This is a genomic window from Halosimplex aquaticum, from assembly GCF_028747785.1.
Lineage (GTDB): Archaea > Halobacteriota > Halobacteria > Halobacteriales > Haloarculaceae > Halosimplex > Halosimplex aquaticum.
Genome location: NZ_CP118158.1, coordinates 3,633,477 through 3,864,162, shown reverse-complemented (window position 1 = coordinate 3,864,162; position 230,686 = coordinate 3,633,477). Strand labels below are relative to the sequence as shown.

At 65.6% G+C, this 230,686-nt stretch carries 191 protein-coding genes, 2 tRNA genes and 2 pseudogenes (2 of these 195 only partly in view); 101 read left to right on the top strand and 94 right to left on the bottom strand.

Annotated elements, in window-relative coordinates:
* The 3 genes from PSC72_RS19055 to PSC72_RS19045 all read left to right on the top strand — a co-directional run.
* Positions 1 to 799: the 3' portion of an MgtC/SapB family protein gene (locus PSC72_RS19055; RefSeq protein ID WP_274323008.1), read on the top strand. Its footprint begins 473 nt before the window's first position; 799 of the gene's 1,272 nt are visible here — the last part of the coding sequence; the start codon falls outside the window, past its left edge; it ends in the stop codon at positions 797 to 799.
* A gap of 123 nt (positions 800 to 922) precedes the next feature.
* Complete coding sequence (locus PSC72_RS19050) at positions 923 to 2,260, top strand: aminotransferase class III-fold pyridoxal phosphate-dependent enzyme (RefSeq protein ID WP_274323007.1); 1,338 nt, start codon at positions 923 to 925, stop codon at positions 2,258 to 2,260.
* Between the two features lie 149 nt (positions 2,261 to 2,409).
* Positions 2,410 to 3,126, top strand: a complete 717-nt coding sequence (locus tag PSC72_RS19045; RefSeq protein ID WP_274323006.1) for a ZIP family metal transporter — start codon at positions 2,410 to 2,412, stop codon at positions 3,124 to 3,126.
* A 146-nt stretch (positions 3,127 to 3,272) separates the two neighbouring features.
* Here PSC72_RS19045 and PSC72_RS19040 read toward each other — a convergent pair whose 3' ends face one another.
* The 3 genes from PSC72_RS19040 to PSC72_RS19030 form a co-directional block, all read right to left on the bottom strand.
* The gene (locus PSC72_RS19040) at positions 3,273 to 3,608 is read right to left on the bottom strand and encodes a hypothetical protein (protein ID WP_274323005.1); all 336 of its coding nucleotides are present in this window, start codon (positions 3,606 to 3,608) and stop codon (positions 3,273 to 3,275) included.
* A gap of 99 nt (positions 3,609 to 3,707) precedes the next feature.
* The gene (locus tag PSC72_RS19035) at positions 3,708 to 3,989 is read right to left on the bottom strand and encodes a HalOD1 output domain-containing protein (RefSeq protein ID WP_274323004.1); all 282 of its coding nucleotides are present in this window, start codon (positions 3,987 to 3,989) and stop codon (positions 3,708 to 3,710) included.
* A 123-nt stretch (positions 3,990 to 4,112) separates the two neighbouring features.
* Positions 4,113 to 4,865, bottom strand: a complete 753-nt coding sequence (locus PSC72_RS19030; protein ID WP_274323003.1) for a sugar phosphate isomerase/epimerase family protein — start codon at positions 4,863 to 4,865, stop codon at positions 4,113 to 4,115.
* 124 nt (positions 4,866 to 4,989) lie between these two features.
* On the opposite strand from PSC72_RS19030, the gene PSC72_RS19025 reads away from it, so the two are divergent.
* Positions 4,990 to 5,994 (top strand): NAD-dependent epimerase/dehydratase family protein, encoded by a 1,005-nt coding sequence (locus tag PSC72_RS19025; protein ID WP_274323002.1) that lies wholly within the window; start codon positions 4,990 to 4,992, stop codon positions 5,992 to 5,994.
* Between the two features lie 69 nt (positions 5,995 to 6,063).
* Here PSC72_RS19025 and PSC72_RS19020 read toward each other — a convergent pair whose 3' ends face one another.
* The 4 genes from PSC72_RS19020 to PSC72_RS19005 form a co-directional block, all read right to left on the bottom strand.
* Positions 6,064 to 6,204, bottom strand: a complete 141-nt coding sequence (locus PSC72_RS19020; protein WP_274323001.1) for a hypothetical protein — start codon at positions 6,202 to 6,204, stop codon at positions 6,064 to 6,066.
* Positions 6,205 to 6,209: 5 nt separating this feature from the next.
* A complete protein-coding gene (locus PSC72_RS19015; RefSeq protein WP_274323000.1) occupies positions 6,210 to 6,380 on the bottom strand; it encodes a DUF7837 family putative zinc-binding protein in 171 nt (56 codons plus the stop codon).
* 145 nt (positions 6,381 to 6,525) lie between these two features.
* Positions 6,526 to 6,996 (bottom strand): FKBP-type peptidyl-prolyl cis-trans isomerase, encoded by a 471-nt coding sequence (locus tag PSC72_RS19010; RefSeq protein ID WP_274322999.1) that lies wholly within the window; start codon positions 6,994 to 6,996, stop codon positions 6,526 to 6,528.
* A 71-nt stretch (positions 6,997 to 7,067) separates the two neighbouring features.
* Positions 7,068 to 8,075: an aldo/keto reductase gene (locus PSC72_RS19005; protein WP_274322998.1), complete on the bottom strand. Its 1,008-nt coding sequence runs from the start codon at positions 8,073 to 8,075 to the stop codon at positions 7,068 to 7,070.
* A gap of 151 nt (positions 8,076 to 8,226) precedes the next feature.
* Here PSC72_RS19005 and PSC72_RS19000 point away from each other — a divergent pair, with 151 nt between their 5' ends.
* On the top strand, positions 8,227 to 9,567 hold the full coding sequence (locus PSC72_RS19000; protein WP_274322997.1) for a TIGR00341 family protein: 1,341 nt from the start codon (positions 8,227 to 8,229) through the stop codon (positions 9,565 to 9,567).
* 6 nt (positions 9,568 to 9,573) lie between these two features.
* On the opposite strand, the gene PSC72_RS18995 is transcribed toward PSC72_RS19000, so the two are convergent.
* Positions 9,574 to 9,756: a hypothetical protein gene (locus PSC72_RS18995; RefSeq protein WP_274322996.1), complete on the bottom strand. Its 183-nt coding sequence runs from the start codon at positions 9,754 to 9,756 to the stop codon at positions 9,574 to 9,576.
* Between the two features lie 56 nt (positions 9,757 to 9,812).
* Positions 9,813 to 10,433 carry a VOC family protein gene (locus PSC72_RS18990; RefSeq protein WP_274322995.1) on the bottom strand — a complete coding sequence of 207 codons (621 nt, stop codon included), beginning with the start codon at positions 10,431 to 10,433 and terminating at the stop codon, positions 9,813 to 9,815.
* A 173-nt stretch (positions 10,434 to 10,606) separates the two neighbouring features.
* Between PSC72_RS18990 and PSC72_RS18985 the strand changes: the two genes are divergently transcribed.
* The 6 genes from PSC72_RS18985 to PSC72_RS18960 all read left to right on the top strand — a co-directional run bounded on the left by PSC72_RS18985 (position 10,607) and on the right by PSC72_RS18960 (position 15,022).
* Positions 10,607 to 11,080 (top strand): hypothetical protein, encoded by a 474-nt coding sequence (locus PSC72_RS18985; RefSeq protein WP_274322994.1) that lies wholly within the window; start codon positions 10,607 to 10,609, stop codon positions 11,078 to 11,080.
* 121 nt (positions 11,081 to 11,201) lie between these two features.
* Entirely contained in the window at positions 11,202 to 12,074 is an 873-nt protein-coding gene (locus tag PSC72_RS18980; RefSeq protein ID WP_274322993.1) for a hypothetical protein, read from the top strand.
* A gap of 51 nt (positions 12,075 to 12,125) precedes the next feature.
* Positions 12,126 to 12,713 (top strand): hypothetical protein, encoded by a 588-nt coding sequence (locus PSC72_RS18975; RefSeq protein ID WP_274322992.1) that lies wholly within the window; start codon positions 12,126 to 12,128, stop codon positions 12,711 to 12,713.
* On the top strand, positions 12,710 to 13,366 hold the full coding sequence (locus PSC72_RS18970; RefSeq protein ID WP_274322991.1) for a hypothetical protein: 657 nt from the start codon (positions 12,710 to 12,712) through the stop codon (positions 13,364 to 13,366). The genes PSC72_RS18975 and PSC72_RS18970 overlap by 4 nt, the downstream gene beginning before the upstream one ends.
* Positions 13,367 to 13,454: 88 nt before the next feature.
* A complete protein-coding gene (locus PSC72_RS18965; RefSeq protein ID WP_274322990.1) occupies positions 13,455 to 14,300 on the top strand; it encodes a phosphatase PAP2 family protein in 846 nt (281 codons plus the stop codon).
* A gap of 80 nt (positions 14,301 to 14,380) precedes the next feature.
* Positions 14,381 to 15,022 (top strand): phosphatase PAP2 family protein, encoded by a 642-nt coding sequence (locus tag PSC72_RS18960; RefSeq protein ID WP_274322989.1) that lies wholly within the window; start codon positions 14,381 to 14,383, stop codon positions 15,020 to 15,022.
* A gap of 2 nt (positions 15,023 to 15,024) precedes the next feature.
* On the opposite strand, the gene PSC72_RS18955 is transcribed toward PSC72_RS18960, so the two are convergent.
* The 3 genes from PSC72_RS18955 to leuS form a co-directional block, all read right to left on the bottom strand.
* Positions 15,025 to 16,062: an NAD(P)/FAD-dependent oxidoreductase gene (locus PSC72_RS18955; RefSeq protein ID WP_274322988.1), complete on the bottom strand. Its 1,038-nt coding sequence runs from the start codon at positions 16,060 to 16,062 to the stop codon at positions 15,025 to 15,027.
* 82 nt (positions 16,063 to 16,144) lie between these two features.
* The gene (locus tag PSC72_RS18950) at positions 16,145 to 17,302 is read right to left on the bottom strand and encodes a CapA family protein (protein WP_274322987.1); all 1,158 of its coding nucleotides are present in this window, start codon (positions 17,300 to 17,302) and stop codon (positions 16,145 to 16,147) included.
* Between the two features lie 28 nt (positions 17,303 to 17,330).
* Positions 17,331 to 20,045 (bottom strand): leucine--tRNA ligase, encoded by a 2,715-nt coding sequence (leuS, locus tag PSC72_RS18945; RefSeq protein ID WP_274322986.1) that lies wholly within the window; start codon positions 20,043 to 20,045, stop codon positions 17,331 to 17,333.
* Between the two features lie 171 nt (positions 20,046 to 20,216).
* On the opposite strand from leuS, the gene PSC72_RS18940 reads away from it, so the two are divergent.
* The 4 genes from PSC72_RS18940 to PSC72_RS18925 all read left to right on the top strand — a co-directional run bounded on the left by PSC72_RS18940 (position 20,217) and on the right by PSC72_RS18925 (position 24,260).
* Positions 20,217 to 21,437, top strand: coding sequence for an FAD-dependent oxidoreductase (locus PSC72_RS18940; RefSeq protein WP_274322985.1), 1,221 nt, complete (start codon positions 20,217 to 20,219; stop codon positions 21,435 to 21,437).
* A gap of 111 nt (positions 21,438 to 21,548) precedes the next feature.
* The gene (locus PSC72_RS18935) at positions 21,549 to 22,595 is read left to right on the top strand and encodes a phytoene/squalene synthase family protein (RefSeq protein WP_274322984.1); all 1,047 of its coding nucleotides are present in this window, start codon (positions 21,549 to 21,551) and stop codon (positions 22,593 to 22,595) included.
* A 57-nt stretch (positions 22,596 to 22,652) separates the two neighbouring features.
* On the top strand, positions 22,653 to 23,858 hold the full coding sequence (locus tag PSC72_RS18930; RefSeq protein WP_274322983.1) for an NAD(P)/FAD-dependent oxidoreductase: 1,206 nt from the start codon (positions 22,653 to 22,655) through the stop codon (positions 23,856 to 23,858).
* Positions 23,859 to 24,008: 150 nt separating this feature from the next.
* Positions 24,009 to 24,260 (top strand): translation initiation factor eIF-1A, encoded by a 252-nt coding sequence (locus tag PSC72_RS18925; protein ID WP_246022976.1) that lies wholly within the window; start codon positions 24,009 to 24,011, stop codon positions 24,258 to 24,260.
* A 662-nt stretch (positions 24,261 to 24,922) separates the two neighbouring features.
* On the opposite strand, the gene PSC72_RS18920 is transcribed toward PSC72_RS18925, so the two are convergent.
* Positions 24,923 to 26,479, bottom strand: coding sequence for a glycoside hydrolase family 43 protein (locus PSC72_RS18920; protein WP_274322982.1), 1,557 nt, complete (start codon positions 26,477 to 26,479; stop codon positions 24,923 to 24,925).
* Positions 26,480 to 26,851: 372 nt separating this feature from the next.
* Between PSC72_RS18920 and PSC72_RS18915 the strand changes: the two genes are divergently transcribed.
* Positions 26,852 to 28,399, top strand: a complete 1,548-nt coding sequence (locus PSC72_RS18915; RefSeq protein WP_274322981.1) for a glycoside hydrolase family 28 protein — start codon at positions 26,852 to 26,854, stop codon at positions 28,397 to 28,399.
* Positions 28,400 to 28,540: 141 nt separating this feature from the next.
* Here the strand turns inward: PSC72_RS18915 and PSC72_RS18910 are convergent, their stop codons facing one another.
* Positions 28,541 to 30,766 carry a pectate lyase gene (locus tag PSC72_RS18910; protein WP_274322980.1) on the bottom strand — a complete coding sequence of 742 codons (2,226 nt, stop codon included), beginning with the start codon at positions 30,764 to 30,766 and terminating at the stop codon, positions 28,541 to 28,543.
* Positions 30,767 to 31,574: 808 nt separating this feature from the next.
* Here PSC72_RS18910 and PSC72_RS18905 point away from each other — a divergent pair.
* Entirely contained in the window at positions 31,575 to 32,621 is a 1,047-nt protein-coding gene (locus PSC72_RS18905; protein WP_274322979.1) for a Gfo/Idh/MocA family protein, read from the top strand.
* Positions 32,622 to 32,736: 115 nt separating this feature from the next.
* Positions 32,737 to 35,289, top strand: coding sequence for a DUF7282 domain-containing protein (locus PSC72_RS18900; protein ID WP_274322978.1), 2,553 nt, complete (start codon positions 32,737 to 32,739; stop codon positions 35,287 to 35,289).
* A 171-nt stretch (positions 35,290 to 35,460) separates the two neighbouring features.
* Here the strand turns inward: PSC72_RS18900 and PSC72_RS18895 are convergent, their stop codons facing one another.
* The gene (locus PSC72_RS18895) at positions 35,461 to 36,930 is read right to left on the bottom strand and encodes a pectate lyase family protein (protein ID WP_274322977.1); all 1,470 of its coding nucleotides are present in this window, start codon (positions 36,928 to 36,930) and stop codon (positions 35,461 to 35,463) included.
* Positions 36,931 to 37,090: 160 nt separating this feature from the next.
* Here PSC72_RS18895 and PSC72_RS18890 point away from each other — a divergent pair, with 160 nt between their 5' ends.
* From PSC72_RS18890 to PSC72_RS18870, 5 genes are all read left to right on the top strand, one after another.
* A complete protein-coding gene (locus PSC72_RS18890; protein ID WP_274322976.1) occupies positions 37,091 to 39,010 on the top strand; it encodes an ABC transporter substrate-binding protein in 1,920 nt (639 codons plus the stop codon).
* Positions 39,011 to 39,171: 161 nt separating this feature from the next.
* Positions 39,172 to 39,366, top strand: coding sequence for a hypothetical protein (locus PSC72_RS18885; RefSeq protein ID WP_274322975.1), 195 nt, complete (start codon positions 39,172 to 39,174; stop codon positions 39,364 to 39,366).
* A 215-nt stretch (positions 39,367 to 39,581) separates the two neighbouring features.
* Positions 39,582 to 40,586, top strand: a complete 1,005-nt coding sequence (locus PSC72_RS18880; protein WP_274322974.1) for an ABC transporter permease — start codon at positions 39,582 to 39,584, stop codon at positions 40,584 to 40,586.
* A gap of 140 nt (positions 40,587 to 40,726) precedes the next feature.
* Positions 40,727 to 41,851: an ABC transporter permease gene (locus PSC72_RS18875; RefSeq protein ID WP_274322973.1), complete on the top strand. Its 1,125-nt coding sequence runs from the start codon at positions 40,727 to 40,729 to the stop codon at positions 41,849 to 41,851.
* 1 nt (position 41,852) lies between these two features.
* Entirely contained in the window at positions 41,853 to 44,084 is a 2,232-nt protein-coding gene (locus PSC72_RS18870; RefSeq protein ID WP_274322972.1) for an ABC transporter ATP-binding protein, read from the top strand.
* Positions 44,085 to 44,234: 150 nt separating this feature from the next.
* On the opposite strand, the gene PSC72_RS18865 is transcribed toward PSC72_RS18870, so the two are convergent.
* Positions 44,235 to 45,128: a hypothetical protein gene (locus PSC72_RS18865; protein ID WP_274322971.1), complete on the bottom strand. Its 894-nt coding sequence runs from the start codon at positions 45,126 to 45,128 to the stop codon at positions 44,235 to 44,237.
* A gap of 130 nt (positions 45,129 to 45,258) precedes the next feature.
* On the opposite strand from PSC72_RS18865, the gene PSC72_RS18860 reads away from it, so the two are divergent.
* Both PSC72_RS18860 and PSC72_RS18855 read left to right on the top strand, forming a co-directional pair.
* On the top strand, positions 45,259 to 46,314 hold the full coding sequence (locus PSC72_RS18860) for a lactonase family protein (RefSeq protein ID WP_274322970.1): 1,056 nt from the start codon (positions 45,259 to 45,261) through the stop codon (positions 46,312 to 46,314).
* A gap of 58 nt (positions 46,315 to 46,372) precedes the next feature.
* Positions 46,373 to 46,807, top strand: a complete 435-nt coding sequence (locus PSC72_RS18855) for a PPC domain-containing DNA-binding protein (RefSeq protein WP_274322969.1) — start codon at positions 46,373 to 46,375, stop codon at positions 46,805 to 46,807.
* A gap of 19 nt (positions 46,808 to 46,826) precedes the next feature.
* Here PSC72_RS18855 and PSC72_RS18850 read toward each other — a convergent pair whose 3' ends face one another.
* From PSC72_RS18850 to PSC72_RS18835, 4 genes are all read right to left on the bottom strand, one after another.
* A complete protein-coding gene (locus PSC72_RS18850; protein WP_274322968.1) occupies positions 46,827 to 47,090 on the bottom strand; it encodes a hypothetical protein in 264 nt (87 codons plus the stop codon).
* A gap of 348 nt (positions 47,091 to 47,438) precedes the next feature.
* Positions 47,439 to 48,278, bottom strand: a complete 840-nt coding sequence (locus PSC72_RS18845) for an NAD-dependent epimerase/dehydratase family protein (RefSeq protein WP_274322967.1) — start codon at positions 48,276 to 48,278, stop codon at positions 47,439 to 47,441.
* Positions 48,279 to 48,353: 75 nt separating this feature from the next.
* Entirely contained in the window at positions 48,354 to 49,574 is a 1,221-nt protein-coding gene (locus tag PSC72_RS18840) for a pectinesterase family protein (RefSeq protein WP_274322966.1), read from the bottom strand.
* 78 nt (positions 49,575 to 49,652) lie between these two features.
* A complete protein-coding gene (locus PSC72_RS18835; protein ID WP_274322965.1) occupies positions 49,653 to 50,789 on the bottom strand; it encodes a mandelate racemase/muconate lactonizing enzyme family protein in 1,137 nt (378 codons plus the stop codon).
* Positions 50,790 to 50,964: 175 nt separating this feature from the next.
* Here PSC72_RS18835 and PSC72_RS18830 point away from each other — a divergent pair, with 175 nt between their 5' ends.
* Both PSC72_RS18830 and PSC72_RS18825 read left to right on the top strand, forming a co-directional pair.
* Positions 50,965 to 51,909, top strand: coding sequence for a dihydrodipicolinate synthase family protein (locus PSC72_RS18830; RefSeq protein ID WP_274322964.1), 945 nt, complete (start codon positions 50,965 to 50,967; stop codon positions 51,907 to 51,909).
* Between the two features lie 47 nt (positions 51,910 to 51,956).
* Positions 51,957 to 52,895 (top strand): dihydrodipicolinate synthase family protein, encoded by a 939-nt coding sequence (locus PSC72_RS18825; RefSeq protein WP_274322963.1) that lies wholly within the window; start codon positions 51,957 to 51,959, stop codon positions 52,893 to 52,895.
* A 129-nt stretch (positions 52,896 to 53,024) separates the two neighbouring features.
* Here PSC72_RS18825 and PSC72_RS18820 read toward each other — a convergent pair whose 3' ends face one another.
* Entirely contained in the window at positions 53,025 to 54,269 is a 1,245-nt protein-coding gene (locus tag PSC72_RS18820) for a mandelate racemase/muconate lactonizing enzyme family protein (protein ID WP_274322962.1), read from the bottom strand.
* 717 nt (positions 54,270 to 54,986) lie between these two features.
* Between PSC72_RS18820 and PSC72_RS18815 the strand changes: the two genes are divergently transcribed.
* The 4 genes from PSC72_RS18815 (at position 54,987) to PSC72_RS18800 (ending at position 60,624) form a co-directional block, all read left to right on the top strand.
* A complete protein-coding gene (locus PSC72_RS18815; protein WP_274322961.1) occupies positions 54,987 to 55,292 on the top strand; it encodes a HalOD1 output domain-containing protein in 306 nt (101 codons plus the stop codon).
* Between the two features lie 73 nt (positions 55,293 to 55,365).
* A complete protein-coding gene (locus tag PSC72_RS18810) occupies positions 55,366 to 56,085 on the top strand; it encodes a ThuA domain-containing protein (protein ID WP_274322960.1) in 720 nt (239 codons plus the stop codon).
* A 168-nt stretch (positions 56,086 to 56,253) separates the two neighbouring features.
* Complete coding sequence (locus PSC72_RS18805; protein WP_382261873.1) at positions 56,254 to 58,704, top strand: hypothetical protein; 2,451 nt, start codon at positions 56,254 to 56,256, stop codon at positions 58,702 to 58,704.
* A gap of 207 nt (positions 58,705 to 58,911) precedes the next feature.
* A complete protein-coding gene (locus PSC72_RS18800) occupies positions 58,912 to 60,624 on the top strand; it encodes an RICIN domain-containing protein (RefSeq protein ID WP_274322958.1) in 1,713 nt (570 codons plus the stop codon).
* 116 nt (positions 60,625 to 60,740) lie between these two features.
* Here the strand turns inward: PSC72_RS18800 and PSC72_RS18795 are convergent, their stop codons facing one another.
* Both PSC72_RS18795 and dgoD read right to left on the bottom strand, forming a co-directional pair.
* Positions 60,741 to 61,865, bottom strand: coding sequence for an enolase C-terminal domain-like protein (locus PSC72_RS18795; protein ID WP_274322957.1), 1,125 nt, complete (start codon positions 61,863 to 61,865; stop codon positions 60,741 to 60,743).
* A 141-nt stretch (positions 61,866 to 62,006) separates the two neighbouring features.
* Entirely contained in the window at positions 62,007 to 63,182 is a 1,176-nt protein-coding gene (gene dgoD / locus PSC72_RS18790) for a galactonate dehydratase (RefSeq protein WP_274322956.1), read from the bottom strand.
* Between the two features lie 108 nt (positions 63,183 to 63,290).
* Between dgoD and PSC72_RS18785 the strand changes: the two genes are divergently transcribed.
* Positions 63,291 to 65,216 carry a hypothetical protein gene (locus PSC72_RS18785; protein ID WP_274322955.1) on the top strand — a complete coding sequence of 642 codons (1,926 nt, stop codon included), beginning with the start codon at positions 63,291 to 63,293 and terminating at the stop codon, positions 65,214 to 65,216.
* 12 nt (positions 65,217 to 65,228) lie between these two features.
* Here PSC72_RS18785 and PSC72_RS18780 read toward each other — a convergent pair whose 3' ends face one another.
* Positions 65,229 to 66,002, bottom strand: a complete 774-nt coding sequence (locus PSC72_RS18780; protein WP_274322954.1) for an IclR family transcriptional regulator — start codon at positions 66,000 to 66,002, stop codon at positions 65,229 to 65,231.
* A 53-nt stretch (positions 66,003 to 66,055) separates the two neighbouring features.
* Entirely contained in the window at positions 66,056 to 67,093 is a 1,038-nt protein-coding gene (locus PSC72_RS18775) for an SGNH/GDSL hydrolase family protein (protein WP_274322953.1), read from the bottom strand.
* A gap of 133 nt (positions 67,094 to 67,226) precedes the next feature.
* Here PSC72_RS18775 and PSC72_RS18770 point away from each other — a divergent pair, with 133 nt between their 5' ends.
* The 3 genes from PSC72_RS18770 to PSC72_RS18760 all read left to right on the top strand — a co-directional run bounded on the left by PSC72_RS18770 (position 67,227) and on the right by PSC72_RS18760 (position 70,122).
* On the top strand, positions 67,227 to 68,264 hold the full coding sequence (locus PSC72_RS18770) for an alpha/beta hydrolase family protein (RefSeq protein WP_274322952.1): 1,038 nt from the start codon (positions 67,227 to 67,229) through the stop codon (positions 68,262 to 68,264).
* Between the two features lie 74 nt (positions 68,265 to 68,338).
* A complete protein-coding gene (locus PSC72_RS18765) occupies positions 68,339 to 69,325 on the top strand; it encodes an LLM class flavin-dependent oxidoreductase (RefSeq protein ID WP_274322656.1) in 987 nt (328 codons plus the stop codon).
* 488 nt (positions 69,326 to 69,813) lie between these two features.
* Entirely contained in the window at positions 69,814 to 70,122 is a 309-nt protein-coding gene (locus tag PSC72_RS18760; protein WP_274322951.1) for a hypothetical protein, read from the top strand.
* A 43-nt stretch (positions 70,123 to 70,165) separates the two neighbouring features.
* Here the strand turns inward: PSC72_RS18760 and PSC72_RS18755 are convergent, their stop codons facing one another.
* Together PSC72_RS18755 and PSC72_RS18750 are read right to left on the bottom strand one after the other, a co-directional pair.
* On the bottom strand, positions 70,166 to 71,005 hold the full coding sequence (locus PSC72_RS18755; RefSeq protein WP_274322950.1) for an ion transporter: 840 nt from the start codon (positions 71,003 to 71,005) through the stop codon (positions 70,166 to 70,168).
* 144 nt (positions 71,006 to 71,149) lie between these two features.
* Positions 71,150 to 71,344, bottom strand: coding sequence for a cold-shock protein (locus tag PSC72_RS18750; RefSeq protein WP_274322949.1), 195 nt, complete (start codon positions 71,342 to 71,344; stop codon positions 71,150 to 71,152).
* A 269-nt stretch (positions 71,345 to 71,613) separates the two neighbouring features.
* Between PSC72_RS18750 and PSC72_RS18745 the strand changes: the two genes are divergently transcribed.
* On the top strand, positions 71,614 to 72,243 hold the full coding sequence (locus PSC72_RS18745) for a class I SAM-dependent methyltransferase (protein ID WP_274322948.1): 630 nt from the start codon (positions 71,614 to 71,616) through the stop codon (positions 72,241 to 72,243).
* Positions 72,244 to 72,273: 30 nt separating this feature from the next.
* Here PSC72_RS18745 and PSC72_RS18740 read toward each other — a convergent pair whose 3' ends face one another.
* The gene (locus PSC72_RS18740; RefSeq protein WP_274322947.1) at positions 72,274 to 73,689 is read right to left on the bottom strand and encodes an FAD-dependent oxidoreductase; all 1,416 of its coding nucleotides are present in this window, start codon (positions 73,687 to 73,689) and stop codon (positions 72,274 to 72,276) included.
* Positions 73,690 to 74,174: 485 nt separating this feature from the next.
* On the opposite strand from PSC72_RS18740, the gene PSC72_RS18735 reads away from it, so the two are divergent.
* The 3 genes from PSC72_RS18735 (at position 74,175) to PSC72_RS18725 (ending at position 77,728) form a co-directional block, all read left to right on the top strand.
* Complete coding sequence (locus PSC72_RS18735) at positions 74,175 to 74,459, top strand: hypothetical protein (RefSeq protein WP_274322946.1); 285 nt, start codon at positions 74,175 to 74,177, stop codon at positions 74,457 to 74,459.
* 228 nt (positions 74,460 to 74,687) lie between these two features.
* Positions 74,688 to 75,701, top strand: coding sequence for an RNA 3'-terminal phosphate cyclase (gene rtcA, locus PSC72_RS18730; RefSeq protein ID WP_274322945.1), 1,014 nt, complete (start codon positions 74,688 to 74,690; stop codon positions 75,699 to 75,701).
* A gap of 140 nt (positions 75,702 to 75,841) precedes the next feature.
* Positions 75,842 to 77,728 carry an ABC transporter ATP-binding protein gene (locus PSC72_RS18725; protein WP_274322944.1) on the top strand — a complete coding sequence of 629 codons (1,887 nt, stop codon included), beginning with the start codon at positions 75,842 to 75,844 and terminating at the stop codon, positions 77,726 to 77,728.
* Between the two features lie 963 nt (positions 77,729 to 78,691).
* Here PSC72_RS18725 and PSC72_RS18720 read toward each other — a convergent pair.
* The 4 genes from PSC72_RS18720 to PSC72_RS18705 all read right to left on the bottom strand — a co-directional run bounded on the left by PSC72_RS18720 (position 78,692) and on the right by PSC72_RS18705 (position 83,868).
* Entirely contained in the window at positions 78,692 to 80,200 is a 1,509-nt protein-coding gene (locus PSC72_RS18720) for a phosphoenolpyruvate carboxykinase (ATP) (protein WP_274322943.1), read from the bottom strand.
* A 156-nt stretch (positions 80,201 to 80,356) separates the two neighbouring features.
* Complete coding sequence (locus PSC72_RS18715; RefSeq protein ID WP_274322942.1) at positions 80,357 to 81,379, bottom strand: deoxyhypusine synthase; 1,023 nt, start codon at positions 81,377 to 81,379, stop codon at positions 80,357 to 80,359.
* 640 nt (positions 81,380 to 82,019) lie between these two features.
* The gene (locus PSC72_RS18710) at positions 82,020 to 82,595 is read right to left on the bottom strand and encodes a SprT-like domain-containing protein (RefSeq protein ID WP_274322941.1); all 576 of its coding nucleotides are present in this window, start codon (positions 82,593 to 82,595) and stop codon (positions 82,020 to 82,022) included.
* Between the two features lie 85 nt (positions 82,596 to 82,680).
* On the bottom strand, positions 82,681 to 83,868 hold the full coding sequence (locus PSC72_RS18705) for a redox-regulated ATPase YchF (protein WP_274322940.1): 1,188 nt from the start codon (positions 83,866 to 83,868) through the stop codon (positions 82,681 to 82,683).
* Between the two features lie 259 nt (positions 83,869 to 84,127).
* Between PSC72_RS18705 and PSC72_RS18700 the strand changes: the two genes are divergently transcribed.
* On the top strand, positions 84,128 to 84,448 hold the full coding sequence (locus PSC72_RS18700; protein ID WP_274322939.1) for a tRNA-binding protein: 321 nt from the start codon (positions 84,128 to 84,130) through the stop codon (positions 84,446 to 84,448).
* 28 nt (positions 84,449 to 84,476) lie between these two features.
* On the opposite strand, the gene PSC72_RS18695 is transcribed toward PSC72_RS18700, so the two are convergent.
* The 7 genes from PSC72_RS18695 to PSC72_RS18665 all read right to left on the bottom strand — a co-directional run bounded on the left by PSC72_RS18695 (position 84,477) and on the right by PSC72_RS18665 (position 92,207).
* The gene (locus PSC72_RS18695; protein WP_274322938.1) at positions 84,477 to 84,659 is read right to left on the bottom strand and encodes a hypothetical protein; all 183 of its coding nucleotides are present in this window, start codon (positions 84,657 to 84,659) and stop codon (positions 84,477 to 84,479) included.
* Positions 84,660 to 84,749: 90 nt separating this feature from the next.
* Complete coding sequence (locus PSC72_RS18690; RefSeq protein WP_274322937.1) at positions 84,750 to 85,517, bottom strand: Nif3-like dinuclear metal center hexameric protein; 768 nt, start codon at positions 85,515 to 85,517, stop codon at positions 84,750 to 84,752.
* 111 nt (positions 85,518 to 85,628) lie between these two features.
* Complete coding sequence (locus tag PSC72_RS18685; protein ID WP_274322936.1) at positions 85,629 to 86,594, bottom strand: hypothetical protein; 966 nt, start codon at positions 86,592 to 86,594, stop codon at positions 85,629 to 85,631.
* Positions 86,595 to 86,692: 98 nt separating this feature from the next.
* Positions 86,693 to 87,499 (bottom strand): agmatinase, encoded by an 807-nt coding sequence (gene speB, locus PSC72_RS18680; RefSeq protein WP_274322935.1) that lies wholly within the window; start codon positions 87,497 to 87,499, stop codon positions 86,693 to 86,695.
* A 1-nt stretch (position 87,500) separates the two neighbouring features.
* Positions 87,501 to 87,875 carry a translation initiation factor IF-5A gene (locus PSC72_RS18675; protein WP_274322934.1) on the bottom strand — a complete coding sequence of 125 codons (375 nt, stop codon included), beginning with the start codon at positions 87,873 to 87,875 and terminating at the stop codon, positions 87,501 to 87,503.
* A gap of 183 nt (positions 87,876 to 88,058) precedes the next feature.
* Positions 88,059 to 89,135: an aminotransferase class I/II-fold pyridoxal phosphate-dependent enzyme gene (locus PSC72_RS18670; RefSeq protein ID WP_274322933.1), complete on the bottom strand. Its 1,077-nt coding sequence runs from the start codon at positions 89,133 to 89,135 to the stop codon at positions 88,059 to 88,061.
* 48 nt (positions 89,136 to 89,183) lie between these two features.
* Positions 89,184 to 92,207: a DUF4350 domain-containing protein gene (locus PSC72_RS18665; protein WP_274322932.1), complete on the bottom strand. Its 3,024-nt coding sequence runs from the start codon at positions 92,205 to 92,207 to the stop codon at positions 89,184 to 89,186.
* 235 nt (positions 92,208 to 92,442) lie between these two features.
* Between PSC72_RS18665 and PSC72_RS18660 the strand changes: the two genes are divergently transcribed.
* Entirely contained in the window at positions 92,443 to 93,987 is a 1,545-nt protein-coding gene (locus PSC72_RS18660) for an HVO_2922 family protein (protein ID WP_274322931.1), read from the top strand.
* Positions 93,988 to 94,003: 16 nt separating this feature from the next.
* Here the strand turns inward: PSC72_RS18660 and PSC72_RS18655 are convergent, their stop codons facing one another.
* From PSC72_RS18655 to PSC72_RS18645, 3 genes are all read right to left on the bottom strand, one after another.
* On the bottom strand, positions 94,004 to 94,393 hold the full coding sequence (locus tag PSC72_RS18655; protein ID WP_274322930.1) for a hypothetical protein: 390 nt from the start codon (positions 94,391 to 94,393) through the stop codon (positions 94,004 to 94,006).
* Positions 94,390 to 95,232 carry a DUF2391 family protein gene (locus tag PSC72_RS18650; RefSeq protein ID WP_274322929.1) on the bottom strand — a complete coding sequence of 281 codons (843 nt, stop codon included), beginning with the start codon at positions 95,230 to 95,232 and terminating at the stop codon, positions 94,390 to 94,392. Before PSC72_RS18650 ends, PSC72_RS18655 begins: the two co-directional genes overlap by 4 nt.
* A gap of 248 nt (positions 95,233 to 95,480) precedes the next feature.
* A tRNA-Glu gene (locus tag PSC72_RS18645) sits at positions 95,481 to 95,555 on the bottom strand.
* 191 nt (positions 95,556 to 95,746) lie between these two features.
* On the opposite strand from PSC72_RS18645, the gene PSC72_RS18640 reads away from it, so the two are divergent.
* The 7 genes from PSC72_RS18640 to PSC72_RS18610 all read left to right on the top strand — a co-directional run bounded on the left by PSC72_RS18640 (position 95,747) and on the right by PSC72_RS18610 (position 102,978).
* A complete protein-coding gene (locus PSC72_RS18640) occupies positions 95,747 to 96,292 on the top strand; it encodes a plastocyanin/azurin family copper-binding protein (RefSeq protein WP_274322928.1) in 546 nt (181 codons plus the stop codon).
* 1 nt (position 96,293) lies between these two features.
* A complete protein-coding gene (gene nosZ, locus PSC72_RS18635) occupies positions 96,294 to 98,294 on the top strand; it encodes a TAT-dependent nitrous-oxide reductase (RefSeq protein ID WP_274322927.1) in 2,001 nt (666 codons plus the stop codon).
* Between the two features lie 156 nt (positions 98,295 to 98,450).
* A complete protein-coding gene (locus PSC72_RS18630) occupies positions 98,451 to 99,266 on the top strand; it encodes a hypothetical protein (RefSeq protein ID WP_274322926.1) in 816 nt (271 codons plus the stop codon).
* A 3-nt stretch (positions 99,267 to 99,269) separates the two neighbouring features.
* On the top strand, positions 99,270 to 100,664 hold the full coding sequence (gene nosD / locus PSC72_RS18625; RefSeq protein ID WP_274322925.1) for a nitrous oxide reductase family maturation protein NosD: 1,395 nt from the start codon (positions 99,270 to 99,272) through the stop codon (positions 100,662 to 100,664).
* On the top strand, positions 100,648 to 101,562 hold the full coding sequence (locus PSC72_RS18620; RefSeq protein ID WP_274322924.1) for an ABC transporter ATP-binding protein: 915 nt from the start codon (positions 100,648 to 100,650) through the stop codon (positions 101,560 to 101,562). The genes nosD and PSC72_RS18620 overlap by 17 nt, the downstream gene beginning before the upstream one ends.
* On the top strand, positions 101,559 to 102,479 hold the full coding sequence (locus PSC72_RS18615) for an ABC transporter permease (RefSeq protein ID WP_274322923.1): 921 nt from the start codon (positions 101,559 to 101,561) through the stop codon (positions 102,477 to 102,479). Before PSC72_RS18620 ends, PSC72_RS18615 begins: the two co-directional genes overlap by 4 nt.
* A gap of 175 nt (positions 102,480 to 102,654) precedes the next feature.
* Positions 102,655 to 102,978: a hypothetical protein gene (locus PSC72_RS18610; protein ID WP_274322922.1), complete on the top strand. Its 324-nt coding sequence runs from the start codon at positions 102,655 to 102,657 to the stop codon at positions 102,976 to 102,978.
* Between the two features lie 113 nt (positions 102,979 to 103,091).
* On the opposite strand, the gene PSC72_RS18605 is transcribed toward PSC72_RS18610, so the two are convergent.
* From PSC72_RS18605 to PSC72_RS18580, 6 genes are all read right to left on the bottom strand, one after another.
* The gene (locus PSC72_RS18605; protein ID WP_274322921.1) at positions 103,092 to 103,754 is read right to left on the bottom strand and encodes a helix-turn-helix domain-containing protein; all 663 of its coding nucleotides are present in this window, start codon (positions 103,752 to 103,754) and stop codon (positions 103,092 to 103,094) included.
* A 159-nt stretch (positions 103,755 to 103,913) separates the two neighbouring features.
* Positions 103,914 to 104,903, bottom strand: a complete 990-nt coding sequence (locus tag PSC72_RS18600; protein WP_274322920.1) for a hydroxyacid dehydrogenase — start codon at positions 104,901 to 104,903, stop codon at positions 103,914 to 103,916.
* A gap of 53 nt (positions 104,904 to 104,956) precedes the next feature.
* The gene (locus PSC72_RS18595; RefSeq protein ID WP_274322919.1) at positions 104,957 to 105,841 is read right to left on the bottom strand and encodes an NAD(P)-dependent oxidoreductase; all 885 of its coding nucleotides are present in this window, start codon (positions 105,839 to 105,841) and stop codon (positions 104,957 to 104,959) included.
* Between the two features lie 112 nt (positions 105,842 to 105,953).
* On the bottom strand, positions 105,954 to 108,212 hold the full coding sequence (locus tag PSC72_RS18590; protein WP_274322918.1) for an NADP-dependent malic enzyme: 2,259 nt from the start codon (positions 108,210 to 108,212) through the stop codon (positions 105,954 to 105,956).
* Between the two features lie 134 nt (positions 108,213 to 108,346).
* Positions 108,347 to 109,213 carry an amidohydrolase family protein gene (locus PSC72_RS18585; RefSeq protein ID WP_274322917.1) on the bottom strand — a complete coding sequence of 289 codons (867 nt, stop codon included), beginning with the start codon at positions 109,211 to 109,213 and terminating at the stop codon, positions 108,347 to 108,349.
* Between the two features lie 117 nt (positions 109,214 to 109,330).
* Positions 109,331 to 110,599: a hypothetical protein gene (locus tag PSC72_RS18580; protein ID WP_274322916.1), complete on the bottom strand. Its 1,269-nt coding sequence runs from the start codon at positions 110,597 to 110,599 to the stop codon at positions 109,331 to 109,333.
* Positions 110,600 to 111,445: 846 nt separating this feature from the next.
* On the opposite strand from PSC72_RS18580, the gene PSC72_RS18575 reads away from it, so the two are divergent.
* Entirely contained in the window at positions 111,446 to 113,053 is a 1,608-nt protein-coding gene (locus PSC72_RS18575) for a primase-associated protein (protein WP_274322915.1), read from the top strand.
* Between the two features lie 2,696 nt (positions 113,054 to 115,749).
* Complete coding sequence (locus tag PSC72_RS18570; RefSeq protein ID WP_274322914.1) at positions 115,750 to 116,469, top strand: hypothetical protein; 720 nt, start codon at positions 115,750 to 115,752, stop codon at positions 116,467 to 116,469.
* Between the two features lie 41 nt (positions 116,470 to 116,510).
* Here the strand turns inward: PSC72_RS18570 and PSC72_RS18565 are convergent, their stop codons facing one another.
* The 4 genes from PSC72_RS18565 to PSC72_RS18550 all read right to left on the bottom strand — a co-directional run bounded on the left by PSC72_RS18565 (position 116,511) and on the right by PSC72_RS18550 (position 122,584).
* The gene (locus PSC72_RS18565) at positions 116,511 to 117,665 is read right to left on the bottom strand and encodes a BREX system ATP-binding domain-containing protein (RefSeq protein ID WP_274322913.1); all 1,155 of its coding nucleotides are present in this window, start codon (positions 117,663 to 117,665) and stop codon (positions 116,511 to 116,513) included.
* Complete coding sequence (locus tag PSC72_RS18560) at positions 117,666 to 118,562, bottom strand: hypothetical protein (protein ID WP_274322912.1); 897 nt, start codon at positions 118,560 to 118,562, stop codon at positions 117,666 to 117,668. It abuts the gene before it with no gap.
* Complete coding sequence (locus tag PSC72_RS18555) at positions 118,559 to 119,593, bottom strand: tRNA-guanine transglycosylase (protein WP_274322911.1); 1,035 nt, start codon at positions 119,591 to 119,593, stop codon at positions 118,559 to 118,561. Before PSC72_RS18555 ends, PSC72_RS18560 begins: the two co-directional genes overlap by 4 nt.
* 87 nt (positions 119,594 to 119,680) lie before the next feature.
* Positions 119,681 to 122,584, bottom strand: a complete 2,904-nt coding sequence (locus PSC72_RS18550; protein WP_274322910.1) for a DUF6884 domain-containing protein — start codon at positions 122,582 to 122,584, stop codon at positions 119,681 to 119,683.
* 124 nt (positions 122,585 to 122,708) lie between these two features.
* On the opposite strand from PSC72_RS18550, the gene PSC72_RS18545 reads away from it, so the two are divergent.
* From PSC72_RS18545 to PSC72_RS18475, 15 genes are all read left to right on the top strand, one after another.
* The gene (locus tag PSC72_RS18545; protein WP_145848661.1) at positions 122,709 to 123,164 is read left to right on the top strand and encodes a 6-pyruvoyl trahydropterin synthase family protein; all 456 of its coding nucleotides are present in this window, start codon (positions 122,709 to 122,711) and stop codon (positions 123,162 to 123,164) included.
* Entirely contained in the window at positions 123,164 to 123,937 is a 774-nt protein-coding gene (locus PSC72_RS18540; RefSeq protein WP_274322909.1) for a 7-carboxy-7-deazaguanine synthase QueE, read from the top strand. The genes PSC72_RS18545 and PSC72_RS18540 overlap by 1 nt, the downstream gene beginning before the upstream one ends.
* Before the next feature lies 1 nt (position 123,938).
* A complete protein-coding gene (folE, locus tag PSC72_RS18535) occupies positions 123,939 to 124,547 on the top strand; it encodes a GTP cyclohydrolase I (RefSeq protein ID WP_274322908.1) in 609 nt (202 codons plus the stop codon).
* Entirely contained in the window at positions 124,544 to 125,239 is a 696-nt protein-coding gene (gene queC / locus PSC72_RS18530) for a 7-cyano-7-deazaguanine synthase QueC (protein WP_274322907.1), read from the top strand. The genes folE and queC overlap by 4 nt, the downstream gene beginning before the upstream one ends.
* A gap of 210 nt (positions 125,240 to 125,449) precedes the next feature.
* On the top strand, positions 125,450 to 125,809 hold the full coding sequence (locus PSC72_RS18525; protein ID WP_145848652.1) for a DUF7344 domain-containing protein: 360 nt from the start codon (positions 125,450 to 125,452) through the stop codon (positions 125,807 to 125,809).
* Positions 125,810 to 125,889: 80 nt separating this feature from the next.
* On the top strand, positions 125,890 to 126,144 hold the full coding sequence (locus PSC72_RS18520; RefSeq protein ID WP_274322906.1) for a hypothetical protein: 255 nt from the start codon (positions 125,890 to 125,892) through the stop codon (positions 126,142 to 126,144).
* Between the two features lie 105 nt (positions 126,145 to 126,249).
* A complete protein-coding gene (locus PSC72_RS18515; protein ID WP_274322905.1) occupies positions 126,250 to 129,396 on the top strand; it encodes a UvrD-helicase domain-containing protein in 3,147 nt (1,048 codons plus the stop codon).
* A 56-nt stretch (positions 129,397 to 129,452) separates the two neighbouring features.
* Positions 129,453 to 130,283 (top strand): hypothetical protein, encoded by an 831-nt coding sequence (locus tag PSC72_RS18510; RefSeq protein WP_274322904.1) that lies wholly within the window; start codon positions 129,453 to 129,455, stop codon positions 130,281 to 130,283.
* On the top strand, positions 130,276 to 131,178 hold the full coding sequence (locus PSC72_RS18505; protein WP_274322903.1) for a hypothetical protein: 903 nt from the start codon (positions 130,276 to 130,278) through the stop codon (positions 131,176 to 131,178). The genes PSC72_RS18510 and PSC72_RS18505 overlap by 8 nt, the downstream gene beginning before the upstream one ends.
* Positions 131,175 to 134,213 carry a myosin/kinesin family protein gene (locus PSC72_RS18500; RefSeq protein WP_274322902.1) on the top strand — a complete coding sequence of 1,013 codons (3,039 nt, stop codon included), beginning with the start codon at positions 131,175 to 131,177 and terminating at the stop codon, positions 134,211 to 134,213. The genes PSC72_RS18505 and PSC72_RS18500 overlap by 4 nt, the downstream gene beginning before the upstream one ends.
* Positions 134,213 to 134,989 (top strand): hypothetical protein, encoded by a 777-nt coding sequence (locus PSC72_RS18495; RefSeq protein ID WP_274322901.1) that lies wholly within the window; start codon positions 134,213 to 134,215, stop codon positions 134,987 to 134,989. The genes PSC72_RS18500 and PSC72_RS18495 overlap by 1 nt, the downstream gene beginning before the upstream one ends.
* A complete protein-coding gene (locus PSC72_RS18490) occupies positions 134,986 to 140,475 on the top strand; it encodes a DEAD/DEAH box helicase (RefSeq protein ID WP_274322900.1) in 5,490 nt (1,829 codons plus the stop codon). The genes PSC72_RS18495 and PSC72_RS18490 overlap by 4 nt, the downstream gene beginning before the upstream one ends.
* 326 nt (positions 140,476 to 140,801) lie before the next feature.
* Entirely contained in the window at positions 140,802 to 142,151 is a 1,350-nt protein-coding gene (locus PSC72_RS18485; RefSeq protein ID WP_274322899.1) for an ATP-binding protein, read from the top strand.
* Positions 142,148 to 142,438, top strand: coding sequence for a hypothetical protein (locus PSC72_RS18480; protein ID WP_274322898.1), 291 nt, complete (start codon positions 142,148 to 142,150; stop codon positions 142,436 to 142,438). The genes PSC72_RS18485 and PSC72_RS18480 overlap by 4 nt, the downstream gene beginning before the upstream one ends.
* A 45-nt stretch (positions 142,439 to 142,483) precedes the next feature.
* Entirely contained in the window at positions 142,484 to 143,386 is a 903-nt protein-coding gene (locus PSC72_RS18475; protein WP_274322897.1) for an endonuclease/exonuclease/phosphatase family protein, read from the top strand.
* 55 nt (positions 143,387 to 143,441) lie between these two features.
* Here PSC72_RS18475 and PSC72_RS18470 read toward each other — a convergent pair whose 3' ends face one another.
* Complete coding sequence (locus PSC72_RS18470; protein ID WP_274322896.1) at positions 143,442 to 144,905, bottom strand: Nmad2 family putative nucleotide modification protein; 1,464 nt, start codon at positions 144,903 to 144,905, stop codon at positions 143,442 to 143,444.
* A 182-nt stretch (positions 144,906 to 145,087) separates the two neighbouring features.
* Here PSC72_RS18470 and PSC72_RS18465 point away from each other — a divergent pair, with 182 nt between their 5' ends.
* Complete coding sequence (locus PSC72_RS18465) at positions 145,088 to 146,065, top strand: PDDEXK family nuclease (protein ID WP_274322895.1); 978 nt, start codon at positions 145,088 to 145,090, stop codon at positions 146,063 to 146,065.
* A gap of 12 nt (positions 146,066 to 146,077) precedes the next feature.
* Here the strand turns inward: PSC72_RS18465 and PSC72_RS18460 are convergent, their stop codons facing one another.
* Complete coding sequence (locus PSC72_RS18460) at positions 146,078 to 146,926, bottom strand: CBS domain-containing protein (protein ID WP_274322894.1); 849 nt, start codon at positions 146,924 to 146,926, stop codon at positions 146,078 to 146,080.
* A gap of 121 nt (positions 146,927 to 147,047) precedes the next feature.
* Here PSC72_RS18460 and PSC72_RS18455 point away from each other — a divergent pair, with 121 nt between their 5' ends.
* Together PSC72_RS18455 and PSC72_RS18450 are read left to right on the top strand one after the other, a co-directional pair.
* Positions 147,048 to 147,404 (top strand): hypothetical protein, encoded by a 357-nt coding sequence (locus PSC72_RS18455; protein ID WP_274322893.1) that lies wholly within the window; start codon positions 147,048 to 147,050, stop codon positions 147,402 to 147,404.
* 50 nt (positions 147,405 to 147,454) lie between these two features.
* A pseudogene (locus tag PSC72_RS18450) lies at positions 147,455 to 147,723 on the top strand (hypothetical protein).
* Positions 147,724 to 147,966: 243 nt separating this feature from the next.
* On the opposite strand, the gene PSC72_RS18445 reads toward PSC72_RS18450, so the two are convergent.
* Together PSC72_RS18445 and PSC72_RS18440 are read right to left on the bottom strand one after the other, a co-directional pair.
* Positions 147,967 to 148,869 (bottom strand): hypothetical protein, encoded by a 903-nt coding sequence (locus PSC72_RS18445; protein ID WP_274322891.1) that lies wholly within the window; start codon positions 148,867 to 148,869, stop codon positions 147,967 to 147,969.
* A 586-nt stretch (positions 148,870 to 149,455) separates the two neighbouring features.
* Positions 149,456 to 150,622, bottom strand: a complete 1,167-nt coding sequence (locus PSC72_RS18440; RefSeq protein ID WP_274322890.1) for an ISH3 family transposase — start codon at positions 150,620 to 150,622, stop codon at positions 149,456 to 149,458.
* A gap of 349 nt (positions 150,623 to 150,971) precedes the next feature.
* Between PSC72_RS18440 and PSC72_RS18435 the strand changes: the two genes are divergently transcribed.
* Positions 150,972 to 151,190 (top strand): helix-turn-helix domain-containing protein, encoded by a 219-nt coding sequence (locus PSC72_RS18435; RefSeq protein ID WP_274322889.1) that lies wholly within the window; start codon positions 150,972 to 150,974, stop codon positions 151,188 to 151,190.
* A 499-nt stretch (positions 151,191 to 151,689) separates the two neighbouring features.
* On the opposite strand, the gene PSC72_RS18430 is transcribed toward PSC72_RS18435, so the two are convergent.
* Both PSC72_RS18430 and PSC72_RS18425 read right to left on the bottom strand, forming a co-directional pair.
* Entirely contained in the window at positions 151,690 to 152,868 is a 1,179-nt protein-coding gene (locus tag PSC72_RS18430; protein WP_274322888.1) for a hypothetical protein, read from the bottom strand.
* 3 nt (positions 152,869 to 152,871) lie between these two features.
* The gene (locus PSC72_RS18425) at positions 152,872 to 153,108 is read right to left on the bottom strand and encodes a hypothetical protein (protein ID WP_274322887.1); all 237 of its coding nucleotides are present in this window, start codon (positions 153,106 to 153,108) and stop codon (positions 152,872 to 152,874) included.
* A gap of 546 nt (positions 153,109 to 153,654) precedes the next feature.
* On the opposite strand from PSC72_RS18425, the gene PSC72_RS18420 reads away from it, so the two are divergent.
* Complete coding sequence (locus tag PSC72_RS18420) at positions 153,655 to 154,920, top strand: tyrosine-type recombinase/integrase (RefSeq protein WP_274322886.1); 1,266 nt, start codon at positions 153,655 to 153,657, stop codon at positions 154,918 to 154,920.
* 17 nt (positions 154,921 to 154,937) lie between these two features.
* On the opposite strand, the gene PSC72_RS18415 is transcribed toward PSC72_RS18420, so the two are convergent.
* The 6 genes and pseudogenes from PSC72_RS18415 to PSC72_RS18390 all read right to left on the bottom strand — a co-directional run bounded on the left by PSC72_RS18415 (position 154,938) and on the right by PSC72_RS18390 (position 161,552).
* Positions 154,938 to 156,044: a tyrosine-type recombinase/integrase gene (locus PSC72_RS18415; RefSeq protein WP_274322885.1), complete on the bottom strand. Its 1,107-nt coding sequence runs from the start codon at positions 156,042 to 156,044 to the stop codon at positions 154,938 to 154,940.
* Positions 156,041 to 156,223 (bottom strand): hypothetical protein, encoded by a 183-nt coding sequence (locus PSC72_RS18410; RefSeq protein WP_274322884.1) that lies wholly within the window; start codon positions 156,221 to 156,223, stop codon positions 156,041 to 156,043. Before PSC72_RS18410 ends, PSC72_RS18415 begins: the two co-directional genes overlap by 4 nt.
* A gap of 56 nt (positions 156,224 to 156,279) precedes the next feature.
* Positions 156,280 to 156,354: transfer RNA gene (locus PSC72_RS18405), tRNA-Glu, on the bottom strand.
* Positions 156,355 to 156,442: 88 nt separating this feature from the next.
* Positions 156,443 to 156,640: pseudogene (locus tag PSC72_RS25640) on the bottom strand (helix-turn-helix transcriptional regulator); the annotation flags it as partial.
* 494 nt (positions 156,641 to 157,134) lie between these two features.
* Positions 157,135 to 158,193: a hypothetical protein gene (locus PSC72_RS18395; RefSeq protein ID WP_274322882.1), complete on the bottom strand. Its 1,059-nt coding sequence runs from the start codon at positions 158,191 to 158,193 to the stop codon at positions 157,135 to 157,137.
* 206 nt (positions 158,194 to 158,399) lie between these two features.
* Positions 158,400 to 161,552 carry an oligosaccharyl transferase, archaeosortase A system-associated gene (locus tag PSC72_RS18390; RefSeq protein ID WP_274322881.1) on the bottom strand — a complete coding sequence of 1,051 codons (3,153 nt, stop codon included), beginning with the start codon at positions 161,550 to 161,552 and terminating at the stop codon, positions 158,400 to 158,402.
* Positions 161,553 to 161,821: 269 nt separating this feature from the next.
* Between PSC72_RS18390 and aglG the strand changes: the two genes are divergently transcribed.
* Positions 161,822 to 162,751: a glucosyl-dolichyl phosphate glucuronosyltransferase gene (aglG, locus tag PSC72_RS18385; RefSeq protein ID WP_274322880.1), complete on the top strand. Its 930-nt coding sequence runs from the start codon at positions 161,822 to 161,824 to the stop codon at positions 162,749 to 162,751.
* A gap of 91 nt (positions 162,752 to 162,842) precedes the next feature.
* On the top strand, positions 162,843 to 163,988 hold the full coding sequence (locus PSC72_RS18380; RefSeq protein WP_274322879.1) for a glycosyltransferase family 4 protein: 1,146 nt from the start codon (positions 162,843 to 162,845) through the stop codon (positions 163,986 to 163,988).
* Positions 163,989 to 163,994: 6 nt separating this feature from the next.
* On the opposite strand, the gene PSC72_RS18375 is transcribed toward PSC72_RS18380, so the two are convergent.
* The 4 genes from PSC72_RS18375 to PSC72_RS18360 all read right to left on the bottom strand — a co-directional run bounded on the left by PSC72_RS18375 (position 163,995) and on the right by PSC72_RS18360 (position 168,580).
* The gene (locus tag PSC72_RS18375; RefSeq protein ID WP_274322878.1) at positions 163,995 to 164,873 is read right to left on the bottom strand and encodes a YqjF family protein; all 879 of its coding nucleotides are present in this window, start codon (positions 164,871 to 164,873) and stop codon (positions 163,995 to 163,997) included.
* Positions 164,874 to 164,946: 73 nt separating this feature from the next.
* Positions 164,947 to 166,494, bottom strand: coding sequence for an alkaline phosphatase family protein (locus PSC72_RS18370; protein WP_274322877.1), 1,548 nt, complete (start codon positions 166,492 to 166,494; stop codon positions 164,947 to 164,949).
* Between the two features lie 137 nt (positions 166,495 to 166,631).
* The gene (locus PSC72_RS18365; RefSeq protein WP_274322876.1) at positions 166,632 to 167,693 is read right to left on the bottom strand and encodes a lysylphosphatidylglycerol synthase transmembrane domain-containing protein; all 1,062 of its coding nucleotides are present in this window, start codon (positions 167,691 to 167,693) and stop codon (positions 166,632 to 166,634) included.
* A 2-nt stretch (positions 167,694 to 167,695) separates the two neighbouring features.
* On the bottom strand, positions 167,696 to 168,580 hold the full coding sequence (locus PSC72_RS18360) for a polysaccharide deacetylase family protein (protein WP_274322875.1): 885 nt from the start codon (positions 168,578 to 168,580) through the stop codon (positions 167,696 to 167,698).
* 185 nt (positions 168,581 to 168,765) lie between these two features.
* Here PSC72_RS18360 and PSC72_RS18355 point away from each other — a divergent pair, with 185 nt between their 5' ends.
* Entirely contained in the window at positions 168,766 to 169,839 is a 1,074-nt protein-coding gene (locus PSC72_RS18355; RefSeq protein ID WP_274322874.1) for a DUF2304 family protein, read from the top strand.
* 27 nt (positions 169,840 to 169,866) lie between these two features.
* Here PSC72_RS18355 and PSC72_RS18350 read toward each other — a convergent pair whose 3' ends face one another.
* The 4 genes from PSC72_RS18350 to PSC72_RS18335 form a co-directional block, all read right to left on the bottom strand.
* Entirely contained in the window at positions 169,867 to 170,973 is a 1,107-nt protein-coding gene (locus tag PSC72_RS18350) for a sulfatase-like hydrolase/transferase (protein WP_274322873.1), read from the bottom strand.
* A 70-nt stretch (positions 170,974 to 171,043) separates the two neighbouring features.
* Positions 171,044 to 172,447 (bottom strand): oligosaccharide flippase family protein, encoded by a 1,404-nt coding sequence (locus PSC72_RS18345; RefSeq protein ID WP_274322872.1) that lies wholly within the window; start codon positions 172,445 to 172,447, stop codon positions 171,044 to 171,046.
* Positions 172,448 to 172,490: 43 nt separating this feature from the next.
* Positions 172,491 to 173,927 carry a sulfatase-like hydrolase/transferase gene (locus tag PSC72_RS18340; RefSeq protein ID WP_274322871.1) on the bottom strand — a complete coding sequence of 479 codons (1,437 nt, stop codon included), beginning with the start codon at positions 173,925 to 173,927 and terminating at the stop codon, positions 172,491 to 172,493.
* Positions 173,928 to 174,009: 82 nt separating this feature from the next.
* Positions 174,010 to 175,047 (bottom strand): glycosyltransferase family 4 protein, encoded by a 1,038-nt coding sequence (locus PSC72_RS18335; protein WP_274322870.1) that lies wholly within the window; start codon positions 175,045 to 175,047, stop codon positions 174,010 to 174,012.
* A gap of 190 nt (positions 175,048 to 175,237) precedes the next feature.
* On the opposite strand from PSC72_RS18335, the gene PSC72_RS18330 reads away from it, so the two are divergent.
* The 3 genes from PSC72_RS18330 to PSC72_RS18320 are packed head-to-tail and all read left to right on the top strand — an operon-like array spanning position 175,238 to position 178,451.
* Positions 175,238 to 176,212: an alkaline phosphatase family protein gene (locus PSC72_RS18330; protein WP_274322869.1), complete on the top strand. Its 975-nt coding sequence runs from the start codon at positions 175,238 to 175,240 to the stop codon at positions 176,210 to 176,212.
* Positions 176,212 to 177,726 (top strand): sulfatase, encoded by a 1,515-nt coding sequence (locus PSC72_RS18325; RefSeq protein ID WP_274322868.1) that lies wholly within the window; start codon positions 176,212 to 176,214, stop codon positions 177,724 to 177,726. The genes PSC72_RS18330 and PSC72_RS18325 overlap by 1 nt, the downstream gene beginning before the upstream one ends.
* Positions 177,726 to 178,451, top strand: a complete 726-nt coding sequence (locus tag PSC72_RS18320) for a DUF2334 domain-containing protein (protein ID WP_274322867.1) — start codon at positions 177,726 to 177,728, stop codon at positions 178,449 to 178,451. The genes PSC72_RS18325 and PSC72_RS18320 overlap by 1 nt, the downstream gene beginning before the upstream one ends.
* Before the next feature lie 31 nt (positions 178,452 to 178,482).
* Here the strand turns inward: PSC72_RS18320 and PSC72_RS18315 are convergent, their stop codons facing one another.
* The 3 genes from PSC72_RS18315 to PSC72_RS18305 all read right to left on the bottom strand — a co-directional run bounded on the left by PSC72_RS18315 (position 178,483) and on the right by PSC72_RS18305 (position 181,543).
* Entirely contained in the window at positions 178,483 to 179,349 is an 867-nt protein-coding gene (locus PSC72_RS18315) for a hypothetical protein (RefSeq protein WP_274322866.1), read from the bottom strand.
* Positions 179,350 to 179,446: 97 nt separating this feature from the next.
* Positions 179,447 to 180,589 (bottom strand): glycosyltransferase family 4 protein, encoded by a 1,143-nt coding sequence (locus tag PSC72_RS18310; protein WP_274322865.1) that lies wholly within the window; start codon positions 180,587 to 180,589, stop codon positions 179,447 to 179,449.
* Between the two features lie 90 nt (positions 180,590 to 180,679).
* Positions 180,680 to 181,543 (bottom strand): TrmB family transcriptional regulator, encoded by an 864-nt coding sequence (locus PSC72_RS18305; protein ID WP_274322864.1) that lies wholly within the window; start codon positions 181,541 to 181,543, stop codon positions 180,680 to 180,682.
* A gap of 85 nt (positions 181,544 to 181,628) precedes the next feature.
* Between PSC72_RS18305 and PSC72_RS18300 the strand changes: the two genes are divergently transcribed.
* Positions 181,629 to 181,790, top strand: a complete 162-nt coding sequence (locus PSC72_RS18300) for a hypothetical protein (RefSeq protein ID WP_274322863.1) — start codon at positions 181,629 to 181,631, stop codon at positions 181,788 to 181,790.
* 114 nt (positions 181,791 to 181,904) lie between these two features.
* A complete protein-coding gene (gene aglJ / locus PSC72_RS18295; protein ID WP_274322862.1) occupies positions 181,905 to 183,002 on the top strand; it encodes an S-layer glycoprotein N-glycosyltransferase AglJ in 1,098 nt (365 codons plus the stop codon).
* Positions 183,003 to 183,053: 51 nt separating this feature from the next.
* On the opposite strand, the gene PSC72_RS18290 is transcribed toward aglJ, so the two are convergent.
* Positions 183,054 to 183,383 carry a DUF5789 family protein gene (locus tag PSC72_RS18290; RefSeq protein ID WP_274322861.1) on the bottom strand — a complete coding sequence of 110 codons (330 nt, stop codon included), beginning with the start codon at positions 183,381 to 183,383 and terminating at the stop codon, positions 183,054 to 183,056.
* Positions 183,384 to 183,542: 159 nt separating this feature from the next.
* On the opposite strand from PSC72_RS18290, the gene PSC72_RS18285 reads away from it, so the two are divergent.
* Positions 183,543 to 185,237 carry a rhomboid family intramembrane serine protease gene (locus tag PSC72_RS18285; RefSeq protein ID WP_274322860.1) on the top strand — a complete coding sequence of 565 codons (1,695 nt, stop codon included), beginning with the start codon at positions 183,543 to 183,545 and terminating at the stop codon, positions 185,235 to 185,237.
* Between the two features lie 71 nt (positions 185,238 to 185,308).
* Here the strand turns inward: PSC72_RS18285 and PSC72_RS18280 are convergent, their stop codons facing one another.
* From PSC72_RS18280 to PSC72_RS18270, 3 genes are all read right to left on the bottom strand, one after another.
* On the bottom strand, positions 185,309 to 185,938 hold the full coding sequence (locus PSC72_RS18280; protein WP_274322859.1) for an METTL5 family protein: 630 nt from the start codon (positions 185,936 to 185,938) through the stop codon (positions 185,309 to 185,311).
* A 136-nt stretch (positions 185,939 to 186,074) separates the two neighbouring features.
* Positions 186,075 to 187,130: a diphthamide biosynthesis enzyme Dph2 gene (gene dph2, locus PSC72_RS18275; protein ID WP_274322858.1), complete on the bottom strand. Its 1,056-nt coding sequence runs from the start codon at positions 187,128 to 187,130 to the stop codon at positions 186,075 to 186,077.
* A 131-nt stretch (positions 187,131 to 187,261) separates the two neighbouring features.
* Positions 187,262 to 187,396: a hypothetical protein gene (locus tag PSC72_RS18270; RefSeq protein ID WP_274322857.1), complete on the bottom strand. Its 135-nt coding sequence runs from the start codon at positions 187,394 to 187,396 to the stop codon at positions 187,262 to 187,264.
* Positions 187,397 to 187,537: 141 nt separating this feature from the next.
* Between PSC72_RS18270 and PSC72_RS18265 the strand changes: the two genes are divergently transcribed.
* From PSC72_RS18265 to PSC72_RS18240, 6 genes are all read left to right on the top strand, one after another.
* Positions 187,538 to 187,813 (top strand): hypothetical protein, encoded by a 276-nt coding sequence (locus PSC72_RS18265; protein WP_274322856.1) that lies wholly within the window; start codon positions 187,538 to 187,540, stop codon positions 187,811 to 187,813.
* 99 nt (positions 187,814 to 187,912) lie between these two features.
* Entirely contained in the window at positions 187,913 to 188,344 is a 432-nt protein-coding gene (locus PSC72_RS18260; RefSeq protein WP_274322855.1) for a hypothetical protein, read from the top strand.
* Between the two features lie 70 nt (positions 188,345 to 188,414).
* Positions 188,415 to 188,813: a YlbF family regulator gene (locus tag PSC72_RS18255; protein WP_274322854.1), complete on the top strand. Its 399-nt coding sequence runs from the start codon at positions 188,415 to 188,417 to the stop codon at positions 188,811 to 188,813.
* 125 nt (positions 188,814 to 188,938) lie between these two features.
* A complete protein-coding gene (locus PSC72_RS18250) occupies positions 188,939 to 189,793 on the top strand; it encodes an MBL fold metallo-hydrolase (RefSeq protein WP_274322853.1) in 855 nt (284 codons plus the stop codon).
* 140 nt (positions 189,794 to 189,933) lie between these two features.
* Positions 189,934 to 191,139: a hypothetical protein gene (locus tag PSC72_RS18245; RefSeq protein ID WP_274322852.1), complete on the top strand. Its 1,206-nt coding sequence runs from the start codon at positions 189,934 to 189,936 to the stop codon at positions 191,137 to 191,139.
* Between the two features lie 82 nt (positions 191,140 to 191,221).
* Entirely contained in the window at positions 191,222 to 192,124 is a 903-nt protein-coding gene (locus tag PSC72_RS18240) for a hypothetical protein (protein WP_274322851.1), read from the top strand.
* A gap of 21 nt (positions 192,125 to 192,145) precedes the next feature.
* On the opposite strand, the gene PSC72_RS18235 is transcribed toward PSC72_RS18240, so the two are convergent.
* Positions 192,146 to 192,511: a DUF555 domain-containing protein gene (locus PSC72_RS18235; RefSeq protein ID WP_274322850.1), complete on the bottom strand. Its 366-nt coding sequence runs from the start codon at positions 192,509 to 192,511 to the stop codon at positions 192,146 to 192,148.
* Between the two features lie 304 nt (positions 192,512 to 192,815).
* Here PSC72_RS18235 and PSC72_RS18230 point away from each other — a divergent pair, with 304 nt between their 5' ends.
* The 5 genes from PSC72_RS18230 to PSC72_RS18210 all read left to right on the top strand — a co-directional run bounded on the left by PSC72_RS18230 (position 192,816) and on the right by PSC72_RS18210 (position 196,689).
* On the top strand, positions 192,816 to 192,995 hold the full coding sequence (locus tag PSC72_RS18230) for a hypothetical protein (protein ID WP_274322849.1): 180 nt from the start codon (positions 192,816 to 192,818) through the stop codon (positions 192,993 to 192,995).
* 125 nt (positions 192,996 to 193,120) lie between these two features.
* Entirely contained in the window at positions 193,121 to 193,852 is a 732-nt protein-coding gene (gene psmB / locus PSC72_RS18225) for an archaeal proteasome endopeptidase complex subunit beta (RefSeq protein ID WP_274322848.1), read from the top strand.
* Positions 193,853 to 193,979: 127 nt separating this feature from the next.
* Complete coding sequence (locus PSC72_RS18220) at positions 193,980 to 195,332, top strand: phosphopentomutase/phosphoglucosamine mutase (RefSeq protein ID WP_274322847.1); 1,353 nt, start codon at positions 193,980 to 193,982, stop codon at positions 195,330 to 195,332.
* 89 nt (positions 195,333 to 195,421) lie between these two features.
* Complete coding sequence (cdd, locus tag PSC72_RS18215; protein ID WP_274322846.1) at positions 195,422 to 195,811, top strand: cytidine deaminase; 390 nt, start codon at positions 195,422 to 195,424, stop codon at positions 195,809 to 195,811.
* Entirely contained in the window at positions 195,808 to 196,689 is an 882-nt protein-coding gene (locus tag PSC72_RS18210; RefSeq protein ID WP_274322845.1) for a nucleoside phosphorylase, read from the top strand. The genes cdd and PSC72_RS18210 overlap by 4 nt, the downstream gene beginning before the upstream one ends.
* Positions 196,690 to 196,719: 30 nt before the next feature.
* Here the strand turns inward: PSC72_RS18210 and PSC72_RS18205 are convergent, their stop codons facing one another.
* From PSC72_RS18205 to PSC72_RS18195, 3 genes are all read right to left on the bottom strand, one after another.
* The gene (locus PSC72_RS18205) at positions 196,720 to 198,096 is read right to left on the bottom strand and encodes a hemolysin family protein (protein ID WP_274322844.1); all 1,377 of its coding nucleotides are present in this window, start codon (positions 198,094 to 198,096) and stop codon (positions 196,720 to 196,722) included.
* A gap of 500 nt (positions 198,097 to 198,596) precedes the next feature.
* Entirely contained in the window at positions 198,597 to 199,760 is a 1,164-nt protein-coding gene (locus PSC72_RS18200) for an NAD(P)/FAD-dependent oxidoreductase (RefSeq protein ID WP_274322843.1), read from the bottom strand.
* 171 nt (positions 199,761 to 199,931) lie between these two features.
* Entirely contained in the window at positions 199,932 to 200,465 is a 534-nt protein-coding gene (locus PSC72_RS18195; RefSeq protein WP_274322842.1) for an HTH domain-containing protein, read from the bottom strand.
* 178 nt (positions 200,466 to 200,643) lie between these two features.
* On the opposite strand from PSC72_RS18195, the gene PSC72_RS18190 reads away from it, so the two are divergent.
* Positions 200,644 to 201,564, top strand: coding sequence for an NAD-dependent epimerase/dehydratase family protein (locus tag PSC72_RS18190; protein ID WP_274322841.1), 921 nt, complete (start codon positions 200,644 to 200,646; stop codon positions 201,562 to 201,564).
* A gap of 99 nt (positions 201,565 to 201,663) precedes the next feature.
* Complete coding sequence (gene rocF / locus PSC72_RS18185; RefSeq protein ID WP_274322840.1) at positions 201,664 to 202,578, top strand: arginase; 915 nt, start codon at positions 201,664 to 201,666, stop codon at positions 202,576 to 202,578.
* A gap of 34 nt (positions 202,579 to 202,612) precedes the next feature.
* Here the strand turns inward: rocF and PSC72_RS18180 are convergent, their stop codons facing one another.
* The 3 genes from PSC72_RS18180 to gyrB all read right to left on the bottom strand — a co-directional run bounded on the left by PSC72_RS18180 (position 202,613) and on the right by gyrB (position 209,504).
* Complete coding sequence (locus tag PSC72_RS18180) at positions 202,613 to 204,796, bottom strand: DUF7282 domain-containing protein (RefSeq protein WP_274322839.1); 2,184 nt, start codon at positions 204,794 to 204,796, stop codon at positions 202,613 to 202,615.
* A 147-nt stretch (positions 204,797 to 204,943) separates the two neighbouring features.
* Positions 204,944 to 207,499: a DNA gyrase subunit A gene (gyrA, locus tag PSC72_RS18175; protein ID WP_274322838.1), complete on the bottom strand. Its 2,556-nt coding sequence runs from the start codon at positions 207,497 to 207,499 to the stop codon at positions 204,944 to 204,946.
* 88 nt (positions 207,500 to 207,587) lie between these two features.
* Complete coding sequence (gene gyrB, locus PSC72_RS18170) at positions 207,588 to 209,504, bottom strand: DNA topoisomerase (ATP-hydrolyzing) subunit B (RefSeq protein ID WP_274322837.1); 1,917 nt, start codon at positions 209,502 to 209,504, stop codon at positions 207,588 to 207,590.
* A gap of 264 nt (positions 209,505 to 209,768) precedes the next feature.
* Between gyrB and PSC72_RS18165 the strand changes: the two genes are divergently transcribed.
* From PSC72_RS18165 to PSC72_RS18155, 3 genes are all read left to right on the top strand, one after another.
* Entirely contained in the window at positions 209,769 to 212,186 is a 2,418-nt protein-coding gene (locus tag PSC72_RS18165; protein WP_274322836.1) for a DNA topoisomerase VI subunit B, read from the top strand.
* 2 nt (positions 212,187 to 212,188) lie between these two features.
* Complete coding sequence (locus tag PSC72_RS18160) at positions 212,189 to 213,280, top strand: DNA topoisomerase IV subunit A (protein WP_274322835.1); 1,092 nt, start codon at positions 212,189 to 212,191, stop codon at positions 213,278 to 213,280.
* An 86-nt stretch (positions 213,281 to 213,366) separates the two neighbouring features.
* Positions 213,367 to 213,786 carry a type IV pilin gene (locus tag PSC72_RS18155; protein ID WP_274322834.1) on the top strand — a complete coding sequence of 140 codons (420 nt, stop codon included), beginning with the start codon at positions 213,367 to 213,369 and terminating at the stop codon, positions 213,784 to 213,786.
* A 74-nt stretch (positions 213,787 to 213,860) separates the two neighbouring features.
* Here PSC72_RS18155 and PSC72_RS18150 read toward each other — a convergent pair whose 3' ends face one another.
* From PSC72_RS18150 to PSC72_RS18125, 6 genes are all read right to left on the bottom strand, one after another.
* Positions 213,861 to 214,607: an MBL fold metallo-hydrolase gene (locus PSC72_RS18150; protein ID WP_274322833.1), complete on the bottom strand. Its 747-nt coding sequence runs from the start codon at positions 214,605 to 214,607 to the stop codon at positions 213,861 to 213,863.
* 66 nt (positions 214,608 to 214,673) lie between these two features.
* On the bottom strand, positions 214,674 to 216,389 hold the full coding sequence (gene ligA / locus PSC72_RS18145) for an ATP-dependent DNA ligase LigA (RefSeq protein ID WP_274322832.1): 1,716 nt from the start codon (positions 216,387 to 216,389) through the stop codon (positions 214,674 to 214,676).
* A gap of 27 nt (positions 216,390 to 216,416) precedes the next feature.
* Complete coding sequence (locus tag PSC72_RS18140) at positions 216,417 to 218,975, bottom strand: type II secretion system F family protein (RefSeq protein ID WP_274322831.1); 2,559 nt, start codon at positions 218,973 to 218,975, stop codon at positions 216,417 to 216,419.
* Positions 218,972 to 220,603: a type II/IV secretion system ATPase subunit gene (locus PSC72_RS18135; protein WP_274322830.1), complete on the bottom strand. Its 1,632-nt coding sequence runs from the start codon at positions 220,601 to 220,603 to the stop codon at positions 218,972 to 218,974. The genes PSC72_RS18140 and PSC72_RS18135 overlap by 4 nt, the downstream gene beginning before the upstream one ends.
* A 143-nt stretch (positions 220,604 to 220,746) precedes the next feature.
* Complete coding sequence (locus PSC72_RS18130; protein WP_274322829.1) at positions 220,747 to 222,630, bottom strand: GAF domain-containing sensor histidine kinase; 1,884 nt, start codon at positions 222,628 to 222,630, stop codon at positions 220,747 to 220,749.
* Between the two features lie 91 nt (positions 222,631 to 222,721).
* A complete protein-coding gene (locus PSC72_RS18125; RefSeq protein WP_274322828.1) occupies positions 222,722 to 223,006 on the bottom strand; it encodes a DUF357 domain-containing protein in 285 nt (94 codons plus the stop codon).
* A gap of 156 nt (positions 223,007 to 223,162) precedes the next feature.
* Here PSC72_RS18125 and PSC72_RS18120 point away from each other — a divergent pair, with 156 nt between their 5' ends.
* The 3 genes from PSC72_RS18120 to PSC72_RS18110 all read left to right on the top strand — a co-directional run bounded on the left by PSC72_RS18120 (position 223,163) and on the right by PSC72_RS18110 (position 225,448).
* Positions 223,163 to 223,867 carry a DUF2270 domain-containing protein gene (locus PSC72_RS18120; RefSeq protein ID WP_274322827.1) on the top strand — a complete coding sequence of 235 codons (705 nt, stop codon included), beginning with the start codon at positions 223,163 to 223,165 and terminating at the stop codon, positions 223,865 to 223,867.
* A 116-nt stretch (positions 223,868 to 223,983) separates the two neighbouring features.
* Positions 223,984 to 225,042 (top strand): NAD(P)/FAD-dependent oxidoreductase, encoded by a 1,059-nt coding sequence (locus tag PSC72_RS18115; protein ID WP_274322826.1) that lies wholly within the window; start codon positions 223,984 to 223,986, stop codon positions 225,040 to 225,042.
* A gap of 115 nt (positions 225,043 to 225,157) precedes the next feature.
* The gene (locus PSC72_RS18110; RefSeq protein ID WP_274322825.1) at positions 225,158 to 225,448 is read left to right on the top strand and encodes a DUF7545 family protein; all 291 of its coding nucleotides are present in this window, start codon (positions 225,158 to 225,160) and stop codon (positions 225,446 to 225,448) included.
* 111 nt (positions 225,449 to 225,559) lie between these two features.
* Here PSC72_RS18110 and PSC72_RS18105 read toward each other — a convergent pair whose 3' ends face one another.
* Both PSC72_RS18105 and PSC72_RS18100 read right to left on the bottom strand, forming a co-directional pair.
* The gene (locus PSC72_RS18105; RefSeq protein WP_274322824.1) at positions 225,560 to 226,222 is read right to left on the bottom strand and encodes a 2,5-diamino-6-(ribosylamino)-4(3H)-pyrimidinone 5'-phosphate reductase; all 663 of its coding nucleotides are present in this window, start codon (positions 226,220 to 226,222) and stop codon (positions 225,560 to 225,562) included.
* Positions 226,223 to 226,299: 77 nt separating this feature from the next.
* A complete protein-coding gene (locus PSC72_RS18100; RefSeq protein WP_274322823.1) occupies positions 226,300 to 226,755 on the bottom strand; it encodes a hypothetical protein in 456 nt (151 codons plus the stop codon).
* A gap of 169 nt (positions 226,756 to 226,924) precedes the next feature.
* Between PSC72_RS18100 and PSC72_RS18095 the strand changes: the two genes are divergently transcribed.
* The 3 genes in view from PSC72_RS18095 to PSC72_RS18085 are tightly spaced (each overlapping or abutting the next) and all read left to right on the top strand, a layout consistent with a single transcriptional unit that may run on beyond the window.
* On the top strand, positions 226,925 to 228,196 hold the full coding sequence (locus PSC72_RS18095) for a Single-stranded DNA binding protein (RefSeq protein WP_274322822.1): 1,272 nt from the start codon (positions 226,925 to 226,927) through the stop codon (positions 228,194 to 228,196).
* Positions 228,193 to 229,953 (top strand): hypothetical protein, encoded by a 1,761-nt coding sequence (locus PSC72_RS18090; protein ID WP_274322821.1) that lies wholly within the window; start codon positions 228,193 to 228,195, stop codon positions 229,951 to 229,953. The genes PSC72_RS18095 and PSC72_RS18090 overlap by 4 nt, the downstream gene beginning before the upstream one ends.
* On the top strand, positions 229,953 to 230,686 hold the 5' portion of the coding sequence (locus PSC72_RS18085; RefSeq protein WP_274322820.1) for a metallophosphoesterase. It continues 28 nt past the right edge of the window; only the first 734 of its 762 coding nucleotides appear in the window; its start codon is at positions 229,953 to 229,955; the stop codon falls past the right edge of the window. The genes PSC72_RS18090 and PSC72_RS18085 overlap by 1 nt, the downstream gene beginning before the upstream one ends.

Below are 230,686 nucleotides of genomic sequence, written 5' to 3'. Positions count from 1 at the left end.
CATCTACCCGCTCCTCCCCGCCGAGAGCTACAACGTCGGCACCGCCGACCTGGCCGTGGAGGTCGAGCCGCGCGTCATCTGGCTGATGGTCGTCACCGTCGCCGCCATCGGCATCGCCAACTACGCCATCGTCCAGACCTACGGCAGCCGCGGCATCGCGGTCACCGGTTTCTTCGGCGGCTTGGCCTCCTCGACGGCGGTCGTCGGCGCGATGCTCGACCACGTCGAACAGCGCCCCGCGGTCAGCTCCTACGCCGTCGCGGCCATCCTGCTCGCGGACGCCGCGATGGCCGCCCGCAACCTCACGATCGCCCTGCTGTTCACCTTCGAGACGGGCCTGCTCCTCGGAGCGATCGTCCCGCTCGGGGGCGTGATCGTCGGGAGTTTCGCCATCGCCGCCGTCACGGCCGACTGGTCGGAGAACCTCGACATGGACATGGAGAGCCCCTTCTCGCTGCGCAAGGTCCTCGGGTTCGGCGGCCTGTTCCTGTTCGTCGTCGTCGCCGGGGGCCTCGCCGCCGCTCAGTTCGGCCGCCTGGGGTTCTACGTCACCGCGGCGCTCACCGGACTGGTCTCCAGCGCCGGCGCGACCACCTCGGCGGTGATCCTCTATCGCGGCGGTGGGCTCTCGGCGGACGCCGCCGTCTTCGCCATCCTGCTCGCCACCGCCTCCAGCATCGTCGTCAAGGCCGGGCTGACCTTCGCCAGCCCCAACCGCGAGTTCGCCGTCAGGACCGCGACAGTGAGCACGGTCCTCCTCGTCGCCGCCAGCGTCGTGACCGCCGTCGCCACGATGTGACCGGCGACGGAGCCGTCGCCAGTATATCGACGCCCGTCCAGTTGTTGCCGGAAAACGTTCCACGCGAGGGGTATCCCCCGCGATAGTCACATCATTTAACTGGGGAGTCCCCCTCTTGCCGACATGAACCGGGACACGGCGGAGCCGACGGTGGGGTCCCTGCCTGGCGAGCTCGCACGCGAGTGGGTCGACTACCACCACGAGTCGGCCGCCACGAGCACCTACGTCTACGACTTCGTCTGGGACTACACCGAACCGGCCGAGGGGCCGTTCTGCACGGACGTCGACGGCAACGTCCTCATGGACTTCACCAGCCACGTCGCGGCAGCGCCGCTGGGGTACAACAACCCCAAGCTGATGGAGCGCATGGAGGGGTTCGACCTCGTCGACCCGCTGAAGATGGCCGGTCAGGACTTCTACGTCACCAGCGGCGACCTTGACGACCACCCGTTCCCGACGCCCGCCGACCTCATGCACCGGTTGACCGACCGGAGCGACCACTACGGAATGGACACGGTCTTCCTCTCGAACAGCGGCGCCGAGGCCGTCGAGAACGCCATCAAGATCAGCTACGACCACACGGGCGCCGACTACGGCATCACGTTCCGCGGGGGCTTCCACGGGCGCACCCTCGGCGCGCTCTCGCTCAACCGGTCGAAGTCCGTCTACCGTCGTGATTTCCCCGAGATCTCGAAGATCCACGGCGTGCCCTTCTGCGACGACCGCACCTGCGACGCGCAGTCCTGCACGTGCGGCTTCTTCACCGGCGACGGGTCCCAGCTCCGCAAGCTCCTCCACCCCGAGCGGGGCGCAATCGACCCCGACGACGTGGCGTACCTGATCCTCGAACCGGTCCAGGGCGAGGGCGGGTATCGCTTCCCGAGCGACGCCTTCGCGGAGGAGATCGCCGACCTGTGCGACGAGCACGACCTGACGCTCGTCGTCGACGAGATCCAGTCCGGCGTCGGCCGCACCGGCGAGTTCTGGGCGTCTGACCACTACCCGTTCGAGCCCGACGTCATCGCGAGCGCCAAGGGCCTGCGAGTCGGCGCGACCATCTCCCGCGAGGAGGTGTTCCCCGAGCGGAAGAGCCGCCTCTCGTCGACGTGGGGCGGGGGCGACATCGTCGCCGCGCTGCAGGGCGCGCTCACGCTCGACGTCATCGACGACTACGACCTCATGGACAACGCGGTCGTCCGGGGCCGACAGTTCCAGGAGTCGATGCGCGACGCCGACCTCGACCCGGTCGTCGACGTGCGCGGGAAGGGGCTCATGCTCGCCGTCGAGTTCGACACGAGAGAGCGACGCGACGCCGTCCAGACCGCTGCGATGCAGCGCGGGCTCCTGACGCTCGGGTGCGGTCACAAGGTCCTTCGCATCCTCCCGCCGATGGACGTGACCGAACGGGAGATCGACCTCGGCGTCGACCTGCTGACCGACGCGATAGCGGACGTGGCCTGATCCCTCTCGCCGCCGTCGCGGAGAAATGCGCGTATTACCGCGAGTAGTCGCCGCATAGATATCCGCTCGCGGGTCGACCTGCGACCGTGCTATCGGCCGTTCACTGGTCGGCGCTATGGAACGCTCTCGGTGGTGGGCGAGCCGTCGCGTTGCAGTCGGGGCAGAGCGGACTGCTCTCGAACCCGTGGTTCTACGCGGGGTTCTCGGCGCTGGCGCTCCTCGTCGGCTCGGCCGTCGGTATCTGGGCGCCGCCGGATCGGAAGTGGCAGGCGGCGTTGCTCGCTGTCGGCGGCGGATCGCTCGTCATCTCGCTCGCCTTCGAGCTGTTCGAGCCCGCCTTCCACGCCATCGGCGAGTACCCAGCGTCCGGGTTTCTCCTCGGGGGCGTCCTCGTGTTCGGCACGCTCGACGTTATCATCGACCGCTGGGCGGACGACGAGACCGAAGAACAGGGTCTCGGGCTGTGGACGAGCGTGACCACCGACGGCATCCCCGAGAACGCGGCGATGGGGTCGCTCCTCGGGACCGGCGGCGTTTCGGGCGCGCTGGCGCTGTTGTTCGGCCTCGCCGTCACGAACGGGTCCCAGTCCATGATGTCCGGGGCCAACATGGCCGAGAACCACGGGAACCGGCAGACGATGGCCGGGTGGGCCGTCACGGCCCTCGTCGTCAGCGGGTCGGTCATCGTCGGCTACCGGTACATCCCGCCGCTCCCGCGGTTCTGGCTGTCCGCGATCCGCTCGTTCGCCGCCGGTGCGATCCTCGCCAGCCTCGCCAGCGAGATCTACCCGGACGCCTACGCGGAGGCCGGTCCGTACGTCACGCTCGCGACTGCGATCGGGTTCCTGGCGACGTTCCTGCTGTAGAGCGTGGTGCCGAGAGCGTTCGCGCGAGCAAAGCGAGCGCGATTCACCGCATCGAGGCCGAAGGCCGAGATGCGGCCTTTTTCACCCATGTTTTTGGTCGGGGGGGGGGTCGCGCGTAGCGCGACCCCCCCGACGAAAAAGATGGTTTAGAATTGGTATCGGCGGTCGTCGGGGTCGCCGGTGCCCGTCTGAGGCATGTCGGCGGCGCCGGTCATCTCCTCGAAGGTCATGCCGGAGAGGTACTCGTCGTAGGTGACGTCGTACTCGCTGCGGAGGTGGAAGTCGAGGTTACCGGTCTCGACGGCGGTCTGGAAGAGCATGTGAACGCCGCGGCGGACGAGTTCGTCGGGGTCGTCGGTGTCGAAGGCCGCGAGAAGCATGGCGAGCTCGTTGCGGGTCTCTCGGTCGGTGTCGACGGACAGTTCCTCGTCGAGGTCGCCGTACTCGGACTTGACGTCGTCCTGGAGATCGTCGAGACTCATACCACGGACTGGGCGCGGCGCTCGCAAACACCTTACGTTCCGCCCGCGGCCGGTGAGAGCCCGGGGCAGGGGCGAGCGCGCCGAGACGGGCGGCGTCGGTCAGGGATAGACTTCGACGGCGTCCGGCGTGACGACGAAGGTGCGGTCCCAGAGAGGGGCGACGAGGACGAACTCGGCAGCTCCGTCCCGTGAGCGGTGGTGAGCGGTGAGGGCGTCGAGGGCGCCCGGGTCGATCTGGTCGTAGAGGCGCGGGTCAGGGTCGTCGACGTTGACGTGAGCGCGGTCGGCGGCGCGGAGGAGGGCGTCGGTCGCTTCCTCGTCGTCTTCGATGGCGGTACGGGCAACGGGGAGGTCGTTCGGGACCTGTTCGTGACCGGGCATGGGGCGCCATGCGAGAGCGGCCCCCGTAAACTAGCCTCTCCGTGAGCCCGATTTTGGCCGAGTTTCACCCATTTAATCGGGAGCGGGCGGCCGGACGGGACCGGTCCCGGCGGAGCCGGCGAATCAGTCGTCCAGCGCGGTTCGCACGGAGTCGACGGCCTCGCGGAGGGCGTCGGGCGCGCGATCCTGCGGGAGTTCGTACTCGACGACCAGCGGCGCGTCGAGGTGGGCGTGGTCGTCGAGCAGGCCGACGAACGAGGCGACGTCCAGCTGGCCGGCGCCTGGCACGTCCTCGATCTCCGCTTCGGAGGTGTCCTTGAGGTGGCAACTGTTTATCCGGTCGCCCAGGTCGCGGACCACGTCCGCCGGAGTCACGTCCTCGACGAGGAAGTGCCCGGTGTCGACGCAGAGGCCGAGGCGGTCGTGGTCGTAGCGGTCCAGCACCGAACGGGCGTCGTCGATCGTCGAGAAGACACGGGAGAGGTCGTCGTGGTGGACCGACGAGTAGTTGTGGATACCGACGTCGAGGCCGAACTCGTCGGCGAGGTCGACCAGTTCCTCGGTGATCGCGTCGGCGGCCGGCGGGTAGTTGACGGTGACGTACTCCGCGCCGAGGCGGTCTGCGAACCGGAAGTGTTCCCGAGCCTGACCGGGCTCTTCGAGGTCGACGACGCCGTACCCGCAGACGGTCAGGTCCGCCGCGGCGACGGCGTCCAGTCCCGCGGCGACGGTCGGTTCGTCGTGCTCCGGTGAGAGGTGCTGGCCCCAGAGTTCGAGGCGGGTCACCGGCGCGTCGTCGAGTTCGTCGAGCAACTCGGTCAGCGAGAAGTCCTTGAACACGACGCTCTGGACGCCGATATCGTAGTCGCGAGACATGGCCGTGGTGAAGCGTGACGCCGGCAAAAGCGTTTGGTCGGGGGAGGGGTCGACCGGGACCGGTCCTCCCGGCGGGGGCTTCCGCGGGGCGACGTTTTATCCGCGTCCTGACCGTCCGTCGCCCATGAACGTCCTCATCATCGGCGGGACGGGGCTGATAAGTACCGGGATCGCCAGGCAGGCCGTCGACGCCGGCCACGACGTGACCGCGTTCCACCGCGGCGAGACCGGGGCCGACCTGCCCGACGCGGTGTCGCACGTCCACGGCGACCGCGACGACGACGAGCGTCTCGCGGAGGTGGCCGACGAGGTGGACCCGGAGGTCGTGATCGATATGGTCTGTTTCTCCCCGGAGCAGGCCGAGAGCGCCGTCGATGCGTTCGCCGGCGTCGAGCAGTTCGTCTTCTGCTCGACGGTCGACGTGTACCACCGGCCGCTCGACCGCAACCCGGCGACCGAGGGCGCCCGCCGCGAACCGCCGGTCAGCGACTACGGGGCCGACAAGGCCGAGTGCGAGGACGTCTTCATGGACGCTCACGGCGAGACCTTCCAGGCGACCGTGATCCGCCCGTGGAGCACCTACGGCGAGGGCGGTCCGGTCATCCACACGATGGGCTGGGGAACGTACTACCTCGACCGGGTCCGGAAGGGGAAACCGATCATCGTCCACGGCGACGGCGCGACGCTGTGGGGGCCGTGCCACCGCGACGACGTGGCCGGCGCGTTCGTCGGCGCCGTCGGCAACGAGGCGGCCTACGGCGAGGCGTATCACGTCACCAGCGAGGAGGTCATCTCCTGGAACCAGTACCACGAGTACGTGGCCGACGCGATGGACGCCCCCGACCCGGAGATGGTGTCCATCCCCACCGAGCGACTCGTCGAGGCGGTGCCGGACCGGACCGATCCGCTTGTCGACCACTTCCAGTACTCGACGGTGTTCGACAACGGCAAGGCGAAACGCGACCTCGGCTTCGAGTACACGATATCGTTCCGCGAGGGGGTCGAGCGGGCCATCGAGGACCTCGAACGGCGCGACGCCATCGACGAGTGGGACAGCGAGAACGACGACGAGATCATCGCCGCTTGGCGCGAGTCGACGGAGTCGTTCGCCGACGCGCTCGGCGAGTGAATCGGCGGATTTCGGGAGTGGATCGACGAATTCGGGGAGTGAGACGGGCGGGTGAGTTGACCGGCCGCGTCAGCGGATAGTGTACTCGGCGATGTCCTCGGAGTCACAGACCGAACAGACCGAGGTGCCCCGGTCGACGGTCGTGCCGCAGCGACGGCACTCGACGACGACCGTCTCGCGGTCGGGAACGAGCGAAGCGAGGAGCCCCATCGCGATCACTCCGGATGCACCGGGTCCTCGCACGCCGAGCATTCGGCGAAGAGTTTCGGCCAGTTGCCGTTTGACTCGTACCGTATGAGGAGGTTCGCCGCGGGGATCATCTCCCCACAGTTCGGACAGCGTCCGAGCGGCTGGTCCTGGACCCCCCCTTCGTCTGTCCCGGACATGTTTCGATTTAGAACACACACCATCGTTGTTATGTCCTCTATAACGCGAGTAAGAGCGGATTTTATGCGCTCTATACGGCGGATCTGACAACCGGCGCTCGCGGTCGATCGTACTGCAGACAGGTACGGACGACCGTCTGTGGCCTCACTCGACGGAGACGACTTCGACCTCGAATTCGAGCGTCTCGCCGGCGAGTTCGTGGTTGAAGTCGACGGTGACCGTCTCGTCGCCGGCCTCGGCGACGCGGCCGGGCATCCCCTGCTCGGTCTGGATCTCCATGCCTTCGACGGGGTCGCGGCCGCCGAGCATCTCCGTGAACTCCTCGGCGTCGTACTCGACGACGCGGTCGTCGGTGCGCTCCCCGTATGCCTGCTCGGGCTCGATGGTGACCGTGTCCTCGTCGCCGACCTCCATGTCGAGGAGGGCGTCTTCGAGGCCCTCGATGATGCGGCCCTGGCCGATCTCGACGGTCAGCGGCTGGTAGTCGCGCTCGGGCTGGTCGTCCGCGAGCCCTTCCTCGGTCGCGACCGATTCGAGCGACGTGTCGAAGACCTCGCCGTCGTCCAGTCGTCCGGTGTACTCGATGGTGACCGTGTCGCCGGTGGAAATAGCCATACCGTCAGAACCCCCGGCTCACTGATAAGGGCACGGTCTCGGAACGGCGGATTCGGCCGGAAACGACCGATTCAGGCGTTCGTCTGGTACAGCTCCCCGTCCTCGTCGTAGCGCGCCTCGAAGATGCGGTCGAACTGCTCGTCGGAGAGCGAGACGTCGAGCGCGCCGAGGTTCTCCTCCATCTGGTCGACGGTGCGGGCGCCGACGATGGGCACGCAGTCGAAGTCGGACTGGTCGATCAGCCACCGGAGCGCCACCTGCGCGGGCGTCGCGTTCGCCTCGTCGGCCACCGCGCGCACCGCGTCGAGAACGTGCCAGCCCCGCTCGGAGACGTAGAACCGCTCGAACCGGTCGTCGAGTTCGGCCCGGGTGTCCTCCGGCGCGTCGAGGTCGTACGTCCCGTCGCCGACGCGCTCGTACTTCCCGGTGAGGAACCCGCCGGCCAGCGGCGAGTACGGGCAGACGGCGAGGTTCTGGTCGGCGCAGACGGCCAGGTACTCCTCCACGTCCTCGTAGTAGGCGGCGTGGAACAGCGGCTGGGTGACGGAGAACACCTCGTAGTTGTTCACGTCTGCTTGCCAGAGGCCCTTCGTGAGCTTCCAGGCGTCACACGTCGAGATGCCGACGTAGTGGACCTTGCCGTCGCTCACGAGGTCGTCGACCGCGCGGAGCGTGTGCTCGATGGGCGTCTCGTCGTCGAACCGGTGGAGGTAGAGGATGTCGAGGTAGTCCGTCCCGAGGCGGTCGAGCGACCCCTCGACCTCCGCCTTGACGTTCTTCTTCGAGAGGTTCTCCTGGAAGCGCGACACCGACGACCAGAAGCACTTCGAGGCGATCACGTAGTCCTCGCGGTCCTCGTCGGCGAGCCACTCGCCGATCCACCGCTCGGAGTCGCCGCCGCCGTAGCCGTTGGCGGTGTCGACGAAGTTCCCGCCGCGCTCGGCGTAGGCGTCGAGCAGTTCGTGGGCCTCCTCGCGGCCCGTCTCGACGACGCCGTCGTGTTCCTTGCCGAAGCGCCACGTCCCGAAACAGATGGGCGAGACCTGCAGGCCGGTCTCGCCGAGTCGCCTGTACTCCATATCACTCACTCGGGCGGCGGTCGCTTAGTAATTGGTTTCCGCGACTGGGTGGCGCCGAGCGGCGCGGACCGACGGCCGCGGCGAGCCGTCCATATCCCGGGCTTGACCCTGAGCGGTCCAGTCTTTTCCGGATAGCGGCCCGACGAACGGTATGCGGGTAGTCCAGCTGTCGGTCCCGCCGGACCAGCGGGACACGGTGCTCGGCGTCCTCGACGAGTACGACTTCGGGTACACCGTCGCCGAGGACGACGGCGCCAAGGACGGACACGATCTGGTCACGTTCGTCACGCCGGCCGACGCCGTCGAGCACGTGCTCGACGACCTCGAAGCCAAGGGCTACGACAGGACCACGTACACCGTGTCTCTCGCGACGGAGTTCGCGAACTTCGAGGGGATCGACGGTGTTCAGGACCAGTGGGCGAAGACGCCGAACAAGATCGCGCCGGAGACGCTCCGCTCGAAGGCCAAGGACATGCGGCTCAACACGCGGTCGTACCTCTGGATGATGGTCCTGAGCGCGGTCGTCGCGGTCTCGGGCGTGCTCACGGGGTCGCCGGCTGTCGTCGTCGGCTCGATGATCATCGCGCCGATCGTCAGCCCGATGCTGACCGCCAGCGTCGGCGCCGTCCGCGACGACCGCGGGATGCTGATCGACAGCATCCACCAGCAGCTCATCGGCTTGGGCATGGCCGTGGTCGCGGCCACCGCCTTCAGCGTCCTCGTGAAGCAGTTCTTCGCCGTCCCGACGACCCTGGACATCACGTCGATGCAGCTGGTGGCCGGCCGGCTCGCCCCGAGCATCCTCTCGACGATCATCGGGCTCGCCGCCGGGGCCGCAGGCGCCTACGGCCTCGCGACGAAGGGGTCGGTGTCTATCGTCGGCGTCATGATCGCCGCCGCGCTGATCCCCGTCGCCGCGGTCAGCGGCATCGGCGTGGCCTGGACCCAGTACATCGTCGCCCTCGGTGCGCTCGTGCTGCTCGTGCTCACGATGATCGCCGTCAACGTCGGCGGCTACCTGATGCTGCGGTACTTGGGCTACCGACCGGACGACGTCGACGAAGGGCTGTTCGCGCGCCCAAGCGGCAGACAGGCGCTGGTCGTCGCCGGGACGGCCCTGCTCGTGGTCGCCATCGTCGCCGCGGTCGGCTTCGGCTCCTATCGCCACGCCTCGTTCGAGCAGACGGTCAACGACGCCACGACGGACGTGCTACAACAGCCCGAGTACGACAGGCTGGGGATCACGCAAGTCTCGACGGAGTACACGTCGGTCGGTCCGTTCGGCGACCCGTCGACGGTGACCATCGCTTTGAGCAGGACCGACAACGGGTCCTACTCGAACCTGCCGGCGGTCCTCGACCGGTCGATCACCGAGCGGACCGGCGAGAACGTCACCGTCCGGGTGCGGTACATCGACTTCGACACCTCCGACCGGCTCGACCGGGCGAATCAGACGGGCGGCGCCGCGATGGCTCCCGTCGGGGACGGATAGCCGCGGTCACTCCTCGTCGTCCGCGCCGTCTTCGTCCCCGTCGTCTTCGTCTCCGTCGTCTTCCATCATCTCGGTCTGTTCGACGGCGTCGATGTCCTGCTCACCGCCGCCGTACTGGTTGGCGTCCTCGTTCGCTTCCTCCTCCGCCGATTCGTCCTCGCGCTCCTCGTCGGTTTTGTCGTCAGCCATACGGCGGCTTCGGGCCTCGGGCGCAAAAGCCGCGCACCTGCGATAGCCGGTCGGAGTCACTCCACGCCGGCGCCGGTGGGCGCGTCGGGAAGGTCGGCGGGGTCGCTGTCGATGCCCAGTTCGTCGAGCGCCGCTTCGAGGTGCTCGGCCTCGGCGTACTCGGCGCCGTCGGCGACGCGGATACGCTGGACCGCCGCGAGCACCTCGCCGCGGCGCTCGTCGGGGATGGCGTACTTGTCGGTCGCGAGCTCGATGGTGAGTCCGTTGTGATCACGCGTATACAGCGAGTGGAACACGCCGCGGTCGAACTCGTTGTAGCCGTGGCCGTGCTCCTCGAGCGCGGCCTTGACGTCGGCGAAGCGCTCGGGGTCGATGCTGAACGAGAGGTGGTGGACCGAGCCGACCTGGTGGCGCAGCGGCGACGCGTCGGACTGGCGCTCGTCGGTCACGAAGAACGTGACGATGCGGCCGTCGCCCGAGTCGAAGAAGAGGTGCGTCGAGTTCGGGTCGTCGAGGTTCGGCTGGCGCAGCACGAGCGGCATCCCGAGGACGTCGCGGTAGAACTCGATGGTGTCCTCCTCGTTGCTCCCGACGAGCGTGACGTGGTCGGTCCCGGTCGTGTGGAACGGGCTGTTCGGCGGCTCCGCCGTGATCTCCGGACCGCTGTCCTCTGACATGACTCCGTCTAGGGAACTGCCGTACATAGGTCCCGCGGCGAGGCCGGCCGCGCTCCGGGCGACGGGTCACTGACGATTACCCGGGGGTGTTCCGGCGTCGGACGCCGGGCCGGGACCGACCGACAGATTGATGACTGTCGATCGGTCGGGTAAGACTAACGTACGCGAAGTAGATGACGCCTATCGAGATTCTCGCCGCGCTGGTCGCGCTCGCCTCCGCTGTCAGTATCGGCCTCGTCGCCCACGAACTGGCGCACGCCGCCGTCCTGCGCGCGGCCGGCGTCCCCCACGTGATCGACTGGTTCCCCGGTAGCGACGGCGGACTCCTCCAGGCGGGACTGCGCGGCGAGTGGGCCGCCGTCAGGCCGCGACCCGGCGCCGAGACGCCGGCGTGGCTGCTGCGCGTCTCCGCGATGATGCCGCTGGCGCTGGTCGCGCCGCTCGCGCTCGTCCCGGTCGGCGTCGTCGCCGACCCGTTCGCCAGCGAGGGGGTCGCCCGGTTCGCCGTGCTCGGCTGGATGGCCTGCGCGCTGCCGAGCCCGCAGGACTTCTCGGTCCTGTGGTACGCCGACCGGGCCGTCGACGCGGCGGCGGGCTCCACCGCGGAGACTCCGGGGACCGACGCGGCCACCGACGGCCCCGCGTGAACGCGAGGGTACAGGATGACGGGCGAGTAAGCCCGAAATACCCGGGCCGACGGCGCGCCCGTCGCCACGCCGGTGCCGTAGGCGGCTCTTTCCTTTCACCGCGAACGTTGTAGGTCACCCTATGCGCGACCCCGACCACGACACGGAGCCCGAACCCGTGACGGACCCGCGGTTCGACGACTGGCCCGTGCGGCGGTACGACGCCTACGACGACCTGACGGTCGAACGGGAGACGCCGGAGGACGAGGAGAACGAACAACTGGAAGACGTCGAGTGGGTCGGCGTCGGCGGCATGGGCGCGTCCGGAAACGCGTTCTTCTACGCCTCACAGGAGGACACCGTCCACCGCGGGCGCTACGACCCCGACAACGACCGAGTCGTCGTCGAGGAGGACGGGCGGGCCGTCGACGAGGACGAGTCGCTGGGCGACCACCTCGTGGACATCGGCGAGGAGCACGACTGGCACTGGCTGTCGTCGTTCGCCCGCGACCACCTCGATACGCCGGAGCACGACGACGACCACCCGACGTCGGGCCACCTGCTCCCACCGGGATTCGACCACGAGTACACCGAGTTCCAGCAGCGCAACCTCGCCGAGTCGGCCGACGTCGACGCGGCGTTCTGGGGCTCGCACACCTTCGCGGACGAGACCGACCGCGTCCACGTCCTCGAACGGGAGTTCGGTATCAGGGGCGACGAGGTCGACGACGAAGTCGACGTCCACGTCGAGGAGCGATACCTCGTCGCCGAGGAGCCCCGCGAGGAGGACCGCGCCGGCGACGCCGACCTCGTCGAGGACCGGGAGTACGACCTGGCGCTCGACGTCCAGCCCGGCGAGACGTCGTGGCTCGACGAGACAGAGGACCTCCTGACCCGGTGGCACCGCAGCCACCTCGCCCCGCCCGAGCGGGACGAACACCGGCAGGTCGACCGCGAGACGTACGGTTCCGACGACGCCGAGCGGGGAGCCACCGGCGAGCGATCGGACTACTGAACGAAGTCGGGCCGTCGGCCGCCGTCCGCAGTCCCCAGATCTCACCGCATCATGCGACAACCGTCTGACCTGCTCGACTACGAGGCGACGAACGCGGCGATCGGCTGGCTGATCGTCGTCGTCCTCTGTGCCGTCGGCGTCGAGCGCGCGTTCGCGGGCGCTGAGCAGTGGGTCGGTGTCGTCGCGGTGACTGTGGTCGCCGCCCTCGTCCCGCCGGTCGTCGCCCGCGACCCGAAGGAGATGGTCGCCTGGGAAGTGCTCGCGGTCGCGGCGGTCCCGGTCGCCGCGCCGTCCGTTGGCGTCGCCCCCGACCGGGCGGCCTACGCCGTCGTGGCGGCGCTGGCGCTGGTGGTGGCCGTCGAACTCGACGCGTTCACCGACGTGGAGATGACGCCGGACTTCGCCGTCGGGTTCGTGGTCGTCCTGACGATGGCCGTCGCCGGCCTCTGGGTCGTCGTCCGCTACGGCTACGACGCCGCGTTCGGGACCCACCTGCTCGGCGAGCAGAACGCGGTCATGTGGGAACTGATCCTGGCCACGGCGATCGGCGTGGTGGCGGGTGCCGTCTTCGAGGCGTACGTCCGCCGGGTGAGCCCCGGCCACGGGATCGACCGCACCCCCTGGAGGGACCTGCGGTGACGCCCCGCTCCGGGTTCGCCGAGCGCCTGCCGACAGTCGGCGGCCTGCCGACCGCCGGCGCGAGGCTGTTGCAACTCGTCATCGTCGTCATGACGGCGTACGGCGCTATCAGCGGTCGAGTCGGCGTGGCGGTCAACGGCGTCCTCTCGCTCGGCGTCACGCTCGTCCCGGCGGGCGTCGCCTGGTTGTTCGACCACGAGATCGACCCGCGGCTGTCGCTGTGGATCGCCGTCGCGGCGGCGATACACGTCGGCGGATTCCTCGGCCCGTACGACCAGCAGACGGGTCTCCTCGCCTCCTACGACCAGGTCGCGCACATGGTCTCGGCGGCCTTCGTCGCAGGGGTCGGCTACGCCGTCGTGGAGGCGGTCGACGAGAGCTCCAGACGCGCCGAGTTCCCCGAGGAGTTCCGGTTCGTCTTCACGCTCGCGCTCGTGATGGCCTTCGGCGTCGCCTGGGAGATCGGGGAGTTCGCCGCCGGCGCGGTCGGGGCCGCCCTGACCGGCACCGAGGTGCTCGTCCAGTACGGCGTCTCGGACATCGTCGCCGACCTCACGTTCAACACGATCGCGGCCGCCGCCGTCGCGCTCTGGGGGACCGGCTACTTCGACGGCGTCGCGGCCGCGTTCTCCCGGGGCGTCTTCGGCGACTGACCGCCCGACGCGGACGCCGAACGCCCGCTTCGTTGCCCGTGCACCCGCCGACGCCACGTCCAAGTGTCCCAGGCCCCAACGGAGGTTGATGACCGGGAGCGTCCTCCTCTTTCAGGCACTCGGAGACGCGGTCCGCGCGGCCGTGCCCCAGTGGCTCGTCCCGGTCTTCCTCGGGATCACGCGCCTCGGGAACGTCGGCGTGTTCCTCGTCGTGTTCACCCTCGACTACTGGTTCGTCGACCGCGAGCGTGGCGCCCACGCCATCGCCATCGTCGTCGGCGGGATGGCGCTGATAACGGCGCTCAAGTACTTCTTCGCGGTCCCGCGCCCGCCGGCCGAGGTGAACGTCGTTCCTATCGACGGCTTTAGCTTCCCGAGCGGACACGCGACCGGCGCGACGATCGCCTACGGGACGCTCGCCATCGAACACGACGCCTTCTCCGACCTCGTCAGATACGGGGCCGTCGCGGCGCTGATCGGCCTGATCGCCCTCTCGCGGGTCGTCCTCGGCGTCCACTTCGTCCGCGACGTGCTCGCCGGGATCGTCTTCGGCGTCGGTTTCCTCCTCGTCGCGTTCGGGATCACCCGCCGGGACCCGCGTTCGGGGTTCCTGCTGGCAGTCGCGGTCGCCGGGGTCGCGCTCGTCGTCAGCGACTTCAGCCGCGACGGCGTGATACTCTTCGGCTCGGCCGTCGGCGCGGCGACCGTCTGGGAACTCGCCGGCAGCGGGTCGACCGTCGATCGGACGTCGCTCCGCGTTGCGCTCGTCGCCGTCGTGCTCCCGATCCTGGCCGTGCTCGGGTACGTCGTCATCAAAATCGTGCCGCCGCCGATCGTCATCTTCGTTCTCACGGTGGTTCTCGGGGCCGGTCTCATCGGCGCGCCGGCCGCCGTGGCCGAGCTAGACGACCGTGACGCCGCCGAGCCCGCCTGAGGGCCCGGAGCGCTGCCAGCGTCCGCGGCCCGGAGTATGCCGACCGTCGGGTTATCCGTGTCGACGCCGTATCTCCCGGCGTGCCTGGGGCGCTCCAGCGAGCGAACGAGCTGTTCCCGTACGTCTTCCACCCGATCACCGTACTGGCGCTCGGCATCGCGTTGCTGATCCACTACGAGTGGCGCGAGCAGTCTGCCGCCCGCGCCGTGCTCTGGCGGAGGCTCGGGGCCTTCCTCGGCGCGGGCGTCCTCGCGCTCGTCCCGACGGTCGCGTACTTCCTGGTCGGCCGGAGCGGGCTCTCGACGGCCCTCGGGGGGAGCAGCTGGCAACTCGACGAGATGGTCGCCAGCGGCGTGCTGATCGCCGCCGGGACGACGTGGTACGTCTGGCGACGCTACGACTGGGGGGAGATCATCCCGGACGCGATGGTGACGCTCGCGGTCGTGATCGCACCCTACGCGCTCCTCTCGCCGTTCTGGGACATCTCCGGCCACGTGCTCATCGCGCTGGCGCCGCTGTTGTACCTCTCGCTGCTCGACCGGCGATACGTCCCGCTGCTCGCCATCCCGGTGTTGATGGTCCCGAACCGCGTGGCCGTGAACGCGCACACGTGGGCCCAGTCGATAGCCGGGTTCGTCGTCGCCGCCGTAATCACCGTCGGCCTGTACTATCTCCGCGCCCGGTCACGGGCCGACCGGTCGAGCGGGTCGACGCCCTCGTGACCTCAGAGCGAGTGGGCGACTCGCTCGCCGGTGTCCAGCCCGTTCCGGAGCGCCGCGTGGAGGCGGGCCTCGCCGGCGACCCAGTCGCCGACGGCGTAGAGATCTGCGTCCGCTGCGTCGTCGACGGCGCCCCGTCGGACCCCCTCGTCGGGCAGGGCGTAGCGCCAGCCCTGGTGGTCGGTCCACGCGGGTTCGGCGAGGCCCCCGTGACCGATTACGTCGGCGGTCAAGTGGGCGAGTTCGTAGATGTTCCCCGTGGGATCGTTGTCGTAGTACTCGACCGACCACTCGGGGTTGGCCTGGACGACGAGCACCGTCTCGCCGTCGGGGACATGCTCGGGTTTGCACTCCTCGCGGGCGATCCAGCCGATCTCGTGTTCTCGGTCCGGGTTTATTAGCGCGTAGTAGGGTCGGTCGAGTTCGAACTCGTAGCCCAGCACCGCGGTCCAGATCGTCCGGTAGGGGACCGCCTCGGCGGCGTCCGCGAGCGCCGTTCGGGCCTCGCTCTCCCACTCGGCGTCGCGGAGCAACTCGGCCGACTGCGGCGCGGGCGGGTTCAAGAGGAGCGCGTCGAACGGTCCCCACTCCCCGCCGTCGGCGTCGACGACCCGCCACTGTTCGCCGTCGCAGACGAGCGTCTCGACGCGAGTTTCGGTGTGGACCGTGGCGTCAGTCTCGCCGAACAGCCGCTTGGCGATCTGGGTGAGTCCCTCGCGATACGTCCACTTGTGGCCGTCGTTGTCCCGCCCCTCGGAGACGTCGCCGTCGGCGTCGAAGGTGTAGATCGGCTCGGTCACGTCGACGAGGCCGTCGGCGTCGAGCGTCTCGGTTAGCAACTCGACGACCCGCTCGTCGTCGCTCGTGACGTAGTTGGCGCCGTAGTCGTAGGTGACCTCGCCGCGGCGGCGCGTCGCAGCGCGGCCGCAGACGCCGCGGGACTTCTCCAGCACCGTCACCCCGGCCGACGGGAGCGCTCCGTCGAGGACGTACGTCGCGGCCGCGGCCGCCGCGCCCGCGCCGACGACTCCGATCCGTGTCATGGCGGCCGTTCGGACCCCTCGCCCAAAACGGGTCGCATCTCGCGGCGGGAGACGCCACCGACAGATGGTCGCGGTCGACGGCTCAGTCGGCCGCCAGCGGGATCGACAGCCCGCGCCCGTCCCGCTCGACGGTCGTTCCGAACTCCTCCGAGAGCGTCCGCACCCGATCGCGGACCCACGCGGCGGCGTCGCCGGTCGCTCGGTCGACGCGTTCGTCGACGATTTCGACCGGCGCGACGCACAGGCGTTCGAGGCGCCCGTCTTCGATCGCGAGTTCGACGCGGACGCTCCGGTCGTTGTGGAGGTCGGGCTTTATCACGTAGTCGTCGACGTAGTCGCCGATATCGTAGACGATGGGACGGCCGCGATAGACCTCGATCCCCTGGATCACGTGGGCGCTGTGGCCGTGGACGACGTCGACGCCGGCGTCGATCAGCCAGCGGGCGAACCGCCGCTGGGTCCCCGACGGGCGGACCTCCCAGTTCGGCCCCCAGTGCAGCGACGCGACGACCAGGTCGGGGTCGCGCTCGCGGACCTGCCGGAGCGCATCGCCGACGACCGCTCGCGTTTCGGGATCGCGGCTGTCCAGAGACGTCCAGGCTGTCCCGGGAGCGTCGGTCCCTGCCCCGTAGGAGCGCGACTGGTCGGTGAACGCGACGACGCCGATATCGAGGTCCCCGACGGTCGCCACGGTGGGTTCGGTCGCCGCCGCGCGGTCGGCGCCCGCGCCGGCGTTGGCGATGTCCGCCTCCGAGAGGTGGTCGACGGTGTCCAGCAGGGCGGTCGGGCCGTAGTCGAGGAGGTGGTTGTTGGCGAGCGAGGCGTAGGCGGTGCCGGCCGTGTCGAGGGCGGGGACTGCCCACTCGGGGTCCGCCCGGAAGTAGTACGTTCGGTTCGGTCGGCGCTCGCCGCGCGTCGAGAGGCAACACTCCAGGTTCAGAAAGAGGCCGTCGAGCGCCCGGAGCGACGGCAGGGTCGACCCCCAGACGCCGGCGGGGTCGGCGCCGGACGCGGAATCGCCGCCGGCCTGCGATTCGCTGCTGCCGGTTCCGGACCAGCGGTCGTTCACGTTTCTCCCGAGCATCACGTCGCCGACGAAGCCGATGCGGGTGTCGCCGTCGCCCGGGACGGTCGGCGGGACCGCGCGGCGAGTCCGCCGGCGAACGGTCCCGCCGAGGACGGCCAGCCCGGCGACGCCCCCGACGGACGCGGCGAGGACCGCACGGCGGGTCGGCGTCATCTCCACTCGGTCCCGCGAGTCGGCGCCATCAGTCGATGTGGATCGCTGGCTTGGAGGGGTCGGCCTTGGCGGCGAGGTCGTCGTCGGCGTCGGCGCGCCGGACGTCCACGTCGGCGCCAAACTCGTCGGCGAACAGCCACGCCGCCGCCTCCAGCACCGCGAGTTCGCGCTCGGCGTCGAGCACCGGTTCGAGCGCTCCCGCGCGCGAGGCCAGGTCGCCGAGGTACTCCGCGGCGCGGTCGCCGTGCTCGCCGATCGCGTCGTCGTCCAGTGCGGACCCGACGACGGCGTCGCCCGGGTCGGCCTGACGGACGTGCTCGTAGGCCCGGTACTTCCACTCCTCGGCGGCGACGATCTCGATGGTCTCCGGGTCGTCGATGTCGACGACCTCGGTGATGTCGCGCACGTCGTCGAGCGTCGTCTCGACGAGGCGCCGTTCGAGGCCGTAGTCCTCGACGGGCTCGCGGACCGTCGGCCAGTCGGCCTCGACGACCAGCCCCTCGGTGTCGAGCAGGTTCCACAGCTCCTCGCCGAGGTACGGCGCCAGCGGCGCGACGAAGCGCGTCAGCGCGCGCAGCCCCCGGTCGTAGGTCTCCTCGTCGACGGGCCCGTACTCGCGGTAGCGGCGCAGGAGGCGGGCGAACCCCTGGGTCTCGCTGACGACCCGGTGGAACCGGAACCGCTCGTACTCCTCGGCGACGGCGGTGACCGTGCGGTCGATTTCCCGCTGGAGGTAGTCGTCCTGGGGCGCCCGCTCGTCGCGGGTCGGCACCTCGTCGCGGTCGGCGACCATCGAGAACAGCCGCTGCTGGAAGTCGTACACGTCGCCGACGCGCTTGACGGTCCACTCGAAGTCCTGTGCGGGGTGGGCCGCCGACAGGAGGAACAGCCGGGTCGTCTCCGCGCCGTACTCGTGGGGCGCGATGGCGTTGCCCTTCGAGGAGGACATCTTCTCGCCGTCGTACAGCACCGTGCCCTGGTTGATCAGGCGCTCGACCGGTTCGCGGGTGTCGAGCAGCCCGAGGTCGGCCAGCGCGCGGGTGAAAAACCGGATGTACAGCAGGTGGAGGATGGCGTGCTCCTCGCCGCCGACGTACACGTCGACGGGGAGCCAGTCGGCGGCGCGGTCGGTGTCGAACGGGGCCGTGTCGAGATCCGGCGAGAGGAACCGCAGGAAGTACCACGAGGAGTCGACGAAGGTGTCCATCGTGTCCGTCTCGCGCTCGGCGGGGCCGCCGCACTCCGGACACTCGACGGACTTCCACTCCTCGCTCTCTTCGAGGGGGTTGCCCGCGGTGCGGACGTACGGCGGGAGTTCGACCGGCAGGTCCTCGTCGGGGACCGGTACCCGGCCGCAGTCGTCGCAGTGGATCATCGGGATGGGGGTCCCCCAGTAGCGCTGGCGGGAGATCAGCCAGTCCCGGAGGCGGTACTCGGTCGCCGACTCGACGCCGTCCGCCCCCAGGAGTCGCTCGCGCGCCGCGGAACTCGCGAGGCCGTCGTACTCGCCGCTGTCGGTGAGCATCCCGTCGTCGGTGTAGGGCGTGTCGGGCAGGTCGGTCGGGCTGCCGTCGACCGGTTCGACCACCTGTTCGACGGGGAGGTCGTGGGCCTCCGCGAAGGCGTGGTCGCGCTCGTTGTGGGCGGGAACGCCCATCACGGCGCCCGTCCCCACGTCGTCGAGGACGTACGCGGCGACGTAGACGGGCACGTCCTCGCCGGTGATGGGATGGGTCGCCGTCAGCCCGGTGTCGACGCCCGAGGTGCCGCCCGCGTCGGCGCCCGCGCTGGTCACGTCGTCGACGTACTCGGCTACCGCCTCGTCGCGATCGGCGATGGCCCTCGCCAGGTCGTGACCCGGCGAGAGCGCGACGAAGGTGGCACCGTAAACGGTGTCGAGACGGGTCGTGAACACGTCGACGCCGTCGGCCTCCACATCGCCCTCGGGGTCGTCGACGTCGAACGTGACGTGCGCGCCCTCCTGGCGACCGATCCAGTTGCGCTGGATGTCGCGGACGCTGTCGGGCCACCCGTCGAGGTCGTCCAGGCCGGCGTCGAGTTCCTCGGCGTAGTCGGTGATCGTGAAGAACCACTGGTCGAGTTCCCGGCGCTCGACGGGCGTCTCGCAGCGCCAGCAGACGCCGGCGGAGTGGTCGACTGCGGCGTCGTGGGCGTGGTCGGCCGCGCCGCCGTCGGCCGCTGCGGACTCGTCGCCGGCGCCGGCCGTCGGCTGTTCGACCTGCGCGTCGGCGAGCACCGTCTCGCAGTCGGGACACCAGTTGACCCGGGCGCCGGTGTACTCGACCAGCCCCTCCTCGTGGAACCGCTTGAAGAGCCACTGGTTCCACCGGTAGTACTCGGGGTCACAGGTGGTGATCTCCCGGGACCAGTCGTAGCCGAAGCCCATGGTCTCCAGTTCCTCGCGCATCTGTTCGATGCACGAGCGGGTCCACGACTCCGGGTCCGTGTTCCGTTCGTAGGCGGCGTTCTCGGCGGGGAGGCCGAACGCGTCCCAGCCCATCGGCTGGAGGACGTCGTCGCCCTGCAGCGCGCGGTAGCGGGCGTAGGCGTCCGTGATCGCGTAGTTTCGGACGTGGCCCATGTGGAGCGTGCCGGAGGTGTAGGGGAACATCCCGAGGACGTAGGTGGGGTCGGCGGCGTCGTCGGGCACCTCGTAGACCCCCTCCGCGTCCCACACGTACTGCCAGTACTCCTGCACCCTCGCGTGATTGTACCGTGTCATCGACCGTTGGCTGACCTGCGTCGGCCGTGGTAATCATTGTTCTGGCCGAGGCGGAGCGGGCGCGGCCGTCGCCGGGACTGCCCGCTGTAGAGCGAGCGACTGCCGTCGGCGGTCTCTCTCACGGCACGCGACCGTCAGCACCCACATACGTCTCCGGGACCAAGGCCGGACATGGCACTCGACACGGACGTTCTCGTGGTCGGCGGCGGCGCGACCGGCGCCGGGACCGCGCGGGACCTCGCCCTCCGGGGTTGCGACGTGGCGCTCGTCGACCGGGACGGACTCGCCCACGGGACGACGGGCCGCTCGCACGGCCTGCTCCACAGCGGCGCGCGCTACGCCGAAGCCGACGAGACCGGCGCCGAGGAGTGCATCGCGGAGAACCGGATCGTCTCGGATATCGCCGGGGCGTGCGTCCGCGAAACCGGCGGCCTGTTCGTCCAGTTGGCCGACGACGACCCCGCGTACTTCGACGCCAAGCGAGACGCTTGCGAGGACATCGGGATCCCCGTCGAGTTCGTCGACGGCGACGATGCACGGGAGGCGATCCCCGGCCTCTCCGCGGACGTCGAGCGCGCGATGCGCGTCCCCGACGCGGTCGTCTCGCCCTCTCGGCTCGTCGCCGCGAACGTCCACGCGGCAGTCGAGCAGGGTGCGACCGTCCACTCGAACGCGCCCGTCGAAGGCGTCCGTGTGGAAAACGGGGAGATCGTCGGCGTCGCCGTCGGTGGGGCGGTCGACGAGACGGTGCGGCCCGAAATCGTCGTCAACGCGACGGGCGCCTGGGCCGGCGAACTCGCGGCGATGGCCGGGGCGACCGTCGAGATGCGGCCGACTCGCGGGTTGATGATCTCCGTCGACCACGCGGGGCTGGAGACGGTCCTCAACCGCAGTCGCGAACCCGGGGACGGCGACATAATCGTCCCCCACGAGCGCGAGGCGGTGCTGGGGACGACGAGCGTGACCGTCGACGACCCCGACGAGTTCGAGCGGGCCGACTGGGAGCGCGAACGCGTCCGCGAGGAGTGCGCGGCGATGTATCCCGCGGTCGCCGACGCGGCGCGGGTCCGCGAGTGGTGGGGCGTCCGGCCGCTGTACGAACCGGACGAGGCCGAACGCGGCGGCCGCGGCATCTCGCGGGGCTTCTTCCTCCTCGACCACGCCGAGGAGGGCGTCGAGAACTTCCTCTCTGTCGTCGGCGGGAAGCTGACCACCTACCGGCTGATGGCCGAAGCGGCCGCCGACGCCGTCTGCGACCGGCTGGGGATCGACGAGCCCTGTCGAACCGCGGAGACGGAACTCCCCGGCGCCGACGACCCCGCGCGACTCGACGAGTTCGTGGCCGACCTGGGGGGCCCCGGTCCGTCGGACAGCGACGTGGTCGGCGAGTGACGGGCCGGCGACACGAACCGGCCGAAATCGGGGTACCCGACCGGGATATCGGGCGGCGCGGCCAGTAGGCGAACTTTTTACTTGTGGAAGGGTTAAGGGGGTATATCGGGAATGTCACGAAACCAGACCGAACAGGTGTTTGAGGACGACCTCGACTACTGCTACGAGGCCGTCGAGGCCGTCTCACGCACGTTCGCCCTGACGGTTGCGGAGCTCGACGAGCCCATGTCGCGCGACATCTGTGTCGGGTACCTCCTGTGTCGAATCGCCGACACCATCGAGGACGCCGGACATATCCCACCCGCAGAGCAGCGCGCCCTCCTCGACCAGTACAACCGGGTGCTGGACCCCGACGACGACGAGACGATCGCGGAGTTTCGGAGCGCCGTGGACGAGTGGATCCCGGAGGACCCGAACGACGACTGGGAGGTCGTCGCCGAGTGCGAGCGGGTGTTCCGGACGTTCGAAGGACTCGACGAGGACTCGCAGGCGGCGATCCGCCCGCCGGTTCGCGAGCTCGTCAGCGGCATGGCGATGTTCGTCGAGCGCTACGCCGAGCAGGGCGGCCTCCGGCTCCAGACGTTCGGCGAACTCGAGGAGTACTGCTGGTACGCCGCCGGGACGGTCGGGACGCTCGTCACCGGCCTCCTCTCGCGGAACGTCGACGACTCCGTCCGCGATACCCTCCAGAACAACGCCCGCTCGTTCGCGATGCTCCTCCAGCTCGTCAACGTCTCCAAGGACGTGGCAACCGACTTCGAGGAGGAGAACAACGTCTACATCCCTCAGGAGCTGCTCGACGCCGAGGAGCTCGACACGGAGGACATCCCCGACGAGGAGAACAGCGAGGCGTTCGTCCCGGTCATCCAGCGGGTCGTCGACCGCGCCGAGGGCTACCTCGACGGCGCGCAGACGTGGCTCGAAGCCATGCCCGAGATCCGCGGTAACACCCTCTCAGCGTGGGCGATCCCCTTCCTGCTCGCGGTCGGGACCATCCGCGAACTCGAAGAGCGCCCCGAGGACGTCATCGAGGAGGGCAACGTCAAGGTGTCCCGGTCGGAGGTCACCACCATCTTCGCGACGTTCGCACGCGAGGACAATCCCTCGCTCGCGGAACTCCGGTCGAAGATCCGCCAGCGCCCGCTCGACGAGTACTGAGCGGCCCTTCTCGGACATCGCAACGGATTTGTCGCACTCGTCGGTACTCGCCGGTGTATGTCGGCAGACGTAGACGTCGTCGTCGCCGGTGGCGGACCGGCCGGCCTCCAGTTCGCGCGGGAGATCGCGACCCGCTCCGAGTACGCGGTCACCGTGCTCGAAGCCAACGACGCCCTCTCTGACAACGACAAGTCGACCGGCGGGACGTTCGACCAGGTGATCGAGCGGTACGGCGTCCCCGACGAGGTGGTGATGGGCGAGAACGAAGACGTGGTCTTCGAAGCGCCGGGCGCGAGTTCGACCCTCTCGATCCCGGGGTACGTCCTGGACTTCCCCGCCTTCCTGGAGTTCCTCGGCGAGGACGCCGCGGCCCACGGGGCGGAGATCCGGACCGGTGCGCGGGTGTCCGACCCCGTGGTCGAGGACGGGCGCGTCGTCGGCGTCCAGTACTGGACCGACGGCGAGAAACGGCGGATCGACGCCGACCTCGTGGTCGACGCGACCGGTCCCAGGGCCCTCCTCGCGAAGCGACTGGGGATGTTCGATCCCGACGCCGCCCAGCGGGGGATCGGCAAGGAGTACGAGGTCCGGGGCCGCTACGACCTCGATTCGATGCTGTTCCGCTTCGACCACGATGTCGCCCCGGGGGGCTACGCGTGGACCTTCCCCGCCGGCGACGACGCGTTCAAGGCGGGGGTCTGCTGGATCGAGGACTTCCACGACGGTCACGCCCCTCCAGATGAAGGGACCATCGACGACTACGTCGAGTCGTGGGTGGCCGCCGACCCGCGGTGGGAGGCCGAGGAGGTCCGCGCCGTCCACGCGGGCGACGCCGTCTCGAACAACTCCATCAACCAGCGCGCGATGGACGGGCTCGTCGCCGTCGGCGACGCGGTCTCGAGCATCAACCCGCTGTTCGGCGAGGGGATCCGCCCGGGCATGGAGTCCGCCGAGATGGCGGCCGACGCCGCGCTCGCGGCGCTCGACCGCGGTGACACCTCCCGCGAGGGTCTCAGCACCTACGAGGAGCGGTGGAACGGTCGAAAGGGGGTCCAGTGGCGGGCCCAGCGGATCGTCTGCGAGTTGCTCTACGACTTCACGCCGGGCCAACAGCGCCGGTTCGTCACCAGCGCCGGCCGGCTGAACGACGCGCAGGTCGAGCGCCTACAGGCCTACGACCTGACCGCCCGGGACTACCTCGACCTCTACCCGTTCGACAGGAGCGACCTCGGAAAGGTCCCGGCGCTCACCCGCCACGTCTGAGCCGACCGGCGCGGATATCCGGAAGCCGACGGGTCGGGGCGGTGTCGCCGTCGTGTCACGTGGTAGCGCGATACTCAGGTGATTTAAACGTGGGGAGCCCCTACCATACCTGTGAGCGAGAGCGACAACAGCGGGCGTCGGAACCTCCGGATGCCCTCGGACGACGAACTGTTCGCGGTAGTAACGCAGCACAACGGCGGCAACCACGTCCGCGTCCAGTGCGAAGACGGTGTCGACCGGATGGGTCGGATCCCCGGCCGAATGAAGTACCGAACGTGGATCAGCGAGGGCGACGTCGTCCTCGTCGAACCGTGGGACTGGCAGGACGAGAAGGCCAACATCGAGTGGCGATACTCCGAGCAGGACGCGGACCAGCTGCGCGACGAAGGCCACATCGACTGATATTTTATCGACGCGGCAGTCGCGAGCGACTGCGCTATCCGACGAGTCTCGCGTAGCGATATCTCTCGACGTTACCCGATACCTGAGTTAAATAGTAATCATTCTATCATAGATGGATTTGTTATATTATATCCGAATCCAGCACCGATCGATCCGCGGTAGACGATCGAGTTCGGAGGTGGAGCGAGATCGAGTTTGTTCGTGATAGAGTACCTGAAGCCAGTTCTGAAGGGACGGCAACGCGATACGACGAGTGTACTGGATCGATCGGTGCCGACACCGACCTCCGGTGAGAACCGGCCGGCGGCTCGGGGTCGAGAGGATATCACGTCGAAGACAGTCTGTCTGGGGACATCTCGGTGGTTGATCGATCCGGGTACCAGAGACGGGTACCCGGACCCGATCTCTCGTCAGTTGACGGTCAATCGGAGTCAGTACTCCGGAAGACGTAACTGGGTTCTGAGGATATCCAGGTATCAAACGACATCTGTCATTTGATCCCAGCCGAAACGTTCGGCTGGACTGGCGGATGCCGGGGTCGTTCGAACGATTCAGGTTGCGACCACTCGCATCGGATCGGAGGCCGCATCGAATCCACGCTCCGAGGTCGTGGGCAGACGAGAGACAGCGAGTGGAGTCGGTCCGGAGCGGGGACGGGGACGTCACTCCTCGATCTTGAAGTAGTCGAAGTCGCAGTGGCCGCCCGCTTCGGTGGACGCAGCCGACTGAACGGCGAACAGACCGATCTTCGCCCCGATCCAGCGCCCCTGCTGGGCCTGGAACGGCGCGCCGATCGATTCGAAGTCGGAGTCGCCCGTCGCATATGCGAACCGGACTCGTCCGCCGTCTTCCACGGTCGCTCGCAGTCGCGCGGACGAGCACTGGAGTTGGACTCGCTCGTCCACCGCGTCGGTATCACCGTCTGACGGGGCGGTGTTGCGGCCCTGTACCAGTTCGGGTCCGTCGGCGGTCCGGCGAACGCCGAGGTAGGCGTACTCCTCGCCCATCACGAGGAGGCCACCGTGTCCGGCCCCTGTTTCGAGTTCACAGCTGATCTCCGTCGTCGCCGTGAACGACGGAGCGGGGAACTTCTGGAGGAGCAGATTCGGGGCGGACCACAGGTTGTCGGCGCCGTCGAGCGGGGCCTGCGGGAACAGGCGGAGCGCGTCGGGGCGATGGGTGAGCGAGTACCAGCCGTGCTGGGGGTTTCCGTGCCACTGCCACTGGAGTCCCAGACGGGCTTCTTCGAAGTCGTCGGACGTCTGGGGCACCATGGTCGGGAGGTCGTCGGCAGCGACGTCGGGTTTCTCGTGTGTACGGACCGGTTCGCCCGTGCCGTCGCCGTCCTCGTCGCGACCGATGACGGGCCACCCGTCCGTCCACTCGACGGGCTGGAGGTGGACGATTCGGCCGTAGGGGTCCTCCTCCTGGAAGTGGACGAACCAGTCCTCGCCCCGGTTCGTCGTCACCCAGGCGCCCTGGTGCGGGCCGTTGATGTCGGTGTCGCCCTGGGAGAGGACGATCCGGTCCTCGTACGGACCGTAGATGTCCTCCGAGCGCAGCACGGTCTGCCACCCGTCGCTGACGCCGCCGGCCGGCGCGAAGATGTAGTAGTACCCGTCGCGCTTGTAGAGCTTCGGGCCCTCGATGGTCGGGTGGTCGCCGTGGCCGTCGAACACCTCGCGGCTCTCGCCGGTGAGGTGCGTCCCGTCTTCGGCCATCGGCGCGACGTGGAGGACGCTGTTGATCCCGGCGCGACTCTTCGCGAACGCGTGGACGAGATACGCGTTCCCGTCGTCGTCCCAGAACGGCGCCGTGTCGATCCACCCTTCGGCCTCGTGGACGTGGTACAGGTCCGACCACTCACCGCGGGGGTCGTCCGTCTTGGTCACGTAGACGCCCCGATCGGGGTCGCCGTAGAAGATGTAGAACGTCCCGTCGTGGTAGTTGAACGAGGGCGCCCAGACGCCGTTGCCGTGCTGCGGGCGGTCGAAGGCGGGGGGCAACTCGTCGATAGCGTGGTTGACGAGCCGCCAGTTCACCAGATCGCGCGAGTGGAGTATCGGGAGCGCGGGGACGGCGTTGAAACTCGACGCGGTCATGAAGTAGTCGTCACCGACTCGGACCACGTCGGGGTCGGAGTAGTCCGCGTAGATGATCGGGTTCTGGTACTGATCGTCGTCGAGATTCGGGTCCCATACCCTGGGGGAGCCTCTCATATTGGGTGGAGTCCAGTAGCGAGGAAAAAGGTGTTAGGTTTTCGGTGGTGGCAGTGTCCAGATTAGTTCGGGCGGCGCGACCGCGGAAGGACTCGGGCACACACTGACCGTCGGCTGATCGGGCTTGCCGAAACAGTCTGAGAACGGATTCGTCCGCCAAGTGGAGCGGCGTCCTCGACGAGAGACACGGCGTCGTGTCGCTCGGAAGACGCGGAAAACTACGCTGCAAGAGCGTTCGTCCTCACCTGGTCAAGCGTTGTATGGGGTGATTCGCTCGTGCCGATACCGACGGCGACGGCCAGCCCGTCTCGCCCGTCACACCGCCGGACGGGGAGGGGAAGCTTTATCGACGACCTCGGAGATAGACGATTCATGTCCGACAGCGACGCCAGACGCGACGTGAGAGACTTCGGTGCGTCCGGCACAGGCGAGCAACGAGACACGGAGGCGCTCCAGTCGGCGCTGGACGAGTGCGCCGGGACCGGCGGGACGGTCGTCGTCACCCCGGGAGAGTACCTGACCGCACCGCTCACGGTCGGCAGTCAGACGACCCTGGAGTTGCAGGCCGGCGCGACGCTCAAGTTCGCCCGGGACCACGAGGCGTTCCCGGCGAAAGAGAGCCGGTGGGAGGGCTGGAACCAGACCGGCTTCCACCCCTGTCTGCTCGTCGAAGACGCCGAGAACGTCGAGATCACCGGCCGCGGCACCGTCGACGGCCAGGGCGATTACTGGTGGCAGTTCTACGGCGAGGACGACGCGGACCTCCCCGACAGCCTCGTCGAGCGACTGGAGGAGTTCCGCGCGCTGAACGACAAGGCCGACGACGTGAGCAGTTTCACGCTTCGACCGCCGCTGTTCCAGATCGACAGGTCCGAGAACGTCTCCGTCTCGGGGATCACGCTGAAGAACTCGCCGTTCTGGAACACCCACGTCGTCTTCTCCGACAACGTCACGTTCCACGACGTGAACGTCGAGAACCCCCACGACGCGCCTAACGGCGACGGGATGGACATCGACTCCTCGCGGTACGTCCGTATCAGCGACTGCTACCTCAACGCCGGCGACGACGCCATCTGCATCAAGTCCGGGAAAGACGAAGAGGGGCGCAGCATCGGCCGCCCCGCCTCGCAGATCACGGTAACGAACTGTACGGTCGAGGCCGGCCACGGCGGCGTCGTCATCGGGTCGGAGATGTCAGGCGACGTGCGCGACGTCACCGTCAGCAACTGCACCTTCACCGACACGGACCGCGGCGTCCGGATCAAGACCCAGCGCGGCCGCGGCGGCGTCGTGGAGGACCTCCGCTTCGACGGCATCGTCATGCGGCGTGTCGCCTGCCCGTTCACCATCAACGGCTACTACTTCATGGACATCGACAGCGACCCGATCCCCGTCGACGAGAGCACGCCGATGGTCCGCAACGTGGCCTTCTCGGACATCACCGCTCGCGACGTGGAGACGGCCGGCTTCTTCGCGGGGCTCCCCGAACAGCACTTCGAGAACATCTCCTTCGCCGACGTCGAGATCGACGCCACGCGCTCGCTCGACGCGACCGACCTCCGGCCCGCGATGGCCGACGGCTTCGACCAGCGCCACGGCCTGTTCTGCAAGTCCATCGACGACGTCTCCTTCTCGAACGTCCGGATCCGGACCGCCGAGGCGCCGGCGCTCGCATTCGAGGAGACCGGACGCGTCTCGATCGACGGCCTGCAGGTCGAGAGCGACCAGGAGACGCCCGTCGTCGAACTCCGCGACGTCGACGAGACGCTCGTCAGCGGCTGTGACTGGCAGGGAGCGGAAACGTTCCTGCGCGTCCGCGGCGAGGACCCGGGACGCGTCTCGTTCGCGGGCAACCACGGCGACCTGACCGACCACGTCGACGCGCCCGACGCCGACGACTTCGCCGTCGACGCGGACTGAGCGGGACCGTCGCCGCTCGATTTTTTCGAACGACGCCGCCGAATTCACGCCGTCGAGCGCCGCCTTTCGCTGTTCGCTCTGGGCGACGCAGTCGCTACCGGGTTCTTGCGCGCCGAAAACGGAGAGAAGATCGCGGGCTCGTTACGGTTCGACGGCGGCGGCCTGCTCGCGGAGCCACGCGCGCAGACCGGTGGTCGGGACGTCGAGGGAGTGGGTGTTCTCAGCGAGTTCGGGGTAGCCACCGACCTCCTCCTGACTGTCGATGACGCCGCCCTCGCCGTTGCGGATGTGGGAGATGATCCGCTTGTCGGTCTCGGTGCGGTCGGTCGGTCGCGCCCCGGCGTGTTCGAGGTTGTGCGACTTGACTTCCCCGGAGGAGACGGCTTCGAGCGCCTCCGGCCAGAGCGGCCGCGAGTCGAGCTGACTGATGCCGTCGCCGATCATCGGCACGTCGGCGTCGTCGTTCTGGACGTTGTCCTCGGCGTAGACGCTGCCGTCGCCGAAGATGTTGGGCTGGTCGGTCTGGGGGTCCTCGAAGACGTTGCCGACGATGCTGTGTTTGGTCTCCGGGTCGGCCCACATGCCGTCGTGGTAGTGGTGGATGAGGTTGTTCACCACGACCGTCTCGGTGCCCTGCTTGAGCCGGGGGTTCCGGTCGGTCGCGAGGCCGTAGACGTTGCCGGCGAGCGTGACGTTCTTCGCGCGGTCGCCGATGATGGAGTTGTAGCCGTGCTCGCCCTTGCCGTGGGTCGCGTCGTTGAGCGGCTCGGCCATCAGGCAGTTCGTGATGGTGTTGTCGCTCGTGTCGTAGCCGATGTTGATGTTCTCGTCGACGGACCACGTGCCGGTACAGTGGTCGATGACGTTGCCGGTCGTCTCGTCGACGGCCTCGATGGCGTCGGGCTGCCAGCCGTCGCCGCGCTCCATGCCGGCGGTGCCGGGGCGCGAGCGGATGTGCTGGACGACGCAGTCGTTACCGTAGATCTTCAGCGCGCCGCGGATGAGCGTGATGCCCGGTGACGGCGCGGTCTGGCCGGCGATCCAGCACTTGTCGTTGCGGACGTTGAGGTCCTGGGCGCCGAGGTCGATGGTGCCGCTGGTCTCGAAGACGACCACGCGCGGGCCCGGGATGCTCGTCGCCGCCGCGAGCGACTCGCGGGTCGGCTCGTCGACGACGACGAGCGGCGTGTCGTCGTCGAGCCACGGGGCCATGTCGGCGAACCCCTGCGATGGGTCGACGTGGGAACTGCTCGCGGGACCCTGGTCCGAACTGCCGTCAGACCCGCTGGGCGTCGAGAACAGCTGTGCGACCGTGGCGAACTCCTGGTCGCCGGTCGCGGCGACGGCGCGGAACTCGTAGTACCGCCGGGGGGTCAGGCCGGAGACGTCGACCTCGACGGCACCCGGTTCGGAGAGCGAGGTGGCGTCAGTCGCCTGCCACTCCGACGCGGTGGCCTCGCGGTACTCGAATCGCGCGTCGACGGTGTCCGAACCGCCCATGCTCTCCAGGGTCCCCGTGAGGGTCGCGCCCGTGGGCGAGGACTCCGCGCCGAGACCGGAGATGACCGCGGCCTGGTCGACGGAGACGCTACCCGAGATGATCGGGCTGCCCAGATCCTGGTTCTTCGTCGGCTCGACCCCGGAGAGGTTCCGGAACTTCGCCGTCGTGGCGCTGGCGTTGTCGTGGCTGGTCGCCGCCAGCCCGAGGAAGACCGTGTCGGGGAGCTCGATCTGGTCGGCGGTGAGCTCGACCATCAGCGTCCAGTCCTCGCCGTTCTGGGAGCCGTATGCGCGGATCGTGTCGCCGACGCGCTGCAGGCGCTGCCAGTTGGCGTCGTTCATGGTACCGCCCTCGACGCGACTGAGCGGCGCGCCCGCCTCCGAGGTGGTGCTGGTCGTCGCGGCGCCGTCCGTCGGCCGCCACTGCGGGGACGTGCCGAAGCCCGCGCGCTTGCGGACCATGACGTTCCGCGACTTCGGGTCGAGCGCCGCGCGGGCCATCAGGCCGGCCTTGGCGTGGGGGTTCGTGTTCTCCAGCGACGTGACCTCGACGCGCGCGTCGAAGTCGCCGCTGACCTCCGCGAAGAAGAAGTGACCGAGGTCCGTCGATTCCCAGATGTCGGCGCCGGCGGCCTTCATCGTGATGACCGTCGGGCCGTCGCCGGTCGCCGGTGCGTCGGTGTCCGTCGGCGCGTCGGTCTCCGTCCCCGTCGGTTCGGGCGTGCTCGTCTTCTCGGCGTCTGTCGGTTCCGCGTCGGTGGCCGGGGTGTCCGTGTCGTCGCCGCCCGACAACGCGGAACAGCCGGCGAGCCCGGCGATGGAGCCGGCTCCCAGCGTTCGGATAAATGTTCGTCTATCGGGGTTCATCGTCTGTCTTAACCGGTTCGAATGAAGGATATTAATCCTTTTGGAGGGGAGCCGGTCGGGACGGAGGCGGCCGACCGTGGCTAACCTCGAGCTCGACGAGGGAAACAGGGCTTCTCAGTCGTCGAAACGGCCAATACTGACCGCCTGCGCTGCGAGATGGATCTGCCACATCCCGTTTCCCCCTGGGGAACGGGGAGTGGAGTTACATCTCGGACGTTCCCGATCAACGATCGATTGCGCGGCGGGAACGAGGAATCTCGCGACGGAACTACGGTGTACGACCGTCGTCGGGACTGTCATCGATGTTCCCAAGCGAAGAACGGGGGTTCGCCGATACCTTCGGTTCCGGTGGTCGCGAACTACGTCGGCCGGCTGACGGTTCTCCCGTCGGTTCACGGCGATCGCGTCCGCTGAGATACGGCGCCACGTCCGTTCTCTCCCGAGCGAGCGGATGTATTACAGTAGTAATATTGTAATTGATTCGTCCGTTCCGGTCGGTGCTCGGATTACGTCGCTATCGGTGGAAGGCCGTGGTGAGCCCGTTCGAACACCGATACGTGTCGATTGGAGAGACATTTCACGTTCCGCCACTGCGAATATATAGATAACGTGGGTGTGTCGGTTGTTATCGGCATCTGTGGGGATATATTGGTCGAATATAGTCGCCTTTCTGTTCCCGAGTACAGAACAGAGGATCGCTCGCTTCGAGAGATGAGTTCGATGCGTCACGAACGGCCCGAGACGGCAGCGGCCGCGACCGATCCCGAGGGAAACAGTTAATGGCGGATTGGGTCAACAGCAACTCGTTATGGTCGACCGATCCGATGCGGTAACCGTCGGTATCGCCGGCGTCGGGAGCCTCGGGATCCGGCTGGCACGCCAGTTCGAGGAGCTCCCCGATTCCGAACTCGTCGCGCTCGCCGACGTGAGCGAGGAGAGTCTCGCGGACGCGGGGGCGGAGCTTTCCGTCCCGGCGTCGTCGCAGTACCTGGACTACGAGGCGATGCTGGACGAGGAACCACTCGACGCAGTGGGGATCGCCACGCCGAACGGTCTGCACTACCGTCAGGCGTCCGCGGCGCTCGACCGCGACCTCCACGTGCTCTGTGAGAAGCCCCTCGCGACCAGCGTCGAGGACGCTCACGACCTCTGGGAACGAGCAGAGGCGAGCGATCGCACGTTCATGGTCGGCTACCAGCGCCACTTCAATCCCGCCTACGACCTGGCACGCGAGCGGTGGGCGCTCGGCGATCGGGAACCCCGATTCATCACCGGCGAGATCACCCACGACTGGCAGTCCTACTACGAGCACATGGAGGACTGGCGGATGGATCCCGAACTCTCCGGCGGCGGGCACCTCCTCAACGTCGGGACCCACGTCGTCGACGCCATCCTCTGGACGACGGGGCTGACGCCGACGCACGTCAACGCCTACGTGGACTTCCACGACGACGACCAGATATTCGACAAGCAGTCCTCGACGATCATCGAGTTCGAGGAGGGCGCGATGGCGAACGTCTCCGACACGGGCGTGGTCGCACGGACGCGCGAACACGTCCACATCTGGGACGAAGAGGGCGCGGTCTACCTGGAAGGGCGCGAGTGGGACGACCGAACCGGCATGACCATCGACGCCGAGGGCACCGAACACGACCCCTACAACGGCTACGACCGGCGGCTGAGCAAGGGGACAGCGTTCCTCGAAGCGATCGAGACCGGCGAAGAGCCGCCGGCCACCGCGCTCGACGGTCTCAAGGCCGTGGTCGTGACGATGGCCGCCTACGAGTCCGGTCGGCGGAACGAGCGGCTTTCGCTCGCCGAGGAGTTCCCGTTCCTGGACGACGCCGTTCTGTAGCGGACCGTCGTATCGAGCGACTGGGGGCCGCCGTCGCACGCGCCGTGGTACACAAACACGAAGGTTTTTAATGAGGTACTTGCATTATAAGGATTGAATCACGTTCAGAGTAAGCATGACACGAACAACACATCGCTTCCGAGCCGTCTTTATCGCGGCACTCGTGGCCCTCTCCGCCGTCGCAGGGGCTTCGGCCGTCGCCGGTGCGGTCTCGGACGCTACTTCGACAGAGGGGTCGGACATCGCAAGCCAGCAGGTTGTCGTGGACAACGAGAGCGCGAAGTCGCTGACGCTCTCGTGGTACCGCGACGACGGTGACGGGAACGGCCCGTACCCGTTCCTGCCGAACGAGTACGCCGACGACACGTCGGGCATCGACATGATCGCGAACGCCGAGGGCGACGGGCACATGCGCGTCGACAACTCCACGGCGCGCAACCCCGGTGGCAACTGGGACATGGCGGTCGTCCACGTCGAGGCCTCGGGCGTCGAGGAACTCGCGCCCGACGAGAACGGCGTCGTCACGCAGAACTTCCTCCAGAGCGAGAACTGGAGCGTAGACATCAGTCAGGTCGACGGCAACAAGACGCTGAACATCTCGGCCAACCAGCAGGGCTTCGAGCCCGCGCCGGTCTCGGCCAACACCAGCCAGTCCATCCCGCCGGTCGTCATCCTCGGCGACACCGAAGAGGTCGAGGGCGACTGGTCGACCGGTGACGATCCGGACACGGGCGTCTACGTCTGGATGGACCCGAACCGCGCGACGCTCTCCCAGAACGGGGAGTCGGCGAACTTCTCGACCGGCGAGGAGTACCGGGCCACCTTCGACATCCACGGCGAGACGGTGAACACGTCGTTCAAGATGGTCGAGGGCACCGGTAGCCTCAACGAGTCGTACGCGCCGGGCAACCGGTTCACCTCCGAGCTGTCGGGGAGCGCGACGCTCGCCGCCGGCACCGAGATGCAGATGGAGCTGACCTTCGAGAACGGCGACACGCAGACCGAGACCGTCGAGCTCGAAGGCAACTACGAACTCGGCGGCGACACGATGGGGACCATCCCCAACGGGACCATCACGGCCGCGTTCAACCTCTCGGGTCGCGAAGGGCAGTCCTTCAACCTGACGCTGTACGCGCCGGGCACGCCGCGGGACGACGACGAGTACTTCTCCGCGGAGAACCGCATCGCGGTCGCCAACTCCTCGGGCACGGTCCAGGACATCATCGACCCGAACTACACCATCCCGGCCGCGAACCTCTCCGACGGGAAGCCCCTCGGGCTCCCGTACGGGATCGACGACACGTCGACGCCGGCCGAGATCGCGAACAGCATCGGTGACGGCGAGGTGGGCTACGACGACTCGGTCGCCTACGACTCGCAGGGCGCCCAGGCCTGGGACACGATGTGGCTCCACTACGAGACGAGCCAGTCGGTGTTCCCGGCCATCTCCAAGTCGCCCGGCCGCGACGCCAACGAGAAGTTCGTGAACTCGCCGCTGTCGTTCGAACTCACCCAGACGAACGCGGACGGCGCGCCCAAGACGCTCGACCTCGCGCAGAACGACTCGGGCGTCACCGTCGTGCAGGACCCCGACCAGGCCGACGAGCGCGTCTACAACAACGAGTCTCAGGGCGTGTTCGTCCACCTCAATCCGAACGAACTCGTGCTCTACCAGGACGGCGAACCCGTCCAGATGGAGCCCGGTGAGACCTACGAGGGGACCATGACCATCGAGACCGAGAACGGCACTCTGAACGAGACGGTCCGCTTCGAGACTCTCGAAGGCGAGACCTGGATCAACAACAAGGGCGCGCCGGTGGAGGTGCCCCAGACCCAGGAAGCGGAGATCACGCTGAACACCCAGGTCGCCGCCGGTGCGGAGTGGACGATCGACGTCACCTCGCCGGACGCGAACGTCTCCGAGTCCTGGAGCGAGATCGTCAACACGGGCTCCGGTCCGGTGATGGCCGGCAAGATCGCCGGTTCGATGCCCAATTCGTCGGTGTCCGTGACGATGGACACCAGCGATCTGGAGTACGGCACGACGCTGGTCATCAACGCGACCCGCATCGAGGACCCGCCGAACTCGCCGATCACGACGCTGAACACGACCGCGGAGGTCGTCGCGCCGCCGAGCGCGACCATCTCGATGAGCGACCAGTCCGGTGACGGGCAGTCGGTCGTCGTCGACAGCGTCAACCTGAGCGACGGCGGGTTCGTCTCCGTCCACACCGGCAGCCAGCTCGGCCCGACGGTCGGGTCGACCGACTACCTGGAGGCCGGCCAACACAGCGGCCTCGAGGTCGCCCTCGACGAGGCGGTCTCCGAGGACGCGACGCTGTACGTCGTCGCGCACCAGGACACCAACGGGAACCAGCAGTTCGACTTCCCGGCCGAGGACGACCCCTACGAGACCGAGGGTAACGTCGCCGCGGCGAGCGCGGCTTACACCGTCGAATCGACGGACACGCCGACGGCCACGCCGACCGCGACGGCCACGGCGACGCCGACGGCCACGCCGACTGACGCGCCGGCCACGGCGACGCCGACGGAGACGCCCGACGACGGCGGTGCGGAGACCACGTCCGACGGCGGCCCCGGCTTCGGTATCGCCGCGGCCATCGTCGCGCTCCTGGCGGCCGCCTTCGTCCGCCTGCGCCGCGACTGAATTACCGAGCAACTTCCTTTTTTCGCGGTCTCCGTCCGACAGCGCCTCGCTTTCGCTCACCGACCGCCACGGCCGTCTCTTTGGGGAGCGATAGCAGCGAACGGCGTGGCTACTGCTGAGGAGATCGCGACAGGTTCGAACGCCGAATCGCAGAAACGCGGCGGTCGTCGGTCAGTTCTGCTCGACGGCGAGGGTGAACTCGCGGAGCCACTCGGCGAGGCCGGACTCGGGGACGTCGAGTTCGCGCTCCGTCGGTTCGGGGTCCGGGTAGCCGCCGACCTCCTCCTGGCTGTCGATGACGCCGCCGGCGCGCGCGTCCACGTCGGAGACGATCCGCTCGTCGATAGCGTCCCGGTCGGCCGGTCGCGCGCCCGAGGCCGAGAGTGCGTTCTCGTAGGCCGCCTCGCCGCGGACGGCGGCGAGGCCGTCGGGCCACAACGGGCGTTCGCTGACGAGGTCGATCCGCGTCCCGTCGCGGGTGATGGGTATCGACGACGGGTCGGTCTCGTTGTAGGCGACGAAGGCCGTGACCGGGCCGTCCGCGTCGGTGTACGTCGTGCCGATCACCGGGTCATCCGGGTCGGTCCGCTCGCCCGCGGCGTAGAAGTTCCCGACGACGGACGCGCGCGTCTCGTCGGCGACGCCGCCGCCGAGGTTGAGCGCGCGCTCGTAGTTGTACGCGACGTTGTTCACGACGACCGAGGTCGACCCGCCTTTCAGACGCGGGTGGCGAGCAACGTTGTTCGCCCAGAGGTTGCCCGCGATGGTCACCTGCTTGCTCCGGTCCATGACGAGCGTGCCGTACCCGTGTTCGCCCTTGGGGTGGATCGAGTCGTTCAGGCACTCGGCGATCAGGTTGTTCGAGAGGGTTACCTTCGGGTTCTCAGCCCCGGCGTTCGTCGAGATGCTCTCGTCGGACCCCCAGGTGGCCGTGCAGTGGTCGACGATCACGTTGGACCCGCCTTCGTTCCCGATGCAGTCGACCGGGCCGGAGAGGTCGTCGCCGGGTCGCACGCGCAGGTGCTGGAGTATCACGTTGTCGGCACCGATCGTGAGGCCGCCCCGGATTATCGTGATCCCGGGCGACGGCGCCGTCTGGCCCGCGACGAAGACGTTCGGGCGGGAGACGGCCAGCGACTGGCCGCCGAGGTCGATCACGCCGCCCACTTCGAAGACGACGATCCGTGCCCCGGGCTGATTGAGCGCCCAGCGGAGCGACCCCTCGCCCGACGCGTCGAGAGTGGTCACCTTCACGACGTCGGGAAGCGCGCCCGACAGCCACGACGCGTCGGCAAAGCCGTCCGCGGGCGCGACGTGCGAACTCGGCGACTCGGCGAGTGTGTCCGCGTCGAACCCCGATGCGACGCTCGTTTGGGTGGACGTCTCGGTCGCCGTCGACGTCTCCGCTGCCGTTTCCGTGGCCTCGGGCGTCGCCGTCGCGGTCGGGGTCGACGCCGGTGAGTCCGCCGGATCGTTTCCGCCATCTGGGTCCGGCGTCGGCGTGGCATCGCCGCCGAGTCCGTTACAGCCGGCTGTCGCGCCCGCCGCGCCGAGTCCGGCGATCGCCAGGAGCCGACGCCGCGAGATCGCCGGTCTGTGAGTCCGATCACTGTCGCTGTCTCGTCTGCGCTCCTCAGTCATACCCGTCCCCATGGGTTTCCCTCCGTTAAAGATGCCGGAGCGTAGCGCTGCCGTTCGGTCGACCGACCGGCGGCCGGTCGTCCGATCGAGCCGCGACCTGGGACCAAACATCACCGCAAAGATAGTTAAGTATATATAGTGTCATGTGCAAAGTCGGGGTATGCCAGACTTTGACAACTGGCGATCAGACGGGAGTACGAGACGTGACTTCATCAGGGCCGGTGCCGCCGGAAGCGTCATCCTGCTCGCCGGTTGCTCGGGGAACGACGGAACCCCGACGCCAGGTGACGGGAGCGGCGACGGTGGCGACGGAACCTCCGGCGACGGTGGCGACGGAACATCCGGCGACGGCGGCGATGGCATGTCCAACGTCAACGACGCCCGGTTCCGGCTGTTCGACCACGCGGACGCGGCGCCCCCGGAGCGACACCTGAACCCCTGGAACCCGGCCCAGACGGGCTGCTGGTGGCCCGGCGCGGCTATCATGGACCGCCCGGCGGCCTACAGTCCGTCGGCCGACAAGATCATCCCCGTGATGATCGAGGACTGGGAGATGACGGACGACACGACCCTTGAGGCCACGTTCCGCGACGACTACACGTGGCACAACGGGGACCAGTTCGTCGCCCAGGACTACGTGATGGAGCAGCAGATCGAACTGGAAATCCTGAAGGCCCAGGCCGAGGACGGCGAGAACGCCCACGTCGCGATGGAGAGCATCGAGGCGGTCGACGACCGGCTCGTCCGGGTCAACCTGCACACGCCGTACGCGCCGAAGTTCGCGATGCAGAACACCATCGCGGACTACCACGGCAACCTCGCGCGCGGTGTCTTCACGAAACACGACGACAAGAAGTGGAGCGACTGGCACAAGCGCCTTCGCAACGCCTCGGGTGACGACAAGACGGCCGTGATCGAGGAGATCACGACGGCCAACTACCCGAAGATCACGAACAACCCCATCGGGCACGGTCCCTTCCAGCTCAAGAACGTCGGCGACAACATCATCGTCTGCGAGCTCTACGAGGACCACCCGAACGCCGAGAACATCAACTTCCGGGAGTTCGCGATGCGGAACTTCCCGAACACGAACCAGCCGGTCCAGCCGTACTCGAGCAACCAGGTCGACGCGACCGCGGGCGGCTTCCCGGTCCAGAACGACCTGAAGAAGCAGCTGCCGGACACGCACTCGCTGTACCGCCAGGCGCGCTCGGCCAACAGCCTGTTCACGTTCAACTGCGGCGCCAACAACGACTACGACACCCCGGTCAACGACCGCAACGTCCGGAAGGCCATCTGCCACGTCTTCAACCGGAAGGGCGTCGACAAACTGCTGCAGGGCGTCAAGCGGCGCTTCAAGTGGGCGCCGTGCCGCGTGCCCGGTCGCATCCTCCAACGCGGCGAGCACGAGTCGACCGAGTGGGTCAAGGACTTCGAGATGTACGGCCAGAACGACACCGAACGCGCCGCCAAGTACCTGCGCAAGTCCGACTTCGAGCAGGACAGCAACGGCAACTGGCTCACGCCGGACGGCGAGCGGTTCGAACTCGAGTTCCTGAACGCGACCAAGCGGGTCGACTTCCAGGTCCTCCAGAAGAACCTCGAGGACTTCGGTATCGGCGTGACCCAGAACTCCGTCGACACGGCGACCTTCGACGAGCGCCGTCAGAACGGCGAGTACGAGATGATCCCCGACGGCTCCTCGGCGAACGGCATCACCGCGATGTGGGCGCCGGGCCTGGTCGTCGACTGGCTCTCCAGCCTCGCACAGTTCTCGCTCGACGCCGAGATCCCGATGCCCATCGGCGACCCCGAGGGGTCGAGCGGGACCAAGCAGATCAACGTCGCCGACCACATCCAGAAGTGGCAGACCACCGGCGACTCCAAGTACCACAAGGAGCTGATGTGGTGGTGGAACCAGTACGTGCCGGAGCACGAGAACATGTACGAGCCCGACGCGGGCGCGTTCAACAAGAAGAACTGGAAGCTCAACGCGTCCCCGGAGATCACCGAGGGTATCGACGACGCGCTGTTCATCGCGACGAAAGTCGGCGACGGCATCCAGTACACCGGTAACTAACCGGTCGAACCGCCGTCGACGGCCCCGATTCACTTCGCTTTTTGCGCCCGCCACGTCGCGGAGCGACAGCGTCCTACAGCTCGCGAGCGGGCCGAAGTGCTCTCGGTCCGGCGCGGGCCGCCGAGCGAACGCTTATATCTCCGCGGCGTCAGTCGGGGGGTATGGGACTGCTCAAGTCCGCTGCCAAGGTGATCCTCGGGGTCGACATCCTCTTTCTCCTCCTGCTGGCGTTCTGTTTCTCCGTCCTCGAACCCGGAACCGCCCCGTACGTCGTCGCACAGTTGACGCTCGTCCCGACGGTCCTGTCGTTTATCGCCAGCGCCGTCGTCATCCGCACCGAGTGGGAGCCGTTCTGACAGCCCGCGGAGCGATGGGCGATCACAACAGTCTGACTGGCCTCGCGTTCTATCGGCCGGCCGAAACGTAGCCCCGGTTTCTGTGGGCGAGTTGCCATATATCCGTGGCTTCTGTCAGTCGACCGCGACTCTCGGTCTGATTGCGGGTACGCGTGCGGGCGGTGGAGGGATACATTCAAGGGGTTCGGAATCACTACCCTTCAAGTAGTAGGATCATGGTAAACATAGACTGGCGTCTGCGCAGGCTAGGGCAGACAGCGTTCACCGCGTGGGCCGTTATCACGCTCTCGTTCGTGATCGTCCGGATGATGCCGGGCAATCCGATGGGGGCGATGATCCAGCAGCTCGAGCGGCGTGGGATGGATCCGGCGCGAGCACGGCAACTGGTCGAACTGCGGCTGAGCATCGACCCGACGAAACCGATTCCGCAGGCGTACGTCGACTACATGATAAACATGGCCCAGGGGAACCTGGGACAGTCGGTGTACTACCAGGAATCGGTCGTCGACATCATCGCTCAGTCGCTTCCCTGGACCCTGTTCGTGCTGAGCTGGGCGACGTTCATCAGCTTCTTCATCGGCATCTCGGTCGGCGCCCTGATGGCGTACTGGGAAGGTGGGAAACTGGACGTCGGACTGACCTCGTGGGCGATCCTGATGGGGTCGATCCCGTTCTACGTGCTGGCTATCATGTTGCTCATCTTCATGTCGTACCGCTGGGGCTGGTTCCCGACGGGCGGGAAACAGCCGACCGGAGTCGAACCCGGGCTGACGTGGCCGTTCATCGCGGGGGTGATACGACACGCGGCGTTGCCGGTGCTTTCGATGATCGTCGCGTCCGGGGTGGCGTCGCTGGGGATGCGTGGGAACGCGATCCGCGTCCTCGGCGAGGACTACCTCCGAGTCGCCCGACTCCGCGGGCTCTCCGACGTGACCATCTCGACGCAGTACGTCGCGCGCAACGCCATCCTCCCGATGTACACGACGCTGCTCATCGGCATCGGCGAGATGTTCGGCGGGTCCATCGTCCTGGAGCAGGTGTTCCAGTACCGCGGCATCGGGTGGTACATGCTGTCGGCTACCTACCAGCGCGACTACGCGCTGATGATGGGCGGGTTCGTGGTGATCACCCTCGCGGTCGTCACCACGCTGTTGATCGCCGACCTGACGTACGGCTATCTGGACCCGCGAGCACGGGGGCAGGAAAGTGAGTCGTACTGAGACCAACTGGGCGGGCGAGCGCCCGTCCCCAGAGCGGCGGCTTGCGGCCGCGACGACGGGTGAAGCCCGTCACAGACAACCGAAACAGAGAGATATGGAATCCACCGAGCGATCAGAACGGACAGCGGAGGGATCGACCGATGAGTGATTCGACCGACGGGGCGGACCGGCGGGACCACGCGGACGCCCTGGAAGCCATCCCGGACGCCGACGAGGCGACCGACGATCCGGTCGCGAGGACCGACGGCGGCAACGTCGGCGTCGACTCCCCATTCGAGGTCGTCTCCTCCGTCGAGGAGACGCGGCTCGACAGGATCCGGAAGATCTACGACACCTACGTCCGCGCGCCGTTTCTGATCGTCTGGACGGACTGGCGGGCCCGGATCGGGTTCACGATCGTCTTCACCTACCTCTTCATGGGTATCGTGGGACCGCACATCATCTCGCCCACCGAAGTCGGCGAGGCCGGTGCACTCGCGAAGCCGTTCCAGAACTGGGACTACCCGCTCGGGACCGACCAGATGGGCCGTGACCTGTTCTCGCAGGTCGTCTACTCCACGACCGAGATCCTGAAGATGGTCTTCTCCGGCGCGCTCGCGACCGTCGGGGTCGGGACGCTCGTCGGCGCCATCGCCGGTTACAAGGGTGGCTGGGCCGACACGGTCCTGAGTTCGATCACGGACATCTTCATCAACCTGCCGGGTCTGCCGACGGTGATGGTGCTGGCGCTGTTGCTCCCCATCGGAAACGACCCGTACGTCGTCGGGATCCTGCTGAGCATCGCCGCGTGGGGCGGACTCGCGCGGGCGATCCGCTCGCAGATGCTGACGCTGCGGTCGGAGTCGTTCGTCGAGGCCTCGCGAGCGATGGGCATCCCCAACCGGGACATCATCTTCAAGGAGATCGTCCCGCACCTGATGCCGTTCGTCGTGATCAACCTGACTAACGCGGCTCGCCGGGTCATCTTCTCGGCGGTCGCCCTGTACTATCTGGGCATCCTGCCCTTCGAGAAGCTCAACTGGGGGATCACGCTCAACCAGGCCTACAGTTCGAACGCCCACGTCCGACCGGGCGCGCTCCACTGGTTCCTGGTGCCGATGATCGCCATCATCGTCTTCTCCGTGGGGCTGATCCTCCTCGGACAGTCGCTGGACCGCGTCTTCAACCCGCGGGTCCGCGCCCGCCACGAGAAGCGGTCTGGTGACGAGGGGGCGGCGAGCGGAGAGGAAGACACGAGCGGCGAGAGCATGGTCGGAGGTGTCTGAAATGACGGTATCTGAGACTGACTACGAACGAACGGTGACGCACAGCGACCCGATCCTGCAGATGCGAGACACGACGGTCTCGTTCGACATGGAACGGGGCGAATCGCGCGTCCTCGACAACGTCGACATGGACATCGAGCGCAACGAGGTGCTCGGCGTCGTCGGCGAGTCGGGGTCGGGCAAGTCGATGTTCGCCTCGGCCCTGCTCGACGCGGTCGTCGACCCGGGCTACCTCCGGGGAGACATCACGTACAACCCCGGGGACGGCGAGTCCCTCGACGTGCTCGAACTGAGCAAGCAGGAGCGGAAGCAGTACCGCTGGGAGGAGGTGTCGATGGTGTTCCAGGGCGCGATGAGTTCGTTCAACCCCGTCCGGGACGTCGAGACGCACTTCGTCGAGACCCTGGAGGCCCACGACTACGACGTCCGCGAGGGCATGGAGCGGGCCCGCCAGCTGCTCGAAGACCTGTACCTCGACGCCGACCGCGTGCTCGACTCCTACCCGCACGAACTCTCGGGCGGGATGAAACAGCGCGCGCTCATCGCGCTCTCGCTCGTCCTCGAACCGGAAGTGCTCGTGATGGACGAGCCGACCGCGGCGCTCGACCTGCTGATGCAGCGCTCTATCATCTCCCTGCTGGAGAACCTCAAGGAGCGCTACGACCTGACGATCGTCTTCATCACGCACGACCTGCCGCTGGTCGCTGACATCGCCGACCGCGTCGGCGTGCTCTACGCCTTCGAGTTCGTCGAACTCGGACCGACCGACGAGATCCTCGAAGACGCCGCGCACCCCTACACGCGGATGCTGCTGAAGTCGACGCCGAACCTCGAATCGCCGATCGAGAACATGCGGCCGGTCGAGGGGTCGGCGCCGGACCCGGTGAACGTCCCCGAGGGCTGCTCGTTCCACCCGCGCTGTCCGCTCGCCGACGAGGAGTGCGTCGACGTCGACCCCGGCCCGTACGACGCCGGCGAAGGGCGGTTCGTCCACTGCCACCACTGGGAGCACTCCGCCGAGGAGATCCCGATGACCGAAGACGCGGACTCGCCCGAACTCGCGGACGACGGCACGGAGAGGCGGTCCACGAAGCCCGTCCCCGACCGCGAGGGCGAACAGCCCGTCCTCTCGATGAACGACGTGGAAGTCCACTTCGAGAAGGAGTCGGGCTTCCTGGACTTCTTCGAGGACCCGCCGGCGGTCAAGGCCGTCGACGGCATCGACCTGGACATCTACGAGAACGACGTGGTCGTGCTGGTCGGCGAGTCCGGTTGCGGCAAGACCACCCTCGGCAAGACCGCGGTCGGCCTGCAGCGGCCGACTGGCGGCAGCGTCGAGTACCGCGGCAACGACATCTGGGACGTCCGCGACGGCAACGGCGACGGCTCGGTCTCGTGGAGCGAGATCCGCCGGTCGCTCCAGATCGTCCACCAGGACCCGGGGAGCGCGCTCAACCCCCACCGCCGCAACAGCAAGATCCTGGAAGCGCCGCTCAAGCGCTGGCACAAGGACCTCGACGGCAACGACCGCCGCCAGCGCGTCATGAGCATGCTCGAACACGTCGGGATGACGCCGCCGGAGGACTACTACGAACGCTACCCCCACCAGCTCTCGGGCGGCGAGCAACAGCGCGTCGCGCTCATCCGCGCGATGCTAATGAACCCCGAGGTCATCCTGGCCGACGAGCCGGTCAGCGCACTGGACGTGAGCCTGCGCGTGGAGATGATGGACCTCCTCATCGAACTGCAGGACATGTTCGACACCTCGTACCTGTTCATCTCCCACGACCTCGCGAACGCCCGGTACATCGCCGAGCGAACGGGCGGGCGCATCGGCGTCCTCTACCTCGGCGAGCTGGTCGAGATCGGGCCGCCGGAGCAGGTCATCAACAACCCCCAGCACCCCTACACGCAGGCGCTGCGCTGGGCGACGCCGGAGCTCGACCCCGAGGAGGAGCGCGCCGACGAGTCGCCGATCCGGGAGATCGACATCCCGGACCCGACGAACCCGCCGAGCGGCTGTCGCTACCACACCCGTTGCCCGGAAGCGCGCGAGGTGTGCGCCGAGCAGACGCCCGGGTCGTACGCGGCAGAAACGGGCAGCGAGTCCCACCGCGGCGCCTGCTTCCGGATGGTCGACGATCACGAGTACTGGCAGAGCGAGTCTATCGTCGACGACGCGGACGACGACTTCTCCGCGACCGGCGGCGAGGCGGCGCCGTCAGACGACTGACGACAGCCGTTTCGCCCGCTTCACCCGCGTCGTTCGATTCGTCCTGTTTCGGCCGTTCTTCCGCGTTTCCTCGACACACCAGCGGCTGGTAGCCGGTTGCCGTTCGGAAGCAAGTCGTCCGCGAGCCGTCGGCCGTGGTCCGGAGCGTCGTTACTCGCCGAGCGTCCAGTTCACCGTGATCTGGCCTTCCTCGAAGCTCTCGCTGTACTCCACTCTGAGGGCTGCCCGCTCGGCCGCGACCGGGACGTTCGCGGGCAGGTCGCCCTCGCTGACCGAGCCGGGTTCGAGTTCGCCGCCCCGGTAGCGGTCGCGGTTGTCGGAGAGGTGCTGGAAGGAGTACTCCTCCTCGCCGCGGAAGAACCCGATGTCCGAGACCAGCGGCGCTCGCGCCGGTTCGTCGGCCGTGTTCTCGGCGCGGACCGTGCCGACGGCCCACTTGTCGCCGTCGGTGGGTTCGGCGGTTTTCTCGCCGCCGCTGCTCTCGTAGGTGTAGGTCTCGCCGAACCCGACGTCGTGGACGGACAGCGCGACGCCGTTGGGGAGGAGGTGGGTCTCTCCGAGGGGGATCTCCCTGGCGACGAACCGGGTCCGCGCGACTGGGTCGGCGTCGGCGAGCCGGTACGACGCCGGTTCGACGTAGTGATTCGGCGGGAGATCGACCGTCTCGGTGACCGACTCGCCCGCGGCCACGGTCGCCTCGACGGTCGCGTCGGTCGCCGTCCACTCGCCGGTTCCGACCTTCGCTTCGACGGCCGAGGAGAACGACCCCGACTGCCCGCCCGCGTTCTCCAGCGTGACCGACAGCGTGCCCGCGGTCCCGATCTCTATGGTCGACGGGACGGACACGTCGGTCACCCCGACGGACGCGGGGGCGACCGTCGCGGTCTCGGTCCGTGTCGGCGAGTCCGTCGCCGGACCGCCGCCGCTCGATCGCGTCTCGGTCGCCGGGCCGTCGTCTCCGGACGGCGAGTCGGTCGTGCGTTCGGTCTGGCCGCATCCGGCCGTGACTGCCGCTGCTGTCGCGAGAAACGCGCGGCGATTCATATCCCTGTGTTACGGTCTCACAGTAAGGGTCTTTCGGTGACGGGGCCGGTTCGACGACGCCGTTCAGCCCGCCCGCACGGCGGATCGACGACCGGTCGAATCAAGGTGACACCGGGAGTACGTGGCGTCGATGACCGACTCGGAGCACCTCGCGCTTGTCTGTTCGACGGCCGGCGACGGCGATGCCGGCGTCTACGCGTACGCCTACGACGGGGCCGCGGGGACGCTGTCCGAAACGGCGTCGACGTCCGTCGAGCACCCGATGTACCTCGCCCCCCATCCCGACCGCGACAGGGTCTACGTCGCGAACCGGACGGACGGAGGCACGGTGAGCGCGTTCGCCGTCGACCGGGAAGACGGGTCGCTCCGCCGCCGGGTCGACCGGTCGAGCGAGGGCGTCGGCCCGTGCTACGTGAGCGTCGACCCCGAAGGCCGGTACGCCTTCACCGCGAACTACGGCGGCGGGACCGCGGCGATGTACCCCGTCGACGGCGACGGTGACCTGGGCGCCGCTTGCGACGTGGTCGCCCACGAAGGCAGCGGCGCGAACTCGAACCGCCAGGCCGAACCGCACCCCCACGCCGCCGTCCCCGGTCCCGACGGCGAGTTCGTCTACGTCCCGGACCTGGGGACCGACCGCGTCGAAGCGTATCGGATCGACGCCGCGTCCGACCGTCTCCGCCCGGCGGAGCCGGGAGGCGTGTCCCTCCCGCCGGGGACGGGACCGCGCCACCTCGCGTTCGGGACCGACGGCGAGTTCGGCTACCTCGTCGGCGAACTGGACTCGACGGTGACGACGCTCGCTCGCGACGCCGACACCGGCGCGCTCTCTCCCGTCGGGGCCGTGAGCACCGTCCCCGACGAGGCCTCGGTCGCGGACAACGCCCCCTCCGACGTACACGTCCACCCCTCCGGCCGAGTGTACGTCTCGAACCGAGGCCACCAGAGTATCGCCGAGTTCGGGGTCGCCGACGACGGGTCGCTCACCTCGCTGGGGCACACTCCCACCGGCGGCGCGAATCCGCGGGACTTCGCGCTCGACCCGCGGGGTCGCTTCCTGCTCTGCGAGAACCGCGACGACTTCACCGTCGTCAGCTTCGCGGTCGGGGACAGCGGCGGTCTCGACGAACGCGCGCGTCGGGCGGTCCCGAAACCGACCTGTCTCGCGTTCCTCCGGCGAGCGTGACTCGTTCGCGCCGCCGGTAGGGGCAGATTTATTCTCCGCGCGACCGATCGACGGGTGTATGGAGTCCTTCGAATCAGACGACGGGCACGTCATCGTCCGTCTCGACCGCGGCGACATGGCACTGGAATCGATAGAGGCGGCCTGCGAGGACCACGACGTCGACACCGGGGCCGTGGTCTCGGGGATCGGGACGTTCAGCAACCTCAACATCCACTACGTCAACCGGACGGACCTCCCGGAAGACCAGTCGGACCGGAACGTCGACCTCGAACTCGACGGCTCCTGGGAGGTCACGAACGTCGGTGGTGCGATCGCGGACGGCGAACCGCACCTCCACGTCACGGCGTTCAACGGGGAGCGGACCGTAGGCGGTCACTTAGAGGAGGGCTGTGAGGTGAACGTCCTCGGCGAGTTCACGATCCGGAAGATCGACGGGCTCTCGCTGACGCGGGAACCCGGAGAACACAACGTTTCGCAGTTGACCGAGCGATAACGACGAGCGTACCCCGTTCTCACCGGCGGCGCCACCAGATCAGCGTCCGCCCGACCGTCCCGGCGACTACGAGCGCGACGCCCCACAGCAGGAAGATCGTCGCCCAGATGCCGGAGATCCCCCGGACGAGGAATCCGGAGCGGATCGCGGCCTCGATCGCGATAGCGAGGAACGTCAGAAGGACCCCCAGCGTCGCGACTCTCGCCAGCACCGATTCCTTGATTTCCGACGCCGCTCGCGTCGCGAAACTGTTCGCACCGCTCGCGTTCTTGCTGGTCGCCATTACCGATATCTCCGGTGCACTCCTATAAATTGGTTTGGGTCGGGTCGCGCGTTCGGCCAGTCGTATCATCTATCGTATGTTATGGAGAAAGCATATATACTCAACTTCCGAAGCCGTAGTCGTCCCGAACCCCACGCGGGACAGCGCACAGACATCGAACTAATCCCCAACACCACTCCGCGCAAATCCACACGCGGTACTGCTGTCTGCTGTCTGCTCTCGGTGACGGGACCGTACCGGGCGCGCAGATCCACCCTGCCATGACTCGGCGACCGGTCCCGTTCGCGAGGTTTTCTCTCGTGCGATCTGGAGATACAGCGTCGGCCGACTGGCGAGTTCGCTCGGATATCAGGCCGGGGGTTCGTCCCACTCGTCGCCGTCGTCCTGCGGGTTGTAGTCGATCAGCGACCGGGCGTGTTCGAGGTCGAACCAGCGGCGCTGGTTGTCGCTGACGCCGTAGAAGGTCCCGTACTCGACGTTGTCGTCTTCGAGACAGCACTCCACCTGGTGGGCGAAGTCCCGGCGGGACTGCCAGGTGCACTTCATCCGGGCGACGGCGCGTTCGTACTCCGGGCTGCCGCGCTCGAAGTCCCCGTCGTCGACGCCGGACTCGGCGTTGCCGTACGGGTGGTCGTACTCGGGCATGTTGACCGTCCCGACCCGCAGCGAGTAGACGTGTTTCGGGTACTCGAACTCCTCGACGTAGTAGCGGGCCAGGTCCTCGCCGAAGCTCTTGGAGGCGCCGTAGTAGGAGTCGGGCCTGACCGGGTCCGTGTGGTCGACGAGGAGGCTGTAGTCCCGGCTGTACAGCTCGGGCGCGTGTTCTATCTCGTACTTGCCCATCACGTGGTTGGTCGAGAGGAAGACGAACGTCTCGACTTCCTCCTCGCGGGCGGCTTCGAGGGCGTTGTACGCGCCGACGATGTTCGGTTCGAGCACGTCGGTCCAGTCGCCGTCCGTGTAGGGATAGGCGGCCATGTGGACCATCGCGTCCCGGTCCTCGGAGGCCGCGCGGAGCTTCTCGCCGTCGGTGACGTTGCCGACGATGGTGTCGTAGCCGCCGTAGGGGTGGTCGTCGGGCCGGTCCGACCGGTTGTAGTACGTGAAGTCGTAGGCGTCGTCGTCGTGCAGGTGGTCGATCAGCGCCGTGCCGCAGCGTCCGTACGCGCCGGTAACCAGAACGTCCATACCCAATAGCGGGTTCGTCCCCCTATGAAAATGTCGGATCCCGCGCTACCGTCCGATTCCCGATCGGTCGCGCCCCTACGCGCTCGCGTCGTCGGACAGGCACTCCTCGATCGTCCAGCCGCCGAAGACGGTCTCCAGCGACTCGTACTGTTTGGCCTCGGCGTCACTGAGCTGGTGCGCCCAGTCGACGCGCTGGTCGGTGGCCGCACCCGGGCCCTCGTTGTTGTACTCGGCCAGGAACGCCGTCTTCGTCTTGTCGTCGTGTTCGGGCTCGTCCCACGGCTCCCAGCCCGCCGGTCGGATCACGTCGCCGAGGTAGGAGTTCATGAACACGGCCTGTCCGTAGGGCTCCCACGGCCGGCCGAGGTACACGGACTGCTCGGGCGCGTCGCCGGTGATCTCGCAGTTCCTGAAGACGTACCCGTGGTCCTGTTTCTCGGGCGTGGCGGGGGCGACGATGTACCCCTCGTCCTTGCAGTTGATCTTGCAGTTGTCGAACACCGCCGTCGCGAGGCCGAAGATGAAGTCCACGTCGCCCTCCACGTAGCAGTTCCGGAAGTACTGGCGGGTGCCCCGCCCGTAGTTGTAGAGGGTGTCCTGGTTGCCGACGAACCGGCAGTTCTCGAAGAACGCGCGGTCGCCGCTGACGCGCATCGCGACGGCCTGGGCCACGTCCGGCGCGGCGTTCTCGAAGGTGATGTTCCGCGCCGTGAAGTCCAGCCCGTCGGCGAAGAAGCTCGACGACTGCGAGGTACCGAGTTCCTCGCCGTTGTCGCCGGTCTTGTCGGCGTGGTCGTCGTAAGTGAGGACCGTCTCGGTCGCGCTCTCGCCGACGAAGGTCACGTCCGTGCGGTTCGGCGGCAGGCGGATCTTCTCCTTGTACCGCCCGGGCTTGATGAAGACGCGGAACCCGTCGAAGGTCCCCGGATCGATCGCGTCGGTGGCCGCCTGGACCGACTCGAAGTCACCGGAGCCGTCTTTCGCGACGACGGCGTCGTACTCGTCGCTCTCCGCGGGACAGCCGTACTGGGCGATCAGCTCCTCGACGCTCTGGGTTTCTGTCGGCGACGGCGACGGGGTGCCCGTCGCGGTCGGCGTGTCGGTCGCGGTGGCCGTCGGGGTCGGCGCGGCCGTCTCCGTCGGCGTCGCCCCCGGATCGGCGGTTGCCGGCTCCCCGTCTCCGCTACAGCCGGCGATCGATCCCAGGACCGCCGTCCCAGTCATGGCCAACAGCTGTCGCCGAGACGGCCGCTTCGGCTCCCGGCGCTGGTCGTCGCTATCGCTCTCGTCGGACATGCCCTGATAGTCGATAAACCGACACAAAAACCTGCTGCACTCAGCCCGGCCGACCGGGCGTCCCCCTCCGCCGAACGCCTATTCAGATCCGCTGTAGCGTTCGATCGCGTCTTCGTCCACGGTGATTCCCAGCCCGGGCTCCTGGGGCACGGCCAGACGGCCGCCCGTCGGGTCGAAGGGGGTCTCCAGGATGTCCTCGCGCAGCGGGTTGGCGCTGCGGTCGAACTCGACCATCATCGGGTCGGGGACGTTGCGGGTGTGGGGGTAGTCGCCGACGCTGGCCGCGAACTGGACGGCCGCGGCGAGACCGACCGCGCTGTTCCAGATGTGCGGGCGGACGGCGACGTTCTCCGTCGACGCCAGGTCGGCGATCCGACGGGCCTCCGAGAGGCCGCCACACCGAGCGAGGTTCGGTTGGACCACGTCGACGAGGCGGTCGTCGATCAGCCGCTTGAACTCGAAGCGCCCGTAGTGGGCCTCCCCCGCCGCCAGCGGCACGTCGGTCCGCTGTCTGAGTTCCCGGTAGCCAGAGAGGTTCTCCGGCGGAACCGGCTCCTCGACCCACGTGAGGTCGTAGTCCGCGATCGCCCGGATCGACCGGATCGCTTGGTCGGGGCGGTAGTTGCCGTTCATGTCGACCATCAGGCGGGCGTCGTCGCCGAGGATCTCGCGCGCGGTCCGGACCCGTTCGACGTCGGTCTCCGGGTCGGCGCCGATCTTGATCTTCGCCGCCTCGAAGCCCTCGTCGACGGCTTCGCGCATCGGCTCCTCGATAGGTCGGTCGCGCTCGGTGTAGTACATCGTCGAGGCGTAGGGGAGCAACTCCTCGCGTTCGGGCCCGCCGAGCAGGCGGTAGACCGGGCGGCCGGCGGCCTTGCCGCGGATGTCCCAGCAGGCCACGTCGACGGCGCTGACGACGCTCTGAACGAAGACGCTCCCGCCGAAGTGGTAGGGATCGGTGTACGACCGGGTCGCGAGCGAGGCCGAGTCGACGGGGTCCATGCCGACCACCTCGTCGCGGAACAGTTCGTCGACGGTCGCCTCGACGATCGGGCCGGGCGCGAACGCCTCGCCCCAGCCGACGGTGCCGTCGTCCGTCTCCAGTCGCAGGAGCGTCGTCGCTCGGTCGTGGCCGAATCCGCGCGCGTCGCCGAGGCCCTCGCCGTCGGGCAGCCTGTGCGAGAGACCGTAGACGTCGAGATCGGTGATCTCCATGTCTCAGTGCGATACCCGCCGGCGCATATAGCTTGTGCTGAGCGGCGAGACCGCGGCGTCGAGTGGTCGGCCGGGCCGTCGGTCGACGGGCGCCCCATCGCGTACTCCGCCACCGAGAACCCCGGGACGGAGCCGCGGTCAACGTTTAAGACCGTGCTAGACGAACAGTCACGACATGGACGGAGGGAGACTGCGAAGTAGCTTCGAGACCGTCGCGTTTACCACGCCCGTGCCGTTCGACGCCGAGGACGAGGTCGACCACGAGGCGCTGGCCGACAACCTGTCCGGCCTCTACGACGCCGGCGCGCGGCTGTTCGTCCCCTGTGGGAACACCGGCGAGTACTACGCGCTGACCGACGAGGAGCGCGTCGCGGTCGTCGAGACCCACGCCGAGGCGACCGGCGACGAGGCGACCATCGCCGCTGGGGCCTCCGGCAACGAACGAGAGGTCCTCGCCCTCGCCGAGCGCTACCGGGAGGCCGGTGCCGACGCCGTGATGGTGATGCACCCGGACCACACGTACGTCCACGAGCGCGGGCTGGTGTCCTACTACGAGGCGATCTGCGACGGGACCGACCTCGGCGTCGTCGTCTACAAGCGCGGGCCGGAGATCACCCGCGACGTGCTCGTCGAACTGAGCGAACTGGACGAGGTAGTCGCCGTGAAGTTCGCCGTCGACGACGTGCGCGAGTTCGCCCAGACGGTCGAGGACGCCGAGGGATCGGTGACGTGGATCAACGGGATCGCCGAGCGCTACGCGATCCCCTTCGCGATCGAGGGCGCGTCGGGGTACACGACCGGCGTGGGCAACTTCGTCCCGCGAGTGACGCTGGCGCTGTTCGAGGCCATCGAGAAGGGGCAGTGGGACCGCGCGCGCCGGATCCAGCGCGCGCTCCGGCCGCTCGAAGACCTCCGGGACGAACCCGGAGAGGGCAGTTCCGTCCCGAACGGGAACAACGTCCCGGTGGTCAAACACGGCCTGGATATAGCGGGGTACACGGGCGGCAGCGTCCGACGACCGCTGGTCGATCTCGGCGCGGCCGACCGCGAGCGCCTCGAATCGTACTACGAACGGCTCGAAACCTGGACGCCCTCGCGCTCCCCGGACCTGTCGGACTGACCGGGGTAGACGATGGGTTTATAGGAGATGACACTGATCTTCACACCATGCGTTTGTCAGACGGCCAGATACGGGAGCGTCTCAGAGGGGTGGCTGTCGGCCTCCTGACACCCTTCGACGACTCCCTGGAAATCGAATACGACAAACTCGCCGATAACGCGCAGGCGCTCTACGACGAAGGAATACGGACGTTTCTGGCGACTGCGAACATCAGCGAATATCACTCGCTCTCACAGGACGAACGGATCTCCATCGCGAAGGCGAGCGTCGAGGCGCTCCCCGACGACGCCTGCGTTCTGGGCGGCGTCGGCGGGAGCACGGCCGACGCGATCGAACTGATCGAGGCCTACGACCGCGACGGCGTCGACGCGATGATGATCATGCCCCCGGACCACACGTACCTCCACGAGCAGGGGCTCCTCGACTACTACCGTGAACTCGACGCCGCCAGCGAACGGCCGCTCGTCCCGTACGTCCGCGGGTTCGACCCCTCGGTCGACTACCTCGCCGGTCTGACCCGCGTCGACGGCGTCGTCGGCATCAAGTACGCGCTGGAAGACCCGGTGAAACTGGGCGCGGGCATCGCCGCCGGCACGGACGACGTCGTCTGGGTCGACGGCCTCGCCGAGCCCTACGCCGTCTCCTTCTGGGCCGAGGGCGTCGAGGGCTTCTCCGCGGGCGTCAGCAACTTCCGCCCGGAAGTCGGACTTGCCCTCTTCGAGGCGCTGCAGAACGAGAACTGGGAGCGCGCTCGCGAACTGCGCAACATCTGTCTTCCCTACCAGGAGTTCCGCGACGAGACGGGCCAGGACAACACGCTACCCGGCGCGTCCAGCGTCGCCGCCGTCAAGCAGGGACTCGAACTCGCCGGCCTGAACGGGGGTCACGTGCGAGAACCGATCCGGCCGCTCACCGACGAACAGGAAGCGTATGCGGCCGAACTCTACGAGCAGCTCGACGACGACATCAACCGTCTCATCGAGTAACTGCGGTCCGGTCGCGCGTCGACGCGGACCGAACCGCACGCCTCTTTCGCGCTCAGTTCTCCGGCAGTCACCCCATCGCGATAGCGGCCGAGCACGACGGAGAGAAATCGCCGCTGCCCCGGTCGCCGCTCACTCGTCGTCGTAGTGGAACTCGGTCCAGGGGCCGTCGGTGAACGGGTACTCCTCGACCACGTCGAGGTCGACTTCGACGCCCAGCCCCGGCCCCTCCGGGACCGAGAGGACGCCGTCCTCGACGTCTGGCTCGCCTTCGATGATGTCGAAGGCGAGTTCGAAGGGGTACATGCCCGCGACGGTGCCGGCGTCGAGCGCCGGGTCGTTCTCGAAGACCGGGTATTCGAGGAGGCGAGTCTCGGGCGCGGCGGCGACGAGGTGGGCGTTCGCGGCGAGCCCGAGCCAGGTGCCGAAGTTGTGCGGGACGAACTCCACGTCGTCGCGGTCGCGACAGAACTCGACGGCGCCGCGACAGCCCGTGAACCCCTCGTGGTGGCGCACGTCCCCCTGGAGGAACGAGACGGCGCCCGTCTCCCCGAGTTCGACGAGGCCCTGCGGCGACTCCTCACTCTCGCCGCCGGCTAGCGGCGTCCCCGTCTCGGCGAGGTCGACGTAGCCCTCGTAGTCGTCCGGTTCGACCGGTTCTTCGACCCAGTAGGCGCCCCGCTCGCCCGCGTGCTCGACCAGTTCGCGCACCGTCTCCCGACCGTAGGCTTCGCCGAGCTTCCACCACGTGTGGACGTCGAGCATGAACTCCGTCTCGTCGAGAGCGTCCGCGAGCAGTTCGACCGTCCGCCGGTCGCCGTCCGGGCCGATACCCGGCCGGTACTTGTAGCCGAAAAAGCCCAGGTCCTCGATGACCTCGGCCTGTTCGGCGAAGCCCTCGGGTTCCATGTACATGCCCGCGCTCGCGTACAGCGGGAGGTCGAGCGTCGGGTCGGTGTCGTACTCCTCGGCAAGCAGTTCGTAGATCGGGACGCCGTGTTCCTTCCCGCGGAGGTCGTACAGCGCCACGTCGATCGCCGAGATGGCCTCGGTCACGTCGCCGGCGGGGACGTCACCCGCGCGGATCAGGTCGTGCACGTCTGCGATCGCATCGATGTGTTCGCCTTCGAGCGCGTCGGCGACCGGCCCCTCCACGATATCGGCGAACGTGCCCTGCGAGTCGCCCTCGAAGTACTCGGTCATCGCGGAACTGCTCGCGCCCGCCGTGGCGAACCCGCGCCGGCCGTCGGTCGTCTCGACGACGACGAGTACCACGTCCCGTTTCAGGAGTCGTCGCGTCCCTCCGTGGAACGGGCGGTCCTGGGGCGGGTCGATCGGAGAGGAGAGCGCGTAGCTGTCGATGGCAGCGATGTCCATAGGCCAACACTCGTGCGGGACCGCTTAAATCATGTGCGACCGCCTGAACAGATCCCGTTCCCTCTAGAGGAACACTACCACCCGCTACACCCACCAACCAGTCTACATTATCGGCCGGTACTGGCCCTGGGTTCGACAATTTCGCCCCATAAACCGATTCTGGGCACGATTCTGTGATTCGGGCCGAATTCCAGTGTTCCCTTCACGGGAACAATTCGGGGTCCAACAAATGGTGAAATAGTCTCTCCCGGGAGACCAACTGGTCCCCGGTGCGTGGCTGCCATCGATCGATCCCCCGCTTGTGAGCGGTATCGAGGCCGTTTCCCGGTTACCCCATGGATCTGTGGGGCGGTAACCGGCGTCCCGACGCGACTGACCGAACGCTATGGGTGTTCGGTGGAAGCGAATTGGCCTTGTACTGCCACCGAGAGACTCGTTATGACCGTTTTCGGGCCGCGTTGACGGTACGTTCACCGGTAAATTGCCGCCAGTGTCCGGAAAAACACCCCTGTAATTACACCCCTACAAACGTAATTGTTCGCGGCTGGGGAATCGTCGAACTCACGGGCAGGTACTTCGCCCAACGCGGAGGGCGACTGGACGTCGGATCGAACGCGCGCTTTCGGCACCAATCCGGGCCGTGTCTGGAGAATACGGGAAGCCGACCGTACGTAAGTCGCGAATAGGACTATACTCAGCAGCGGTATCCTCCAGAACGTGTCCGAAGAATCATCCACTATCGTGCTCTCGATCCTCGAATCGGTCGCCGCGGCCGACCTGGTCGATCCGATCGACTTGCCGCCGCTGTCCGACGCAATCGACCCTGACGCGCTCAACGCGCTGTTCGACCCGTCCGGGGACCTGCCGGCGCCGACGCGGTTCTCCTTTCCGTACGCCGGCCACGACGTGACGGTCACCACCGACGGGAGCGTCCTCCTCGACAGGGACGAACCCTTGTCGCCGGCGCTCGGCGGGACGGCGGGAACGAAGGTCCCGCGGACCGACGAACCGCTGGCCGAGTGAGGCTGCGGGTGGAACTGATCGCCGACGAGCGCGACGGAAGGACTTATTCCGCTCGCCGGAGCAGACAGCGGTAATGACGCTTCAGGTCACCGTCTGGAACGAGAACGTCCACGAACAGGAAGAGCCGGAGGTCGCCGAACGCTATCCCGACGGCATCCACGGTGCGGTCGCGGAGGCGCTCGCCGAACGCGGATTCGAGACGCGGACGGCGACGCTCCAGGAGCCCGAACACGGTCTCACCGAGGACGTGATCGACGAGACCGACGTGCTCGTCTGGTGGTCCCACTGCGCCAACGACGAGGTGAGTGACGACGTCGCGTCCCGTGTGGTAGACGCCGTGCACGAGGGGATGGGGTTCGTTCCCCTGCACTCCGGGAAGAACTCCAAGCCGTTCAAGCGGCTGATGGGGACCACCTGTAACATCAAGTACCGCCACGGCGGCGAGACCGAGCGCGTCTGGGCCGCCGACCCCGGCCACCCCATCGCCGACGGGCTCCCGGAGTCGTTCGAGATCCCGTCGACCGAGATGTACGGCGAGCCGTACGACATCCCCGAGCCGGACCGCACCGTCTTCATCTCCTGGTTCGAGGGCGGCGAGGTGTTCCGCTCGGGCGTCTGCTACCGACGCGGCCGCGGCCGGATCTTCGCCTTCCGCCCCGGCCACGAGGAGTACCCCATCCTCTATCAGGACGAGGTCCAGCAGGTCATCGCCAACGCAGTCGAGTGGGCCGCGCCGACCGAAGGGAGCGACGCCGTCTGGGGCGAAGTCGAACCCGCAGAGTCCACGGAGTAACCGTCTGACCGGCCGACGACAGCCGCTTTCTCACCGCCCTTCCGCGCCGAGTAGCGACGCCGTCACCTCCGCTAGTCGACTTGCAAGCATCCTTGAATTATATATCGTGTAATCATATCTAGAAAATGTTTATCATTGATGCATTTGTGGAATGCAGTGGTGGCACAAATGGCACACCACGACAGGCGCACGTTCCTCCGGGCGATCGGGCTCGGGACCACAGGCGTACTGGCATCGAACTACGCGGCGGACGCGGTCGCGGCGGCGACGACGATCACGATCGAGGGGGGCGGCTACGACATCTGGAACGCCCGCGACGAGTTCCACTACTACTACACGGAGGTCGACGGCGACTTCGACGTGAGCGTCCGGGTCGACAGTCTGGAGAACACCGATCCCTGGGCGCGCGCGGGCCTGATGGTCAGGCAGACGCTGAACGACGACGCCGAGCACGCGATGATCCGCAAGACGCCGGGCAACGACACGTCGTTCCAGTGGCGCTCCGACGACGGGAACGACGCAGAGAGCACGACTTCGGGGGGGACCGGCGAGTCGGAGGTCTCCGGCGGGACGATGTCGGCGACCTGGCAGCGACTCGTCCGGTCGGGCGACACCATCGAAGCCTACGGTTCGTCCGACGGGGAGAACTGGACGCTCATCGCCGACATCTCGCCGGGCGAGATAGACCTCGCGGACAGCGCGTACGTCGGGCTGGCGGTCTGTAGCCACAACGAAGGGACCCTGACGACCGCCCAGTTCTCGAACCTCTCCGGGCTCTCGCCGGGGAGCAACGAAGACGTCGGGAACGTGGAGGTCGCGGGAAGCGTCTCCACCGGGACCGGCGGAGGCGGGGACACGGACCCTGTCGTCTCGACGGGGTCGGCGTCGAGCGTCGGGACCTCGTCGGCGACGCTCTCGGGCGCGCTCGACGACCTCGGCGGCGCGTCCTCGGCAGACGCCTACTTCGAGTGGCGTGAATCGGGCGCGAGCTCGTGGACCGCGACGAGCGCACAGACGCTGTCGTCGACGGGGTCGTACAGTCAGACGGTCTCGGGGCTGTCGGCGGGCACCGACCACGAGTTCCGGGCGGCCGCCGACGCCAGCGACGGCGACGCGGCCACCGGGTCGGCGAACACGTTCTCGACGTCCGCCAGCGGCGGCGGAGACACCGACCCGGTCGTCTCGACGGGGTCGGCGTCGAGCGTCGACGCCTCGTCGGCGACGCTCTCGGGGTCGCTCGACGACCTCGGCGGCGCGTCCTCGGCGGACGTCTCGTTCGAGTACCGCGAATCGGGGGCGAGTTCGTGGAACGCGACGAGCGCACAGACGCTGTCGTCGTCGGGATCGGTCAGTACGGACGTCTCCGGGCTCTCCAGCGGCACGAGCTACGAGTTCCGCGTGACGGCGAGCGCGAGCGACGGAGACTCGGCGACGGGGTCCGTCAGTTCGTTCACCACGTCGAGCGGGAGCGGCGGCACGTCCGGCGGATCGTACTTCGACTACGAGGACGGCTTCGCCGACGTATCGTGGTTCGACGACAGCGTCCAGGTCATCAGGATCCAGGAGGCGGCCCTGGGCCCGATCCAGGACGCGTTCACCACGGAGGGGCCGCGGCTGATCGTCTTCGAGACGAGCGGCGTCGTGGACCTGGGCGGCGCGGACCTGTCGATCACGTATCCCAACTGCTGGGTGGCCGGCCAGACCGCGCCGTCGCCCGGGATCACGTTCATCAACGGGATGGTGCAGGTCGAACCGGACAACTGCATCGTCCAGCACATCCGCGTCTTCCGCGGCGACGAGAGCGGCGGCGAGGGGACGGACCCGCTGAACAACCGCGACGGCTCGTCGAACGTCATCTTCGACCACTGTACGTCCTACTGGGGTCGCGACGAGAACCTCTCGGTCGGCTACGACAGCACGGACACGACCGTGTCGAACTGCCTCGTCGCCGAGGGTCTCGAAAACCCCGAGGAGAACTCCAACGGGACGCTCGTCGGCGACGGCGCGTCGAACGTCGCGATCCTCGGGACGGTGTACGCCAAGAACAACGACCGCAACCCGCGGCTCAAGTCGAACACGGAGACGGTGGTCGTCAACGGCCTCAACTACTACTTCGACAAGGCCATCTGGATCGACGGCGGCGCCAGCGCGGCGGTCGAGGGCAACGCCTACATCGGCCGGTTCGACTGGTCGGACGCGATCGTCTTCGGCGACGGGAGCGTCTCGTTCGCCGACAACCTCGTCACCGACCCCGGTCTGGAAGGGCGGGCCTTCCAGAACGTCGGTACCGAACTGAGCTCGCGGCCGTTGTGGCCGGGCGACCTCTCGCCCATGCCGTCGAGCGAGGTCGAGAGCCACAACCTCAACTACGCCGGCGCGCGACCGGCCGACCGGATTAGCCACGAGCAGCGCGTCGTCGACGAGATCAGGAACCGGTCGCTGAACACGGACGTCTCCGATCCCGCCGACTCCGACATCCCCAACAGTCACACGGACGTCGGAGGCTATCCGGACCACGGCGGGACGACGCACACGCTGAACGTGCCGAGTAGCGGCCTGCGCAGCTGGCTCGACCAGTGGGCGCTCGCCGTCGAAGAGGAGAACGCGAGTCCGCCCTGAGACGGCGACAGACGCGTCGCACCTCGTGACGCACCGGCGACGGCGTCACGGGCCGTCCGACAGCGGTGCCGTCGCCGTACTCCCGGTTTCTATCGATAGTCGACCTGCGGGCCGACTCCGGCCGATCCCATAACATCTTAGTTAATTATATATTTTCTAGAAAATGTTTATTTTATATCCGATTGTATGCGAATTCGGTGTCACTTCATGACACGACACGACAGGCGCAGTTTCCTGCGCCTCGTTGGAGCGAGTAGCATCGGGGCAGTGGCAACAGCGGCGGCGTCGGGCAGTGCCAGCGCCGCGCCGGGCATCACGTCGGGCGCGACCTACCGGCTGACGCCGGTCCACAGCGGGAAGGCGCTGGAGGTCGCCGGCGCGGGCACGGCCGACGGCGACAACGTCCAGCAGTGGTCGTGGAACGGCGGCGACCACCAGCGCTGGATCGTCGAGGAACTGGACGACGGGACCTACCGCATCGAGAACGTCAACAGCGGCAACGTCCTCGACGTGCCCAACGGGGACACGGCCAACGGGACCTCCGTCCACCAGTGGTCGTGGAACGGCGGGGACATGCAGCGCTGGAACATCACCCAGAACAGCGACGGCTCCTATCGCGTCGAGAACGTCGCCAGCGGCAACGTGCTCGACGTCAGCGACTGGTCGACCGCCGACGGCGCGGACGTCATCGACTGGGACTGGCTGGAGGGCGACAACCAGCGCTGGAACTTCGAGGAGCTGTCGGGCGGCGACGGCGGGTCCGGCGGTGGCGGCACCACCGGGAGCGGATCCGACTTCCACTACGAGGACGGGTTCGCGGACACCTCGTGGTTCAGCGACGACGTCACCGTCCACCGGGTGACCGAGGCGACGCAGAGCGCGGTCGAGGAGGCGTTCACGGCCAGCGGCCCGCGGCTAGTCGTCTTCGAGGCCAGCGGCGTGATCGATCTGGGCGGCAGCGACCTGTCGATCACGAACGACCAGTGCTGGGTCGCCGGCCAGACGGCCCCCTCGCCCGGGATCACGTTCACGAACGGGATGATCCAGGTCGAGGGCAACGATTGCATCGTCCAGCACATCCGCATCTTCCGCGGCGAGGGAGGCGGCGCCGCCGAGGGCGCCGACCCCATGAACAGCGCAGACGGGACGTCGAACGTCATCTTCGACCACTGTACGTCCTACTGGGGTCGCGACGAGAACCTCTCGGTCGGCTACGACAGCACCGACACCACGGTGGCGAACTGCCTGATCGCCGAGGGGCTGGAAGGTCCAGAGGAGAACTCCAACGGGTCGCTGATCGGCGACGGTGCGACCAACGTCGCGCTGCTGGGCAACGTCTGGGCGAAGAACAACGACCGCAACCCGCGGCTCAAGGACGACACCCAGAGCGTCATCGCCAACAACGTCGTCTACTACTTCGACAAGGCGATCATGGGGTCGTCCGGGATGCAGTCGTCCATCGAGGGCAACGTCTACCTCGGCCGGTTCGACTGGTCGGACGCTATCGTCAAGGGCGACGGGACCGTCTACATCAACGACAACCTCGTCGCCGACCCCGGGCTGAACGGGCGGACGTTCTGCAGCGTGTCGACGACCGGATCGCGTCCGCTCTGGCCCAGCGGACTATCGCCGATGGCCTCGGGCGACGTGGAGAGTCACAACCTCAGCTACGGCGGCGCGCGGCCGGCCGATCGGATCAGCCACGAACAGCGCGTCATCGACGAGGTCGCCAACCGCTCGCTGGACACGGACGTCTCGTCGGCCTCGGACAGCGACATCCCGAACCACGAGGACGACGTCGGCGGGTACCCGAGCCACGGCGGGTCGACGCACTCGCTGTCCGTGCCCAGTAGCGGCCTCCGCGACTGGATCGAACAGTGGGCGCTCTCCGTGGAGGATCCGAACGCGAGTCCGCCCTGACGTCGGTCCGTCCGGACTCCTTCGCTGAACCGGACCGCCCCCGGTAACTCGCCGGTCGGCAGTCCGGTTTCGCCGTCTCTTTCTCCCGTTTTAGACGCGCCGTGGTTCGGTCGCCGTCAGACGCGGTTTGCCTCGATCAGGTCCCAGTCGATGTCGTAACCCAGCCCCGGCTCGTCGGGCACCTCGATGACGCCGTCCTCGGGGGCGGGGTAGTTCCGCAGCCACGGCCGCGAGTGAGCCTCGAAGTCGTACTTCGGGTGGAGCAGTCCGTGCTCGAAGTAGGTGCCCGGGGTCGCCATCGAGCAGAGGTGGTGCAGTTCGGGCACGGAGTCGCCGTGCGGTTCGCACTCCATGTAGAACGACTCGTACAGCGCCGCCACCTTCCGGGCGGGCGTGATGCCGCCGACGTCGAACACGCCGACCCGCCCGATATCGGCGACGCCGCGCTTGGCCCACTCGGCGCGGGTCTTGTGTTTGCCCTCGGCCGTCTCCGGGCCGAGGATCGGCACGTCGACCTCCTCGGAGAGCCACTCGTAGGCGGACATCGAGTACTCGTCCATCGGCTCCTCGAACCAGCGGAAGTCCAGGTCGCCGAGCGCGTCGCCGATGCGCTTGGCCTCCGTCCGCGTGTAGTAGTGGTGGGAGTCCAGCATCAGGTCGATATCGGGACCGACCGCCTCGCGGACGGCGCGACAGAGTTCGACGACGCGGTCCGGATCGGCGTCGTAGGGCGGCATCCACGAGTGGAACTTGATGGCGGGGAACCCACGGTCGACCAGTTCCTCGGCGAAGTCGACGTACGCCTCGACCGTCCCGAGGCCGTCCGGGTCGTCGTCGCCGACCATCGTGCTCGCGTAGACGGGGACCTCCCGACGCCCGCCGCCGAGTAGTTCGTAGACGGGCATGTCCGCGGCCTTGCCGGCCACGTCGTACAGCGCGCAGTCGATGGCCGCGAGCGACCCGGTGTCGAGGGTCCCCTTGTTGAGCCGCTGGGTCCGGAACAGCTGGTTCCACAGCGGCTCGCGGTGCAGCGGGTTCTCGCCGACGAGGTAGTCCGCCGCGACGTCGTTGGCGGCCTCCGTCCCACCGAAGCAGTAGCCGTCCGGACCGCCCTCGACGGCGATCTTCGTGAGCGTCTTCGTCGCCTCGTGGGGCTCCCCCGGGTGGCCGTGGCCCTTCTCGTCGGTCCTCCCGTGCGACTCGTACGTGAACCTGATCGTCTCGACGTCGGTGACGCGCATTCTGTGGGGGTTGCGAACACAGCGCAATAAACGCACGGGCGGTCCGCCGGAACCGCGGCCTGACGGACCGACCGAGCGGGTCGCGTTCCACGACCGCGTTTCCGTTCGCCGCCCGATCGTCAGCGTTCGGCGCCCCGATCGTCAGCGCTCGCCGACGCTCCCGTCCGCGCGTCGGCCCAGCGGTCGCGTGAACGAGAGGTCGCGGCCGTCCCACTCTTCGACCGTCGCCCCGTCGATCTCGACGCCGAGGCCGGGGCCCTCGGGGACGTCGATGAACCCGTCGACGACGTCGAACATACCCGGGTTCTCCACGTACCGGAACGCCCCCTCGACCTTGTGGAGGATTTGCTCCTGGACGAGCGCGTTGGGGACGGCGGCGTCGATCTGCAGCGAGGCCGCCGTGCAGAGCGGGCCCATCGGGCAGTGGGGCGCGACGGACACGTCGTAGGTCTCGGCCATGTCGGCGATCTTCTTCGTCTCGGTGATGCCGCCGGCGTTCGAGACGTCGGGCTGGACCACGTCGACCGCGTCCGCTTCGAAGAGCGGGCGGAAGTCCGACCGGGTGTAGAGGCGTTCGCCGGTGGCGATGGGGAGCCGCGTCGACTCGACGATCCGGGGCAGCGCGTGGTCGTGCTCGGGCGTGACGGGCTCCTCGACGAACATCGGGTCGTGCGGTTCGAGCGCGGCGGCCAGTTGCCGGGCCATCGTCTTGGAGGCGCGGCCGTGGAAGTCCACGGCGACGTCGACCTCGGCCCCCACGGCCTCGCGTACGGCGCCGACGACTTCGCTCGCGGCGTCGACGCTCGCGGGCGAGTCGACCAGTTCCAGCCCCGGCGTCGGGACGAGCTTCAGCGCCCGGAAGCCGTCGGCGACGTGTCCCTCGGCCTCGCGCGCAGCGGCGGCCGCTGGGTCGTCGACCTCCTCGACGCTCGGGACCGAGACGTGCTGGTAGGCGCGGACGCGGTCGCGGGCCGGTCCGCCGAGCAGTTCGTACACCGGTGCGCCGAACCGCTTGCCCTTCAGGTCCCACAGCGCCTGGTCGATGCCCGCGATCGCGCTCATGTGGATCGGCCCGCCGCGGTAGAAGCTGCTCCGGTACATCGCCTGCCACAGGTCTTCGATGCGAGCCGGATCCTCCCCGAGGACGTACTTCTCCATCATCTGGTCGACCGCCGCGGGCGTCGCCGACGGCGCATCGCCCTGGTAGTGCCACTTCGAGTACGGCTCGCCCCAGCCGACCGCGCCGTCGCTGGTCTCCAGTTTCAGAAACTGCCAGCGCGGCGGCACCTCGTACAGCTCGTAGTCGGTGATACGCATGGGTTCGACTCTCGCGCCCGGCGGTGGTGAATCTTCGGGCCGCTCACACAACCGGACCAGCCCGCCACGACCCAAATGTTCATCAGCGCGTGGGACAGTGGGTGGAGTATGTTCGAGCTAGCGGCGCGTCGCTCGGTCGCCCAGCCGCCCGAGTGGGCCACGCGCCAGCGAGCGCTGTTCGACCTGTTCGAGAGCGCGGTCGAGGAGTTCGTCGCCGACTATCTCGGCGATGACGGCGAACCGCTCTGGCCGCCGGACGACCACGTCGGCGTCGACGGCTACGACGACATCATCGAGGGGTTCTACAACTGGCCGCTCGTCTACGCGATGGGCGGCGACGAGTCCCTCCTCGAACACGCCCAGGACGCCTACGAGGGCGCGCTGACCCGTTTCGAGCGGGCCGACACGCCACACGGCCACCCGATGGTCGTCGACGAGTTCGAGCAGTGCCGCGACTGGTTCCACCTCGGCGAGGGGAACCTCTACACCTACAACATGGGACTCGCCGCGCCGGACGACGATGTCGTCCGCGAGCGGGCCGAGCGGTTCGCCGACATGTACCTCGGGGACTCCGAGTTGCACAACTACGACGCCGAGCGGCGCCTCGTCCGCGCGCCGATGAACGGCAGCGCCGGCCCGGAGTACAGCGACCTCTCGGCGTTCGGGACGCAGTCGACCTTCGGCGGCTACGGGGCCGACTATCGCTGGGCGAGCCACGGTCTGCCCTGGCGCGACCTGGAGTTCGACAACGCGACCGAACTGCTCGACCTCGACAACGAGGAACGCCTCTTCGAGATCTACGAGGAGCGGTGTTCGAAGGGGGACATCCCGCTCAACCTCGCCATCTCCAGCCTGATGACCAACGCGTACCTGCACACCGGCGAGGAGGAGTACCGGGAGTGGGTCACGGAGTACCTCGACGCCTGGCGCGACCGCGTCGAGCGAAACGACGGGATCATCCCCGACAACGTCGGGCTCTCGGGCGAGATCGGCGAGTACACGAACGGGGAGTGGTACGGCGGCATGTACGGCTGGTCGTGGGGCGGCTGGCACTACGTCGGCGTCGGGACGACCACCGCCGCCGAGAACGCCACCCTCCTGACGGGCGACCGCGACCACCTCGACTTCCACCGCCAGCAACTCGACACGCTGATCGAGAACGGGATCGAACAGGGCGACACGCTCTACATTCCCCACAAGTACGGCGGCGAGGGCGACTACCACTACAACGGCTCGGGCCTGCGCGAGGACGACGGCGAGATTATGTGGCGCGACGGCTGGTACGAGTTCAAGACCCACCGCGACGACCCGTACCTGTTCCACCTCTGGTACATGTCCCTGGACGAGGCCGACCGCGAGCGGGTCGAGCGGCTGCGCGACTGGGGCTCCCGGGAGTGGAAGCAGGTCGACATGCGCCCCTCGTCGAAACACGGCGCCGGCAACGAGTGGCCGTGGCTCGCCTACCTCGAAGGGGAGTTCCCCGAGTTCCCCGAGCGCGTCCTCGAAGCCAACCGCAACCACACCCAGGAACTGCTCGACGGGATGGCCGAGGAGGGCCGCGAGCCGGACGTCCTGAACGAAGACTACCTCCGCGACCGCAACCCCGTCTTCCACCGCGGGCTGCTCAACCTCACGATGGGCGCTCCCCAGCCCGTCTACTACGGCGGGATGGTCATGGCGCAGGTCCGGCACTTCGACCCCGAGCGCGAACGACCCGGACTCCCCGAGGGTGTCAGCGCGCTCGTCGAAGGGATCGACGCCGAGGGCATCGACCTGACGCTCGTCAACGGAGGGAGCCGGGACCGCGAGGTCCTCACCCAGGCCGGCGCCTACGGCGAGCACGCGTTCACCGACGTCGACTCCGACGGCGATCCGCTGGAAGCGGACGAAGGAGGGAACGGATCGGACGAATCGCGCTCGGATGCGCTCCGGGTCTCGCTGCCGAGCGGGACGCGCGTCTCGCTGTCGGCCGGGATGGACCGGTTCGTCGACGACCCGACGTACGCGTTCCCGTGGGACCGGGCGGAAAACTAGAGAGACGGGCGTTCAGGCGAACTTCGTGTTGAGTTCGATGACGTTCGCCGCGCGCTGGACCTGGTCTGAGAGCTCGTCGTGGATGCGGTCGACGGTGAACCGGCTGGAGGGGCCGGTGATGCTCACCGCGCCGAGGACGGTCTCCTCGTTTTTGACCGGTGCGGCCACGCAGCGCAGCCCCTCGAAGTTCTCCTCGTCGTCGATGCCGTAGCCGCGCTCGCGGATGGCCTCCAAGTCCTCGTAGAGCTCCTCCGCGCTCGTGATCGTCATCGGCGTCAGCGCCTCGTAGGCCTGCGCGTGGACGATCTCCTCGGTGCGCTCCTCGGGCAAGTAGGCGAGGATGGTCTTGCCGAGCGACGTGGAGTACATCGGCTGCTGCGTGCCGACGCGCGAGGCCGTCTCGACCCCGCGTTCGCCCGTCGTCTTGTAGAGGTACGAGACCTTGCCGTGCTCTTCGATGCCGAACTGCGCGATCTCGCCGGTCTCCTCGGCGAGCGTGTCGACCTCGCTGCGGATCACGTCGTAGTTGCCCACCTGGTCGCGGACGTGCGTCGCCATGTCGAGGATGCGGAGGCTCAGCCGGTACCCGTCGCCCTCGCGGACGAGGATCTCTCGGTCTTCGAGCGTCCGCAGGTGGCTGTGGATCGTGCTCTTCGAGTGGTCGAGTTCGTCGGCCAGTTCCGTCACGCCCGCGCCGCCTTTCTCCTGGAGGACGTCGATGATGTTGAACGCTATCTCCACCGAGCGGATGGTGCGTCCCCGGTCGTTGCGCGCCGCATTTGTCATACGATGACATACGAACCAGGAGGGACTTAAACTGTTCGTCTCTGGGGAACCGGTTATCGACCGTCGAGCAGAGGGCGGAGTTCGGTCGCGAGGTTCTCCGCCATCGTCGTCATCGCGCCGTCACCGGGGTGGACGAGGTCGGTGGTGAGGCCATCGATCGTCGGGAGTAGCTCCGGGCCTTCGAGGAGGTGGACGTTGTCGTGGGGCGACTCCGCGACGACTTCGCGGAGTTCTTCCCGGAACCGCTCGCACTCGCCGTCCTCGTCGGCCCCCTCGACAACGTCGTAGGAGCTCCGGAAGATGGTGATGCAGGCGACCGGCTTGTCCGGGTTCGCGCTCGCGGCGGTGTCGACGAAGTTTTCGGCCCGCTCGCGGAACGTCTCGGCGGAGAACGTCCCGACCATGTTGATCGAGAGCGACAGGCTGGCCACGTCCCAGTCGTCGCGCTCGGCGATGTGCTCGGCCATCGCCTCGTCGCAGTAGGCGGTGCCGCACGAGCCCAGGTTGACGAGGTCCGCGTCGAGTCGGCGGGCGGTCTGGCTCACGTACGTCAGGTGTTCGCCCAGCGGCGCCTCGCCCTCGGTGATCGACGTGCCGTAGGCGAGATACCGGCGGTCCGGGAGCTCGTCGTCCTCCGGCGGACGGTACTCGCCCGCCGCGCCGTGATAGAGCGTGTACCCGCCGCGGTGCTCGCCGGGGAGACAGACGCGGCAGACCTGCGGGTCGAACGCCAGATCCTCGACTGCGGCGTCTTTCAGCCGGGTCAGTTTCTCGGGCATCGACACCTCGACGGTGGTCGGTTCCGGACCGATCTCGAACTCGTCGTAGCCCTGGATCGGCCCCCAGAACACGCGGACGGTGCCGGTCTCGGCGCTGCCGCCCGGCTGGACGGAGAGCGTGAGTTCGACCGTCCCGCTCCCGTCCGGGACGAACCGGAGTTCGACGCCGGCCGGGTGGCGCATCCGCGACTGTGCGCCCTCGTTGAGGTCCGCTCTGATCGCCTCGGGAACGCGCTGGATCAACCGTCCGTCGCCCTCTTCGACCCGGCGGAGTTCGCTCACGTTGTGGAACTGCATGCCGTCTACGTGCATAGTCCGAACCCGGCGTCCGTCGGCATCAAGGTACTGGCTGCGGCGGGCTCGTCCGGGAGGGGGCGTCGGACGGCGTCGGGTCCGCCGGCGGAGAGCGGGTTTTATTTCGCCTCCCGTCCCACCCGGTGACAAGATGGACGACACGGAGTTCGACCCCGGTGCCTGGACGTCGCGGCTCTTCCGCGACCACGAGCGCCGGTACGCCTACGACGGGGAGACCGGCGACGCGCTCCGCGCCTGGCAGGCCGCGTTCCGAGAGGACCTCCGCTCGGTGCTCGGCCAGGACGTGATCGCGGACGCCGGGGTCCCGTCGCTCGCCCCGACACGCACCGACAGCGAGTCGCTCGACGGCTACGAGCGCCAGCGGTGGACGATACAGACCGAGACCGGCCTGCGCCTCCCCTTCTACCTCCTCCTGCCCGACGACCCCGACCCGCCGTATCCCACTGTCCTCGTCGCCCACGGCCACGGCGACGGCGCGAAGGAGGTCGCCGTCGGCCGCGCCGAGACAGACGAGCAGCGCCGACAGATCGAGGAAGACGAGCGCGACATCGCGGTGCAGGCGGTCGAACGCGGCTACGCGGCGCTCGCCCCGGACATGCGCGGCATGGGCGAACTGACCAACCCCGCCGACGAGGAGATGGGATATCGCACCTGTCACACGATGCAGTTGCACGCGCAGCTGTTCGGCCGCTCGCTGGTCGGCGACCGCGTCTGGGACGTGACCCGCCTGATCGACTTCGTCGAGGGCCGCGACGACCTGGACGACGGCCGGATCGCGCTCACCGGCCACTCGGGCGGCGGCGCCGTGACCCTGTTCGCGGCGGCGATCGACGAACGCATCGACGTCGCCGCGCCGTCGTCGTACTTCTGCACGTTCGAGGACTCCATCGCGTCGATCGACCACTGCGAGTGCAACTACCTCCCCGGCGTGCTCGGTCTCGGCGAGATGTGGGACGTGGCCGGCCTCATCGCGCCGCGGCCGTTCGTCGCCGTCGCCGGCCGCGAGGACGAGATATTCCCCATCGACGGCGTCTTTCGCTCGTTCGACCGCCTCTCGGAGATCTACGAGGCCGCAGGGGCGCTGGACCGGTGTGAACTGGTCGTCGGTCCCGGCGGACACCGCTACTACGCCGACGGCGTCTGGCCGTTCGTCGCCCAGCACCTCTGACTCCCGCCCGGCCGTCAGCGCGGCGACCTCTCGTAAGAAGTATGTAGGGGCCAACCGCAGGTGCGATCGAACCCATGAAATTCGGTATTTTCCCGATAGAGGGCGGTGACACCTGGGAGGGTGTCGTCGAGCAGTGTCAGGTCGCCGAGGACGTCGGTTTCGAGACGTGCTGGGTCAACGACCACCAGGCGACCGAGGGCGACAACTACTGGCCGTCGCCGCTGACGCGCCTCACCAGCATCGCCCAGGGCACGGAAGAACTCGAACTCGTCACCTCTGTCCTGATCCTGCCGCTGTATCACCCGCTGCACGTCGCTCAGCGCGCGGCGATGCTCGACAACATCTCCGACGGCCGCCTGACGCTCGGTGTCGGCCTGGGCTACGTGGAAGAGGAGTTCGAAGCGTTCGGCGTGCCGATGGACGAGCGGGCGGGCCGGATGATCGAGGGCATCCAGTTCATCGACGAGTTCCTCTCCTCCGAAGAGCCCATCTCCTACGAGTGTCCGTTCTTCGAGGTCGAAGACTGGCAGCCGCTGCCCAAAACCATCCAGGAACCCCGTCCGAGCCTCTGGATCGGCGGGTGGGGTCCCAAGCAGATCCGCCGGTCGGTGCAGTTCTCCGACGCGTGGGTGCCCGGCGTCGTCGCCGACCTCGACATCGTCGAGGACCGCAAGAACCAGCAGCGCGACCACGTCGAAGACACCGACCAGGACTGGGAATCGATGGACCACCCGCTCATGCGCGAAGCCGTCATCGCCGAGACCGAAGAAGAAGTCATGGAGCGCAAAGAGTACCTCCACACCACCTACGTCGACGAATACGGTGGCGAGTTCTCCCACCCGCTGATGACCGCAGACAGCGTCGAAGACTTCGAAGAACTCGCCGACAACCGCTTCATCTACGGCACGCCCGAGCAGATCGTCGAACAGATCGAAGCCATGCAAGAACGCTTCGAACTCAACCAGCTCGCCCTGCGATTCCACCACTCGGGTATGCCCAAAGACCTCGTCGAAGACCAGATCCGCCTCTTCGGCGACGAGGTCATCCCCGAGTTCAACTGACCGGCCGAGCCGTTCGACCACAGCGACACCCACACCGCGTCGCCGCTCTCTCGGTCGAATTCCATCGCCCGTGAGATAGTAATTAAAGTTAGAGTATCGAATTCATACCTAACATCTATAATTTCTGGCGGAGCCGGGTCCTCGTACCCAATAGTGACGGCGCAATCCGGAAAGGAGCGCCCAATGCCCGAAAACATGGGCGTATAAAATTCGATTGTCGCTGGCGTAGATAATCTGGATCGATATCATATATCGGAGGGTGTTTCACTCAGATCGGGCGTATTAGTGCATAAGGGCGGCAATAGTCCGGACTACGAACGATCGATCTTTGTTGGCATGGTGAAGGCCACGGTTATCGGCTCAGATACAATGACGGTATTATATCATACATTATTTTCTGTCATACTCCATTTTCGGATCGGTGGTGGTCTCCGGAGACGCGATCAATGGTCGGCGGGTTTTTTGTTCGTCAGCCGGTTCGGTCCGACGTGACCGACGAACGCGACCCCGAGGCGGCGCTGAACGAGTGGAAGGACGCGATGCAGGCCGAACACGCCGAGGCTATCGCGAACCCCGACCCCGACGAGGAACACCGGATCGAGGGCGTGACGCAGGTCAACCACCGCGTGTACTTCGAGTACGACCCCGAGACCGACCGGCTGGAACGCGACCGGGTCGAACAGGTGGACGACCTGACCGACCCGGAACTGCGCTCGTGCGCCTGCGGCGTTCGCGGCATGACGCCCGAAGAAGCCCGCGAGCACGTACGAGCGGCTCGCGAGCGATCGAGCGAGTGACTCGGATCGCCGCCCTCCGAGTGAGGTTTGGTGTAGCCGGGGTTCACTCCGGCGAGTCGTACTCCTGGTAGATGACGTGACCGCAGGCCTTGCAGTGCGAGGCGTCCGGATCGTGCCCGGTGAGCCCGCACTGCGGACAGGTGACCGGTACCTCGTCGTCGCTCGTCCACGCGCGGACGATCTTCCCGGCCTGCCAGGGGATGAGGATGATCGCCCCGAGGATGCTCAACACGGTGACCCACCGTCCCGCCCGGGTCACAGGGACGATGTCACCGAACCCGACCGTCGAGAGGCTGACGACGACGTAGTAGAAAGCGTCACCGAAGTGGGACACGCCGGGATTCGCCCGGTGCTCGACGCTATAGAAGAGGCCTGCCGAGACGAACAGGACGACCAGTACCGTCAACAGGAGTTTCATCGCGCGCAGGGCGCCCGCCGAGACTGTCCCGAAGAAGAACTCCTCGTCCTGCGTGAACCGGTAGAACCGTAGAACGCGGATCACACGCAGGACGCGCAGAAATCCCACGTTCAACACGACGGCCGGGGCCGGGTTGACGAACACCGCGACCGTCGGGAGCACCGACAGCAGGTCGACCATCGTGTAGGGGTTGGTGAACTCAGCCAGTCGGTCCCGGGCCCCGTAGAGACGGAGGACGTACTCGACCACGAAGACGGCCGCGATGACCGCTTCGAGCGTCCAGAGCTGCGCTGTCGCTGACGGCCCGGTGGGGTACGTCTGGGCGACGTAGACCGCGATGAACACCAGGTTCAACAGGAGCAACGCGACGTCGATGGCCTTCCCGAGGCGCGTTCGGTGGTCGAGCAGGTAGAAACGGACGCGCTCGCGGAGTTCCTCCGGCGGCGTCGACGCGGCACTCCCCATGTGCCTCCGTGTGTGCCGCGCTATAGAATCCCACCGGTCTCGGCAGCGTCTTTCCGTCGCTGCGGAGGCGCTATCGCTCGCCGGTGGAACGTCAAGTAGAACAAGGTGCGTTCGGTCGCCGTCAGGCGACGGTGCGAACCTCGGTTACGTGCGGACGACGTTCGTCGCGCGCGGGCCCTTGGGGGCGTCCTCGATTTCGAATTCGATCTCGGTCCCTTCCGTCAGATCCTCGCCGCCAACGTCCTCCATGTGGAAGAACACGTCGTCGTCAGCATCCTCGGTGTCGATGAAACCGTAACCGCCTGTGTCGTTGAAGAAATCAACCTTACCGTTTGCCATTACAATGTAACGAACGCCGGACGAGCGTATAAGTATTCCGCATTCGTTTTATAATATCTGAAAAATAAAAACAATGTATGTCGAAACAGTCGATAGGTATACGCTCGATCGGTATCCTTGGAAGAACGGGTCGATCCGATGACTGATTCCGGACATCGACCGGCCGTTTCGTTGGAATCCACAGTTTCTGGCGTGTGGCAGGGGCAGCGTGGGTATCCGGCCACGGCGTCGGCCGACGAGACTATACGTCTTCCACGCGGCGTATCGATGTGGATTCTAACGACGTCCGGAACCAGTGGGAGGACCGTTCGGGCGAGTACTCGCCGGAGTACTACGCCTACTACGGCCCCGACGAGACGAGCGAGTCGGTACGCGAGCTGTTGGATCGGCACGTCGCGCGGGACGCGTCGGTGCTGGAACTCGGCTGTAGCTCCGGGCGTCACCTCGCCCATCTCCTCGACGGCGGATTCGACGACCTTGCCGGTATCGAACTCAACGAGGACGCCTTCGACGTGATGGCAGAGCAGTACCCGGACCTCCGGGAGTCCGGCACGTTCTACGCCGACGCCATCGAATCGGTGGTCGGCGACTTCGCGGACGACCGCTTCGACGCCGTCTACTCCGTCCAGACCCTCCAGCACATCCACCCCGACGCCGAGTGGGTCTTCGAGGAGATCGCTCGGGTCACGGGCGAGTTGCTCGTCACCGTCGAGATCGAGGAGGAAGCGCCGGACGCCGAGCGCGTCGAAAACGACGACGACCCGGACGTGAACTACGTCCGCGACGAGTTCCCGCTGTACTACCGGGACTGGCGGGAGATATTCGGCGGCCTCGGCTTCGAACAGGTCGAGCGGCGCGACGGCAAACGGGACACGATTCGCGCGTTTCGTGCCCGGTGAGTCACCGCCGTCAGTTGCCGCTGTCGGTCGTCAGTCGTCGGTCGCCGTGTCGGCGGCGTCGGTGCTCGATCCGTCGGCCGCGTCCATGTCGACGGAGCCGTCAGCGGTCTCGCCGCGCGGGAAGTTGTCGATCGTGTCCGCTCGGAACGCCGACTCGTCGAACTCGTAGTCGCCGTCGAGGAACTCCAGCAGGGTGTGGGTGTCCCGCATCGCGTTCTTCAGGCACGTCGAGGCGCCCGGCGAGGGCGTGATGTTGAAGATGACGTCGTCGCCGACGATCTTCGCCTCGCCCATGTCCAGGGACTTCTCCTTCGTGTCGACGATCTGCGGGCGGACGCCGCCGTATCCCTTCGCCCGCTGGATGTCGTCGAGTTCGACGCTCGGGACCACCTTCTGGACGTGCGGGAGGAACTGCTTCGGCCCGATCTCGGGCACGTCGTAGACGAGGTTCCGGAGGACGTACGGGAGCAGGACCCTGTCCGAGAGGATGTTCGCGTAGCTGAGGAACGCCGCCGCGTTCAGTCCGAACACGTCGAGGAAGTCCTCGACCGTCGAGATACGACCGCGTTCGAGCGTCGGGACGAGCTTCGCGGTCGGTCCGAACCGCGTGATCGAGGGGTCGTGGACGTCGGCGTCGCCGTGGACGGCCGCGAAGGGGAGTTTCTTCATCTGGAGGGTGTACACCTTCCCGTTCAGCAGGTCGTCGGCGAGGAAGAAGCTCCCCGCCACGGGGAGCAACACCTTGTCCTCGCCGTAGCCGAGTTCCTTCGCGATCTGGAGGCTGTGCGAGCCGGCGGCGACGACGGTGGCGTCGCAGTCGAAGCGCCCCTCCGTCGTCTCGATGGTGTAGCCGTCCAGCGTCGGGGTGATGTCGGTGACTTCGGTGCCGGTGTAGACGTCGACGTTCGACTCCTCGGCAGCCTGCTCGACGAACGACTTCGTGGTCTGCCCGTAGTCGACGACGTACCCGTCAGGCGTCTGGAGCGCGAGCATGTCTACGTGGGGGTCGCGGCCCTCCACCACCTTGGGTTCGACCTCGGCGATCTCCTCGCGGTCGATCGGCCGGAGCTTCGGGAAGAGGTCGCCGAAGCCCTCCTCGTGGTACCGCCGTTCGAGCTGTTCGACCTCCTCGTCGCCGACGCCCAGTACCATCTTGCTCCGCTTGGCGTGCATCTCCCGGTCGGCGTCGTACCGTTCGAGGTAGCCCGCGAGCAGTTCGGCCCCCTCCTTCACTTCCTCGGCCTTCTCCAGGGTGTAGTTGGTCTCGATGTCCCCGAAGTGGAGCGTCTGTGAGTTGTTCGTCCGATGTGAGTTGATGGCCGCGATCTCCGATTCCTTCTCTATCAGCGCGATAGAGCCGATGTCGGTGAACTTCGCGGTCGTGTACAGGAGCGATGCGCCACTGATCCCGCCGCCGACGATAACGAGGTCGTATTTGCCAGACATTGTTGTGCGTTCCCGGTCGCTATGTTTCGGCGTGCGTTCCAGACAGATAACTCATATTCTTCGTCCTCGTTTTCGACGGCAAGCGAACCCTGCATCGACGATACGCGGACAGCCCGAGACGGCCGTCGCAAGCGCTCGGTCGGGGCTCCCCGACCCGGAACTGGCTGGGGCGACGTCGCGTCGCGCCGCTCGTCGAGAAGTCGATGGCCTCGGAACTCATAGGGTTCGTCACCGCCGGGTCGTCAGGCCGGCTCGGTGGCGCGGATCGTCATCGGCCGGGCGGCGCTACGTCGTCGGCCGGCAAGTCGGTTTCCACATCGGCGCCGCCGCGACCCGGCGCACGGCCACGTCACCGTCTACGACCGCCGAGTAACCGCGCGTTTCTGTTCGTAAGTTCGGGTTTTTCGGTCGCTACGGGCGATAACCTGCGGTTGTCGTAGCTACCCGGCGGCTAACTAAACCGGTCCCGTCCGAAGGGTGCGTGCATGGAGTCACAAGGTCAACAGCAAGAAGCGATGCAAGCGGCCGAGGAAACAGGTACCGATCCCGCGGTCTTCCTCGCGGCGGGATCGGTCGCCCTGTCGTGGTTTTTCTTCTACGCCCGGGGAGACAAGGAACAGGGGATCTTCGTGGGCCTGTGGCCGCCGACGATCCTCGCGTTCGCCAGTTACTTCGAACAGACGAAGATGAGCGACATGGTCGAACGCGCGGCCGGCCGCGACACGCTCGTCGGCCGCGTCGAGCGGATGGTCCAGAGCCGCAGTCAGTGACGCCTTCGACCTCCCCGTCGCTTCCAGGGGCGCAGTAACGCACCGGACCCGAGAGAAGCCGCTCTCGGGGTTCCGGACGACGCCGCGGCCCCTTTTCGACGCCAGCCAACGGCTAGTACCTCCGGATCTGACGCGACGACCCGCGATCGGTGACGTCGGTGTGCCGGGCGCTCCCGGTTCGCGACGATCACCGGGAAACATATACCCTGCGGCGAGAAAGCGTCGCTCATGTTAGAGGTCGACGGGGGCGAAGGCGGGGGACAACTGGTCCGGAGCGCGCTCGCGCTCTCGATGCTCGACGGGGAGGCAGTGGAGATAACGGACGTGCGGGGGACGCGCCCGACGCCCGGTCTCAAACCACAGCACCTCACGGCCGTCTCCGCGGCCGCGGAGGTCTGCGACGCCGCGGTCGAGGGCGCCGACGGGGGATCGGAGACCATCCGGTTCGAGCCCGCGGCTCCCTCCGGCGGCCGATACGAGGCGGACATCGGGACCGCCGGCAGCCTCACGCTGCTGTTCGACACGTTCCTGCCGCTGGCGACGCAAATCGACGAGCCGCTGACGATCACCGCGACGGGCGGGACCGACGTGAAGTGGTCGCCACCGATAGCCTACTATCGGACGGTCAAACTTCCGCTGCTCCGTCGGCTGGGGATCGCCGCCGCCGTCGAATGCGAGAAGACCGGATTCTATCCGGCCGGCGGCGGTCGCGCGACGCTCCGCCTGTGGCCGTCGACGCTGTCGCCGATCGAACTGACCGAGCGGGGACGTCCGACCACCGCCCGGGTCTACTCGAAGGCGTCCACCGACCTCGCCGACGGCGACGTGGTCGAGCGCCAGGCGGACACCGCGACCGACGCGCTCGCGGGACTGGGTATCGAAGTCGTCCACCATCGCACGACGTACGCGGCCACCGAGAGTTCCGGGTCCGTCGTGACGGTGCGCGTGGACGCCGGGGGCTCGCCAGTCGGGTTCGACGCCTACGGCGCCCCCGAGAAGTCCGCCGAGGACGTGGCTCGGGAGACCACGGACGCGATCCGCCGGTGGCGCGAGTCCGGCGCGGCCGTCGACGCTCACCTCGGCGACCAGTTGCTGGTCTTTCTCGCCCTCGCGGGCGGCGAGATCACGATCCCGCGCGTCACCGACCACGTGTCATCGAATCGCGACCTGCTCGCCGCCTTCGGGCGGGAAGTGACCGTCGACGAGTCCGGTCGGACGCCTGCGCTCGTCGCTGATCGGTGACTGATAGGTCACCGCTCGATTCGCGTCTGACCCGCGCGTGTCTCCCCACCGGTCGCGGAACATCTCTCCGGTATCTGACCTATCGGTGGCGAAGAATGCAAACGCTTTTGCGGGACAATCGACTGTGCGGAGACGATCGAATGTCCGAGGACACGACAGTCGCCGTTGCGGACCGGGTCGACGAGGTCGAGGCGCCGTTGCGTCGGGTCTTCCGGGAGTACGGGCTGCCGCGCGTCCACTGGTTCGTCGTCGCCGTCGCGATGAACCTCGTCGCGCGCCTCTCCAGCCTCCTCCCGCCGCTGGTACTCGGGACGGCAATCGACGCCGTCTTCAACGGATCGAGCGACTACTCGCTCCCGCTGGTTCCCAAGGCGTGGCTGCCCGCCGAGCCGAAGGCCCAGTTCTGGTTCTCCGTGGCGCTCATCGTCGGCGCGTTCGTGGTGACGGCCGCCTGCACGTGGGCCCAGGGGATCGCGAGCGACGTGTTCGCCCACCGCTCGCTCCACGCGGTCCGCGTCGACACCTTCCGGAAGATGCAGGAGCTCGACATGGCCTTCTTCGACGAACAGCAGACCGGCGAAGCCATGTCCATCCTCAACCAGGACGCGACCAACCTGGAGCGGTTTCTCGACCAGGCGCTGAAAAACGGGTTCCGGCTCGTCATCATGGTGCTGGCCATCGGCGCGCTGCTCATCTCGATGAACTGGCAGCTCGCGCTGGTGACGCTCGTCGGCGTGCCGCTGATGGCGCTCTTTACTATCTGGTTCAGCCGCAAAGTGGCGCCGCGATACGACGCCGTCCGCTCCAGCGTCGGCGACCTCAACACGCAACTGGAGAACTCCATCGGGGGCATGCAGCTCGTCAAGACCTCGAACACGGAGGAGTTCGAGACCGAGCGGGTCGAGCGGGCCTCGTGGAACTTCTACACGACGAACATGGACGTGCTGAAACTCGCCTTCCTCTACCGACCGGGGATGCGCCTGCTCGCCGGCCTCTCGTTCGTCGCGACGTTCGTCGTCGGCGGCCTGTGGCTGTTCTCGGGGCCGCCGCTTTTCTTCTCGGGCGATCTGACCGTCGGCGAGTTCGTCGTCTTCATCTTCCTGACCCAGCGCTTCATCGACCCGCTGGCCCAGATCTCGAACATCATCGACTGGTTCGAGAACGCCCGCGCGAGCGGCAAGCGCATCTTCGGGCTGATGGACACGCCCGTCCGCATCGAGGACGCGCCCGACGCGATCGAACTCGACCCGGTCGACGGCGCGGTCGAGTACGACGACGTGACGTTCGGCTACGACGAGGAACCGATCATCGAGGACGTGAGCTTCGACGCCGCGGCGGGCGACACGGTGGCGTTCGTCGGACCGACCGGGGCCGGGAAGTCGACGGCGGTCAAGCTGCTGATGCGCCTCTACGACGTGGACGAGGGGGCGATCCGCGTCGACGGCCACGACGTGCGCGACGTGACCGTGGGGAGCCTGCGGGAGTCCATCGGCTACGTGAGCCAGGAGACGTACCTCTTCGACGGGACCGTCGCCGAGAACATCCGCTACGGCGAGTTCGACGCCACCCGCGAGGAGATTATCGAGGCAGCGAAAGCCGCGGAGGCCCACGAGTTCATCGAGGAGCTGGCGGACGGGTACGACACGCAGGTCGGCGAGCGCGGCGCGCGCCTCTCGGGCGGCCAGCGCCAGCGCATCTCCATCGCCCGCACCGTCCTGCAGGACCCCGACATCCTCATCCTCGACGAGGCGACCTCGGCCGTCGACACCGAGACGGAGGTGCTGATCCAGCGCTCGCTCGACCGCCTGGCCGCCGACCGCACCACCTTCGTCATCGCCCACCGCCTCTCGACGGTGACCGACGCCGACACGATCCTGGTGCTGGAGGAGGGGCGCGTCGTCGAACGCGGCACGCATCAGGAACTGCTGGAGGAGGACGGACTCTACGCCAACCTCTGGGCAGTCCAGGCCGGCGAGATAGACGACCTGCCCGACGAGTTCGTCGACCGGGCCCGTGGAGACGTGTGAGCCTGGTCTAACAGCAGTTCGTACTACGGTTTCTTTGTTCAGGACCGCTCCTGTAACTGAATCGGTGGATTCGATACGTACGTCTGCGAAGTGATCGAGATACATCTGCAGGCTGGCGATTGTCCCGACCCCTGTGTTTATTGGCTTGCATTCTGTCGTGGTCTCCATATGTGGCCGACAACACCCGACCGGAACTGGCCAGCAGTGCTGTTACGGGGGACTGCAATCACGGGACTACTCACGGTGCTCGTTACTGCTCAGATTGCAGTACTGTATCTCTTCCTCGGTTCGGGTGGGACACATCCGCTGATGTATCCACAACTATGGTTCATCGGCGTCATGGTGGGGGCCACTGCGGTTGTCCTCTGGCGAGCACACCGGAACCATTGGGGCGACCGCGCTGCAACGTTAACAGCAGGTGGCTTGGTTCTCCTCGTACTGGGCCAGCTGACATTGACAGGCTGGTGCGAGACCGGAAGTGGCGTCGTCGCCGGACAACCTACCGCTTCGCTCAAATTTGAGTGGCTGTGGTACCACTTCGGCTCTGCATCGGGCGTGCGAATAGCCTACCCTGCAATATCCGCGGTTGAAACCGCTGGCAGAACCTGTGAGTCGTCTGTGAACGCACTCCCGATAGTGATCGGTTATCTTGCGCTAGCTGGTGGACTGTGGCTGCATCGTTGGCTTGATGACTTTCTCGATAACGCTGTGACTGCCGTCAATACGCGCCTTTCCACGAATATGTGAACTTCCGGTGACTGATTGAAAGCGACAAACGAGTTTAGCGACCGATTGTCGCTCAATATACAGCCTGTATCGAGCGGTTGTTTCACGACAGATTCTGAATGAAGAGCTCGTGCTACTATCTACTGCGAACGGAACGCGACGGAAGTCGAGAGATGTCGAGAGAACGAACGCGAACCGTCTCCGAAAAGAACGACTCGTCGACTGCGATCCGCGCGCTCAGTAGACGGCCGAGCGGATCGACTCGTCGAGGTCGTCGAACTCGTCGAGGTATTCCTCGCGCTCTTCGCGCAGGTCGCTGAGCTGCTCGTCGGCGTCGTCGAGCGCGTCCGCGACGTCGAACCGGCTCACGTCCAGTTCAGGCACCGAGTCCGGGACGGTCAGGCCCGTCGTCGCGTCGTCGGCCCACTCGATGCACCCGCGGCTGACCTCGCGGAGCAGCGTGACAGTGTCGTCGACGCCGATGTCGCGGCCGCCGACGGTCCCGGTGTTGAGGAGGTACGCCTCGACGTCGAGGTCGCTGATGAGGTCGCGGAAGCGGTTGCCCTCCTCGCCCTCCGAGCCGATGATGAAGGGGTTCGTGCCGACGACGCGGATGGCCTCGCCCGCCTTGTCCGGATCGCCCGCGCTCGTCTGGACGGACTCGCCGAGCATGAACGCGACGGCGGCCTCTTCGGGCGAGAGCTTCGCGATGGAGGGCATCGCCGGGTTGCGCGTGATGAAGAACACCTGATCGATCGATCCGAGGTCGATGTCCTCGTCGGCCGAGGGCAGGTGCTCGCGCTGGACGATGCCGCGGGCGTTCGAGGTGTGAGCATCGCTGTCGAAGTCGACCGTCCCGTCCGCGGCGACGTCGACGTTCTCCAGCACCGCCGACTCGTGGGTCGCGGCCTCGTACATGGCCGGCTGTTCGTCGGGGCCGAGCCCGATGGTCTTGATGTAGAGACCCTCGCCCTCGCTGCCGGCGACGGTCCCGTCCGGTCGCAGGGCGCAGACGTCGTCCTGGAGCATCGTCGCGTCCTCCGGGGGCTCCAGTCCCAGCCCGTGGGCGGTGAGCGTGGACTTGCCGGTGCCCGAGAGGCCGAGGAAGACCTGCCCCACCGTCTCCAACTCGCCGTCGTCGGATTCGAGGCGGACGCGCTTGGTGCCGGCGTGGAGGCCGAGGCCGCCCTGGCGCTTCGCGTCAAGCATGAACAGCCGCAGGAACGACTTCTTGGCCTCGCCGGAGTAGTCGGTGCCGAGGACGGCGGTGAACCCCTCGTCGGGGAGCACGCGGATGGCCACCTCGTCGGCGTCGGGGACTTGCACGGTCGTGAAGTCGGGCTCGGCGTCCTCCGGCGCGGGTTCGAGGAGCTTCGCCCACGACAGCGCGATGCGGCTGAACTCCTTCGGGACGTAGTAGCGACAGACGTAGCTGTTCTCGGGGTGGCGTCCGAGCTTCCGGTCGAGACAGACCATCTCGCGGTCCGCGGCGGCGTCGAGGGCCGACCTGACGTGGGCGTAGTCGGCAGCGCCGAACTCGGCGTCGAGCGCGTTCTCCGTCAGGTCGGCGTTGCGCGACTGGTGTTCGCTCACGTACGACGGCGAACCGTACTCCGTCGTCGTCTCCTTCTCCCGCGCGAACTCGCGCAGTTCCGAGAGCGTCGGGTCGTACACGACGTTGTCCGCCGTCCGGGGGTCTGCGAGTGTCGCTGTCGGCGAGTCCATCGCCGTCCCGTGTTGTGACATCGTACCCGATCGATCACATCCGTCGGTGATAAAGCTGGTCTGATAACCGATCGTTTGATAATTGATGGCATAGAATTAATTTTTAAAACCCGAGTAAATCGTTCGGCCGGTCGCAAATCTAGCCAGTGGGGTGGGAAACCGGCAAAACCGAGGGAGTCAGTCGTCGCTCTCGACCCGTTCGCGGGCGGCGGCGACGACCAGCGGAAGCGTGATCGTCGCGTCGGCGTAGACGGAGGCGTTGCGCGCGGCCTTCTCCAGTTTGCCCCACGAGCGCGCTTCGTCCAGCGTCGCGCCGGAGAGCCCGCCCGTCTCGGGAGTGTCCATCGTCAACTGGACGGCGTAGTCGTACGCGTCGGGCGCGACGAGCATCGTCTGGAGCGTGTAGTTCTTCGGGACGCCCCCGCCGACGACCATCGCGCCCGCCTTCTCCGCCTCGAACGCCTGGTCGGTGATGGTCGTCATGTCCGCCAGCGCGTCGAGCGTGAACTCGCTCGTCTGGGAGTACATCCACGCCTGCAGGCCCAGCACGGAGTCCTGAACGGCCGGGCAGTAGATTGGCACGTCGTGTTCGTAGGCGGCGGCCGCGACGCCCGGCCCCTCGTCGATATCTTCCGACTCGTTGACCTCGGCGTTCGCCCGCCCGAGTTCCTCGGTGAACCGCTGGATGCTCACGGCGCCGTCCTCCTCGCACTCGGCTTCCAGCGCCGGGAACACCTCGTCGCGGAGGTGGCTCTCGAACAGCGCGAAGTGCTCCTGGGGGAGGTAGACGTTGTATATGCGGTCGACGCCCTCGTCGCGGAGCCGCTCGTCGTGTTCGCGCTCGGTCTTGCCCTCTTCGTGGACCTGGCCGTGATGGTGCTTGCCGCCGATGGCCTCGATGGCGTCGTGGGTGAGGTTCGCGCCGGTCGTGACCAGCGCGTCGACGTGCCCGTCGCGGATGAGGTCGGCGATGATACGTCGCATCCCGGTCGGGACCATCGCGCCCGCGAGGCCGAAGAAGTTCGTCACGTCGTCGTCGAGCATCTCGGCGTAGACGTCGACGGCCTCGTGGAGGGCGCTGGCACCGATGCCGGCGTTGCCGTACTCCTCGGCGAGTTCGCCGACGGTCATGCCGGCCCGCGCCTCGGCGTGACCGATCGGGTCGTGTTCGAACGTCTCGCGTGGCGTCTCGTCGCTCATTGTCCGCCAGTCGGCCGCCCGCGCGCTTCAAGTCCGCGGTTCGAGACTAGCTGGGTCAGCGAGTGTTGGGCGATGGGGATTCTCGACCCGCTCGCTCTGAGCTGTCTCGACCGCGGACAACAGCAAGCGATGAAAGCCCTCGGCGCGCTCGCTCACGGGTCGCTACGCTCCCCGTTCGCATTCGAGGTCTCCCTTCGGTCGCCCTCGCTCTCGCGGTCGCTGCGCGGGATATCCTCACTTCGTTCGGATAGTGCCCGCTCAGGCGACTCCATTCGCTTCGCTCACCGAGCGCGCCTCGCCCTTTCAGTCCGCCAGGAACAGCACCGCACAGCGCCTCACACCTCCCCAGCCGATTCGCTCAGCCGCTCCGCTCCTTCGCTCATCCACTGTCAGAGCAAGCTCTGACAAGCCTTCGTTCACTCCGTTCACGAAGACCTCGCACGACTTCGCCTCGCGGCCTCGTTGTCGCTCGGCACGCTCACGGGTCACTCCGTTCCCCGTTCGCATCGAGGTCTCACTTCGGTCGACCTCGCACCGCTCGACAGCGCGCGCCACCGCAATAGCTCGCGGTGTGGACTGTACTTACCGATAGTGCGGCCGCAGAAACGAGAGTGAGAGAACCAGTGTCAGAACGGTTCGGTCACTCCACGACGAGCGGGGACTCGCAACAGGAGGAGCGGTACTCGTCGGCGCGGCGGACGAGTTTGCAGTCCCGGTAGCGGTGGGCGACCAGCGCGTCACAGGACTCACAGCGGAGGACGTACTTCGGGTCCGAGAACGTCTCGCAGTGGACCTCCGTGTCCAGTTCCTCGGCGCGGGCCTTGAACTCCGGACCGTGGTCGGTGGTCCCGCAGCGCTGGTACTGTTCGAGGTGGATCAGCTCGTGCCGGAGCGTCGACTCCCACTCCGTCCGCTCGAACGCCTCGAAGGCGTCCCACGTCAGCGACAGCGTGGCGGGGAACGGCCGGCCATCGGCGCGGCGACCGCCCGCCGCTTCGACGGTTTCCCAGTCGACCGGGGAGCCGACTTCGGCCTCGGGGATCTTCGGGCGCTTGACGGCGGCGGCGCGTCGCTTGGCGCGGGTCGAGACTTCCCACTCCACGAGGTCGAAGCGCACGTCGACCAGCCACTCGCGGCGGACCTCCTTGCAGTAGTCGCGCGACCACACCACCAGATCCTCGTGGGTCGCGATCTCGTCGTACGCCGGCGCCGTCACGATACCGCCGACAAGGACGCGCGGTCTCTTGAATCGCTCGCTCGCGGAGAATCGGCGGCTGTCCGCCTGCCCGGCGGCGTCCCGCTCAGTTCGTCGTCGTGATCTCGACCACGTCGCGGTGGTCGAGTTCGGTGTCGGCGCCGACCTGCCGCCCCGAGCGGATGTCCATCGCGTGCAGGAACCCCTCGCCGATGTCGGTGTGCAGGAAGTACGCGAACTCCTCCGCCGTGGAACCGCCCGGCAGGACGAAACAGTCCTGCAGGAAGGTGCCGTCCTCCTGCGGTTTCTCGGCGCCGGGGAACACCGCGATGGCGTCGAGCACGTCGAACAGCGCGGTCTCCAGGGCGCGCTGGACGCCGGTCCCCTCGTACTCGGTGACGAACTCGCGGATCTGTTCGAGTCCGGCCTCCTGCTCGCCGCTCACGTCGCCGACGATCTCGAACTCGCTGTCCCCGGGGCGGTAGTCGACGACGCCTTGCTCGTCGGCGGTCTTCAGCGCCTTCTCGGCGTGGGCCGAGACCGGGACGAAGGTGAGGTGGTCGTACTCGTCTTCCTCGGTGATCTCGGCGAAGTTCTCCTGGGCGGCCGGCTTGTCCATCTTGTTCGCCGCGACGACCATCGGCTTCGTCCGCAGGCGGATCTCGCGGGCGAGCGCCTCCTTGTCTTCCTCGTCCCACTCGTCGGGATCGAGTTCGAGGCCCAGCGAGAGGAGCACCTGCTTGATCTCGTCCTCGTTCGTCCCGAAGGCGCTCATCTGCTCGGCGAGGTCGACCTCGATGTCCCGCTCCTGGCCGTGGTAGCCCGAGCGGTAGCGCTCGATCCCCTTCTCCAGGATGTCGAGGTACCACATGTCCAGCTCTTCTTCGAGGAAGTCGATGTCCTCGCGGGGGTCGTGGTCCTCGGTCGCCTCGCCCTCGATGTCGGTCTCGCCGGAGAAGTCGACGACGTGGACCAGCACGTCGGTCTCGTTGAGGTCAGAGAGGAACTGGTTGCCGAGGCCGCGACCCTCGTGGGCGCCGGGGACCAGGCCCGCGACGTCGACGAGTTTCGTCGGGACGAAGCGGACGCCCTCCTCGCAGTAGCCGGTGTTGGGCGTGCAGGAGTGGTCGAACTCCGGCGCGGCGCACTCGACGCGGACGTAGGCCTCGCCGACGCTCGGGTCGATAGTCGTGAAGGGGTAGGCCCCCTCGGGCACGTCGTTCATCGTCGCGGCGTTGAACAGCGTCGACTTGCCCACCGAGGGCTTGCCGACGAGTCCGATGCGGTAACTCATTGCCCCCTGTATCCGGACGCGCGGCTAAAGCGTTTCCAATCGAATACGTCCGATCGCCCGTTTTCGACCGTTTCGGACCCCGTGACAGGCGTTCACAATCTACCAGTCGGGTGTCGAACAGTACCAAATTGGGTTTCCCGGCAGCGAACCGGCCGGCTGGTGGCGAGGGCGGCGAACGGTCGTCCCGGGACCGCGAGTCGGTTGATGGCGGCCGTCCAGCGGAGAAACCCTTACAACCGGACGACCGGATCCCAGCAGTATGGACAGTCCGTTCGACGCGACGATCCAGGTGGCGAGAGTCGAACGCGCCGAGCCGTTCCCCGAGGCGAACAAGCCTGAGATGGTCAAACTCTGGCTCGACCTAGGCGAGGAGACGCGGCAGTCGGCGGCCCAGCTCGGCTACCACCACCAGGCGGCCGACCTCGAAGGGCGGCAGGTGCTGGCGGCGACGAACCTCGGGAGCGTCCGCATTGCGGGGTTCGAATCGGAGGCGCTGACGGTCGGTGTGCCCGGCGACGACGGCAACCCTGTGCTGGTCACCCCGGACGAGGACGTTCCACTCGGCGGCGAACTGTACTGACCGCGAGCGAGCGGAGGAAGCGAACGGCTCAGGCCGCCGCCCACTTCAGGATCTGCGGTGTGACGACGATGTCGAGGACTGCGATAGCGTAGGCGACGAGCTGGGTCGTCCCTTCGAGGTAGAGGTACGCGACGGCGGCGACCATCGCTGCGCCGCTCGCTCCCACTCCGTACCTGAACAGCGGGTTCGCCAGGAGGTTCGGTTGAGACATCTCGTTCAACCAGAGATACGTACAGAGGATATACGTTGCGGACCTGGCTCCGAGACGCGCTTATCGCTGTCCATCACGCAGTGGACCGACTTACAGTCCGGTCGGGTGGTCGACGTAGGTCGTCTCCAGTCCCCACTCGTCGGCCAGTTCCTGCAGGGCCTGCACGCCGAAGGTCTCGGTGGCGTAGTGGCCGCCGAGGAAGACGTTCACGCCGGCGTCGCGGGCCTGGTGGTACACTTTCTGTTTCCCCTCGCCGGTGACGAACGCGTCGACCCCGGCGTCGATGGCCTCCTCCAGCCAGTCGGCGCCGCCGCCGGTGACGACGGCGATGTCCTCGATTTCCGTGTGACCGAAGTCGAAGTACTGGACGCCCTCGCCGCCGGTGTCGAGTTCGTCGTCGAGCACGGACGCCAGTTCGTCGGGCGAGAGGGGATCGGAGCGTCGACCGCGCTGGCCGATGGTGACCGGGCCGATCTCCCCGAACGGTTCGCGGTCGTCCAGTCCCAGCACGTCCGCGACGCCGGCGGCGTTGCCGAGTTCTCCGTGGCCGTCGAGGGGCAGGTGCATCGCGTACAGCGCGAGATCGTCCTCGACGAGCGGTGCGATGCGGTCGTACGCGAGGCCGGTGACGCGGTCGATGCCGCCCCACGAGAGCCCGTGGTGGACGACGAGGAGGTCCGCGCCGCGGTCGATGGCCGTCTCGATGGTCGCGCCCGCCGCGTCGACCGCGAAGGCGACCGTCTCGACGGAGGCCGATTCGGGACCGACCTGGAGGCCGTTGGCGCTGGCGTCCACGTCGGCGTACTCCTCGGGGGCGAGCCGGTCGTCGTACCGCTGGCAGACAGTCGAGAGGTCCATACCGGCGGGTTCGACGGTCGGGGCCCTATTGGTTGTGGCTTTCGCCGAGGTGAGACACAGAGTCCGGAGTCGAGACCGAGAACCGAGAGCGCGGCGTCGAGCGGTCGTCCGTTACGAGTCGCCGCCGTACAGCTGGCCGCTCTCCTCGCGGAGGAGTCCGTGCTCGACGGCGAGGTCGATCACCTTGTCGCAGTCGTCGCGGGAGACCTGGTAGGCGTTGGCGGCGACGGTGACGAACTCGTCCCTGTCGACGGGGAACTCCCTGTTCTCCAGCAGGCGCATCACCTTCGTGTTCTCCAGGCGCGTCATCGACACGTCGCGCTGGGGGCCGCTCCCGCCGTCCCCGGTCGACCCGCCTCCGCTCGCACCGTCGCCGCTCGCGCCGGTTCCGCCGTCGCCCGACGACGCCGAACCGCTGTCGGCCACGGATCCCGAGCCGTTGCCTGCTGCGCCACTCGACTGTCCGGTACCGGACGAGCGGTCCTCGCTCGCGCTTCCGTCGTCAGCGAACGCGTCGCCGGTGAGCGACCCCGAGTCGGAGGAGTCGTCTTCGTCGTCGTCGGAGAAGGCGCCGCCGGTGAGCGACCCCGTCTCGACGGGGCCGTCGTCCTCGCGGCGGAAGCCGGCGCCGCGGGAGTCCGTGTACTTCGGTTTCTTCGACCTGTCGACGGCCGAGTCGCCCTCCGCCTCGTCGTCCGAATCGTCGCCTCCGTCCTCGCCAGTACCGTCGTCTTCGCCGACCGGCGTCAGGATGTCTTCGTCGTCGCCGAGCGTCGACTCCAGGTCGCCGCCGGCCGCCGTCGACTCGTCGGCGGTCGCCGCGCTTCCGTCCGTGCGGTCGTCGGAGGTCCGCTCCGCGCCCGTGGAGGCGTCGGGCGAGACGTCGCCGGCGTCGGCTTCGACGGCGTCGAGGACGGTCCCGAGGACGGCGTCGAGCTTTCGCTGACAGGTGACACAGAGGACGACGGTCTTCTGGGAGTCGGTGCTGGGGTGGAGCGTCGAGGGGACCACTGGGCGTTCTTCGAGCGTGGCGTCGAGGGCCGCGCCACAGAAGTAACACGACGAGAGTCGGTCCATGTCTGGCCCGTGCACCCCGGTGGATGTAAAACAGTCGGTGCCGGTCGACCCGGCCCGGCGCCGGTCGGCCGACGCCGCCGGCGCAGTCGCCGCCCCGTCTACCGATCCATCGCGTGCGCGTAGACGAACGCACGGAGCAGTTTCGCCGCGAGCACGGCCGACTGGCCGTCGTCTCTGTCGTTCACCTCCACCACGTCGAACCCCTCGACCGACGGTGCGAGGTCGCGGACGATCCGCCGTCCCTCCCGGGGCGAGAGCCCGAAGGGCTCCATCGTCCCGGTCCCGGGCGCGTAACCGGGGTCGAACCCGTCGATGTCGACGCTCAGATACACCGACTCGTCGTCGCCGACGTCGGGTTCCCAGTCGGCCACGTCGGCGGGCGCGACGACCGTCACGTCCGACTCGCTCGCGCGGTCCCACTCGGCCTCGCTCCCGGTGCGAGCGCCCAGGATCACGGCCCGGTCGGCCGCGTCGAGAGCGTGGCGAGTCACCGTCGCGTGACTGAGCGGGTCGCCCGCGTACGACTCCCGCAGATCCAGGTGGGCGTCGACGCAGACGAACACGTCGGGGTCGACGGCGCGGACGCCGGCGACGCTGACGGTGTGTTCGCCGCCGACGAGAAGCGGGACGGCGCCTTCCTCGCGGAAGTCAGAGAGCGCGCCGCGGAGGAAGGTGAGGTACTCGGAGACGTCGGCGGTCGGGCCGACGTCCCCGTGGTCGTAGACCGCGAGAGAAGAGAACCGCTGGTCGGTGCGGTGGTCGTAGTCGTCGAAGTGTTCCGCGTAGTGGCGGACGCGCCGGGGGCCGAACCGGGCGCCGGGCTCGAACGACGTGGAGGCGTCGAGCGGGGCGCCGACCAGCGCGTAGTCGGCCTCCTCGCGGCGTGCGTCCGCGCCGGGGAACATCCTAGACGATCTTGCGCTGCTCTTCCATCTCGAGGTACTCGATCTCGTCGTCGGGTTCCATCGAGACGCCGTCCGGGAGCGCGAGCGTGAACGTGTCGTAGGTCTCCAGGTCCATAACCTGGGCCTCGTCGCCGGAGGTCGAGACGACCTGGCCCTGCTTGCGGTTGATGATCGGGACGCGGATCTTCGCGTCGACAGGCTGGGAGAGGCTGCGCTTCTTGCCGTCGAAGACGCCCTCGGCCTCGACGCGGGCCTTCGCGCTGCCGTGTTTGCCGGGTTTGGCCGTGCTGTAGGCGTTGATCTTGCAGGGTGCGTCGTCAATCATGACGTAGCTCCCTTCGTCCAGATCGCGAACCTCGACCTGCTTCGTTGCCATACCGCGGCGTAAACGAGCGACCGGTATAAACGGTTTGGAACGCGTCTCCGGCCCGGAAACCCGCACTGCCCGCTCGGTACGCCCGCCGCCGATCGCCCGCTATCGCGCGGCGAACGCAGCGATAGCCCGCCGACCTGGACTGGTCGGGGCTGAGGGGAGCCACAGCCGCGCCGAGCGCGGCCGCTACGGGGACCGACGTTCCTCGATGACTCGCCCCGTCCTGTCGAGTCCGTCGATCACCGTCTCCCGGTCGGCCCCGAAGCCGACGCGGACGTACCCCGGGTGGCCGAACGCCTCGCCGGGCGCGACGACGACTCCTTCCCCGACGAGCGCACGGCAGAACGCGTCGCTCGACTCGAACGCGTCGGGGACGGTCAGGAAGCCAGTCGCGCCCGCGGGCAGGTGCCAATCGAGCCCGTACTCGTCGACGAAGTCGGCCACCAGATCGCGGTTCCCGCGGACGTGCGCCCGGTTCTCGGCGAGCAACTCGTCCTCGCGCTCGATGGCCTGGCGACCGACGTGCTGGCCGAACGCCGACGGCGAGATCGTCGTGTAGTCCTTCCACCCCCAGGCGGCCGAGACCACCTCTTCCGGGCCGGCGAGCCAGCCGAATCGCAGCCCCGGCAGGCCCCACCCCTTCGAGAGCCCGCAGGTGCTGATGCCGTGCGGCCCCATGGACGCGACGGGGGTGACCCGTTCGTCGACCGAGGTGAGCGGCCGGTACACCTCGTCGGAGAGGAGGTAGGCGTCTGCGCCGGCCGCGAAGTCGTAGACGGCGTCGACCGTCTCCTGCGAGTGGACCTTCCCCGTCGGGTTGTTCGGGTTGTTGAGCACGATCAGCTCGGTGTCCGGCCGGATCGCGTCGGCGACGGCGTCGGGATCGAGCGTCCACTCCGGCGGAGCGAGTTCGACGCGCGTCACGTCGGCGACCGCGGCCGGCAGCGAGTGCAGCGACTGGTAGGTCGGCGTCACGCAGACCGCGTGGCTGTCCCGGTCCAGCGTCGCGAGGACGGCGAGCAGGTTCGCCTCCTGGGTGCCGCAGGTGAAGAGGAGTTCGTCGGCGCCACGGTCGTACCGGTCGGCGACTGTCTCGCGCAGGTCCGGGTCGCCGTTCGTCGGAATCACGTACCCGAGCCGGCCCGGGTCCGTGTCGAAGCGGTCGGCCTCCAGCGGTCGGACCCCGCTGTCGCCGAGGTTCACCGCCGCGTCGTGCTCGTGTTCCGCCAGCCAGCGCTCCAGCGCGAACGGCTCGATGTCCATGCCGGTGACTGCGGCCGTTCGACGGTTAAGGATCCGGTCCGAGCGAGGTTACTCGTCGCCGCCTTTCCCCTTGCCGCGGCCTTTGCCGTTCCCGTTGCCGCCGTCTTCGCCGTCTCGCTCGTCGTCGCCGTCGTCTCTCCCCTTCCCCCTGCCGTTGCCATTTCCGTTGCCGCCGTTCCCCTCGTTCTTCCCGCGGCCCTTCCCCCTGCCCGGGCCGAAGTTCCCGGTCGTGACGACGCCGGGATCGCCGTTCAGGTTCGACGACTCGTCGACGACGCGGCCGGACCCGAGTCGCAGGTCCGAGCCGACGCCGCTCGCCACGTCGTCGAGGTGGCTCCGCTGTGCGGCGGGCGCGAGCCCGCTCCCCAGGAGAACGACCGCTCCTCCGTCGTCTGCGAACGACGACACCGCGTCGATCTCCTCGTCGGTGAACTCGTACATCGGCGTCGCGACGATCAGGGCCTTCGCCTCGTCGAGGCGCTCGGCCGAGTCCGACGAGGTCACGTCGTTGACCTGTTCGAACTGCGTGTCGACCCCCTCCAGGTATCGCTGGTAGTACGCGGCGTCCTCGCTGGACAGCGAGTAGTCGAGGTGGAACTGGTTGTGTCCGCCCTCGATCAGGACCGGGCCGTCGTCGTCCGCCAGCTCGTCGATGAGGTTCGTCACGAACGCGAAGTTGTCGTACCCGGCGGTGTCGACGGGGTACCCCTCCGCCGCCTCGTAGTCCTCGCTGATCAGGGGCGCGCCGAGGTACGCGAGGCCGGCGCCCTTGTCCACGGCCGCGAGCGGGATCTCGCGGTCGTAGGTCGTGTCGGCGTCCCGCTGCTCGGCGCTGGACTCGGCGAACACCCGGGCGTGACCCGGCGGGACTGTCCCGGAGGCTCGCACGACGCTCGCCGGGTTCGGCGCGAAGATCTCCGCGACGCGCCCCTGCCGGATGGGTGAGGACTCGTCGGGGTTGCTCGCGGCCCAGACGCCGGCGCCCTCCTCGCGGGCCGCGTCCTCGGCGGCCCAGAACTCGTCGTGGCGGCTGTAACTCGACCCGTAGACGCGGGCGTACCCCTCGCGGACGGCCACCTCGTTGTAGAGCGTCTCGCGGCTCCCGTCGCCGGAGCGGTCGTAGGTCAGGTAGCCGAGGACGCGGCCGAAGTCGTCGTACACCTGTGCCTTCGGGTCGAACGAGAGCGTCGCGCGCGTGCCGGCGGACAGTTGCTCGGCCGCGAAGGCCGATGCCTTCTTCCCCCACGTGGCGAGATACGGGTACTCGGCTTCGAGAGCCGCCGCCGAACTGTCGAGGTAGGGGAACTGCTCGGTGTTGAGCGCCCCGGTCAGGAGGTCGAACGGCGCCCCCTCGTTGTGCTCCTCGTCTTCGACCTGGTCGTCGTTGAACCGGAAGTCGGCGCCGAGCGCGTCGAGGACGCCGTTGAGCGTCCCCGTCCCGTCGTAGTCGTCGTAGTCCGCCACGCCGTGGCAGAAGACGACGCCGCCGTCGTCGACGAACGACTGGAGCGCCTCCCGCTCGTCCTCGCCGAACGCCGCGCCCTCGTCGGGAACCGCGACGACGTAGCCGTCGACCGACTCGGTGTCGGAGGGGACGCTCTCGGTCGCCTCGACCGTGTACCCGGCGTCTTCCGCGGCCGATTCGAACGTCGAGAAGTTATCGAGGCGATAGTCCTCGTACTGGCCGTGACCCTCGTCCCACTGGACGGTGCCCGACCCGCCGAGCTGTTCGTCCCACACGTTCAGGACGAATTCGTCCTCGTTACCCGATCCATCGAGGGACGCGCCGTCGCTGACGAGGGTCGCGCCGAACCCGACGACGCCGGCGTCGTCGTCGATCGCGGCCAGCGGGATCTGTTCGTCCTCGTAGACGAACGCGTCGCCGTTCCCGTCTGCGTCCGTGTTTGTCGCGGAGTCCTCGGCCCAGACGGCGACGAGCGAGTCGTCCGTCAGCGCGTCGCCCGAACCGTCGACCAGACTCGCCGTCGAGTAGAAGTTCAACTCGCCGACGTCCCGGGGCGCGGACTGTGTATCGCCGCTCCCGCCCTCCGGCGGCTGGGGAGCGTCGTCGGCGATCCCCTCCCACTCTTCCGGTCGCTCCGCGTCGGCCGCACCCGATTTCTCGGGGGTATCGATCCCGAGCACGCGGATCGACTTCTCGGGCCGCCCCGACTCCTCGACGAACGCCACGTCGACGGTGTCCCCGTCTGTCACGTCGAGGACTTCAACTTCGTAGGTCTCGGTCGGGTCGAGGTCGAGCCCGAGCCCCTCGCGGTTCGCGAACAAGTCGAAGGAGTCGTTGAACCGGCTCGTCGTCGGGACGAACGGCGCGCCCGTGTTGTTGGTCTCGTCCTCGACCTGGTCGTCGTTGAACCGGAAGCCGACGTCGAGCGCGGCGGCGAGGTCGTTCAGGTTCGCCGTCTGGTCGTAGTCCTGGTAGTCCGACTGGTCGTGGAGGACGATCGCACCGCCGCCGTCGACGAACTGGGCGAGCGCTTCCGTCTCGCTCTCCGAGAACGACTCCGCGGGCGAGGTGATCACCACGCCGTCGGCGTCCGAGAGGTCGTCGGCGAGGCTCTCGGTCGCCTGCACGGTGTATCCGTTGTCCTCCGCGTAGCTCTCGAACGACGAGAACCCGGGGCTGCCGTCGGCGTTCTCGCCCGCGAGCGTGTAGTACTGGCCGTGGCCCTCGTCCCAGAGGACGGTCCCGGAGCCGATCCGGTCGTCCCATAGGTTGAGGAGGAACTCCTCGTTGCCGAATCGAAAGTCCGTGCCGTCGGGAACCAGCATTCCCCCCACGCCCGCGACCGACCCGTCGACGGCGACCAGCGGGATGGACTGGCCGTCACCGTACCCGACGGCGTCGCCGTTCCCGTCGGAGTCGACGGAGGTCGCGGTGTCCTCCGCCCACACCGCGACCAGCGAGTCGTCTGTCAGCGGCTTCTTCGACGCGTCGAGGAGGCTCGACGTCGAGTCGAACGCCAGCGCGGATATCGTTTCCTGCCCGAACACTCGGCCGATGCCGCGGCCGGCCAGAGCGCCGCCGGCCGCCGTGATTGCCGTCGATCGCATGAACGTTCTCCGGTACACGTCGTCGCCTCGGAGGCCGACTACTTGTCACTTTATAATATATACTCATTCGGATCTGTACCGATCAGGAACCATCCAGACTGGTGCGGTGATCTACCGATTCGGCGCCACTGCGGAGCCCGGCCGTCGAAATACGCGCTTACGAGCGCGTCAGAACTCTCGTCTGATACTACCGGAGAACAGTTTAAGTAGTTGCCGTGTATTTATACTTTGAAACATGTCCTCGGAGACAAACGACGGATTACTGTACGGGGTGTATCGGGATCGAGTGGGCGAGCCGACGACGCACGACGAGGTGCGCGGATACTGGGTGTTCCTGACGGGGCTCGTCCTCGGGACGCTCGGTATCCTCCTGTTCCTGCCGAGCACGTCGGCCGTCGGCAGTTCGGGGCTCACCATCCGCGAGGCGAGCGTCTTCATCGCGGCCATCGGCCTCGCGATGCTCGTCGCCGGCCCGGTAATCAGACTGCCGCTCCAGCCGTGGGCCAACTACGCGGCCTACCTCGGGCAGGTGGTCTGTTTCGCCGCGGCCGTGTGGTTCGTCCTGGTGTTCCCCTCGGAGTGGAGCGTCCAGACGGGCAACCAGCCCGTCATCGTCCTCTACGCCATCGGGCTGGCGATCATCACGGTCGTCGGGCTCGTGGCGCCGCTGCTCAGTAGCGGCACCCACGACGAACTCGCCGCCAGCCAGGGACGGACGAGCGAACTGGAGTCCGAACTGTCCGCGGTCCGCGACGAGCGCGACCGTCTCGAAACCGAACTCGACGAGGCGCGCAGCGAAGCCGAGACGGGCGCGGCCGCGCAGTCGGAACTGCAGGCGACGCTCGACTCGCTGCGGAAGAGCCAGGCCCGGTTCGAACTCTACGAGGACGCTGCCGAGCAGTGGCGCTGGCGACTCCGCCACCGCAACGGCAACGTCGTCGCCGACAGCGGCGAGGGCTACACGCGCAAGCACAACGCCCAGAAAGGCATGCAGAGCGTCCGGCGGAACGCCCTCGGCGCGGAGACCCTGCTCTTCGAGCGCGAGGCCGAACTCCCCGACGAGGAGGCGGACTTCGAACCCGTCGAGGAACAGGAGAGCCAGGCCGCCTTCGAGGTCGAGGAGGACAGCGCCGGCGAGTACCGCTTCCGGTTGCGTCACGAGAACGGGAACATCCTTGGCGACGGCGGCGAGGGCTACTCCTCGCGTAGCAACGCGAAGCGGGCCGTCGACCGCGTGCGCGAGTACGTCGGTCCCGCCGACTACCTCTGGTTCGACCCGACCGGGTTCGAGGTCTATCAGGACGAGGCCGACGAGTGGCGCTGGCGGCTCGTCCACCGCAACGGCAACGTCCTCGCCGATGGCGGCGAGGGCTACACCCGCCGCAACGACGCCAACCGGGCCGTCGACCGCATCCGCGAGAACGTCGACGACCTCGAGTTCGAGGTGTACGACGACAGCAGAGGCGAGACCCGCTGGCGGCTCCACGGCGCGAACGGCCAGATCGTCGCCGACAGCGGCGAAGGCTACAGTTCCAGGGACGAAGCCGAGGAAGCTGTCGACCGCGTGCGCGAGTACGCGCCCGAGGCCGACGTCCTCGAAGTCGGCCGCGCGGCGTTCGAGATCTACGAGGACCGCGGCGGCGAACACCGCTGGCGGCTCCGCCACCGCAACGGCAACATCCTGATGGACAGCGGCCAGGGCTACGCCGACCGCTCCGGCGCTCGCGACGGCATCGAGAGCGTCAAGCGCGACGCGCCGAACGCGGAACTCGACGAGTAACTCGCCCGGCGACCCGTCAGTTCGTCCGGGCGCCCTGCGATTCGACCCAATTTTCGACCGAGACCGACGGATCGTCGGTCCCCGCCGGACAGACGAACGTCCCCGACACCCGGGCCGCGGTCGGGACGTGTCGGAACGTGATCGGTGTGTCGCCGCAGTCCACCCCGACCGTGACCGTGTCCAGCCCGGTTGCGCTCGGGTTGTACAGTTCGGCGGTGACGCGCACGCGCCCGTCGTCCATCGTCTGCGTGCCCGTCACGGAAACTTCGGGCGGCACGTTCGCGGGCGTAGTCGCGGCGTGCCAGCCGATGTACCCGAACAGGGCGAGGGTGACCGCCACGCTGACCGTGACCACGGCCAGTTCGGCCGCCGACGGGTCGTCCCCGCCCGCGGAGAACGAACTCACAGTATCACCCGGGCGGCGGCGCCGCCCACGGTAGTGGGAAACGACAGGACGACGACCTTCTGCACGTCCGTCGCCGGCGTGAACGAGAGGTAGCCGAACCCCCAGAGGAGGACGACCGAGACGGCGAGACCGACCGCGTAGACGAGGCAGACCTGTCCGGCGTGGAGCAGGACCGCCTGCTCGTGGTCGACGGTTCGTCTGGCCTGCCCCCGGAACTCCAGTTCGTAGAGGACGAGGTACGCGGTGGCGAGCGAGACGGCGACGATCGCGCCGTGTCGCAGCCAGCCGGCCGAGGCCGCGAGGATGTTCATCTCGATGCTCGCGCCCAGCGGCAGCGAGAAGAAGATGGCCCCCGCCGCGAAGACCGCCACGTTCGTCGGGAGGCTCCGCCGCTCGGTCGTCTGTTCCCCCTGGTCTTCCATCTCGTGGAGCAGCTGGTTGGCCAGCGCCGCCCCGAACCCCAGCGGCACGACCTGCATGAGCCCCATTCGCGCCACGAGGTGCGGCGGCGACGAGCTATCGACGATGCCGTACATCCACAGGACCACGACGGTGGCCACGAGGGTCTGCAAGACCAGCTGCGCGAAGTCGACGGCGAGCCGTAGCGGGTGGTACTGCGCCGTGCTCTCGTCCTCTTCTTCGACCCGGAACCCGCTGGTCCGGGTGATCAGCAACACGACGCCGAGCCCCACGACCGAGTAGACGATCAGGTGCGCCGCGGGCCGCTCCCACGCCAGCCACCACGTCTCTGCGGTGAGCAGGATCGTGACGCCGGCGACGACCAGCGCGCCCGTGATCCCACGGGTCTGGTTCCGGACGACTCGGCTGACTTCCGTCACTGCTCTGCCCTCTCGACGCGCTGCTCCTCGGGGCGGCGGTGCGGACCGAAAACGGCGAGTGCGTCGCGTCGGCCGACCGGTCGGGAGCTGTTCGGGGATCGCGATCGAACCGCCGTGCTATCGGACATCCCGATGAACTCAGCCTCCGTCGTCCGTTCGGCCGCGACGGACAAGTATCCGCCGTCGAAGTCGGTGAAATGCGCTGCACGGACGACTGCTCCGCTATCCGTCGGTGGGTTGCAGAGGAATGCTCCGTCTGGGATTTGAACCCAGGTCATCGGCTCGAAAGGCCGAAATGATTGGCCGGACTACACCAACGGAGCCCACGACGCGTCGGCGTCGTGTTTTGGAGATTGGACCGGTGGTATAAAAACTCGTCTCTCTCCGCTCGGTGTGGTGGTCCCTGACGTGCGCCCCCTGTCGGAGGTGGGGACGAACATGTTCGAACGCGTTCCGGTCGGCCGGGAATGCGCTCGACGGTATATGGGGGAGACTCACCCAGATACGGATGTAGATGACCAGCATCGATCCATCCAGGCGGAAGCTGTTACGGGTCACGGGCGCCGCGCTCGCCGGCGGCGCGGTCGCGGGCTGTTCGGCCGCACCCGGCGAGTCGTCGGACTCCGGCGGCGGATCGGGCGACGGTAGCTCTGGCGAGGACGGGAGTACCGGCGACACGCCCGAGCCCACGGCGTCCGGTGACGGCAGTTCGGGCGGCGAGTGGACCGAGACGAGCACCGTCGAGATGACGGACGACCTCGCGTTCGAGCCGAAGAAGATCAAGGTGGAGGCCGGGACCACGGTGACCTTCGAGAACGTCGGCAACATCGGTCACACCGTCACGGCCTACGAGGACAAGATCCCCGACGGCGCGACGTACTTCGCGTCCGGGGATTTCGATTCCGAGAGCGCCGCCTCGGAGGGGTACAAGAGCGACCAGACGGGGAACATCCCCTCCGGCGAGTCCTACGAGGTCACCCTCGAGACGACTGGCACGTACGAGTACTACTGCATCCCCCACAAGCTGAACGGGATGGTCGGGTCAATCAAGGTGGTCTGACATGACCGAAGACAACGGCGACGCGGACCGATTCGTCGAGGAACACGAACGACAGATCAACGACCTGCTGCAGGAGGTCGACGACCCCGCGGACGCCGCGTCCGACGACGACGGGTTCTCGATGCAACTCGGCGGGCTCGAACTCGGCCGACGCGACTTCGTGAAAGCGGGCGCCGCGACGGGACTCGCGAGCGCCGCCGGCGCGTTCGCGGGCTGTCAGACGGCGCTGCCGGAGAGCGCCACGCCGAGCGACAGCGGCGGGAGCGGGTCTCAGGGCTCGTCCGCCGCCCACAGCCACGTCGTCGAACCGGGCGAGAAAGACGAGTACTACGGCTTCTGGTCGGGCGGCCACTCCGGGGAGATCCGCGTCATCGGCATCCCGTCGATGCGCGAACTCGCGCGGATCCCGGTGTTCAACACGGAGGCCGCGCGCGGGTACGGCTACGACGACCAGTCGAGCCAGATCCTCGAAGCGGGCGGCGGCTACACCTGGGGCGACAACCACCACCCGAACCTCTCGGAGACGGACGGCGACTACGACGGGGAGTACCTCTTCGTCAACGACAAGGCGAACGGCCGCATCGCGCGGGTGAACCTGAAGTACTTCGAGACGGACGCCATCGTCGACGTGCCGAACACGCAGGCGGTCCACGGGTGTACCGTCCTCTCGCCGGACACGAAGTACGTCCTCGGCAACGGCGAGTTCAGGACGCCGCTACCCAACGACGGGCGCGACGTGAACAACCCCGAGAAGTACACGGCGCTGTTCTCGGCGGTCGACCCCGAGTCGATGGAGACCGTCTGGCAGGTGAAAGTCGACGGCAACCTCGACATCGTCGACACCGGCAAGGAGGGCCGGTGGGCCATCGCTTCCTGTTACAACAGCGAGGAGGCCACCGAGATCCAGGGGATGACTCACGACGACCGCGACTACGCGAAGGTCTTCGACGTCCCCGCCATCGAGAAGGCCGTCGAGAACGGCGACTACGAGGAGGTCAACGGCGTCCCGGTCGTCGACGGCACGCGCGACAGCGACCTCAACAAGGGCGACGAGCCGCTCGTCCGCTACGTCTCGACGCCGAAGTCGCCCCACTGCGTCGAGGTCGGCCCCGACGGCAAGTACGCGTTCATCGCCGGCAAGCTCTCGCCGACGGTGACGATGCTCGACCTCGACAAGATCGGCGAGGTCGACGACCCGGCAGACGCCGTCGCGGGTCGCCCGAAGGTCGGCCTCGGACCGCTGCACACGACCTTCGACGGCAACGGCCACGCCTACACGAGCCTGTTCATCGACTCGCAGGTCGCCAAGTGGGACATCGAGAAGGCCGCCAACGCAGAACTCGGTTCCTCCGACCCGGTCGTCGAGAAGCTCGACGTCCACTACAACCCCGGGCACATCCAGGCGCTGGAAGCGATGACGACGGACCCGGACGGCGAGTGGCTCGTCTCGCTGAACAAGCTCTCGAAGGACCGGTTCCTCCCGGTCGGGCCGATCCACCCGGACAACGACCAGCTCATCCACATCGGCGACGGCGAGAAGGAGATGGAACTGGTCGCGGACCACCCGGCCTACCCCGAGCCCCACGACTGCATCTTCGCCCACAAGGACAAGATCAACCCGGCGACGACGTGGGACAAGGCCGACTACGAGGGCGAGAAGCCCTTCGTCGCCGAGGGGGACTCCGGCGTCGAGCGCACGGGCGAGCGGTCGGTCCACGTCAAGGCCTCCTCGAAGCGCTCGGAGTACGGCATGTTCGACTTCACCGTCAAGGAGGGCGACGAGGTGCGGCTGACGATGACCAACGTCGAGGGCGTGCGCGACATCATCCACGGCGTCGCCATCCCCGAACACGACGTGAACCTCGCCATCGCCCCGCAGGACACCCGCGAGGTGACGTTCACGGCGGACGACCCCGGCGTCTACTGGATCTACTGTACGTACTTCTGCAGCGCGCTCCACCTGGAGATGCGCTCGCGGATGATCGTCGAACCGCGCGACTGACCGGCCCGAGCGCAGCGACGGCCCCCTGAGCCGCGCGGGTTTCACCGCTCCGCGGCTTTTCGCGACAGGCGAATCGCACGCTGACCGACCCACCACGGACTGGTCGAGGACTGCCCCCGACCAGCACATAACGACCCACAGCACTGCGGTGATACCATGAATTACGAACCACCCGACCTCGGCGAGTTCACGCAGCTCCGGCGCGCCCTGCCCGTCGTCGCGGCAGTCATGCTCGTCGTCGCGCCGATCCTGCCGATGTGGCACATCGTCGTCGACGCCGTGCAGTACCCGGACACGACGCTCCAGCTGCACCTGCACGCCTACCCGTTCATCGGCGGGGACTACGAGGAGATGCACTCGCTCAACAAGTACATCGGGTTCTACTACCCGGACCCGGTGTTCTGGCAGCCCAACTACCAGCCCCACCCGAACGCGATCAACGTACCCGAGTGGTCGCTGGGCCCGTTCGCGTTCGCCGCGCTCGCCCTCGGGGGACTGGTCGTCGCGCTCGCGCCCGACGCCGACCGGCTGAAGCGCGGACTGAAGTGCCAGCTCGGCGGCACGATCGCCGTGCTGACGGTGATGCTGGTCGACATCCAGTACCGCCTCTACCAGGCCGGCCACACCCTCGACCCCGACGCGCCGGTGATGGGCGTCGAGGGGTTCACCCCGCCGCTGTGGGGCAAGTACGAGGTCGCCAACATCACTAGCTACTCGCGGCTCGGCATCGGCGCCTACGTCACCGGTGGCGCCATCGGGCTGCTCGTCGTGGCGTTCTACTACCGCGATTCGACGGCGACGCTCGGCGACCTGCCCGACCGCGTCGGCAACCGGATCACGAGCGCCCGCGAGTGGTTCGACGAGCACACCGTCGGCGACGACGAGTGGACCGACGACGCTCCGCTTGGCGAAGACGACAACCGACCGGACCGCGACGGCCCGTCCGGGCCCGGCCACAGCGGAGGTGACTGACCCGTGCGGCGACCGTCCGTCGACAGGGTCTTCGCTGCGCTCGCGGCGGTGCTGCTCGTCGCCTCCGTCGGGACGGTCGTCGCGGTCCCGACGGAGGCGACGCCGACCGGCGACGAGGTCTCCTTCGACGCCGGCGTCCCCGAGTCGTTCGACTTCCGGGCGACCGACGAGTCCGGCGTCGCCACCGTCGACGGCGAGCGCTACGGCTCGCTCGACGGGGCGCTCGACGCCGCCCGGCCCGGCGACACCGTCGCGCTCCGCGGACGGTTCGACCCCGAGCGCGCGGTCGTCGTCGAGACGCCGAACCTGACGGTCCGACGCGCCGACGGTGCCGACTCCCGTCCGGTCATCGACGGGACGGGCGAAGGCGACGTGCTCGTCCTCAACGCCACGGGCGTCACCGTCGACGGGTTGTGGGTCCGCAACTCCGGCTACTCGACGGAAGGCAACGACGCCGCCGTCTGGATCGCCGGCGAGGGCGCCACCGTGCGCGACAGTCGGATCACCGGGACGACGTTCGGCATCTGGGTCGACGGCGCTGCGGACGTGCACCTCGTCGGCAACACGGTCGTCGGCCGCGAAGAGGTCCAACCGCGGACGGACCGCGGCAACGGCATCCAGCTGTACGAAGCGACCGACGCCTACGTGGCGGACAACCGGATCACCGACGCCCGCGACGGCATCTACTACTCGTGGGCAGAGGGCGTCGAGGCGCGCAACAACACGCTGTGGGACCTCCGCTACGGCGTCCACTACATGTACTCCAACGACTGCCGGCTGGCGAACAACACCGCGGTCGGCAACGACGCCGGCTACGCGCTGATGCTCTCGGAGGGTCTCTCGATCCTGAACAACACGGCCGTGAACAACACCGGCCAGAGCGGCCACGGCATCATGATCAAGGGCATCGACCACACGACGGTCCGCGGAAACCACGTCGTCGGCAACGGCAACGGCCTGTTCGTCTACAACGCCGTCGACAACGAGATCGCCCGCAACCTCGTCGCGGGTAACGCAGTCGGCGTGCACGTCTCCGCGGGGAGCGTTCGCGCGGAGGTCCACCACAACACGTTCGCGCGCAACCGCCTGCAGGTCCGCGCCGACCTCGGGCAGCAGGTCGTCTGGAACGAATCGGTCGGCAACTACTGGGCCGGCGCCGGCGCCCGCGACGTGGACGACGACGGCGTCAGCGAGACGCGCTACCGTCCGGCCGGGATGGTCGAGCACCTCACCCGCGAACACCCGAAGGCGAGCGTCTTCACCGGCAGTCCGGCCTTCGAGGTGGTGCGACTCGCCGAACGCACTCTGCCGGTGATCGAAGCCCCCGGCGTCGTCGACCACAGACCGCTCGTCGACCCGCCCCACGACTGGAGAGAGTACTATGATCGAAGTCACTGACGTTACGAAGCGGTACGGCGACGTCGCCGCGGTAGACGGCGTCTCGCTGTCCGTCCCGTCGGGCGCATCGCTCGGCCTTGTCGGCACGAACGGCGCGGGCAAGACGACGCTGTTCCGCCTGCTCGTCGGCCACGAGACGCCCGACTCCGGTACTGTCCGCGTCGCCGGCGTCGACCCCACCGGCGGCACCCACGTCCGCGAGCGAGTCGGCTACCTGCCGGAACACGCCGGCTTCCAGCCCGCACTTACCGGCGCGGAGGTACTCGGGTACTACGCCGACATGCGCGGAGTCGAGGCCGCAGACGTCGACACGTTGCTTTCGGTCGTCGGTCTCGGCGACGCGGGCGACCGCCGCGTCGGCGGCTACTCCAACGGGATGAACCGCCGGCTCGGTCTCGCGGTCGCGCTCCTGGGCGACCCCGACGTGCTGCTGCTCGACGAACCGACCGCGGGACTCGACCCCGCCGGGGTCGACGCGTTCAACCGCGTCGTCGAGCGCGTCCGCGACGAGCGGGACGTGACGGTCGTCCTCAGCACGCACGCCCTCGGCGAGGTCGAGGCGCTGTGTGACCGGGTCGCCGTCCTCGACGACGGGACGGTCCGGGCTGTCGGCACGGTCGACGAGGTCGTCCGCAGTGCCGGCGAGACGGTCACGATCACGGCCGACTACGCCGACGACGCCGCTCTCGCTGCCGCGACCGGGGCAGTTCAGTCGGCGCTGCCCGAGGCAGCACTGACAGCCGGTGAGACCGATCTCGAACTGGTCGTTTCGCGCTCGTCGAACACCGAGGCGCTGTCAGCACTCGTCGACACCGACCCCGAGTCGGTGCGCGTGGACGAGCCCGATCTGGAAACGGCGGTTCGTGAGGTTATCGCGCCCGGAGGTGAGCGCGCATGACGGACTCTCGATCCGACCGAGACGACGGTCACGGCGAGAGCGAGGAGCCGTCCGCCCGTCCCGACGGCGGTGCGGCCGCACACGCGACCGCCGAGCCGGAGGTGGCGTTCTCGGTAGAGACCGGACGCCAGATGCTCGGCGTCGCCCGGCGGGAGTACCGGGTGCTCTCCCGCGCTCGCTGGACTCACGGGCTGGCGCTGCTGTTCGGCGCGTTCTCGCTGGCCGTCGTCGGTCTGACGGGGACCGCGGCTGGCCCCACCGTGGCCGGGACGCTGCTCGTGACGCTCGGGGAGCTGTCGGTCTACCTCGTCCCGCTGGCGGCGCTCGCGCTCGGCTACGGGACCGTCGTCGGTGCGGACGAACGCGGGACGCTGGAGCTACTGCTCTCGGTCCCGCTCGGCCGGACCGCGCTGCTGGCCGGGAAGTTCCTCGGTCGCGCTGCGACGTTCGCCGTCGGGACGGCCCTGGGACTTGGCGCCGGGGCGGTCGTCGTCGCGCTCCGATTCAGGCCGGCAGTCCTGCCCGCCTACCTCCATTACCTGCTGACCGCGGTGATCGTCGGCGTCGCGTTCCTCGCGCTCGGCGTGTGTCTCTCCGCGGCGGCCGCGGAGAAGGCGCGCGCGCTCGGGGGCGCGCTGCTCGCGTGGGTCTGGTTCGTCCTCGTCTACGACCTGGTCGCGCTGGGGTTCGTCGTCGCCGTCGACCCGCCCGGCTGGCTCCTGAGCACGCTCGTCGTCGCCAACCCGGCCGACGTGCTCAGGCTGGTCGTCCTCTCGCTGGTGCCGACGAGCGGCGGCGGTGCGGGTGCAGTCCTCGCGACCACGGCCGTCTCGACGCCTGCCTTGCTGGCCGGGCTCGCGCTCTGGGTCGTCGTGCCGATCGCGGTCGGCGGCCGGCTGCTGGCCCAGCGCGCCTGAGAGTTCGGTTCGATTACGCGCACTCGGGCGTTCTCCTACTCGACAGCCGCGCATGCGACAGCAGGCACATCGGCTTACTCTGTCGCGGGCGACGGTCTACGAAATGCCGCTCGCGGAACCCGACTCCGGGATCGATAGCCCGAGCGCGCGTCAATTACGGTCGTGACCCGGATAGATGTCTTCAGACGACAACACTACGGATACGGGACGGATCGAAGACCGACTCAAGCAGGTCGGCCGCTACTCCCGGTTCGTGAAGGCGGGTCTCGGAGTGATCGTCGGCGCGTTCCTCCTCGCGGCCGTGACGCTGTTACCGGAAAACCTCGACTCCGCCGCGAGCGCGGTCAACGCGATCCTCCTGCCGCTGATATTCGTGGGCATGGGGCTGCTGCTGTTCGGCATCGGAATGCATCTCCATCTCATGCACCTGAACCTGGTCAGGCAGCTTCGGAAGAGCGAAGAGACGGATCAGAAGTCCTCTGAAAGAGAGCGAGATTAGAACTCCTCTTTCCGAACAGAGCGATACCTCCGACCTGTCTCGGGCGTTCGATCGAACGCAGCGGGCGTCGCTACGGGCGACTCGGATGATGAAAGAGCGGAAACGGACGGAGTCTAGGCCCGCACGGGCGGGACGCGGTCGTCGGAGAGGTCCGCGTCGTCGGTGAACTCCTTGACGATCTTCTCCTCTGCGCGGTGGAGCGTCTCGCTGCAGGTGGACTTGGCGATGTCGGCCTCCTCGGCGAGTTCGGTCAGCGTGCACTCGCGGGGCGTGTCGTAGTAGCCCTCCTCGACCGCCGTCTGGACGAGTCGGTGCTGTTTCGGCGTGAGCAACTGCTCGGTCTCCATCTCCTGGCGGACGGCGAGCACCTCGAAGTCGATGCCGAACTGCCGGAGCTGGTCGCCCAGGGTGGAGAGGCGGTCCCGCGGGGCCGTGACCTCCCACGTGACCGACCCGTCGACGACCGTGAAGGGCAGTTCGAGCGGCGTCCCGGCGTTGCGGACGGGCAGGAGGAGCACCGGATTGGAGGTCTCGAACTGCACCAGCGCCGTCTCGTCGGTCCGCTGGAGGAACTCCGTGTTCGTGACGGCGTCGTACTCGTCCATCTCGAGGACGACCTCCTCGACGACGTCGGCGGTTATCTCGGTCAGCGCGACGCCTCCTTCCTCTTTCGGGAAGACGGTCAGGATCTCGAACTGTGCGCCCGGATGGTTCCGAGAGAGGTCACCGATCCAGACCGAGTCCGGCACGGTGATCTCCAGTTTCGCACGGGGCATAGCTAGTTCTACGAGCGCCGAGGGCTATCAGTGTTCCCGAACATGTTCGTCCAAAACCGAATCGTTCGGCCCGGGAGCCGAACGATGTTCGGGATCAGCGGGCCGAGTCGAGGGGAACGTCGTCCCTCGGAACTGCACTCGATCGGCCTCTCGACCGGTCTATCGCGTCATCGTGGCCCACTGCTCGCGCGGGATCCGGTGTTCGAGTGCCTCGCCGGCCCGGAGGTGTTCGACGTCGTCGAGGACGGCGGCTGTCAGTGGGGGACGGATCTCCGATCCTCCGACGTGCGGCGTGGTGAGGACGTTGTCGAGCGACCGGAGTTCGTGATCGGCGGGGAGCGGCTCCTCGTGGTAGACGTCCAGCGCCGCGGAGATGCGGCCGGTGCGCAGTTCTTCGAGGAGCGGTTCCTCCTCGATCAGTTCCGCTCGGGCGGTGTTGACCAGCAGCGCGCCGTCGGGGATCTGCGACAGCCGCTCGGCGTCGATCATCCCGATGGTCTCCTCGGTGCGCGCGGCGTGGATCGAGACGACCTCCGAGTCGAGCGCGCCGTCTAGATCCGCCAGCGACGCGAACGACCACGCCGACAGCTCCTCGGGGTCGACGTAGGGGTCGTAGACCGAGACCGACGGCTCGAACGCGGCGAAGTGGTCGAGGAGCTTCCGACCGATGGTGCCGAGTCCGACGAGCCCGACGTCGGCCCCGTGGAGCGTCCGGATATCCGTCTCCCTGGCGTCCCACGCGCCGTCTTCCATCGCCCGGTCGAGTTCCGGGACGGCGCGCAACTGCGAGAGCAGGAGAGTCAGCGCGTGCTCGGCGGTGTGGTCGGCCATCACGTCGTTGGCGCTGACGACGGGGATCCCCGCGTCGTAGACCGCCTCGGAGACGAGCGAGGCGACGCTGCCGCCGGTGTGGGCGACGAGCGCCAGGTCGTCCGCCGCCGCCACCACGTCGGCGGTGACTCGCGGACTCCCCCAACCCGTCACGAGCACGTCGACGCCGTCGATGCGCTCGCGGAGTTCGGCCTCCGAGAAGTTCTCGGCCTTCGGGTTCCACTCGACCGTCCCCAGCGATTCCACCCGTTCGCGGAGCGCGGACGGGAAGAACGACTCTCTGAACTCTCCCTCTGGAAGGGTGACGAGAACGTGCATACAGCGGGTTCCCACGCGCAGTCTCTAAAAGGCGCCGCACGGTCGCCGGGGACTCACCGGTCGGCCGGTTGGAACTCCCGGTCGGCGGCGTCGTTGAGCAGTTCCCAGTACCGGAGGAGTGTCGCCGCGTGACCCTCCTCCGGACCGGCCCGGCGGATCGTCGCTTTGTACGCCTCGTGGACGGCGGCGTTCATCGGGAGCGCCGTGTTGTTCTCTCGGGCCACCTCGCGGGCGTAGCCGAGGTCCTTGTGCCAGATCGCGAGGCCGCCGAGTCCCTCTATTCCCTGTTCGAACTCACGGTCGAGGTACTGCTCCCAGACGTCCATGCCGAAGAACTCCCGCAGGTGGGCGGGATCGACGCCGTTGTCGCGGGTGAACTCGACGATCTCGGCGTCGAGAGCGTTCTGCCCGGCGTAGCGCATCTGGAGGGCGAGCTTGAGGACGGTCGCCGAACCGGCCGCGCCGACGTAGAGGTGATCGTCGCTGAGGGCTTCGATCAGGCCGTGGGCGGACTCGTAGCTCTCGTCGGTCCCGCTGACCATCATGTGCGCGCCCTCTCGGGGCGCCGCGCGGGTGATCGGGGCCTCGACGAACGACGCGCCGCGCTCCTCGCACCACCGCTCGCAGTCCCGTGACGTGTCGGGATGGGTCGTCGTCGCGTCGACGACGGTCTGGCCCGCCGACAGGGCGCTCAGTATCCCGTCGTCGCTCTCCATCACCGCTTCGACCTCCGGCGACCCGGGGAGCGCGAGGACGACGAACTCGGACCGCCGCGTCACGTCCGCGGGGCTCTCGGCCGCTGTGGCGCCCCGGTCTCCGGCCGCCCGGAGCTGCGAGTCGTCCACGTCGTACGCGACGACGTCGTACTCTGCGTCGGCGAGGCGGTCGAGGAACGTCTTTCCGATGTAGCCGACGCCGATCAGTCCGACTGTGGGCATGTCCACTGCGTCGGCGAGCGCGTCAATAAATATGGTCGTGCCGTGCGGAGCGAGGTTGTTCGAGAGGTTCTCTCGGCACGAGCACCGACTCGCACACTTGGCGGACGCTCCCTCACTCGGACGGCCCTTGCGCGTCGATGGTCGCGACCGCGCCGAGATTCACGATGTCTTTGACCTCGTCGTCGCGCTGGAGGACGTGGACGGGTTCGTCCATCCCGGCCAGCATCGGGCCGACGGCGTCGGCGCCTCCGAGGCGCTGGAGGAGCTTGTAGACGATGTTCCCCGCTTCGAGGTTCGGCAGGACGAGCACGTTCGCCGGCTCGTCGAGTTCGGCGAACTCGTAGTCGCCGACCAGGAGGTCCTCGACGACGGCCGTGTCGGCCTGCATCTCCCCGTCGACGGGGAAGTCGACGTCCGGGCCCTCACGGAGTCGCTTCGCCGCGCGGCGGGGCTTTCGAGTCCCCTCGTTGTCGACGCTTCCGAAGTCCGAGTACGACAGCAGCGCCGCACGCGGTTCGACGTCGAACCGCCGGGCGACGCCGGCGGCGTGGCGAGTCACTTCCGCGAGCGTCTCGTCGTCCGGGTTCTGGTTGACCGTCGCGTCGGCGACGAACACCACCCGGTTCTTGAAGGTCAGCATGTAGACGCCGGCGGCGTGCTCGACGCCCTCGGCGGTCCCGATGACTTCGAGCGGCGGGCGCAGCGCCGAGGGGTAGTGGTGGGTCAGACCCGTCAGCATCGCGTCGGCGTCGCCCCGCTCGACCATCACGGACGCGAAGTAGTCGCCGTCGCGGACGGTCTCGGCGGCCTCCTTGCGCGTCAGCCCCTTGCGCTGTCTGAGTTCGTACAGCCGGTCGACGTACTCCTCGTAGTCGTCGCCCGCCGGATCGACCACCTCGGGATCGAAGTCCAATCCGAGCCCGTCGACCTTCCGCTCGATCGTCGTCCGATTGCCGATGAGGACCGGCTCGGCGATGCCTTCCTCGTCGAGCTGGTAGGCCGCGCGGATGATCTTCTCGTTCGCTCCCTCGGCGAGCGCGAGCCGTTTTGGGTCGGTCTGGGCCTTGTTGAGGACGATACGCATCATCTCCCGGGACTTGCCGAGGCGGGCTTCGAGTCGCTCGACGTAGGCGTCCGGGTCGATCTCGTCGCGGGCGGCGCCGCTCTCCATCGCCGCCTCCGCGACGGCGGGCGCCACCTCGAAGAGCACTCGCGTGTCGAGCGGCTTCGGGATGATGTACTCGGGCCCGAACTGCAGGGGCTGGTCGCCGTAGGCCTTCCGGACCGCGTCGGGCACGTCCCGCTTCGCCAGGTCCGCCAGCGCCTCCGCGGCCGCGACCTTCATCGGCTCGTTGATCTCCGTCGCACGCACGTCCAGCGCGCCACGGAACAGGAACGGGAACCCGAGGACGTTGTTGACCTGGTTGGGGTTGTCCGAGCGCCCGGTGGCCATGATGACCGTGTCGTCACGGGCGTTCTTGGCGTCCTCGTAGCCGATCTCCGGGTTCGGGTTCGCCATCGCGAAGATGATCGGGTCCTCCGCCATCGACCGGACCATCTCCCGGTCGACGATCCCGCCCGCGGAGAGACCGACGAGCATGTCGGCGCCCTCCATCGCGTCGGCGAGGTCGCCCTCGGGCAGGTCCCGGGCGAACTCGCGGTTGTACTCGTTGAGGTCGCCCGCTTCGGCGCGTTCGGTCGTCAAGATCCCGTCGATGTCGACCATCGTGACGTTCTCGCGGCGGACGCCCAGCGAGAGATAGAAGCGCGCCGTCGCGATCGCCGCCGCGCCCGCGCCGGCGAAGGTGACCTCCAGTTCTCCGAGATCCTTCCCGCTGATCTCGACGGCGTTCAGCAGCGCCGCGCCGCTGATGATGGCCGTTCCGTGCTGGTCGTCGTGGAAGACGGGGATGTCCATCCGCTCGCGCAGGCGCTCCTCGATGACGAAGCACTTCGGTGCCGCGATGTCTTCGAGGTTGATCCCGCCGAAGGTCGACTCCATCCCCGCGACGGCGTCGACGAACTCCGCGGGCTCCGTGTGGTCGACCTCGATGTCGAAGACGTCGATGTCCGCGAAGCGCTTGAACAGGACGCCCTTGCCCTCCATGACCGGCTTCGAGGCCTGCGGCCCGATGTCGCCGAGTCCGAGCACCGCGCTTCCGTCGGAGATCACGCCGACGAGGTTGCCCTTCGCCGTGTACTGGTAGGCGTTCTCCGGATCGTCGTCGATGGCGCGGCACGGACCGGCCACGCCCGGCGAGTACGCGAGGCTCAGGTCCCGTTGGGTACTCGTCGACTTCGTCGTCCGTATCTCGATCTTCCCGGGCGGGTCCTCCCGGTGATACTCCAGCGAGTCCTCTTCGAGCGTCATAACCCGTATACACGAGCAAAACGGTAAAGATGTGGGATATAGGGTCTGAAAACTGTATAAGGCCGTATGGGCGGGAGGAAGGCGGTGTGTGGCCCGGCGTCACATCGCGCTCGTTCGCCGGATTGCCACCCTCGTCAGCCACGGAGCCGGTCGAAGGTACGGTAGGAGAGATACGACAGATCGCGGGCGGAGAGGTAGTCGGCTTCCTCGGGCCAGGTGAGACACTCCCGATAGGTCGCCCAGTCGTCGAGCCAGGGGTAGTCCGAGCCCAGGAGCAGCCGCTCCGGGCCGAACCACTCCAGCAGCGGTCCGACGTACTCCGCGACGTTCTCGTATGGCCACGCCTCCCCGGACGTCCGGGGAATCGAACTCACCTTCACGTAGGCGTTGTCGCGCTCCGCCAGCGCCTCGAAGTCGGTCCACGGCGCGTCGGCCGGCGACGTCTCGGCGTCGGGGAACCCGAGGTGTTCCACGACGAACGGGACGTCGGGATGCCGGTCGGCCAGCGAGGCCAGCGTCGAGAGCTGGTCGGGCTTGGCGAGGACGAACGCCGCGGCGTCCCGGGCGGCCAGTTCGTCGTACAGCGGGTCGAGGCCCGCCGCGGCGAACCAGTCGGCGGTCGGGTCGAGGTCGCCGGGCGTCTGGCCGTACTCGAAGCAGGCGTGGAACCGCAGGCCGAGCATCCGCTCGTGACCGGTGGCGCGCCGGACGTTCTCGCGGAGGGCGGCCGCGTCGGCGTCGTACTCCGCCACGCCGACGCCCCAGAGTCGGTCTGGGTGCGCTTCGAGTGCGCGGAGCGTGTATTCGTTGGCCCGCTCACCTCGACCGTATATCGACGTCGGCAACAGCACGCCCTCGTCGACGCCCGCCTCGTCCATGTCGGAGACCAGCGTCTCGTGGGGATACGGTCCGGACCACTCCGGGGGCAAGTCGGCGCTGTACCAGGGGAGGTCGTCCGTGTCGCGGCCCCAGGCGTGCGTGTGGGTGTCGACGAGTCGCATTATCACCCGTGCGCGGCAGCCGGCAATAAGGCTACTCCCGAAACCGACCACGCGGTCGCTCGCAGCGCGACCCCGCCAGGAACCACCAGAGCGAGTCTCCGAACGCGGCGGCGTCCGTCAGGGGTCGCCGCCGCGGACGCTCGAACCAAGCGGATCGCGAAGCGCCCACGAGTCGGTCTCCGGGTCGAGGCGATCCGGTTCCGCGCCGCGGGCGGCGAGGATCCCGGCGTGATAGAGCATCGCCTTCAACTGGAAGACCGTCGGAGAGTGATAGAGGTTCCCGTCCCCGAGTTCGTCGACTCGCAGGCCACCGTCCCCGTCTAACGCTCGACTGCGGGCGTCGTCGGTCCCGCGGAGGAACAGTTCGACGGTGAACGTGGGATGGTTCACGTGCATCCACTCGACGAGGTCGACGAGCGTGGGATCGGCGATGCCGTCGTCGTACATCGTCTGTAGTTCCTCGACGAGGAGCTGCGTCGCGGGGTACGACCACACGACCCGGCGCGCCATCGTTCCCCAGTGGGGCGCCAGGTCGCAGAATCGCTTCGGCGACCCGCGCCACTCCGCGAACTCGTCTAACGCGGCGTCGACCGACCCGTGACGGTCGAGCGCGAACCGTACGACCTCCTCGCCGAGCGATGTGAGGTCCGGCCGGTTCGGCGCTTCGCTCACGAGTCCGAGAAACGCCGCGCCCGCCCGAGCGCTGTCGACCGCACCGACGACCCGCTCGGCGAGCACGCGCTCCGTCTCGTCGGGGTGATACAGCGCGAGCGGAAACCCGAGGTAGTTCTTCGGGTGGTTCAGCCCGAACGACTTGTCCGCGACGCCCTGCGCGGTCGCCTGGAACCGGATCGCGGTCGCCTCGTCGGACGTCCGGTTCCCGACGACGCGGGGGACTTCGAGCGGAGTGACCGCCCCCTCCGCGTCGACGCCGAGGACGCCCACGTTGAGTTCTCGTGCGAGCGACCGGGAAGACTGAGAGACGGATTCGATCGGTGCTGCGACGTAGGCGGCGTTCGCCTCGTGGAGTCGATCGTACGCCTGGACGACGCCGCGCTCGACGTCGACGCCGCCCCGCTCCCTGTATCCCTTCGCCTCGATCGCGACGAGCGGTGGCTGGTCGCCGAATCGCTCGACCGCGAGGAACTCGGGATCGAGCGACCGGACGCCGACGAGATCGGGATACCCCGAACCGACGCGGACGTGATTGAACGGCGCGAGCCGGTCGCGGATCTCCGCAGGGATCGGCTGGTCGTGGAGCCACTCGTCCATCGCGAACTGGGTGTCGGCGACGGCGTACGCGTTCGGCTCACCGTCGTCGGGGAACAGACGCCGCTTGGTGTGTGCGAGGACCTGCGGTTCCGACAGCGACGCCGCGCTGACCATGGTCGGGGATACGCGGCTCACCACATGAAGTTTCGGAGAGTGGCAACAGGCGGACCCGAAATCCTCTCAGCTATGGCTCGACTGTGATCGACGACCGTGTATCGCAGGAATGGAACGGGAATGCTCCGTCAGGGATTCGAACCCTGGTCCTTGCCGTGAGAGGCCTAGAACAGAGGTCGCCGCTTTCTGGCGGTTCTAGCTCCCTCAAACCCCGGCCTTCCTCGATTGCCTACCGTGACAACCAATCCTAAGGGAGTCCAGATACATAAAATGGCGGATACTTGCCCCCGGGGCAATCGAGAAAACCCGACCACGAGAGACTAATGGAATCTCGAAGCCCTTGTGGGGCAACGAGCAACCAAGTAGTCTCCCGTTGAGCCTACTTAGGAAATGTTAGATGCACAATATTTACACGGTTCGTACTGTGATGAGAAAGACCAGTCGAGTATATTGTGCACCTCGAGAAACAGCCCTCGACTAGCTTCTCGATGTATTGTCCTCGCTAACCTTCTCAGGATCCATCGATGGTGGTTCCTCCTCCCACGATACGTCCGTGAGCAAATCGTGAATTTGGAACCGAGGTCCAGCGCCTGTTTGCGGTCGAACTCCCGGAGATATAGTATTCTCCGGAAGGGGATCAATCAGCGACTCCAACTCCGACGACGTGGCGTGGGCATGCCATACTGTCTGCCGAGAAATCACCAAAATAGACGCGTTTGACCTCGCCGCACGGAACGAACAGGGGACTGAGTCTTAAGAGGCTAAGGACACAAGATGGGATTACAACAGTAGTATACTTGAATTCAGGTCACTCCGTCGGCCGCCAGACACCAACGTGAACCAACAATGAGTTCCCAGTCAAATCGAGACAACGATGGAAAGCGATCGAGGCGTGTCACGCCGCGAACCAACGTTCTTGATGCGTGGCGTGTGCTGCTTGAGCCGTCGGGATACGGTGATTTCGCGTTGGTGGATCTTTTCCAGCGAGGGTACGATACGTGGCGAGAGCAAGGCGTCCGGAATGAGAAACAGATGCTCGATGAAGTGCAGCGATTCGTATTGGAGGCAATCAAGAAGCCGAAGCAGGCTGACGTAGTTAGTGACCCATGGGTGCCTGTTGAGTGTCCTGGACGGTTGGCCGTGATGCTGTCGATGGGGTCGTTGATGATCCAGAAGAACGAGCAGTTGCAAGAGCGCAGCCACCGCATCACACTGCATCACTATCTCCAAGACGTATTCGCGTACCATGTATTTGCAGCGATTAATAACTTCGAGCATCCGGATGGGAACATCCAGGTGATTGCTGGTGAAGCAGTATACGGACGAAACGGAAATCCGGATGCGCGGGGACCACCTCCGGGGCGTCCAGTCACAGGAATTACGCAGTTAGAAGACGCGGGGAGTGGGCTGTATTATGAGGTGCCATTGGTCCACGCAAACCAGAATTGTCTAGTTCGGGAGGGTGACCCTGTGGACGGAGAGTTACAGGTGAAGGTCGATAACAACTGTGTCTACATTCCGACAACTGGCTTCGAGACCGCGTTCAAGAAGCACTTGATAGATGGGCGAGAATCCGTGGTGAACAAACTGGAACAGACGTTTGAGAACACGCTCACTGACGAGAACGAGACGACAATCGTGAACTACGCGGAGGACGTGCACGCGAAAATCAAGAAGCTTCTTGAGGCGAATCAAACGCAGAAATTATTCGCCGAACGCCGGTACCCCGAACGGCTCCGCGTCGTTCTCAAGGCCGTCGATAAAGCGCCAAATGAAGTCGCAAAACTCGATGAACCCATCAAAGCGGGAGATATCTTCGACGCGATTGAATGGTTCATTGAGCAGGAACCTGGCGCGGACGAAGATGACGTAGACAATGACATCAAGTCGTACGAACAGGATAATGTGAGTGAGTTCGATACAGCTCGGGCTGTATCAAACTTCTTACGAAAATACGACGACCACCGGCATGTTGAGATCCAGAGGGGGAAATACAATCGCTACATTCTCGAATACTCTCCTTGGGAGCACGCGAAGAAGGTGAACGTCTCGGAAATTGAAGACATCCATGAGCTCCCGTGTATGGAGAATATCCACCATTTCTTACAGGAAGGTAAGCCAGTTCGATGGGTGCTCTACAGTTACGTTCGCATCATCTTCAGCCTCGACAATGGATTCGAGGTCGATGATGTTGTCGATTACTTCCGGCAGTACCCGTGGTTCGACGAAGAGACAAGCCGGTATCAAGCTCGTTATGAGAAGCGTCGCACCATATCGGGCACAAACGAGAAACCACTCCCGGTGGGCTGCCACAATGACAACCAGAACTTCTCCCAGTTCTGCATCGGTCTGGAGAACTGTGACTATTCGATCTACCGCAGCCTCCCGTTCAAAGATGCGGTCTACGACCGCATCCCTGACAACGACCGCTCCACTGTCCGGAACTCCGATTGAGAATTAACGCAACGGCCTTTTTCTCATCGAACGTAAGTAATAACGCACAGTCACCAGGGATTCTTTCGCTAGTCACAACATCATTCATTCAGCACTAACCACCACTTCTGATTTAGTGCCTCTGTAGGCACTGATTTTTCTCTCAAGTGCCGTTACTGCACACGCCAATTATGTGTGGAACAATCTCACTGTGGCCTACAGATCACTCTCGTCCCACTCTACAGTCTGCAATAGTTCAGCCGACAAACCAACTTCATTTCTCCCACTTACTATATTGGCAGCCATGCTTTTCTCTCAATCATTCAATCGGGAATCCGCACCTGATGGAAATGCTTGTCTCAACCAAATACGCTCCCACCGTTCCCTCCCATCCAGCATATGCAATGTGATACATCTCCCGGTCAAGGAGGTCAGAGTGACTCCTCTGAGCACCTTCTCGAAAGAAAACATAGCAGACTCTGGCAATTCATTCAGCTTCGTCCATCCGGCAATTCGTGAGTATTCTCCGTTTGAATGAATCACCCAGTCCTCGTGGGTAGAATGCTGTCTCGATCGTTCCTGTGGTCCACACCCACGCCAAATCACACAGAACTCCTCAGTTTGCATAAACTATCTGCCGGTCAGATCATGAGTCAACCCTATCTTCTTGATTCGGCCGAATTCTCACTATAGCGTCCGCGAAACTCAATTCTGCCGTATTGCCTAATCCCCCACCGAGCGGCACGAGAAAACTGCTCATCCATTACAATACTACTCAATAAAGTGAGTAAATTCGGGTAGTCTATACCGGCTTGCAGTATGGCATTTTGGACCCGCCCTATAGTCACACTATAGGATGGCGAACTTTTTCTGATGTATAGAGTTCTGGAATATACAGTCTCCAGTAACTATTATAACATGTATGGGAAAACTCACATCCGGGTGTCTGGAATGCTCCTCACCAGGTCGTATATCCTACATCTACACGGGGTCTATAGTGGGACTATAGTTTGAACTAATTAATCTGTCAATCATTGAGCGTAGAATGAACTCTTCACCACACCGATCGAGGCGGGCACAGAACCACTCATAGAACCATCAAAAATGCCCTTCTGAATTCTCCAGGATGAAACGCTCTACCCTCTGAGAAGCAGGGGTCTATAGTGAGACTATAGTTTGATGATGGATTGTTTATGTAGCCAAACCCGCCAGTAGAGCGTCTTAAACGCCACTCCACGATAATCGCGCTAACATCAGCTATCAGAGAGATACCCGTCCTATGAATGGCCTCCATTCGCCGCTCTCACCGCCTCTACTCCTGTCCTATAGTCACACTATAGGTCTATCATTTCTTTTTGAAGTAACATTCCTTCTGTTGCAATCAGACTATTGATATCAACAATTAGTTACGGGTTCAGATGGCAGAACAGGGCGTCTAAAGCGATTTATTCCTTTCATAGCGGATGAAATGGGCGAGTGGCGGAATTCTGATTATTCTGAGAGTCTTATAGAGTCTCTAAAGAGTTTTGAGTCTGTGAACACCCCTTCACCCCCGGCGTGTACCTGCCGTGAGCGTCCGCAGAAAGAGGAAGGTGCACGTGTGTTGGTCCCATTGGAGGGACTCATTGTGGAGGGGCTGCGCCTGGAGGGCGGACTTGTGGCGGCAGTCGGCCTTGGTGGGTTGGTCTTGAGTTGCATACGAGTGTTGATGTGAACCAGCGTGGCTGGTTGGGCATCCGTGAGCGGGAGCGGGCACACCTCTTGTGTGTGGCGCGCCCCGCGAGGGGGCGCTCTAATAGAAGTGGGGGTGCGGAGTAGCTTTGGCATCAAACTCAGACCATATGCGAGCAGGCTGTGTGGCCTGCCCGTTGGTGGGTCCGAGTTTTGCGTCGCGTTGTTGAGAGGTATGTGCGTGGGGACCCGGGTGCGCTTCCGGAGGGTCGAGCCGGAACTCTCCCGATTTGCGGTGGCAGACCTCCGGAGGCTTCTGCCGGCCAGTGAAGGAGACGAGGGGATCCTCTTGAGGGACCCTGATAGAGGATCCGGTGGGCAAGTAGTGCGGGAGATCAGATGCTGGGTACTTGTCTGTTATAGAGTCCCGTGGGCCGTGAGGTAGGCGGGTACATGGGGCGCTGGGAGTGGTGTGACTTGACGTACAGGGGTCGTTGGTTCGCGGGTGGAATAGCGTGGGTGCGGGCGTGTTGTGTCATATTTATGATGGTGTTTGGGTGGGATGGAGTGCAGATAGACATGGGGCGACTGGTGCGTGGTGCGCGGACGGTGTGAGGGGTGGCTTGGGTAGGTAGTCAGTGGGAGTGCCGTATCGAATTAAGCACCTTCCGGCCGCGTTACGATGTATGCCAGTGCCCAAGTGTGGTGGGGAGTGGCAGATGGGTGTGGGTGAGTGAGAGTGCTTAGCGCTATAGGTGGTGGACGAAGGCGAGCGGGAGTACCGGTTTGACTACGCGCAGTGTATACAACTCCGGGACTTCTATTCTCGTGATTCGACGGAGTAGGATTGCTGAGAATTCTCTCTCCACAGTTGTCGCTGCGCGGTCGCCTCGGTACGAACTGGCGCGACCGCGCAGAGTAGCTTGCCCAAGAGGCGGCTGCTGTCGGTCGCAGTAATTACGATGCACACACTTACAGAATCAGATTCGCGGCTTCCTGAGCCCCCTGTATCGGCAGCAGATGTTCCCGTCGAGGAATTGCCTGAGATGCCTCTGGATGCAGCGGTCCCACAGGCTCCGTTCCAGGGGATCGGCAACAAGTCGCAGCAAATGGCGCAGCGGCGCGATGGTAGCAAAAAGGATAGCGGAGAGCTGTACGGAACGCGTGGCCGGACAGAAGCCCATGAGGTTGGTCATACCGGGGAACTTGTGGCAGGGAGTCTACTCGGGCTTGATGTGGACGAGGAAGTATACGCAGATGGGGACTCCGGATACGATCATCAGATAGGGGATTACACGATCGACACAAAGGCGACGGGAACGGACTACCCCCGACCCCGATTGGTCGTCTCAACTGACGTTCCTGCCGCCGATTGGTTTCTTCTTGTCCATCTCCGGATTCAGGAGGGAATCGGACGGGTGATCGGGTTCACCGATCGTGAAACTGTACTAAAACAATCCGCCGAGCGTTTCCCAGGGGATAAACTGAATCACGTCATCGATTGGGAGCAGTTGTACCCCCCACGCTACTTCTCCTCGTTAGTGATGGCGCAGGGGGTAACGATGGATCTCTACGATGAATGGATTGATCCAGGGGGCTGTCAAAAGTGTGGAGCACTCCTCAATGACGACTGTGAACGTGTCGTCCATATCGACGAGCGAAGCCTCGAAACCGATCTTTCCCTCTGTCCTGAGTGTGCAGATCTCATTTCGGCAGCTGCACAGAAGGGCTACGCGACGGAGTTTACCTTCTATCAACGCCCCTGATCTGATCAGCCATCTGCTTGGAGTCTTCTCGCTTTTGGAGGTTAAATCGTCTCTTCTACGAAACCTACGGTAATTTCTTGGCGATTTTCGTTCGCTGCATCGTCCAAGATACGACTACATAGAGCCAGGACTTGACGTACGTTCCCCTGTGACCGCTGGAGAATCAAATCGAGACTCTCCTCGGTGAATGGCCGGATGCGACTCTCGACAGTTGATGATCGTTCCTTGTCGAGGTAGTTCTCGACCAACTCGTAGAGATGTTCGCTGGTTAACGGGCGTAGGGATACCTCCTCGCCGATCCGTTCGCTGAAAGCGTGATATTCGCTCATAACGTCCTGCCAAACTTCGGGAGCGCAACCGAACAAGATGCAAAGACCGGAACTGTTCTGGTCCATCAAATGCCGGATGCTGTTCAGCGTCGCCTGTTCGTTCTTCGGGGTGAGTCGCGCGATGCTCTCGAATTCGTCTACGAACACGAACACGCCGGTGTAACCGAGGTCCAACAGCATGTTCTTGAAGGCAGTGAACGCCCGAACTCCCATCGTGTCGTCGTCGAGGGCGCTGTGGATCTCCATCTCCTTGCGCTGTTCGTATCGGATCCCCTCCGCAGTCAGCCACTGCCAAGCGTAGAGATTCGTGTCCTCGTAGACCATATGGACGACCGCCCTGGCGAAGTCGGCGAACTTGGTGACGTCGCTGAGTCGCCGGATGGCTTCTGGAACGATATCGGATAACAGGACATCGCCCTCGTCGATGAGCGACTCAATCGAGCTTGCGCCAATCGGATTGGTGTCGGTGATGTCGCGGGCGACCGACGCGAGGTACTCGTAGGCTAACTCCTGGATCCGATTAAAACCAAGATCGTACACGAACTCGTGGTAGATGTCGAGAAACCCTTCGCCGGGCTGTGCCACGTATCCGACGACGACCTCTTCCCGGTCTCGTAGCAGGGAACGGGTGTATTTGAGCGTGTGAGACTTCCCGTTTCCGTACTTCCCCGTCACCACGAGGTGCTTGGACTTCCCAGTGGCGAGCATCGACGACACCGTCGAACTGATCTTATCGGAGACGTGTTGCTGCCCGCAGTAGATATCGGGATTCTCGTCCGGAACCGGACTGTACGGGAACGGATTCGCGTTCAGGTCGTATTGCGAGTAGTCTTGCTGTTCGTCGCTGATCGTGAATGCGTTGGACATCTAGGAAGCCTCCGTATCGAACGTGATGTCGCGGTCGTACACCGCGAGATAGTAGTATTGTTTGTCGTACAGTTCCACTCCGTTCATTACCTGCTGTGTGGACTGGGATGTCGTCACGAGCCCGTCTTCGTCGGACCGTTCCATCTGCTTGATACCGAGAGCGGCGTCCTTCGCTGCCGAATCCAGGGGAGCGCCCGAGAGCTCGAGTTTACCAACGTTTTGCTGACATACCGCGAGCAAGGCGTCGTCGAAGTCATCGCGGGTACAACCGAGCCGTTCGCACACTTCTTCGCGGAGTCTCGGAATCGACAGGTACCTTTGGCGCAAGTCCACCCCCGCAGTCTGTTCGAGGTCGTCGTAAACTTCGAGCAACACGAAGTGGAAGTTCGGCGGCACTTTAGAACGGTCCGTCAGGTAGTAACTTCCGGAGAATGCGTTGCGCTGGACGCGTCCCAGCCGCTTCGCCCAGTCGCCGACGACCTCAATCCCGGTCTGGTTGAACGAGTACGGGGTGAACTCTTGGGTGTCTTCAAGTCGTTCCAATAGGACATCTAAACTGCCCTGCCCATCCTCGTCTAAAGTCTCGATGAACGACTTGTAGTGAGGACTGTGGGTGGCGAGGATGGAACTAGCGCGTTGCCAGTCCTCCTCTCGGACAGCCTCTAGAAACGACTCACCAATGTCGGTAGTCTCGTAAACGGACTCCTCTTGGCCACCCTTCTCAGACAATAGCGAGACACGCTCCGCCTCGAGGATTGCCTCACGCGCACGTCTGTGGCTGACGTCAAGGGCGACCTCGACTTCTTCAGTGGATTTGGTTCCCCCTTCGCATACGTGGGTGAGTTCCACCAAGCGGCTTAGGTTGACTGGTCGGATTGTGGCCCTCTCTTCGGTCATGTGAGCCTCCGCACTTGCTGCTTGGCGGTCTCGTATGCCCGTCGCGTCACCTCGTTCCCCTGGAACCGGAGGTCGAGATACTCCTCAACGTCCCGTCCCGCTTCGACGACGTACCGGAATCGCCTGAGTTCAGTCGCCAGAGCCCAGAGGTTGTGTTTGGTGAGAGCGGTCCGGTCCTCACGGATCTCGTCTAGTTCCCGCTGTCCACACACAGGGCACGGACAGGGGAGTCTATCTAACGACTCAATGTTCCGTAGCGGTTCGCCACCGAATCCGGGAATCAAATAGTTCCGATTGCCCGCACTTCGGATGAACGCCGAGGAATCGAAGCTATCGACACCGAGGTACAGCAGGAGCGGCTGGTAGACGATGCCGCCGAGGCCGTACACGTGCAAGTGCTTGTCTGTAGCCTGTCTCGCCGAAAGTACTAGTTTGGTTACCTTTTTGTAGTCGGTTCGGATGGGGACCATACTTCCGAGAGCGTATCCGTCGAAGTCCCCGTTCTTTTCCAGATGCTGGATGCTGTTCCGGATGGTCTCGGGATCATACCCGTGCACGCTTGCGAAGAGCAACGCGTCTCCCGTGTGGCGATCACTTGCCTCGAGAGCGTATTCGACGCTCTGGTCGATACGACGTTGATTTTCCGCTGCGCGGTTCTCTCTCGAAAGGGGGACATCGACAGTTCCGTATATATCCGCTCCCAGTTGGGTCTGGGTATCGAGAGTTTCTGCTGGGGTAGTGTCGATCTCCTCGGCGGTGAAATCGAACCCCCCGCTATCGGCGAAGACTATCGTGTCCTCTGGGACATCCATCTCTTCCCGTAACGTGACGCCGTTGGTTAGCCTGTTCCACATCGGTTCCCGGTTCCGGATCGAACGAGCGTTAATCATCGCTGCCGAGAAGTCCGGGATAGTGCCGACGTACGCCGGCGTATTGTCACTCGACCGCTTCCCGATATTGCGGACAGGGAATAGCACTGGGGTGTGCAATTTCCCATGCGGGAGGTCGAGTTTCCGTCGTCTGTACAACATGCCTCCCGCTCGGATAGCTCGCTATCCAACTTAAATACTAGCTCGATAGAACAGTAAAAGACCTGATATTTGTTAACGGGGTCGAAGCTAAAACTTCTCGAAAGCCGCCTGAGTCGGGCCGTCTTCTACGTGCCGACAAAGGTACTCGATATTATCCGGGTCCAACATATCTACATTCTCAAGACGTTGAGCGAAATTCTTCATATAGAGTCCTTTCAGCCCTACGACGATTGTACCGTGGTTCTTCGCATCTTCCGTTCGGGCGGGGACCGACACAATGTTCTCGAATTGATCACCGACTAGTTCACGGTTGAACACCACTCCGATACGATCCGGACGGACTTGCTGAACCATCTCGTCAATATCGATGCTCGTGTAGTAATCGCTCCCGAGAGTGAAGAAGACGACATCGTAGTCTGTCTCGTGCAATACTTTTCTCAGGTCCTCTTGGATTCCGAGGCGGCGAGACCGCGCTCTTATTTCTCCGACGTTCATCGAACTGAACGTCACCTCGTAGGGGGGGAGCAATTCCTCCTCGGTCACGAGTCCGAACCCAGCACTTATGAAGTATCGCTCAACGTCGTGACCCTGACTACGCAACCGGCGTGCAGCGTCCTTCACGAATCCCTGCTGTCGGCCAGTATAGAGATCCCGTGCGGCAATTCCAGGAACGTTGTCTCGACTCAGCAGGTCATCCTTCGAAAATTCCAGCGTCTCATCTGCATCGAAGACGGGAGCCCCCTCTGGGATATCTTTGGAGCCGGAACACTGGTCGATGACGAGGACATCCAACCCCTCACGGACATCGAGCTTGGGAGGATGAGGAACGAAATCATCACCGGCGACGTAGTTTCGACCACACGCATCGAGGGCCCCTTCTCGTAGGGCTTCGGACTCACTAAACGTGTGGAGTTCGCAACCACTCTGCTCAACGGCTCCGGAAATGGCGTCGCTCGCTTCCCCGCCGGTCGTGAGGAGGAACAACTTTTGATAGCGTGTTGTTTGTGCCGCTAAATTCTCCTCCATCCTATCTGGCGAGAAGGAGACAGTAGACGGCGTTCCAGACCACGATTCGTGAACTCCCCCGGCGTCGATGACGCCGACCTCCGCGACCGGCAGGTCGTGTACGCGCTCCCAGAAGTCCGGGTGTTCGCTTCGGAGATACTCTTCGATCGACTCGAAGCGGCTCAATTTGGCAGTTCCCTCGACAGCGACGAGCAATTTTGGGAGTTCCGCGGCGAACTCGTCGTAGAAGCGACGGGTATTGTGGAAGCCACGACGCCGGTTTCGGTCGTTGCCTCGGAAGATGCAGACCTCGATCCCGTTCGTCTCGCAGATGGGACACTCGCACTTCTCCCACGGTCGGTCCCTCAGAGTATCTCGGTACTCCTCCAACAGACCATCGTCTCCAATCCACTCGGCATAGTCCCGGACGGCAGTCCAGACGTGGTCGTAGGGGTTCCGGTGCTCCTGACTATCGAAAACCGCCGGCATCCGCGGGAATTTTTCAAACTTCTCTTCCGCTACCGTGAGCAGTTCATCATACTCCACGAAGGGTATCGGGTCCTCGGCGGTGTCCTCACGAAGGGATTTAACGATCTGCCCTCGCAGGTCGTCGCTGAAGGAGGCTTGAAGCTCTCTCGCGTACTCGAAATCATCCCGGAATGCTGTCTCAATGTCCTGCAATCTGGACGCGTTATACCGCTCGTCGTGCCGATGGTCGCGCAGATAATCACGGGTCGCAGGGAGCACCTCCTCGGCTTTCCGGTGCCAGTTCCAGATTTCCTCCTCAATCGAGTTCTCTGCGTCATAGGCGCGTAAGGCAACGAGGACCTCCCTACCTCGGAGTGACTTTTCGACGGCCTCTCGGAGGCCGTCACCGTTGGACGGATACCGTACTCGAATAGCGTCGTATCGTTTGTCGTTATTTAGGCGGTAGTTCCCGCCTCCAGTCCAGGCTGAACGCAACATGCTCGCACTGTCGAAACTCGACATTCCGGAACGACCGATGGTTTCGAACGCCTCGGACTTCGCAAAACCAAAAACGTGAGAATCGACCCGTCTGTTGTGCTCACGTTCGAACGACTTGATGGTCTTCCCGACGTCCTTAACGATCTTCCTCACTTCGTGGACTGGACTCCCCGCAACGCCTCCGATGCCGATGTAGCCGTACCCGATGTCGAGTACCTCCTCAGCGGCTTCGACATATGATTCGGGATCCCAGCCTTGAATCGCCACCATGAGACGGAAGGGGCGATCCTCGGCCTGGTACAACTCGTACATTTCCCGGGCATTGCGGAGGGTGAGATTGTAGCGGAACGTTTTGTCGTCGGCCCGATAGACGGCACGCGGATCGTGTTCCAACTCAGTTAGAACGGCATCGATATCGCCACGGAAAGTGCCGGGACTAAAGGGCTCCACGCTTGAGCCATCTTCAGCTTGAATAGAGGGCTCGTATTCGTCAACGTACTCAGGCCACTCGTCAGGCCATTCGTCGATCATCAGGTCAACGACATCCTCGAGAGCGTCGGGAATGTCGCTCTCTTCGAACCCGTCTCCGAAGGCCCGTTCATCGAGGTAGAGGCGCCCCTTGTCCTTACCAGACCCGAGCACGAGATGATCGATCGTGACCCCTACGGAGACTCCCAAAGTCTCGTAGAAATCGAGCATCTCCTCGTTTCCATAGGGCGGGAAGGGGAGCGATTTGTAACCCCACGCTCCGCAGTCACTGATAGTCGGAAGCCAGTCCGGAACTGAGAGAACGGGGTCATCGTAGACGCCGTATTGAGCCAGGCGCTCCGCCTTCTTTTTAGTCTCCTCTACTTGTTCACGGGAAATGAGCACTCCGTCGATAGGCGTTGTCTCGCGGTCGAAGATGTCCCAGATATAGTTGAGCTCGCGCTCCTGACGGTCGAGGGTGGAGAGTTCGTCATGCTCGAAATCGTAGTTCGCATCGACCGCATCATCCCACTCAGGAACGTAGAACCTCATAGATTAGATTCACTGTCTTAGCCTTACTTCGTTCCACCATATGAATATCCCTTTCTCCCGCCACGAATAACCACCACAGTATTCCTCCGATAATATTTAGTGCATACTCTAAGAAGAGGTGTCCATGTCCTTAGAACAGGAGTCCTCGCCCCAACTCGCCGAAGCAGGTGAGCGAACACTATACGTGGGCGAGGACCGTCCGATCAGAATCAGCACAGGGCATCGCATCTTACATCACGACGGAAAGTGCAGTCGTCCGCACGGTCACAATTATCAGGTATCAGTCAAAGTCACGGGGACACTCTCCGAAGACGGCTGGATAGTGGACAAAGGAGATATTACTTCAATAATATCTGAGTGGGATCATCGATTTCTCCTCGAGGAAGGCGATCCCTTGATTGACGCATTCGAGCAGAGCGGCGAAGGTGACGGGGTCGTCGTACTAGATTACCCACCTACGGCGGAGGTGATGAGTGTCGTCTTGGAGCGCAAACTCCTCGCAGCCCTTCCGGACTCGGTATCGGATGTCTCAGCTCGAGTCAGAGAGACCTCAGAACTCTGTGCGGGAGCTACTCAGTAATGCCAGTGAATTCGACCCCCGATCAGGGGAAGACTCCAAACGCCGACGGAGAGACGCTCCCGATTAACGAACTCTTCTACTCACTCCAAGGCGAGGGGAAACTCACAGGGGAACCGTCGGTGTTCGTTCGGACGAGTGGTTGTAACCTCCGGTGTTGGTTCTGTGATTCCTACCACACCTCGTGGGAGCCCACCCACGCCAACATGAGTCTCGACGACATCGTCGCGGAGGTTGAGTCACACGAGAACGCCGAGCACGTCGTCCTGACGGGAGGTGAGCCACTCATCCACAACGAGGCGGTGTCGCTCCTAGAGCGTCTCGATGACCGCGGCTACCACACGACCGTGGAGACGAACGGAACTATCTATCGAGACGTACCCATCGACTTGGCGAGCATCAGCCCGAAACTCGCATCGAGCGCCCCGACGCCGGACAAAGATCCGAAAGGTAACGGCGAGTGGGCCGAGCGCCACGACGACCGTCGGATCGATCTCGACGCCCTCGGAGAACTTGTTGACGAGTACGACACCCAACTCAAATTCGTCGTTACCGGTCCCGATGACATGCCCGAAATCGAGGATCTGGTCGAAGACATTCGAAGTACAGCATCTAGTCGTGTTCCCGACTCGGATGTCCTCCTCATGCCGGAGGGTACGACCCGCGAGGAACTCGACAAAAATCGAATCGAGGTCGCGGAACTGGCGATGGAGCACGGCTATCGATACACTCCGCGACTGCATGTGGATCTCTGGAACGACGCTCCTGGTACGTAGCATGACGAACTCACATTCCGAACTGAAGCAGCAGACTGGCAGCGAGAGAGACATCGACTACGAGAAAGCACAGCACGGCGTCCGCCTCCTGTTAGAAGCGGTGGGGGAAGACCCCGAGCGCCATGGGCTCACCGAGACGTGGCAGCGTCGCGTTCCCGAGACCTTTAGCACCCTCACAGAGGGCCAGCGGGAAGCATCGAAGCCGACGATGCGAACGTTCGACGCCCAGACCGACGACCTCGTCGTCAAGACGGATATCCCGATTTACTCCCTGTGCGAACACCACCTGCTGCCGTTCTTCGGGACGGCCCACGTCGCATACCGACCGGACGGAGAAGTCGTCGGCCTGTCGAAACTCACGCGGTACGTCCGCTGGCAGACACGACAGCTAACGATGCAGGAACGGCTGACGAACGACATCGCCTCTGGACTCGCCGATGAGCTAGAGGCTCCCGCGGTACTCGTCGAGGTCAACGCGACACACCTCTGCGAGGCGATGCGCGGCGTAGAGACGGAAAGTACGACCACCACTAGGGCCTCCGTCGGAGATCTGACTGAGGAAGAACGAGAACAGTTCCGCGACGCGATTATCCGGGAGGAAGACCTATGAGCCGTCCGCGAGCGGTCGTCCTGGCGTCGGGTGGGATGGACAGCGCAACTGCTGCCACAGTCGCTCAGGACGCCGGCTACGACCTATACCTGCTCCATACGTCGTACGGCCAGCAGACCGAGAGCAAGGAGTTGGAATGCGCGAAGGCGCAGGCCGAAGCCTTCGACGCCGCGGACTTCCTCCACCTCACGACCGACCACCTCTCGAAGATTGGATCCTCGAGTCTCACCGACGACGAGATGGACGTCGAAGACGCGGATCTGGAGGGCGACGAAATCCCGTCCTCCTACGTTCCGTTCCGGAACGCCAACCTCCTCTCCATGGCGACATCGTACGCGGAAGCCAAGGAGTGCGATGCGGTGTTCATCGGCGCCCATACCGAGGACTTCTCGGGATATCCTGACTGCCGACCCGAGTTCTTCGAGGCGTTCCAGCAGGTCGTTGACGTCGGCACGAAACCCGGGACGGAGATCAGTATCGAAGCTCCGTTCGACGAGTGGTCGAAGACCGACATCGCCGAACGAGGGCTCGAACTCGACGTCCCCTACGAACACACGTGGAGCTGCTACCGGGAGGAAGAACCGGCTTGCGGTACCTGCGACGCGTGTGCGTTCCGCCTTCAGGCGTTCCAAAATCTCGGCGAACCTGACCCCATCGATTATGCGAAGCGGCCGGACTATACCGAGATGTGACGTCAAACGACGAATTGCCTGCGGTTAAGTGGTTTCCGTCACTAGAGGGTTCAAGGCGCGGTGGCCCACGAAAGTGGGTCCGGTGCTGAGACACCGTACCCGCGCTGTCTGGTGAGACAGCATGTACTCTGACGACGACGATCCGCAAAAGTTCAACGGCTGTACCGCTACTGGTCACGAGAGCAGACAGTCGGGCTTCGGTGGCCTAGTATGAGCGTGACTGAGGGATACAAACCTGCCGAGGTTCACGCCCTCCTGGGGAATCAAAGGCGGTTTCTGGTTGTTGAGTACCTCTCGATGTTTGACTCAGGTGTCGATGTCGAGGTTCGACACGTCGCGCGAGTGATCCGCGCTGTTGAAACCGGCACACCCCCTCATCGAATCGGAGCAGATGAGTACGAATCGGCCTACAACGGGCTGATTCAACGGCATCTGCCTAGGCTCGCTTCAGCCGGTCTCGTTGAATATGATGAGCAACGGAAGGAGATCAGGGTTACAGACCGACTCAACCAATATGCTATGGTGTGTGCATTCACCAAGTCGGTATCTCTCGGAGAACCGGACGAGTAGTACGGCCATTCATTCAGTGCTCATAGCAGACTACTACCACAGGTGCCGAATTAATGAGCGTGGGGCCAAATAGGTCAATCATGGTCAGAATAACAGAGAGGTCCCGCCTTGAGCGAGTGGAACATATCCTAGGGAGCGGCTCCGGTATCCTCGACTTTGCTGTAGAGGGCGAGCCGAACTATTACACTTGGGAAGGGAATGAAGGCTCTGATTGGGTTATAGATGACGTAGACTACGTTGAAAACGACGACGAGGATCGATTCATTCTGTATCCCGAGGAGGATTTTTTCATCTGCGAGATAGAGGATGAATCGGTTCAGTGTTGGAGTGAGTAGGTTTACTGCTGGGTCACTACAGATGGGGACCTAGCGGGGCGTCAGTAAGTGAGCTCTCAGAACCTCGACGCCATACTTATTTGGTCGGCTAAAGAGAGTTGACACATGCCATCTCTTCCGCTTTCTGAGGACACCTTCATCTCGTTACTGGAAGAAGCGAACAGAGAGCGATTCGATGACGAGAACTGGCAATTCAACGACAGCCAAGAGCGGTCGATACTCGCGGGCGACGGGCCGCTTTGGATTACTGCGGGACCGGGGAGCGGAAAAACCGAGGTGCTGATCTCGCGGACGCTCAAACTCCTTCTCGTTGACGACGTCGCTCCGGGAAGTATCCTCCTCACGACGTTCACCGAGAAGGCCGCTCAGAACCTGGAAGAGCGGATTGTTGACCGGTTGAACCGATTCGGATTCGAGGACGACGTCGATGTCAACGAAATCCACATCGGGACCCTTCACTCCCTCTGTAACGATTTAATGCAGGAGTATCGGTATCCCGCCTACGCGAATACAGAACTCCTCGACGAAGACGGTCAGCAGCTCTTCATGTACAACAACTGTGACTTCGTGTCCGTTCTCCAAGGGAATGCCGACGCAGAGAACTGGGAGACGGTCTCTTCGGACGAACTATCGGAAGACGCGTGGGAGTTTTTCGAGAAGGTGCTGCCGCGCGGCGTCAGTTCTCAGTACGGCCCCAATAAGTGGCAGGCGACCGATGCCGCTTCTCAGATATTCAATCGGGTGTCCCAGTACTTGGCGGACACGGAGGCTCTGCGTCGGGCTCCGGAACCCGAGTGGCGAGTCTGTGCTGAGGGACTTGAGCGATACCGCGAGACTCTACAGGAGAATCACCGATGTGACTTTGCCCGCCTTCTAGAGCGGTTCATCGACTTCATAGGAAGCGAGGCCGGCAGCCGGTTCATTCAAGGGGAACCGGAGCGCGAGCGCCCGCCTCTCGAACACATCCTCGTTGACGAGTACCAGGACACGAATCCGCTTCAGCAAGAGCTCTACTTCCGATTGACGGAGGAGCTCGATAGTCCGAATCTAACCGTTGTCGGTGACGATGACCAGGCTCTGTATCGCTTCAGGGGCGGTACCGTGGAGTGCCTGATTCAGTTCCCGGAGCGCGCTGAGGAGCGATTTGGTGAATCCGTTCAGCGGGAGCAGCTGAACACAAACTACCGCTCTACGGAAGATATCGTGGACTGGTGTAACCGATATATGAACGAGTTCCCTCTCATGCAGCGAGAGGGGGCACGCGCTCCGAACAAAGAGCCGATGGACGTAGGCCGTGAGGAGACGGGGGAACGAAAGAGTGTCAAATCGCTTCTGATCGGTAACAGTGACGAACGTTCCGCGGAAACAGCGGCTGAATTGGTCAAAGAGCTCCACGACGAAGGGTACATCGAGGATTACAGCCAAGTTGCGTTCCTTTTCAAGAGCACGAAGGAGAACTCCCGATGGGCCGGCAAATACGCGGAGGCTCTCCGGGAACGTGACATTCCCGTTCATAATCCCCGAAACAAGGCGTTCCTGGAACAGGAGGAAGTCCGGTTCGCGCTGAGCGCTGTTATTCGCTGTCTCGACCCCGAACTGGAGGGAGTGGAAGCGGCACGCGTTATGGGGCGAGTCAAGGGACAGATCGAGGACTGGCACGAGGAATTCGAAGAGTTTGTTGATTACCACGATGCGATAGAGTTGGACAACTACGTCCGCAGGAAGCGGCGCGAACTCAGACGTGCAAGCGACAGCGAATCTCTTGGGTATACCGTCCTCGAACTGCTCTACCGAATTCTCTCATTCGAGCCATTCCAGACCTGGATCGAGACTCCCGATCGCCCGGAGCGAGGGAAGAGGCTCGGTCGCCTCTCCAAGTTGTTCGACTCCTTCGCCAGTATCACCGGCCCGGAACACATGCAGAAGTCTTCGAGAACGCTGTCCGTGTCAACCCAATTCCTCGGCTCGTTCTACTACGTGTTCTGCGGATACCTGGAGGCATCCGATTTCGACGAACCAGAGGACCCCCACGACCAGATCCCGGACGGCTTCGTACAGATGATGACCGTTCACCAGGCCAAGGGCCTCGAATTCCCGGTAACCTTCGTCAGTGACCTGGACAGCGAACCTTGGACGGGCGGCACCTACTGGCTGGAGGACCAATTAGAGCCGTATGCCGACATACACCCGACTGGAACTACTGACGAGAGAGCCAATCGAGACGAGATCCGCCGCTTCTACGTGGCGTACTCCCGAGCGGAGGAGGACCTACTTCTACTTGACCAAGAGGGGGCGATGACTGATCTCTCCCTGGGTTATACCGAACAAGGGGACCCTCTAACAGAGAACTGGTTCACAGGGGCCAGAGAAATCGAATCCGCCGACGACTTCCTCAACTTGGTGGGAGGAAGTGTTGGCCCCCACAGCGACGTCGGACTGAAACGCAGGTATAGCATCACCGGTGACGTCCTAGCCTACCGCCGGTGTAAGCGCCAGTACGGGTATTACAACGAACTCGATTTCGCACCCAACCACGTCACACAGCTCTTCTTCGGACGAGTGGTCCACGAAACGCTGGATAGAGCACACCGACACTACGCGGGTGAAATCGAGGACATCGACGAAGGCACGATTCCAACCGACGACGAGATTGCCACGTACTTCCGCGAGGTGGCCGAAGCGCTGAAAGCCCGGAATATCTATCCGATGAGCCAAGAGGCCGAAGACACTGCCCTCTCGTACATCCAACGCTTCAACAGGAAGGAAGGCGAGCGGCTCTACCCGCGAGTCGTTGACACCGAACACCGCCTTCAAAGCAACCGGGATGACTTCGTTCTGGAAGGGGTCGTTGACGTTCTCGCGGGGGACGACGTAGACGGTTACGAGATCTGGGACTACAAGGCAGGACAACGGCCGGACGGGAGTCGGGAGCTGAACGACTACCAAGCCCAGTTGAACACCTATGCGGAACTATACCGCTATCAGCAGGGCGAATATCCCGAGAGGGGAGTCATCTACTTTTTGGGGGAAGACGATCGAGACAACGCGGTATTCGAACTCAATTTCCAAGAGGGCTCAGTGGAGAGTTCACTCTCCGCTTTCGAAGAAACCGTAGATGACATCGAACAGGATCGAAAAGGCGGCGATTGGTTCGACATCTCTCCCGCGGACGCGCCATCTGAGGGAACCTGTTCCGAGTGTGATTTACGCTGGAACTGTCCCGCCCGTCCTGAATACCATGGCTCGCAGTAGGCCGAAGGTCTATCCCTCCAATACATTTATCAGGTGACCGCGGGTTGTCACAACTCGTGGAATCAGGGCTCTCCTCGCTGACCGGCCAGACGTATGCGAAACTCATCGTCATTCGAGATCCGTACGTCGGTGAGCATTCCCACGAGCAGAGAGCTCAATTACGCTGCCTCCCATTGCTGATAGAGCACGGATACGACAGGATCATACACACAGACCTCTGGGACAACGATTTCAAGCCAGTTTCGTACACCTACTTTGATCCGGAGGATGTAGATCCTCACGAGATAGAGTTCCCATTGGTCCACGTCGTGAGCCAAGAGGGGCTGACCGAATACGGCGAACAACACCTCGTTCGGTCGCTCCTGAAGCAGCGATCAGAAGACGACACCTACATCGTCGTCTCTGATACCAACGCACCACGGACACCGGCATACACGACCGAGCGTTCCTTCGTGGATGAGTTCACGCCGAACAAGGGAATCGATTACGAGTCGCGGGTAACGAGCTATATCCGAGACAACCTAGATTCGGCGTTACCTGTCTCGACCAACCGGGGCTCCAAAAACCTCTACTATCACCAGATCTCGGACTGTCACAACGCCGTTGGTGCGCCAGCCAGCACTCTTCCGGAACTATTCGATTACGAGAATGCGCCCCCGAACAGTCCGGCCTGGGACCCGCTCTATTACTTCGTCGAGCACGACCTACAGGAAATTCTCGACAGGTACACGGAACGAATCCGGGAGGCGTTACGCTCGTGGACGGAACGAGGAGACGTTCAGAAAATAGCGAACAACATGGATTCGATGCTCACACAGTGTCAGTTTAGAACGGATCGTCTCGACGAACGACGCCAACAGAACGCAGAACTGTACGCCGATGCCTGACTACGAATACAACACGTCGAAACCGGAAAAGCTCCTGACAGGCTACGGGACGGTTCGTGGGGCCGAACTCAGGTCGATTTATACCGATATTGACCCCATGACTCCGTTTTCACAGATCGAAAACCGGTTTGGCCGTCCACGCTCGTCGGGCCTCGAAACAGACCACATCGACAACTGCCTTCGGTTCTTGCGGACATTGGACATGGTGGAACAGACGGGACAAGATGTCCTCAACCCGATGAATCGGGATCTCTTTCCAGAATTTGAACTCACGTTCGAACCGAGGCTCCTTTATCACATAGGGCGGCAGACAGGAAAGCAATCCCACCTCGCCGCCATCTACGAGGTCGCCGTCCAGGAGATCTCAGCAGACGTGGGGCACTACGGGGTTCGTCGCGTCTCCGTGGACGACCTTGTGATCGAGGTCGATCGGGAGACCGACTACGACCTCGAGTGGAGGGAGGAGAAAATACTGATGTGGGCGAATCTCCTCGCGCCTCTCGGAGGCCTCTCGTTCTCCTCTGACCACGACGAGATACTGCTGTCCCCGAGCAGAGCAGTGCTTCACGAACTGCTGTTCCACCATCAACGTCACCGGGCGAACGGGGATAGCGTTTTATCCGCTCTGGAGTGGATCGACGGGAATTTCTTCCCGGTCTTCAGTCGGACTGGAGGACAACCGGCAGTTCACGTCGGGGTTGCCGATGTCCTAGAGAGCCTCGTCGCGGACGGTGCCTTGTCACTCACGGGGATGTCCGACCGGAGTGAAGTCGTAGACCTTCCGATGAGCATCGATAACAGTCAGACGCCAGCCGATTATACGATCGAGGCTGCGCCAGACAGACCTTCGTACTGGCACCCACTCGAAAGGTCGGAACGGAGGTACGAAGCATGACTCAAATGGTTCGCAACTGGGACCGAGATGTCGTAGAGGATTTCATCAAACCGGAGTCACAGCAGAAGACTCCCAAGGTCTTCCGAGAGACCCACGTCGAGATAGATAAGATACGGGCGGAGATACTGCGCCCCCACAGCGGAGACGACGCCTTCGTGACGGAGTCCCAGTTCCGGGACGCAGTTCTGGATTCAGACCTCGAAGACGACAACCGCATCTTCATCGTCAAGGGTGAGGTCGGGAGCGGGAAGAGCCATCTCTGCCAGTGGCTCGAGTACGAGATCAACGGTTACGGCGAGAGCGATGGGACCGACGACGAACACGTCGCAATCCACATCTCCAGGAGCAACACCAGGCTAGACGAGATTCTGGAGATCCTCCACGACCCCATCGACAAAGAATACGAAGAGGTCAACGACATTTCTTCGCTGAACCCGGAAGACGTCGCGGACTTCATCATCCAGGGACTCCACACGTTCTACAAAGGACAGGGCGCCCTCAGAAGCTTCGACTTGGAGGAATTCCTCGAACCCCGTTCGAATGCGGAGGATTTCAGAACCATTCTCGTCGAGAATATCGAGGAGTATCAGGAGTCCGTGGAGAAGGAAGGCCAAGAGCAGGACATCAAGGAGTACCTGCTGTCCCGCGAGGACTACGGACGTATCTGTTTCAGCGCGTTCGGGGAAACCAAGCGAGAGGACGACGTCTATCCCGTAGTTCGCCGCGCTGTTCACGATCTGCTGACCCGGAACATCGGCATCGAAGACTTCAAGCGCGAGTTAGAGGACATCTCCAAAGCTTACGTCGAAGAGGGCAAGCGTCCGGTTCTGATTTGCGAGGACCTGACCACGTTCAGCGTGCTCAAGGACGATCTGTTGGACCATATCTTCGAGTTGTCCAGCGGCCATTACGACGTCATTATGGGATGGACGACGGGGTGGGAGCGCGAGAATATCGACGACGCGCTATCGACGAGCGAAGACTCGTTGACCTACATGAAACAGCGGACTCAGGGATATCTCAGCATGACCGACGACAACGGTCAGGCCTACTTCCTCGAAGGGCAGAGCGCTCCCGTCGTCCTCGTTAAGGCGTACCTCGACGCGATCAAGGAACACTCCGAAGCGAGTGCCGAGGTGCCTGAAGAGGCGTTCGATTCGGTGTACCCGTTCAACGAAGCGTTCATCCGACACGTCTATGCCAACCTCGTGCAGGACGGCAACCTCCAGCAGACGCCGCGAATTTTACTCGTCCACGTCATCGCAGAATGCCTGACCTCGGACGTGCCTCCGTTCGAGGCAGTACAGAACAATTCCTACATCCGCCAACGCCCTTACCTCATCGGAATCAACGAACACTCTACGCCGTGCCTCGAGTTGACTCAATGGTACGCACTGAAACACCGGGGACAGCTCTGGCTTCCGACCGAGGTGTTCGACGCGTTTGGAGTTGATACGCACGGGGCGGCGGAAAAAGACGGGAACGTCTTCTTCGACACCAGCTTCGCAGCGGGGGACGTGACTGTCATCGAGCGCGAACCGGGAGCTGAGCCGACCTCCGAGCGCATCGACACCGATGACGAAGACGAAGCCGACGAGGAACCGGAGGAAGATGAATCGGAGGAGGTGGAGGAAGAGACGGACGAAGATGGGGATGAAGGAGATGATGAAGAAGGACGTCCGGGTCCGGAACCGGAAGTTGAAGTTCCGCCAGAGGACTACCGGGAGTTCCAGAGTTGGCTGATGGACGGTACGGAGTACGCATCCGCGGATCGGTTCCGAGACGGCGTGGTGGCCACGCTGGAGAGGTGGCACGACCCGACACGACTTGCGAACGAGAACTCCACGGCGAGGAACACCACGGGGATCTATTTCGACCGGGGGTCAGAGCCGCCCGTGGTTATACGAGGTGCCGACTCGCCGGCGTCGATGAGTTTCGAAGTACCCCACGGTACGGAAAATGAGGAACTATACCGTCAGATGCTCCACCACGGGTACGCGGACTCGTTTGAAGACGACGCCAATTTCGACAAACTCCGGGGTTGGGCGACCGACAAGGTCGTGGAGTATCGGAGTCGGATGCGGCGCGACATCGAAGGCCACCTCCCCGAGCAGATGACTATAGAGGAGTTCGTCGTCCTTGCTCACTTCCTGGTGATGAATATCGGTAAGGGGAAAACCGATCTTTCGCCCAAACTGGTCTTCGAGGGGTACCAGATGGAGGAGACGTCCCCCCTCAGCTACCAATCCGACGTCGGGATAGGACTCCCACAGGGCCTCGAAGGCGCTTTCGAGCGGGCCTCCAATCACACGGGAGACATCGGAAGCCTCGCACGAGGCTTCTTCCTCTTGAAAGAGAACGTAGTGGATTACGAGCGCCTCAATGAAGCCATCAACGGCGTGTCCGAGAATCTCGACAGTTACCTGAGCGGTCTAAGTACGACGAGCGTCGATGATTTAGCGGACGCCTACAGAATCGGGACGACTCGAAACAACTCTCAGAAGCGCTTCGGGAAGATTGTAGAGGACTTCTCCGACCTAGCGGGGGAACTGGAGAAGGTGGAACAGCAAGTGGACGTCGGAGATCTCCAGGAGGCAACCGACCATTACCGGAGGTTCCACCACCTGAGCCATACTCAGGAAGAATTAGCTGAACTTTACGATGAAATGGAAAGCGCGCTGGGGCCGCTCAACGTCACCCACCGTCAGAAATGGGGGGACGTCGGGCAGTTACTGAACGATTCCGAGAGTGACCTCGGTCTTGGAGATTTCCGGTCAACTCTCAATGAAATCGAAGACGCGGAGACGGACGACGCAATCTCGTCGATCGCTCTTCTACACGAATATCAGCGTAGTCTGAACGAGAGCGCTGCGTGGGAAGTGTACGAGGTCTTTGCGGAGATGGTCGAGGCGTTGGAAGACGCCGAAGGTAGCGAAGTCGGCGACTTCCGAGATCAGGTCGAGTCCTCGACAGAGTTCGAGGTGTTCAGTGACGCGCGCGACTCAGTCCAGCAGACTATCGGAGGTGTCCAGTAATGAGCGAATCTCAGTTCGAGGACGAACTCGAGCGGAAAATCGAGGAGATCGGGGAGAAAGCGGATCGTGCCGAACGGGCCAACGATCTGGAAGCGGAGATCCGGCGAGCGAAGGACAACATCGGGGATTTGGGGCGGGAACTCAACAGTCTCGACTCGTCCGTCGAAGGCCTGCTTTTCTACGACGGAGTGCTAACGAGCGTCTTCGGCGACGACCGCCTCGACGAAGTAGATAGGGCGGTCCGTCGCGTCCGTGAGGTCTCTGACATCACCGATGAGGAAGTGCTCAGTGCGGCCGAAGACAGGCGGACGAATGAAATCCTCCAGAGCGTCGAGGACGCTCGAGAGGTAGTTCGTCATGCTCGGAGCGAGACGATAGACGCGATTCGAGAACACCAGCGGGAGTGGGAAGGGGAAATCGAATCCGCCCGTGACCTCAATCAGATCATCGGGGGTGCCGGGAGCGATTTCGAGGAGGTGTTATCGGACATGAATGCGTTCCTCAACGATTCAATCTGGGACGAGGACAGAACCCTATCGTCTCTGGAGTCCCGGTGGAACAACTTGACCGATAAGTGGGAACAGAACGCCGGAAAGCACGGATGGGATTCGTTCCAGGAGGAACACGGACTGAGCGAGGATGCCATGGATATACTCAAGCGGTTCGCGGAGGAGGGTAGCGTCCGTCTGAACGAACTCTCTGTCGAGGTCATCAAGGAGATGAAAGGCGTCGATGACCTCGAATCGGCAATCCGAATGGAGATCGATACCCGATGAACGATCCTGCTCGCCGCGCAGAACAGATCAAGGACGCCTACGAGGCATACCTGCTCGGCGACCTCGGTAACGCCGCGCGGAACGTTCATCAGCGATTCCAGACCACGGATTCGGATGACCCGTTCGTCGGTTCTCGCGGACCCTATCTCCAGGCCCTCGACATTCCGAACTGGAGTGAGCGGCCGTGGGAAGACTTCGCAGCAGATGCGGGACTCCATCCCCGGATTATCGAGGCGTTCTCTTCGCTTGGGTTCGAACGGCTCTACGACTTCCAAGAGCGCAGCGTCGAGACAATTACAGAGGGGGAGAACGCACTCATAACCGCCGCTACGGGCCGTGGAAAGACCGAAGCGTGGCTGATTCCGATTCTCGATTACATCCTGCGGGCCCGCGAAGGAGAAATCGAAGACTGTGATCCCGAGAGTGTCAAAGCGCTCCTGATTTACCCGACCAAAGCACTCGCTCAGGACCAACTGAAACGGTTAATCGAGTACCTCTACAAGATCAACCGCCACCTTCCGAAGCGGAAACGCATCACAGTCGGAATCTACGACGGCGACACGCCGAGAGACACGAGCGAGAGCGGAGCTGAAGGGTACCTGCGATCGTCGTTCAAGTACTTCGAGTGCCCGGGATACAACGAAGACCTCGAGAAGTGCCGGACCTGCGGAAAGAGCCTCCGCGTGGAACCTGATCAGGGTCGTTTCACAGTCAAGCCGGAGAAGCCGAAGTGCGTTGACGACGTCCCGCTCGAATTCATTCACCTGACGAAAAACGACGTACTTCGCGGCGACGTAGACATCGTTCTCACGAACCCTGACACGATCAATCTCAAGGCGATCAACGTCAACGCCCCGGACGAACACGACACGTTCCTCTACGAACCGGACTTCCTCGTGTTCGACGAGGTCCACACGTACTCCGGCCTGTTCGGCTCCTATACCTCGATGCTCGTCAAGCGGATGCGTGCTCTTCGCCGAGAGCGGTTCGGAAGCGACGACCTGCAAGTGATTGCCAGCAGTGCGACTGTCGGCAATCACGACGAACTCTTCAGGAAGGTCAGTGGAGTCGGTAGTATTGAGCACGTCGACGAAGACTCTCGAGAGCTGAACTACGAATCTCCCAATGGACTTCCTGCTACTCTCATCGATTCCGACATCTCTGAAGAGGATCTGATAAAGATGGGGCGCGAGCCGAGTGCAACGCCCAACGCCTTCGGCGACTCCACCTTCCTCGTCGAAGACCACAAGAGCCTCAGTAATAACGAACTTGCAGACGCGGTTAGCGACCAACTGTTCGACTATCTGACTCGGGAAAATCCAGGTAGCCGGGTCGTGAGAGCGATTCAGGAGCTACACTCTGATCTCCACGAGGAGCCCCGTACGCGGGACAGTTTCCTCTCGGACATTCAAGCGAAATACGGGCTGGATGAGGCCGACGCCGAAACGCTCCTCAGCAACTTTCGAACGATCGGCGAGTTCTCTGGCCTCCTCGAAAATCGAAGCCATCTCTTCTCATGGCCGATGGACGGGTTCTATAGCTGTGCGACTTGCGATGCCGTCTATCGGTCGCCACGGGACACGTGTGGTGAATGCGGTGATCGCTTCGTCACGCGGTCTACCTACTGTAATCACTGCGCGGAAGAGTCACTGATGAGTTGGTACTGCCCCGGATGCGGGCAGTTGGAATCGTACATGCCCACCGAGCATGGCGGAGTCGAGCAGTCGTCCCGAGAGTGTCAGCGGTGTTCCGCTGCTAGGGACGAAGAGGTAGGAATGCTCCGCGTGACTTTCCGTCCGTATCTTGAATGTGACTCCTGCGGTCACGTCGAAAAGCGTAGCACAACGAGCGCGTGTCCCGCATGCGACGCGCCTACTGTTCGGACTGACGGCGGCGTCGCAGTCTGTACAAATCCGCATTGCGAACGAGAACTGACTATCTCCTCAAACTGTTCGAACTGCGGTGGGGAGAACCGACACCTGAAGACCCGTCCCGAGGCAGGGGATTGTCCGTCGTGTGGACGTTCCTACGAGCGAATCCCAGCGGGCGGGATCGAATGTGAATGCGGTGAGGTAGTGGTGAACACGCACCTCCTCCCCTGGGTATGCAGAAAGGACGACTGCGACGCACTCTATTTCGAGGCCCAGCCTCCGGGAACGTGTGACTGCGGCTCCAGAACATTTGCCCAGGCTGGACTCTACGAGGTTTTGGAGCGATCGGAGTGCCAGAACTGCCAAACGACGCTGATTCCCGGACACAGCTGCGATTGCGACGATCCAGACTTGATGGCCCAGACCTTCGAGCCGGATAATTACCACATGTTCGACCGAACGGGGGAGCTACGCAGTCCGACGGACTTCCGAACCGGAGTACCCTGCTACCACGCGGGCACGTCCTATAGCATCAGTGGGCGCGGACAGCGTTATTCGGAACTGATGCGCAGTCCGAACAACCTCGCTGTAACGACGTCCCAGTATCTCTTGCGAGGAGTGGCCGCTGACGAGGGATTCGAATCTGCAAAGATGCTGTCCTTCGCCGATTCACACCGGGATATGAACGAGTTGGGTCGAGACTTCGAGGACCCCGAGGCCGAGACAGTTCTCGACCAACTCCTCTACGACGGAGTCGTCTCGAACCAGGACGAGAACTCATGGGTCCCGCTCGATGAAGTACTCGACACGGTAGGTAACCGCCTCGACCAGCTCGAAGAGTCCCTTTCGGAGGTGAGAGACGTCTCCGAAGGACAGGTGTCTCTACGGAGCCAGTTGAAAGGGCGAGCTCGCCGGCGGTGGAGCCCGGAGGAAGCCCTGCGCGACCGACTACTCCGCCGAGCAATCCCTCATACCTACAGCGGTCGCTTCGGCGAACGGAACCCCCCGCTCGTTCACGATGGCGTCCTCGACGTCAAACTCCGCGAAACGAACGACCTGTCTTCCGATGAGCGAGCAGTCCTCAGAGCTGTAGTAGACGAAGGCAACGACATTGGAATCGATAATCTCCGGGAGAGCAGTGGGGCAGATAACGCTACCCGTGCCGTTGATACGCTCGCAGAACAAGGTATCCTTGCCTACGACGCCGAGGAGGGTTACGTGTCGTTCGATCCCGCCGCCCTCGAAGTCACTGTCTCTGGTCGGGACGACGGCCTCCAGTATCATCCGTACGACCAGGCGACGTACTCCTCCCTAGAGCGGAGGTTCGGTATCGTACCCAACGAGGCTGTAGAATTCGACACTACCTTCGATGAACAACGCGACCTGAATCATCCGCGATTCAACTATCGCGCGTACCGGCTCGGCTACGTCCCCCCGATGTTCCTCCTGAGCGAGACGTATCTCGGGACGACACCGAAGCAAAAGCGGAGGAATATAGAGTACCTATTCAAGGAGGGGAAGCACCCTCACTTCCTCTCCTCCGGACCTACGATGGAAGTGGGGGTTGACATCGGCGCGCTCGATTCACTCCTGCTGTTCGGGACCCCGCCGAATATGAACGCGTACCTGCAACGCGTCGGACGAGCGGGGCGACGGTCGAAATCAGCTCTGGTCCACAGCGTGAGTCAGCGCAACCCGATCGACTACTACTATTACGAGCAACCGGTCGATTTGATCGATACATCGCCGAAGGACGTCCCGCTCAACGAACACAACGAGGAAGTTCTACGGGTGTCCTTGAGCTGGGCCGTCCTGGACTACATCGCTGCGAACTTCGCAGTAGATTGGGACGTCCAACACGAGGGGCGGAACGCCCGTATCGAAGGGGGCGACAACTTCGTTAGAGACCCCGACGAGGGTGAGAAATACAGCAAGTTCACCCATCTAATGGTTCTCGAAAACGGGACGCTCCAGTTGGAAACACAGCGTCCCAAACTCCAGATTCTGGGGACGTTACTCCACGACCACGAGGAGGACATCAGGGAGTACCTCGAAAGCCTGCTCGATTACGATTACTGCGTGTCCTGTGGCGCAAAGTATGACCAAACCACCAGCCCGGCCAGGTGCTCGGATCCCGATTGTGGAGGGAGGATCGAGTCGGCGTCGGACGAGTACGGCCATCTAGTTGAAGATGCAATCTCGTCCTTCACCGAGCGGTTCATCGAACATTACCGGGAGTATACCGACGAATTATACGAGAACGTCGATGAGCTATCTGAGCGGGAGCGCGAACTGAATCAGGAGTTACGGGGAGCCGCTGACGACGAAGAGATAACGCGAATCCGGTCAGAGCTTGACGACGTTCGAGACCGCCAACAGGTAATTCAGGACCATCTCGCGGATGTTCGTTCAGAGGGTTACGTGGATTTCCTCCGCGGATCGAGACAGAGCAAGTACGCGTTCAATATGCGGAACATCTCCACGTCTGTCGGCCTGACGCTCATCGAGGAAAACTACGAACGTCGGCGGCTTGGTGACGGAGACGGAGGCCGAGAGATGCGGATGGCGATGAACGAGTTACACCCGGCAGCCGCGTACCTCCATAACGGGGAAACGTACGTAGTGTCCAGAGTGAACTACGACGACTACGCGTCGGAAACGCTCGAAGAAGAGATCACGGAGAATGAAACCGTGGACTACGGGGAAGAGTACGTTTGCCCCGCTTGCCACGCCACCTACCGAGAGCGCCAGCAGGAGTGTGAGGAATGCGATGCCGAAGCACCCTTGAAGCAGCGACGCTTGGCAGTTATGGACTCAGTCGAAGCCTTCCGGGAAGATTTAGCCGTCTCCACGGACGACGGCCTCGAAGCGCGAGAGATTCACTCCGAGAGCGACGCAGGGATACAGAGCACGTTCTCGGATCGAGATACGAGCATTCTTTCATTTGATTCTGAACGCGAGTTCAGTCTAAAAGACGCTGAGGGGAACGAAATAGGCACCCTCCGGTACGGCGAATTAGAGGTACTGGTTCACGCGACGGGATATCGTGCACGCTACACGAATGGCGCCATTGACGCTCAAGAGTCTCTCTTCGAACGTTGTGGTGTTGAAGGGTGTCCGGGGGTAGTTGTCCGAGACGAGGAGTCAGCGAGGTGTACTGTCGATTCCGGACACGACCCCGATGGTTTTGATTCGCCCTCTGAATTCGTCCGGTTGGGACACAAGTACACCACCGAGGGCATAGAGGTGAACCTGGAATCGGACGTGGCGGAACACACGCTCGCTCACGGACTTCGTGTGAGTCTCCAGTACCTCGGCGGCGTGGACATCCGGGAGGTCAGTGAAAGCGTTGAAGACGACGTCGTTTACGTGTTCGACTCCCAGGAAGGCGGAGCTGAAATCTCTCGCATCCTCGTGGAAGAAGACGAAGGAACCTTCCCCCAGTTCCAAGAAGCCATGGAACTGATCGAGGATCACTTCGAGTGCGACTGTGACAGCGGGTGCCCGTTGTGCGTCTACCAATACGGCTGCGATCGTCGGAACGACCCCCAGACACTCGACAGGAGAAGTGTTAGCGACGTATCTGGACCCATACAACTGAGTCAGGAAGACTGAACAAATCCTCGCAATACTGAACGGCTATAGAGCGAGTCGTCGCCTGTGACGGGTTGCATGGATGGAGGACTCTCAGGAAACTGCGGGGTGGATCTGCTTGGTTCTCAGGAAACGGTGGTGTGTTCGGTTCACTTCAATTCTCCGGGGAGAGTAGATTTACTCCGGGAACTCAGGAAACGATGGGGTGAAGAGGCCCTGCTGCACTCTCAGGAAACAGTGGGGTAGGGTACTGATCACGGTTCGGTCAACGCGATGTCCTCTCAGCACGAACCGGCCCAAAGTCCCGGCGTATTTCTGTTACAACGCCCCAATTTCGATGGGTCATCATGTCGCGCAACAAGCTTACCGTTGGATTTGTGGCCCTTTCGGCGGCGACCAGTTGCGTCTTCGCTGTCGGGATCATTGTGTCGCCCTCCATCCAGCCGTTCCGGAACGTCGTCGGATATTTCGTAGCCAAGTCTGCCGCGAGTGCGAAAGTGATCGCTGGGGTCGCAATCGGAGCGCTCAGCCTCTATCTCGCCAAGCGGCGGATCGTGAATCGGAAGCTGACAGGTCGAGACGGCGAACCCTCGCTGCCGCGACCCCCGGAGGACCGCGAATCGCGTCTCTCGGTACCCCGGACGACGTCCGTCGAGCCGGTCGGATCAGCGAGCCACGTGGCACAGGGAGTATCAGGCTCAAGCGACGAGTCAGGGGACACCGCCAGTGGGGATGACAGCACTGGTAGTGACGCGACTCCCGAATCGGAGTCTAGCCCCGAGATCGTGGATCCCCGGTACGACGATTCGGACGGGGAAGAACAATCTGAAGAGACAACTACCCAAGATGGAAGCGATCAGAAGGAGGTCGAGAAAACCGGTGACTCGACCGCCGACCTGTTCGAGGGACACATCGATACCAACGAGTATCAGTTCGACTGGGTCACAGGAACGGGCGTGGAGATGGCTGACGTCGGGGGACTAGACGAGGTGAAGGAAGAGCTGCGACAGGACATCGTCCGGCCGATGCGAGAGGAACCGAAAAAGGCCGAGAAATTCGACATCCCGCTACCGAACGTGCTCCTTCACGGTCCGCCGGGAACCGGGAAGACCTACCTGGCGAAGGCGCTTGCCGAGGAACTCGGATTTCCCTTTGTCAACTTGAGCGGGAGCGATATCACGAGTAAGTGGGTTAATGAAAGCGCTGACCAAGTCGGACAGCTGTTTGAGGAGGCCGAATCCTTGGCTGAAGACATCGGTGGGGCTATGATTTTCCTCGACGAACTCGACGCAGTTCTCCCGGAGCGCCAGATGGACAGTCACGAAGAGGACCGCAAGGTCGTCAACGAATTCCTGAGTCACCTCCAGAAGTCCTCACGAGAGCGGGTCTTGTTCGTTGGAGCGACGAACAAGCGTGACGATCTGGATAGTGCTGCGGTGCGGAACGGTCGCATGGACAAGGAGATCTTTGTCGGAGAGCCCGATTACGAAGCGCGGGTAGAGATCTTCGACGCCCAATTAGACGAACGGCCACACGACGTGACCGAGCGGGAGATTGAGGCACTCGCAGAGAAGACGTCCGGCGTCGTCGCCGCGGACATCGAGTCACTCGTCAACCAAGCTGCACGCCACGCAGCGTACGGACGTGATGGCGATCGCATCGAAGCGAGAGACATTGAACGTCACCTCGATCGATGACGACGAAATCGTCACCCGAGGATGCATCAACGGATGTCCCGGGCACATCACCGACGCAGGCTGCCGAAGACGCGCTCGATCTGGGGCTAATCAATGCTTCCGTTGTCTCTCTCACACTCACTTACGGTATCCTCGCTTGGACCGAATTACACAGTTGGCTCGCTGTCGTCGGCATCATCGGTGCCGACGCGGTAATCGTCCTCCTTGTCGTCCCCCACCTAATCGCCTTCTGGCTCAGTTACGACGTCGATGTACTGCTTGCCGGGAAATCTTCGGCCTCGGAGTGACTCACTGGACTAGAACTATACATTCCAGAGGTGAATGGCCTTGTTATGAAAATACTGTCATGGAATGTGCAGGGTGCCTTTCCACCAGCAGGATCACCCGACCGGATTACGAATCAGATTCGGTTCATTGTCGAGAACGCCAACAGTCCTGACCTCCTGTTGCTCAACGAGGTAACGACAGCGCGTCGGGAGCTATGGCATGAGAAGTTGGAGGACGCGGGATACAGTGAGATTGTTGATACCTTGGACTGGGACCGTACATTAGCCGATATCGACGTTCCCCCATTTCAGGACTTCACAGGAGTGAACGGGAATTTGATAGCGATCCAGGATGATAGCGAACTGGAGAACCTCTGCCGACAGACTCCGAGTATTCGAGAACCGCCTTTCGACGAAGCTACCCTGAAACACTGGGATACGAACCATCCCCAGAGAATTCTCAATGCCGAGGTTGATCTCGGGGACACAACGATTGACCTCTGGAATGTCCGAACTGTGCCCGGGAATATGTATGGCGAGGAGAAAATAAAGATTCTAGAGAATGTATATAACCGTATTCTCAAGAAGGAGGCCGGGCCTCGAATCCTCGCTGGAGACTTTAACGCTCCGAAGGCCGAAACTGAGGAAGGCGAGGTGATTCCGTGGCGCAACAAGAAACAAGACGAGTTGTCGAAACGATGGCAGAACGCAGAGCGAAATATTCTGACAGGGTTGGAGGAAGTCGGGATGGTGGATGTCTTCCGAATGATCCATGGCTACGGTGATTTGGACACGTTAGACGTTAGCCACCCAACTGGAGACAGCGATACGTTGACAGGGAAACGATTCGATCATCTGCTTGCATCCCGGAGCTTGAACGCCGAGGACTGTTTCTACGACGCGGATGGGCTCACCTGTAGCGATCATGCACCCATTATTGCCAAATTCTATCCTGACTTCTCTGGTTGAATCCATCGCCAAGCCGAGTAACCCCAATAAAACATAACGGCCTGGACTTTCGGCCTCAGCAATTTGTGTGTTCGTGATCGTCAGTCTCACCTACGTCACGCGGGTGAGAATGCACCCCAATTCGATAATTTTCGACGAGCCAGGACACGAACTGGTTGATCTTGGCCTCGTCCGTGGTTTTCTTCTGCCCTATCTTCCCATCGGGGTTCTGGTATCCTTTGATGACCGCATCTCGCAACTGATCATCTTCCGGGAGATGGACCTCGTTATTACCGAAGTACCAGAACTGACGACTGACGAGAACCGCCTGACGGCCGGGGGCATCCGGGGTATCAGCCTCGATCCGGGACGGCGGGTGATTGGGATTATTGAGTTGTACAAATGGCGACGAATCTCGATAATGAATCCGTTCACCATCCGGCATGGTAGAGAGATATACGTCTGAGTCCTCAATCTGTTTACCGTCTATCGGTTTCCCTGTGTAGTAGATGTTATCTCCTTGAGGGTCGTACAGACCACCATCCTTCGGCTTCTTATACTCGAATTCGTCTCGTTCGAAGTACTCGTCATAGGACAGTACCTCCTCTACCCGCATCGCGTAGAGTAGTCGTTCTTCGTCGTCGCCCTTCGAAAGCGATCCAGTTCCAATAACCCAGTCACCTACGTTAGCGTTCATCCGGATTTTGGGCTTACAAGTCGCCAACGTACAGTACCCGTGGCTGACGTTCGGTGCGAACCCAGAATCATGGGTTAAGACGTAGGAGTAGAGACTGGTGTTGGATCCAATCAGTCCTGTCATTTCATTGTCCAACCATTCTCGGAACAGCCCTTCGTCACCTGGCTCCAGCCAGCGGCCAGAAGCACGCGTGAGGTCTTTTTCTCTGCTGTAGCCCGTAATCTGGGCCACAGAGTCCAACATATGGTACTGCTGATTGGTCCCGCTGACGTAGGCGTCAGTCAACGGACGTGCTTTTTCGAGTGACCGGCTCTGGTTGGGCTTCCCCTCAACGATAACAGGATATGCATTCTGATTGGGATGTTTCGATCCCGGCGTCAACTTCGTCCTCTTTACGTGTGCGTTGTCCGAGAGTTGATCGAACAATTCCGCGCGTTCGGTTGGCGTCTTGTCGTTTAGTTCGTGAACCGTATCGACCGTGAAGTAACCGATAACGTACAGTCTTGGATGGCCCTCGGAATCCTTCGGCTTAAGGCCAGCGTAGAAGATGAGTAAGTCGTCTTCAGTGAGTTCAGCTAATTGGGAGCGTTTCCGAGTTGGGTCTCCATATGTGTACGTCTTGAACTCCGGGTCAAGGTGGAGAGGACTCGCTTCGTTATTGGATCCGACGTACTCAGCGTATGGCCGCCCGTCCCGCGTCGTTACCTCATCAAACGTCTGCTGCTGCGTCGTTTCATAGCTTTCAGGGATAGGTATGTACTCAAACATCCCATCTTCGTAGATCGGACCTAAGCCACCACCCGAGCCATGATCCAGTCCAACTCTCAAAAGGAGCGCTTGCATACTTATTCGTCTTTAGACAGACTGCTCATAATAATTCGCATGGACAACCCATCTCCCACTAATAGAGAGGATACTTGCAAAGGGGATTGTAGCACCACGCAGGCGTTATTATGACGCCGCGAAAATCACGATATATGAATATTGACTCAGCAGTTGAACGATTGCGAGCGGCGGAGAGAGATATGAAGGAAGATCCACCGGAATCTATTGAACACAAAGACTCTGTTCTCGACGAATACCGGCCACTCTTCCAGTCTGAGGAGGTCGGGAGTATCACCGAACAGGAGTTCAAAGAGTTCCTCTTATACGAGAACAATCGTCACTGGACCGGGCTCCATCGGAAGCGCTCCATGATGACAGAAGACATGGAACAACTCAGAGATGGATTACAGACTCTCATAGATGAGGAGCAAGATCTTTCGTCGCGTGTCCAGGCCACCAAGGAGAAAGTCGATGGCATGGGGAAAGCGACGATCTCCGCGCTTCTCGTGACTGCCTATCCCGAGAAATATGGTGTCTGGAACAACCGCTCGGAAGAGGCCCTCAAACAGTTAGATATCTGGCCCGATTTCGAGTACGGGAGTGATTTCGGTCAGCGATATGAGCGAGTGAACGAAGTCCTACTGGATCTCAGCAATGAATTAGACCTCGATCTCTGGGATCTCGACGCACTCCTCGGATATCTCGTAGAAATTGAGGAGGACCCTCAAGAAATGCTTGAGGATACGGAATCTAGTGGAGAATTCGTCAAAGAGCAGCACCTCCAACAGTATCTCGTCAACCACTGGGATCAAATAGAACTCTCCGAGGAGTGGGAAATCTATAGCGATGCGGACGATCCGGAAGCCGGGGTCGAGTTCTCAACCGGTATCGGCCGACCGGATATACTACTCGTGCATACGGCGAAAGAACGTGTCTGTGTCCTCGAATTGAAGAAAGGCAGTACCAGTGATCGAGCGGTGGGCCAACTTCTGCGTTATGTTGGCTGGGTTGATGAGCACCTCGAAGATCTGGAAGGCGTGAGCGCTAACGCCGACGTTGAGGGGCGGCTCGTCGTGAGTGAACCATCGGAGAAGCTCGAATATGCGATTTCCGCGGTTCCAGAGTTAACGATGTACGAATACGAGATGGAAGTCATACTGAACCAATCGACCTCGTGAACCATTGCAATATTAAGGATCAGAATGTGACTGCGTGGCTTGTTGCTGAGTTGCTCCGGGATCGTACCCTGCGTCTTGGAGGTGGGTGAGAGCGTCGTTGATGGTTTCGAGCGTGTTGTGGAGGTTTTCTGTTGTACGGCCGCTGCTGAGGAAGTCGTTGCTATCAGTGTTTTCGACGAGGAGGTTTGCGTGTGCGACGTCGTTGCGGAGTTCGGTAACTTTGTGGAGCCGGGACTCGGCAGCGCCTATAGTGGAGAAGCCGCAGGTTTGCCAGCAGGCTTCGACGCTGGTGACGATGGTTTCGAGGGTCGAGAATTGCGCGTAGTGGATCTCATCGAGAGCGACGTTGGCGGCTTGCGCATCTTCATATCGGTCTTCGATATCGTCGAGTTCGTCCGGCGTGACGGGCGTGTTCTTCCATTCAGGCTTTTTGTCTATGATGAGTTCGCGGAGTTGTTCTTCGAGGAGAGTGATGCGATCGAAGAGGTAGATGCGCGCGGGAGCAGTGTTGAGATCGGCGCGAGTGAGGATTCCAGTGACGTGGTTGTGGCCGCCAAGGAAGTAGACGGGGTGTTCGATGAGAGCGTCGAGGACGGCAGGGAAGTCGGCGTCGCCACTGATCATGTAGTCGATGGTCAGTGGGGTGAGATGGTCATCGAGGGTATTGCCATCGTCGTCGGTAGTAGCGTCGTCTTTATGCAGGAACCCGATCGGGCCGCCGTCATCGAAGACGGGGGCGGCGTCGTAGCCGTTTTCCTCAAGCCACACGGCGGCATCGCTTGGTGGTGTGTCATGGTCGAGGGATTCGACCGAGTGCGTAGCGAGTTCGGTTGCTGTGCAGTCGTACAGATCTCGGGGCATATCGACTGATGGGGCGGCTAGGGTAGTCAAACTGAGGGGGCAGAATTTGCTGAAGTATAGGAGTACGGCAAGCCACTCACCACAAAGTTAATTCTTAGTGAGCATATATCTATACTTGATTATGCTCAAAGGGCATTTCACGTCGGCGGGGGCGAGCATCGACTACGGGGACGCTACCGGATTGTTCCCCGTCGATGAACTCGATTCAACCGTGCTTCAGCATCGGGATGCCCAACTCGCTCTTGACGACGTTGATGGCGCAGATGTCATCATTATCGCCCCGACGAGCCTCGCTACCAGTTACCTCCTCACCCAGCACGCACTCACCACAATCCCCGTCGATAGTCTCCCGGCGGCGACCCAGGGGCAACTCGGCGAGAAGATTGAGGAACCTCTCGATACTTTCGACCTCATTCAGGTCGGGAAGTGGAATACTGACAGTCCAAACCACTCACTTGCCGAATTCACAAACGCCTGACCACCAGCATAGACGCCGGATCAGCTGACTATCAGCGAGACACACCTACCATGACCACCACTCTTGAAGAAAAATACCCGGAGGGCGCTCAGTACATCCTCAAGCTGTTGCTGAGCACGGCGAAGCGTGGGTGTTGGAGAATTACTACGAGAAGCTCTACCCACTCGGTGTTGTGATGGCGATGCCGGAAAAAGACGAGTTGCCATTCTACGATGAGGACGAACACGAAACGATGACAGAAGACGAGCGGATGGAGATGTATCAAGCTTGGGCGGAGTATCGAGAAAATCTCCGTACGGGAACGAAGCCCGACGAGTGACTCCCCTCAGATTTTCTCAGATATCGTCGTTGGGGTACAATGGATCTTCTCATAAGTGGAGTCAAATTCATATAAATCAAACCGTGGACCGGTTCGGATTCACTCGCAATCTTGCGATTATCCTGATTTAGGGCACTGGCAGAATCACACTGCTATGCTCGGAAACGAAAAGCCACTAGCAGGTGGCACTACTCAAGTGGGATTTGCCGCCTAGTTGTATTCATTAAGCGGTTTAATACCTATTCAGAGGTTACTGGATATGTTGATGAGTGACTTGACTGCGCTAAATAGCTGCAACACGTGATAAGAGACTGCGAGAATCGTAACGACCTCAATAGCGGCAATTGTAATATCAGACAAGACGAGTGCGCGCGGAGACCATGCGAGTAGGAACAACATCGGGAAAATAACCCCAACAAAAAAGAAAGTGACAACCCGATCTAAAAGAATTCTATACTCCTTATGATCCATAACTAATTCTGAGTTCTGAGCTGTCATCGACGCTCTGACGGTTTCTTGGCGGAATTTCTTCATAAGGTCACCCCAAGATTTCATAGTATTTGTTTGAATATCTGGTTTTCCAGGATATGTTCGGCTGAGAACATTGGGGAATACATTCTTATTTCTAACTTCATCAGGAGTCAGCGTCCCGATTGAAGTATCACTCAGAAATGCCTGTGCTGGCCCGTTTTGATTCAGCGTCTTGGAGAGATATTTTGAAGTTTCATTCAGCAGCCGGAGGTGTTCCTTCTTCTTATTATTTGGCTGCGGCAAAATGAGATTATTCAATAGCTTCTGGCTCCGTTTTAGATTTGCATACACTTTCACTGCTTCTGGCTGAGAGAACTGATTAGCGACTTGCTCTATATCATCTTGGGACACATCAATCTCAAAAGCTTGGTCTATACCGCCTCCAGCAGATGGGAAACTGGTAACACCCGTTAGCTGGTCCTCCATCTTACCCAAGATTGGGTTATAGTTTTCCTCAATTTCTTCAAGTCGATCCAAGAGCCTATTATAATTTTCTTGGTGTTTGTTTTTCCTAGAGCTGTACTGTGCCGCTATAAATGCAATCAGAAACCCAATAGATGCTGCGCTGGCTTGTGCTATCGTTGAAAAGAACCATTCAGGAGATACTGCTGCCATGAAACCAAAGAACAATCACTAACAGATATCCTTCCCGGAGTTGGTATGGACGATGTTGGGAGAATAAGGCTGAAGAGTGGACTAGACGCCATATCCAGTGCACTCAATCTGCTTAAGTACTGACTCGATAGGAACTACCGACTATGAGTGAATCATATATCATGACATCACGTTGCTTTGACCTCACCCCCTGCTCAATGTCTCGCCCGCTACCGCTAACAACGATCGCAATCCTCGCTTATAAACGGTGTCAAAATACCTTATAAACCGAAACTGGGGTCAATTCGGATTCGGTTGCAGTCTTGCGATTTTTCCGATTCTGAGTGCTAGCAGAATCACATCACGGATGCTCCGTGGTGAAGATCTACTAGTACCAACAGTCACCTGAGCCTCTCAACCAAGTTTCAGTACTTCACGAAAACCCGTCGTCTAACTGAGTGTGGCGGCTGATATTCCCGAATCTGATTGTTGCGAACGTGTTGATCAGGCAGGCTTTGCTGACCAATCGAGAGTCGTCGTTGTCGGCGGCGATTAGCCGCCGACGCGACGGTGTTACCACTACGAGATGAGCTCACTCACTCGATGATTACCGCTCGAACCGGTCGTCAGGTGGGCGGTTTGCGGGGACGGCCCGACGCACCGCGAGGGCCGTCCACGCTGCCCGCCGAACCATATTGATGAACTCCTTGAACGACCACTGCCAGAGACGACGCCCGCCTCGGCGAGGCGTCGCCACATACGCCCAGTGCAGATACCGATACACGTTCTGTAACAGGAGACTGACCACGACATACAGGAGCCGTACCACTGGATTCTGGGTTGAGGTCGTCGCAATACTCTGCTCGGAGAGCCGGTAGCTGGCCTCGATACCGAAGCGCTTCGAATAGTGGTATCGCGCCTTACGTGGGCTGTCGATAAACGGCGCGTCAGCGGCGTAGCCATGCCGCGCCACACCGTGCTCGTCATACCGACCCTGTTGGTAGGTACAATCGATATAGACAGGAAACTCGACGCTCCAGCTGTGACCGTCAAGTGTTCCCGTGAGATCGTGGTCAATGACGCGACTCCACCCCGTCGAGAGTTCCTGTTTGATCGTCTGTCCCCAGCGGACGACCGGCATCACGTAGGCGTGGTTGTGCGCCTGCAGCAGCGTGAGACACTTACTATCATAGAATTCCCGATCAAGATAGACAGCTGTGACACGGAAATCACAGCCGTCAAGGAATCCCAGAAACTCGGCGAGGACGCGACTGGGGGTGTCGCCATCAACGACTCGGCGCACCGCCAGCGTATAGCGTTTCTGTCGGACACGCGCGTAGAGGGTGGCATACGTGTGGAAAGCAGTGGTTCCACGCTTCGCTTCCGAATGATAGAGGCCGTCCGTGTCGGCTTCATCACCGTAGTAGGGTCGCAGGTGGAGGTCAACGACGACCTCCACCGCCTCAGGCAGCGTTTCGAGAACATCGTTCTGAAGCAGCGTGTTGCCGATTCCTTCGACCGATTCAAGATCGAACTTCTCCCGAAGATGGTACAGCACGGTGTTCTCATGAGGTGACTCCTCGCTGGTCTTGCACACCGAGGAGACAGAGGTCCCGTCGGCACACGCGCCGACGAGGACCTCAAAGATGGTGTCCGCGTCTATATCGGCGTTGCCACCGAACTCAAGGGTGAATTCCTCGGTGAGTACGTTAACGAGAAAGTTAAGAACCTGGTCTTCGGATATCTCGCTGGCTGCTTGTCTAGTCTTGAACACACTACGTCCAAGCAGCCATCCTTCCTAGTAAATTACTATTCAAGCAACAAGACCATCACGTGGCTAGGTTTCTTTGTCTAGTACCTTTGTGAAGTACTGAGTTTGTCTTCAACAGATGCTGGGCTTGTGATGTTCGGCAGGGGGAGGACGTAAAATCATACAGTGCCTCACATCATACCGCCTCAAACAGTATTTTCGTAGCATTTAGAAACTGAAGAGATAGATTCCAGTCCGTAGGACAGTGTTTCCTCACAGTATCTCAGACTCTAGTCCGATTTTTTGATGTGCAATCAGCACATGCATATTGAATATGCATAAAGCACAAGTAAGGCGGCGGTGATGGGATAGTGTGGAGTCCGAGACGCGGCTGAAGAAGCCTGAGAAGGAGATAATCGCCGAATTACAAGAAGGCGATCGCACGAAGGGATTCCTTGTCGAGGCTACAGGGAGACATCGAAACACGATCTACAGAGGTCTAGAGAGGCTCGAAGCCGCGGGAATAGTCGAATGCCTCCATCGTCCCACGCATCTGTATTCAATAAAAAACGTCCCGGAGGATAGCCAATGACCCCAAAACTCACCGACAAAGACAAAGACGAGAGCACCAACGGTACCGACTTTCAGGAACGCTCGTTTGATGGCGAACCAAAGACCGATTCTGACTCAAAAACAGTCCTAATTGCAGGAGAAAGAAACGACAGGGTCGAGATCACCAATATCGTCTCTCAGATTGACTCAGAGACAACTATTCCCTCGGAGCTTTCGATACTCCGTCGGAGCCAACGGTACTACGGTCCCGAGTTGTTATTACATAGTAAGATCGATGGGGCTGATCGCAACTTCCTTCTAACAGCACCTGGCCCGACGGATCAGCTTCAACTCTGGGCTGCACAACAGACCGATGGGTCCAGACGCCAGGGGTGGACGGCTATTGCAGAGGTACATGCAGTTCTCGCAGCGGAACAACCTCCGTACGAAGTGTGTGACCAATGTGGAGAAGAAATTCGAACTATCGAGCACGAACGTATGTCCGTTCTCGGACGTTGTCAACGTGGAGGGGTTGCGGATTAGTGGCCTGTGACGCTCGGTCCTCGAGCTGAGTCGTACATTTCCTCCATCGATTGGAGGTGTTGACTGAGTAGTTCTGACGCGGTCTTACTTTCGATGAAATCACGGGCTTCGCCGTTTTGGACTGCCGCACGGAACGCGCGCAGTCCGTAATTGAGGCTCTCGGCATTTGCCAAGTGGCGGAGTTCTCGACGCTTCGACTCCCCGACGCTGTCGAGTCGAGCGGGAGGAATCGTCGAAGCCTGTGGCCACTCGTCTTGGAGGTTGTCCAGTGACACATTTCGAAAGCCGAGAGTACTCGGATCGAATGCTTTGACGTTCGTCATCTGGTAATCTCCCTGTGGGAATGCCCGTGAAACATGGGTTTCCCCAAGTATGTCGAAGCCAGAACCAACGAGAGCGATTCCTTCGGAGGGGTGAACGCTGGCATTCCGTCGAGGGAAATACCTTCGATAATTCAGGGCGTATAGGACACGACTGCTTAGTTCACCGCGGACAGCTAAATCCGCGATAAACTCTTGGAGCCAGTCATAGACACGGTCGGTCGTCGGTTTGAGCCCACGGAAGTCAACTGCGAGGAATTCAGCACCAATGTCCTCGTACAGGGTGAGAATCTGGCGTTGATGGCCCGCAGCGAGAGGGGGAAGAACACCCATAATAGGCTTCTCAATATCGACACGAGTCAGTGATTCTTTGAAGTGTTCAACGCTGGCCCGAAATGCTCGGAATGGTGAACGATCCATCCCGTTTCGCCCGTCATCAATAACGGGCATCAGGGGTTCCGCGAGTTCAGGCTGGCAGGGTGAGGTAATGATGTCCGCATACTGGTCTTGGAGTTCGACCAGGGTATCCATGTCGTGTTGCCCGATCTCGTGCCCGTCAGTGTATTCGAAAATAACGACTTGGACTTCGTCCTCCAGCGTATGCGTTAGCTTATCCTCAAGCGTATCGAGTGCTTGAGGTTGGTTCCCGGATCGATAGGCTTCGAGGTCAGCAGGTCCCAGTTCAACGCACACCTGTGCGATCTTCCGAACATCCTGGTCAACCGTATCCCCAGAGGTGAGTTTTTCAACAGGTACGGCTTTGACAGGAGTGTCAATTTCGTACGGCCCCCACTCCAGTCCGCCAGTCGAAAAGAGGCCACCATCAGTCGAAATGTTAGTATCTATCTTGACCATCTTTCAAGCACCTCGAATCCAAATCGCCCGTCGAGGTTCGGGCTTCTTCTTGCGGATACGCCCCTCTTCAGCGAGGGTCTCAAGATAGTTGTAGACTGACCGACGAGGGGCTTCAAGTTCATCTGCTAATTCTCCAGTTGTATAGGGTTCTAGTGGTTCCATTTCCTCCAAAACGGCATTTGGGGAAAGTCCATGTTTGGACTCAAACCGACCATTATCGTTCCGCTGTTCTCCCGGCATGATAGCATTTACCGCAGCAGAGAATATAAACCTTGCCTTGGAAGGCTTGGCAGTTTTGTCGTACTAATGCCTCTACCCCCAATCCCGCCTTTGACTAGTGAAATATCCTGGTCAAATTGTCTCCCCCTCGTCCGGCTTGGCGAGTAAGATATCTCCTGTAATACCGTCTCGTTCACTCCGAGGTCAACTGGGGCTGCGATCAAGTCCGTTATTACGAGCTGAAGATCAAACTTCCCACAGTCAGTCCAGTGTCACGGTGAGTGTGAATCTCCTCAGTGCTGCTGACGGGCGATCTGCGAAACGGTGTATCAACAGATGGGTAAACGGTACGAATTGCTCAGTAAAAGGGGGTTCCACCCGCTCACTAAATGAATGGAATTCGCCTGATACCGCCCGATTCACGGTTGATATGGGGTGTATTCATACTGGTTCGATCTTCTCGACCTAACCCTTATCCCTGAGCCATCGATACACGGGCGCTGATGATTGCAGTAAGATTCGGCACCCACGCTACACATCCTGTAGACTGCAACAGAGGTGTACAAGATGGCGTTTGACCCAGCGGATCCGGTCAGCCGGGAAACGAAAAATGTGCTGGAGAACGACCTCTGGGTCGTCATCGCAGCCGATTGGCAGCTGTTCTACGAGTGGATGCAGCAGGAGGGGAAAAACCCGGAGGCTGGGAACGGTCTGTCGGACAGCGTCGCTGCGAACTACGTGTGGCGGCTGGACCAGATTCATCGTGCGCTCTGGCAGAAGTTAGAACTTGAATCCTCTCTCGTCACCCCTGCCCAGGCATCCGCGTTCGTCGATCTATTGGAGAACGACGAGTTTCGAACGCAGAGCGGCGAGCCGTACGGCGGGAACAGCAAACGGAAGTTCGTAAACACGCTTCAGAAGTACGCCGTTTGGAAGGCACGGGAGTTCGACGCTGACGAATGGGCGGAATGGGAGCCGCAGGAGACGTTCGGCCAGTCCTCGTACGACAGCTCGGACATTTTCGACCTTGAGGAGTTCGGCCGCTTAACGGAGGCGGCGAAACGTCTCAACGAGCTCCCAGACTACGAGGAGGCCACACCTGAGCAGCGAGACGAGATCAATGCTCGCTTAGCACAGCGATTCCACAAGCCGAAATCACGGGTTAGTCCCGAAGACTGGGATCACGAAGAGAACGGCGCCAAGATCCCGTCGCTCGTGATGACGGCCCAGGACCTGGCCCTCCCGCCGATCGAAATTCATCGGGCCACCGTCGATTGGCTCGACCTCGAACGAGGCGTTCTGGATATCCCTGAGGAGAAAGCGTCCAAGCAGCGCGAATCGACCGAGCTCTCGTTGTCGCCGCCGACGCAGGAACAGTTGGCGACGTGGCTGGACGAGCGCGAACAGTACGAGAAGTACGACGACACTGACGCCCTCTGGTTGAACGAGCGTGGGAATCGGTACACCTCGAAAACACTGAACGCCCTCCTGGAAAAGCTGTGCGACGAGGCTGGGATCGATAGGGACGGCCGCAATATTACGTGGTACAGCGTCCGGCGGACGGCAGGGACGTACCTCAAGGAGTACGACAGCCTCGAAATGGCGGGTGACGTCCTCCGGCACGAAGACCTCGACACGACGGACGAACACTACTCCGAGATCGTCCGCGAGGTGCAGCGAACGTCAGTGAGTGGCGTTCGAGAACTCGGAGCGGCACGCGCCAGCGGCGAACTCAGTGAGAGTGAGGTTGGCCAGATCCTGAGTGGGAACGTGAGCGTGCTATTGGAGTTGGTTAGAGAGTTGAACGGCGACACAGGGTCGATCGCGGAGTGAAGGCGCTGGAAAGCAGGCTACTCCATTCGGTTCAGCGCGTTTCGCCGGTCTTCGACGGGCGTCTGGTCGTACTTCATCGTCGTCTCGGGGCTCTTGTGACGGAGTTGCGCCTGAGCCGCGGCGAGGTCCTCTTCGCGGGTCATGTACGTGCCGGTCGAGTGACGGATGGAGTACCAGGTCATGCTTCGGTCGCCGGTGTCGATGCCCGCGATCTCACAGAGCTTGTTCACGAGGTACTTGAGCGAGTGCGAGGTGTGTTCGTTGCCGCGTTGGGTCAGCCAGAGCTTGTCCGTGTCCTCGTAGCGGTCACAGACGTCGCGGTGGTCGAGCCACCGGTCGAGGACGTCCGCAGTCCGGTCCTGAAGCCCGACGATCCAGTTGTCGGTGTTCTTCGAGGACTCCTCTTTCGGGATCCGGAGAACGGCGTTGTCGATATCGACCCAGTTCGTGGTTGCGCGTTGCACCTCGATAGGGCGGAGGCCGGCGTCGAGGCTCGCCCAGACGAGGCTCGGGATTTCCCAGCCGTTGGCCTGCTCCCAGTCTTCTCGAGTGATGTCCTCCTTGGGTTTCTCGAGGCGCTGGGCGAGGTACGCCAGCCACTTGTCGCGTTCGGCGCCACTTACGACCGTGTAGCCGGGGAGACTCCCGTACTCGAGCGCGGCCTCGCGGATGGCTGAACGCTCTTCGAGCGTCAGGTAGTCCCTGGGGTTGGTCGTGCCGCCGTTCGTGGAGAACTGTAACTCGGGATCCCACGGGTCCGTTCCGTGCTCGTGGTGGCGCCACTTGAACAGCATCATCACCGCCTTCCGGGAGTTGGACTTGTGCGCGTTAGACTTGTCCTGCTTGGCGAGGTGGCGCATGTACGCGTCGGCGTGGTCGTGGGTGGGCGTGCCGGTGTACCCGTTTTCTTGATCCCAGACCCACCGGTAGAACTGGTCCATGCGGTGGGAGCGACACTTGACGGTCGTGAACGCGTAGCCCTCGGCTTTGTCGGGGTTCTTCCCGAAGTGGAGGAGCCACTCGAGGCAGTCTTCGCGCTGGTTGCGATAGTCAACGCGCTGTCGTTTGTTGAGGTACTCGGCGGACGGTTCAGTGACGACCGAGATGTCGTCGAGGTCGCTCATCGGTCGTCCTCCACACCCCGTTGCTTGCCGCTGGGGGCAATGAAGTTCGTGAATTCGCCCGAAGGCGTCGGAATCAGGTCGATGTTTCCGCTTGCCGAAATGGCAACGATAGTTCTCGTGAAATCGCCAGACGGCGCGGGGGCGATTCGCGGGTCGGAGACGTGCTTGCCGTTGGACATGGATTAATTTTCCACGTCACGAGTAGTGAAATCGCAGGAAGGGAGCGGGATGAAAGTGCTCCGTCAGGGATTCGAACCCTGGTCCTTGCCGTGAGAGGGCAAGATGATTGGCCGGACTACACCAACGGAGCGCACACGCCCTCTGTGTGTACTCAGTTCTTGCGAGGAGACGGGTTTAACGGTTGCGCTTTGGTTCGCTTTCGCCACTCCGTCTCACGGTTACTCGTCGTCGAACGGGGAGCCCGCCGCCTCGGGTTCGTTGCCGCTCAGGCTGATGATGTTCTCGCGGCCGACCCGCAGTTTGCTGATGTCGCCGTCGTCCTCCATCTCCGACAGCAGCATGCTCACCTTCGACTTCGACCAACCGGTCTCGTCGACGATCATCGCCTGTTTCATCCGCCCCTCGTTCGATTCGAGGATGTCCACGATGAGTTCCTGGTCGGTCTGCTGGGCGGGTTCGGCGCTCTCCTCGCCCGCGTCGGCACCGGTCCGTTCCGGAGTCTCCGGTTCCGGAGGACTGTCCGTCGTCTGTGATCCGTCTCCGACCGACCCGGTGGACCCAGACTCGCTCGATCGAGTTCCCGAGAGCACCGCTGGGACGTTGGAGTGCCAGATAGCGACGCCGCCGAGACCGAGGATCAAGAGGACGACCGCGGCCATGATCATCCCGCCGACGTCACCGGACGCCTGCGTTTCGAGGAGGGCGTGCAGTGGCTCCTCGGCGGTCGAGACAGACAGCCACGGGTCTATCTCCGTCGCGCGTTCGATCCCGACCCCGAGCGACTGCACACCCCCAACCGCGTCGGCGACCAGCCACTGCTGCATCTATCATAACATGCCGAGGTCGGTATAAAAACGCTGTGAATAGCCGCGTTTCGAACGACCTGATCGCCGGAGGTGAACGGGGCGGCTCAGACGATGCCGACGGTGGGAACCGCGGTCTGCTGGAACACGCCGGCGAGGTCGAGGGCGGCGATGAGCAGGGTCGTCGCGACGATGGACGCGGAGGGGGGATCGAAGTGGGTGTCGCCGTGCGCGTAGAACACCCGCTGGGCCAGTTCCCCGAACAGTCCCCCGGCGACCCCGAAGACGCCGCCGACCAGGACGGCGACAATCGGGTCCGCGTTGGGGAGGGCGAGCGCGGCGATGCCGGCCGGTAGCGCCATGTGGTGGGTGACCGGGAAGCGCTCGACGCCCGCGGCGAGGAACAGCATGCCCGTCGCGGCGATGCCGAACGCGAGGAAGTAGCTCCCGGTGGCGACGGCGATGAAGCCTCCGAAGACGCCGGCGACGAGGCCGAGGACCGTCACCGTCGCCCACTCGGACTGGTAGGGTAGCCAGGGTTCGACGACGTAACGGCCGACGAGCGACTGCGCCCCGCCGCCGTCTCCGTCGGTCGCCATCCGGCGGTCGCCGTCGTCGTACGGACTCATATCGAGGACGTCCGCCCCCAGTCGACCCACGAGCGGGTAGCCGAAGACGGCCCGGTGGAGCAGCGCCGAGACGACGACGCTGGCGGCGACCGGGTCCCACGGGAGCGAGAGCCGAAGCGACAGCTGCGCTATCCAGTACCCCAGGAGGCCGAAGGCGCCGCCGACCGCGAGCGCGGCGGGCCGCGGACCCAGCGGCGTGGACAGGTGTTTGGCCTCGTGGTAGGGAAACTCGGTGTCGAGGTGGCCCTTCCGACCCAGGTAGGCCGCGCCCGCCGCCGCGCCCGCGAAGGCCACGTGGGGGCCGAACGCGGGCCCGTACCCGACGAGTCCGGTCACGCCCGCGGTGCCGAGATCCGCCGAGTCGGAGACGAGCGGCGTCCCGCCCGCGCCGGTCGTGACCCGCGCGATCTCGCCGAGCGTCACCGTCAGGCCCGCGAGGCCGTAGGCGGCGTACCCGCCGACCGCCGCGCCGATGGCGCCGCCGGCGACGGCGACGAGCAGTAGTTCGACCGCGAGCAATCCGCCGTCAACTGCCATCGGCACCACCCCGCGACGTCGTCCGGTCGCGGCGGTCGGCGTAGTCGCTCCGACGTGTCATACGCGACGAGAGTCGGAGCCGGAAGTTAGTACTGACGGATAGACGCCGCTGACCGGCCGGCGGCAGAACGTCCGCGCCGAGTCGGTACTGGCGAAGCGATCGATACGGAAAAGCGAAGAACCGGAAAACCGCGTCGCCGACCGATTCAGTCCCGCATCGAGAGACCGAGCAGCGAGAGGAGCCCGGCGCCGACGAGGGCGCCCAGCGTCGCGGGTTTCGCCGCCGAGGGCGCGACGAGTGCCGTCTGGTTCGATCCGCCCGTCGCGGTGGCGGTGTTCGACTCGCCCGTCGGCGTCGCGCTGGGCGTCGCGGTCGAGCCCTCGCCGTCAGCGGACGTGTCGGTCCCGGACGGTGAGTCGGTGGCCGTCTCGTTGCCCGAGGCGTCGCCGATCGTCGCGTTGCCGCTCGTTACGTTGGCTTCCAGCCGGTTGGGTTCGGTAACGCCTGCGGGGCCCTTCTCCAGGGTCACCGTCGTGGCGGTCTCGTTCTCGCCGATGACCTGTCCCTCGGTGACGTTCGCCGAGCCGACGTAGCGGAACGAGTGAGTCTCGTTGGACTGGACGCCCGTCCGGAACTGGTAGGGTCCGGTCGCGCGGACGCTGGCGTTCGTGTAGCCTTCCTCCGTGCCCCACTCGTCGTAGCCCATCGTGGAGTAGGGGACGGTCATCGTGAACGTCCCGTCGTCGCCGGTCTTGGCCTTCTGGCGGTAGACGAACGTGGAGTTCGTCGATGGGACCTCCATCTGCACGGCCGCGGTGACGTTCGAGTTGGCGGGCGCTTCGCCCTCAATGGTCGCGCCGGGGACGCGCTCGAAGGCCTTCACCCAGTTAGGGGCGTTCGGCTGGAGCGCGTTCAGCACCTGCGGGTTGATCTGACCGGTTCGGGTCAGCAGCGGGGACTGCAGCCCGCCGCGGGCCTCCTTCATCACGCCGCGCAGGTACCGGCCCGAGCGGTCGGCGCGGGACTCGCTGCCCTGCACCATGCGGTAGTGTTCGAGCGCTGGTACGCGTTCCTCGGGGAACCGACCGATGCCGCCGATCTGCGACGTCGGGTCGTTCTGCACGTAGTTGCGGGCCTCCTTCATGGAGTCCATCCGGATCGTCCCGTTGCTCACGGGGACCTGGTTACCCTGGATGGTCTCGATGTTCCAGTCGAGAACCAGCGGCTGGGGTTCGACCGCACTGCCGTGGTAGTTGTACAGGCGGACGACCGTCGAGTTGTAGTAGGGCTGCTGGTGGCGCTGGAAGAAGCGGTACTGGAGCCCCCTCTGTTGGCCGGTCTCGTAGTAGAGCCGGTTGTAGTAGTTCGACCGGGAGATGTTCCCGTTGGAGTAGAAGTTGAAGGGCGCGAAGTACTTCCCACCGAGCTGGACCGTCTGTCCGCTCGCCTGCTGGTAGTACTGCGCGGTCTCGACCATCTTCCAGTCGACCGTGACGAAGCGGGTCTCGGCGTCGTCCTCGCTCACGTCGGCGATCACGTTGTTGGCCTGGGACTCGTTGCCCGACAGCAGGAAGTTCGCGGCCTGGTTGGCGCCCTGCTGGAACGGGTTGGCGGTGGGTATCTGCTTGCCCATCACCGTGATCCAGTGACCGTAGTCCCACCACGAGAGAGTACCGTAGTGCCCCTCGGGGTAGTCGAAGTTCTCCGTCCGCTCGAAGGTCCCGTAGTAGGGCATGGCGTCCTCGTTGTTCGCGCCGCCGTAGGTCCCCTGATCGGGCGCGTTACCCTCCATCCAGCCGAGGGTCTGGTTCCAGGCCTGCGGCGCCTGACCGGGCCCGTTCGGCGCGGACGTCATCTGCATCGAGAGCGGGAGCGGGTAGACGAGCGGCGCGAACACGATGAGGACCACCGCGACGATGGTCAACACCTGGTAGGTCTCGATGTCGGTGTCCGGCGTCGAGAGGCCGGAGAAGTTCGCCAGCTGTCCGATGACGAGGCCGGTCATCGACGCGACGGCGATCGCGAAGTAGTAGTCGAAGCGGCGCTGGGTCAGCGTGGCGAACAGCATGAACACGGTCCAGACGGCGACGAGCGTCAGCTCGGCGCGCGGGCGGTCGAGGAACTGCCGGCCGGCGACGTAGACGACGCCGAGCAGCGCGATGAGGACCGTGAATCGGTAGCGGGGGAACAGCGCGCCGAACGGCATCGACTGCGCCTCGCCGATGGTCTGTGCGTTGTCGGAGACCGAGAGGCCGACGACGCGGGTGGTCTGGGTGACGAAGAAGCTCCAGATGTCCGGCAGGAGCACCGCCGTCGCGCCGGCGAGCAGGAGGAGGATCCCGGCGACCGCGGCGGGGTACTGCGCGGTCGGCAGGTCGCGGGTCTCCCACTCGCGGGCCAGCCAGGCGAGGAACGCACAGCCCGCGGCGACGCCGAAGGCGAGCATCGGCTGGACCAGACTGTAGCTCGTCGCGCCGATCCCGGCCTGCTCGACGACCGCGAGTCCCAGGATACCCGTCGTCGATAGCGTGATCACGCCGGCGATGGCGACGTGTTCGGGGCTCTCGCCGTGGGCGTACTCCGAGGTGAGTTCGATGAGGAAGTAGACGCCGAGGATACCGACGAGGAACACGCCGGGCGCCCAGGTCCACAGGTAGACGCCGATGGCGGCGCCGGCCACGATCGACCAGCCCACGGTGCGACGCAGGGCGTCGACGTCTCGCGCCTGGAACAGCTCCCAGACGGGCTTGTCCTTCTCGGCGACGGAGACGGCGACCATCGTCGCGAGGACCGCGGCGGTCATGAACAGCGCCTCGGCGACGTGGTGGTCGTAGAACCCAACCGTGCCGCGCTGTGCGAACGTGCTCCCGGCGAACGCGAGCGTCGCGACGGCGACGACGCCGGCGAACTTGCCGGCCAGGCGCTTGCCCAGGTAGTAGGTCGGGATGGCGACCGCCGTGCCGAAGACCGCGGGCGCGAACAGGGCGACCAGCCTGACCGTGTGGTCGCTCGGGTTCCCCAGGCCGACCACCAGTGCGGCGGTGGCGACCAGCTGGTCCATCACGGTCCCGAACTGGCTGGAGTGGGTCCCCTGGGGGAAGTACGTCCAGGGGTCGAACGGGCTCGTCTTTGGCCAGTGCTCGACGGTGTACTGGACCATCCGGTAGTGATACCACGCGTCGTTCCCGGAGAAGAACACGGTGCCGTCTATCAGGAATTGTTTCCAATCGCGGACGCGACTCCACAGCATGAACCCGAGGAGGGCGACGATCACCGGAATGTGGTAGTACCGTCCCACCGCATCGGCGACGTCTCCGGGTTCTTCGATGTCTTCTATTCGGCCACGCCACTGACTCATTGACGGAACCAATCCCATCGCGCGCATAAGCCTTGTCATCTCCCGGCAAATCCGACCCCCGGGAGACGACGGATCCGTCTGCAGTCCGGCGATCGGCGATCGGATCATGTTCCGCGGCCGCTCGGCCTGCGATAGGCCGTACCCGCCCGCGAACGAGACGTCGTGGGCCCTCATCCGGAGCCCGCAGACGGCCGACGTGCTGGACCAGCGGACGGCCGGCGTGCGGGACAGACGGAAAACCTATCCCGGGTGCCCGTTCATGGGGGGACATGCGCGTCTCCGTCGTCCTCTGCGAGCACACGCTCGACCGGTACGACGCGGTCACCGAGGCCGCCCGGAGCGTCCTCGACCAGACCCACGAGGACGTCGAACTCGTCTTCGTCAGCGACGGGAACCCGGAGGTCCTCGACCGGTTCGAGGCCGACTTCGGCGACCGGGAGAACGTCGTCACTCACTGCAACGACGAGAACCGCGGCCTGCTCGTCAGCCGGAACAACGGCGCCGAGGTCGCCAGCGGCGACGTGGTCGCGTTCATCGACGACGACGCCGTGGCCCACCCCGAGTGGATCGAGCGACTCGTCGCCGCCTACGACGAGTACGACGCCATCGCCGCCGGCGGCCGGATGGACCCCATCTGGGTCGACGGCGAACCCCGCTTTCTCCCCGAAGAACACTGGTATCTCATCGGCGCGACGTACAGGGGGTTCGGCGAGGGCCGAGACGTTCCCGCCGAGGTCCGCAACACGAACGGCTCGAACATCTCCTTCCGTCGGGACGTGTTCCTCGATCTGGGCGGCTTCGACGACGAGATCGGCGGCCGCAAGGGGGACAAGAACCTCCAGGGCGGCGAGACGGAGCTGTGCGCCCGGATGCAGGCCAAGTACGGCCGCGGCGTCCGGTACGTCCCCGACGCAGAAGTCGGCCACAAGGTGTTCGCCTACCGCACGGAGCCGAAGTGGCTGCTCGACCGGGCGTTCTGGCAGGGCTACTCCAAGCGCGGCATGCAGCAGTTCGTCCCGGGCTCGGCCGAGGAGGAGGGCGACTTCCTCGGGAAGATCCTCGGCGAGTTCGTTCCGCAGCGGCTCGGCGACCTCGTCCGCGACCCCGACGCCACGGCGGCCAAACAGCTCGTCTGGCTCGTCCTGTTGACCGGCGTCGTCGGCCTGGGCTACCTCTACGGCATCGTCAAGTGGGGCTGAGTCGTTCGGTACGAACCTCGACTCGCGGCGCGACAGCCGTGTCGAGGAGGTCCCGGCAGGGTTAAGCGGCCTCCGGAGCCACGGAGCCCTAATGGCGGACCTGCCCGACGTGTGCGTCGTCACCCATCCGCTGGCGGCCGCAGGCGAGAACGCGACACGGAGCCTCCTCGACGTCCTCTCGGCGATCACCGGCGTCGCGCTCGTCACGGCGGACCTCCCCGCCGACTCCGAGATCCGCGACCGCCACGAACTCGTCGAGCTCACCCGGAAGAGCGCGGGCGACTCCGTTCCCGTGGCGGCCGCCCGATTCGTCCTGAACCAGCTTCGGATGTGCCGCGTCGTCGCCGGCAGGGACGAGCAGGTCGTCCTCTTCTACGGGGCCACCTCTTACCTGCTCCCGATCCTGTTCGCCCGGGCGATCGGGAAGACCGTCCTCGTCGAACCGCGCGGCGACGTACCGCTCACGCTCCGCATCGCCTGGGAGGAGTCGCTGCCGAGCCCGGTCGCGCGGGCGCTCGCCGGGCTCGTCCGCGGGCTCGAACGCGCGGGCTTCGCGGCCGCACACGGCGTCGTCACGTACACGCCGGCGATGGCGAGCCAGCTCGACCTCGACCCGGAAGCCAGCGACGTGTACCCGACCGGGGCGCGGTACGTCCGGACCGACGACTTCGACGTGCGGACGCCGCTCGAAGACCGCGAGCGCCGCGTCGGCTTCCTCGGGCGACTCGACGAGGAGAAGAACGTCCGCGAACTCGCCGCGGTCGCCCACGACCTCCCCGACGACGTGACGTTCACCTTCATCGGCGACGGCGGCCTGCGCGAGTGGCTGGAGACGGAACTCGCGGCGGAGATCGAAGACGGTCAGGTGGAGATGCGCGGGTGGGTCGACCACGACGACGTGCCCGCGGAACTCGACCGCCTCCGACTCGTGATCCTCCCGTCGGAGCCCACCGAGGGGCTCCCGACCTCGATCCTCGAAGCGCTGGCCTGCGGGACGCCGGTGTACGCCACGCCGGTGTCGGGCGTCCCCGACGTCGTCCGCGACGGCGAGACCGGGTTCCTGATGGACAGCACCGACCCCGACGACATCCGCCGTGAGCTACTGGCAATTCTCGACCGCGAGGACCTGCCCGCGATCAGCGAGAACGGGCGGACGCTGATCGAGGACGAGTACAGTTTCGAAGCGGCCACGCGCCGCTACCGAGACATCCTGGCGACGGTGACGCGGCGCCGATAGGCGCTCTCAGACCCGCTGGTCCGCCCGGAGCAGCGGCGCCGTCGCGTCTTCGACGGCCCGGCTCGCCGACGTGACCGTGTCCACGCCGGGACTGTAGTAGTGGACCGGGTCGCGCTCCGGGTAGTCGAACCCGTGAGCTTCGAACAGTTCGTTGCGATCGATCTCGGCCGCGGCGTCGCAGAGCGGCCACGGCGGGTGTCGAGCGCGCGTGTACCGGAGTCGGCCCCGCTGGTCCTGCGTGTACAGCAGGTGACGTTCGGTCAGGAAGCGGGCGAGCGAGCCGCGCTCGGCGCGAAACCGCTCGCCCGTCGGCCGGTACGACGCGGCGAACCGACACGGCCGAGACCCCGGGTGGCGGCGCGTGCTCGCGAAGTACACCTCGTCCGAGGGGCCGCCGGTGGCCGCCCCGCTGGACGAGCGGGCGCCGCTCGCTGCCGACGACTCGCCGGGGCCGGCTTCGTCGACGCCGCGTTCGGCCCGGTTCTGGCGTTCGCGGCGCCAGCGCTCCCAGTTCCGCGAGCGCGAGACGTCCATCCGCGCGTAGTGGTAGGGGAGGTGGTGCGTGACGCGGGCGCCGAGGACGCTCAGGACGCCCTGGGCGTCCAGCGTGAAGAAGTAGATCCCGGGGTCGTCGCCCGCTCGGACGTACGTCCGGAGGTTGAGTTCCGGGAGCCGGATCCCGAGCGCCGACGGGGCGCCGCGCGGCCGGACGTTCACGTTGACGAACGGGACCACCGAGAGCCACGCGTCTCCCTCGTACGTGTCCAGATCGAGATCGTCCGGGACGTGCGGGTCGAGGACGGCGGGATCGACCGGCCAGTTGGCGAACAGGAGGTCGCGCCACCCCATCGCGATCGGAACGCTGAACCCGGACGTGAGACTCATCGGCCGTCTCTACGGCGCCCACTCGTAGGATAGTTTCGGCATAGAGCGGGCGATCGGGACGCCAGCGGTGTCGTCACTCCATGTAGCCGAGTTCGGCGAGCCGGTCGGCGACCTCGTCGGAGGGGCCCCCGGCGCTGGCGTCCTCGTGGTCGATGGGGTCCTGCGTTCCCACGTCGGGGTCCTCGACGAAGACGTCGAGCACTTCGCCGTCCATGTCGGTCGGCACGTCGACGCCGTGGGAGGCCAGGATCGTCGGCGCGATGTCGCGGATGTCGATCTCCGGGATCTCGCCGCGGTTCTGGAAGTCGGGGCCGTTCGCGACGAAGATGCCCGTCGGCGTGTTCTCGGCGGCCCAGCGGTCGGGTTTCGTCTGGACCGCGTCGCCGCCCATGCCGTCGTTGACGTGGACGCCCGGGCGCTGGTCGACCACGACGTCCGGGCCGATGTCGACGTACGGGCCGTCGTAGACCTCCTCGGCGCGGTAGACGTCGGTGAAGAGGAGTTCGCCGTCGTCGTCGGTGACCTGCTTCAGGTCGGCGATGAGCTGCTCGCGGACCGACTCCACGTCGAAGCGCGGGTTGACGTAGATCGGTCCCTGGCCGCTGGCGAGCGCCTTCGTCTCCTGGGGGACGATCAGTTCCATCTTCCGCTCGCGCTTGGCGCCGGCGCTCTGCGGGACGAGCGCCTGGACGCTCTCGGGGACGGTCTTCGCGAGGAAGTCGACCAGTCCGAACCGCTTGGCGACGGCGAGGGCGTTCTCGCGGGTGAGCCCCACCTTCTGGAAGTAGTCCTCGACGCCGCTGGCGCGAGTGAGGTAGCCGTTCTCGGCGAGCCACTCGTTGACGTAGAACTCGGTGGTCGTGGCGGCGGCGCCGTGGTCGGACATGACGACCAGGTTCGTGTCCTCCAGATCGGCGAGTTCGCCGAGCCACTCGTCGACGAGTTGCCAGCCGCGTTTCGTCGGCTCGTCGTCCCAGAAGAAGTGATGGAGGACGTTCAGGTAGAACAGGGTGACGTGCGTGAACTCGAGGTCCTCTTCGAGGAAGAGGTCCTTCGCGACCTGGAGGCGCAGTTCGAACAGCCGCAGGATCTCGTCGACCTCGGCGCCGCGCTCGTCGTTCGAGGACAGCAGCGGGTCGGGGTGGACTTGGTAGTCGTAGCGCTCGGCGAGTTCGGACTCGAACTCCGGAGGGTATGTGTAGCCAGTGTCGAGCGAGCGGTACTCGCCCTCGACGGCGTCGGGACCCCCCGAAACGACGTACCCGTCGATCTCCCGGGGCGGGTACATCGAGGGCATGTTCACGACGCCGGCGCGCTGGCCGTCGGCGTTCAGGTAGTCCCACAGTTCGGCGGTCTTGTAGTCGCTGCCGCTCATGATGTCGATGCGCTCGTCGGCCAGGTCGATGCGCTCCCACCAGAAGACGCTGTGTTTGCCGGGGTTCTTCCCCGACGCGTAGCACTTCCAGTTGGGGTAAGTGACCGGCGGGAGACAGCTCCGGCTGGTCGCGTAGGTGCCGGTATCGCGGAGGGCGGCCAGGTTGGGGAGGAGCCCGTCGTCGATCCAGGGCTCGGTCAGGAGCCAGCTGGCGCCGTCGAGTCCGACAACGAAGGTCCGCGTCATTGTCCAAAACCCCGCGAGGGCGCCGGAAATACGTTTCGCTCGTCCGAACGGTAGGCGCCGGTTACGGGGCCCGTCAGCGCCGGTTCCGCGACGGGCGACCGCGGTCGTTCCGCGACCGGGGGTCGGCCGCTACGGGTTCAACCCTCGTCGCCGCGGCGCGCGAGCACGTCGGCCATATCGAGGTTCGCGGCGGGAAGCCACCCCAGCAGCGCGGGGAGGTAGACGCCGAACGACCGGTCGACGAGGATCACGACCGGTGCGAGTTCCGGGGCGACCCCGAGACTCACGAAGACGGCCGTCGCCGAGGCCTCCGCGACGCCGACGCCGCCGGGCGTCAGCGGCAGGACGGTCACGCTGTAGGCCGTGACGAGGACGACCGGGAGGAGCACCGCGGGCGAGAACGACCCGCCCAGCGCGGTGAGCACCAGCCACACCCGGAGCGCGGGAAAGACCATCAGCGTCCCCGCCCAGCCCAGCGCATAGGGGATCACGACCGACGGCCGGGTCGACAACGTGCGGAAGACGCCCGCCGAGTCCGCGGTGAACGAGGGGAGCGCCCCGGCGACGCCGGCGAGACGGTCGCCGACGCGCGGGACGCGACCGAGAACTCCCGCCAGCCGGCTCGCCAGCCGCCCGGCGACGTCCATGCGTCGGCCCGCGAGCAGGACCAGCGCGCCCGCGGCGAGGTAGATGCCCGTCGACAGCAGGATGACGAGGAGCCAGCCGCTGCCGAGCCGAGTGGCGAAGACCGCGAGCCCGGCCAGCGCCGTCACCCCGTAGAGAGCGGCGTAGAGGCCCGTGTTGAGGCCGGCGATACTGACCGCCTCGGTCCAGTCGGCGTCGGTGTAGTACCGGAGGACCAGCGGCGCGACCGAGTGGCCCGACGCCTTCGACGGGACGACGTGATTGACGAACTTGATGACGAGATCGACCCGGGCCGTCGTCCCGAGGCTCGTCCGCTCGCGGCCGTTCAGCAGCGCGTACCACATCGTGAAGCGCGACCCGAACTCCAGGGCCGTGACGGCCAGGACGCCGACGACGACGAGCGGATCCAGCGTGAGGAGTTCCGCGGCCGCGGCGTCCCAGTCGACCTGGCGCGCCACGTACCAGAAGGCGCCCACCGCGACGGCCCACTGGACGACGGTGATCGCGGTCTTGCGCCAGTTTCGGCCGCCGTCTCCGTCGCCGCCCGCGCTCACGATCACTCACGCTCCGGCGGAACGGGATCTGTCGTCTCCGAGTCTGTGGTACCTGCCGCGGACGACCCGACGCGCGCGGCCAGGTCGCCCGTGGCGACGAACTCGAATGGCTCGTCGAGGATCCGGCGGACGGCCCGGCGCATGTAGTCGCCGGTCCGGACGTACACCCGCTTCGGAACGCCCTCGACGGCCGGCAGGTCGACGAGTTCCCAGGGATGGACGTACAGCACGGGCGGGACGCCGCGACGAGCGAGCATGCGCATGCCGAGGATCGTGTAGCTGACGCCGAAAAACCGGATCCAGGTCCCCGTCAGGGGGAGCCGCAGTCCCGGCATCACCGAGACGGGGACTTCGACGACATCCCCGGGCGCGGCGGGATCTATCTCGTTCGCGGGGGAGGGCAGTTCCGCCTCGTACTCACCGCCGTACCAGCCCGGGATCGACCGGCACGGGACGACGCTTGAGTCGTACTCGTAACCCAGATCGGCGAGCGTCCGGAAGTGATCGGACGCCACGTCGAACGAGGGGGCACGGAACCCCGTGACCTCGGTGTCAGCGACCGCGTCCAGGCGCGCCTTCGACGTGGAGAGTTCGTCCCGACGCTCGGACTCCGAGAGTTCGGAGAGGTGCCGGTGGGTGTGCGTGTGCGAGCCGATCTCGTGACCGGCGTCGGCGACCCGTCGTAGCACGTCGGGATTCGAATCGGCGATCTCGCCGACGGTGAAGAACGTGCCCGTCGCCTCGGCCCGATCGAAGGCGTCCAGCAGGCTCGTGACGCCGTCGAGGCCGACCGCCGGCAGGTCGGTCGTGCCGCGGGCGCCGCGGTAGGCCGGCAGGTGGGTGAAGTACTCGAAGTCGACGGAGAGTGCGGCCTGTGGGGGTGACATCGACGGGTCGACCTGTCACCCGGTACACCCGCGGCCTACTTGGGCGATCGGGTTTCGCACACCGGAGGCGGCCGGTTCCGCCGCCCGGAAACGTGGTCTCGTCGGCACAGCGGGGTCGGCGGCCCCTGCTTGCGACTGCCTCCGGCAGATACAAATTGCGCGCGTTTCTGGACGGAGGTACACAGATGCCGCCGACCCCGCCCGCGTCACCGCTCGCGGTCCTCCCCGGGTTGAGCAATCAGGCGCTGACCCTGCTCTTCCTCGGACTGGCCGTCCTGACGGCCCTGTGGGGCTTCGAGCGCTACCGCACCACCTTCTCGCGGTTCGAGTTCGGTCTCGCGGTCGCCGTCGCGCTCGGACTGCTGACCGTCGCGTTCGCCCCGGGCCTCTACGGCGCCATCGCGGGCGCGCTCAACCTCGAGAGCCGCTTCATCCTCATCCAGATCTTCGCCAACGTCGCCTTCCTGGGGATGATCTTCTACCTCGTCTCGCGGCTCAACGCGAACAAGCGCGCCCTCGGCGACCTCACCCGGAGCCTGACGGTCCAGCAGGCGAGCGCCGACGGCGACTACGACGAGCAGACGCTGTACGTCGTCATCCCCGCGTACAACGAGGCCGATACCATCGGCGACGTCCTCTCGGCGTTGCCCGACCGGGTCCACGACCACGCCGTCCACGCCGTCGTCGTCTCCGACGGATCCGACGATGCGACCCGCCGGGCCGCCGAGCAGTACGAGGCGATGGTCGTCGAACACCCCATCAACCAGGGGCAGGGCGGCGCGCTCAAGACCGGGTTCGACATCGCGCGCCAGCACGGCGCGGACATCGTCGTCACGATGGACGCCGACGGGCAACACCCGGTCGACCAGCTGGACGAACTCGTCGGACCGATCGTCGCCGACGAGGCCGACTACGTCCTGGGCACCCGCTACCGCGGGGAGGACAACTCCGGGAACTCCATCACGCGCCAGGGCGGCATCCGCACGTTCACGTGGCTGATAAACCGGCTCGCGAAGACCGACATCACCGACTGCACGAACGGCTTCCGCGCCATCCGCGGTTCACACCTCGGCGACCTGACGCTCACCGAGGAGCGCTTCTCGGCGCCGGAACTCATCATCGAGTCCCGGAAGAACGGCCTTCGCATCACGGAAGTGCCCGTCACCATCCACGAGCGCGAGGCCGGCGAGACGAAGAAGCCGAAGCTCGGCTACGCCGTCGGGCTCGCGCGGACCATCTTCGTCACCTGGATCCGGTAGGGTGAACGGGTCGCGCACCGGGTCGATTCAGCCGGCGTCCATGTAGCCCAGGTCCTGGAGCTGCTCTTCGAGCTCCTGGTCCACGTCGGCGCGTTCGACGTCGGCGCGCGTGCCCCCTTCCTCGAAGCTCACGTCGGCGTCGCGGGCGACGAACGTCTTCTCGTAGTCCCGCCAGGCGACGGTCGCGGTGTCGTGCCAGGGGGCGATCGTGACCGCGTACTCCGATTCGGATTCGAGCAGGTTCGTCCCGTGCCACGACGCCGGTGCGTCGACGCCGACCGACTCGACGAGCGTCGGTGGGACGTCGAGCAGGCTCATCGGCCCCTCGGCGTCGATTCCGTCGAAGATGACGGGCACCTTGGTCTGGAAGTCCGCGACCGAGCGCTTGTGGCCCTGGTGGAAGTAGAAGCCGTCCTCCCCGAACCCCTCGCCGTGGTCCGAAGTGACGGCGAGGATCGGGTCGCTGTCGATCTCCGAGAGCAGGTAGTCGATGTTCTCGTCGGCTCGCCGGATGGCGTCGGCGTACTTCCCTTCGATTTCGGCCTCCTCCTCGTCGGTGAGCTTGTCGGGTTTGAAGAAGGCCTTCTGGTCGAGTTCCTTCGACATGGCCTCGTCGCCGACGCCGTAGGGGCGGTGGGTCTCCATGAGGTGGACCCAGAGGAACCGCGGCCCGTCCGCGGCGTTGAACTCCTCGATGGCCCGCTCGATGACCTCGCGGTCGCGCGGGCGGTTCTCGCTTTTCGCCTGCGGCGGGTAGATCTTGTAGTAGATCCACCGGAGCGCGTTGATCGACCCGAGGTACTGCCGGAGCTTGCTCCCGCGGTTCCCGGGCTCGACGAACGTGTCGAAGTCGTCGAACCCGCGGTCGAACCCGAAGCGAGCGTCCGTGTTGGGCGTCGGGGTGTACCCGAGACAGGTGTAGCCGGCGTCGGAGAGCACCTCCGCGATGGTCGGCGAGACCACCTCGGTGGTGATCGCCCCGCGGTAGTTGGCCGAGATGAGGCTCGCGAGGCTCGGGCGGGTGTAGTGGCTGCCGGTGACACCGGTCTGGACCGGCAGGTCCGACAGCGACTCGAAGGCGTCGGCGTAGTCGCGCCGAACGGAGTCGGCCGTGACGAGAACGATGTCTTCCATTATCGGATCGTCCCCTGAAACGGGCAAGTATTTTCGGATCCGGTTCCCCGTCGGTCGCGGGGTCGGCCGATCAGGTCCCGACGAGCGTCAGCACCTTGCCGCGGATCTTCGTGGACAGGAGGAGGATGATCGCGCCGTAGACGGCGGCACCGAGGAACACGGCCCCGACGGTCGCGAAGACGTTCCGCGGGAGATACGGGAGCGCCGACCAGACGACGCCGGCCATCGCGACGCTCGCGACGAGTTCGTACCCGATCTCCACGAGGGGGACGTCGATGGCGCCGACCTCGCCGCGGAGTTCGAACCACGACACGGCCAGGTAGACCGTGGTCGAGGCGAGCGTCGCGATGGCCGCGCCGTACCAGCCGATCAGGTAGACGAGCAGGACGTTCAGGGAGATGTTCGTCGCGAAGAAGGCGGCGTTGACGCGGAAGGCGATCTCCGGGTAGTCGAGGCCGTTCAGCGTGTTGACGAACTGGCTGCCGAAGGCGTGGACCGTCCGCGCGGCGATGAGGATGACGAGTATCGTCGCTCCGGCCGAGAACTCCGCGCTGTACACGTCGAGGATCCGGTCGCCGATGACCAGCGCGCCGAACGCGCCGGGGATCAGGAACACGCCGGCGAACAGGAGGCCGTCGCCGACGAGGCTGCGGGCGCGGTCGTAGCGCTCGTCGGTCCCCAGGTCGCTCAGCTCCGGGAACAGCGTCTTCCCGATGGACTTGCTGGTCAGCGCCAGGAACGAGGCGAGCGTCCACGAGGCCTGGTAGATCCCCACCTGACTGTCGCCGACGAACAGCCCGAGGACGAGGATGTCCATCCACGTCAGCGCCAGCCCCTGCAGGTTGCCCAGCCAGGAGTACTGGGCGTACCTGCGCAGGTCGTCGAAGTCCCCCAGGTCGGGAATCGTCAGGTGCCGTCGCAACAGGAAGAGGCCGATGAGGCCGAAGACGGCCAGCGAGACGAGGTGGCCCGTGACGAGCCCGATCACCATCGCGCCGCCGAGGACGAACGCGAGTTGACTCGCGAGTCGGAGGATCTGTTCGGCCGTCCCGAGCCACCCCGACACGGCCACCCGCTTGCGGCCGACGAAGCCGCTCTTGACGTGGTCGAACACCATGTTCGCGGCCAGCAGGAAGACGAGCAGGTGGGCCGCGTCGGCGTTCAGGTATCCGTTCACGTACGACTCGAAGAGGAAGACGACGACGCCGACGAGGACGCCGTACCCGAGGGCGGCGACCAGCCCGGCGCTGAAGTGGCCGGTCACGTCCTCCGTCTCGGACATCCGCTTCGAGACGGCCGTCTTGATGCTGTTGCTGGGCAGTTTGAGCCAGAACAGCAGCGCGAGGACCTGTGAGTAGATGCCGAGGCCGGCCGCACCGAAGTATTGAGCGGCCAGTAGCGTCGTCCCGAACCCCGCGAGCGACCGCGCTACCTGGGCGGCGAAGTGCAGTACGGCGGTTCGGTCGCGGCGCATCGCTTTGGGTAGATTGCTGGCCGGCCAATAATAGGTGCGGTTCCTACCGGAGGTAGCCGAGGTCCGCGAGCCTGTCCTCGACGTCGTCCTCGACGTCGCGGCCGGCCGCGCTCCCGAGTCTGACGCCCCGGGGCTCCAGCCCGCCGAAGACGTCTTCGACGACGCCCCCGTCGCTGTCGGCCCGGCGGACGGTCCGCTGAGCGTCGGGGACCCCGAGTTCGATCGCGTCGTCGCCCCGCCGCGCGTACTTCACGACGCCGTCCTCGGTTTCCCGGTAGACCGCTCGCCAGGGGCCGAAGTACGGCTCCCGCTCTGCCTCCGGGAGCGAGAGCTCGTTGCCCGGGGGCTTGATGCGGAACGTCGAGCTGAGGACGTCGCCGTCCGGGACGAACGCGTCGGCCGGGTCGTCGCCCTCGACCGTCGCGTCGACCACGTCGGGAAACCGCGTGAGCGACGCCGGCGACGCGACGGTCCGCCCGCCGTCGCCTCCGGGCGACCTGACGAGCAGCGGGACGTGGGTGAGCACCTCGTCGATCCCCCAGCTGTGGTGGCGGAGCCGCACGTCCGGGTCGAGTTCCGTCCGTTCGCCGAAGCCCTCGCCGTGGTCGCTCGTCACGACGACCGTCGTCTCGTCGAGGAGCCCGCGCTCGTCCAGTGCCTCGACGAGCCGCTCGACGGCGGCGTCGGCCTGGCGGATCGTTCCATCGTACAGCGGTTCGAGGTCGGCGAGATGCTCCCAGAACGCGTCGGTGAACGGCTCGGGCACCTCGTCGTCGTGGACCCGCTCGCGGGCGCGCTCGGCGGCGTCGTCGCTCCAGTTGTCGTACTCCGGATCGGGCTCGAACGGCGTGTGCGAGTCCATGAGGTTGAGACAGGCCGCCCACGGACCGCTGCGCTCGTCGGCCCAGGAGAGGAACTCGTCGACGTACACGTCGCCGCCCTCGGACGTGGGGTCGTGCGAGCCGCCGCGCGATTCGAGTTTCTTGTAGACGCCGTTGAGCAGCGACCGTATCGGCTTGTCGTGGCCGAGCGCCTCCCTGGCGTACTCCTTCGGGGAGAGCCGCCCCTGCACGTCGAGGGGCGCGAGCGCGTCGTCGAACAGGCGGAACTTCGCCCGCTTGGGCCCGACGCAGGTGTCGAAGACGTCCCCAAGGTTCGAGGTCTGGGCGACGATGACGTTCGGGGTGAACAGCCCGGTCTCGTACCCGTGTTCCGCGGCGATCCGGTGCCAGACCGTCGCCTCCGGCCTGACGAACGACTTGTGCTCGGTGACGTCGTGTTCCTCGGTGTGATAGCCCGTGAAGATGCTCGCGTGACTCGAGATGCTGTGGACGCTCGGCGCTCGGGCCTGTTCGAACGTGACCGCGTCGTCGGCGAACTCGGAGAGGAACGGCGTGGTCTCGTTGTCGTGGCCGTAGAGGCTGCAGTTGCGCGCCCGGGCGCTGTCGAGTACCACGAGCAGTACGTTAGGCGGGTCCATCACTCGGAGCGTGGGTTGACCGCAACGGGATTTATATTGCGTGGTTCCCCGCCGGCCAGTTCTCCGGGCTGTCGGCGGTCGTTCAGTCGCGGCCGCGCGCCAGTTCCGCGTACACGTCGAGGTGCGTCTGGACCGCGTTTTCGAGCGACAGCGGCATCTCCTCCATCGTTTGGAGCCCGCGCTCGACCTGGGCCTGGTAGTACTCGGGGTCGCCGGTCAGTTCGCGGACGGTCTCCAGCACGGCCTCGGGGGTCCGGTCGGCCCAGACGTACGTCCCGCGGTCTTTGAACAGGTCGACGATGTGGCCCTGCGCCGTCGAGATCATCGGCGTGCCGCAGGCGATGGATTCGAGGCCCACGTTGGAGGTCTTGTCGTTCCTGCGGGGCGCGACCGTCACGTCGGCCACGTTGTAGTACGCCGGCAGGTCCTTGTTGTCGACGAACCCCTCGAACTGGAGGTCCTCGCGGTCGCGGAAGACGTCGGCCATCTCGCCGTCGCCGGCGACGATGATGCGGATATCGTCCTCGTCGCGGGCGATCCTGGCCATCTCGTCGACGAGTCCGGCCCCCTGTTCCTCGATGAGCGCGCCGACGTAGAGGACGACGGTCTCCTCGTCGCCGATGCCCCACTCGCGGCGGAGCTCCCGGACCCGCTCGTCGTCGTACTGGTAGAAGCGGTCGGTGTCGATGGTGGCCGTGCAGACGGCCGTGTCGTAGCCCGAGTCGTCCCAGAGCTTGTTGTGTTCGAGGACCTTGATCTTCTTGTCGATGCGGAGCAGTCGGCCGAGATACCGGTGGAAGGCCGAGGGCTGCAGGCCGGGGCCGACCCCGCCGACGAGGGGCCCCCAGTAGACGAGCCGGACGAACAGCACCTGATACATGTTCACCGGCACGTGGACGACGTCGGCGTCGGCGAACGCCCGCCGCGTCGTCGCGAGCGTCGACAGGGGGTCGTCGAGCGAGATCGGGTGCACCGTCGCCGGCCCTCTGACGTTCTCGGGTTCGTTCGTCAGGACCACGACCTCGTGGTCCGACTCCGTCGCCACCGCTTCGATGATGTCGGCGGCCCGGGTCCGGGGGCCGGTGCCCGAGAGACGATAGCAGAAGTAGCCGACTTTCATGCCAGAGTGGAGTCCTATCACGCTCAAAAGTGTTCTCATCGGTCGAGAGCGCACGCGACGGCAGGTCGCGGGCCGTTCGGGAGCGGCGTGCGAGCGGTGCACGACGGCACGCGAACGACACGGGGCGGCGATCCGGCCGGCGGCGGACGGATCCAAACGAATTTCTCTCTGGACACTGAACCGCGGAGCAATGACAGTCGTCGTGCTGGGCATCGACGCGCTGGACCCGGATCTCGTCGATCCGGACGCCCACCCGAACCTGACGCTCGCCGCCCACCGCTCCATCGAGACCATCGAGAGCGTCGCGGGCGAGCCGAGCACCCACGAGCTCTGGCCGACGATAATCACGGGACTGCGCCCCGAGGACCACGGCCTCACGCTCGAAGACGACGGCGTCGCCTGGGGCAACCCGCTCCTCGAACTCGGCAGCACCGTCGCGGACTTCCTCATGCCCGACGCCCTCCAGACCCGCATCGGCGCCTGGCTGCTGACGAACACCGACGCCGACGCCTTCCGCACGCCGGCGACCTACTACGAGGAGAACGACATCGAGACGCTGTTCGACGGCCGCGAGGCGACGGCCATCGGCGTCCCCAACTACGTCGTCGACCCCGACAGCGAGGACCGCGAGCACAACCTCCGGCGGTCGCTGGGCGACCTGTTCGAGCGGGACCCCGACGCGACCGGCGGCCACACCTCCGCCGACCCCTACGAGTTCTACGAGCAGTGCCTGGAGATGGCGATGGTCCGCATCGCCCGAGCTCGTCGGGGCCTCCGGGGCGGCCGCTACGAACTCGTCTTCGCCTACACGAGCGGACTGGACCTGGTCGGCCACGTCACCTACGACCTGCCCGCGCTCCAGCGGTCGGCCTACGACGAGCTCGACGAGTTCGTCGGCGAACTCCGCGAGGACCTCGCCGACGGGGACGAACTCCTGCTCGTCAGCGACCACGGGTTGCAGGACGGCGTCCACACCGACGAGGCGATGGTGGCCGGCACCGACGAGGCGATGGTGGAGGCCATCGGGAGCGTCGTCGACGTGCGAGCGGCGATCGAAGCAGAACTGCGTGGCGGCGACCACCGGGGCGACCGCGAGGAGGGGTCGTTCTCGGAGGCCGGCGCCGCGGAGGTCAAGGGACAGCTCGAAGACCTGGGGTACATGTGATGCAACCGAACGTCCTCTTCCTGGTTATCGACGCGCTGCGCATCGACCACTGCTCGACCTACGGCTACGAGCGCGAGACGACGCCGACGATGACGAGGCTGGCCGAGGAGGGGGTCCGCTACGACAACGCCTTCGCCCCGTCGATCTGGACGCCGACCGTCCACGGCGCGATCTTCACGGGCAAGTACCCCTCTCACACCGGCATCTACGGCAACTCGCTCGGCATCCCGGACGACCTGGAGACGCTCCCCGAGGCGATGAAACGCCAGGGGTACCGGACCTTCGCCGCGAGCGCCGGCGCGCATATCCGAAAGAGCCGCGGGTACGCCCGCGGCGTCGACGACTACGTCGAGACCCGCCGTATCGGCGCGGATCTGGACTTCGCGCAGAAGGTTCTCGGCGACCGCTCGTTCGCCAAGCAGGTCGGCTTCACGCTGACGCGGGGCCCCGACGACAAGACCCGCTACAAGTACGACCGCCTGGAGCGGTTCGTCGACGACGCCGCCGACGACGGCGACCCCTTCTTCGGGTTCATCAACGCCAAGACGGCCCACCAGCCGTTCAACCCGCCGCGGCCGTACAAGCGGATGTTCACCGAGGGGCTGGAGCGCCCCCGCTGGGAGGTCCTCGAACGCGCGATGGAGGCGATCGGCAGACAGGCGCAGGACCTGCCCGGCCACGACATCGAGAAGCTCAGACAGGTGTCCCACAGCGGCGGCGACGGCGTCTTCGCCGGCGAGGTGGAGATGAGCGACGAGGAGTGGGCCGTCATCGAGGCGTGGTACGACGGCGCCGTCCGGTACCTCGACGACCTCATCGGCGAGCTGATGGCGTTCCTGGAGTCGAAGGGGGTCTACGAGGACACGATGGTCGTCGTCACCTCGGACCACGGCGACAACTTCGGCGACCACGGCGGGCTCACGAGTCACATCTTCTCGCTGTACGACACGCTCCTGCACGTGCCGCTGGTGATCAAGCCGCCGCGGTCCGGATCCGGGACCGGGGACGGCGCGGCCGGCGACGCCGCGCCCGCCGGAAAGCGCATCGACAACCAGATGTCGCTGGTCGACCTGCACCCGACGTTCCTCGAAGCGGCCGGGGAGACGCCGCCCGACTACGACCTCACCGAGAGCCTGCTGGGCTTCGAGGACCGGCGCTACCACGACTACACCTTCGCCGAGTACGCGGGCTTCGACGGCCCCATCGAGCGGCTCCAGCGCAAGTACCCCGACTTCGACGCGACCCGCTTCGCTCGCCCGCTGCAAGCGGTCCGCGACGACGAGCACAAGCTCATCGTCACCGGCGCGCTGGAGGGCGACCACGACCGCGAACTGTACGCCTGGCGCGAGGACCCCGACGAGACGAACGACCTCCTCGGCGAGCGGCCGGAGGTCGCCGACGAGTTGCTCGGCGTCATGCGCGACACGCTCGAACCGCTCGACGACGCCGGCGAGTTCGAGGTGCCCGACGACGAGGAGCTCGAAGAACAGCTCAAGGACCTCGGCTACCTGTGATGTGGCCCGGCGTCACGCGCTTCTCGCTGGTCTGCTTGCGCTTCGACGACTACCACCAGGACGTCGACAACGAGACGTGGGTCGACGTCCTCTCGCGGTACGACGAGCGCGGCCTCCGCGGCGTCGTCGCCGTCTGTCCGAAGTACGAGGGCGAGCGCCTGAGCGCCGACGTGGTCGAGTTCCTGCACGACCTACGCGAGAACGGCTGGGAACTCGCCCAGCACGGCTACGAACACGAGGACGTCGGCGAGGGCCGCGGCGGGCCGCTCTACGACGACCGCAGCGAGTTCGCGGGGCTGGACTACGACGAGCAGGACCGGCGGATCGGCGCGGGCCGGGACATCCTGGAATCCCACGGCATCGAGCCGACGACGTTCATCCCGCCGTGGCACGAGTACGACCGGACGACCGCCCGCGCGCTCGCCGACAACGGCTTCGACTGCATCAACGAGGGCCGCTGGCCGGTCCCGCGCACGGTCGAGGGGATCACCCTCGTCCCGACGCACGTCCCGGCGATAACGCCGTACATGGTCGGCGCGGGCGTCGTGACGATGGTCTCCCATCCGCAACTGGAGGACTACCCGATGAAGAACGCCGACGCCGTCGCGGGGTACGAAGACAGGATTCGGACGCCGTCGGAGGTGGTCGACTGGTGGCGCAACCGCTCGACGACGGGTCGACTCGTCGACGCGGCGGAGCCGCTGTACTCGCTGTACTCGCACTGAGCGACCGCGGAGCGGCCCCGTCGCGTCTCCGTTACTCCACGTAGCCGAGCGCTTCGAGCTTCTCCTGGACGCCGTCGGCGGCGTCGTCGGCCTCGACGGGCGGCGCCTGTTCGAAGACGATCCACGGCACCTCGACGAGCGGGCGGACGTGGACGCGGTTCGGGTGACCGTAGAGCTTCCAGTCGCGCCAGCGGCCGAACGTCTCGCCGTGGTCGGCGGTGACGACGACGGTCAGGTCGCGGTCGACCCACTCGCCGATCGTCGGGAGGATCGCCTCCCACGTCGCCTCGACGGAGGCGTGGTAGCCGGCGATGGCTCGCTCCATGTCGACGTGGCCCGAGGCCATGGCGACTTGCGGCGAGAGCTTGTCCTCGTCCTCGCGGCCGGGGTTGCGCCGCCACACGTCCACGTCGGGGAAGGCGGGGATCCAGGTGTCGCCGACTTCGGCGACGTAGGGGGCGTGGGGCGGCAGGAGGTGCGCGACGACGGGGCGCTCGCCGTCGGCGAGGAAGTCGTCGGCGGCGTCGAGCACCGGTTCGGGGAGGACGTTCCCCAGTCGGTCGTTCCAGTGGTCCTCCCAGACGTGGTCGACCGCGGCGGCGCCGACGTCGAAGTTGGCGTAGTTGACGTTCCCGGTGGCGACGTAGCTGTCTTCGAGGACGCCGGAGCGCCCGCACTCTTCGAGCCAGTGGCCCGTGGCGCTGCCGGGGGAGCGACAGCGCTCGACCGGCCAGTGGGTGACTCGCTGGAGGGCGTCGTAGCGGCAGGCGTCGAGGACGACGAGCACGTCCCAGTCGGTCTCGGCGAGGCGGTCGTGCTGGTCGGGTCGCTTCGTCACCGACGAGATCTGCTGGAGCGCCCACTTGCGCGCTCGATAGGCCAGCGGTTCCGCCGTCATGGCTCCGCGTTTTTCCGGCCCGTCGATAAACCGTTCGGTGTGCGACCGCCGCCCGCCCGGAGATGTGACAGGTCCGCGGAGTGAAGACGGCCGGAGTTCACGTCCGTTCTACGTGGTCCTCGTAGAGTTCGGCGAGCGCCTCGACCGTCCGCTCGGCCTGGTACTCGGGCGCGCGCTCGACGGCGTTGCGGATGTACTCCTCGCGGCTGCGGTGGAACTGCTCGATGCCGCGGCGGACGCCCGACGGCGAGCGGTCCACGTAGACCGCCGTGTCCTCGCCGGCGTACTCGTTGATGCCGAGTTTGTCGGTGGCGACCACGGGCGTCCCGCAGGCCAGCGCCTCGACGATGGTGTTCGGGCCGTGTTCGTCGACGGAGGGCATGACGTAGCAGTCGGCCTGCTGGTAATATCTCGGGAGCTCCGAGCGGGGGACGAACCCCTCGACGTCGACCCGGTTTGCGAGTCCGGCGTTCGTGATGCGGTCGCGCTGTGCGTCGCCGGTCCCGACGACGGTCGCGTGGAAGTCGATGTCGTTGGGGATCTGCGAGAGCGCGTCGAGGAAGATGTCGTAGCCCTTGTACTCGGAGAGGTCGCCCAGGTAGAGCAGGTGAGTGGGTCGGTCCGGGTCGCGGTCTTCCGGCCGAGCGCGGCGGCCGGGCTGGAACGCCGAGGAGACGCCCGGCGGGATGGTCTCGACGGTCCGCGCGCCGAGTTTCCGGACGTTGTCGGCGTGATAGCGGCTGAGCGCGACGACCGTCGGGTCCTTCGCGAACTTCAGGAGGCCCCGCCGGAGGCGGTAGCGCAGCCGGTCTTTCCGGCCGGCACCGCCTTCTCGGTTCCAGCGGTCGCCCTCGCGGCCCGGGAAGTACCCCTGTACGTCGGGGCCGAGGACGGGCGTCCGCCGCGACATCCCCAGGGCGACGGGGTAGGCGACGGTGTCGAGGGTGAGGACGTGGACGACATCGGGGTCGGCCCGCCAGAGGTCGCGGACGGCCCGCGGTGCGTTGAGGGCGAACTCGGCCGTGTTGGCCGGCGAACCCCAGAGGTCGGTCGCGTCGCCGAGGACGCCGTGAGGCGGCGAGGAGAGCGTCTCGTCGGCGTTGCTCGCCGTCAGCGCGACGACCTCGAAGTCGAAGGGAGGGTCGTCCATGTCCCGGAGCGTGTGGACCCAGTCGTGGAAGCGCCCGAACCGCCCGTCGACCGCGCCGTTGTAATACGTCGTCAGATACGCGACCTTCACGCGGCCACCTATTCCACCGGTGGTATTAGTAGTTGACCGCTCGCGGTCGACCGGAGCGCGGTCTCGGGCCGTCCCGGCGACGCTGCTCGGTCAGCCCTGATCCGGGTACGCTTCGCGGGTCTCGTGCTCCCAGATGAGGTCGAAGTAGCGCATGAGTCCGGCGACGAAGGCGCCGTTGTCGGTGATAGCGGCCTGGCGCATGTGGTTGGGGACGTCTTCCTCCTCGACGAGCAGGATGGCCGCCCCGGTCTCGTAGTCGAGACTGGGATCGGCGACGTTGCCGCGGAAGGGGAGCTTGCCGGTCGAGAAGCGGATCTCGACGGATGGGTAGTCGGTCCGGATGCGCTCGACGATGCCCCGCTGGATCGCCGGTTCGTCGCGCGGTTCGGTCGAGAGGAACTCGGGGACGAGCATGAGGATCGAGATCTCGACGCCGCGGTCCAGCGCGTCGGCGAACGCCGGCTCTACGGAGTCGAAGTACTCGAAGCTCTTGGTGACGACGCAGACCCGTTCGTCGGCCTCGTGGTAGAGCTGTCGCGTCTCGCGCTCGCTCGGCTCGCCGACGTCGACGACGTGGAACAGCTCCTCGGTGGGCGTGATGTCCTCGCTTGCCTGCTCGTAGCGGGGGCGGAACTCCGCCAGGAAGTCCTCGCGGAAGTCGTCGACCGTCGCGGCGAACTGCTCGTAGTCCTGCCGGTGGTTCTCGACGGCGCGGTCGAGGACCTCCTCCGGCGGCTTGGGCTGGTACTCCTTCGGGCGGCCGGGAATGATCTTGATGAACCCGCGGTCAGATAGCGATTCGAGGACGCCGTAGATCCGCGCCTTCGGGATGTCGGTCGCCTCGGCGAGGTTGGGCGCCGTCGTCCGGCCGAGTGTCAGCAACTCCTGCAGCGCCGTCGCCTCGTACTCGGTCAGCCCCAGCGTGTCGAACCACCCGGTGTCCTCGCCGCTCATGTCTCCCCCTTGCGTCACCGCGTTTAAAATGGCGCCGAAAGGTTATTAACCGATGGGTGTGTGGTTACTCACGAACTGAGTAACTATGGTCGAGCTAAACCGCGCGGACGGCGACCACGTCGACGAGGGGGACGACGACGAGGCCGAGACAGAACGATCGGAGACCGAACACCTCGAAAACGTCGAGGACGGTTGCGGTTGCACGGAGATCTGGGAGCACCTGAGCGACGAGCGCGCCGAGGACTGACCGGTCGTCGCGTCCGCGGGGTTGCCCGCCACCGACCAGCGCGAAAACCGCTGGACCAGTGCTCGACGGGCCCAACGGGGAAGCTTTTTCTCCGGCAACGTCGAAGCGGGGACGATGGTAGAGTACGACGACGTCTGCGTGCTGGTGCCCACGCTCAACGAGTCCGAGACGATCGGGCCGGTCGTCGAGTCGTTCAGCGCCGAGGGGTTCGAGAACATCCTCGTGATCGACGGCGGCTCCACCGACGGCACCCAGTCGATCGCCGAGGAGAAGGGGGCGAGAGTCGTCCAGCAGCGCGGCTCCGAGGGGAAAGGCGAGGCGTTGCAGGAGGGGTTCGAACTGACGGACGCGCCCGTCGTCCTGATGCTGGACGGCGACCAGACGTACCGCGCGGAGGACGCCAGGGCGATGCTCGAGCCCATCTTCGAGGGACGCGCCGACCACGTGATCGGCGACCGGTTCGCCGACATGGAGGCCGGCGCGATGACCCGACTCAACCAGTTCGGCAACCGCGTCATCAACTGGGCGTTCAGCGTCATCCACGGGCGGGACTACCAGGACATTCTCAGCGGGTACCGCGCCCTCACGCGCGAGTCCATCGACCGCATCTCGCTGACCGAGGGCCACTTCGGCATCGAGACGGAGATGGCCGTCGAGTGCGTCAAACACAACGTCAGGACGGAGGTCGTCCCGATCCGCTACTGCGCCCGCCCGGACGAGTCGGAGACCAACCTCCGACCGTTCCGCGACGGCGCCGACATCATCCTCACGCTGTACAAGATGGCGAAGACCAACAACCCGCTCTTTTACTTCGGGAGCGTCGGCGTCGTCAGCACCGTCGTCGGCCTCGTCCTCGGCGCCTACGTCGCCTACGAGTGGATCACGATCCCCAAGACGTCGCACGAAGTGCTCGCGTTCCTCGGCGCGTCGGCGATCCTCTTCGGCGTGCAGTTGCTGATGTTCGGCGTCCTCTCGGACATGATCGTCACGGTCAACCGCGAGCAGACTCGTCAACTCGAAGATCTCGCGCAGCGGCTCACCGACGACGACCACCTCGGGTCCGTCTCGGGACCGACGGACGACAGGGCCACCCGGACGACAGGCGGGGCGGCCCTCGCGGCCGGCGACGGGCGGAGCGTGTCCGGTGACGACACCGAAGCGGCCGACGGCGAGGCCCGTGCGGGAGAGCCGTCACAGCCTGAACAGGGATGAACCAGTCGGAGCCCCAACGGGGGAGAGCCGGCCGTCGACTGTCGGGCCGATTCAGAAGGGAACGAGCCCGCGGATCTGTTTGAGCAGGCTGGTAGACGCCGCCTGGCGCTTGCGCTCGAAGACGGGATGGAGGGCGTTCAGCAGGTCCGCCTTCGAGTCGAACGACTGCCGGTCCGTCTCGACGAGCGCCTCGCCGACCGACATCTCGTTGCCGGCCGCGTCGTACGGGACCGCCGTGTCCCCCAACCGCGATTCGAGTTCGCTCGCCGAGACGGGAAACTCGAGGTCCGCGCCATCGACCCGCGCGTCGAGGGCCGCGATCCCGAACTCGACGACGTCCGGTTCCTCGTCCACGTCGTTCGACGGAGGCCGCACTCCCATTGGCGGACACAACGGCGTCGGGCACCGAAAATCCTGTGCTTACCCGAACGCCAGGCCGTCCGAGAGTGGTAAGAACGGACAGAAGCCGACTCCCGAATCACGGGACGGCCGGGTGGATCCGCCACCAAGGATAACTTACCGGCCCGCTTTGTGGCTGGTATGCTGCAGTCGCTGCCGACGTCGGTCTTTCGCCGGATTCTCGGCCTGTTTCCCTGGCAACAAGCCTACCTCGTCCTGACGGTCGTCGGCTCGCTTGCCGTCGCCCGGTACCTCACCCCCGGCGAGTGGCGGTGGGGTGATCGGTTCCGACGACGCTGGGTACTCGGCGTCCCCTGGGGGACGCTACTGACGGTTCTGGGAGTCCTGCTCGTGTACTGGGTGATCCAGGGCGGGTGGGCCCACCCCCGGAATCCGATGGTCATCCCCTTCCGGTCGTGGTCGTACTTCTACCCGCTCGGGACCCTCGTCGCCGGGTTCGCGCACAACGGCGTCGGCCACATCACCGGGAACCTGACGGGGACGCTCCTGTTCGCGCCGATCGTCGAGTACTACGTGGGCCACTACCCCCACGAGCGGGGATCGGAGTCGTTCGCGACGCCGCTGACGAACCCGTTCGTCCGCGTGCTCGCCGTGCCCGCCGGGTCGATTCTCGCCGGCGTCTTCACCGGGATATTCTCGCTCGGCCCCGTGATCGGCTTCTCCGGCGTCGTCTACGCCTACGTCGGTTTCGGGATGGTGACCCGGCCGCTGCTCACGGTGTTCGTCCTCGTCGGCGAGCGGGCGGTCGACCTGGTGTACTCCGCGTTGCGGAACCCGCTCGTCACCCGGCAGCCGCGACCGAGTTTCAACTCGCCGTGGTGGGCGGACATCGCGATCCAGGGCCACGCGATCGGGATCCTCCTGGGCGTCTGCGTCGGGATCGCGCTGCTCGCACACCGAGAGGACTACCCGAACCCGCTGTACCTCTGGTTCGCCGCGCTGGTCCTCGGTATCCGCCAGTCGCTGTGGGCGATATTCACCCCGCTGGGTTCGAACACGTACGTGCTCTTCCGCGCGATCGGGGTCGGGACCGTCTTCGTGTTCGCCGCGCTGATCGCGATCGGCGCGTCCGCGTCGAACCGCTCGCTGGTCCCCCAGATCGGCGACACGGGATCGGGCCGACTGACTCGCGGCACGGCTGTCCGTGTGCTCGTCGCCGCGCTCGTCGTGCTCAGCGCGGCCGCGGTCCCGTTCGGGCTGACGGCCATCTCCGGCGACCTCCCCGCGGACACCGCCACCGTCGAGGTCCGTGACTACACCGTCACGTACGTCGAGGGCGTCCCAAACCAGTACGTCTCGCTGGTCAACGAGTACCTCTTCGCGGAGTCCCAGGAGATCCAGTCCAGCGGGGTCGTGGTCTTCAGCGAGGAACGGCGGGTGTGGATCGAGGCCGTCTCGAAAGGGCAACTGGCCCACAGCGGCGGCGCGACGGTCAGAGTGGGCGGGCTTGGCTGGCGGGAGGCCGTGTACGCGAACCGCGTCGGGTGGTCGGTGGCCGGTAACGGGTCGGCCTACAAGGTCAGACTCCGTGAAAAGGGCGAGCAGGCGGAGCTCGCGTACGTATCCGATCCGGTCCGCGCGGCGCCGACGATAGCCGGGCGGAACGTCTCCATCGCCCCTGTCTCGGCGGGCTTCGAGGTGGTCGTCACCGAGAACGGGTCGGTCCTCGGCCGGGCGCCGATACCGGACAAGTCCAACGAAACGAGCGTCGGCGGCCTGACCCTCGAACGCGAGGGTCAGGACCTGTTCGCCGTCCACAACCGCACCAGAGTGCAGGTGGCCCAGAAGTCGGTCCCGCGGGCGCGACGGAACTGATCGGTGACCGGGGAACGGTATCGGGAGCCGCGACTCAGCCTGCCGCTGGTGAAGGTGCTATTTCGACCGCGTCAATCGTCGCCCCAGGCGATCCGGAACACTTCCACGTCGATCGTCTGGGAGGCCGAGTCGTGGAACTCGAACTGCCGCGGGAGGTCGAGTTCGGCGGCGAAGGCGTGGGTGACGGTCCCGCCGTTGTCGGCCGCGAACGACTCGACGAAGTCCTCGCTGCCCGCGTTGTGGATCGAGTAGGACACGTCGCTTATCTCGGCCGCGGTGGCGAGGAACCCGCGGTCGGCGTGTTCGTTCCCGGACTGCGCGCCGAACGGCGGGTTCATCACGACGGTCGTCGGGCCGTCGGGGGCCAGCGGGACCGCGGTGGCGTCGCCCCGGACCCACTCGACGTCGGCGTGAGCCGCGACCCGGCGCTCGTTCGCCCGGGCGGTCGCGAGCGGATCGGGGTCGAGGTCGACGCCGACGGCCGTCTTCGGCCCCCGGAGCACCGCGCCGAGCGCGAGCATCCCCGTTCCCGTCCCGAGGTCGACGACGACCCTGTCCTCGATGTCGCCGTGGAGATCGGCCGTGTGTATCAGATGGGCGGCGATGTCGGGCGGCGTCCGGTACTGTTCGAGGTCAACCCGCGGGTCCTCGAATCCCGCGACGACCGCCAGCTGCTGCGCGAGGCGCGTCTTGGTGCTCATCGGTCCCCCCGAGTCGACTGTCGGCCCGCTCGTCCCGTGTCGGTCATCGGTCACAATATCTATCGCGTATGCAAAAACGTTGTCGAATAACCAATAGTAATTCCCTTCCGATCGGTCGACCCGTGCCGGACAGCAGTTACCAGGTGTCGTGGAAGGTGTCGAACTCCAGGGCCTCCAGCGGTTCCTCGCCGATAGCGATGCGGTACTCCTGGGGGGTGAGCATCGGCTGTTTGAACTGCGGGCCGTCGTCGGTCGTGATCCGCGGACAGCCGGTGTTGACGTAGGCGTCGAGCCCGAAGTTCGTCAGTCGGTCGGGCGTCACCTCGTCCATGGTGATGAGGTAGGCGTCGTCGTTCTCCTCGACGATCTCCTGTGCGATCTCCCAGCGGCCCTGGCCGATCTTGGTGCAGAAGATGACGCCCCACTCGTCGGCGTCCATCGCGCGGTGGACGGCGCCGTAGCGCTGCTTCATGAACTTCTCCGTGTCGGCCACCGAGACGGCGTTGTTGACGGGGTCGGCGATGACGACGTGTTTGTCGGGGTGTTCCATCGCGAGGCCGAGCGGGTGGAACTTGCCGCCGCCGACGTAGAGCATCTGGTCGGCGTCGACGTCGGCGCTGGCGTAGTTGCAGCCGAGCACCTGCCCCTCGTGGGTGAGCCGCTCGTCGCCCTTGCGCGTGTGAACGGTGTAGCCGCGCTCCTCCAGCCACGAGCGCATCTCGTCGAACTTGTTCATGTGCTGGGCGGTCGTCACGAGGCCCACGTCGGGGTCCTCGTCGGCCGCGGCCAGCTGTTCGTCGACCGCGCGCTCCATGATCGGGAAGACGTCGACGTTCGAGAAGAGGGGGACGTAGATGATCTTGTCCGACTCCTTCATCGGACTGTGGCCGAAGTGGACGAACACGTCGGTTCGGCGCATCAGGTAGGTGTCGAGGTCGCAGGCGCCGTAGCAGGGCTGGCCCGAGATCATGACGCTCACGTCGTCGGGCAGTTCCGAGCGGAGGTCGTCGGCGACGCGCGGGCCCCGCCGTTTGAGGCCCTCCGGGAACTGCAGGCCGACGGTCTCGGCGTCCCGTTCGGCGACGGCTTCGACGATTCGGTCCAGTTCGTAATCCCACTCGCGGTCGTGACGGAGCGACATCCCCGTCTTGGTGAGGTCTCCCTCGGTTCGTTCCGGCGATTCCTGGCTCATTGGGCCCTCGTACCCGCTGGCGGGGTAAAACCCCCGCGGTCCGGAGCCGGTGCTGTGACGCCGTGACAGCCGCGGCTCTCGGAGGCTACGTAGCTACCGACCGGACGGCGGTCGGGGGCTCGGGGCCCGGGTCAGGGGTCCTCGATGGAGAGCGTGTCGTCGCCGCTCCCCGACCGGGTGAGCGCCGAGACGATGTGGTCCTGGAATCGGAGAAAGCCGAACACCAGCACGGCGAGCAACCCACCGACCACTAGTTCAGACACCATGTCCCACCGTTCGGGGGCCGGTCGGAAAAGCCCTCGGACACCAGCGAACCCCGCCGGTCTCGACCGCTCGCGGCGACCGAATCGCGGCCGAACCGCTCGCGCGAGTCACACTTATTCGACCGGGCCGGGTAGTGTCGGCCGATGGACCTCTCCGTCGCGTCGATCCTCCGGATGGCGGTCGTGTTCGTCGTTTCAGCCGCGTTCGCGACCGGCTGCGCGGTCGCGGTCACCAGGCTCGCCGTTCGCACCCGCTTCTTTTCGGTGCACGAGCGGATACCGGACACCTGGCACGGGCGGCGAGTGAACCACGACGACCGCGAGGACAACGGGCTCAACCCCGTATTCCTGGCCCTCCTGGCCTTCTGGATCTCGTTCGCGGTCGCGATGAACACGTTAGACGGACTGCTCGGCGGGTAGCGCCGGTCGCGTCGCGGTCGTATCGCGACGGGGCTCGGCCGCCGTCGTCGCGCCCGTTCAGCCGCCGAAGCTTTGCCGCTCGGGGACGCACCGACAGGCGTGACTATCCGCTCGTGGGCGACGGCGACAGTCAACTTCCTCCTCGGAGCACTGGGGTTGTACCTCGCGCTCGTCCCCGCGTTCACGGTTGCGTACGCTGCCGTCACCGGCGCGACGCTCTTCGCACAGCTGCCCCAGACGGCCGCGGTCGTCGTCGCCGTCGGCGGGAGCTACCCGTTCGTCGCCGGCGACTGGTCGTCCCGTCGGCTCCTCGTCTTCGTCGTCGCGCTCTACGTCGCCAGCGGCGCGGCGGGGCTCGCTGGGCTCGCCGTCCTCCGCTCGCTGGAGGTCTCGCTCCCGTCGGCGGTCGTCGCCCGCGCAGGTGCGCTCGCGCTGGCGTACCCGCTCGCCCTCGCGGCGGCGTTTCGCGACCGGGTACGCCGGCGACTCGGGCTCCGCCCCGTCGACGCGACCGATTCGCAGTGGCGGTGAAGCGGTCGTTTCCGTCGGTCCCGCGCGGAGTCGGCACCTTGAAAACCGCGAGGCACCAAACGTGAGTAGAATGAGCATCGAGACCGACGCGACGCGGACCGACGCCGGCGAGGACCTGGACGCGCTGGCCCGCGAACTCGGCGAACGGATCGCCGAGATGCCCCTCTACGAACGCTACCAGGAGGCCAAGGAGGAGGTCGAGGCCGACGAGGAACTCCAGGAGGAGATCCGCGAGTTCGAGCAGATCCGCGAGGAGTTCATGCTCGCGCGCCAGACCGGCGAGGCCACCCGCGATGACCTCCGGACCCTGCAGGACGCCCAGGAGGAACTCCACGAGAAGCCGAAGATGTCCGAGTACCTCGAAGTGCAGAACGAGCTCGAACTGCGCCTGCAGGAACTCAACGAGATCATCTCCGATCCGCTCACCGTCGACTTCGGCGGCAAAGCCGGCGGCTGCTGCGAGGACTGACGGTAGCGACGGCCGTTTTTTTCGTTCGTCGTCAGGCGGTCGAACCCGACTCAACGCGGTCCGCGAGATTCCTCCGGAGTGACCCGTTCGTAAAGGCTTAATCGCGGCCGTTCGCAGGGTGGTCTATGACAACGGATCCCGACTGGGGACAGACCTCGGACAGCGACTGGGGCGACTGGCTGCCGCGTGCGATCGAGGACGCGTCGCCGGACACCGTCGCCGTCTGGTACCTCGGCTGTAACGGGTTCGCCCTGAAAGCGAGCGACGGGACGACGGTCTTCATCGATCCGTACGTCGGCACCGGACGACCGCCGCGGACGATCCGGATGATCCCGGTCCCGTTCGACCCCGAGGACGTCGCAGAGGCAGACGCCATCTTCGGAACGCACGAACACGTCGACCACGTGCACGGGCCGAGCCAGGGGCCGATCCTCGCGAACACGGGCGCGGACTACTACACCACCGACTCCGGCCACGAGGTGATCGCCGAGGAGGACTGGACCGGCCACTGGGAGGTGAGCGACGACCAGTTGAACGAGATCAGCGAGGGCGACACGATCGAGGTCGGCGAATTCACCGTCCACGTCGAACCCGCCAACGACCCCGACGCCGAACACCCGGTGTCGCTCGTCTTCGAGCACGAAGCGGGGACGTTCTTCCACGGCGGGGACGCCCGACCCGGCGAGTTCGAACAGATCGGGGAGTCCTACGACATCGACGTGGGTGCGCTGGCGTTCGGCGCCATCGGGAACATCCCGGACAAGGAGACGGGCGAACCCGTCCGGACCCAGTGGTACAACGACGAGAACATGATCGTCGAGGCCGCGAACAACCTGCGACTGGACACGCTGGTTCCGACCCACTGGGACATGTGGAAGGGGATGACCACCGAGCCGACGGTCCTCCACAACCACGCGGCGAGTTTCGACTCGCCGAAGTCGCTCGAGATCGTCGAGATCGGCGACCGGTTCGACCTCTAAGCTCCCGACCGCCGCCCTCGGACGCCCCTGCCGTCCGATCAGTTATCGGCGGAAATCCCGCCCGTTCTCACCTCTCGACAGAAATGACGGACCCCGGACAATAAGTATCATTAAGTTGGTCGCTAAACGAGGGAGAACACATGAGCGATTCACAGCAATACGAGAAGGTCTCGGTCTCCGCCCACGGGGTGACGGTGGACAAGCGGTTCGAGGAGGACGAGTTCCCTGTGCCGGCGATCGCCTTCGAGATCCAGTCCGTGCGCTCGGAGACGGTGACGGTGACCCTCGTCGACGACGTGCCCGAAGACGTGGCCGTCGAGGACCTGGGCTTCCACCCGGAGTACGGGAGCGAGTACTGGACCATCGACGAGGACCAGATCACCTTCGAGCGCGAACTCGAGGCGGGCGCGGAGTACACGACGGTCTACGGGATCCGCGCGACGGGGACGGACAACGTCGAGCAGTTCCTCACCCAACCGCGGATCGAGCAGGTCGACCCGCCGCTGGAGGACGGCGGAGGCGGCCCCGTGGTCGACGAGCAGGGCAGCGACGTCGTCCGCGACGTCATCTCGGGCGACAGCGACGCCGTCCCCGGCCTCGACGATGCCGACGACGCCGACGAGGGCGACGACGTGGAGACCCTGGACCTGAAGGACCCGAACGAGCCCGCCGACTCCGGCGGGTCGTCCGGGTCGAGCGGGTCGCCGAGCGGCTCCTCGGGCGGCTCTTCCGGCGGTGGCGTCTCGCTCGACGACGCGGACGTGGACACGCTCGTCGGTGCGCTCGCGACGGAGATCCGCAACCAGAACGTCGACGCCGAGGACGTCAAACTGCTCCGGAAGGCGTTCGACCTGGCCGACGACTCGGGCGGCAGCGTCGACGCGCGCATCCAGCACCTCCAGACCGAGGTGTCGGACCTCCTCGCCTACACGGGTGCCCTGGAGGAGTTCCTCGACGAGAACGGCACGGGCGACGAGATCATCGACGAGTTCCGCGAGCAGGTCGAGTCCTTCGAGTCCGAACTGCAGGACGTCCGCGACATGGCCTCCGGACACGACGAGGCGCTGTCGAGCGTCGAGGGCAGCGTCGCGGAGGTCGAGTCCTCGATGGAGTCGCTCCAGTCGGACATGGACGAGTTGCTGTCGGAGGTCGAGGCCGTCCAGAGCGACGTCGAGACCGTCGAGTCGTCCGTCGACGACGTCGAGGGCGACGTCGACGACCTCGAACAGCAGATCGGCGACATCGACGTCGAGGACGTCAAGTCCGACATCGAGGACATCAACGACGAGATCGAGGAGCTCGAGGAGTGGCGCGAACAGCTCTCCTCGGTCATCGGCGGGAGCTAACGGCCGCGGTACCGACGGCGCGAACCGGCGAAACCGGCGGAGATCGGACTCGTTTTACGGCCCGCTCGCGTGGCGAACACCAATGACGACCGTCAGCGTCGCCGTGCCGCGGAAGGGACGACCGCTCGAAGCCGTTCTCGACCGACTGGCCGACGAGACGGGCGTCGCCGGGCTCGCCGACGACGTGATCTCGACGCTCAGATACGAGAAAGCGGTCACGAAGGGCGACCAGTCTGCGACCGGCGACGTCTACGAGCGACTCGCGACCTACAGCGACGACGCCGACCCGCACGCGCCGGAGTACACCCTCGTCCGGGACGCCCGCCAGGGGATGCCCCGGCGCATCGTCTTCGACAGCGTCGCCGTCCCGGTCGACGACGACCTCACGCTCCGCCTTGTCGGCCGCGAGGAGCCGTTCCGCGCGCTCCGGAAACACGAGATGCCGCTCGGGTTCGACAGCGCCGACCTCTTCCTCGAAGAAGTCGTCGAACTCCGCGAGGAACCGCTGGCGGAACTGGGCGACGTGAACGAGCGCGTCGACCCGCGGGACACGGACGTCCGCCTCGTGGCCGGTCTCGGGGACACCGTCTGGCACTCGCTGCTGGCGACGCCCGAGGTGGCCGGTGAGCAGGAGGCGGACCTGACGCGAGAGTTCGTGGACGACTACGAGGGCGAACTCTGCATCTCGCCGCGGTACGAACGACTGGTGGAGGGCGTACTCGGGACGGAAGCGACCGAGGGGGTCGACTTCTGCTATCCGGACGACGGCCAGTCGGAAGAAGCCGCCATCGCCGAGACCGGCATCGGGGTCTACCTCACCGTCTCGGGGTCGACGGCGCGAGACCACGGGCTCGAAGTCGGCGAACAGCTGTTCCCGAGCGAAACGGTACTGCTGAGAAGCGAACCCGAGGTCACGGACGCGGTCGAACGCGTGGCCGACCTGCTCGTCACCGCCGAGACGGGGACGCGACTGGTCACGCAGTGACGGTCACCGGCGCGCGAGGCGTTACTCGTTTTCGTCTTCGTCGCCCTCTCCGGTCTCTTCGACCGCGATGACGTCCAGCGGCACGTCCCGCAGGGCACCGCCGACGTCACTCTTGGCGATGCGCTCGGCGTGTTCCTCGCTCTCGGCGTTGAACACGTCCATCTCCAGGACGAGCCCCACCAGGGCCGTGTCGGCGGCGATGTACGCCGAGTCGAACGGTTCCCCGCAGGCGGGACAGTTCGTCGCGCCGACCCCGACCTCGACGTAGTCCATGTCCTGCTGGTTGAGCCGCTTGCCGGCCTCGCTGATGGCGACGCCGATAGCGTCGTCGATGTTCTCGACGTCGTGAACCAACCAGGCAGCTTCCATGACTACGATGTAGTTCATACACCCCACTCGGCGTTTCTCCGTAATCCTGTTTTTGATCCGCGGACGACAACATCGACCGAGACCCCCCGCTCGCCCGGTGCGCACGTGACTGGAATCATGGTCATAACTTATGACGATAGCCGTCCGTACCAAGCCGACCGTTACCTCGATCGGCTCGTCTGACTCGATTCGACCGGACAGATCGCTGACGATCGCTAATCGCACGACTGCGGCGGGGTAATCCATCACGATCGATTATCAACCGCGCGTCGCCGGGGGGAAGGCTTATGTACCGAGACCGCTGGAGGAAAGTCACACCACGATGCGTTCCACTCTGAACCGTGCAGTCGTGTTCGCACTGTACCAGTTGACCCTGTTCGCCGGAATCCTGCTGTTGCCACTGGCGCTCGCCATGCGGAAAGTCGGGTTCACGCTCCCGGCCCACCGCGCCGTCAGCCGTATCAACGACAAGTACGAGGAACTGGACAAGCGAACCGCCTAATCGACGGGTATCCCCCTTTTTCGGTGTCGTCACGGCCGCTCGGAGCGTCTGCGATCGCCGGACGCCGACGACCGAGAACGACCGAAGAGATGGTTTTATCAGCACAGGACTGATACCCGACAACCATGCGCGACCCATCCGCCGGTTCGGAGTTCTCGAAAAATCTGCAGCGTCACGACGCCGGGATCCCCGACCCGACCGAACCCGAGATCGGTTCGTTCCCCGACGAGTCCCCGCAGGGCGACCAGAGCAAGGTCGCCGAGACCGGGACGACGACCATCGGCATCACGGCCGAAGACGGCGTCATCATCGCGACGGACATGCGCGCCTCGCTGGGCGGCCGCTTCGTCTCGAACAAGACCGTCCAGAAGGTCGAGCAGATCCACCCGACTGCCGCGCTGACGCTCGTCGGCTCCGTCGGCGGCGCCCAGTCGTTCATCCGCTCGCTCCGCGCCGAGGTCGACCTCTTCGAGGCCCGTCGCGGCGAGGACATGAGCATGACCGCCCTCTCGACGCTCGCGGGTAACTTCGCCCGCGGCGGCCCGTTCTTCGCCATCAACCCGATCCTCGGCGGCATCGACGAGGAGGGGAGCCACGTCTACTCCATCGACCCGGCCGGCGGCGTCATGGAGGACGAGTACACCGTCACCGGTTCCGGGCTCACCGTCGCCTACGGGACGCTCGAAGACCGCTACGAGGACGGCATGAACCTCGACGAGGCCCGTAGCGCCGCCGTCGCCGGCGTCCGCGCGGCCGCCGAGCGCGACACCGGCTCCGGCAACGGCGTCTACATCGCCGAGGTCACCGGTGAGGGCGTCGACATCGAGGGCTACCCGAACTTCGAAGGCGTCGAGTAATCCGCCGCAGTTCTCTCGTTTTCACGTCGAGTAGCGGCCGCGCCGGGGAGGCCCCGTACGATCGCTCGTGCCGCCGTGCGCGACCGACAGCCGCTACGATTAATGGGGGCCGCGCCGTGGGACGGATATGGATCTGTTCGGGACCGCGGGCATCCGCGGCGATGCGCAGACGAAGGTCACGCCGGAACTCGCGCTGGCCGTCGGACGGGCGGTCGGCGCCGACGGCGACTCGTTCGTCCTCGGACGCGACGGCCGCACCACGGGCGAGGGGCTGGCCGCCGCGGTCGAGGCGGGGCTGTTGAGCGCCGGTGCGGACGTGACGCGGATCGGTCAGGTGCCGACGCCGACCCTCGCCTACGCCGCCCAGCACCGCCGCGGCGTCATGCTGACCGCGAGCCACAACCCGCCCCAGGACAACGGGATCAAGCTCTTCGCCGACGGCCAGGAGTACGACGACGCCGGCGAAGCGCGGATCGAGCGCCGCGTCGACGACGACCAAGCGCCCGTCCCCTGGGACGAGTGGGGGTCGACCGAGCGGGCAGACGTGCTCGGCGCCTACCGCGACGCCGTCGCGGAGTTCGCCCGGGGCTACGGCGAACCGCTCGACGGGCTGGAGGTGGCCGTCGACTGCGGGAACGGCGTGGCCAGCGTCGCCACGCCGCAGGTGCTCCGGGCGCTCGGCGCGGACGTGACTGCGATCAACGCCAACGTCGACGGCCACTTCCCCGGGCGCGAGAGCAAGCCGACGGCCGAGAGCCTCCGCGACCTCCGCTCGTACGTCGCCGAGGGCGGCGCTCAGCTGGGGATCGGTCACGACGGCGACGGCGACCGGATCGTCGTCGTCGACGCGAGCGGCGAGGTCGTCCACGAGGACACCGTCGTCGCCATCCTCGCGGAGCACTACGTGGCCGAGAGCGACGCCGGCGACCCGGTGGTCGTCACCACGCCGAACGCCTCGGCGCGGATCGACGAGCGCGTCCGCGGCGCGGGCGGCCGCGTCGAGCGCGTCCGGCTCGGCGCCCTCCACGAGGGGATCGCCGCCGCACGCGAGGACGGCAGCGAGGACACCGAGGTCGTCTTCGCCGCCGAGCCCTGGAAACACATCCACACCGCCCTGGGCGGGTGGATCGACGGCGTCGCCAGCGCGGCCGTTCTGGCGCGGCTCGTCTCCGGTCCCGGCCTCGCCGTGCTGCGCGACCCCGTGAACGAGCGCCCCTATCGCAAGACGAACGTCGACTGCCCCGACGACCGCAAGGACGCGGCGATGGACCTGGTCGCCGAGCGCCTGCCCCGGGAGTTCCCCGATGCGACCGTCGACACCGAGTACGGCGTCAGACTGGAACTCCCGGACGGGTCGTGGACGCTCGTCCGCCCCAGCGGCACGGAACCGTACCTCCGCGTCTACGCCGAGAGCGAGGACGTCTCGGCGCTCGTCGAGACCGTCGCCGGCGTCGTGCGCGGCGCCGTCGACGACGCATGATCGGGCCTGAGTAGTCCGCTCGGTCCGTCCAAAACGGCAGGTGTGCCGCGGCCGCTGGCTATTAGTCCCGACCGCCCCTCTCCCCGGTCATGAGCGAGTTACTCGACGCGGCCCGCGACGCGGTCGACGCCGCGTTCGCACCCTACTCCGACTACGCGGTCGGCGCGGCGCTCCGGACGGCCGACGGGAGCGTCTACACAGGCTGTAACATCGAGATCGCCAACTACAGCAACAGCCTCCACGCCGAGGAGGTCGCGCTCGGCTCGGCGGTCAGGGACGGCCACCGGGAGTTCGATCGCATCGCCGTCTCCTCGGCCGCCGAGGACGGCGTGACGCCGTGCGGGATGTGCCGTCAGTCGCTCGCGGAGTTCTGCGACGAGTCGTTCGTCGTCGTCTGCGAGGGCGAGGACGGCCCCGTCGAGTACGAACTCGGCGAGTTGCTCCCCGAGACGATCACCCGGGAGATGGTCGAGCGATGAACGGAGACGACGACGCGTTCGAGACGGGCTCCGACGCGGGCGCCTCGAACGACGTCCCCGACAGCGAGGACCCGAACGAGGAGGAGCAGTACCACCTCGAAGTCGGCCCCGGCGACGTGGCCGAGAGCGTGCTCCTGCCCGGCAATCCCGAGCGCGTCGAGAAGATCACCGACGGCTGGGACGACCACGAGGTCGTCGCCGAACACCGGGAGTACCGGACCGCGACGGGCACCTACGACGAGACGCCCATCTCGGTCACCTCGACGGGCATCGGGTCGCCCTCGGCGGCCATCGCCGTCGAGGAACTCGCCCGCGTGGGCGCCGACACGCTCCTCCGGGTCGGATCCTGCGGCGCGATCCGCGAGGAAGCCTCCGTGGGTGACCTGGTCATCACGACCGGCGCGGTCCGCCAGGAAGGAACCAGCAAGGAGTACGTCCGCGAGGACTACCCCGCGAGCGCGGACGACCGGGTCGTCGGCGCGCTCGTCGCCGCCGCCGAACGACTGGACTACGACTACCACCTCGGCGTCACCGCCACGACCGACAGCTTCTACGCCGGGCAGGGCCGGCCCGGATTCGAGGGCTTCGAGGCCGCCGGCAGCGACGAGCTCGTCGAGAACCTCCGTGAGGCGGGCGTCCTCAACTTCGAGATGGAGGCCGGCGCGGTGCTGACGCTCGCGAACCTCTACGGCCTCCGGGCGGGTGCGGTCTGTACCGTCTACGCGAACAGGGTCACCGGCGAGTTCCGGACCGAGGGCGAGCGAAAGGCCGCAAAAGTAGCCAGCGAAGCCGTCTCGATCCTCGCGGACATGGACGACGCAGCCGAGGAGGCCGGCGCCGACCGCTGGCATCCGGGCCTGGGCCTCGGCGGGGAGTGACCGCGCCGTTCGATCCTCCGAACGGGCGTCTCACTCGGCTTCGTCTTCGGCGGGCGGGGACTCGTGGCCGTCGGTCTCGGGCGCCTCGTCGGGAGCCGTCTCCCGCACTTCGACGCTGTCGATCCGGGCGCCGTCGACCTCCTCGACGGTGAACTGGTAGCCGTCGACGGCCACCTGGTCGCCGACCTCCGGGGCGCGGCCCAGCCTGTCGAGGACGTACCCCCCCACCGTGCCGACGTCGACGGAATCGAACTCGACGTCGAGCGCGTCTTCGACCTCGGAGAGGACGACGGCACCGTCGACGCGGTAGGTCCCGTCGGCCTGGCGGTCGAGCGTCGGCTCGCGCTCGTCGACGTCGAACTCGTCGCGGATGTCGCCGACGACCTGCTCGACGACGTCTTCGACGGTCGCGACCCCCTCGAAGGAGCCCCACTCGTCGATCACGCCGGCCATCTGGCTCTGTTCGGTCTGGAACTCGGTCAGGAGGTCGTCGACGGCCCCGGTCTCGGGGATCAGCGGCATCTCCCGCGTGAGGTCGCCCGCGGTGATCTCGGCGTCGGGGTCGGCGGTCTCGCTCGCCCGCAGGACGTCTTTGACGTCGAGGAACCCGACGACCTGATCCTGGTCGTCCGCTTCGAGGACGGGGTAGCGCGTGTGGCCTTCCTCGACGATCTGCGTGCGGAGTTCCGACAGCGGGGTGTCCGAGGTGACGCTCACCACGTCGGGTCGGGGGACCATGACCTCGCGGACGGAGATGTCGTCGAGTTCGAAGACGCGCTCGATCATCTCCACCTCGTTCGCGTCGACGTGGCCCTTGCTACCCGAGCGGGTGAGAACGGTCAGAATCTCCTCCTCTGACAGGGTCTCCTCGGTCTCGGAGGCCGGCGGGACGCCGATGAGTCGCGTGAAGTAGTTCGCCGTCCCGTTGAGGACGACCAGTCCGGGGATGAAGATGTAGTAGAAGAACTTCATCGGCGGGGAGACGAACAGCGCGATCTGCTCTGCCCGCGCGATAGCGATGGTCTTCGGCGCGAGTTCGCCGAAGACGACGTGCAGGAACGTGATGAACGCGAACCCGATCCCGACGGCGACGAGGTGGATCAGGTTCTCGGGGAGGACGGCGCCGAGGATCGGTTCGATCAGCGACGCGACGGCCGGTTCGCCTATCCAGCCGAGGCTCAGCGAGGCCAGCGTGATCCCGAGCTGTGTCACCGCCAGGTAGTCGTCGAGGTTGTCGAGAGCGTCACGCAGCAGCTCGGCGCCGCTCCGGCCCTCCGCGACCATCTGGTCGACTGCCGACGAGCGGACGCGGACGTACGCGAACTCCGAGGCGACGAAGAAGCCGTTCAGTGCGACTAGAAATAGCGCGGCGAGTAGCCGTCCCGTCGAGAACAGGAGGTCTACCATCGACCGCTCCGTGACTGCATTCTCTGGGCTCGCTGCTGGTACATGCCCCCTCGTAGGAAGGGGGCGCCGTTAACGGTGATGGCTCCGCCGGGTCGGAGGGGGCGATAGCTCGGCGTCTGCTCAGTTCGGCGTGCTTGTTTAGCGGTTGTTTCTGTAGGTTCGGTTGTGGACTGAAGTCGAGTCGGAGCGACCGCAAGATACACTGAGAGTCGAAAGCCCTCGGCGCGCTCGCTCACGGGTCGCTTCGCTCCCCGTTCGCAATCGAGGGCTCCCTTCGGTCGCCCTCGTACTCGCGCGGCTTCGTCGCGGCAGGGAGGCCGCGACAGCGCGCGCCACCGCAGTTGGTCACTTTGCGGACTGTACTGAGCATCCGCGCGAACGAAGTGAGCGCGGTTCACGCGGCCGAGCGTAGCGAGGCCGCGCTTTTTCACCCATGTTTTTGGTCGGGGGTGCCCGCAGCGAACGCAGTGAGCGAGGACACCCCCCGGCGAAAAAGATGGTTACATATCGGGCCAGGCGTCGAGCGCGTTGCCGACGCCGGAGACGTCGGCGATCCAGCGGGCCGCGATGCCCTTCTTGAGGATCTCGGCGGGTTTGCCGCCGAAGGTGGACAGCGGGAAGTACTTCACGTCGTGGGCGACGGCCTTCTCGCCGACGGAGACGACGGTCCCCTTGTCGTCGTAGGTCCACTCGGTGAGCGGCTGCCCCTTGACGCGGCGCGCGAGGTTCTCGCCGGCGACCTCGGCGGCCTGCCAGGCGGCCTGGGCGGTCGGCGGCGCGGGGTCGTCGCCGGGCTGGTCGACGATGGCGGCGTCACCGATGGCGAACACGCGGTCGTCGTCGGTCTCGAAGGTCATGTCGGAGAAGATGCGGTTGCTCCGCTCGTCCTTGTCGACGTTCGCGTCGGCGACGGCCTCGCGGCCGGTGATGCCGCCGGTCCAGATCAGGACGTCGTAGTCCATCTCGGTGTCGTCGCCGACGTAGACGGTCTCCTCGTCGACCTCGCCGATGAACTCGCCGGTATGGATGTTCACGTCGGCCGCTTCGAGGCGCTTGCGGAGCGCGCCCTGGAGTTCGGGGTCGCTGTTGGGTAGGATGCGGTCGAGCCCTTCGACGAGTTCGATCTCGACGTTGGCGCCGTAGTCGTCGCGGTACTCGGCGATCTCGCCGGCGGTCTGGATACCCGAGAGGCCGGCGCCGCCGACGACGACCGTGGCGGGGTCGTCGCGGGTCGCGGCCGCGGCCGCCTCCGAGACGGCGTCGTGGATCGAGAGGGCGTCGTCGAGGCTCTTCAGGGTGAGGGCGTACTCTCTGAGACCGTCGATGCCGAAGAAGGCGGTGCGCGAGCCGATGCCGACGAGGAGGTAGTCGTACTCGACGTCCTCGGCGTCTTCGAGTTCGACGACGCGCTCGTCGGTGTCGACGCCGTCGACGGTCGCCTGCAGGAACGTCGTCGAGGGGTCTTTGATCTCACCGACGGGGATGGTGATCTTCTCGCGGACGCTGGGGTCGCGGATGCAGCGGTGGGACTCGTGGAGGACGAGGTGGTAGTCCACGTCCGAGATCCAGGTGACGTTGGCCCGTCCGTCGAGGTGTGACTCGAGGCTCTTGACCGCACCCGCGCCCGCGTATCCGGACCCGAGCACGACGACGTTTTCGTTCATACCGCCGATTCGGTAGGCGGGTGATACAAAGGCTTTGAAACGGTCCCGAGGATCGGCGGATCTCGGCCGTTTCCATCATGAATATAGAGGATCGACCGCCGGCAACGGGTCACTTCGAGAGAGCGTTCGAACGTGAGTCGGGAAAACGGAGCGACGAGGTCGCTCCTCGCGTCAGTGTTCGGGTTCGCCCGCCGGCGCGCGCATGTCGTCGATGGTGAGGATGAGCTTGTTGTTCGTGTCGTCTTTCCCTTCGAGCGTGCCGATGATCTGGAGCTTCGAGAGCGGGGTCGGCCCGACGGTGATCGTGTCTCCCTCGTGGAAGTCGGCGATGGAACCTTGGAGTTTGATCTCCGCGCGGCACTGTTCGGGGTGGTGGACGCTGGTGAGGTCGATCTCCTCGACGTTCGCGTCGGGGATGTCCTCGCCGTTGTGGGCCAGCGGGACGTCCGCGGCCTGGTCCATGTCCTGGATCTGGAGGGCGTCGTAGGCGGTCGCCGTCGGCTTGTAGCCGCCCTTCGGGCCGGGGACGCCCTCGACCAGCTGCAGGGCCTTCAGACTCTGCATCTGGTTGCGGATAGTGCCGGGGTTACGATCCACCTTCTCGGCGATATCCTCCCCTTTCACTGCGTTCTCGGACTCCCGATAGAGATTGACGAGCTCCTGCAGGATGTTTTTCTGGCTGGGCGTCAACTCGATTGATGACATACTCTCGATTTGGTCATTGATTTTATTAAAGCCGGCGGTGGACCGCCGTGACGGCGGGAAATTTCGCCGTCTTCAGGGACCGATTTCGACGCCGTCCGGTACGCTCTCACCCCGAAGCCACTCTCTGACCGACATTAGACAGCGGTTATTTAATACGATCCGGCCGGCATCGGCGAGTATGCAAGGACGACGCGTTCTGGTCACAGGCGGCGCCGGGTTCATCGGCTCGAACCTCGCCAACTCCCTCGCGGAGGACAACGAGGTACTCGCGCTGGACGACGGGTACCTCGGGACGCCCGAGAACCTCGACGACACCGTAGAGTTCGTCGAGGCGAGCGTACTGGACGACGACCTCCCCACGGACGTGGACGTCGTCTTCCACCTCGCGGCGCTCTCGTCGTACGCGATGCACGAGGAGGACCCCACCCGCGGCGCGCGCGTCAACGTCGAGGGGTTCGTCAACACCGTCGACCAGGCGCGCCAGGACGGCTGCGACACCGTGGTCTACGCGTCGACCTCCTCAATCTACGGCGACCGGACCGAGCCCTCCCCGGAGGACATGGACGTGACCGTCAACACCGGCTACGAGGCGTCGAAGCTCGCGCGCGAGCGCTACGCCGAGTACTTCGCCAATCACTACGACCTGTCGATGGCGGGGATGCGATTTTTCTCCGTCTACCAGGGCATGGAAGAGGGAGCCGAGGAGCACAAGGGCGAGTACGCCAACCTCATCGCGCAGTTCGCCGACGACATCGCCAACGGCCGTCGGCCCGAGATCTGGGGCGACGGCTCCCAGACGCGGGACTTCACGCACGTCGACGACATCGTCCGCGGACTGGAACTCGCCGCCGACCACGAACTGACCGGCGTCTACAACCTCGGCACGGGCGAGCAGTACAGCTTCGACCACCTCGTCGAGGCCCTCAACGAGGCGCTCGGGACGGACGTCGAACCGGTCTACGAGGACAACCCCATCCCCGAGGAGGTCTACGTCCACGACACGATGGCCGACGCGTCGAAGATGCGCGAGGCGACCGGCTGGCAGCCCCGGATATCCTTCGAAGAGGGCGTCGAGCGGGTCTGCCGACAGTATCGGTAGCGACCGTTCACCGTCCAGAATCGGGACAGTTCGCGATCTTCCGTTCCCGGGATGGGTGCCGTCCCCGACCGTTTTGCCGTTCGCCTCCGAACCCCGCGTATGGACCGACCAGTGCGCGTGTTCGGCGTGCCGATGGACCTGGGCGCCGACAGGCGCGGCGTCGACATGGGACCGTCGGCGATCCGCTACGGGGGCCTCACCGACGAACTCGAATCGCTCGGGATCGACTGCGAGGACGGCGGCAACCTCGCGGTCCCCAGTCCGTCCCAGACCGACCCCGAGTCGGGCCGTCCCCCGGACGGGCGCGCGAAGTATCTCGCGGCCACCGAGGAGGTCTGCCGCCGGCTCGCCGACGAGGTGGCGGGCGCCGTCGACGACAGGCGGGTCCCGCTCGTCCTCGGCGGTGACCACTCCATCGCCATCGGGACGGTCGGCGGCGTCGCGCGCGACCGCGACCTCGGCGTCGTCTGGTTCGACGCGCACGGCGACTTCAACACGCCGGAGACGACTCCCAGCGGGAACGTCCACGGTATGTCGGTCGCCGCGATCCTCGGCCGGGGCTCGTTCGCCGGCAGCGACTGGGCCGAGGCGTCCGGCGTCGACCCCGAAAACGTCGCCATCGTCGGCCTCCGCAGCGTCGACGACGAGGAGGCCGCCGCGCTCCGCGAGAGCGACGTGACGGCGTTTACGATGACGGACGTCGACCAACGCGGACTCCCCGACGTGACGCGCGAGGCGATCGGCGTCGCCGCGGACGGCACGGACGGCGTCCACGTCAGCCTCGACATGGACTTCCTCGATCCAACCGAGGCCCCCGGCGTCGGCACGCCGGTCCGCGGTGGGGCCTCCTACCGGGAGGGTCACACCGCCATGGAGATCGTCTCGCGAAAACTGGGACGCGATCTCGCGTCGATGGAGATCGTCGAGGTCAACCCCATCCTCGACGACCACAACCGGACCGCCGAACTCGCCGTCGAACTCGCGGCCAGCGGCCTCGGAAAGCGGGTCCTCTGAGTCGACCCCGCCGTTTCTGCGCCGATACTTCCCGTCAGGAGCGACGGACGAGCGCCGCGAGGACCAGCGCGGTCCCGGCGAGGAGCACTGCGAGCGGTCCGAAGCCGGGACCCAGTCCGTCGGTCGAACCGTCGACGGTACCGCCCGCGGTCGTCCCGTTCGGTCCCGCGGTGCCGGTCGCGGCGGCGGTTCCGTTCGGCGCGACAGTACCCGACTCGTCGGGGGTCGCCGTCGGCGTTTCCTCACCGCGAAGCGTCGGCGGCGGGAGCTCCGTCGTCGCGACGGGGTCCGGGGTCGGCGTGGGCGTCGGCGTCACCGTCGGGGTGTCGGTCGGCGTGGCGGTCGGGACCGGCGTCCCCTCGATGTCGTCGGCGGACTGCAGGTCGACGGTGAGATACTGCGGGTCCCGCGGCGGGTTCGAACTGTCGCCGGAGAGCAGGACCCGCCCGGCCGTGTGGACCGCATCGCCGTCGATACTGTAGGGGCTGTCGTCGGCCGGGTAATCGAACCGGCCGTCGCCGTCGGAATCGCGGTGGAGCGCGAGGACGACGGTCTGGCTGTCGGTCAACCGCTTGTCGAGCGAGACGTACGTGTGGTGGACGCCCGATTGGAGGTACCCCGACCGACCGATCAGGTTCTCGTGGGTGACCTGTTCGTCCGGCGGAACGGCGTAGGCCGCGACGAATCCGCCGTCTTCGAGCGCCGCGGTCACGCCCTCGATACTCGTCGCCTCATCGGTGCTCGGGCTCTGGTACTCCTGGAACCAGATCGCCGTCTCCGGCGCGTCGCCGGTGGTCAACAGCGTCTTCGACCCGTCGACCTCTGCGGTCGAGAGGGTCAGTCGCGCGTCCTCCGGCGCGTCCGAGAGGTCGACCGTCGTCGAGAACGACCCGTCGGCGTTGACCGTCGTCTGCGCCTGCGTCTCGAAGTCGTCGTCGATGGCCGCGACATCGAAGGTGAGTCGGCTGTGCGGCGCCAGCGACGTCTCGCCGGCGATGGTCTGCCCGGACGCGGCCTCGCGACGGATCGCCTCGCCGGCGGGGTCGTACGTGACGTGGCGCTCCAAGACCGCGAAGTCGACGCCGCTGATCGCGTTCGAGTCGACGAGGTGCGAGCCGTCGAACACGGACACGCTGGCTCGACCGAACTCCCGGTCGCCCCATCCGTCGGCGCTCTCGTAGGCCGCCCGTCGCAGGTCGACGGTGAGGTAGAGCGTCTCGTTGGTGGCGTCGGGGATCACCTGCATCGAACCGTCGTCGAGGCTGGCCGGCACGTCCACGACCGGCGCGCACCCGTCGCGGCCGTCGATCGTGAGATCCAGCGCCTGTCCGCTCGCTCCGCTGCGCTCGACAGTGAGGAAGTTCTCCTCGGCGGTCTCGCCGCCCTGGGCCGCCAGCAGCCCGTAGAGGCCGCTCGCGTTCAGGCGGTAGACCATCGTGTCCCCGAGCGCGGGCGCAGGACCGTCGCCGGTCGCCAGCGGGTCCGAGACGACGCCGGATTCGAGACCCTCGGTGACGTCACGGCTCGTACTGATGTTCTCGAAGCGGTCGCCGGGCGCGCGCAGGAGGGTCAGGTCGCCCACGGACGGGTCGTCGATAGTCAGGCGCTTCGTCACCGTCTCCGACCCGCGTTCGATGGTCACGTCGTAGGCGCCGACGGGCATCGGCGCGCCCGTGACGGCGTCGCGGCTGTCGACCGCCACGCGGTCGTTGTCGCCGGCCGTGTAGGCCAGTCCCGCGACGGCCGAGTCGTTGCCGGCGAGGTAGGTGTTGAGATACAGCGTCGCCGGCTTCCGGCCGTCGTTGTTCGCGAAGGTGAGCGTCACGTCGAACTCGCCGTCGACCGATTGGATCCGGATCGTGCCGGTTCGGCTCCGCGCGATGCCGGTCTCGATCGCCGCGATGTCGCCGCGCGCGACGTGCATGTGTGGCGCGTCCGGGTAGCTCTCCCTGGAGGGGCCGTTCGCGGTCGCCGCGTCCGCACCCGCGGAGTCCGCGGTCGCCGCCGATCCGCCGCCCGCGACCGCCGCCGCGGACGGACAGGTAGTGCGATTCTCGACGGACGGACTCCCGGCGTTCGCGTCGGCCGGTCCCGGTGACCCGGCCGCGAACGCCGGTACCCCGGCCGCGGCCACGACGGCCATCGCGAGCACGAACACGACGCCGTACGTCGACACTGCGCGTCTTCCGAACCTCGTGAATTCCGACTGGTCCCCCATTACTGTGTGGGACTGCACGCGACTCTGACAAATGTCTTGTGACGTTTCACCGCCGAGGGCGGTTCTCCCCGGTGAAACGCTCGAAAAGAGATCTCGCCGTTCAGACGCGCTCTCCCTCGCGTCTTCGACAGCCGCGTCGAGCTCCCGCTATTCTTCGTCCGCGTCGATGTCTTCGACCGATTCGGGGATCACGTCGACCGTCGCGACCTGGTCGCCGTCTTCGACCCGCATCACGACGACGCCCTTCGTGTTTCGGCCGACCTCGCTCACGTCGCCGGCGCGGATCCGCATGATCTGGCCCGCCTCGCTCATGATGAGGAGGTGGTCGTCGTCGGCGACGGCCTTGACCGTGCTGACGGGTCCGTTGCGCTCGTCGGTCTTGATGTCGATGAGCCCCTTGCCGTACCGCGACTGCCGGCGGTACTCCGAGAGGGGCGTCCGCTTGCCGTACCCGTTGCGGGTGACGGTCAGCAGACAGCGGTCGTCGTCCTTGTCGGCGGCGACCATGCCGGCGACGCGGTCGTCGCCCTGCAGTTCGATACCGCCGACGCCGCGGGCGTTGCGGCCCATCTCGCGGGCCTCGCTCTCGTCGAAGCGGATGGTCATCCCCTGCTCGGTGGCGATGATCAGGTCTTTCGTCCGGTCGGTGACTTCCACGTCGACGAGTTCGTCGCCCGCTTCGAGGTCGGCGGCGATGATGCCCGTCGAGAGGATGTTCTCGAAGTCCTCCGCGTTGGTGCGCTTGACGTAGCCGTTGCGCGTGACCATCGCGATGGACTCCTCGGGCTCGAACTCGTCGGTGTTGACGACGGCGGTGATCTCCTCGCCGTCGTCGAAGTCGATGAGGTTGACCGCGGACTTCCCGCGGGCCGTCCGGCTCATCTCCGGGATCTCGTAGGTCTTGAGCTTGTAGACCTGCCCCTGGTTGGTGAAACAGAGCAGGTAGTCGTGGGTGTTGGCCCGGAAGACCTTCGAGACGCGGTCGCCCTCCTTGGGGTCGGCGCCGATGATGCCCTTGCCGCCGCGACCCTGGGGGTCGAAGCGGTCGATGGGCATCCGCTTGATGTAGTCGTCCTCGGTGATGACGACGGCGACGTCCTCCTCGGGGATGAGGTCCTCGTTGGTGATCTCGTCGCTCTGGACGAAGTTCGTCCGGCGCTCGTCGTCGTACTCGTCTTTGATCGCCTGGAGCTCCTCCTTGATGACCGCGAGGAGCTCGGACTCGTCTTCGAGGATCGTGTTCAGGCGCTCGATCTCCGCCTGGAGGTCCTCGTACTCGCTCTCGATCTCCGCGGCCTCCATCGAGGTGAGCGACCCGAGCTGCATCCTGACGATGTGGTCGGCCTGGTCGCCCGAGAAGTCGAAGGCCGTCTGCTCGTCGAGGTGCTCGAACTCCGCGTCCAGTTCCGCGAGGTCGACCTCGCCGCGGAGCGCGGCCTTCGCCTGGTCGCGGTCCTCGCTGTTGCGGATGAGGTCGACGACCGCGTCGACCTGCTCTAAGGCCTTCAGCCGGCCTTCGAGGATGTGCGCGCGGTCCTCGGCCTCGGCGAGTTCGTACTCGGAGCGCCGGCGGACGACCTCCTTGCGGTGGTCGAGGTACTCCTCGAGGGTCTCCTTGAGCGTCAGCACCCGGGGCTGGCCGTCGACCAGCGCGAGGTTGATGACGCCGAAGGTCGACTCGAGGTGGTGTTTCGTCAGCTGGTTCTCGACGAGGTCGATGTTGGCGCCGCGCTTGAGGTCGATGACGACGCGGACGCCGTTGCGGTCGGACTCGTCGCGCAGGTCCGAGACGCCCTCGATCTTCCCCTCGTTGACGTCCTCGGCGATGCGTTCGACCATCCGCGCCTTGTTCTCCTGGAAGGGGATCTCCGTGACGACGATCCGGCCCTCGTCGCGCTGGAGCTCGTACTTCGCGCGGACGGTGACGCGTCCGCGGCCGGTCGCGTACGCGGAGTAGACGGCTTCCCGCCCGACGATCGTGCCGCCGGTCGGGAAGTCGGGCCCCTTGATCGGGCCGGCGGTGCCGTTGCCGCGCTCGTCGCGGGTGTCGACGAGGTCGTCCACGTCGCAGTCGGGGTCGTCGATGAGGTGGACGACGGCGTCGACCACCTCGCCGAGGTTGTGCGGCGGGATGTTCGTCGACATCCCGACGGCGATGCCGGAGGAGCCGTTGACGAGGAGGTTCGGCACCTTCGCGGGCAGGACCTCGGGTTCGGTGAGGCGGTCGTCGTAGTTGGACTGGAAGTCGACGGTGTCCTTCTCGATGTCCGCGAGCATCTCCTCGGCGATGTCGGCCATCCGTGCCTCGGTGTAGCGCATGGCGGCCGCGGGGTCGCCGTCCATCGAGCCGAAGTTGCCCTGCCCGTCGACCAGGGGGTAGCGCATCGAGAAGTCCTGGGCCATCCGGACGAGCGTGTCGTAGATGGGGCTGTCGCCGTGGGGGTGGTAGTCACCCATCGTCTCGCCGACGATTGAGGAACACTTCCGGTGGGAGGTGTTGCTCGTCACGCCCATCTCGTGCATCGCGTAGAGGATGCGCCGGTGGACGGGCTTGAGCCCGTCGCGCACGTCCGGGAGGGCGCGGCCGGCGATGACGCTCATCGCGTAGTCGATGTAACTCTGCTCCATCTCGTTCTCGACGCGGACGCGGTCGACTTCCGCGGCCGGCGTCACGTCGTCTGTGTCGGGTACGTCTGAACTCATGGTGTCACCGTGGTGTTTTCTCCGGTGGTGTCAGTCGGGGTCCGGGATTGCGTCGGCGTGCGGCCCGGGCGGTCCCGGCGGGGGGACATCAGATGTCCACCCACTCGGCCTCGGGCGCGTGGTCCTTGATGAACTGCTTGCGCGGTTCGACGGCGTCGCCCATCAGCACGGAGAACATCTTGTCCGCCGCGGCGGCGTCCTCGATGGTCATCTGCTTCAGGATTCGCTGTTCGGGGTCCATCGTCGTGTCCCACAGCTGTTGGGGGTTCATCTCGCCCAGGCCCTTGAACCGCTGGACCTGGGTCGGGTTGCCGTCGCACTTCTCCTCGACGATCCGGTCGCGTTCGGCCTCCGTCATCGCGTCGTAGGTGTTCCCCCGGTAGCGCACGCGGTACAGCGGCGGTTGCGCGGCGTAGATGTAGCCGGCCTCCAGCAGCGGCCGCATGTGCCGGTAGAAGAACGTCAGCAGCAGCGTCCGGATGTGCGCGCCGTCGACGTCGGCGTCGGTCATCAGGATGATCTTCTCGTAGCGGGCGTCCTCGATGTCGAACTCGTCGCCGATGCCCGTCCCGATGGCCGTGATCATCGCCCGGATCTCGTTGTTCTCCAGGATGCGGTCGAGGCGGTGTTTCTCGACGTTGAGGATCTTCCCGCGGATGGGGAGGATCGCCTGGAACTCGGGGTTGCGCCCCTGTTTCGCGCTGCCGCCCGCGGAGTCGCCCTCCGTGATGAAGAGTTCGGCGTCCTCGGGGTCCCGGGTCTGGCAGTCCGAGAGCTTCCCCGGCAGCGCCGTCGAATCGAGCGCGGACTTGCGGCGCGTCAGCTCCTTGGCCTTCTTGGCGGCCTTGCGGGCCTTCGCGGCCTCGACGGCCTTCTGGACGATGACCTCGGCGGTCTCGGGGTTCTCCTCGAAGTAGGTCCCGAGCCCCTCGTGAACGGTCGACTCGACGATGCCGCGGACCTCGCTGTTGCCGAGCTTCGTCTTGGTCTGGCCCTCGAACTGCGGGTCGGGGTGTTTGACCGAGATGACGGCGGTGAGGCCCTCGCGGATGTCGTCGCCCTTGAGGGTGCCGTCGATCTCGCCGAGCAGGCTGTTCTCCTCGGCGTAGTCGTTGACGATGCGCGTCAGCGCGGTCTTGAACCCCGTCAGGTGGGTCCCGCCCTCGCGGGTGTTGATGTTGTTGGCGAAGGCGTGGATGGAGCCCTGTAGCTCGTTGGTGCCCTGCATCGCCACCTCGACGTGGATGTCCTGCTCCTCGTCCTCGAAGTAGATGACGTCGGCGTGGAGCGGCTCTTTGGTCTCGTTGAGGTACTCGACGAACTCCCGGATCCCGCCGTCGTAACGGAACGTGTCGGCGGTTCCGTCGCGCTCGTCGGCGAGCGTGATCTCGACGCCGGAGTTGAGGAAGGCCAGTTCGCGCAGGCGCGACTCCAGCGTGGAGTAGTCGTACTCGTCGGCCTCGAAGATGCCGGTGTCCGGCCAGAAGTGGATCGTCGTGCCGGTCTCTTCGTCGTCGTCCATGTCGCGGACCCGGTCGAGCGGCCCCTGCGGCTGGCCCTTCTCGAACGACTGGCGCCAGACGGCGCCCTCGCGCTTGACCTCGACGTCGAGCGACTCGGAGAGGGCGTTGACGACCGACACGCCGACCCCGTGCAGGCCGCCCGAGACCTGGTAGGACTTGTTGTCGAACTTGCCGCCGGCGTGGAGGATGGTCATCACGACCTCGACCGCTGGTTTGTCGTACTTTTCGTGGATGTCGACCGGGATACCCCGGCCGTCGTCGGAGACGGAGACCGACCCGTCGTCGTGGATCGTGACGGAGATACTGTCGCAGTATCCCGCCAGCGCCTCGTCGATCGAGTTGTCCACGACCTCGTAGACGAGGTGGTGGAGCCCCCTGTCGTCCGTGGACCCGATGTACATCGCCGGGCGTTTGCGCACGGCCTCCAGCCCTTCCAGGGCCTGGATCTGCTGTGCGCCGTACTCGTCAGACTCCCGTGACATATAATCTGTCTACCGGTAGTAGACCACCGTCCTTAAAGCTCTCGCACGCGCGCGAGCGCGAGACTGACGGACGAGAGACCGTTTCCACCGTGAAATCGCCCGGATCCGTTCGCAGGCCTGGTACACCCGGCCCGTTTCGGCCGGTTCGCGGGGGGCGCCTGCCATCCGGTCACACGCCGCAGGGGGGCGCCGGAGTGGACCGGTTTCACTTTCACTCTGCCGGCGAACGCCTTTTAAGCCGTCCGGCAGTAGGGGGTCGCACGGATGACATCGTATCAGTCGCAACTCGGCGAGGGTGAGGGGATCGCCGAGGAGCTGGCAGAGAGCCAGCGGTCGATCTCCATCGCCGAGTTCTTCGAGAAGAACAAGCACATGCTCGGGTTCGACAGCGGAGCCCGAGGACTCGTGACCGCCGTGAAAGAGGCGGTCGACAACGCACTGGACGCCTGCGAAGAGGCCGGCATCGCCCCCGACATCTACGTCGAGATCCAGGAGGCGGGGGACTACTACCGCCTCATCGTCGAGGACAACGGTCCCGGCATCACCAAAGAGCAGATCCCCAAGGTCTTCGGGAAGCTGCTCTACGGGTCGCGGTTCCACAAGCGCGAGCAGAACCGCGGCCAGCAGGGGATCGGTATCTCCGCGGCGGTGCTGTACTCCCAGCTCACCTCCGGCAAGCCCGCGAAGATCACCTCCCGGACGAAGGGCGGCGTCGACGCCGAGTACTTCGAGCTCATCATCGACACAGACACCAACGAGCCCGAAATCGACGTCGAGGAGACGACCACCTGGGAGCGCCCCCACGGGACGCGCATCGAACTGGAGATGGAGGCGAACATGCGCGCCCGCAACCAGCTCCACGACTACATCAAACACACCGCGGTCGTCAACCCCCACGCCCGCATCGAGCTGCGCGAGCCGAGCGAACACATGAAGTACGAGCGGGTGACCGACCAGCTCCCCGAGGAGACCGAGGAGATCCGGCCCCACCCTCACGGGGTCGAACTCGGGACGCTCATCAAGATGCTCGACGCCACCGAGTCCTACTCGGTGTCGGGCTTCCTGCAGAGCGAGTTCACCCGCGTCGGCGGCAAGACCGCCGACTCGGTCATCGACAACTTCCGCGACCGCCACTTCGGCCGCGAGATGGCCTGGCGACCGCCCGAAGCCCACGAGGACGCCGACGTGGCCCGCGCGCTCGACGCCGCCGTCGCCAACAAGGGCGCCGACGCGACCGCCGAGTTCGCCGACCGCGTCTCCGACGCGCTCGACGGCTACGAGCGGGTGTCCCACCACGAACTCTCCGCCCTCGTCGACGACGTGGCAGACGACGTCGAGGAGAAGTACGACACCACGTTCGGATCGACCGTCCGCGAGAACGCGGTCGAGGCCGGCTGGCAGGCCGTTATCGGCGTCGACGCCGACGACGAGTACGAACGCCTCCGGTCTGACCTCTACGGGCTCGTCGACGAGGTGACGACCACGCAGAAAGACGACGCGACGATCCAGGGGCTGGCCGACCGGCTCGCCCCGAAGTTCGGCGACGCCGACGACCGCCGCCACCGGTTCACCCGCGAGGAGATCCGGGAGTTCGTCCGCCGCGCGGCGGACGCGACCGAGGAGTACGACGACGCGACCTTCGGCGAGACCGCTCGCGAGAACGTCGTCGAGATCGTCTGGGAGTCCGCCGAGCGGGTCCCCGACGACCCGCCGAACGTGAAGGAGATCGCCGACGACCGCGACACCTCCAGCCAGCTGCTGGAGGCGATGCGCGAGACGGACATCATCTCCCCGCCGACCGACTGCCTCGCCCCGATCAACGCCGACCTCATCGAGGAGGGCCTGCGAAAGGAGTACGACGCCGACTTCTACTCGGCGTCGACCCGCGACGCCTCCGTCCACGGCGGCGACCCGTTCATCGTCGAGGCCGGCCTGGCCTACGGCGGCGACGTCGAGGCGGAGGGTAAGGCCGAGGTGATGCGCTTCGCTAACCGCGTCCCGCTGGTCTACCAGCGCGGCGCCTGTGCGACGACCGACGTGGTCAAGAACATCAACTGGCGCAACTACAACCTCGACCAGCCCGGCGGCTCGGGCATCCCGAACGGCCCGGTCGTCATCATGGTCCACATCGCGTCGACGAACGTCCCGTTCACCAGCGAGTCGAAGGACGCCGTCGCGAACGTCCCCGAGCTCGAATCGGAGATCGAACTCGCGATGCGGGAGGCGGCCCGCGAGCTGAAGTCGTTCCTGAAGAAGCGGCGCTCGATGCAGCAGCGCCGCGAGAAGCAGGACAAACTCGCGACCATCCTGCCGGAGATGGCCGAGAAGCTGACGCAGGTGACCGGCAGCGAGGAACTCGACATCGACGACACGCTCGCGCGGATCATGAACAACGTCCTCGTCGAGCGCGAGCGCGACGGCGACACGGTCCGGCTGACCATCGAGAACAACTCCGACCGCGCGGCGGACGTCGAGATCACGGACATCGTCGCGGGGAGCGAACCCGCGCTGGCCAACGGCGACGCGAGCGTCGTCGAGATGGACGGCGAGTGGTTCGTCAAGTGGTCCGCGTCGGTGTCCAGCGGCGACGAGACCACCCTGGAGTACGAGGTCGACGACGGCGCCGAGTTCGAGATCTCGGTCGAGGGACTGGAAGAAGAGCGACTCACGGTAGACGCATAACAATGAGCACGGAAACAGACGCGGACGCGAGAGAACAGCTGATCGACCTGGCCGAGGAGTTCTACGAGCAGTTCGAGGAGGGCGACGTCCCGAAGATGCGGATCCCGACCCGGACGAAGTCCAACATCGAGTACGACGAGGACAAAAACGTCTGGGTGTACGGCGACCGCGAGAGCACGCGGACGGCCAAGACCATCTCCGGCGCAGAGAAGCTCCTCAAGGCGACCTACACCATCGACTTCCTCGCCCGCCAGCTCGACCAGGACCGCTCGTCCACCCTGCGTGAACTCTACTACCTCAGCGAGTCCTGGGACTTAGACGAGGCCCAGTTCAACACGCAGGACGAGTCGAACAACCTCATCGAGGACCTGGAGATCGTCTCCGAGGTCAAGCGCGAGGACTTCCACATGCGCCCGGAGGAGTCCGGCGCGAAGGTGATGGGGCCGCTGCTCCTCCGCGAGCAGACCAACCGCGGCGACCGCGAGATCCACTGCCAGGACGACGTCGGCCAGGGCGGTTACCAGATCCCCAACAACCCCGACACAATCGAGTTCCTCGACAACGACGCGGAGTTCGTCCTCTGCGTGGAGACCGGTGGTATGCGCGACCGGCTCGTCGAGAACGGTTTCGACGACGAGTACGACGCGCTCGTCGTCCACCTCGGCGGCCAGCCCGCGCGGGCGACCCGTCGGCTCACCAAGCGCCTCCACGACGAACTCGGCCTCCCGGTCACGGTGTTCACTGACGGCGACCCGTGGTCGTACCGCATCTTCGGCTCGGTCTCCTACGGGTCGATCAAGAGCGCGCACCTCTCGGAGTACCTCGCCACGCCGGAGGCCCAGTTCATCGGCATCCAGCCCGAGGACATCGTCGAGTACGACCTGCCGACGGACCCGCTCGCCGACTCGGACGTCAACGCGCTGGAGAGCGAACTGGAGGACCCGCGCTTCCAGACCGACTACTGGGAGGAGCAGATCGAGCTCCAGCTCGACATCGGGAAGAAGTCCGAACAGCAGAGCCTGGCCTCCTACGGCCTGGACTTCGTGACCGAGACCTACCTGCCGGAACGCCTCGACGAGATGGGCGTCCTCTGATCGGCGTCATCGCGAGCGGACCACCGTTGGCCGGTTCGGACGCTGTCTCGGAAATTTTTATGTAGTAACAGTTTCGTGCGTGAGATATGGCAGATGAGAGTGGCGACAGCGGGCGAAACGCGGCGTTGATCGTCGCGGTCGGAGTCATCGGGGTGGTGGTCATTCTGGCGGTGGCGGTCGTCGGTGCGGCGATCGCGGGATCGCTCGTGCTCGCGCCCGATGGCGACCCGGCCGTGCCGACGGTGTCGATCACCGTCGAGGCGACGGAGAACGGTATCACAGTCTCCCACGACGGGGGTGACGCCATCCGGAGCGACAGATTACACGTGGTCGTCGACGGGGACCGGCGGACCGTCTGGGCCGACGCGGCGGAGGGCGACGACGAAGTGACGGAAGGCGACCAGATAACGGTCGACGGCGTCGCATACGGCGCAGCCGTGCGAGTCGAATGGCGGTTCGAGGAAGAACGGATACCGGTCGCCGAGACCACCGTCCAGCGCGCGTGAGGGACGTTCGGGAGAAAGCGTCCGGGATGATCACGAACGTCGGCGAGGCGGTAGGGCCGGCCGACTGACGCCGCTCAGCGCTCGTCTAAGACGACGGGAACGCCGCGCCTGGCCACGTCCTGAGCGAAGGCGCCGCTGTCGCCCTCCAGCGCTTCGAACGTGTTGTAGTGGATCGGGAGGACGAGGTCGGGGTCCATCGCCTCGGCGAGGTCTGCGGCGTCGTGGCGGTCCATCGTGTACGACTGGGAGATCGAGGGGACGAACAGCGACGCGTCGAGTTCCTCGTGCCCGTCGAGCGCGTCGGAGTCGCCCGTCCAGAAGACGTTCGTGTCGTCGACGGAAGCGACGAACCCGCAGCCGATGCCCTCCGGGTGGATCGGCGTGCCGTCCTCGTTGACGTTCTTCCCGTCGGGGTCGTTGTACGCCGGGACCGTCATGATCGGCACGTCGTCGACGACGAGTTCGTCCTCCATGCCGACTTCGACGACCTCGTAGGGGAGGTCGTCGATCGGGGTCAGGTCGCGGTCGCTGTCGGCCACGTCGATGCCCTCGAAGGCGACGACCGTCGCGTCCTCGCTGGCGACCCGCTCCACGCCGTCGCTGTCGTAGTGGTGGATGTGTGTGACGCAGACGATGTCTCCGTCCTGTGCGTCGTAGTCCTGGGCGGGCGGGTGACCGACGCCGGGCGTGTCGGGTTCCCACTCGCCGGTCAGGGTCCCGTATCGGCCGGGGTCGAAGTAGACGACGGTGTCGTCGCCCTCGATGCGGAGTGTCGCGTAGCCGAGCCAGTCGACCGTCAGGCCGTCGTGTCGCACTGTCATACGTCCGCGTTCCGGTGTCACGGCGAAAAGGCTTCGCCTCCGGGTAGCCGCTTCCGATACCCGTGGTCACTGCCGTTCGGCCAACCGCTCTACGCGTTCCAGCGAGTCCGCGTCGTCGGGGTCTTTGTCCTCACGGACGCCCAGGAATCGCGGGAATCGCAGGGCGTAGCCCGACGAGTAGGTGGGCGAGGCCTGGATCTCCTCGTAGCCGACCTCGAAGACGACGGCGGGGTCGATGTCCACGTCGGTGCCGTCCTCCGAGAGGACGTGTGGCTCCAGCAGGTCGGTCAGTTCCTCGAGTTCCTCGTCGGTGACGCCCGTCGCGACCTTGCCGAGCGTCTCGAACCCGTCGTCGGTCCGCGCCGACAGCAGGAAGGTCCCGAGCAGTTCCGCGCGCCGGCCCTCGCCCCACTCGGCGCCGGTGACAACGAGGTCGAGCGTCTCCACGTCGGGCTTGCGCTTCAGCCAGTTCTTCCCGCGGCGGCCGGGCGTGTACGCCGACTCGGGGTTCTTGAGCATGATCCCCTCGTGACCGGCGTCGAGCGACTCGGCTTCGATGTCGGCGATCTCGTCCGGGTCGTCGGACAGTTCGAGTGCGGACAGCGCCGACTCGCCGGTCTCGCCGAGGACGGTTTCGAGTCGGGCGTGGCGGTCGACCAGCGGTTCGTCGAGCAGGTCGTCACCCGCCGCGTGCAGGCAGTCGAACGCCCGGAACTCGACGGTCACGTCCTCGCGGGCCTTCGCCACGTCGTGTTTCCGGCGGAATCGCCGCAGGACTTCCTGGAACGGGAGCGGCGAGCCGTCCTCGGCGACGGCGACGACCTCCCCGTCGAGGATCGCGGGAACGTCGACGGCCTCGTCGACGAACTCGACGACCTCCGGGAGCGGGTCGGTCACGTCCTCCATGTTCCGGGAGAACAGTCGCGTCTCGGGCCCGTCGCCTTCGGCGTCGCCGTCTTCCCGCGAGGGGTCGTGGTGCACCTGGACGCGCGCCCCGTCGTACTTCCACTCGACGGCGGCCTCGCCCCACTCGTCGAGCGCGTCGGTGACGATCCCGGCCTGGGCGAGCATCGCGCCGACCGGCCGGCCGATCTCCAGTCCGAGCGCGTCGAGGCCGTCGACTCCCTCGTCGCGGGCGACGACCGCCACTTCGCCGTAGTCGTTGGTCACCTGGAGCGCGCGCTCGACCTCGTCGACCGGCACGTCGAAGGCGTCGGCGATCGCGTCTCGGACGGTCCCCTCGCCGACGCCGATGCGCATCTCGGCGAGCACGAGCCGCGCGAGATATCGCGCCTCGTCGCCCTCGGTCCGGTTGAACAGCCCGAAGAGGATGTCGCGTTTCGTGTCCTGGCTCCCGGCGCCTTCGGTCGCGGCGAGGTCGCGGAGTTCGCTGTCGACCTCCGCCACGGTCAGTCCGTCCGAGCCCGAGCCGCCGTCGCCGCCACTGCCCGCGCCGAACGCGCCGAGCCCCTGCTGGCCGCCGAAGTCGTAGCTCGCGGCGACTTCGCCGACGTCACCGAGGTCGGCGACGCGGCCCTCCACGTCGTCGGCGGAGACGTTCGGACCGGCCGCCTTCGCGATGGCCTCGTAGCACAGCGCGGGACCGATGTCGAGTTTCGTCGAGACGTGGGCGGGGAACACCCGGCCCTGCACGTATCGGGCGACGACGGGCAGGTCCTCGCCCGCCGCCGCGAACAGGTCGGTCACACGCTCGCGGACCGCGCTGTCGGCGCTCTCGGCTTCGATCGCTCGGGCCCGCTCTGCGAAGGCGGCCAGTTCCATCGCCGCGTCGGTAGGGTGGCCATCCGCCTAAAACCCGGCGAAGCGCGGCCGCCTGACCGGGTTCAGCGCCGCACCGCGCGTTCCTCGCTGGACCTGCGCTACGTCGTAGATACGGGTTCGCTCGGTCGGGTACGTTCGGTCGACGGACCCTCCGGTGTAGCCGAATCGCTCGTTACCGTCCGTGTCGAGGTGCGGCACGGCGTACAGCTCCATCTCGTCGCTGTAGGTCGAGCGGAGCGCGATCCGGACGTCCCGTTCGTCGCCCGGCGGGACGTAGCCGCTGTGGCCGACGATCTCGCCGTCGGCGGTCTTCGATCGGATCGTGACGTATCCCCCCTCCGAGAGGGAGACGCTGTCGACCGTGACGGTGTCGCCGGTTATCGTCTGGTCGGAGAACGTCACCTGTGCGACGGGCGAGGAGAGGAGCACGAACGCGGCGTAGGCGACGGCGAGCAGGACCGCCGCGTGTTTCGCGCCGTCCTTGAGCGACCCCTCGCCCAGCTGGCCGGCGACGAACCCCGAGAGGACGGCCTGGATGATGGCGGTGTGGAAGAACACGAGCGTGTAGGCGGCCTTGTTCACCCGGCCGAAGCGGGCGAACGCCTCGACGTCGACGGCCATTCGGTTCGTGTTCTCCGGCGTCGGGACGTTGTTCGGGAGGCTCGGAACGAGCACTTCCTGGACGGCGACGATGATGACCAGGAACACGGCGAAGGAGACGTAGATGACGACGAGGTAGGTGAACATCTGCTGGCGCCGCTTGCGTCGGAGTTTCAGCTCCGCCGCGGCCTGCTGGCCGGCGATCCGCAGGACCGGCGCGACGTCGCCGCTCGCCCGGAGCGCGTTGGTCAGCAGCGTGACGACGCGCGTCGTCGCCGTCGTCCGGACGCGCAGGCCGAAGCGGCGCAGCGCGTCGTCGACGTTCGCGCCGTAGGTGATGTCCCTGTGGATCCGGTCGACCTCGACGGAGAGCACGCCCAGGTCGCTCTCGCGGACCCGTTCGAGCGCCTCGACGACGGACATCCCCGCCTGGTTGAGGCTCGCGAGTCGGTCGAGGAACTCGGGGAGCGCGGCCTCCATCCGCCTGATCCGGCGGGAGTAGTACTCCCAGACCACGGCGAACGAGCCGACGACCACCAGCAGCGCCTGGACGAGCACGTCGTCGAGCGCGCGGACCTGCACGTCGCCGACGAACAACCCCGGCGCGCGGAGGGCCACCGAGAGCAGCGCGAGCGGGACGGTCACGTAGAGGATCGCGGTCGGCCGCCGGAGGAGTTTCTGTGCGGGTCGGTCGAAGAGCGCTCGGACGCGAGCGAGCGCGTCGTAGGCGCCGAGCTGTCGTCGGTCGATCGACGCCGTCGCGTACCCTCCGTCGGTGGCCTGCCGATCGCTGCCGCGCTCCGAGCCCGGGTGGCCGTCCGAAGCCGATCCCGGGTCACTGTCCGAAGTCGAGTCAGGAACACCGTCCCACTTCGACGACGGGTCGGGCAACCCGGCGTTGCCGCGGACGGACTCGGCGAGCCCGCCCGTCTCCGCCCCGCCACCGACGCCGAGCAGGTCGAGCTTCCCCGAGAGGTAGACCACGAACAGCAGGTTCGCCAGCGGGATCATCACGTACGCGAGCAGCCGAAGGAAGTTGATCGTCCGGGTCGTCGTCAGCCCGAAGACCAGTAGGATCGTCATCAGGAAGAGCGTCCCGGCCACGAGGACAGTCACGTACGCCTCCGCGATGGTCGCGAGCAGTTCGAGCACGTCCTCCTGGCGGTCGAGCGCCTCCTCCTGGTAGCGGTCGTACTGCTCCCGCAGGAAGCCCGACAGGTTCTGGCCGCTCTGGAGGACGCTCGCGAGGTTCTCGCCGAACGTCTTGAACTCCTCGCTGGGAGTCCGCCTCGTGACGTTCCGGACCGCCGTGATGATGTCGCGGCCGAGGAGGTCCATCTCGCGGACCGCGACGGACACCTCGTCCGCGCCGTGGCCGTAGACGGCCCGGTTGCGCGCGAGCGTCCGCATCACGTCCGGCATCGCCATCCCGCCGCGCGAGAGCGCGTAGACGAACGCCACCGTCCGCGGCAGTCCCTCGTTGATGCCGCGCCTGCGCGTCTCGGCGCGACTGCGCGGGCGCTCCCAGCGGAACCAGTAGGCGAACCCCGCGGCTCCCAGCCCGGTCAACGCACCGCCGCCGGTCAGGACCGCGAACACCTGCTTCGGCGTGAGTTGCGGTTCGAGTTCCGGCCGTCCGAGGGCGCTTGCCATCGCGTTCGGAAGCTGGTTGATGAACTCCCCGACCGCCGGCAGGATCAGCAGGGCGCCGCCGGTGAGGTACACCCCGACGATGGCGCCGGCCGCCGCCGCGACCGCCGTGACGAGGTAGGTCTCGGCGGCGTACGCCCGGTAGGTCTGGTCGACGTAGGCCTCGCGCAACCTGCGTCGTCGGTGGGGCGCGTCCTCCGAGACGTACCGGGCGAAGTAGCGGCGCGCGATCCGGATCGAGACGGTGCGCAGTTCCCGATGCAGCGGCGCGAACGCGAGGAGCGCGACCAGCCCGAGCCCGACCAGCAACGGCGCGAGGCCGACGAGCGACCTCATGAGTCGCCGACGGTCACCTCGGCGTCCTCGATCATGTCGACGACCTCGCCGGGGTCCGCGTAGTACTTGTTGACCATCGCCGTGAACCGTCGGAAGTCGGATATCCCGTTGTTTCGCAGGTACGCGAGGAAGCGTCGCCGATTACGGAACTCCCGCATCAGCTCGCCGCGCGTCCACCCCTGCTCCTGGCGGATCTCTTCGAGCAGTTCGCTGTTGTTCCGCGTGAACGTGTCCGAGGTGCCGTCCCAGGAGTACGTGTTGGAGTAGTCGAGTTCGCCCGTCCGCTGGTCGATGCCCTCGATCTCCGAGATGGTCTTCGCGCGGCGGACGCGTTCGCCGTCCGAGCGCGTCAGCACCTGCACGCTGAGCACGTCCAGCGACTGGACCATCGGCCGCGGGACGTTGATCGGCTCGTTCTCCAGGCGGTTGATGACCGTCTGCACGGAGTCCGCGTGCAGCGTCGAGAACGTGGTGTGGCCGGTGTTCATCGCCTGGAAGAGCGTGATCGCTTCCTCGCCGCGGACCTCGCCGACGACGATGTACTCCGGGCGGTGGCGCAGCGACGAGCGCAGCAGGTCGTACATCGTGATGTCGCCGTCGCCCATGCGCTCGCGGGTGACCGACGACAGCCAGTTCTCGTGGTACAGCGACAGCTCGCGGGTGTCCTCGATGGTGATCACCTTCGAGCGCGGCGGGATGAACATCGAGACGGCGTTCATCGAGGTGGTCTTCCCCGCCGCCGTCCCGCCGGCGAAGACGAGGCTCTTGTTGTTCTCGATGCACAGCCAGAGGAAGGCGAGCATCCGGTCGTCGTAGGTGCCGTAGTCCATCAGGTCGACCGGCGTCAGCGGCTCGTCGGCGTACTTGCGGATGGTGAACGCCGACCCGCGCGGGGTCACCTCGTCGCCCAGGGCGAGTTCGATCCGCGAGCCGTCCGGCAGCGTCGTCGAGACGACCGGGTCGCTGACGCTGACGTGCCTGCCCGAGCGCTGGGCGAGCTGGACGACGAAGTCGTCGAGGGCGTCGCGCTCGAAGACGACGTTCGTCTCCACGTCCGTGTACTCCTCGTGGTAGACGAACACCGGCAGGGCCGCGCCGTCGCAGGAGATGTCCTCGACGTGCGCGTCGTGCATGATCGGGTCGAGCTTGCCGTACCCCAGGAACGACCGGTGGAGGTAGTAGAACAGCCGGTAGAACGTCTCCGTCGGCACGTCGACGCCGTACTCTTCGAGCCGCCGGCGCAGTTCCTCGCGGAGAGCGTCCGCCGGGTCGGCGCTCACCTCGTCGCGGTAGATCAGCGGGTCGCGAACGTCCTCGAAGACTCGTTCTAACAGATCCAGTTCCGTCTCGTCGAGCGACGGCTCGACGACGCGGTAGCGGTGTTCGTTCTCCTCGTCGTCGTAGCTGATGGTCGCGTAGGCGAAGGGCGCGTTGAGCCAGTAGCGCTCGACTTCCCGCTCGCCGGTGGCTGGGGGGTCGGCGACCAGCCGGCCGTGGCGTGCGGGGTCGTAGTTCGGAACGTGGATCCGGGTGCCCGTGAGGACCGTGGCCGCTCGGGAGAGCCACTCCTGAAAGGCCTGGAGGCGGCCCTCCCCCGTTCCCGTCCCGTCGCTGGCTTCGCGTGACATGAGAGGTCCGTGGCCGCGTGTTACCCGAGGTATCCCGGCGACTCACTTAAACTCGAACCCCCAGTAATCACGGATGAAACTCGGCGTCGGCCGCCGCCCGCCGCGGCGCCAGTCTACCGGCGTTCACTGGTGGGCCGTCGCGGCTACTCGCCGCTGTCGACGGTCGGTAGCGTGAACGAGAACGTCGACCCCTCGCCCGGCTCGGCGTCGACCCACAGTTCGCCCCCGTGGCGTTCGACGATGCGCTCGCAGAGCGCCAGTCCGATGCCCGTGCCCGAGTACTCGTCGCTAGTGTGGAGCCGCTCGAAGACCTGGAAGATCGCGTCGGCGTACTCGGGGTCGATCCCGATGCCCTCGTCCCGGACTGAGACGACCCACCGGTCGCCGGCGCGTTCGGCCCCGACGCGGACGGTCGGCGGTTCGTCGCCGCTGTACTCGATGGCGTTGTCGACGAGGTTCTGGAACACCTGCCGGAGCTGGTCGCCGTCCCCGCGAACCCGGGGTAGGTCCTCGGCCGCGACGTCGGCGCCGCTCTCCTCGATGGCGACCTGCAGGTCGTCGCGAACGTCGGAGAACACGGCGTTCAGGTCGACCGGCTCCAGCGGGTCGCCCTCCGTCTCGACCCGGGAGTACTCGAGGAGTCCGTCTATCATCTCCCGCATCCGATCGGCCCCGTCGACGGCGAAGGCGAGGAATTCCCGCGCCTCATCGTCTAGATCGTCCGCGTACCGGTTCTCCAGCAGTTGGAGGTAGCTGGAGACCATCCGCAGCGGCTCCTGCAGGTCGTGGGAGGCCGCGTAGGCGAACTGTTCGAGGCGCTCGTTGGACTCTTCGAGCCGGCGCTCGCGCTCGACGCGCTCGGTCACGTCCCGCGCCGTCATCCCGACCTGCCCGCCCGACGCGCCGCCGATGGGGAACGCCTGGCACTGCAGGACGCGGCCGCGCATCTCGAGTTCGCGCTGGAAGGGACCGCCGTCCGTCGAGTCGGCGACGCTGTCCAGGACGTCGAACCACGCCCCAGGGTCGGCGACGTCGGCCTCGCGGACGGTACAACCGGCCACGTCACGCAGCCCGGTGTGCGCCTCGAACGCCGGGTTGGCCTCCAGGAACCGATAGTCGGTTCGGTCGGCGTCGTCGGGCTCCGCGGGTTCGACGACGCAGTACCCCTCCGTCATCGAGTCAAAGAGGGTCCGGTAGCGCTCCTCGGACTCGCGCAGCTCGTCGTAGAGGCGCGCGTTCTCGATGGCCGCGGACGCGACGTTCGCGAGCTGAACCAAGATGGCCTCGTCGGCCTCGGTAAATTCGCCATCGTAGCGGTCAGAGAGCTGGATGAGCCCCGTGTTCTCGCCCTCCGGGCCGACGATGGGGACGGCCAGCCAGCCGTCCATCGGGGGATGCTCGTCGGCCTCGTCACCGAATGCCTGCCAGGCCGGGTGCGACTCCAGTTCGTCCTGGGTCACCCGCATCGGCTCGTTGCGCTCGCAGACGACGGAGTAGATGCCGCTCCCGTCGGGTTCGGTGTCGTAGTCGCTGTACTCGGCGTACTTCTCCGAGAGCGAGACGGCGTTTATCGCCTGCTCCCAGTTCTGGTTGAGCGTCCTGCTGGTCACCGACTGGTGGGCGCCGACGAGCTCTCGGGCCACCTCGGTTATCTGGCGGAGGATCTCGTCGAGATCCGCGGTGATGTTTATCTCGGTGACGAACTGGGCCAGGTGCCGGTGGCGCTCGATCAGTTGCTGGCGCGTGATCTGGGCGTCGGGGTCCTCCGACGCGTCAGCCATCGCGTCGACCAGTTCCGCCCGCTCGGTGCGCTGGTCGATGGCGGGCCACCACACTCGACGGCCCCCCGTGAGTTCCTTCGTCCGTAGGAGGTCCCGGTCGACCAATACGTCGAGTTCGTCCCGGACGGCCGCCGCCGAGTACTCGGTCTCGGCGGCGATCTCCCGCGCGGTGAGCGGTTCGTACTCCGGGCCGTCGAAGAAGTCGCGGACCACGGCGGCTGGGGACCGGTCCGTCGGGCCGGGCATGTCTCATTGCACCGGACGGAACCGGAAAGCTATTTCCCCCGCCGCGATCCGCCGGATCGGCCCCTCGGGACCGTTCGCGGGGGTTCGCCCGCTACACCGTGAACAGGTGGCCCTCTTCGGGCACGTCGAACAGGCCGATGCGGGCGCCGGCGTCGAGCCAGGCGTGGCCGTACGAGAACGAGGCGAGGGCGTTCACCGGGTCGCCGTCGTCGTGGAAGTGGCGGCCGTCTTCGAGGTACGAGCGGGCCATCTCCTCGCACTCGGCGGCGGCCTCGGCCATGGGCGTCCCTTCGGGCGGTGCGACCTCCGCGGCGTCCAGCGCCTCGGCGAGCAGCCCCTCGTAGCGGTCGGTCTTCTCCTCCAGATCGGCGGGCATAGTCGGACCCTGCGCCGGTGTGACCCTAAGCGTTCGGTCCGCTGGTCGCGCCCGCCGGGGCCATTCCGTCCCCGATACGTCCCGACTGTTTCCGGGCTACTGGCGGTTTCGACACGGTGTCTCAGGCGTATTGAGGCTGGCCGCCCAACGGTCGACATGGACGACGAGGCCCGCAGCGAGAGCCCGCTCGACCGGGACGAGGTGGTCGCCGCCGAGATCGCGGAGGACGCCGACGCGTTCAGCTCCGCGCTCGCGCAGTTCTACCGGAGCGAGGTCACCCAGGCCGCCGGGGCGCAGGACCGGATGGACCGCACGACGAACTGGGCGATAACGGTGCTGGCGGCGCTGGTGTCGGTGGTGTTCTCGACACCGCAGATGCCCGCGTACCTGCTCCTGATAGGCGTCGTGGCGCTCTCGATGTTCCTCACCTACGAGGTCCGGCGCTACCGGTTCTACGACGTGTATCGGTCCCGCGTCCGGATCGTCCAGGAGAACTTCTTCGCGAACGCGCTGTCGCCGGGCGGCCTCGAGGACCCCACCTGGCGCGAGAAACTGAGCGAGGACCTCCGGTCGCCGACGTTCAAGGTCACGACGCGCGAGGCGCTCGCGCGGCGGCTCCGTCGGACCTACGGTCCCCTGTACGTCGTCGTCGGCCTCGCGTGGCTCGCGAAGGTGACGCTGTTCACGCCCGAGTCGCAGTGGTCGGAGTCGGCCGCGCTGCCCGGCATCCCCGGCACGGTCGTTGCGGGCGCGCTCGCCGTCTTCTACCTCTCGGTCCTCCTCGTGGCGAAGTGGCCGAGCGATCGCCAGGCGAAAGGGGAGATCCACGGGGAGCGAGTCGGCGAGTGGAAGAACGAGTGAGCCGCGGCCGGGTCGTACCACGACACCCGCTGCGGCTGTCGACCGTCTCAGCGGGAGTGTGAGCGGCCGGTGAGCGAGCGCAATCTACATACGGGATACTCCATTACCGTGAACCAATGACTACTGAGCCGGTCGACCACCGACGGCTGATAATCGCGGGTTCGGGCATCGCTGGACTGACAGCGGCCATCTACGCGGCGCGATCGAACCTAGAACCGCTCGTCCTCGAAGGCGACGAGCCCGGCGGACAGCTCACGCTGACCACCGACGTCGAGAACTACCCGGGCTTCCCCGACGGCGTCGGGGGGACCGAACTCGTGAACAACATGAAAGAGCAGGCCACGCAGTTCGGCGCCGAGATCACTCACGGGGTCGTCGAGGACATCGACGACGAGGTCCGGCCCTTCGAGGTGGAACTCAACACCGGCGACACGTACACGACGGACGCCTTCATCACCGCCAGCGGCGCGAGCGCGCGCACCCTCGGCGTCCCCGGCGAGGACGACCTCATGGGCTTCGGCGTCTCGACGTGCGCCACCTGCGACGGCGCGTTCTTCCGCGGCGAGGACATGCTCGTCGTCGGCGGCGGCGACGCCGCCTTCGAGGAGGCCGACTTCCTCACGCGCTTCGCGGACACGGTCTACCTGGCCCACCGCCGCGAGGAGTTCCGCGCCGAGGACTACTGGATCGACCGCCTGATGGACAAGGTCGAAGACGGCGACGTGGAGATCATGCGAAACACCGAACTGCTGGAGGTCCACGGCTCCCAGGAGGGCGGCGTCGACCACGTGACGCTGGCACGCAACGAGTCGGGCTACCCCAAGGACAACCTCGACGACCCCGAGACCGAGGAGTTCGACTTCGACGTGGGCGCCGTCTTCGTCGCCATCGGCCACACGCCCAACACCGACTACCTCGAAGACACCGGCGTCGATCTGGACCCCGAAGGCTACGTGAAGACGCAGGGCAGCCGCGGCGGCGGCGAGGGCGCGAACCAGACCGCGACCGGCGTCGAGGGGCTGTTCGCCGCGGGCGACGTCGTCGACCACCACTACCAGCAGGCGATCACCGCCGGCGGCATGGGCTGCAAGGCCGCGATGGACGCCGACGACTACCTCGAACGCGAAGTCGGGACCGAGAGCGAAGCCGAGGCCGCCGCGGAAGCCGACGACTGACGCCTCTCGGTGCGGAACTGACGGAATATCGCTCGTTTTCCCGTTCGACAGGTCACTCGCCGATACTCGCATACGCATCCACCAGACCCATATGGCGGCTGTCCGAACGAGGACCATGGCAGACGCCGAGACGGTGACGCTGACGCTCGAATCGGAAGACGGTGCGACGGACGAACTCGTCGTCCCCACCGAACTGCTCGACCTCCTCGCCGAGGGCGACGAGACGGCACCGGAGATCGTCGGGGACATCGCGATGTTCGGCCTCGCACAGCGCATCCACAGCGCCGTCCACCACAGCGAGGGCGAGGTCGACGACACGGTCGCCGACACCGAGGAACTGACGCTCGAGCTGTTCGAGGAGCGCTTCGGCCGCTCGTTCGCCGAACTCACCGGCCACGCTCACTGACGCGACTCGCCAGTAGCAGGCGGTTTCGCGGTTTCTCCACGCCGGGTCCGGTCGCGAGCGCTGAGACCGCCGCTGGACCTGGTGACCGGCGTTCCGACCGCCGTCGGGTCGTCAGCACACGTCCCAGCGGATCAGGACGCCGTCGTCGACGCCGTCGACGTCGCGCAGCGACAGCTCCGGAAAGTCGTCGACGAAGCCGTCGCCGTCGGCCAGCGTCGGCGCCTTCCAGCCGCCGATCACCGTCGGGCCGACGAACACCGAGAGCTCGTCGACTAGCTCCGCCTCGAACAGCGAGAAGATGATCTCGCCGCCCCCTTCGACCATCAGCCGGTCGATCCCGCGGGACTCCAGTTCGGCCAGCGCCGCGGCGAGGTCGACCCGCTGGTCGCCGGCGGCGATCACCTCGGCGCCGGACTCCGTGATCTCGGCGACGAAGTCCTGCGGGGCGGCCTCGCTCGTCAGGAGGTACGTCTCGGCCCGGTCGTCGAGGACCCTGGCGTCCGTGGGCGTCCGGATCCGGGAGTCGGCGACGATGCGCGCGGGGTTCTCGGGCTTGCCGGCGTTCCGGCGGCGCTCGCGGCGCGCGTCGTCGTCGACGGTCAACGAGGGATCGTCGGCGAGGACGGTCCCGACGCCGACCATGACGGCGTCGCTCTCGGCGCGGAGCGCGTCGACGCGGTCGAAGTCGTCGGGACCGCTGATCGCGACCTGTTCCCGTTCGCGCGTCGAGAGCTTCCCGTCGGCGCTCATCGCGGCGTTGACGACGACGTGCATGGGAGACAGAAGCGTACACCGGGGAATACCGCTTTCGGTCCCTCGGCCGCACTCCGCGGGGCTCGCTCCGGGGGGTCTCACTCCGGCGGCTCGGTGAGCTTCCCCGCGTCGAGGCGCTTGGCGCCGTCGATCTCGGCCGCGCGGAAGACGAACGAGCGGCCGTCGAGCCAGAGCTCCTCGACGTCGAAGACGTACTCCTCGGTCCACGTCTTGAGGCGTGCCTCTCCCTTGGCGTCGATCTCCAGGAACGTGCGCGGCGTCTCCTGGGTCGCGATCTCCCACTCGTCGTCGCCGAGGCCGAACGACTCGCTCTCCTCGTCGGCCCAGGCGAACACCGTCCGGTACTGCTCTCGCGGGTCCTCGGAGCGGTCGTGGTCGACGCGTCTGTCGGTCTCGAAGTCGAACCCGTGGGTCGAACACCAGGCGCGAAGCTCCCGTTCGTCGAATCGCTTCGGGACGCTCTCCTCGGCCCCGGATCGCCTCCAGATGACGTGCGTCTCCGACGGCTTGCCCCTGAACGTCGGAGGTTCCATGAGACCCACGTCACACGTGGACGACCAAAAACCTGCCCCGACCGAGCGTCCCGTTGACACGAGTCCGCGGCCGGGGTCCGGCGACTGTCGGCCCCGCCGTCGCGCACCCGTCGACCCTCCGTCGACCGACGGGAACGATTTTTACCGACCCCAGCCGAACGTCTCGGTGATGAGCTTAGACGACCATGCCGAGGAACTCGCCTCCAGCCTCGGCGTCGACAAAACGGAGGTCAAAAGCGACCTGGAGAACCTCGTCGAGTACAGCGTGCCCGTCGAGGAAGCGAAGGACAGTCTCCGACGGAAGTACGGCGACGGGTCGAGCGACAGCGGCGGTCCGACGACCAAGGACATCGCCGACGTCTCGACGGGCGACTCCTCGGTCACCGTCACCGGCACAGTCCTGACGGTCGGCAAGCGGTCGATCCGCTACCAGGGGTCGGACCACGTCATCTTCGAGGGGGAGATCGCCGACGAGAGCGGCAAGATCTCCTACACCGCGTGGGACGACTTCGGCCTCGAAGCAGGCCAGACGATCACCGCCGGCAACGCCGGCGTCCGCGAGTGGGAGGGCGACCCCGAGCTCAACCTCGGCGAGAGCACGACGATCCAGCTCGCGGACGAGGACCTCGCCGTCGACTACCCGGTCGGCGGCGACGCGACGCTCGCCGAACTCGAACCCGGGGACCGCGGGATCAACGTCGAGGTAACAGTACTGGAGGTCGAGACGAAGACCATCGACGGCCGCGACGGCGAGACGGACATCCTGAGCGGCATCCTCGCCGACGAGACGACGCGGCTCCCCTTCACGGACTGGGAACCCCACGAGGCGATCACCGAGGGCGCGTCGCTCCGCCTCGAAGACGTGTTCGTCCGGGAGTTCCGCGGCGCGCCGTCGGTCAACGTCTCGGAGTTCACCGAGGTCCAGGAACTCGACCGGACGGTCGAGCCCACCGAGGAGGCGCCCGCTCTGGCGGTCAGGGACGCCATCGACTCGGGCGGCCTGTTCGACGTCGAGATCGTCGGGAACGTCATCGCGGTCCGCGACGGCTCCGGCCTCATCGAGCGCTGCCCCGAGTGCGGCCGCGTCGTGCAGAACGGCCAGTGCCGGACCCACGGCGCCGTCGACGGCGTCGACGACCTGCGCGTGAAGGCCATCCTCGACGACGGGACGGGGACCGTGACCGCCATCCTCGACGACGGGCTGACCGAGGAGATCTACGGCGGCGGCATCGAGGACGCGAAGGAACACGCCCGCGAGGAGATGGACCAGGAGGCCGTCGCCGACGCCATCCGCGAGGAGATCGTCGGCCGCGAGTTCCGCGTGCGCGGCTCGCTGTCCGTCGACGAGTACGGCGCCAACCTCAACGCCCGCACCTTCGACGAGACGGAGGACGACCCCGCCGCGCGTGCCAGCGACCTGCTGGCGGAGGTCCGGCAATGAGCGGGTCGGAGGACCAGGGCGGCGCGGGCCGCCGCGAGGTCGCCTACCGCCTGTTCGCCGCGGAGTTCGAGGACGCCGACTTCTCGTACTCCGAGAGCGACGAGGAGCGCGCCCCGAACTACGTGGTCACGCCGACGGGCGGGCGCGTCAACCGCCTGTTCGTCGTCGGCGTCCTCACCGAAGTGGAGAACGCGAGCGAGGACGTGCTCCGGGCGCGCGTCGTCGACCCGACGGGCGCGTTCGTCGTCTACGCCGGGCAGTACCAGCCCGACGCGCAGGCCTTCTTCGAGCGCGCCCAGCCGCCGATGTTCGTCGCCGTCACCGGGAAGGCGCGGACCTTCCAGCCAGACGACTCCGACGTGACCTACACCTCGATCCGCCCGGAGAACGTCAACGAGGTCGACGCGGAGACCCGCGACCGCTGGACCGTCGGGACGGCCCGGCAGACCCTCGACCGCGTGCGGACGATGGCCCGCGCGCTCCGGATGGACGAGCGCGGCGACGAGCTGCGGGCGGCACTCGAAGCCGAGGGCGTCGACACCGGACTGGCAGCGGGCGTCCCGCTCGCCATCGACCACTACGGCACGACGCCCGCGTACCTGGACGCCGTCCGGAACACCGCCGTCCAGGCCCTCGAAGTCGTCGCCGACGAGCGCGACGAGGTGGACGCGCACACCGCTTCCCCCGACGCACCGGGCGAGGCGGACCTCGCTGCGCTCGCCGCGCTGGACGTCGCCCCCAACGTCGGCGGCGAGAGCGAGGACTTCGGCGGTGCGCTCGCCTCCGAGTCGACTGACGCGACCGCCGGTGACACGGGGTCCGCCGACGCGGCCACGTCGGCCGCGTCCGGAACGACCGGAACGTCGTCCGAATCGGTGGAGGCGACGGCCGAATCGACGGACTCCACGGCGGGAAGCGAAGCGGACGCCGCGACGGAGTCTCCATCGGCCTCCGCTGAGACCGGACAAGCGGAGGCCGACTCCGGGCCGGCCGAGTCGGAACCGGCGGACGCCACCGAGGCCGAACCGGTCGAGACTGCCTCGTCGGAGACGAGCGGAGCGACGACCGTCGCCGCCGAATCCACGGAGACAGCCGTCGACGAGTCGACCGAGACCGACGCGGCGGTCGAGTCGGCGCCCGAGGAGTCGGGCGCGGCCGCCGATACTGGCGACGCTGGCGGTGACGACCTCGACGACTTCGACCCCGGTGAGTTCGACCTCGACGAGGAGGAGCGCGAAGAGATCGAGGAGGAGTTCGGCACCGAGTTCCAAAGCGGGAGCGAAGTCGGCGAACCCGGCGAGGCCGGCATCGAGACGCCCGACCCCGACGAACTCGCCGAGGGCGAAGCGGCGGCCGAGGAGCCTGCGGCGACTGACGCTACCGATGCCTCCGCGGAAGCGGAGCCCGCGGAGCCCGAGGCGGACGACGAAGCCGCCGAGTCCGACGCACCGGAGGCGGACGGCGCGGAGCCGGAAGCCGATGGAGAGGACGAGACCGCGGCGGTACCGGAGACTCCGGAGGACTCGACCGAGCCGGCGGCCGACGCCGAGCCCGCCGAAGACGTCGACGTCGAGGACGCGGTGATGGACGCGATGGAGGAACTCGACGAGGGCGACGGCGCCCACGCGGACGACATCGTCGACGCGGTGACGAGCCGCACCGGCGCGCCGGCCGACGAGGTGCGCGACGCCATCCAGGACGCCCTGATGGACGGCCGCTGTTACGAGCCGGACGACGACGTGTACAAGCCGATCTGATGGGCGTCGAACCGCTCCCGGGGGAACCGGCCGCTGTCGCGGCGACTGCCGACGAGCGGCTGCTCGTCGTCGCCGACTACCACGCCGGCATCGAAGCCGGCCTCCGGCGGGACGGCGTCGAACTCCCCGACCACGGACCGGAGCGTCGAGAGTCGCTGCTCGCACTCGTCGACGCCGAGCGACCGGACCGCCTCGTCGTCCTCGGCGACCTCGCGAACGCTATCGGCGGCCCCGGCCGCGACGAACGCGAGGAGATCCTCGCGCTCTTCGACGGCCTGCCCGCCGACCTCCCCGTCACGCTCGTCAAGGGCAACCACGACGGCGACGTCGAGGGGGTTCTCGACCGGGTTGACCAGTCGGTCGAGATCACGCCGGGCCACGGCGTGCGCATCGGCGAGGTCGGCTTCGCGCACGGCCACACCTGGCCGAGTCCCGACGTTCTCGCCGCCGACGTGGTCTGCGTCGCCCACGAGCACCCCGTCGTCCGGTTGGAGGACGAGGTCGGCGGCGCCCGCGTCGAGCGCGTGTGGCTCCGCGGGGACCTGAACCCCGACCCGTTCCGCGAGTTCCACGACGCCGACCTCGATGTCGACGCCGATGTCGAACTCGTCGTGTTCCCGGCGTTCAACGACCTCTCCGGCGGCACCTGGGTCAACGTCGAGGGCCAGGACTTTCTCGCCCCCTTCCTACCCGACGGGCTGGTCGACGGCGAGGCGTACCTCCTCGACGGCAC

Coding starts and splice junctions, on each gene's coding strand:
- PSC72_RS19050 (WP_274323007.1), top strand. CDS start 923: ATGAACCGGGACACGGCGGAGCCGACGGTGGGGTCCCTGCCTGGCGAG.
- PSC72_RS19040 (WP_274323005.1), bottom strand. CDS start 3,608: ATGAGTCTCGACGATCTCCAGGACGACGTCAAGTCCGAGTACGGCGAC.
- PSC72_RS19035 (WP_274323004.1), bottom strand. CDS start 3,989: ATGCCCGGTCACGAACAGGTCCCGAACGACCTCCCCGTTGCCCGTACC.
- PSC72_RS19030 (WP_274323003.1), bottom strand. CDS start 4,865: ATGTCTCGCGACTACGATATCGGCGTCCAGAGCGTCGTGTTCAAGGAC.
- PSC72_RS19025 (WP_274323002.1), top strand. CDS start 4,990: ATGAACGTCCTCATCATCGGCGGGACGGGGCTGATAAGTACCGGGATC.
- PSC72_RS19020 (WP_274323001.1), bottom strand. CDS start 6,204: ATGGGGCTCCTCGCTTCGCTCGTTCCCGACCGCGAGACGGTCGTCGTC.
- PSC72_RS19015 (WP_274323000.1), bottom strand. CDS start 6,380: ATGTCCGGGACAGACGAAGGGGGGGTCCAGGACCAGCCGCTCGGACGC.
- PSC72_RS19010 (WP_274322999.1), bottom strand. CDS start 6,996: ATGGCTATTTCCACCGGCGACACGGTCACCATCGAGTACACCGGACGA.
- PSC72_RS19005 (WP_274322998.1), bottom strand. CDS start 8,075: ATGGAGTACAGGCGACTCGGCGAGACCGGCCTGCAGGTCTCGCCCATC.
- PSC72_RS19000 (WP_274322997.1), top strand. CDS start 8,227: ATGCGGGTAGTCCAGCTGTCGGTCCCGCCGGACCAGCGGGACACGGTG.
- PSC72_RS18995 (WP_274322996.1), bottom strand. CDS start 9,756: ATGGCTGACGACAAAACCGACGAGGAGCGCGAGGACGAATCGGCGGAG.
- PSC72_RS18990 (WP_274322995.1), bottom strand. CDS start 10,433: ATGTCAGAGGACAGCGGTCCGGAGATCACGGCGGAGCCGCCGAACAGC.
- PSC72_RS18985 (WP_274322994.1), top strand. CDS start 10,607: ATGACGCCTATCGAGATTCTCGCCGCGCTGGTCGCGCTCGCCTCCGCT.
- PSC72_RS18980 (WP_274322993.1), top strand. CDS start 11,202: ATGCGCGACCCCGACCACGACACGGAGCCCGAACCCGTGACGGACCCG.
- PSC72_RS18975 (WP_274322992.1), top strand. CDS start 12,126: ATGCGACAACCGTCTGACCTGCTCGACTACGAGGCGACGAACGCGGCG.
- PSC72_RS18965 (WP_274322990.1), top strand. CDS start 13,455: ATGACCGGGAGCGTCCTCCTCTTTCAGGCACTCGGAGACGCGGTCCGC.
- PSC72_RS18955 (WP_274322988.1), bottom strand. CDS start 16,062: ATGACACGGATCGGAGTCGTCGGCGCGGGCGCGGCGGCCGCGGCCGCG.
- PSC72_RS18950 (WP_274322987.1), bottom strand. CDS start 17,302: ATGACGCCGACCCGCCGTGCGGTCCTCGCCGCGTCCGTCGGGGGCGTC.
- leuS (WP_274322986.1), bottom strand. CDS start 20,045: ATGACACGGTACAATCACGCGAGGGTGCAGGAGTACTGGCAGTACGTG.
- PSC72_RS18940 (WP_274322985.1), top strand. CDS start 20,217: ATGGCACTCGACACGGACGTTCTCGTGGTCGGCGGCGGCGCGACCGGC.
- PSC72_RS18935 (WP_274322984.1), top strand. CDS start 21,549: ATGTCACGAAACCAGACCGAACAGGTGTTTGAGGACGACCTCGACTAC.
- PSC72_RS18930 (WP_274322983.1), top strand. CDS start 22,653: ATGTCGGCAGACGTAGACGTCGTCGTCGCCGGTGGCGGACCGGCCGGC.
- PSC72_RS18925 (WP_246022976.1), top strand. CDS start 24,009: ATGCCCTCGGACGACGAACTGTTCGCGGTAGTAACGCAGCACAACGGC.
- PSC72_RS18920 (WP_274322982.1), bottom strand. CDS start 26,479: ATGAGAGGCTCCCCCAGGGTATGGGACCCGAATCTCGACGACGATCAG.
- PSC72_RS18915 (WP_274322981.1), top strand. CDS start 26,852: ATGTCCGACAGCGACGCCAGACGCGACGTGAGAGACTTCGGTGCGTCC.
- PSC72_RS18910 (WP_274322980.1), bottom strand. CDS start 30,766: ATGAACCCCGATAGACGAACATTTATCCGAACGCTGGGAGCCGGCTCC.
- PSC72_RS18905 (WP_274322979.1), top strand. CDS start 31,575: ATGGTCGACCGATCCGATGCGGTAACCGTCGGTATCGCCGGCGTCGGG.
- PSC72_RS18900 (WP_274322978.1), top strand. CDS start 32,737: ATGACACGAACAACACATCGCTTCCGAGCCGTCTTTATCGCGGCACTC.
- PSC72_RS18895 (WP_274322977.1), bottom strand. CDS start 36,930: ATGACTGAGGAGCGCAGACGAGACAGCGACAGTGATCGGACTCACAGA.
- PSC72_RS18890 (WP_274322976.1), top strand. CDS start 37,091: ATGCCAGACTTTGACAACTGGCGATCAGACGGGAGTACGAGACGTGAC.
- PSC72_RS18885 (WP_274322975.1), top strand. CDS start 39,172: ATGGGACTGCTCAAGTCCGCTGCCAAGGTGATCCTCGGGGTCGACATC.
- PSC72_RS18880 (WP_274322974.1), top strand. CDS start 39,582: ATGGTAAACATAGACTGGCGTCTGCGCAGGCTAGGGCAGACAGCGTTC.
- PSC72_RS18875 (WP_274322973.1), top strand. CDS start 40,727: ATGAGTGATTCGACCGACGGGGCGGACCGGCGGGACCACGCGGACGCC.
- PSC72_RS18870 (WP_274322972.1), top strand. CDS start 41,853: ATGACGGTATCTGAGACTGACTACGAACGAACGGTGACGCACAGCGAC.
- PSC72_RS18865 (WP_274322971.1), bottom strand. CDS start 45,128: ATGAATCGCCGCGCGTTTCTCGCGACAGCAGCGGCAGTCACGGCCGGA.
- PSC72_RS18860 (WP_274322970.1), top strand. CDS start 45,259: ATGACCGACTCGGAGCACCTCGCGCTTGTCTGTTCGACGGCCGGCGAC.
- PSC72_RS18855 (WP_274322969.1), top strand. CDS start 46,373: ATGGAGTCCTTCGAATCAGACGACGGGCACGTCATCGTCCGTCTCGAC.
- PSC72_RS18850 (WP_274322968.1), bottom strand. CDS start 47,090: ATGGCGACCAGCAAGAACGCGAGCGGTGCGAACAGTTTCGCGACGCGA.
- PSC72_RS18845 (WP_274322967.1), bottom strand. CDS start 48,278: ATGGACGTTCTGGTTACCGGCGCGTACGGACGCTGCGGCACGGCGCTG.
- PSC72_RS18840 (WP_274322966.1), bottom strand. CDS start 49,574: ATGTCCGACGAGAGCGATAGCGACGACCAGCGCCGGGAGCCGAAGCGG.
- PSC72_RS18835 (WP_274322965.1), bottom strand. CDS start 50,789: ATGGAGATCACCGATCTCGACGTCTACGGTCTCTCGCACAGGCTGCCC.
- PSC72_RS18830 (WP_274322964.1), top strand. CDS start 50,965: ATGGACGGAGGGAGACTGCGAAGTAGCTTCGAGACCGTCGCGTTTACC.
- PSC72_RS18825 (WP_274322963.1), top strand. CDS start 51,957: ATGCGTTTGTCAGACGGCCAGATACGGGAGCGTCTCAGAGGGGTGGCT.
- PSC72_RS18820 (WP_274322962.1), bottom strand. CDS start 54,269: ATGGACATCGCTGCCATCGACAGCTACGCGCTCTCCTCTCCGATCGAC.
- PSC72_RS18810 (WP_274322960.1), top strand. CDS start 55,366: ATGACGCTTCAGGTCACCGTCTGGAACGAGAACGTCCACGAACAGGAA.
- PSC72_RS18805 (WP_382261873.1), top strand. CDS start 56,254: ATGGCACACCACGACAGGCGCACGTTCCTCCGGGCGATCGGGCTCGGG.
- PSC72_RS18800 (WP_274322958.1), top strand. CDS start 58,912: ATGACACGACACGACAGGCGCAGTTTCCTGCGCCTCGTTGGAGCGAGT.
- PSC72_RS18795 (WP_274322957.1), bottom strand. CDS start 61,865: ATGCGCGTCACCGACGTCGAGACGATCAGGTTCACGTACGAGTCGCAC.
- dgoD (WP_274322956.1), bottom strand. CDS start 63,182: ATGCGTATCACCGACTACGAGCTGTACGAGGTGCCGCCGCGCTGGCAG.
- PSC72_RS18785 (WP_274322955.1), top strand. CDS start 63,291: ATGTTCGAGCTAGCGGCGCGTCGCTCGGTCGCCCAGCCGCCCGAGTGG.
- PSC72_RS18780 (WP_274322954.1), bottom strand. CDS start 66,002: ATGACAAATGCGGCGCGCAACGACCGGGGACGCACCATCCGCTCGGTG.
- PSC72_RS18775 (WP_274322953.1), bottom strand. CDS start 67,093: ATGCACGTAGACGGCATGCAGTTCCACAACGTGAGCGAACTCCGCCGG.
- PSC72_RS18770 (WP_274322952.1), top strand. CDS start 67,227: ATGGACGACACGGAGTTCGACCCCGGTGCCTGGACGTCGCGGCTCTTC.
- PSC72_RS18765 (WP_274322656.1), top strand. CDS start 68,339: ATGAAATTCGGTATTTTCCCGATAGAGGGCGGTGACACCTGGGAGGGT.
- PSC72_RS18755 (WP_274322950.1), bottom strand. CDS start 71,005: ATGGGGAGTGCCGCGTCGACGCCGCCGGAGGAACTCCGCGAGCGCGTC.
- PSC72_RS18750 (WP_274322949.1), bottom strand. CDS start 71,344: ATGGCAAACGGTAAGGTTGATTTCTTCAACGACACAGGCGGTTACGGT.
- PSC72_RS18740 (WP_274322947.1), bottom strand. CDS start 73,689: ATGTCTGGCAAATACGACCTCGTTATCGTCGGCGGCGGGATCAGTGGC.
- PSC72_RS18735 (WP_274322946.1), top strand. CDS start 74,175: ATGGAGTCACAAGGTCAACAGCAAGAAGCGATGCAAGCGGCCGAGGAA.
- rtcA (WP_274322945.1), top strand. CDS start 74,688: ATGTTAGAGGTCGACGGGGGCGAAGGCGGGGGACAACTGGTCCGGAGC.
- PSC72_RS18725 (WP_274322944.1), top strand. CDS start 75,842: ATGTCCGAGGACACGACAGTCGCCGTTGCGGACCGGGTCGACGAGGTC.
- PSC72_RS18720 (WP_274322943.1), bottom strand. CDS start 80,200: ATGTCACAACACGGGACGGCGATGGACTCGCCGACAGCGACACTCGCA.
- PSC72_RS18715 (WP_274322942.1), bottom strand. CDS start 81,379: ATGAGCGACGAGACGCCACGCGAGACGTTCGAACACGACCCGATCGGT.
- PSC72_RS18705 (WP_274322940.1), bottom strand. CDS start 83,868: ATGAGTTACCGCATCGGACTCGTCGGCAAGCCCTCGGTGGGCAAGTCG.
- PSC72_RS18700 (WP_274322939.1), top strand. CDS start 84,128: ATGGACAGTCCGTTCGACGCGACGATCCAGGTGGCGAGAGTCGAACGC.
- PSC72_RS18695 (WP_274322938.1), bottom strand. CDS start 84,659: ATGTCTCAACCGAACCTCCTGGCGAACCCGCTGTTCAGGTACGGAGTG.
- PSC72_RS18690 (WP_274322937.1), bottom strand. CDS start 85,517: ATGGACCTCTCGACTGTCTGCCAGCGGTACGACGACCGGCTCGCCCCC.
- PSC72_RS18685 (WP_274322936.1), bottom strand. CDS start 86,594: ATGGACCGACTCTCGTCGTGTTACTTCTGTGGCGCGGCCCTCGACGCC.
- speB (WP_274322935.1), bottom strand. CDS start 87,499: ATGTTCCCCGGCGCGGACGCACGCCGCGAGGAGGCCGACTACGCGCTG.
- PSC72_RS18675 (WP_274322934.1), bottom strand. CDS start 87,875: ATGGCAACGAAGCAGGTCGAGGTTCGCGATCTGGACGAAGGGAGCTAC.
- PSC72_RS18670 (WP_274322933.1), bottom strand. CDS start 89,135: ATGGACATCGAGCCGTTCGCGCTGGAGCGCTGGCTGGCGGAACACGAG.
- PSC72_RS18665 (WP_274322932.1), bottom strand. CDS start 92,207: ATGCGATCGACGGCAATCACGGCGGCCGGCGGCGCTCTGGCCGGCCGC.
- PSC72_RS18660 (WP_274322931.1), top strand. CDS start 92,443: ATGTCCTCGGAGACAAACGACGGATTACTGTACGGGGTGTATCGGGAT.
- PSC72_RS18640 (WP_274322928.1), top strand. CDS start 95,747: ATGACCAGCATCGATCCATCCAGGCGGAAGCTGTTACGGGTCACGGGC.
- nosZ (WP_274322927.1), top strand. CDS start 96,294: ATGACCGAAGACAACGGCGACGCGGACCGATTCGTCGAGGAACACGAA.
- PSC72_RS18630 (WP_274322926.1), top strand. CDS start 98,451: ATGAATTACGAACCACCCGACCTCGGCGAGTTCACGCAGCTCCGGCGC.
- PSC72_RS18620 (WP_274322924.1), top strand. CDS start 100,648: ATGATCGAAGTCACTGACGTTACGAAGCGGTACGGCGACGTCGCCGCG.
- PSC72_RS18615 (WP_274322923.1), top strand. CDS start 101,559: ATGACGGACTCTCGATCCGACCGAGACGACGGTCACGGCGAGAGCGAG.
- PSC72_RS18610 (WP_274322922.1), top strand. CDS start 102,655: ATGTCTTCAGACGACAACACTACGGATACGGGACGGATCGAAGACCGA.
- PSC72_RS18605 (WP_274322921.1), bottom strand. CDS start 103,754: ATGCCCCGTGCGAAACTGGAGATCACCGTGCCGGACTCGGTCTGGATC.
- PSC72_RS18600 (WP_274322920.1), bottom strand. CDS start 104,903: ATGCACGTTCTCGTCACCCTTCCAGAGGGAGAGTTCAGAGAGTCGTTC.
- PSC72_RS18595 (WP_274322919.1), bottom strand. CDS start 105,841: ATGCCCACAGTCGGACTGATCGGCGTCGGCTACATCGGAAAGACGTTC.
- PSC72_RS18590 (WP_274322918.1), bottom strand. CDS start 108,212: ATGACGCTCGAAGAGGACTCGCTGGAGTATCACCGGGAGGACCCGCCC.
- PSC72_RS18585 (WP_274322917.1), bottom strand. CDS start 109,213: ATGCGACTCGTCGACACCCACACGCACGCCTGGGGCCGCGACACGGAC.
- PSC72_RS18580 (WP_274322916.1), bottom strand. CDS start 110,599: ATGGTCAGCGCGGCGTCGCTGTCGGAACCGCAGGTCCTCGCACACACC.
- PSC72_RS18575 (WP_274322915.1), top strand. CDS start 111,446: ATGAGTTCCCAGTCAAATCGAGACAACGATGGAAAGCGATCGAGGCGT.
- PSC72_RS18570 (WP_274322914.1), top strand. CDS start 115,750: ATGCCTCTGGATGCAGCGGTCCCACAGGCTCCGTTCCAGGGGATCGGC.
- PSC72_RS18565 (WP_274322913.1), bottom strand. CDS start 117,665: ATGTCCAACGCATTCACGATCAGCGACGAACAGCAAGACTACTCGCAA.
- PSC72_RS18560 (WP_274322912.1), bottom strand. CDS start 118,562: ATGACCGAAGAGAGGGCCACAATCCGACCAGTCAACCTAAGCCGCTTG.
- PSC72_RS18555 (WP_274322911.1), bottom strand. CDS start 119,593: ATGTTGTACAGACGACGGAAACTCGACCTCCCGCATGGGAAATTGCAC.
- PSC72_RS18550 (WP_274322910.1), bottom strand. CDS start 122,584: ATGAGGTTCTACGTTCCTGAGTGGGATGATGCGGTCGATGCGAACTAC.
- PSC72_RS18545 (WP_145848661.1), top strand. CDS start 122,709: ATGTCCTTAGAACAGGAGTCCTCGCCCCAACTCGCCGAAGCAGGTGAG.
- PSC72_RS18540 (WP_274322909.1), top strand. CDS start 123,164: ATGCCAGTGAATTCGACCCCCGATCAGGGGAAGACTCCAAACGCCGAC.
- folE (WP_274322908.1), top strand. CDS start 123,939: ATGACGAACTCACATTCCGAACTGAAGCAGCAGACTGGCAGCGAGAGA.
- queC (WP_274322907.1), top strand. CDS start 124,544: ATGAGCCGTCCGCGAGCGGTCGTCCTGGCGTCGGGTGGGATGGACAGC.
- PSC72_RS18525 (WP_145848652.1), top strand. CDS start 125,450: ATGAGCGTGACTGAGGGATACAAACCTGCCGAGGTTCACGCCCTCCTG.
- PSC72_RS18520 (WP_274322906.1), top strand. CDS start 125,890: ATGGTCAGAATAACAGAGAGGTCCCGCCTTGAGCGAGTGGAACATATC.
- PSC72_RS18515 (WP_274322905.1), top strand. CDS start 126,250: ATGCCATCTCTTCCGCTTTCTGAGGACACCTTCATCTCGTTACTGGAA.
- PSC72_RS18505 (WP_274322903.1), top strand. CDS start 130,276: ATGCCTGACTACGAATACAACACGTCGAAACCGGAAAAGCTCCTGACA.
- PSC72_RS18500 (WP_274322902.1), top strand. CDS start 131,175: ATGACTCAAATGGTTCGCAACTGGGACCGAGATGTCGTAGAGGATTTC.
- PSC72_RS18495 (WP_274322901.1), top strand. CDS start 134,213: ATGAGCGAATCTCAGTTCGAGGACGAACTCGAGCGGAAAATCGAGGAG.
- PSC72_RS18490 (WP_274322900.1), top strand. CDS start 134,986: ATGAACGATCCTGCTCGCCGCGCAGAACAGATCAAGGACGCCTACGAG.
- PSC72_RS18485 (WP_274322899.1), top strand. CDS start 140,802: ATGTCGCGCAACAAGCTTACCGTTGGATTTGTGGCCCTTTCGGCGGCG.
- PSC72_RS18480 (WP_274322898.1), top strand. CDS start 142,148: ATGACGACGAAATCGTCACCCGAGGATGCATCAACGGATGTCCCGGGC.
- PSC72_RS18475 (WP_274322897.1), top strand. CDS start 142,484: ATGAAAATACTGTCATGGAATGTGCAGGGTGCCTTTCCACCAGCAGGA.
- PSC72_RS18470 (WP_274322896.1), bottom strand. CDS start 144,905: ATGCAAGCGCTCCTTTTGAGAGTTGGACTGGATCATGGCTCGGGTGGT.
- PSC72_RS18465 (WP_274322895.1), top strand. CDS start 145,088: ATGAAGGAAGATCCACCGGAATCTATTGAACACAAAGACTCTGTTCTC.
- PSC72_RS18460 (WP_274322894.1), bottom strand. CDS start 146,926: ATGCCCCGAGATCTGTACGACTGCACAGCAACCGAACTCGCTACGCAC.
- PSC72_RS18455 (WP_274322893.1), top strand. CDS start 147,048: ATGCTCAAAGGGCATTTCACGTCGGCGGGGGCGAGCATCGACTACGGG.
- PSC72_RS18445 (WP_274322891.1), bottom strand. CDS start 148,869: ATGGCAGCAGTATCTCCTGAATGGTTCTTTTCAACGATAGCACAAGCC.
- PSC72_RS18430 (WP_274322888.1), bottom strand. CDS start 152,868: ATGGTCAAGATAGATACTAACATTTCGACTGATGGTGGCCTCTTTTCG.
- PSC72_RS18425 (WP_274322887.1), bottom strand. CDS start 153,108: ATGCCGGGAGAACAGCGGAACGATAATGGTCGGTTTGAGTCCAAACAT.
- PSC72_RS18420 (WP_274322886.1), top strand. CDS start 153,655: ATGGCGTTTGACCCAGCGGATCCGGTCAGCCGGGAAACGAAAAATGTG.
- PSC72_RS18415 (WP_274322885.1), bottom strand. CDS start 156,044: ATGAGCGACCTCGACGACATCTCGGTCGTCACTGAACCGTCCGCCGAG.
- PSC72_RS18410 (WP_274322884.1), bottom strand. CDS start 156,223: ATGTCCAACGGCAAGCACGTCTCCGACCCGCGAATCGCCCCCGCGCCG.
- PSC72_RS18395 (WP_274322882.1), bottom strand. CDS start 158,193: ATGGCAGTTGACGGCGGATTGCTCGCGGTCGAACTACTGCTCGTCGCC.
- PSC72_RS18390 (WP_274322881.1), bottom strand. CDS start 161,552: ATGAGTCAGTGGCGTGGCCGAATAGAAGACATCGAAGAACCCGGAGAC.
- aglG (WP_274322880.1), top strand. CDS start 161,822: ATGCGCGTCTCCGTCGTCCTCTGCGAGCACACGCTCGACCGGTACGAC.
- PSC72_RS18380 (WP_274322879.1), top strand. CDS start 162,843: ATGGCGGACCTGCCCGACGTGTGCGTCGTCACCCATCCGCTGGCGGCC.
- PSC72_RS18375 (WP_274322878.1), bottom strand. CDS start 164,873: ATGAGTCTCACGTCCGGGTTCAGCGTTCCGATCGCGATGGGGTGGCGC.
- PSC72_RS18370 (WP_274322877.1), bottom strand. CDS start 166,494: ATGACGCGGACCTTCGTTGTCGGACTCGACGGCGCCAGCTGGCTCCTG.
- PSC72_RS18360 (WP_274322875.1), bottom strand. CDS start 168,580: ATGTCACCCCCACAGGCCGCACTCTCCGTCGACTTCGAGTACTTCACC.
- PSC72_RS18355 (WP_274322874.1), top strand. CDS start 168,766: ATGCCGCCGACCCCGCCCGCGTCACCGCTCGCGGTCCTCCCCGGGTTG.
- PSC72_RS18350 (WP_274322873.1), bottom strand. CDS start 170,973: ATGGAAGACATCGTTCTCGTCACGGCCGACTCCGTTCGGCGCGACTAC.
- PSC72_RS18345 (WP_274322872.1), bottom strand. CDS start 172,447: ATGCGCCGCGACCGAACCGCCGTACTGCACTTCGCCGCCCAGGTAGCG.
- PSC72_RS18340 (WP_274322871.1), bottom strand. CDS start 173,927: ATGGACCCGCCTAACGTACTGCTCGTGGTACTCGACAGCGCCCGGGCG.
- PSC72_RS18335 (WP_274322870.1), bottom strand. CDS start 175,047: ATGAAAGTCGGCTACTTCTGCTATCGTCTCTCGGGCACCGGCCCCCGG.
- PSC72_RS18330 (WP_274322869.1), top strand. CDS start 175,238: ATGACAGTCGTCGTGCTGGGCATCGACGCGCTGGACCCGGATCTCGTC.
- PSC72_RS18325 (WP_274322868.1), top strand. CDS start 176,212: ATGCAACCGAACGTCCTCTTCCTGGTTATCGACGCGCTGCGCATCGAC.
- PSC72_RS18320 (WP_274322867.1), top strand. CDS start 177,726: ATGTGGCCCGGCGTCACGCGCTTCTCGCTGGTCTGCTTGCGCTTCGAC.
- PSC72_RS18315 (WP_274322866.1), bottom strand. CDS start 179,349: ATGACGGCGGAACCGCTGGCCTATCGAGCGCGCAAGTGGGCGCTCCAG.
- PSC72_RS18305 (WP_274322864.1), bottom strand. CDS start 181,543: ATGAGCGGCGAGGACACCGGGTGGTTCGACACGCTGGGGCTGACCGAG.
- PSC72_RS18300 (WP_274322863.1), top strand. CDS start 181,629: ATGGTCGAGCTAAACCGCGCGGACGGCGACCACGTCGACGAGGGGGAC.
- aglJ (WP_274322862.1), top strand. CDS start 181,905: ATGGTAGAGTACGACGACGTCTGCGTGCTGGTGCCCACGCTCAACGAG.
- PSC72_RS18290 (WP_274322861.1), bottom strand. CDS start 183,383: ATGGGAGTGCGGCCTCCGTCGAACGACGTGGACGAGGAACCGGACGTC.
- PSC72_RS18285 (WP_274322860.1), top strand. CDS start 183,543: ATGCTGCAGTCGCTGCCGACGTCGGTCTTTCGCCGGATTCTCGGCCTG.
- PSC72_RS18280 (WP_274322859.1), bottom strand. CDS start 185,938: ATGAGCACCAAGACGCGCCTCGCGCAGCAGCTGGCGGTCGTCGCGGGA.
- dph2 (WP_274322858.1), bottom strand. CDS start 187,130: ATGAGCCAGGAATCGCCGGAACGAACCGAGGGAGACCTCACCAAGACG.
- PSC72_RS18270 (WP_274322857.1), bottom strand. CDS start 187,396: ATGGTGTCTGAACTAGTGGTCGGTGGGTTGCTCGCCGTGCTGGTGTTC.
- PSC72_RS18265 (WP_274322856.1), top strand. CDS start 187,538: ATGGACCTCTCCGTCGCGTCGATCCTCCGGATGGCGGTCGTGTTCGTC.
- PSC72_RS18255 (WP_274322854.1), top strand. CDS start 188,415: ATGAGCATCGAGACCGACGCGACGCGGACCGACGCCGGCGAGGACCTG.
- PSC72_RS18250 (WP_274322853.1), top strand. CDS start 188,939: ATGACAACGGATCCCGACTGGGGACAGACCTCGGACAGCGACTGGGGC.
- PSC72_RS18245 (WP_274322852.1), top strand. CDS start 189,934: ATGAGCGATTCACAGCAATACGAGAAGGTCTCGGTCTCCGCCCACGGG.
- PSC72_RS18240 (WP_274322851.1), top strand. CDS start 191,222: ATGACGACCGTCAGCGTCGCCGTGCCGCGGAAGGGACGACCGCTCGAA.
- PSC72_RS18235 (WP_274322850.1), bottom strand. CDS start 192,511: ATGAACTACATCGTAGTCATGGAAGCTGCCTGGTTGGTTCACGACGTC.
- PSC72_RS18230 (WP_274322849.1), top strand. CDS start 192,816: ATGCGTTCCACTCTGAACCGTGCAGTCGTGTTCGCACTGTACCAGTTG.
- psmB (WP_274322848.1), top strand. CDS start 193,121: ATGCGCGACCCATCCGCCGGTTCGGAGTTCTCGAAAAATCTGCAGCGT.
- PSC72_RS18220 (WP_274322847.1), top strand. CDS start 193,980: ATGGATCTGTTCGGGACCGCGGGCATCCGCGGCGATGCGCAGACGAAG.
- cdd (WP_274322846.1), top strand. CDS start 195,422: ATGAGCGAGTTACTCGACGCGGCCCGCGACGCGGTCGACGCCGCGTTC.
- PSC72_RS18210 (WP_274322845.1), top strand. CDS start 195,808: ATGAACGGAGACGACGACGCGTTCGAGACGGGCTCCGACGCGGGCGCC.
- PSC72_RS18205 (WP_274322844.1), bottom strand. CDS start 198,096: ATGGTAGACCTCCTGTTCTCGACGGGACGGCTACTCGCCGCGCTATTT.
- PSC72_RS18200 (WP_274322843.1), bottom strand. CDS start 199,760: ATGAACGAAAACGTCGTCGTGCTCGGGTCCGGATACGCGGGCGCGGGT.
- PSC72_RS18195 (WP_274322842.1), bottom strand. CDS start 200,465: ATGTCATCAATCGAGTTGACGCCCAGCCAGAAAAACATCCTGCAGGAG.
- PSC72_RS18190 (WP_274322841.1), top strand. CDS start 200,644: ATGCAAGGACGACGCGTTCTGGTCACAGGCGGCGCCGGGTTCATCGGC.
- rocF (WP_274322840.1), top strand. CDS start 201,664: ATGGACCGACCAGTGCGCGTGTTCGGCGTGCCGATGGACCTGGGCGCC.
- PSC72_RS18180 (WP_274322839.1), bottom strand. CDS start 204,796: ATGGGGGACCAGTCGGAATTCACGAGGTTCGGAAGACGCGCAGTGTCG.
- gyrA (WP_274322838.1), bottom strand. CDS start 207,499: ATGAGTTCAGACGTACCCGACACAGACGACGTGACGCCGGCCGCGGAA.
- gyrB (WP_274322837.1), bottom strand. CDS start 209,504: ATGTCACGGGAGTCTGACGAGTACGGCGCACAGCAGATCCAGGCCCTG.
- PSC72_RS18165 (WP_274322836.1), top strand. CDS start 209,769: ATGACATCGTATCAGTCGCAACTCGGCGAGGGTGAGGGGATCGCCGAG.
- PSC72_RS18160 (WP_274322835.1), top strand. CDS start 212,189: ATGAGCACGGAAACAGACGCGGACGCGAGAGAACAGCTGATCGACCTG.
- PSC72_RS18155 (WP_274322834.1), top strand. CDS start 213,367: ATGGCAGATGAGAGTGGCGACAGCGGGCGAAACGCGGCGTTGATCGTC.
- PSC72_RS18150 (WP_274322833.1), bottom strand. CDS start 214,607: ATGACAGTGCGACACGACGGCCTGACGGTCGACTGGCTCGGCTACGCG.
- ligA (WP_274322832.1), bottom strand. CDS start 216,389: ATGGAACTGGCCGCCTTCGCAGAGCGGGCCCGAGCGATCGAAGCCGAG.
- PSC72_RS18140 (WP_274322831.1), bottom strand. CDS start 218,975: ATGAGGTCGCTCGTCGGCCTCGCGCCGTTGCTGGTCGGGCTCGGGCTG.
- PSC72_RS18135 (WP_274322830.1), bottom strand. CDS start 220,603: ATGTCACGCGAAGCCAGCGACGGGACGGGAACGGGGGAGGGCCGCCTC.
- PSC72_RS18130 (WP_274322829.1), bottom strand. CDS start 222,630: ATGCCCGGCCCGACGGACCGGTCCCCAGCCGCCGTGGTCCGCGACTTC.
- PSC72_RS18125 (WP_274322828.1), bottom strand. CDS start 223,006: ATGCCCGCCGATCTGGAGGAGAAGACCGACCGCTACGAGGGGCTGCTC.
- PSC72_RS18120 (WP_274322827.1), top strand. CDS start 223,163: ATGGACGACGAGGCCCGCAGCGAGAGCCCGCTCGACCGGGACGAGGTG.
- PSC72_RS18115 (WP_274322826.1), top strand. CDS start 223,984: ATGACTACTGAGCCGGTCGACCACCGACGGCTGATAATCGCGGGTTCG.
- PSC72_RS18110 (WP_274322825.1), top strand. CDS start 225,158: ATGGCAGACGCCGAGACGGTGACGCTGACGCTCGAATCGGAAGACGGT.
- PSC72_RS18105 (WP_274322824.1), bottom strand. CDS start 226,222: ATGCACGTCGTCGTCAACGCCGCGATGAGCGCCGACGGGAAGCTCTCG.
- PSC72_RS18100 (WP_274322823.1), bottom strand. CDS start 226,755: ATGGAACCTCCGACGTTCAGGGGCAAGCCGTCGGAGACGCACGTCATC.
- PSC72_RS18095 (WP_274322822.1), top strand. CDS start 226,925: ATGAGCTTAGACGACCATGCCGAGGAACTCGCCTCCAGCCTCGGCGTC.
- PSC72_RS18090 (WP_274322821.1), top strand. CDS start 228,193: ATGAGCGGGTCGGAGGACCAGGGCGGCGCGGGCCGCCGCGAGGTCGCC.